This window comes from Rhizobium sp. Leaf453, from assembly GCF_001425605.1.
In the GTDB taxonomy this organism is placed as follows: domain Bacteria; phylum Pseudomonadota; class Alphaproteobacteria; order Rhizobiales; family Rhizobiaceae; genus Pararhizobium.
The window spans coordinates 1-190380 of sequence record NZ_LMRG01000005.1; the positions used below are offsets into that span (position 1 = coordinate 1).

Genomic DNA, 190380 nt, shown 5'->3' on the forward strand with positions numbered 1-190380 from the left:
AGCCAGACCTACGAGCGCTATACCTCGATGCTGGGCCTTGCCTTTGAGGCATGTACCGTTCTCGGCATTCGCCTTTTCGACGACGATCTTGCTGGTATGACGTTCAGAAACGAAGACCTTCAAAAACGCCTTACGCTTCTACCCAAGTATGCGCGTCCACGAAAACAGACAGCGGTCGACAATGACTTCTAAAAAGCCGCAGCCAACAGAAGCGTTCGTATGGGTGTGGCGATCAGAAAGCCCCGATCCAGTGGTGGCCGGTCGCCTTGCAGTGACGAATGGCGAAATCAGCTTCGTTTATGGTCGATCTTATCTCGAAAATCCGAGCTCGGTTGCCCTTTATCTCCCGGAATTACCGCTCGAAACGGGCGAGATAAGACCTCTCCATGGTCTTTCAATGGCCAGCTCCATTCGCGACGCGTCGCCCGACGCATGGGGACGTCGTGTTATTCTTAATCGCGCGTTCGGCGTGAAAGGCGGCGAGTTGAATGGACTGGACCTTGATGAACTGACATTTTTACTTGAGTCAGGCTCAGACCGAATTGGGGCGCTCGATTTCCAAGCATCGGCGACACACTATATTGGCCGGGGGACCGGCCACGCCACTCTTGATCAACTTTTGACAGCCGCAGAGCGAGTTGAGAAAAATCTTCCTCTCAGCCCCAAACTTGATCAAGCTCTCCATCACGGCAGTTCGATCGGTGGGGCGAGGCCAAAAGCCCTAATCGACGATGATGCACGTAAATTCATTGCGAAATTCTCGAGCAGTTCCGACACTTATAGCGTGGTGAAGGGCGAATATATCGCGATGCGCCTGGCAGCTCTTTCGGGACTTACCGTGGCGCCTGTAGAAATCGTTCGCGCGTCCGGGAAAGACGTCTTGCTTGTTCAGCGCTTTGACCGAGTCCACGCGGGCAACGCTTGGTATCGCCGGTCGATGGTATCCGCCTTGACCATGCTTGAGCTCGATGAAATGCACGCGCGATATGCAAGCTATCAGGACTTGGCGGAAACGATACGCATTCGCTTTACAGCTGTCCCTGAAACATTGAGAGAGCTGTTTTCGCGTCTATGCTTCAATATTCTCGTTGGCAACACCGACGATCATGCCAGAAATCACGCTGCTTTTTGGGACAACTCGTCGCTGACGCTCACACCGGCCTACGATATTTGTCCGCAACCGCGGGCAGGAGGGGAAGTTGGCCAAGCGATGCTGATCGTTGAGCAGGACAGGAGCAGCAGGATCGTAACCTGTCTCAACGCAGCGCCGCACTTCCATTTGAGCCGGGCTCAGGCGATTGAGATCGTCGGCCATCAACTGCGGACTATCGCAAATAATTGGCGGGCCTTGTGCGCTGAGGCCGCGCTGGGCGAAGTGGATCGAGCACTTTTTTGGGGACGACAGTTCCTGAACCCCTATGCGTTCTATGGCCTTGACGGTGAAGCGAGCGAATTGGTGACACTGGCAGACACGATACGGGCTGAGCAAGCATAAGCGGCCGTCCCTCCGCTGCTGCGCGCTCAATACAATTAGGCGGTCAATACTTCTGCTAGATCTTCGTAAGCGACAGCAAGAAGCGATAACAATCGACGTCTTTTGCTAATGTCCGGCATTTACCTAGCCATGCGAATGTTCGTTCGACCACCCATCGGCGTGGCAGAATTTCGAGGCCTTTCGCCTTGGCTTGAAAGCTCCAGCGATAAGACAATTCCCAGATAATGGTGTCAGTTAGCCAAGCCGATGCCTGTAGAACTGCCATTGATCTTTCGCAGCGCACTGGCGTCGGCGTGTTAGCCCTTGGTCCAACTATCACGGCAAGCCGCTTTGAGAGATGCTGCGGGTGGCGGTCGGCGTTCAGTTGGTACGACGTGGGACGACCCAGAAGCAGGAGACTGTCATGGGGATCAAAAACGAGTTTCCGGAAGATGTCTGGATCGCTGCGGAGGCGGCAATCAATAATGTGTCCGAGGAATATTTTGAGGACCATGCCGCCATAGTGATCGCCCGCGCGATCATGTCGGAACGAACGAGATGGACGAGACCTTCTGTCAAGCCACTGCGAGACGAAACCGATACTCTACCGTTTTGCCCTTCCGCTACCGCGCTAAGCCATAGAGGTTTCAAGCTTGGTGACCCTAACAACGCATGATGAGCCACTTCATCGCAGGGTTTCGGTTCGTCTGCTGCTCGCGCAGCTCGATTAACATGCAGATGCTGGCGCGGCTACCTGTTTCCAAAGAGAACGCTTCCGGACCTAACGATCTCGCGCGCAGGACCATACCTGGCTTTCCTGTCTTCGTGAAATTGGATGAAATCCTGTGAGGGAATAGCCTTGGAAAAGAGCCAGCCCTGTGCAAAATCGACGTCCTTTAGCCGAAGAAACGCCGCTTGTTCTTCGGTCTCGATGCCTTCGGCGGTGGTGATGAGACCGAGCTCCTGAGACATTGATATGATGTGAAGGATAACGGAACTGGTCGCGGTGTCCCTGCCAATCGTATCCACGAAAGACTTGTCAATTTTGAGAGCGTCCATGGGCAGGCCCTGTAGGTATTGCAGGCTGGAATAGCCGGTGCCGAAGTCATCGATCGCAACCGCGTGTCCTAAATCTCGCGCGTCAAGCAATGTCGCCCGCGCGGCATCGATATCAACGAGACCGCGTTCCGTCACTTCAAGCCAGATCTGTTCGCGGCGAATGGCCGTCGAACTAAGCTTTTCATCAAGGACACGAAGGATCCTTCCTGTTCCCATATCGTCCGCACAGACGTTAATTGCAATGTGCAGGGCCCGGTCTTTCACGAGCAGGGTTCCAAGGTCAGCGATGACGCAATCGATGACCTGATCTGTGATTGCGAGGATTGTCCCTGTTTCTTCTGCGATGGGAATAAACAAGTCTGGCCGTATCATAGTTCCGTCCGGTCTTTTCCAGCGGACCAGTGCTTCGGCTCCGAAACAGATCCCGGTCTTAAGTTCGATGATCGGCTGATAGTAAACGATGAACTCCCTGTTCCGGACCGCCAGTTCAAGCTCGGCTTTTGGCAACAGACGCTTCTTCGACATCCAGAAGACGATGCCCACGATGCACAACGCCATGAAGGCTCCGAACGGAATGAATATGCGCATCTGTCTAAGCCATTCATCTCGGACAGCCGCCTCGGACACCATGGCGACGACGGCTCGGCCGTTCCGCTTGAGAACAGTGTACAGACGGCCACTGTGGAGGCCGTGATCGATCCCATTTTTGAAGAGTGCAGCCGCGAGTCCAGGGTCGGGATCGTTTCGCGTCTTGATCACGTCTCCGCTCTCGCTCATCAGCGCGATCGCAATACCGTTGTCGATGAAGGCGTCAACAAAGCGCATCGGCGAAACCAGGACGTTGTAGCTCCCCATCTGAAGCGCAATCATGGTTTCTCCCAAGCTTACTGCAGGGTTGACCTGAAGAGAGATCCCCAATCCGTCGCGGCCGACGTAGTCGGGCTTGCCCTTTAAAATCCCAGCGGGTGCCAGACCCCACGACGTGCACTTTAAAAACCCATTCTCGAAATAGCCAATCTCCTCGACGGACAGGATATTGACGGTCACGACCCGCATACGCGCGATGTGCTCCAGCGAGCACGGCGTGAGTCGTTCCTTCTGAACGACATCCATTGCGTAATACGCCTCAGCAAAGGTCAGCTCTGCGCGATTAAGAACGCGCCGGGTTATCGCGTCCAGGACCGTAACTTGCCGTTCCTGGGCCATTTGCCATGAGAGCCATCCCATGACTGCGATCGGGATGGCAGCCCCGACCACTGCGGCCGCCATTCCGGTCACGATGATGCGTAATCGCCTCAACTGCATGCCGATGCTCCAGCCAGGACGTGTTAGTTTCGGATTTGTAAAATAGCATGTTTTAGATTATTTATACGCGCATATCCGTGATATTAAATATCGCCTTCTGATTGAGTTAAAGTGCGCTAAACGAGTGGATCACAAGCCACGCTCTTCGTCGCGCCGTAATGTCCAAGCCTTTGAACGTCGGAGTGAAGATTTTCCACATGTTGCACCGAACAGAGACACTCCGGGTGAAACTGTTCAGATTGCCGTAACGTTCTTGATAAATTGCATGAGTGAACAAGATAAGTCGAGCACCCCTTCAAGGACTGAACGTCGATGAAAAACAGCGGAGACAGTTCAGCGATGTCACCGACAGGTGCAGGCCAACGTGGCCTGCACCGGCTCATGCTCAAGCTTCCTGCCATGCGTGGGAAACTGCAGGGTCTTGCCGCCGGACGATCGCCGCCAATCGACCTTTTCGAGGCCTATGAGGACGCCTGCGTCACCTTGCACATGCTTCACAGGAGGCCTGCTGAGACGGATTACACGCTGTTGCGCGAGTATGAGACTATCTGCCTCGAGATCGAAGCTGAAATCATCGAGTGCTGCCTTGGCTATCCATCAATGCAGAAAGGCTGAAAGTCTGCTTCTCCAACAGTCCGTACGATTCCGCACTTTGAGGATTGCGCAAGTTTAACAACCTGCGATAAGTTCCGCCCACGTATACTCCACAATATGACTGGAGATGCCGATGACGGTCAGGGGCCAGGCAAGGGGCGACGTGTCATGCTGCGAGGCAAAAGCAGAACTGGACCGTGTCTGTAGCGACTACCGCTTCCGTGGCAGCAATCGCAGCCGCAGCATCCTGCGGTATCTCGCGGAGCGCTGCCTTGAGGGCCACACTGACGGCGTTAAGGCCTACGCGATCGCCATCGACGTCCTCGGACGTCCTGAGAACTTCGATCCATCGGTAGATCCGATCGTTCGTATCGAGATGAGCAGGCTGCGGTCCGCGCTTCTTCACTATTACGATGCTTTCGGGGACGAGACCTGCGTCTCAATAGCATTGCCGAAGGGTGGCCACTACGTCGCCGAGTTCACGCGGACCGGCCAGACACTCGCCGCGAATGATTCATCGCTTCTAGAAATGCCTCGCGAAGGGAGAGCACCAGATACGAAATGGTCTGAGGAGCCCATTGAGCAGCTTACCTTTTTCGTTCGCCGCCAACGTCAGGTAGCAGGGGTCGCTGCGGTAATGGTTGCTCTTGTTTGTGCAGCTGTAGTGGGGGGCTTCGTTTCAGAGCCTGTGATGACGGTCAAGCCGACCGTGGTGGTGACAATGGCGTCGCCCGATCCGCGGGTTTGGGGAGAGGCGACGCAGACCCGTGACATGCTCCTCGTCGCGCTCACGAGATTCCAGACGCTGGACGTGTCGATCGTGCAGCCGACGCCGTCGCTGTCGGAAGCGCTCCGACCTGGACTGGGGAACACATATAAAATCGACCTAAAATTCTACGTTGATGGGGGCAACCACAGTGTGTGGTGGCAGATCATAAACGCCCGGACGAGAAGTCTGGTCAGCTCCGGCCTGGAAGCGATCGACTCCTCAGGTGCCACGACCGTTACGTCGAGAGTTGGGTTGGTCAGCCTTCTATCGCGAAAGCTTGCGAGCCCGAGAGGCATCATAAGTGCGCTTGAAGTCACCGAAAGTCCCGAAGATGCCAGCGGCAACGCATGCGTGCTCAAGGCGGAAAATGATCTCAATGACGCCCGGCTGAACGATCTGCCCGCGGCCGTGGCATGCCTTGACCGCACGCTCGCGACGAACCCCGCCAATGCCGACGCCATCGCGGCGCTTTCGCGTGTCGAGATGGCGCAGGCAGGGGGGCACCCCAGCAGGGACGTGACCCACCACGCACTGGGACTTGCCCGGCGCGCCGAAGAGCTCGCCCCGCTCTCCGACCGTGCGCAGATGGCCCTCATGACCGTTCAATTCTACAGCGGGCGAACCGACTCCGCGATCATTGCGGGTCGCAAAGCGCTGACACTTAATCCCGACAATGTGGATGCCGCGGCAAAGCTTGGCCTGATCCTGTTCGTCTCTGGATATTGGGACGCTGGTGTCGCGCTTGCACGCGACGCGGGTCGCAGTGTCGGCATGATCCCCCGCGACGCCTCGCTGGTTCTTGCGCTAGATGCCTATCGGCGCAAAGACTGGTCGTCAGCGTCTCTTCTGTCCGAGCAGATCATTCAGGGTGGCTTGACGGCCGCAATGCTGAGAGCCGCCTCTCTTGGGGAACTGAAGTCTCCGCAGGCTGCGGACAGCCTGGCCGACTTGCGATCAATCAGCCCCGACTTCGAAGCGCGCTTCGACGACATCATGAGTGCCAGACGATACGATGAAATGCTCGCGGTTGCGATTGCATCGGGTTTGCGAAAGGCTGGGGCAAATCTTTAGGCGCGAGAGGCGAGGGCGAAATTCGAACGTGAAGAAAACATGCATTTGTATCATCGGAAACACGCATGGTGACCGCTGAACTGATCATGCCGATGCCCTGAAACGCAACGCGATCATCGATAAAAATCGCCGTGATGTTATCATTCATTGTCTGGCGGAATAATGTCGTTGTTGCATTGAGGACAGGTCTAGCGAAATTGCGGCTACCCCGAAGAGCGGATCCAGTAGGCGTCACAGAAAAACCCGAGGATGTGTCAAGTGCTCTATTCTCCTGCGGACGGGAGGGAATAGGGATCAACTCACTCCCAGCAACGCTAGTCCCTTGGTTAGGAAACGGGGGTATTCTTCGCGGGAGAGCCAGCGAAAATGCCCACGCAATTCAGCAATTTCGCGTTTTCGATAGCTCGCGCCTTCAAGTCGACGAGCACTTGGCCTAGTTGCGGGTCACGAGGCGAGAATTTTCTCAATCAAATAAACTTCCGCAGCGGCAGTACCCACAAGCTGAAACGATCCATGTTCTTCAACCTGCTTGAATATCGCCCTGATCCTTTCGGCGGAGCACTGAAAATCGACGACCATGCGTTGTTCAAGTTCGGCAAACGTTAACTTCAAGGGCGATCTGGCAACAACACCGTTGGTCACAAGTGACAGAGTGATGTCGGGCTGCATCACAAGTGCCTGTCTATCCCTGCCACCGTTCTCAATCACCATATGGATGCGTATCACGTTATCGCAGGCAGATTCCAGAAATTTGCCATCTCCAGTACTATTGACATAACGCCACAAATCCGGGGCTGAAGCGCGTGAGGTTTCAGAGGCCACGGGGGCTACAATGGAGGACCGCAACAGAATTTTACCGACCTGTCTTTCGGCGCAAAGGGCAGGCCAAAATGCTGTTTTGCCGCCCATTGTTGTCGGCTGGACGGTAGCCGCTCGCGCCAGTCATTCGACTCGCTCCCTGACGCTATGCAGAAAGTTACATAATTATTTTGCACGAAATTACCATCTTGAATCGAATTGGTGGGCGTGTATGCTCGTAAAGCTAGCTACGTCCGTTCACTGATTACCCATGTGCATCTTAACGTCTGGATTTCCAAGTCTGAGCAATAGGGGAAACTATGTTTGACTGGCTTGCAAACACGCTTCGCACTTATCCTGAAATTGCGATATTCATGTCCCTGGCGCTGGGGTACTACTTTGGTTCCTTCACCTACAAAGGTTTAGGCCTCGGGGCTGTTACGGCCACCTTGATCGCGGCTGTTGTCATCGGACAGCTCGGAATCACGATTTCACCGCCACTTAAGGCGACATTCTTTCTGATGTTCCTGTTCGCCGTCGGCTACGGTGTGGGGCCGCAGTTCGTGCGCGGCATCGCCAAGGATGGCATACCTCAAGCTCTGTTCGCGGTGGTCGTGTGTCTATTTTGCCTGGGGGCGCCTTATCTTGCCGCGAAGTTCGCTGGCTATGACATCGGATCTGCGCTTGGGCTCTACGCTGGGTCGCAGACGATATCCGCTTCGATGGGCCTTGGGACAGATGCGATCAACCGTCTCGGTTTGCCACCGGAGGAAGCCAAGCGGCTACTTGATGCGATGCCCGTCGCTTATGCCGTCACCTACATTTTCGGCACTGTTGGTTCGGCCATCGTGCTCGCGCTGATCGGTCCTGCACTCCTCGGTATCGACCTCGAAGCCGAATGTAAACGGTATGAGGAGGAAAAGGGCGGCAAGAAGGAAATGGGTGGAGCCGGCACGGCCTGGCATCACTACGAATTGCGGGCGTACCGTGTTCGCGAGGACGGACTTGTTGTCGGAAAGACGGCCCGTGAAGCTGAGGCGATGATCCCAGAGCAGCGCGTGTTTGTGGAGCGTATCCGTCGCGGCAGCAAAATCCAGGACGCTACGGCAGACACCGTGATCCAGGCCGGCGACATCGTTGCCGTGGCGGGGCGGCGCGATGTGCTGGTGAGCCTGATCGGCCATGCGGCAGAGGAAATCGACGACCGTGAATTACTCGCAGTGCCCACGGAAGGTGTCGATGTTCTCGTCACAGACAAGAAGGCCGATGGTAAGACGCTGGCGGAATTGGCGGAATGGCCGACGGCCCGTGGGGTTTTTCTGCGCCGGATCGCGCGCGGTGCCACCGCAACAGAAATTCCGATCCTCCCGAACACCCAGATACATCGCGGCGATGTCCTGACCATTGTCGGGAGAACGCAGGACACGACCGCCGCCGCTAACGCGCTTGGTGTACCTGACCGTCAGACCGACGTTGCCGATGTTGCGTTCATCGGTGGCGCGATTACCATCGGCGCGTTGATCGGCGCGCTGGTCTATAAAGTCGGAGACGTGCCCTTCACGCTGTCGACATCCGGTGGTGCGCTGATTGCCGGCCTATTCTTTGGCTGGCTGCGCTCCGTTCGACCGAAATTCGGACGAATCCCGTCACCGACCGTCTGGTTCATGAATTCGGTCGGCCTCAATATCTTCATTGCGGTGGTCGGAATTTCTTCCGGTCCGGGCTTCGTCGCGGGCCTGCAGCAACTCGGCTTCAGCCTGTTCCTGTGGGGTATTTTCGCAACGACAGTGCCTCTGGTGCTGGCTATGTATGTCGGCAAATACGTGTTCCGTTTTCACCCTGCCATTTTGCTGGGGGCCTGCTCGGGCGCCCGGACGACGACTGCGTCGCTTGGGATGATCAACGACCGGGCGAAGAGCCAGATCCCCGGCCTTGGCTACACCGTTACCTATGCCGTCGGCAACACCCTGCTGACGATCTGGGGCATGGTCCTTGTCATGATGATGACCTAGCGAGGTGTGGACGGGAGTCTGCCGTGAGCAGCCTATCCCGCCCGCACCGGGTACCTGCCACGCAACGGTGCGCGGCAGTTTTGCGCAAATGCTTCGCTTAGCTCCGAAATCAGGAACGTCACGCACCGAAAGCTCGGTGGTGGAGAAGCTGCCGATCCAGACCGACCATTTGGACGGCGTCTACGATGACGTTCGATCGAGACAGAATGGGGAGAACTCAATGACCAAGACCGCCGATATCGATCAGTTCCTGATGATACATTCAGCGCGTGCCGACAACTGGCGTGAACTCACCAGCCTGGCCGACGCCTGGGCCGCCAACCGCGGCGAACGATCCGCGTTGGAAGCCGCGCTCGCTGGAGCCGGACCGGCCGAAGAATACCACGCCTATCCAGGAGCGCGATTGCTCGACGCCTTGAAGGAACGTATCGCAAGCAATGATCCCACCGGAGCCGCGAAGCTGGCGCGGCGTATCTCGAACGGGCTTCTGACTCATGCCTACAAGGGTCGGCCGGCCGAGTGGGACGTCCACGATGTGATGTCCGCTGATGAGGTGGTCGACATCATGCCGCCGGCAACGGGGGAAACGGGGGGCCGCCGGCCTTATTTCGAGGTGCTGTTCGTCAACAGCCAGCCGGCAGCACGATGGCCCGCATTGGCTAACGAAGTCCGCAGACTGCGACGTCCTGAGGACGGTTTCATCTATGAACCGATCTTTGTTGGATCATTCGAAGATGCATTCTGCGCGACGGCGTTGAACCCGGACATCATCTCCGTGGTGCTCGCCGAAGGCTTTCCCTACCGCTCGCGCCATGACGCGCCGGTGCTGCGCTCGGTGCTAGACCCGCTCGGAGAAACCGAGGGATCGGATGTTTCGGCGCTCCGCCTCGCGCGTTCTTTGAAGAGAATCCGTCCGGAACTCGACATCTACCTCCTGTCAGATCGCCAGGTCGAAAAACTTGCCGGAGATCCAGCAGCGGATGCGGTCCGGCGCATCTTCTATGCCGTCGAGGAACCGCTGGAACTGCACCTCGCCATTCTGGAAGGCGTACAGGCCCGTTTCGAGACGCCGTTCTTCGACAATTTGAAGAAATATGCGCGCCGGCCCATTGGTACGTTTCATGCCTTGCCGATCGCGCGCGGCAAGTCGGTCTTCAAGTCGGACTGGATCCGCGACATGGGTGAGTTCTACGGGCTGAACCTGTTCCTTGCCGAAAGCAGCGCAACGACGGGCGGCCTCGACAGCCTGTTGGAGCCAACAGGCACCATCAAGCGCTCGCAGGAGATGGCCGCGCGCGCCTTTGGTGCCGACCACGTCTTTTTCGTGACCAACGGCACATCCACCTCCAACAAGATGGCAGTACAGGCGCTTCTGGCGCCCGGCGATATCGCCGTGGTCGATCGCAATTGCCACAAGTCCCACCATTACGGCATGGTTCTCACCGGCGCCCAACCCTATTACGTCGAAGCCTTTCCGATGACGGAATATTCGATGTACGGCGCGGTGCCGCTCGACACAATCAAGCGCGCGCTTCTGGCGCTGAGAGCGGAAGGACGTCTCGATCGCCTGAAACTGCTCGATCTCACCAACTGCACCTTCGACGGGCACATGTACAATGTCCGCCGCGTGATGGAGGAATGCCTCGCCATCAAGCCCGACCTGATCTTCCTCTGGGATGAGGCATGGTCCGGATTTGCTCGCTTCTCGCCCTTCCTGCGTCCGCGCACGGCCATGGGTGCCGCAGCTGATCTTGAGGAGTGGTTGCGCGATCCCGCATCGATCAAGGCCTATGAAAAGCAGCAGGCGGATCTGGGCGACGGTGCTTCGGATGACGTGCTGCTCGCTGCCCACCTGATCCCCGATCCTCGTCTGGTCCGCCTGCGCGTCTACCAGACGAACTCCACCCACAAGTCGATGTCGGCGATCCGCCAGGGCTCGATGCTGCTCGTCAAGGACGTCGACTTCCACACCGTGGAAGCCCAGTTCCACGAGGCCGTCTTCACGCATGCCTCGACCAGCCCGAACCAGCAGTTGATCGCCAGCCTCGACGTCGCCCGCCGGCAGATGGAACTCGACGGTTACGGTCTGGTAATGAATGCGATCGAGATCGCGCTCAAGATCCGCCAGGCGGTCAACGAGCACCCGCTGATATCAAAATATTTCCGTGTCCTCGGTGCCGACGACATGATCCCCGCCGCTTATCGACAGTCGGGCTTCAAGGACTATCTCGCGCCAGGTTCGACCTGGGCCACGGTGATCAGGGCGATGCGGGAAGACGAGTTCTATCTCGACCCAACCCGCATGACGATGGTCTGCGGAACCGCCGGTTTCGACGGAACGCAGTTCAAGGGACTGCTGGCCAACGAATACGGCATCCAGATCAACAAGACCTCGCGCAACAGCGTGCTCTTGCAGTCGAATATCAACAATACCCGCAGCGATGTCGCCCATCTCGTTCGCGTGCTGGTCGAAATCTGCCATGGCATCGAAAAATGTCTGGCAGACGGCGGCGAGGGCGAGCGAACGGCATTCACAACACGGGTCAAATCGTTGATGACCGATGTGCCGGACCTTCCCAATTTCAGCCATTTCCACGAGGTGTATCGCGGCGATGCCGGGAAAACGACGCCGGAGGGCGACATGCGGACCGCCTTCTTCAATGCCTATGACGCCTCCATCTGTGAGTATGTGCCGCTTATCGGGGAAGAATGTGATCGGCGGTTGAAAGAAGGGCCCGAGATGGTCTCGGCTAACTTTGTCATTCCCTATCCGCCCGGCTTCCCAATCATGGTGCCGGGGCAGGTGCTGACGCAGGAGACAATCGATTTCATGCGCAAGCTCGATGTGAAGGAAATCCACGGTTACGAGAAGGCAAGAGGGCTGAAGCTGGTCAAGCCGGACGCTGTCGCAGCCAAGATGAAGCGGTAACCGGCAACGATCGGACCCCGCGTTATGACGCGGGGCCTGCTGGTTTCACCGGTGTAATTTCGGGCTTGCCAGTTTCGACATCAGCGTTCCGGCAGGTGGTGGGGTGGGGATGCCTCGATACGAGGTGAGGGGGAGTTCGTCTGATCATGCTTTGGTTCGAGCAATTTCTGGTCAAATATCCCGAACTGGCCGTATTCCTTGCGATCAGCATCGGATACTTGATCGGGACTTTTAAATTCCGGGGCTTCGGCCTCGGTCCTGTTACCGGCTCGCTGTTTGCGGGCATTCTGATCGGGCAATTCGCCCACGTGCCGGTGGCCGGCATGGCGAAATCCTTTCTGTTTCTTCTGTTTCTGTTCGGGATCGGCTACTCGGTCGGTCCGCAGTTCCTGCAGGCCTTGAAACGGGACGGGATGAAACCCGTGCTTCTCGCAATTGTCGTCTGCGTGACCGGGCTTTTGACAGCCATCTTGGTTGCCAAGATTCTTGGGCTCGATCCCGGCTTTGCGGCCGGCCTTCTCTCCGGTTCCCTGACCGAGAGCCCGGCCATGGGCACGGCGACGGAAGCGATCAATGCCCTGCCATTGCCGGAAGCCGATCGCGCCACGTTCGTCGCCCATGTCGCGGTGGCGGATGCCGTTTGTTACGTCTTCGGTGCGGTCGGTGTCATTCTGTTTTGCAGTGTCGTTGCTCCCAAGCTGCTCGGCATCGACCTGGTCGCCGAGGCGCTGAAACTGGAAAAGGAATATGGGATTACCCGAACGCGAGCCGGCGTCTCCTCGGCCTGGCACAGGTTCGAAATGCGCGCCTATCGGATCGCGGAAAACGCGCCTATCGCAGGGATGTCAATTCAGCATGCGGAGGCAACATTCCCCCAGCATAGGCTTTTCGTTCAGCGTCTTCGACGCGACGGCGCGATCCTTGAAGCGGCTCCGATGTTGGGCATTACGTCGGGAGATATCGTTGCGGTGTCGGGGACGCGAGAAGCGCTGGTAACCGTCCTTGGACCGCGTAGCGAGGAGGTCGAGGACCGTGAGCTTCTCGATATCCCGGTGTCGGTTGCCGATATTCTCCTGACAAACCGCGAGATCAAGGGGCGGAGCATCGAGGATGTGGCCACGGAGAGCTGGACACGCAGCCTCTATCTGCGTGCCCTGACGCGTGGGGGGCAGGATATCCCGATTGCACCGGGTATTACTGTGGAGCGTGGCGACATCCTGCGGGTGGTCGGCCCGGAGCCGATCGTCTCGGCCGCAGGCAAACGAATCGGTATTGTCGTGGCGCCGGCGACCACGACTGATTTCTTCGTCCTCGGGCTTGCAATCTTTCTCGGCGGGCTCGTCGGTGTTCTCGTCACCGTTCCGATCGGCGACATGCGGATTTCCCTGAGCACCAGCGTCGGCACGCTGCTGGCAGGATTGATAGTCGGGCATCTGCGCACGCGCTTCCCTCTGTTTGGCCGCATACCGGATACCGCCGTCTCGCTGATGACGGCACTCGGGCTTGCCGCCTTCGTCGCGATGACCGGCCTGCATGCCGGGCCGATCTTCTTCTCGGCTATCGCGGAGGCGGGTATCGGCCTTCTGTTTGGCGGAATGGTCGTGACCATCACACCGATGATCGTGGGGCTTTATTTCGGGCGTTACGTGCTCGGCATGAACCCGATCCTGCTGCTTGGCGGGCTTGCTGGAGCCCAGACGATGACCGCCGCCATGGCAGCCGTTCAGGATCGATCGGGCAGCATGGTCGCCGTGCTCGGCTATACGCCGGCCGTGCCAATCGGTCACATCCTTTTGACAACTTGGGGAACCGTGATCGTCGGCATCATTGCCGGAGCGTAAAGGTGCGCGATTCCGGACAATCGAAGCAGCGCCTTTGGTAACCGATCCCGCCCGGAACATCTTGAATTGCAGTGCAACCAAAGGAGGCTTTTGAATGATGTTGAGCATTGATTGATTGTCAAATTCACGCATCAGCGACAAGGACCCAATCTGATGTCAAGCAAACCGAAAACGATAACTGAATCCAAAGAACACATTCGAATCCAGCCACGCCGACCCTTGGCATGGAAGCGCTGTATGGCAGGGGGCATTTTGGCAACGGTGGCCTTGCTAGCAGTCGCCAAGACGGCATCGCAGGCCCAGGATATCGAGACCAAGTATAGCCGAGACGCGATGCAGCAGGCGCTGGAGACGCGGGAACGCTACGACGTTCACGGCCTGCGCTTCGGCATCTCCACCTCGACCTTCAAACCGGGCACGGAAGCGATCCTTGATGACATTGCCACAGCGCTCAAGAATTTCCCAGAATGGGGCTTGAGAATTGTCGGCCACACGGATTCCAGCGGCAATGCGGAAACCAATCAGCAGCTCTCCATTGCCCGTGCGGAAGCCATCAAGGCAGCTCTTGTCGAGCGTGGGATCGCTGCCGATAGATTGCAGGCAGGCGGTGTCGGGCAGACAATGCCTGTCGCCAGTAACGACGGTGGTGCGGGGAGAGCTCTCAATCGTCGGGTCGAACTCGTAAGGACGACGGACTCCGCCGAAGCCAAGAAGTTGCTGAAGGCCATGACGGACTACCTGGCAGGGCAAAAGGCCATGTCATTTTCCTATGACTCCAATCTCCAGGTCATCACAAACAGCGACCAGAAGCTCGGGCTCGCAAGCTCCGGGACTGTGGTTCTCAATCGACCTGACAAGGTACATACGTCCCGCTCCGGCGGCTTTGTCGATAGCGAGGCCTTGTTCGACGGCAAGACGCTAACCCTGCTTGGAAAGAACGTGAACAAATACACGCAGGTGGAAATCCCCGGCACGGTGGACAATCTGATAGACGAGCTGAAGGACAAGTATGGACTGCCATTGCCGGCGGCGGATCTGCTGATGACAACGGCCTATGACGAACTGATGAAGGGCGTCTATGACTCGAAAGATCTCGGAAGCGGCGTAGTCAACGGGACCGAGTGCGACTCTCTCGCCTTCCGCAAGGATGATGTAGACTTTCAAATCTGGATCGCTCACGGCGCAGAGCCATACCCCTGCAGGTTGGTCATAACATCAAGCCAGGTCCGAGGTGGGCCGGAATACAGCGTTCAGATCAGCGACTGGAAATCCGGAGATGCTGCCGCATCGGATGATTTCGGCTTCAGGAACACAGGCAATGCCGAAAAGATTGACGTGAACGATATGAAGCACAGCCTTGGCGATTTGCCAGAAAACTTCATGGTAGGAGACAAGAAATGACCCTCTTCAAGCGCGCAGGAATTATTTGTCTCGTCTGGGCAGCATTGCTGGGCGTGGGGGATCTATCGAAGGATATTCCAACCCTTTCGATCCCCGCGCTTGCTCCGGATGCTGTCGCAAGAGTCGGCCGTCCGTTGACGCCGGTCAGCGTGGCAGGTGTCGCCCGACGCACAACCCGACGCTGCGCCAACGGCGTCTATAACTGCTAGATTTGCGTTAGCGGCCTGGGTCTCCGTTTCGGGAGGCCTTCAGGCTCGGCAGGCGTTGTCTGGCCGAAAGAAAGGACGGCGGAAACCTTAAGGGGAACGCCCTCGTCCAGCCGAACAGCAGAATGCCGTTCACACCCTCCCGGGCGCTTTGAATTCACAGGAGAACTAAGCCAATGACCGTAATCGATTATAAGAAATACGAGAGCATGAGCCCGTTTGAGATTAAGGACGGCCTGATGAAGCTCGCCAAGAGCGGTGCGGAAAAATCGACCCGTGCGCTACTCAATGCTGGCCGTGGCAATCCGAACTGGATTGCAACCAAACCACGTGAAGCCTTCTTCCTGTTTGGCATGTTTGCGCTGTCGGAATCCCGCCGCTCGATGGACAATTCTGTGGCGGGCCTCGCCGGGATGCCGCAGAAGAATGGCATTGCCGCCCGGTTGCAAACCTGGCTTGAAAAGCGTGCGGAAGATGCGGGTGCCGACTTCCTGTCTAAGATGGTCGATCACGGGGTCAAGGCATTTGGCTTCGATGCCGATGCCTTCGTGTTCGAGCTCACCGATTCGATCATCGGCGACAACTATCCGGTGCCTGACCGCATGCTGGTGCATGCCGAGCAGATCTCGCATCGCTACCTGATGTGGGCGATGGGCGCCGATACGGCGCTTTCCGGAAAATTCGACCTCTATGCCGTCGAGGGAGGCACAGCAGCGATGTGCTACATCTTCAAGTCGTTGATGGCCAACCGCATCCTGAAGAAGGGTGACACGATCGCGATGGGCACGCCGATCTTCACGCCCTATATCGAGATTGCGGAACTGGAAGACTATGCCTTCAACGCGGTCCATATCCGCGCCACGCAGGAGCATCGCTTCCAGTATTCCGACGAGGAAATCGCGAAACTCGAAGACCCGAAGATCAAGGCCTTCTTCGTCGTCAATCCGGGCAATCCGACATCGATGGCGATCGATACGGCGACGCTGAAGAAACTGGTCGATCTCGTCAAGACGAAGCGACCCGACCTCATTCTCCTGACCGACGACGTCTATGGTACCTTCGTGCCCGGCTTCCGTTCGCTGATGTGCGAACTGCCCTACAACACGATTGGCGTCTATTCCTATTCGAAATATTTCGGCTGCACCGGCTGGCGTCTCGGCGTCATCGGCATCCACGAGAAGAACATTCTCGACGATCTGCTGGCTAAGCTTCCGGCCAAGGAGCTGGAGGCGCTAGACAAGCGCTATACCTCGATCACGCTGGAGCCGCGCAAGCTCAAGATGATCGATCGTCTCGTGGCCGACAGCCGCGACGTCGCCCTCAATCACACGGCGGGCCTATCCCTGCCACAGCAGGTGATGATGACGATGTTCTCGATCAGCGAACTGATGGACACCGACAAGATCTACCAGAAGGCCTGCATGGAGATATGCCAAAAGAGGGTCAACACACTGCTCGAAGGCCTGCCGCTCGATCTGCAGCCGAATGCGAATTTTGCTGCCTACTACGGCACGATCGATTTCGAGTTCTGGCTGCGGAAATATGTCGGTGAAGATATGGTGACGTGGCTGAAGGCGAATGTGCATCCGCTCGACCTTGTGGCCCGGCTCGCGGAAGATCACGCCATCGTGCTTCTGAACGGCGGTGGGTTCGATGCACCCAACTGGAGTGTGCGGGTGTCCTTCGCCAATCTGCCCGATGATGCCTATGACGATATCGGCCGCGCGGTGCGCGCCGTCGGGCGCAGTTATGTCGATATGTACAACGCGACGAAAAAAAAGTGACGTTTAAAAAGACCAGGCCGATCCTTTGCGATCGGTCTGGTTGGCAGGCCCAGTTCGGTTTGCGGCAAAGGCAAAACGATATGCAGCGCGTCAGGAGAAGGAATATGCAGAACGGATTTCAGTTTGCGAGCTTCTACACCCCTCTGGCACGCCTTTCAGAATCTGACGCCGACGAGGACAAGATGCCCTCGTGGCGAGAGGGGAGCCACCTCAACCGCTCGTCGACAGCGACGCGGCGGGACATTCGAGCGGGAGTGCGCGCGCCGCTTTCATTCTCTGACGAAAGACGCATAATCACCCGGAAGCTTCGACGTTCTCTTCATGGATGCACGGTTGGCTTTCGATGCTCCGGCGCGCAGTCAGGTTTCTCAGGGTGCGCGACTGTCAGCGCTACCGCTTATGGAGGACTATGAGATGCAACTGCATGGCCTCTCAGCATATTCACGCTTCGTTTCGGCGATCTTCCTGGTTTCGGTGTTCAGCCTTGCAGCCAGTGCCGACGCGATTTCAACCACGGCCAGCGCACAACAGCCGGCCCCTCCGGGCAGCGAAGAAGCGATCGCGACGCCGACTGCTCTAACGGCGAGCGAACTGGAGGTGCTTGTCGCGCGCATAGCTCTCTTTCCGGATGAGCTGGTCGCGCTGGTGTCCTCTTCTTCGCTCTATCCGCTACAGATTATCGAAGCGCAACGCTTTCTTGAGCAAAAGAAAAGCAAGGCCGAGCTGAAACCGAAAGAGAGCTGGGACGACAGCGTGATTTCGCTGCTCAACTATCCCGATATTCTGAAAATGATGAGCGATGACCTCGATTGGACGCAGGCGCTTGGAAGCGCGCTTTCCTATCAGCAAAAGGATGTGTTGATCGCCATTCAGGACTTGCGCGACAAGGCCGTGGCAAGCGGCATCATCAAGAGCGACGAAAAGGTGAAGGTCGAAACGCAGGGCGAGAACGTCGTGATCCAGGCGGCCGATCCGGAAAAGATATATGTGCCGAAATACGAACCTGAAATGCTTTACGAGCCTGGTTATGTTCAGGCGCCAGTCTCCTATTATGACGATCCCTACCCAAGCTATTATTACCCGTCGGCACCATATTTCGCGGCTGCCATAACAGGCGCGGCAATCTGGGCCGCCGTGATCGACTGGGACGACTTGGGTGTCTGGGGCGGGCGCTGGAACGGCGACGTCGATATCGATTGCAACAAGTGTTTCAACAACATTGATATAGACCGCGACAAGTTCAAGATGGGCGACGTCGACTGGAAAAATATCGACCGGTCGAAAATCAATTTCGACAGGAACCAGATCGCCAACATCGATCGTGGCAAGTTCAAGACCGAGTTCAAGGCAGACCGGGGTAACAACATCGCCAATCGGGCTAAAGACGTCCGTCGAAACGGCGGCGAGAGGATAACAAGCAATCCAAAGGTTTCGGTGGATGACGTTCGAAAGAGCAAGGTCGACGCCAAACGAACTCGCACGGAGCGCGAGCGCGCGAGCAGCAACCGCAATAAGGACAGACCCACTGCAGCGGCGCGAAAGAATGATGGGAAAGCGGCCGCCAATCGACCGGCTGCCGGTAACAAGAACGTTTCTAACAAGCCGAAGAACGTCAACCGCAAGGTCAACAAACCGAAGCCGGGCGCCCAGGCAAGGAAGTCCGGCAACCGCTCAGCGGTTGGAAACGTCAGCAACAAACGCCAGACGCAGATGAACTCGAACCGTGGTCGTCAGTCCATGAATGGCGGTGGGCATCACCGGGCGCAATCAATGGGCAGCCATCGTGGTGGAGGTGGAAGGCAAATTAATCGGGGTGGTGGTGGCGGACGCCGTCGCTAAGATGATCAGGAACTGAGGATCATGGAAATGGTACGTGTAAAATTGATGCTACCGGTTCTCGGGGTAATTCTTATAGGCGGTACGCTGTTGACGGGACCGGCGCTTCCTGCGGATGCTGACAACGATCCACCCCTTGAGGAATACATGTCCACGGACGATCCGCCGAAGTTTGCGACGCCCCAGCAGGCGGTTGAGGCGTTCAAGGCGGCTGTCGGAGATTTTGACAAACTGGCGCATTTGCTCGGATTGGATGCGGCGAAAGCTAAAGCTAGCGATGGCGCTACCGACAACTATGCCGCGATCGAGGCCGGGGTGAAGGAAAAGCTCATCTTGAAGGATCAAGGGGGTGGCAAGATGCTGGAGATCGGTAATCAGCTTTGGCCCCTCCCGTTTCCGCTGGTGAAGAAAAAGGACGGTAAGTGGGCGTTCGATACCTATGCCGGACTCGAGGAAATGGCGGACCGCCGCGTCGGCGAAAATGAACTCTCGACCATCGACACCGTTCGGGCTTACGTCGACGCCCAGGAAGAATACGCCTCCCAGGATCGTGACGACGATGGGGTTACAGAATACGCGCAGAGACTGATCAGCAGTGACGGCAAGCACGACGGACTGTATTGGCCTGCCGAACAGGGCGACGTCGACGAGAGCCCTGCCGGTTCGGACCTAGTGGAAGGCGACGCGCTGGAAAAAGCAAAGGCAGGTTTGGGATACAACGGCTACCGATACCGTATTCTCACAGCGCAGGGCGACAATGTCGCCGGTGGCAAGTTCGACTATGTTATCAACGGGAATATGATCGCTGGCTTTGGTCTTGTCGCTTGGCCGGTGAAATATGGCATCACCGGCGTCAAATGCTTCGTCGTTAACAAGAGTGGTATCGTCTACGAGGCCGATCTTGGAGATCATACAAGCGAGATCGGTGATAAGATCAACACGTTCAACCCCCAGGACCAGTGGGTCGTTGTGAAAGAATAGACTGCCTGCCATTCACATTGCTTTAGCTGTGGAGCGTTGGCGGGCTCAGTCCCCGTTTCGTCGGCTGTCAGGTTCGGCCGACTTTATTTGGCCGAACCATAGCAGGGTGGAAACCTTGAAGAGAAATGAAGTTGTCCAGCCGAACAGCAGGATACCGTTCACGCCCTCGATCGCGCTCGCAAGACGCCATTTACCCGACAGCGTGACGTCGCATGGCCGATGGTCGCGAAAGTGATGGCGGAGAAATAGACGGCCTCCTCCACGCTCGCCAGCTCGCCTGTCAGCCTGTAGGCGAGTGCCCAGATGATGATCTCGACGAGATGGGCGATGACGAAGCCAACGACGAACACGTAGCACCATCCAAGGCGCGAAAGCGGGCTGAGGCTTCCTGCGTGACTGAGAGGGCGGATGCCAATGTGATAGAGCAGCAGAACTGCAACGCGATGCACGACGATAGAGGCCAACAGAAGGGCTGTCCCAGTTACGATGACCAGCAGCGCGGGCCTTCTCCTGAGATGGGAGCAACTGCGTCGCGGCTCATTCTCTTCATTTCCCACCGGTCCGCATAGAACGACAAGCCTCCGGTTGCCTGGCTGATCGTTGGAATGTGACCTGAGCCCCAAGTTTCCTCCGAGATTTCGGAGAGTCTTGGTTTTTCAATCTGGCTCTATGCGGCCTGTTTTTCCATAGCCATTTTCACAGCGAATTCGTTGGGCGTGATATTGCCCAGCGATGAATGCGGTCGTTGCCTGTTGTAATCCTCCTTCCATGCGGTGATCTCGGCTCTGGCGTGAGGCAGTGACGAGAATAGTGTTTCGTTGAGGCACTCGTCGCGGAAACTGCCATTGAAGCTTTCCACGAAGCCGTTTTGCATCGGCTTTCCCGGTGCGATGTAGTGCCATTCGACACGTGTCTGCTGGCACCATCTGAGGATTGCCATTGAGGTCAGTTCCGTGCCGTTGTCCGAGACAATCGTGTGAGGGCGTCCGCGTTGAGCCATGACGATATCGAGTTCACGCGTGACGCGCGGACCCGAAAGGGATGTGTCGGCGACCAGCGCGAGGCATTCCCGTGTAAAGTCATCGACGACGGCCAAGACGCGGAACCGCCGCCCATCGGTGAATGCATCACTGACGAAGTCGAGGCTCCACCGTTCGTTGGCCCGTGACGGCAGCGCGATGGGCCGTCGTGTTCCTAAAGCCCGCTTACGGCCGCCGCGCTTGCGAACTGCAAGCTTTTCCTCACGGTAGAGGCGACGCAGCTTCTTCAGGTTCATGACAATGCCCTGCCGATCCAGCATCACATGGATACGGCGATAGCCGAAGCGGCGTCGCTCCGACGCGACCTGCCTCATGGCTTCCCGAATGGACGCATCGTTCGGCCGAAGGCTGCAATATCGCACGCTCGACCGATCAATGGCCAGGATTGCACACGCCCGGCGCTGGCTCACGTCATGCTCTTTGCAGACGTGGGCCACCGCATCCCGCCTTGCACCGGGCGTCACCATTTTTTTGACGCGACATCCTTCAGAATGGCGTTGTCCAGCATCGCCTCGGCGAGCAACTTCTTCAGCTTGGCATTCTCATCTTCCAAGGCCTTCAGCTTCCGGGCGTCCGAGACATCCATGCCGCCGTACTTTGCTTTGTATTTGTAAAAAGTCGCCTCGGATATTCCGTGCTTGCGGCAGACATCAGCCGTTCTCTGGCCGCTCTCCTGCTCCTTCAGCATTCCGATGATCTGCTCGTCCGTAAACCGTGCACGCTTCATTCCGTCCGTCTCCTTAATACGACGGACTCTACCAAAAATTGGAGGAAGTTCAGGGGCTCAGGTCAAATGGGTTGCGCCTCCGATGTCTGAGGCGGCAACAGATAGAGGGTCATGGCAAGGATCAGATAAACCATCAGCAGCAGGACGCCGACGAACCATGTAGAATGCCCGCCGGACGTCACCAGCACGACGGTCATGGCTGCAAGGAACATCATGATGACGGCCCCGGGCCAGAACTGTAGGTCCATGGGTGTCGGGCCGATTACATAGCTCAGAAGCACCAGAACCGGGGCGACGAATAGGGCGATCTGCGCTGCGCTGCCAAGTGCGATCCCGACGCTGAGGTCCAGTCGGTTCTTGCGCGCACCGGAAAAGGCCGATGCCATTTCGGCGCCCCCCCCACCAACGCCACGATGATGAAGCCGACGAAGGCGGGCGTCATACCGAAGGAGGTCGCGGCTTGTTGGACGGAGCCGACGAATATCTCCCCGACCAGGGCCACCAGCAGCGTCGTGCCCGCAAGCGTTAGAAGCGCAACGCTCGTCGGGGGGGTAGGGCCGTGCTCACCGGCTTCGGAGCTGCTGAAGAGCTCGCGATGGGTCTTTTGCGAAAACAGCAGGCCAAGGGCGTAAACCCCGATTAGCAGGAGGGAGAGGCCGACGCTCAGCTTGCGGGTAAACTCTGACATGGTGATGGAATCAGCGGCGGATACGGCAGAGGGGATCAGGATCGCGACGGTCGCGACGAACAGCAGGCTTGACTGGAAGCGGGCATTGACACGGTTGAATTCCTGCACCCGATACTTCAATCCGCCGACCAGGAAGGACGCCCCGAGGAGAAACAGGGTGTTGGTGACGATCGCACCGGCAATGGATGCCTTGACCAGGTCGTGCTGACCGGCCTGCAGTGCAGTAAGCGCGATGACCAGCTCTGTCAGGTTGCCGAGCGTAGCATTAAGCAGGCCGCCCGTGGCATCTCCCATCTTTGCCGCAACGCCTTCTGTCACGTAGCTAAGCAATACGGCAAGCGGAAAAATAGCCAGGATCGACAGGATGAACAGCATGGTGTGGGCGGTCGGCACCAGATGTTCGGCAGCAAGTACGATCGGCACGAAGACCAACAACCAGAGCGCCCGGTTGCGGCGGATTTCTTCCAGCAAGCTACTCATGTTCAGATCCAGTCCGGTTCGATGCGACGGGTATGAGTTCGACCCAAAAAGTGTTCGCCGGCAGCCTGTGGGTGCCGGCGTTTATGGTTCAGTGACCCTTGAGAACCAGCGTCTGCACCGGAAGCAGCATTGCCTGTATGCGTAGGATCATCGCATGCACCAGTCCGACGGTGTCTACGACATGCAGATAGACCCATTTCAGTGTGCCGATATTCGGATCGGCCAGCGCATCGTGATTGTTGGTGTAGGCATTCGCGATGCAACTGCTGCCTGGAGGAACACCATCGAGTCCGCCTGGATAAAGCGGCTGGAGGAAGACGGTCAGCGTTCCGGGTTGCGCCATCTGCTGCACGTCGATCAACTGATCGGTCGGACGCAGCTGTCCCGCTGCGATCACGTCCTGGACCTCGGTCACGACAAGCGGAATGATAGTAAACGGCTTGCCGATGCAAGTCGCCTCGGCGATCATGCCCGGTTTCATCACCTGCGCCTCGATCTGTCCGAAGCCGGCAATCAGATTGCCGCGCCCGGCCTGTTCGGGCACGAGTATGCCTGCCGGACGGATCATCGTATTGACGACGTCGCCGACACGCAACGTGAACTGCTGAACGGTGCCGGCAATGCCGGCGCGAACCGTTGTTTTGTCCAGGTCGACTTGCGCCTCGGCGAGAGCAGCCTCGGCGCTTGATTTTTGGGCTGGCAACAATGTCTTGATCTTTGTTTCCAGCGTGCTCTTGGTCGCTATTGTCGCGGCCACCGCGGCTTTGCGGCCTTCAATGGTCGTTGCGAGGCGTTCGACTTCGCGTCTGGCAACCGCGTCGGTCTTCAGAAGCTGGGCTTTCATATCGTATTCGTCGACGGCAGTCTGGTATGCGCTTTCGGCCTCCTGGATTTGGGCGTCGGACGTCGTGAGTTCGGTTTTCGCAACCTCCGCTTCGGCATCCAGCTCCAGGATGCGGCGGCGGGCCGTTTCGATTGCGGCCTCTTGCACCGCGCCATCGAGCCTGAAGAGCGGATCGCCGGCGGCAACCTTCTGGTTCAGCCCGACATAGACCTCATCGACGCGACCGACCGATTCCGGCAGGATCGTCACGGTGCGGAAGAGCGCCGTGACGCTCTTGGTCGAGGGATGGAAGTAGAAGATCATAGTGATCAGGGAAATCGTCAGCACGAGGCAGGCGGTGATGCCCCATCGCAGTTCGTACCACATGGTGTACAGGGTGATATCGACGCCGATCCGCTTGCCCTGGCCGTATCTACGGAAGAGATAGTCGGGAAAAACCGTGAGCATGGAACACAAAATCAGTTCAAGCATCGTCAGATACCTCCGTCATGGGTGTCGGTGCGGGCCACGGGTTCCGGCAGAGGCACCGGCTCCCTGTGTTCGATCGGTCCCGGATTATCGATCTCCTCGTCAACCGTGGGTCTGCCGGAGAGTTTCGCCAGCGAATCCGCAATCGAATAAATCGGGGTCGAGAAATCCGGAATATGGACGAATGCTAGCAGCAGGCCGGCGATCCAGAACAGGTGATTGTGGGTAAACAGCGAGATCAGCGCCAGAACGGCGACGATTTCCATCTGCACCTTGCTGGTGCGATGCGCCATGCGTTCGGGCACGGCGTGCAACTGGAAATACAGGTTGCCGATGACCAGGACGATCACGATCAAGAAGATAATGACCCCGATAAAGAGATAGTCCGTCTGCCCCGGTGCTGTGACGAAGGGGGGTAAGTGTTCAATCGCTGCCGGGTGTATCGTATCGGCCATGCAAGCTGCTCCCTCGGGTCGATGACTGGGTGATCACGAGTACACAACAAATCGACAAATGCCTACAATCTCAGCAGCCAGGCTTCTATCTTTCCCTTGCCCTTGACTTCGATCGTACCACGCTCCTCGAAGGCAAACTGATCCTTGAGCTTTTCGTAGACCGGACGTGTGACCTGGATGGTATCCGGGATTCCTCCGGACTCCATACGGCTTGCAAGATTCACGGTATCACCCCACAGGTCGTAGATGTACTTGCTCGTCCCGATGACACCGGCCACGACTGGACCGGTATTTATGCCGACCCTCAGCTTCATAGACGTGTTGTGTTCGATGCCGTGCTCGCGGGCAATATGGACCATGCGAATGGCCATGCGCACCATCCGCTCGGCATGGTTGGCAACCGGTTCAGGCATGCCGCAGACCGCCATGTAGGCATCGCCCACCGTCTTGATCTTCTCGATGCCAAGCTCAAGGGCGGCGGCATCGAACCTTTTAAAGAGTTTGTTAAGCAGGGTGACGACCTCACCGGGTGGCATGTCGGACGTCAACTTGGTGAAGCCGACAAGATCGGCAAAGGCAACGGTAACCTCCGCAAACCCGTCGGCAATACCCTCTTCACCGCCCCGCAGTCGATTGGCGATTGGCGCCGGCAGGACGTTCAGGAGCAAAAGCTCGTTTTCGCGATTCTTGTTTTCGATCACGATATTCTTCTCGTGGAGATCAACGACCATGCCGTTGAAGGCCGAGCAGAGCTGGCCGATTTCGTCTTGCGAGCGGACCGGCACGCTGGCACCGTAGTCCCCCGCAGCGAAGCGTCTCACGCCCGCCGTGAGCTCGCGCAAAGGTCCAAGCAGCGCGCGGGAGAGCCACGCGGCGGTGGAAGCCATTGCCAGCAGCACCAGCCCCCCGACGAGCAGCAGGTTCCGGCGTAACTGGTAGATTGGCGCAAATGCCTCAGCTGTATCGATCTTGGCCACTAAAGCCCAGTTGACGCCGGAAATGGCGAGCGGTCCCCAGGATGCGAGGGTCGGGACGCCGCGATATCCAATAATTTCCCCCGTGCCTTCGACGCCGGCGAGCGCCGCTTGCGTGGCTTTGGTGTCAACACGCTGGTGCAACACAGGGGTCCCGTAGCTCCGGATCGCGGCGATCTCCTCTTCCGGCGCGCCAACGGCTTTGAGTTCGGCGAAATAGGTCTCCCGATTTTCATAGAACGCCCGCGGGCCGGAGCGGACCAGATGATCGGGCCCGACGAGATAGGCCTCCCCCGTCTCGCCAAATCCTTCCTGTCGCCAACGGCGGCCGCCGGTGACAACGTCGTCGATCTCCGCGTTTGAAAGTTGCGCGATCAACACACCGATGATGATGCCTCGGTCAACGACGGGTGCCGCCATGAAGGCCGTTGGCGCCCCACGCGATGGGGCATAAGGAGCAAAATCCTCAAGACAGACGGTCGACCGGTCAAGGAGCACGGCACATCGGGCGACGGCGGCGGCGACATTGCTGCCGCGGTTGGGACCGGTCTGCAGGGACGTGGCGAAGTCCACCTCCTTTTCGACTGTGTAGATCAGGCGACCCGATTTGGGGTCGGCCACCATCAGATCAAAGAATCCGACCGTCGCGGCTGCGGCGCGCATCAACGGGTGATACAGGGCGTGCAGCTTGCTGTAGTCGCTTCCGTCGCCGGGATCGTCGACGAGCCTGCGTCGTTCCTTCGGATTCGGATTGGCGACGATATAGTGATACTGCAAATAGTAGGAAGCGGCGTCGACTGGCAGATAATCAGCCACAGCCGGTTCTTTGCCCTGAACACGCGTGATTGCGGGTATAAAATCGTCGGCGTACCAAGCGTCGACCTTCTCGCGCAATTCGGGTGAAGCGCCGTCCCGATTGAGCTTGTTCGCTGCGATTCGGAGCTCGCGTGTGGCATCGACAACCATCTTGGAATTGGCAAGAAGACGCAATTCGGCATCGATCGTGCGGAAGTAGCCTTCGACTTGGCGTGTTTTGGTTTGCCGGGCGGCCGTGAGCTGGTCGAAAATCGCCTTATCAAGCGCGTCACGGGCTTGGACGTAACCAAGAACACCTGTGACCAGCACTGCGATCGCGCCCAAGACGACTAGGGTGGTAAATAGCTTCGCGGACAAACCCCAGGATGTGGTGCGGGATGAGCCTGTCAAGGTTACCTCCTAGCCACGCCTGCCGAACTCGCGGCAGCGGCAGCCGATCTTACTGGATTGGGCAAGTTGAGCAAATTGATAATCGGTTAAGGCGCTCAACGATATCTCTGTACATCGTCTCACGCCGCATTCGCCAGCGGTCGATATCTCCGTGGCGATGCTCTTGCATGAACGCGTGCAGAGATGAAACTGCTTCACGCCTGGCATGCTAGCGCTCATGCAAAACGTCGCCCGCGATAGTCCAGCGAATATCGACAACACGGTCTTTATTCGGCAACGCGCCGTATTTCTATGCGTTCGTTAGCAGCTCGTGTAACACCACCGAGAAGGAAAGAGCAGCCTTCGGGTCGAGCGTGACCAATGGTCCGAAGCCTTGATCCGGTCACCGCCCTCAAGGCCGATGTTGATCTTCGAGCCATCCATGATATCGGACAAAGTCGCGCTGACCCAGCCCGTTGCAGCAACAGGCAGTGGGCTTTCGCATAGGCTGCGATGCGCGCCGTCAATGTCGAGGCAGCCTCATCGAGAGACTGCACGTTCCGGAGGGACTGCGTGGCGATCGACTTAACAACCGACAGCATATTCTTCATCCGGTGACCAATCACGTCAATGCTTGAGGCACTTCGCGCCCAATGCCATTGCCTTGTAGGTCCCCTTCAGATCCACGACAAAAGCTCCCTTGGTTTCGGGAAACACAGCCATCTCATATCTCTTGGCCAGGTCGCGCTTGAAGTTGGGATCGTCTGAAAGGATGTAGCCGCCGGAGTAACCGCCTTTAAGTTCGCCGCGCGTAGCGGTGGCGATGCCAGCATAGAGATGACCGTCGATCGAGACGAAGACCTCCGACTTGGTCGCGTTCTGAAAGCCAAGGTCTGCCTTGGTAAATACGCCAAGGTATCCAACTTCCTCATTTGCGGTCACGCCCATCTGCACGGAGCCCAAGCCAAAATCGCGCACGATCAAGCAATCTCTGCGGGTCTGGTTTGCATAGACAGTCCATCCCTCGACCTCGCCATATTTGACAAGAACGTCGCTTGCCGTTGGAACGGGCGTTTGGGCGGGGGCGGCGATCGCTGACGAAAGCGCGATCGAGGTCGCGGCAGCAAAGTTCAGGAACTGTTTCATTGATATCCCCTTTGATGTGCGGGCTGATCCGCCCTGTGCCTCGTTAGCGAAATGAAGATCACCTGGAAGCCAAAAATACTGTTGTGAAAAATGTTCACATGCGATGCGGGCGAGAAAAGGCGAGAAAATTCAAGGGCGACCCCAGAACAATCGTATATTTTCACAACCCGTGGTGCAACGAAAGATATGTGCTTCAGTCAGATTAGGGAGTCTGACCGCGTCGCTTGCGAAAGAGCAGACATGCAGCGAGCTTACATGCGCGGCGCTGATCGAGATGAAGCCCAATGCGCTCGACCAGGCAGCCGCCCTGCAGGGTTGGGACCTGCCGGAGGTGTTCCAGCATCTACGCCATTTGCTGGAGGCGCGGATGGTCAATCGGGGTAAGCGTGAGTTTATCCACGTTCTGCGACTTCTGGAGGCAATGCCCAAGGACGTCGTCACCTTTGCTGCGACCGAGGCGATCCATCTGGGCGCGGCCGGTTTTGACGCGGTCAAGCTGATTGCTCTGGCACGTATCGAACGTCGTCCAGCCGCGGCTTTTAGCTAACTATTAACCGTATCCGTTCCCTCAGGCTCCGTGAGATCCCTGAGGCCTTGAAGCGGCGGAAGATCACGATCCAGAGCACACCCGCTTTGACCTCGATCGCTCCGGCCCAGATCGAGGCGCAAAGGGCCGCTTGATCTTTAACGTCGCCCTTATGTCAGGGGCGCCGTCGGGACGGCGCCCGTCAACATTCCGGGTTGGGAAGGAGAGAGCAATGAAGCCCGATATGTTCAGAAAACCGGTTACCATTCTTGTCGGTTTGGGCTTCCCTGCGGAAGTTCATAGCGTCATGGACGCCTACCCACGCCTTGTCGAGTAGCCAACCTCGTTCAGGGACACGACACATACCATTGGCTCAACACGGTCCTGATCGAGGGCGCAAAGAAAAACCGCGAAGAAATTGAACTTCCGATTGGAGAATAGACTGTCTTCCGCTTCGAAAACCAAACAGCTGAATTAATTCGAAATGGCAAAGACAATATGGTGCCGAGCGTTCGAGTCTGCTCAAGGCGAAGAAGCCGTCCGGAACAGTGCCAACGCTAATTTAAAGCTGGTAGACGACCTTGCGCCCATATCGGCCATAGGGGCAGGTTTTACCTTCACCCAGAAGCGGGCATTATGGATCACCTGAATTTCACAGTCGCCACAAGGAGCGATTCCCCTGATCTGTGAGCGTCACGCCCGGCTCGCCCGCACGCTCAGCCACCGATCATGGGGCTTTCCGACACACTGGCGTACCTTGCTGACGATCCAGCCCGCGTCTGTGAGTTCGGACCGCAGGCCAGACTCGCGCCAGTACGTCTCGGCGTAATGCCGCGGTGCTGCGGCGCTGCCGTGGGTGGATACATCCTCGCCTTCGCCCTCTCTGACCGAGACGTGCAGGCGCCCACCGGTCCGGGTCGCCCCGGCAAGCCGTCTAAGCACTGTGCCGAAATTTTCGCGCGCGACATGAATTAGGCAGGCGCAGGCCCAGATCCCATCGTATGGTGTGCCGGGACGCTGCGGGTCTGCCATGTCATCGGTCAGCGGGTCCAACAGGTCGGCCTCGAAGCCGCTTTCGCGAAGCAGTTCGACGAAGCCCTTCGAAATGTCGGTACGTCGGACGCTAATTCCCCGCTTCTCAAACTCAAGTGCATCTCGCCCGCCACCGCTTCCGATTTCCAGCACCCTTCCCGAGCCGCCCAGGTCGGTCACGAACGCATCGATCTCGGTCGCGACCCACTCGGGCATCGCCGCCGCCTCGGCAGCATACTCCGCCGCGACCGCATCATAGGACCGCACGGTATCCAGGTCGGTGCTCACTCTAGCGCTTCTCCTTCAAAACAAGGGTCCTGATGAGCGAGAGGCTGATCATCCCGTGCGCCTTTTACACACTTCGGCAGTTGCGACATCGCGGGCGATTTCCTTCCCTGCTTTAGCAGAAATGCGATCAGAGACACCACCGACCGAGTCAATGCTTCCGGACGGCAGTGCGCCCGCAAGCTTACCCTTTGCAGGCTCTCCAGCAAGTTCCGAAAGCTGAAGTTGCTACAGACTGGCCCAGTTGAGCAGTGTCGTGGCATCCTTGGGAGGTCAGCTTGCGCTTGGCGCCGGCCACTGTCAGGGCTTCACGAACCGATATGCAAAGCGATCGGTCTCGCCCTTGATCATGGGATCGAACACCTTGATCGCGTGTGAATCGTTCCTGTTCGCGAGCAAGGTGCTTTCCGCATCCAGTACGAAGCCGGCAGCCTCCACCTCCTCGCGCACTGAGGCAGGGTCGATGCGATGCAATGACTGGGCATCACCTGCGCCGGCTCCGGCGGCGGCGGCGTGATCGACGATGACGTAGAATCCACCGGGCTTTAGCCGCTCGTAGACAGCTCGATTGAAATCGGCCGCCGTCGCGCCCCTGGTCTGCATCAGCGCGGTGTGGAGATCGTGGTAGAACAGGTGCAGCCACAGGACATCTGCTGGCTGCGTGATCTCCGCCATCGCCACGAGGTCCGCTGAGAGGGCTTCGACATTTTCCCGGCCTGCCTCTTGCGCGAGCGTTCGCATGACGCCGACCGGATCGTTCTTGAAGTGCGCGACTTCGGCCGGCACGAAGCTGGTGACTCGACCTTCGGGTCCGACGATGTCGGAGAACAGGCGCGTCCAGTCACCGTCGCCTGGGTAAACGTCGATGACGGTGGCACCCGCATCAATGCGTGCAAACCGGATCAACTCGGATAGTTTGGATTGGTCGTACATCGGAATTTCCTTTGCGGTTGGGCATTATTCACCTTCGGCGAAAGCCGATGTTGCAGAAGGCCTGCACTATGTTGCTCCGGCCGCGTCCATCTGCGAGGCTCGGGCCAGCGCTTGCGTATCGATATATTCCCGGATGCTGGTCAGTCTGCCGTCCCGGACCGTGATGACGAAGATCCAGTCGTCCTCGAACGGCTTGTTCGTGGCTTTGACCTTCCCGCTGGCGAAGCCGATGACGAGAACACGGTCTCCTTGTGCGACAAACTCCCGGGGTTCCGTGGAGGTTTCCATCGACCTGGATGCCGTCTCCAGCAAATCTGCCAGCCCCGCGTGCCCCCGGTAGGTGCCGGCCAGCGGCCAGTCCTTGCCCGGGATGATCCACTCGATATCTTCGGCGACCAGCGCCAGCAGAGCCTCCTTGTCGCCGCGGCCGATCACAGCGAAGAAGTCCTTCACGGTCTCGATGTTTTTTTCGGTGCTCATCATTATTTCTCCATTTCGCTTGGATCGGATCGCGCTCGATCCGATCCAAGCAGCGTGGCGCTGCCGGTGGGCAGGTGGTCTTCATCAGTCGAACTTGACCAGGTCCTTGAAGATCAGATGACCCCAGCTCTTTCCGCGCGCCTGGACCAGCAGCCCGCCTTCCGAAAGCGCGCCAAGTTTGATCGGCGAGAAACCGAGATTTTCCGCGAGTGTGCCGATCTGCGCTGCGGCAGCGTCATCGTCGCTCGCCAGGAACACGGCTCTCCTGCCACCATGCACGGCCGGATCTTGGGCAAGAACCGCAGCGCCCAAGTGGTTGAACCCCTTGACCACACTTGCACCGTAGAAGGCCTTTGCAACAAAGGCGGAAGAAGGTTGTCCTCCAAGTTCCTCCGGGGGCACGCCGTAGGCATTGGTCACATCGACGATTGTCTTCCCCTGCCAGGTGGGAAGCGTCTTCGCGACCTCCGGGTGCGCTTCGAAACGCACAGCCAGGAAGATGACGTCCGCCTTGACGGCGTCCGCCAGTGTTTTGGCAATGACCCACGGCCCAATCGCGGCAGCCTCGGCTGCAAAACTTTCCGGGTCACGCGTGGTTGCCACGGACACTTCGATGCTCTTGCGGGAAAACGCTTGGGCCAGAGCTCGGCCGATATTGCCGAAGCCGATGATTGCATACCTCATAATGCTTCTCCGATTCTGTGTTAACGCCGGGTCAGACCTGCGCCCACCCACCGTCGACGGCGAGATCGATGCCGGTGATGTAGGAGCTTTCGTCGGAGGCGAGGAACGTGAGGGCAGCCGCGATTTCCTCTGGCTTGCCCCTGCGACCCATCGGGATCTGTGACGCAAACTGGGCGACCGCCTGCTCGGCTTGCTCGGCGGTGAGGCCGGTCGTTGTCGCCAAGGCGGGAGTCTCGATCGCGCCGGGGCTCATCGTATTGACGCGGATATTGCGATCCTTCAGTTCCTGGGTCCAGGACCGCGAGAAGCTGCGAACAGCCGCCTTGCTTGCTGCGTAGGCGCTGAACGCTGGCAGTCCCATCACATTCGAGACCGAAGAGTTCAGGATAATCGAACCGCCGTCCTTGAAGAGGGGAAGAGCCTTCTGCACCGTAAAGAACAGACCCTTCACGTTCACATCGAAGGTTTGGTCAAAATGGGCCTCAGTCGCTGCCGCAAGCGGAGCGACCGTACCTGCGCCGGCGTTTGCGAAGAGAATGTCGATGTGACCATGTTTCTCCTTTACGGTGGCGTAGAGCCGGTCCAGATCCTCCAAGCGCGAGACATCGCCCACGACTGTTGTCACGTTTTTCCCGATAATCGCCGCGGCCTCCTGTAAGACTTTCTCGCGTCGCCCAATGATCACGACCTGCGCACCTTCTTCCGCGAAGCGCTTGGCGGTGGCCAAGCCGATCCCGCTGCTTCCGCCCGTGATGACTGCGATTTTACCTTCTAGTGCTTTCATAATCTTTGTCCTTCTGTGTGTGTGAGTTAGGCACGGAACCGCGCCGGGGTCAGAGTTGGGCGAGCCCACCGTCGACGGCGACTTCGCTGGCGGTCATGAAGCTGCTGTCGCCTGACGCTAGAAAGGCGGCCACGGCCGCGATCTCTGCCGGATCGGCCATGCGCTGCAGCGGGGTCATTGCGCCGTAGGCCTTCTGGCCCTCCTCTCCGAGCGCTTCCTTTGCCAGTTCGGTGGCCGTCGCCCCGGGCGACAGCACGTTGACCCGAATGCCGGTGCCCTTCAGATCCTCGGCCCAGGTCCGTGCGAGATTGCGCACGGCTGCCTTGCTGGCGCTGTAGGCGGTGAAAGCGGGAGCGCCTGTGGTGCCGGCGCTCGATCCTGTCAGGATGATCGAACCGCCCAGGCCCATCAGCGGTAGCGCCTTCTGGACCGTGAAGATCGTGCCCTTCACGTTGGTGTCGAAAGTGTCGTCGATGTGCTTGGCGGTGATCTGGCCGAGAGGAAGCGGACTTCCGGCCCCAGCATTGGCGAAGACGACGTCGAGGCTTCCGCGCTCGGCTTTCACCGCCGCGTAGAGCCGATCCAGATCGGCCTCATCCGAGACCGAGCCCTTCACCGCGCGGGCGTTGGGTCCAAGCGCGGCCACAGCCGCATCGAGTGCTTGCTGCCGACGGCCGTAGATGAAGACGAAGGCACCTTCCTCGATGAAGCGCCTTGCGGCGGCGAGGCCGATACCGGTGGCGCCGCCCGTGATCACGGCGGTCTTTCCATTCAATCTGGTCATGTTATGCATTCCTTGTGTCGCGTCTCGGGTCATCGCTTTGCGGAGGCATCCTCCGACAGCCTCCATATGGGTTCGCCGGTGCCAGGCGGTGAGTGTGCAATCGCGCGCATCCGTGGTGCGAAAACGATCCACTTACCTGATCGAACGCGGCGACGATCACGCGCAATCCCGCTCAGTATGGTAGACTTGTATTCGGAAGCCGCCCCACGCGGCGCGGGAATGGACCATGATCGACTGGGATGACGTTCGCTACTTTCTTGCTGCCGCGCGTGGCGGCTCAGTGCGGGCTGCCGCCAAGAGCCTGGGAGTCAACCACGCGACCGTGCTGCGACGCATTGCTCAGCTCGAGGAGCACCTCGGGGCGCAGATGTTCGAAAAGCTGCCTTCGGGCTACCGCCTGACGGCCGCGGGCGAGGAGGTTCTCGAGTTCGCGAACCAGATGGAAGCCTCGTCGCACCAACTGGAGACGCGCGTCTTCGGGCGCGATCAGAGCGTACGCGGGCTTCTGCGGGTGACGCTGCCCCCGTTCCTTGCGACACACCTGCTCATGCCGGATATCGCAGATTTTGCGCGTCTACATCCGGACATCGAGATGGAGATCGTATCGACCGGCGAGGTCGTGAATCTGACCAACCGGGAGGCGGATGTGGCGATCCGGATGGTCTCCGATCGCAAGACCCTGCCGCTCAATCTTCATGGCCTGAAAGGTCCGGATCTGCTCGCGGGTGTTTATATGTCCTGCGATAGACTGGCCGCGTGGCTTGCGGATGTGACGGATCCAATCCGGCCCATCGTCATCCGCGGTCAGACTCTTCCGGACTGGGTCAACGATGGGGAGGTTCGCGCCACAGGGGTTCCGTTCAGGACGCCGGACGCCGACGCGCAGATCGCTGCGGCAAGGCAAGGGATCGGCATGACCAAACTGCCCTGTTTCGTCGGAGATGCCGATCACCTGCTGGCGAGAGTTCCGGGCATCGATCTGAAATCACGTGCAACGATCTGGCTTCTCACGCAGGGGGAAACACGCAAAACGAAGCGCGTGCGGCTGTTCACAGAGTTCATATCCCACCGACTTGCCGCGTACGCTCCGCTCCTCGCTGGGCGGTCCATATCGTGCGGCTGACGTCCCGTGCGAAACGCCACAAATGGGCTAGGAAATTGCTGTTGGAGATTGGCATTCCCAAGAGGACAGCCTGCAGAGAGGTAGCTCTCCGTAAAACCAAATGCATAGTGGGCGGTCCGCTCCCGGTCCCGTATCGGTTATTCAATGCGAGCAAGGCTGACATTCGCTTCTGAGTTATTTCAGACCTATGCTCTGGAGTTACAGGGTCGCAGTTCGTATCCCTTCAAGACCAAACTGGTTAGGAGAAATTCTCCAACACGGCTAGGAAGGTATGCCGATCGCCCTGTCCCTCGGTCAGCCGAACGCGCCCCTCGATGTCGGCCAGATGATGATCCATCAACCGTTGCGCTTTTTCCAAATCCTTGGCTTTCAGAGCGCCGACAATCTGGCGGTGGTGATCAGCCCCGCAGTCTTCTTTCCGCTCCTCCTCGTACAGGGACATGACGAGCGAGAGGCGCGCGACGATCTTCGACAGTATCTCCGTCAAGACGGCATTTCCACCGAGCTCTGCCAGAACGACATGGAACTTGCCTGACAGCACCGTCTTCGACTTCTCATCACCATGGTGATGGATGTGCTCTTCCTCGTCGGTCAATTTTTCAAGCGCGTCCAACTGGTCGGCGGTCGCGTGGTCCAGGACCAGCTCCAGGATGACGTGCTCAAGCTTGCGACGGGCCTCGAACAAGGCCTTGGCCTCTTCGATGCCCGGTTCGGCAACGAAGGTGCCGCGGTTCTTCTTGCGTTCCAGGAGATGGTCGCTTTCCAGAACGCCAAGGGCGCCACGCACCACTGTGCGGCTCACGCCGAAGTGGTCGGCGATCGCGTCCTCAAGGATCTTGACGCCGGGCTTGAGCGCACCTTCGCCGATCGCCGTGGCAAGCGTGATCCGGATGCGTTCAGTCACGTCGTCATGGGCGTTTTCTGCCGCATCGACCGAGCCGTTGGCCTTTGGTGCGGTCTTTGCGCCTTGACGTCGTGTCGTCTTCTTCATGTCTGTTTCCACCTCAGATCAAGCGACCTAATTAATTTCATGAGAATATTCCTGCGTATATCCGTCTGATACCAAAAGTCGAGATCTTCCCATGGTTTTAAGGCGCATCGGCGACATATGTCGCCGGTGCTGGACCTCTGGTCTGTCAGGCGGCTCGCCGCTTCGTGGAAGGCGTCGAGAGCAGAATTCCATTCTCTTTGCAGACCTCTTCGACGTGGCGGGCCGAAATTTTGATGAACTCTACTGCTTCGCCGTAGCCATAGGACTGGTGCTCATAGGTCGGGTAGCCATACTGGCTGGCCTCATAGGTCTCCCAATCCGGGATCTCTCCAGCAGCGACACGCTTCTCGAACCCTTCCACCAGTGCCAGATAGGCCTCGAGTTCTTCCGCGGTCAGGTCGGGATGGCCGGCTCGCCAGATCGGATCGTTGAGCTCAATGCACTGGCGAGGATTGGCCTTGCGCGGCCTGTCCTCGACGGAAGCCGCGACCTCCAGGGAAAGGTTCAGGTCTGGATTGGCCTTAGCGAGGATGGGGATGATCGTTGCAAAATCGACAATGCCGCCACCAACCGGACGGGTCTGGAAATCAAGACCACCCGCAGCATGACCGACATAGGCATCCTTGATATGGGTCTGGCGGACATAGGGGGCCACGCGTTTTGCGGCAAAGACCGGATGTTCTGCGCGCTGCAGGCCGTTGGCGGTGTCGAAGACGACCCCCATGCAATCTTCGCCCACCTTTTCGATCAGCCGAAGGATTTCGAAGGAGGTGATTTCGTCATGGGTCTCCATGTTGAGATGAACGCCGTGGGCGCGTGCCACGGGTGCCAGCTTTAACAGTACCTTTTCGACGGCCAGCAACTGCTCGCCCCAGGTGACGTCAGTGCGGAAGCGGTCATTGGCCAGACGTCCGCGATATTCCGATTTGAAGTTTCCGGGTGACACCCAGAGCTCGCGGCAGCCGATGGCCGCACTTGCTTCGATCATGCGGGTGAAGCCCAGGATAACGTCGCCATCGCCGATGGCCCGGAATTCCGGCGCCTCGGAACTGCAGTAGGGATTGATCTTGCCAACACCGGCTTCGAGATAAAGCCCGAGTTCGTCGGCCTTGGCGCGGATCTCGGCCAATGCGCCCTTGTCCAGCGTCTCGCTCATGTCGAGGATCGTGCTGAAGAAGATGCCGTCGAGGCTGAGTTGCTTGACGTGGTCGAGGCTTTTAAGTGGCCCGCGCTTCCTGACTTCGGGAAGTTTCTGTCCGTCGATGCCTAGTCTCATGATCTGCTCCTTGATGTTTCCTGATCGGATGCGCTGCAATGGCGACCCTAGTTTCTTGATGGATTGAACGGGTGGTGTGTCAGGCGCGCCTGGGCGCGCCTTTCTGCGCACCGGCGGTCCTGCCTTTCGGTGCGAGGTGCTTTTCCAGGAAATGCTGGCCGATCGATGCGATGGTGGTGATGAGCAGATACCAGAGCGAGGCGACGCACAGCAGCTCGATCACGAGGAAGTTGCGCGCGTAGATGGCCTGCGCCTGGGTCAGCAGGTCCTGCATGCCGATGACCGAGACGATTGCGCTTGCCTTCAGCATGCCGATCGCCTGATTGCCGGTCGGCGGTACGATCAGCCGGACCGCCTGGGGCAGGACGACGGTTCGAAGGACCTGGAGTGGGCGCAAGCCCAGTGACGAGGCCGCCTCGCGCTGGCCCCGGTCGACGGCGGTCAATCCGCCGCGAATGATCTCGCTCATATTCGCGGCTTCATGCAGGCCAAGTGCCAGGAACCCGGCAAGCGCCGGCGTGACGATTTCGTTGATCGATATGGAATAGCTGCCGATGCCCACTTCCGGAATGAACAATGCGATGTTGAACCAGAAGAAGATCTGGACTATGAGCGGCACGCCGCGGAACCACCAGACGAAGGCAACGGCAAAACCCTTCAAGACGATGTTTTGGCTGGTGGCCATAATGGCAACGATGCAGCCGAAGGCGATCCCGAACACCATCGCGCCGGCCGTCAGTTGCAAGGTGAGACCAACGCCGTCGAGGATGACCGGATCGACCATGTAGCGGGGTATTTCGCCCCACTGAACAGCCTGGTTTCGTGCGATCGTGGTGATGAAGAGCACCAGCGCGAGGATCGCGCCGGCACCGGTTGTGATTTGCCCCCACCGGATCGGCTTGCCGACCGGAGGTGCGATGGCCATGCTGACGGGTTGAGCAAAGAACGACATGGCTCAGTTCACCGGCATGCTGACGGCGTCGTTGAACTTGACGGTCGTCACGGCCAGCGGCCCGAGACCCCATTTCTCCATGATCGCCTTATAGGCACCGCTATCGACCATATGCTGCAGCGAGGCGATGACCGTATCCCGCAGGTCCGGATTGTCCTTCGATGTCAGCATGCCGAGATAGCCGATGGCGAGGCGGACGTCCGGAAGCGCTTGCAGGCCGACACCCTTGCCGGTCTGGTTTTCCGTCGTGTAGACGCTCGTCGCATAACCGTTGACGGTTGCGTCGGCGCGGCCGGTGCGAACAGCCTGCAGGACATCAGGCATTTTCGGGATCGACATGATGTTGACAGGTGTCGAGCATTTCGCCGATGCGGCTTCCACGAGGCGCGCCTGGAACGTGCCAACGGGCACGGCAACCTTCTTACCGCAGAGGTCTTCCATGCTCTTGATGCCGAGCGGGTTGCCCTTGATGGTCATGATCGTCGTGGCGTCGAACATGTAGTCGATGACGTCGACCTGCTTTTCCAGCTCCACATCGTCATTAATGCCGGAAATGGTCATGTCGAAACGCTTGGACAGGACGGCCGGCACGATCGCAGCACCTGCGCCGACATTGGTCATCTGAACATCGATGCCGAGGATGACACCCAGGGCTGCGGCGATATCGGCATCGATGCCAATGAGCTTGCCGCCTTCGTCCTGGAAGCTGATCGGCGGTGTCAGATCGGTCGCCACCTTCAATATCTTCTTATCCTTGATGGCCGATGGCAGGCGGTCCGCCAGTGTCTGTTCGAAGGCGACGCCAGGCAATTTGGCGACGTCTGCATCCGGCACCATCTTCATGGTAGTACCTTCTGCGGCGTGTGCTGAAGTCGAAAGCAGTGCGAATGCGATACCGGTCAGGCCGCCTTTGAGACTTTTCTTGAAGCTGCGCATGTGATCCCCTTGTCGCTTTTTTGTCGACGTGAATTTACGCAATCTTCGATGCAATCGGCGTGCCATTTTGATTGACAGTTTCTTAGCGACTTGTTTTCAAACGAGTATTTCTTCATCCAAGCGAACTTACGCTTCTCCGCACAAATATTCGTATGAATCTGCGAAAGAGAAATGATTAAAGAATCAGCTTCCGCATTGTTTAAGATGTCGGGATTGACGATCGATCGACTAAGTTTCTGCTTTGGCTGCATATTTCTCTGATTTTCCATTTGTGAGGATTGTGATCTGCGGCGATTTAACCCGAAAAGATCACCAATAGATCCCAATCCAACCCGGCAACGCTGCTTAATATATGACCGGTGTCTACGGATATTGCACATTTTTTAGATTCGGCAGAAATGAATTTTCAATATTATTAAAAAGTTTCGAAACTATGTAGATCAAAAATAATCTAGCAATTTCCATGGATTAGCATTTTCCTTCAGTTCGAAATCGCAAACTGGCATGCCACTTGCAGATCCCTCACCATGACCGACACCGACGTCAACATCATCGACCGACCGCATCTCTGCCTGGTGCCGCCAAGCGCTAAGCGCTTTGACGACACGGCGCAACCGAAGGGGATATTCATGGCAGAGGCCTCGAAGGCAGGAGAAGGTAAGCAGCTCAGCGTCCGGGGTCTGACCCACAGCTACGTTGGGCAGAACGCGATCAGCGACATCACGTTCGAGGTCGAAGCTGGCGAGATCGTCGCCCTTCTGGGGCCAAGCGGCTGCGGCAAGTCCACCGTCCTGCGCGCCATCGCCGGGCTGATCCAGCCAAAGAGCGGCGTCATGCAGCTCGGTGGTCAGGATCTCGCCAATGTGTCCGCAAGGTCACGTGGCATCGGCATGGTGTTCCAGAACTACGCCCTGTTTCCGCATCTGACAGTGGCCGAGAACATCGCCTATCCGCTGGCCTGCCAGCACGTGCCGCGGGCTGAGCGCAGGGAACGGGTGGAGGAGATGCTCTCGCTCGTGCAGTTGAAGAGCTATGGCAACCGCTTGCCGCGTGAACTCTCGGGCGGCCAGCAGCAGCGCGTGGCCGTTGCCCGCGCCATTGCCGGCCGGCCGTCGCTTCTATTGCTCGACGAACCGTTCGGCGCGCTCGACCGGGCGCTTCGTTTCGATCTGCAGGTCGAGCTCCTGCATTTGCAGAAGACGCTTGGCATAACCACGCTGATCGTCACGCACGATCAGGAAGAGGCCCAGAGCCTGGCCGGGCGGCTCGTGCTGATGAACAAAGGCAATGTCGAGCAGATCGATACGCCCATGGCCGTCTATGACCGGCCGAAGACGCTGTTCGTCAACACCTTCATCGGCCAGGCCAATGTGCTGCATGGGACGGTGGAGCGGTTGGATGCGGAGGCAACGACGATCGCGCTCCCGAATGGCAACACGGTTGTTCTGCCGCGCCGCCTGAACTTTACTGTTGGTTCCAAGGTCACCATCACTTTCCGTCCAGAAGACGTCCGTCTATCGACGGCCGCGAGTGGCTTTGCATTGCCGGCAAGGCTGACGGTGTCCGTGCCGCTTGGGCCGACGCTCGTCCATGATCTTCTTCTCGAGGACGGCACGGGCCTGCGCGCGTCGCAGGTCCGCGGACCTTCTACCTTCATTCCCGAGCCGGGAGCTAAGCTCTTTGCCGAGATTGACACCACAAGGTGTCACGCCTTTCCGAGCGAACCGGAAACATCCCGTCAATGAACAACAACAGAGGTGAACAGATGCAGGATTTCAACATCACAAGACGTCATTTCGGACTGCTCGCCGCCGGTGCGGCTGCAGCCGTTGCGCTACCCTTTACGGCTCGCGCTGCTGGGGAAACCGCAGTCGCCGCGACCTTCCCCGGCAACTGGGAAGATGCCTATCGGACAGTGCTGACGCCACTCGTGAAGGAAGCCGGTTTCGACCTCACGGTCGCGCCTGCCATGGCGCAGGATCAGCTTGCCAAGGTCATGGCGAGCCCGGGCAACCCGCCCTATGACACGCTGCTGATGTCGCCCGGCCAGATGGCCGTCGCCATCGAGAACGACCTGATCCAGAAGATCGATCCATCGAAGCTGAAGAACTGGAACATGCTCGATCCGGCGTTCCAGGGCGAATACGGCCCGACCGTCACCGTCGAAGTCAATGGCATCGCCTATAACCCGGACCTGGTGCCGGCACCGAAAGGCTATCGCGACCTGTTCGAAAATCCGGCCTACGAGGGCCTCGTCTCCTGGACGGGCTTTGCCTCCAACACCGGTGTCATGGCCTATTCCGAGATCGCAAAAATTTTCGGGACCGGTCCGACCGACATGGATGCCGTGTTCAAGCTGTTCAAGGCGCATCCGGAGCATCTGAAAGGCGTTGTCGCCAGCACCAACCACCAGATGACATTGTTCCAGCAGGGCGAAATCGCCGTCTTCATGTGCTCGACTGGCAACGTCGCGAAGCTGAAGGCATTGGGCCTCAAGGCCGAATTCGTCCAGCCCGATACCGGTTCGCCGGCAGCGCCGGTCAACATCCACCTGACCAAGGGCGCCAAGAACCCGGACGCAGCTTACGCCTATATGGATGCCGCGATCTCCAAGGCTGCGCAGGACAAGCTGAAGATGCCGCCGACCGAGATGTTCCCCACCAACAAGGAAGTCGAGCTGACGCCCGGCATCGAGGCCTACGTGAAGCGCGAGCAGCTTGCGTCCCTGGTCTATCCGGACTGGGCGGCGATCAACAAGAACCGTGCGGAATGGATCCGCCAGTTCGACGCGCTTGTCGCCGGTTGAGGGTGTAGACATGAAAGCGAGCGGCTTCCCATACGTTCTCCCGATGCTTCTGCTGTCGGTGGCGTTCTTTGCGACGCCGCTCGCCGTTCTCGTCGGGTTCAGCTTCATCGGCCCCGACGGCCCGTCCCTCCACAATTACGCACGCTTCCTGGGTGATGCGTTCAACTACCGCGTCCTGGTCAACACCGCCACGCTCGGTCTACAGACGATCGCAAGCACGACTTTGCTCGGTATTCCGATCGCGCTTTTCTATTGGCACAGTGGCAAGACCGCGCGACAGGTCATCATCTTCCTGACGCTCATCCCGATGCTGACCAGCAACGTCGTGCGCACCTTTGCCTGGATCGTCATCCTCGGGCGACAGGGACCGATCAGCGAGACCTTCGTGGCGCTTGGACTTGCCGAGCGCCCGTTCACCCTGATGTCCACCGAACTCGGCCTCGTCTTGGCCATGTGCCAGATCGACCTGCCGCTGATCATTCTGCCGCTGATCGCCATCCTGTCGCGCACGCCGGTCCAGTTCACCGAGGCAGCACAGGTCTCTGGTGCCGGCCCGTGGCGGATCCTCGTGACCGTTCTCCTGCCGATGATGTTGCCGGGACTACTGGCGGGCTGGATCCTCGTGTTTGCCAGCACCAGCGCTTCCTTCGTCACCCAGGCTGTCATCGGTGGTGCGCGCAATGTCTATGTGCCGCAGCTCATCTATCGCGAGGTCGGCACGCTGTTCGACTGGCCGATGGCCTCGGCAATTGCCGTTGTCCTGCTGTTGTCGACCGGCATCCTTCTCGTTGCCATGACCATGATTTCCCGCCACAGGAGGCTTGTCGGCCATGCATAGTCCTCGCGAAAATCCGTTTCCCGTCTTCCTCTACAGGGCCTTCGTCTTCGGCTTCGGTGGTCTCAGCCTGATCTATCTGGTAGCGCCGATCGTCATCGCGATCACCATGTCGTTTACGGCGGGCCAGACGCTCAAATACCCGCCCGAGGGCTTTTCGCTCCGCTGGTACGAGGCGCTCCTCGATCCCGTCCGCTCCGGAACCGAACATATCGCGGCGGGCAATTCGCTGAAGATCGCAGCCCTTGCGGTGCTTGGATCGCTGCTGTTTGCCGTGCCTGCCACCATCGGCATGGCGCGGATGCGGCGCAGCACGGTCAATGCGCTGGAGCCGTTTCTTTTGGCACCACTTGTCTTGCCGAGTCTCGTTTATGGTCTGGCGGCGCTGATCGTGGCGAACTTCGTTGGTTTCCAGCCGTCGCTCTGGCTCACCGTCATCGGCCATGTCGTCGTCTTCGGGCCGCTGATGTATCGGGCCGCATCGGTCGTCGCGCAAGGCATCAACCCGTCGTTGGCGGAAGCCTCCACCGTAATGGGCGCGACCTGGTACACTACGCTCCGGCGTGTGATCCTGCCGCTGCTGGCGCCCGGCATCCTCGCCGGTGCCTTTCTCGTCTTCATTCAGTCGCTCGACAACGTCTCTGTCTCGCTCTTCCTCGCCGACGCGCAAACCACCGTGCTGCCACTTCGCATGTTCGCGCTGATCGAGGAGTCGCTCGATGTCCGGGTGGCGGCGATGTCCGGCATTCTGATCGGGCTGACCCTGGTGGTGATGCTGGTTGCACGGCGGGTGTTGGCGCCCTCCCGGCAAGCCTGACCCTTAGAAAAATACTTCTGGAAGGAATACCCAATGACCATACATCCCATCAGGGCAGGCGCTTACCGCATCGGATCGCTGCTCGCCGATTTCCAGCCGGATTTCGATTTCGCAGCACCCTTGCCGCTGCCGGTCGAGGAGTTCGAGGACCGCCTGCGTCGCATTCGCCGCCAGGCTGTCGAGGCTGGCCATGACGCACTGATCGTCCATACCGGTGGCGTCGGCTGGTTCCATACTTCGAACGCCTATCTGCGCTACATCTGCGACTGGATGCGCGAGGGCGTGCTGATCATCCCGACCGACAGCGACAAGCCGCTGACGCTTTTGTCCTTCTTCACCCAGTCGGTGCTTTTGCCGCCCGGCGGTGAACCGGTGCTGGTGGAAGATATCTGGCAGATAGGCCCGATCGGTCGCGAATATGCCGACCGTCCCGGCGACAGCGTCATCAAAACGGCGGAGAAATGCGCTGAAGTGCTGGCCGGCATGGGCCTCGCGAAGGCGCAGATCGGCCGCATCGGTGATCGTACCTCGCTGACCTTCTGGGCTGCCCTCGACGAGTTGATGCCCAGAGCCAAGTTCGTCGCCGACAATGCCATTCTCGACCGGATGCAGAAGGTGCGCTCGCCCCGCGAGATCGAAATGTTCCGGGCCGCAGCCCAGCTCGTCAGCATTGCCACCCAGGCTGCCTATCATGTGGCGAAACCCGGCGTGACGGACCATGAGATCTATGCTGCGTTTACGCAAGGACAGCTCTCATTCGGCGGCGAGACAGGCGACGGCTATCAGATCGGCATCAACGAGTTCGGCACCCATTGCGGCAAGCCTTACGGCCATGTGGTGCGACCGGGCGATCTCATCAATCTCTACGTCTCCAACATCACCTATCGCGGCTACACCGCCCAGACCGCCCGCATGATCGCGGTCGGAGAGATCACCAAGCGGCAGGAGGAGGTATTGGCGGCCTGTACCGAGGGTGTAAAGCGCGCCGAAAAGCTGATCCGGCCCGGTGCCCTGATGCGTGACGTCAACAACGCTGCCTTCGAGCCGATGATCGAGCGCGGCATGCTCTCTTCGCCCGAAGCGCGCACCATGCCTTACAACTGGGCGCCGATGGACGATGGCAGCGCGCGGCTTATCCCGCGGCAGTATGTCAAAAATATTGACTGGGAAGCACAGGGCCGCACCCTGATGCATGTCTATCCGGCAACCCACGGGCCGCACAACCCCAATCTCGGTCATTCCGTCGGCATGGCGGGTGGGCAGAACAGCTTCAACATCTCGTCGCACAACTACGACCGGATGGAGGAGGGCATGGTATTCGTGCTGCATACCCAGTGGCTAGAGCCACTGTCGGCAGGCTGCAATGTCGGCGACATTTATGTCGTCACAAAGGATGGGTTCGAGAACCTCTCCCGCCATACGCCGCTTGAAACACACCGTATTGCAGTCGAGGCCTGACATGACCGAGCATACCCATTTCGATTTCGCCAAGCTCAATGAGCGTGAACGTTACAAGCTGCTCATCGGAACCGTGATTCCGCGCCCGATTGCGCTGGTGACGACGGTCGACAAGGATGGGCACCCTAATGCCGGGCCCTTCAGCTTCTTCAACGTCCTGACCCACGATCCGGCGATCGTCGCGATCGGGGTCGAGAACTATTCCGACATGCGCTTCAAGGACACCGCCCGCAACATCAGAGAGACCGGCGAATTCACCGTGCACATCTGCGACAATGCGCTGGTTGACCAGATGGAGGTCTGCGCCATCAAGTTCGGCCCCGAGGTGGACGAGATGGAAGAGGCGGGCCTTGCGACCGTTCCCGGCCAGATGGTGCGCAGCCCACGCATTCTGGCCGCGCCCGCCGCTCTGGAATGCCGTCGCCATACGACCCTTCAGGTCGGTCCGGCCCGTGAGATCATTCTCGGTGAAGTCGTTGGTGTGTTTGTGCGCAGTGACGCGGTCAACTCGTCGAACCTGCATATCGACCAGCAGATCATGGACGCCGTTGGCCGCATGGGCGGGCACACCTACACCCGCACGCGAGATCAGTTCGATATCAAGACGCTGACGCCGCAGGAATGGGAGAACCGGAAGGCATTTGAGACGTTGGTGGCAGAATGAGCAGCAATCGGTATTTTTCACAGGTTGGCGGCCTTCCGCCGCAGACACAGACCCTCTCCAGCAAGGCCGTCTTTACGACATCCTACGCGGTGATCCCGAAGACGGTGATGAGCGACATCGTCACCAGCGTCCTGCCGCATTGGGAGGAAACCAGGGCCTGGATCATCGCGCGGCCGCTGAGCGGCTTTGCCGAAACGTTCGCCCAGTACATCATGGAGGTGAAGCCCGGTGGCGGCAGCGTAAGGCCGGAGCCGGACGTAAGGGCCTCGGCTGCGATCTTCGTGGTCGAAGGCGAGGGCACGATCACCCATGACGGCCACGACCATGCGCTACGCGCCGGCTCGTTTGCCTATCTGCCTGCTGGGGCGAAATGGGCCTTCAGCAACGACAGTGCGGCGCCGATCCGGTTTCATTGGGTCCGCAAGGCGTTCAAGGTCGTGGACGGCCTGGAGCTGCCTCCGGCCATCTTCACCCATGAAGACGACTGCGTGATGCACGCCATGCCCGATACCGAGGGCCGCTGGGCAACCACCCGCTTCATCGATCCGTCCGACGTACGTTACGATATGCACCTCAACATCGTCACCTTCGAGCCGGGCGCCATCATTCCCTTCATGGAAACGCACGTCATGGAGCACGGACTCTATGTGCTCGAGGGCAAGGCGGTCTATCGGTTGAACGAGGACTGGGTGGAGGTCGAGGCCGGCGACTACATGTGGCTGCGCGCCTACTGCCCCCAGGCCTGCTATGCCGGCGGTCCGGGGCGCTTCCGCTACCTTCTCTACAAGGACGTCAATCGCCATCCGGATTTGTAAAGGAGCCCGACATCCAGGTTTCTAAGTAAGAGAGGGGGGTGTGTTCATGATCTCCTGCGTGTGGGCACCGGGCGCAGGCGGTCTCTCGCTCGCGAGCCTGTCTTTGTGCAACTGCATCTGCTACCGAGGTTGAAAAGTTCCTCTGTGAAAGAACAGCTTGTCCCAATGCCAGGTTCAAACACCAACGACGGGCCCGTTAAGTCACTGGCCGACGCTCTTCTCGCCGACCATGTGAACCCCGTCGCGCTGTTGGAAGCCGTGCTTTCCACCTCAGATGATTGCATCAAGATTCTCGACCTTGAGGGACATCTTCTTTTCATGTCCGAAGGCGGCAAGCGCGTCATGGAGGTGGATGACTTTGATTCTTTGAAGGATTGCCCGTGGCCTGATTTTTGGGCGGACGAGGGCAACGTCGCCGCCCGCAATGCCGTCTCAATCGCTGCCTCGGGGCGTCCGTCCCGCTTCACAGGTTCGGCCAAGACCGCGCGTGGGAACGGTCGATTCTGGGATGTCCAAGTCCTGCCGCTTCTCGATAGTGGCGGCAGGCCCACCCAACTCCTCTCGATTTCTCGTGATATCAGCGAGGGTCATGCCGCACGGGCAAAGGTTGCAGAACTGCTTGCGGCCGAACAGGAAGCAGCCAAAGCGGAAGCCGACACGTTAAGGCGGATGCTGCTCGATGCGCCGAGTTTCATGTGTGTGCTGGAAGGGCCGGAGCACGTCTTCAAGATTACCAACAAGGCCTATCTTCAGCTTGTAGGGCATCGCGACCTGATTGGCGTACCGGTCCGCCAGGCATTCCCTGATATCGAAGGGCAGGGCTTCTTTGAACTGTTGGACGAGGTTTATGTGAAGGGAGAGCCGTTCATTGGTCGCAGTGTCAGCTTTGCGATCCAGCGTTCGCCAGACGCCCCCTACGAAGAAGCATTCCTCAACTTTGTCTATCAGCCGATCTTCAACGCGGATGGCGTTGTCACCGGAATATTTGTGGAGGGAAGCGACGTCACGGATTTGAAAAGCGTCGAACTCGCGCTTCGCCGCAAGGACCTTCAGCTCGAGCTTGCGCTCGACGCGGCAGGAATGGGCGTTTGGGAATGCACGGTGGTCGATGGACATTTCATTGATATCAAGGAGGACGAACGGGCAAGGACGTTACTCCATCGTTTGGCTGATGAAGAGGCGACTTTCGACAATTTCACATCCCGCGTTCATCCCGATGACCGGCTGGCTCTTGCCGAGTCAGCGCTACAGGCCCTTGATCCAAGTGGCAGTGGCATTCTGGACGTCCAGTATAGAATGCTTGAACGCCCCGGCATGCCGAGCCGCTGGATTCATGCCAGAGCGAAAACTGTTACAGCCGACGGCGCAACGAAATTCGTGGGCACAGTGCGGGATGTCACGGACCGAAAGGATGACGAGGCTCGCCAGCATATGGTCAGCGGCGAACTGCAGCACCGGATCAAGAACCTCCTGGCGATGGTGAGTGCAATCGCCACGCAAACATTGCGTGGAGAAGATATTGCTGAGCGGCGAGAGACATTCAATGCGCGTCTGCATGTTCTGGCGCAGGCCCAGAATATGTTGATGGCGACGACGTTTGAAAGCGCAGGAATCCATGACACGCTACGAGCGGCACTCGCGCCCCATGGCGGATCTGACGGACGTTTCGATATCGATGGCTCGCACTTCGAGATGACGCCGAAGCAGAGCCTCTCGATGGCGCTCACTCTGCATGAGCTTGCCACCAATGCGACCAAGTACGGCGCACTTTCAAACGACGCCGGCCGCGTCAGAATATCCTGGCATCTGGCGAGGGCCGCCGATGGACGACAGGATCTCAACTTCGTCTGGCAGGAGAGTGGAGGACCTTCTGTGTCCGAGCCAAAGACCAAGGGGTTCGGGTCGCGGCTTATCTCCCGCGTGCTTGCTGCAGATTTCTCAGGCGACGTACGGATCATTTACCCGTCGGGAGGCGTTGTATGCACACTAACAGCCAAACTTGGCTAGCTCGACGCGGAAATGTCTCGCTTTGTCCTCCATTCAACGGGATCCGGCCAACCAGAAACTTTAAGTCATGATTGCTCAACGAACCGCCGTCTTGGTTGTCGAAGACGAGGCCATCGTTCGAATGGGCATCGTCGATGAACTGGAAGATGCCGGTTTCGAGGTGTTCGAAGCAGCGAATTCAGATGTTGCAATCGACATCCTAGTTGCCAATCCGCGGATAGAAGTGATGTTCACGGACATCGACATGCCAGGCGGAGTGGACGGCCTCAAGCTTGCAGCGTCGGTTCGGGACAGGTGGCCGCCCATTACAATCATCATAACGTCCGGCCATCGCGCAGTCGGTGTTGAAAGCCTCCCGGCGCGGGCGCGGTTCATGCCGAAGCCGTACAATCCAGATGTCGTGGTTCGGTCGATCCGAGAGATGATAGCTCAATAGTTCATCGTGCAGAATTTGCAGAGTGCCGCCTGATTATTCAGAGAAGCCTGCGTGATAACGATTGTAAGCGGCGTTTTCCCCGCACATTGACCAAGCTCGATTGGCCGTTCGGACAAATGCCGCTACGACCTTGAGGGCAAGAATGCGCCAGCAGCGGTCATTGGTATTTGCGGTCGCATAGTACCCGAGCATGCAGAACTTCAGCCGACGAGGTTTGAGTACCTACTGCGCGATCGAAACCGTCTCACGAACCTGCCTGACAGCATTGAAGACCTCTCCAGGCATGCCGAACCCTGGAGCGCCATAGAGTAAACGGAGCTCTTCCCTATGACGGTCGGGGTCGAGCAGGACCTCCGCCAAATGATCGAAGCGTCGCAGTTCCTCGGTGCTGATCTCCTCGTCTGGGGATGGCATCGCCCCCCAGTCGTCCCACGGCAGCATCTCGACCTTGTTCAGGCTGGCGAGGTCACGGATCATATTTGAGGCGATGAACCAGAAGCCGCCTTCATCGAATATGCCAAAGCGATTGGGGTCGTCCTCGCCACGCCGGCAGAGTTGCCAGGCCTGGGCGGCCGGCAGGAACTCACCCGACGGCAAATCGAGAGTGTCGAAGACCAGCCCGAGTTCTGCACGCTGAAAGTCATCGATCTGAAAATCGACCATCCGCCAGCGATCACCATTCCAGGCCTCCACCACCCAGTGGTCGATCGCCTTGTCGGGAGCGAAATAAGTGCCGAAACCGCACCGCGACCTGGCCGCACGGCCGTTCGCTCTCAAGGCCGACACGGCGAGTAGCGAGAAATGGCTGCAGACACCAACCGCGCGACCCGCAGCAGGACGTGGTGAATTGCCCCCTGCAAGGAGGCCGTCTAGCACGGCGTCCACCGATCTCCTTTGCGAGAGTTCACGGCGCTCCGGGGTCAGCTCTTCGCCATATCTCGACGCCCAGTGTTCGTGAAGCATTCTTCCCTGAATCCAGGCGGCTAGTTCGGCGATGTCCGTTGGAGCGCCTGCCAGCCCGACCTTGTTCTTCTTTGCCGTGGAATGCGGGCCCGGCTCTCGGAAGTAGTCCAGCGTAACCATGTCCATGAGTATCCTCCAAGGCCGGATGATCTGGCGAGGGCGCATTGCTGTCAAGCGCACGGCGAACGCCCGCTTCGGGGCCGAAAATGGCCCTATTCAGAACGGCCCTTGTTGCCCAACCTAGCAAAATATCAATGCCAGCACAGCTGCTGGACGACAGGGTCGCGGGTTCGGACCCCTTCAAGGCGCCTGGGTTTGATGGGTCGGATCAGTGGTTCGAAATCAAATCGGGTCGGGGAGATGACGGCGGTGAGTTATTCCGGCATTATCCGTTACCATGTTCCGCCCGTCCACGCTCTCCCGCTTTGTGTATTTGTCTCCGGCTCTTCATCAGGAGGAACTGGCAGCGAGCCCACTTGCCATCAATGGCATGAAGCTTCTCCGCTATGTCGAGCAAAACGGCGGTATTCCGCTGACGCAATCCCTGGGCGCTTTTCATAGGAAATGTGTCGAATGGGCCGCACATGAATTTCAGTGGCCCGGGTATGAACCGGAAATCCTCTATTCCGTGAACAAGGTTCTCAACGAGCCGGATTTCCCTCCGCTCGCCATCCTGCATTGGGCGCTGCAGGACCTTCGTATCATCCGCCACTACAAAGGTAGGGCCCTGCTCACGAAACGCGGCAGGTCGGCGCTTGGCAATCACGGGGAGCTTCAGGCCGTTCTCGCAGAATGGATGTTGGCCGCTCCGCTGCAGGAGAGTCTATCCCCCGAAGCTGCCGCGCTGTTCTGGGATCTTAGGCATATGCTGGGCATCGTCTCGACCCGGTTCGGCGACTGGGTGACGCTTGGCGATTATACCGAATGGGCACTCCAGGTGGAGCTTTTCCCGGCGAGGGGACCGCTCGGCCCTCGACACGAGGCAGGCTGGTTCATCGCACATAATCTCGTTCGCCCGCTGACCTGGTTGGGCGTACTGGAGAACTCGCCGCAGAATGTGCCGGCCATGTCGATGATGGATAGGCAATTTCGGAAGACGATGTTGTTCGATAAGTTCTTCAGGATCGGCCTTCCGATCGGAGTCGAGGCCGTTATTCTCCACTGATAAGACCAAGTGCCTGGTGGATGCTGCAAATCTGTTTCATCGCGCAGGGCTTGGGATCTCTCTGCCGCTAATTCTGAACATGGAGCTAAGGTGGCGGTCTAGGATGTGAGAAGCGGCCCCGCGCGCCGGGGGCTGTCGATCCCGGGTCCGGCGTTGCCGTCGCTACGCTGACCCTCCTGCGGCAACCCTTTTTACCGGTCTTGCGTGAGGCGAACGGCTTTCGCGGTGCCCGCTACAGCTGGTATGCCCTTTCCTGTTTTGGACGTTTCTGCGCAACGACCCAAGAGCTGTCACTTCGTGAAACTGCGCGATCGTAAACCTTGCTCGACAGATGGCTGAAATCGCACCGCCACCAACAAGGTTGATCTGCCGGTCGTGCCGTGTTTTGAAGGTAGAAAATCGGCGGTGGGGCTTTGACAACAGGAATGGCAGAACAGTTTGACATGTTTTCGGAGCAGGCTCCGCGCGACGATTTGGTCACGCGTGCCGCTTCCAGATTAGCCAAGCCCGAACAGCCTGCCGTCCCCATGAGTGAAGAGGACATGGTCCGTCATCTGTCGGAGACAGGCCGCTACCGCATCCTCACGAAACTTCTGCAGCGCGCGATCGCGCCATTCCCGCGTCCGGAATACCCGCTCAAGGGCATTATTCTCGACACCGAGACCACGGGCCTCAATGCGCGCAAGGATGAGATCATCGAGATTGGCGTGATCGCTTTCACCTTCGATGCGACAGGAAGCATCGGTGACGTGACCGGCATCTATGGTGGACTTCAGCAGCCCAGCGTTTCCATTCCCTCCGAAATCACCAGGCTTACGGGAATAACCGACAACATGGTGGTCGGGCAGTCGATCGATACGGCTGCGTTGCAGGCACTGATCGAACCTGCCGATCTGCTGATTGCCCACAATGCCGGTTTCGACCGGCCATTCTGTGAGGCATTTTCTCACCTATTTTCCGGCAAGGCCTGGGCTTGCTCCAACTCTGAGATCGACTGGTCGTCGCGGGGATATGAGGGCACGAAGCTCGGATACCTGATCGGGCAGGCGGGCTATTTTCATGAAGGCCATCGCGCTGTCGATGATTGTTTCGCACTTCTGGAGGTCCTGGCCCGTGAGGTGGATACCTCTGCTTCCATAGCTTTCGCCGAACTCTATGAAGCAAGCCAGAGATCGCGTATCCGAATCTTTGCGGAAAACAGTCCCTTCGACATGAAGGATCATCTGAAGGCGCGAGGTTATCGCTGGTCCGACGGAAGCGATGGCCGACCCAAGTCCTGGTGGATCGAGGTTGGTGAAGAAGCGCTCGAGGATGAGCTCCGTTATCTCAGGGGCGAAATCTACTGCTATCCAGACGCCGATCCACCGACTAAACGCCTCACCGCCTTCGATCGGTTTCGGGCCTGATCGCCTCTTCAGCTTGTATCTGATCGGACCCATGCTTTGAGCGCATGGCCGGCCTGAGACCTTGTGCCTTATCGACGGCGGGGCAAGAGCCTATATTCCAATCATCGAAACGACGTTGGAACCGAAGCAAGGTTGCTGGCGTCAAGAGACCTCACGGAAGGGGATCATCATGAACGTAGCACGCTCTTTCAATAGCTGGCGCAAGTACCGTCAGACCGTTACCGAACTCGGCCGCATGAGCTCGCGCGAACTGCAGGATCTTGGTATCAATCGCGCCGATATTCAAAGCGTTGCCCGGCAGTCGGTCGCTCGCTAAGCGGCTTTTTCCAAACCAACCTGCATTACCCTACGCCCGCTGATAACGCGGGCGTTTGTGTATCTGGCCTGCCACGAAGCCCTGAGTTGAAGATTTCTTTCGTCAGAGGTGGCCGTGCATATTTCGCATAGCTGCACTGCAGCAAAGTCTATTTAATGTGCGGTGAGAATGGGTATCTTGGTTTCATCGAAGCGATGCACCTCCTCCCGCAGAGCTTCGAATTCAGACGGCCCACTCCTCCTCCCAAGGGGCGTCTGTCGGAACAGCGGCACTCCTCCTCTTGAGCCACTGTTCGGTTCTTTTCGGAAAGCCTGCCGCACCTCCTCCCGCGGCAGGCTTTTTCGTTTTCAGGGCCGTCGCATTAGAGCCCGAGAGCGAGTTGCGGTTCTTGCCCGCTCACTTCGGTGTTGAGCGATGACAGGGTGATCCCGAGGAGCCGCACCGGACGTTTGAACGGGAACACCGAGGCGAGCAGGGTCTCAGCATTCTCCAGGACCATGTCGATGTCTGACACGGATCCCGACACGGTCCTGCTGCGGGTCGCCTGGCTGAAATCCGAATATTTGATTTTGACAGTCACGGTCTTCCCCGTGATGTCGTGCGCTTCGCAATAGCGCCAGACTTTCTCGGCCAACGGCCGCAACTCGGCTTTGGCCAGATCGAAATCGTCGATGTCCTCAACGAACGTGTCCTCGGCGCCAACAGACTTTCGAATGCGATCGGATCTCACCCGGCGTTCATCGACCCCACGGGCAATGCCGTAGAAATACGGACCGGACTTCCCGAAATTCTGCTGAAGGAAGGCGAGCGACTTCGCTTTGAGATCAAGCCCGGTTTCGATGCCGTGCCGTTTCATCCGTTCGGCGGTGGCCGGTCCCACGCCATGGAATTTCTTGACGGGGAGGGCCTCGACGAAACCCGGCCCGTTCTTCGGCGTGATGACGGCCTGGCCGTTCGGCTTGTTCAGGTTGCTCGCCATCTTGGCCAGGAATTTGTTGTAGGAGATGCCCGCCGAGGCATTGAGACCGGTGACCTGTTTGATCTTTGCGCGGATTTCCAACGCGATGTCGGTGGCGATCTCCATGCCCTTCAAGTTCTCGGTCACATCGAGATAGGCCTCATCGAGCGACAGCGGTTCGATCAGCGGCGTATATTCGGCGAAGATTTCGCGTATCTGCTGGGATACCGCCTTGTAGACATCGAAGCGCGGCGGCACAAAGATCAGCTCCGGGCACTTGCGTTTGGCGGTTACCGACGGCATGGCCGAATGCACGCCGAAGACACGGGCCTCGTAACTTGCGGCCGCCACAACGCCGCGTGCCGCCGATCCTCCGACCGCCAATGGTAGCCCACGTAGCTCCGGGTTGTCTCGCTGCTCGACCGATGCATAAAATGCGTCCATGTCCACATGGATGATTTTGCGCACGGGTTGCACGCGACCCATGCCGTCAGTTTCCAGACGGTAATCCGGCATTTGGTGAACAGGCATTTGACTGCCCTGGTCGTGCTCTATGCTGGTGATCAAAGCAACAGACCTTCCTTGTCCGGCTTTGGTTTGGCCTGCGGCGGCACGATCACCAGCATGTTGCCCGGTAGCGGACGCTGTAGGAGACGAGCTTCATCCCACGGTGCTGTCAGCCAGGTCTCGACTTCTTCAGGCGTGGTCAGGATGGAGGGCATGGCCTTTTGATGAATCGGCGAGACGATCTCGTTGGGGGAGGTCGTCAGAAATCCGAAGAGTTCGTATTCCTGTTCGCCATCCCTGACCTTCCGCACGCCTTTCCAGGGCGTCCAGAAGCCCGCGAAAAACATCAGCGGCCGATCTTCATTGCCGGCAAACCAAGCGTTCGGGACACGCCCGCCCTCCATCTTGCTGGCTGGGTCAGGCTCGGCAAAAGACGTGAACGGCACGACGCAGCGGCTGGTAGGCCCAAGCCAGCGGCGCCAATGTGGCGAACTTACATTGCGGATATTGGTGACGCCCGGGTCGTAGTTTTTCACATTGGCGGGCGGCGACGGCATGCCCCAGGTCGCCCGGGCAATCTCTCGGCTCCCGTCCTCGGCAACGCGGACAATCGGTGCCTGATAGCCCGGGTAAACGTCGAAGCTCGCTTCGTTCCAGCCGGCGCGATCCCTAAAAGCCTTCGTGAACTGGAGAACCGCGTCACGGGTGGTGGTCACATTGTAGAGATTGCACATCGATCCTCTCCTATTTCCACATGGCTCGCATACGGGCGCCGACATCGATACGGATCTGCTGAGCACTTCGCTCGGACGTGGCTGCCGAGACCTTCGGCCAAGTCGTCGTCTCGAAGAATTGCAGCAGCGTGGCAGGAATGAACCGCGTCCTCGCCGCATAAACATGCCGATCCCCTTGAGCGTTCTGCCCGTGGGTAAAAAACCGCTGCGGCGTGACCAGCGCCAGGTGATCCCTGGCGCGGGTCATGGCGACATAAAGCAGCCGGCGCTCTTCCTCGAGTTCCTGGCTGGTCCCGGTTCCCAGATCAGACGGTATACAGCCGTCAACGACATTGAGCATGAAGACCGCGCGCCATTCCTGGCCTTTTGCCGAATGAATGGTCGACAGGATCAGATAGTCCTCGTCGAGCAGCGGCACGCCGGCCTGATCGCTGGTCGCATCTGGCGGATCAAGCGTTAATTCGGTGAGGAAGCGCTCGCGCGATGGATAGCTGCTGGCGATCTGCTCGAGCTGTAAGAGATCGGCCTTGCGGGTGTCTGCATCTTCATGGATGCGATCGAGATGCGGCTCGTACCAGAGGCGTGCCTGCCCGATATCCGATGGCCAGCCATTTTCATTCTTTCGCAAGCCCCCAAGCAGTTGAACGAACGATGTCCAGTCTTCGCCGGACTTGGGCGGAGGTGGGATCTCGGCAAGGGCGAGCAGTGGCTCCGGGTCAGCCGCGATCGTCTCAAGAATGTTGCCGGCCGTCTTTGGCCCGATCCCCGGCAGCATCTGCAGCAGCCGGAAGCCGGCAACGCGGTCGCGCGGGTTCTGCGCGAACCGCAGAACCGCCAGCATGTCTTTGACATGGGCGCTATCGAGAAACTTCAGGCCGCCGAACTTGACGAAGGGGATGTTGCGGCGGGTGAGTTCGACCTCAAGCGGACCGCTATGACTGGATGTGCGAAACAGCACAGCCTGGTTCTTCAGCGTCATGCCGGTCTCGCGGTTGGCGAGCACCTGGTCGACGATGAAATTCGCCTGCTCGGTCTCGTCCTTGACGGTGACCAGTTTCGGTCGCTCCAGCGATTGCCGATCGGTCCACAGGTTCTTGGTCAAACGCTCGCGCGCCAGATCGATGACGCCATTTGCTGCGGCGAGGATCGGCTGTGTCGAACGATAATTCCGATCCAGCGTGATGATATCGGCAGCCGGACTGAAGGATGATGGGAAATCGAGGATGTTGCGAACCGTCGCCGCGCGGAACGAATAGATCGACTGCGCATCGTCGCCGACCACCGTCAACCCACGTCCACCGGGCTTGAGCGCCATCAGCACCGAGGCCTGCAACTTATTGGTATCCTGATACTCATCGACCATCACATGGTCGAACCGATTGCCGATATCGTCGGCAAGATCGGGATCGCTGACCATCTGGGCCCAATAGAGTAGCAGATCGTCGTAATCGAGCACGTTCTGGGCCTGTTTGGCCTCGACATAGGCGGCAAACAATTGCTTCAGCTGTTCTTCCCAGCTCGCCACCCATGGATAGTGCTGGCGCAGGATCTCGTTCAATGGCGCCTGCGAATTCACCGCACGCGAATAGATCGACAGGCACGTGCCCTTGGTGGGAAAACGGTTTTCGGTCTTGGAAAAACCCAGCTCGTGACGGGCAAGGTTCATCAGGTCGGCACTGTCCTCCCGATCGTGGATGGTGAAATCCACATTGAGCCCGATCTGCTCGGCATAGATCCGCAGCAATCGGGCGCCTATCCCGTGAAACGTACCGGCCCAGGCCAGCGCATCGGTCAAAGTCCCGGAATTGGCGCCCAGCACCTGCTTGCAGATCCGCTCGACACGGCGCGCCATTTCTGACGCGGCCCGGCGGGAAAACGTCATCAGCAGCATGCGCCGCGGATCGGCCCCGTTGACGATCAGGTGGGCCACGCGATGGGCAAGCGTATTGGTCTTGCCGGATCCGGCGCCAGCGATGATCAGAAGCGGTCCTGCCACCTGTCCGTCCGCCCGCCTGACGCCGTGTTCCACAGCCTGCCGTTGCTGCTCGTTCAGTTTTTCCAGATAGGCAACCGTCATGCCGTCATCCCCGATAAGTGCCTGTCTGTTCATGCTGTTTTGGTTTGGGATGCCCGTCGCTTGCTCATCGCGTACCGCTATCCGCGCCTTAGCCACCGCCAGAATCAGCATTGACTCATTTGGAGGATAAGAACAAATAATGAACATATCAGCCGCGATCGCCGCTGAAAAGCCCTGAACAGCATCGACGAGGGCACTGTCATGTTAACCGGGCGTCGATCAAAATGTGGGATCTGGTGGCATGACCAAATTTGCCCGTGATCCGCTCTATCGCCGCCATCGATTTCCAGCAGATGTGATTGCCCACGCTGTGTGGCTCTACTTCCGGTTTCCGCTCAGTCTGCGCATGGTTGAGGATGTGCTGGCAGCCGGTGGAATCATCGTCTCTCACCAGACTGTTAGGCTGTGGGCGGAGAAGTTTGGCCGGCATTTTGCCAATGATATCCGCAGGCGCTCGGCCGGCAGGCTCGGTGACAAATGGCACCTTGATGAGGTTGTGATCACGATCGCCGGCAAGAAACATTGGCTCTGGCGTGCCGTCGATCAGGAGGGTTTCGTCCTTGACGTCCTGGTCCAGAGCCGGCTCAATGCCGAAGCTGCCAAGCGTTTGATGCGAAAGCTGCTGAAAGGACAAGGCCGTTCGCCGCGTGTGATGATCACCGACAAACTTCGATCCTATAACGCAGCGAAGCGGGAGATCATGCCCGGCGTCGAGCATCGCTCGCATAAAGGCTTGAACAATCGGGCTGAAAACTCCCATCAGCCGACCCGAAGGCGAGAAAGGATCATGAAGCGCTTCAAGTCACCGAGGCACCTTCAACGTTTTGTTTCCATCCACGATCCGATTGCCAACCTCTTTCACATCCCCCGAAATGACGTCCCATCCAACGATCATCGCGAGCTGCGAACAATCGCCATGGACACTTGGTATCAGATCGCACGCCTTCGCCCCGCTTAAACCAAAGCGCAAATCCTAGATCTTGCCTTGGCAGCGTTAAGTTTAGTGCCGGCTGCGTGACTGGAAGCGGCGAGCACCAGCTTTGGCCGCAGCCCTTTAACTTTACGATGCCGGAAAAACCTTGTTGCAGACGGTGCCCATGTGCGCGAAACTCAGGGCAACCGGAACGGAGCGATCATGTCGCAGTACTTCAATCAGATGCGCGGAGATAACGACGCGAAACGCTTGTTGGAGGAGCGACTTGCTCGCGAGGAAATGGGCAATGCCGCGTATGACAAGATGATCTCGAACCATGATGATCGCACGTTCAAGATCGTTGGCGCCGTGCTCATGGTCGTTTTCGGAGTCGCGGTGTTCGTCGTGACCGGGCTTGAATACTGAAAGATGACACAATGTCCGCAGATTGGGTGAATCTGATTGTCTTGCGCTGATCCTTACGATTTTCGCGGGCGCCATGGCGTTGATGGTGTAGACGCCCCAGGACGGATATGTTCTCGATGAGTGTCCGTCGTCGAATGATTTGAGACTTTTTGGGGATCTCGCCAGCTCGGCGATAATCATCGCTTACATATACCGCATTTATCCAAATGCGGCACCTGCCACACAATTCCTCATGCTCTCCGTATGGGCTGAGTTTCGCGTTCATCTGTCGATCACCTTTTCAGCAGGCTTTCCACCACCTCGGGACCGAGAACCTTTTCTAGGGCTTTCACTCCGTTCTTGGGCAGTCTCGATAGGCCGCTGACGATGCCCTCTTTCCACGCATCTCCACGCTCCCATGCTTCCTCCCACGCTTCGGCCAGTTCGTCGCCGTGGCGCGTCTCCATGAGGGCTTCGAAGAGCAAGGCGGCCTGCGACAGGTCTTTGTCTGCTTTCACGCGTCCTAGCGTGTCCGTCAGCCTACGCGAAGACACGATCAGCTTGTGGACGGCATACCTCTCGGGAGCGGGGACAAGGACGTTCACGCCCTCGCGGAAGAGAAGCACCGTCCGGATTGGCTCGTAGATGAGATAGTCCAAGAACCGGAGGTTTTCCGCCGACGCGCCGCCGAGGGCGGGCATGGGCGATGGTTTGCCAGTGTATTCGTCCGATCCACGGTTTCCAGTCAGGAACTCCACCCGGTAGCCTTTGGCGTTCTGGAAGGCCACCACCTTGGCTTTGTCGGCCTGGTGCGGAACCGCTCGGAAGTCGGGATCGACCGACTGGAGGATTTCTAGGATCGGCGGCAGGCTGTCTTGGACCCCAGCCGAGATCGCGAAGTCCTGCGCGAAATCCGCGTCGCCCGTCTGCATGGCTGCCGAGGGGAGGCGGACACCGAGCATCCCCGCATAGGTGCTGAATGCCACCGACCCAATCAGGACGGCCCGCAGCCGGAACAATCCGGCGTCGGCTAGAGCTTTAGTGACATCGCCCGCGAATGGATCAGGACCGGGGAGGCCTGCGCGGCGCAGCGTGCTAACCATGCGCCTCCGCTCCCGGATGTTGTCCTTGATCTCCTTGTGGGCCTTCACCCGCTCCGTGATCGCTATGTCGCTCGCGGGACCGACGTAGCTTCGCTTGTCCTTGCCCTCGGGGGTAGGGAGATCAAAATACCAGTAATCGCGATCTTTGACGGTCACGCTCACGAACCATCCCTCCAAGGGGAAGTCCGCCACAAATTGAGCATCGAGCGTCCGTTGCGCCAGCTCCGCGAACATCGTCCGATAGCTGATGTCGATCCCTTTCATCATTGGCGTTTCCTTCTCGAGTGCGGCGGCCCTCTCGGCGGCAAGTTCGGCCATCGCCTGGTCGAAGCGCCGTTTCCTTCTGCTGATGAAGTCATTTTCGCTCATCTCGCACCGCTGTTATAAGTCTCGGCCAAGACCTTATAACCATGTTCGCTTTTGTCAACGTTATAAGTCTTTGCCAAAACCTTATAACGGGTTGGCTGCCACACCCCCCCCGGAAGCCCGGGGTAAAAGTGCAGATCGTGTTCTGTTTCAGTTCGATGGCTGCCCTGCCTGCTCGTCGGCCTGCTCACACGCTCGCGCTGGCGTCGTAACGTTAACCCCGCGGCGATTAGCCTATGCGATTTTGCGGCATGACCCAAACCGTTCGAAACCGTCTCTATCGCCGCCACCGGTTGTCGTTTGGCATTTAACTGTAAGAATGCGCCCGTTCAGACTGGTGATGGCACCTAATTTGAGATTCGTCGGTGTGATTTTCCGTGCAAAACGCCTTTCGGTTCGGCGATAACCATCTGTAATATAGGTTATTTTCTCATGGAAGCGTGGCTGTAAGCAGCCATCTTTCCCTGGCGGTGAATCTCACATTAAGTGCCAAAAAGCGAAGCCAGAATCTCAAATTAAATGCCAAGTCTCAATTTAAGTGCCGCGCTATCTTATTGAAACTGTTAGGACTGGAATCTCACGATTAAATGCAAAACGACACCACTCAAAGTGCGTTTGATCTGCACCGCGGTGGAACGTATGCCGCCCGTTGGAAGGCGGTGCTGAATGATTGCATCGTCGAAGCCGGGGACTGCACCAGAGCGTTGGAGCTCGATCCGTTCGACAATCAACCCAGAGGGATCGCCGAGTGTTCCGGTTTCGCTGAGCAATGCGGCGAGCATACAAGCGATGGCATTTGCCTCAAATGTGGTGCCCGCGCCACTGGTTCCAATTACGGAAAGCGCCATTGCGCGACCTCTAATCTTCCCTGTCTTGGTCGAGTGCGGTTTTGCATCATATTGCGAGAATTGGTGAGACGGGCAAGTAGAGCTCCATTGCATTGATGGCCGGTTCACGGCGTCGAGCGCAGTCAGCGTTGCATCTAGATTTCGGAAGCATTCTTCTCTTCGAACGAAAGCTCGGAGACGAAGAGCCTGCCGATGCTGAGCCTTGCCATGTAACGCTCCTTCTCGAGGAAGGTGCGGTCGGCCTGGTCCGCAATTCCGATATTGGCTCGCGCGCTCGTTCCCTCTTTCATGTCTTCCCCCGTCAGGTCACGCAGGAAACGATCGTTTATGCCGTTTCTGATCCTGATCGACCGGATCGATCGACCGTCGACCAGAATGGGTACCGGGAGGTCGACCTTCATCATACGTCCCCTGTACCGTTCCTTGTGCGCGCCAAACCGTTCAAAAGACGTCCTCTGCTTAAGCTCGTCGTTCGAGTGGCGCACCTTTTCTGCCACGAATTCGCTCCGTTCCGCCTCGCGCTTGCCCTTCAACGGTTGCGATTTTGGGCTGGGTCCCGATGGCGCGGACATCATTGCCGAGGTTGCCTGGAACCCAGCAAGACGCAGGGCTCTCGCGCCAATGGCGCGCTCTATTGCGTCATCGGCAAGGGCCAGATCGTCCTCTCTAACAACGAAGTCGTCCGACCCGGGCGGATCGATAATGCGCAGGTTTGATCTTGCGCCACTGCCTTCGACCGCAATCGACAATCCGCAAGCCAATCGCTGCCCGGTGTGGCCGGCAGGAAACTGAATCGTATTCTTCTGCGAGACCGCTCCCGTGAGAGGATTAAGGCCTCCCAATTGTCGATTGCGATACTCGATGCCGCTCTGCGTGCCCTTGCATTCGATCACGTGCCACACCCCGGACGCATCGCGCGCAACGAAGTCCGGTGTCTTCCGTGGACCCCGCTTTGCCGTCTTTAGGGTCGCAGCTCCGGCACTGGCGGCGAGCCTGTCGACAAAGTATCGGCCATCAGCGATCGGTCCTAAGGTGAGCTTCTCGATCAGCCACGCCATGGGAATGCCCATACCGAAGTCATCGCTGAGGATTGTCTTCTGGTGCGCGTCAAGATCGAAAAAAGGCCTCGTCAGTTGGAGGTCGGGCGTATCGGCGATGGCATGAAGATATCGCACCCAAGCCCAGAACTCGCTTAGAGACACGCCGGAGACATGTGACGGTGTCGTGAGGTAGCCAATCGTTAGCAGAACCGATGCCATATTGAAGTCACAACTGCTTGTGCCGGCTACGAAAGACGCGGGAAACGCGGGCTGTCTGGGTGGCCTTGGCCAGGTCGACCTGTCGACCTGCACGGATAGATTACGGAGCATGATAGACCTGATGGAGTGAGCGTCGCGATCCCGGATCGTTTCGCCGGCTTTCTGGCGCGGGACGGGCAACGACACCTGGAGTGACAATTTAAGATCGACCGGGCTATGCCCGAAGGGTAGCGTGCGCTACCCGCACGAGCCTTACTGTGCCTGGACTATTTGCTCCTTAACGCCCCACGATTTGATGTCGGGAATCTGGACATAAAACAGCCCGGGGCAACGGTCGTCGCTTACTAGAGGGCATTCGACACTGATCCGCGACACTGCGATATCCTTACACTCAAAACGTGGCGTGTGGTCGGCAGTTTCCGAATACTTGCCACTTTGCGATTCATTGAACATGAGTTGAGCCGCAGGTCGTTCGACCACTTCAATCTCGCCATCTTCCTGGGTTTCTTCCACCTTATGCCAGAAGGCGATCTGGATGGGCACCGAAGTTGTGATGCCGGATTGGAGAAGGTCCAGTCTCGCATGCACCATGCAGGCAGGAACGCAATCATTCCCGCCGTTGCCGCAATCGGTTTTGTCAAGCGTCTCCATGCGCACGGACAGGGCATATGTTGTCGTTGCATCCGCGCTGGCGACCGGCTGAGCACATGCCATGAAGAACGCCGCGGCAGTCGCAGCAGATATGATGCTGTATATCGTCATTCTTTCCCCTCCAGACCCATCTCGAAGGCGATATGACCACAGTCACTGCTGGTTGAGAATACTAAATATTACGACAATCTGAGTTTGTTGGGAAAGTCGTGCTGCGCGTTCCTTCGTGACCGTGATAGTGGAATTTCCGACTCGTCAAAATCAATTAAGGGTAGTAGTTGTGGCGTAGTCAAGCAGACAAGGGGCGCAAGATGGATTTGGCCGATATCGCAAGCGTTTTGGATCCAAAGCTCACCAGTGAGATCGTTGAGACGATCCACGACGAGGCAGGGAATCAGTACGCCTTGGTACTGCAATCCGGGGAGTATGAAAGCGCTTTATCGCTGGTTGGCCTTGTAGACGGGGAACCTATGCTTCTGACCGGGGATGTCTGGGATGTCGCCGGCACAGACAACGACCTCCAGCAATTGCTTGCGAAATTCGCTCAGTTCGATCTTCCCTCGGTGGAGGAGTATGACGATCCGGCTGTAATGGCCGCTGGTCCGACGATTTCGCAAGAAGCGCTGAACATCCTCGTGCACGAAACGGCGATTTGGGGTGTCGATAACCCCGAAATGAACTCGCGTGAGTTATCACCGCCGGAAACACGCGGCGGTAAGCTTGGCTGCGCTTGGGCAGTGAACCGGATCGTCAAGAGGGCCTGTGGCCAGCCGGTTGGGGGAGGGCTTCAAACGGCGTTCATGATCTTGTCCCTTCGCCAGCAGGACAGGGAAGTGCCTGTAGGTGAGATACCGGGGCCAGGCGTTATCGTGATTTCCCCAACCTCCGGCGGCCAAATTGGGCATGTCGGAATCCTGGGGGAAAACGATAAAATTTACTCGAACTCCACGAAATTTGGAATGTGGAAGCAGAGCCATACAGTTGATGCTTGGGTTGCTTACTATGGCAAGGAAAAAGGCTTGCCGGTTTTCTATTTCGAACTCAATCCACGCCGCTATTCGAAGCCGGCCCTGATGTAGCTCGGTTTGACATCTCCGTGGTTCGACCTCGCCTCGCTTATCAAGGCAATTGCGCGCTGACCTATATGCCGTCAAAACTCTTTTCCAGAGAGCGCTCTATGCGTGGTTTATCGCGGATGGTGACATGCACCTGAAGAATCTGGCGCTCCTCAAAACAGCCGAGGAGGGTGCCGATCATTTTGCGTCGGTGAGATTTGCTCCCGCCTACGACGCCGTGACAACGCGTGTTTTTCCTCGCCTGGAGCATGATCGGATGGCGCTTAAACTGAACGGCCGGGACGATAATCTGTCGCCCGAGGATTTCGAGATTCTTGCCCGAACGATCGAGCTGCCAGCACGCTGGGCGGCACAATGCATGTCGACGATGGCACGCAGCATTTCAGATGCCGTCGGGACCCTGGTCTTGCCCGAAGGGTATAGGCTTGCTGGAGACCGCATTCTTGATCGGTTGCGTGATATCGTAAACGGGCGTCTCGGGCCGTTCATCTAATGGCTAAGCTGCAAACGTGCTTTCGCCGGAATAGACGAAGTCCTGGTGGATGCCTGGTCATCCGAAAGACATTGGAGCTTATGGAGCCGCCGACGAGACGGTGTTGTGAGCAAAGCACCATTCTACATGAGAATACGCAACGCCTCGTGTTCAAACAGGGCGAGACGGTGGCATCAACCTAGAGGCAAATCAATGCGCGAGTACGATGGTGCAGTGTTGTTCGTTGACATACTCGGCGTCGGAGCGCTGACCACGTCTCCGAAAACAATCGTCGAAATGGCAGATTTCGCTGCTCATTCGAGGCACTCAAAGCCGGTGGTCTCCAATCAATACTTCTGTGCAATCCTGCTTTCGCAGTTCCGGCGTAATCTTATGGCTGTCGATAGCGATGGGTTGTTCGTCGCGCAATTGTCGGACAGTGCATTTCTGTGGTCGAAGAACACGAACCTCGTCCTTGAAGCAGCCCGCAAGCTTTTCTGGTTAAACGCGTATTCTGGTGTGCTGGCGCGTGCGGGAATGGCTTTCGGGCAGATCGTGGAGCCAGAAAAGGTCGCCAGTCATCTCGGGAAATTTGTCTGCGGTGAAGCCGTTACGCGAGCGGTCGGCCTCGAGCAAACCGGCAAAGGCGCTCGAATATTTGTGGATACGATCATACCGGGCCAGATCCTTTCCCATTTCGGACCGCAGGATTTCTCGGATATGACGAACGCTTCGGATTTTTCCAAAGTCGACGAGTTTGTCTGGTTTGGTCGACCCGATGGCCATCAAGCGAGCGGGAAGATGACGCAGGATCAGCTCGGTTCGGTTGCGGATCTCTCGTTCCTCTTTCAATCATCGCTCCTCTATAGATGGAATGCGGCGAGCGCGGCGGGCCAGATCCAGTTGGCCGCGACCATCGACCGGATCGGAACCGAGATCGTGAAAATCGCCAAAAGGCATCGACTAAAGATCGCCCGTGGCGCGATCGTGCCAAGGGACATTTTCCTGGCCGGTAATCCTTCACATCCGGAGCGTCGTTCGGATGAGCGGTTGGAGCAGATGCGTTTCGCCAGAGATCGCTAGAAGTGCCTGCTCATGCATGATGCAGGCACTTCCTGCACGGCCCGCAGGCCGCCTCTCACGTCATTTGAAATGGACTTTCGAAGGTAGGGGCTCGCTCAGCGTTATAACGCTGAACAGCGCTCTGCCATTTGTCGTCATCCAGGTCCTCCGCCGCCAGGTCTGCGGCAAGCGTCAGTGGATCGTGATGAAGGACGAAGATGCGCTCGCTCAAAGGCGCGGAGAAAAGCCTAGTGCGAAACCTCTCGAGAAGGGTTTGGGCCTCAATTGGCTCCACTTGAAAAACCTCCGCGAGCGCTCGGTGCGTTTGGGAAAGGAGCATCTCTATAAGACGGTTTTGCACGTCATGACCTACGTTCTCGGCCTGCATGTCAAACCCCGAATGTTCAAAATAGTGAGGACGCAACTGTCGTTGTCAGGTATCTCAACTGTTTGAGCGCATCTGCGACATTCTTTCCCGATTGCGCAAAGCAGATCTGATCACAGTTGGCGTAAGTGAGCGTTTGGGGAAAGGCGGCGACAGGACCAACCACGACATCGAAGGCGTGTTTTCCATTGCGCTTATGGTTAGTGCTTCCCAGACGATTGAAGACCACGAAGTCATGAAAGGGCTTATCGTCGAGAACAAAGCTCAAGACGTCGATTGCGGGATTGGAGGGCCAGTCCCAGTTCATTTCGAACTGAACGACAGCAGCTTTCAGAACCAACCCGCGCGCAGTTGACGTTCGAGCTTTTTGGTTCGCCCATTGCTTTGCCTGGTGAAAGCTGCTCGTCACGTAAAATCCCTTCCCGAAGTCGGCGGCCGACCGGCCGCGCTTTGGATCCGGCGATTTGGCGACACTCGTGGTGTGGATGTCCAATGTACCGTGGAACACATGGGTCTTATTCGTCCAAACCATCGATCCCCCTATTGAAAGGCCTCGTCAATCGCAGACAAGACCGTCCTCGTTTTGTCGATCAGTCGTTGCAATGATGGGGAAACGGAGCCTGTTGCCTCAACGCTTCGAATGATCGTTTCCGCTCTCACGCGCACATTCTTATCGTAAGGCACGCGAGCGATGGAAGGTAGGATTCCCAAAAGGATGCGATAGCGGGTGAAATTGAAGCGCGCCGTCAAGGCAACTTTTTGCAAAAGGCTGAGATCGTCGTCGCTTGGATTATCAATTGCCAGCGTCGCAAGCGTGACCATAGCCCCCTCGTCAGGACGCTCCGCCAAATCGGCACGGCGTATTGAAAGTGTCGACGCCAAACGCGCAAGTTCATCAGCGAGCCTCTTTCGCTCCGCCACGCGCAGGGTCTCATCTTCGATTGAAACTTCGTCGTACATCTTCGCAAGAGCGTCGAAGCGTTCAATCGTCGAGCCAACCTGGCCCAGGACCTTTCGCGAAACAGCAGGCGGTCGCGCGATTTCGCGCGCAAGTTCTAGTGCGACCGTACCGATCTTAAGCTTTATCTTGTTTGCCTCAGCAACGCGCAGGTTCAGAGACTGGGTCAACGATCCGATCTGGCTTTGAAACAGCCATATTGCGGTCAATGCGACAGCTGGCCAGGCAATGGCCCCAATGAGATCCGTGATCGCTTTGACAGCATCCAAGGCGAACTCCCTGCGTAATGCGCGCGAAAGCATGATACCAGAAGTTATAGAAGGCGCTATAGATACCCGCGTAGCGTCTTGTTCCGACCTGTTTTGCTACTGTTTCTTCATCGGAGGGTGAAAGATAGCGACAATTCGGCTTGAAGGGCGGCAGTTCGCGTTCGTATGTTTAATCGAGCTTTGCGCAGGCATCGAGTCGTTCCACCCCACCCCACTCTTCGAAAAGCTTGGCGCCCTCCCGATCGATATCATCCTGTGTGAATTTGTTATCGGTTTTCGGCCGTATGTCGTCTGCGGGGAAGGTAATATATTGGACTCGGTCTCTGTGTAGCTTCTTTATTTCAGCATAGGTTTCCGTGCCCTTGATCGAGATGCCGCTCAGAAACGACGTGAGGGCAATCGTACCTTCGCCGATACCCTTGACTGGTCCTCTGTCTCCATTGATCGCATAGGCGATTTTGCCAGACTCGAGATCTCTGACAACGACGAGGTCGCCACCGTCTGTTTTGACTCCGCCAGCCCTCCAGTTGACCCTCTTCGGCAAAACCACCGCATTGTACTTCAGGCTGTCCAGATAGCGGCTTTGGTCGCAAAGGCCTTTCTTAGTATCAACGGACAGTGACGTCTGGGATATGAAATAGCCTTCAAATGGCTTGACCGTATTCAGGCACGGGACGTCGCGGCCCAGATTCGCATCGTGCCTCCACGGGATCATATTCTCGGTTTTTATGACTGCATGCCCGACCGGATTATATTTGGAGTTGCGAGCATCCTCGAACGTGGAGATGAATGTGTCGAAACAGGCACCCTTTCGATCTTCGGCTTTGTCACCGCATGTTATCCTGTCCCCATGTGCGTCGTAAAGTTCGCTGATGGCATTGGCGATGTTGTTGAATGCCAATCCTTTATCGGCCTCGGGATCGCCAGGATGGTAGGAACGAGGCGTGCCGTCGGTATTTACGGCCATGTCAGCGGAATAATAAAGTGATCGCACCTTGTGTTCAGAGGAGTAGATTTTCGTTTTTTGATCATCGATATGTGTGTCGATCAACGCCATCTTACACAGATCGGCCGTCAGGGCAGGTGTCGCATTCAAGGCTATGTGAAAGAGTGCAACGGTTGTCAAAAGTCGCATCATGGTCGGACTGTCCCCTTGTATGCCACCTAGGCGGCGGCGCCGTTAATCACCACTTTCGAAATACAGGTTTCGAGCCCTGCCGAAAGCGCGCTCGATGTCGAGACAAATCCGCTAGTGGCGGCTGCTTTGTTCGCTTCGTAAGCTTTCGCGGCGTCCAGAATGTCGCGGTAATTTGGCGCCTGCCGCTCCAATTTACGCCTGAGATCGAGCCTGATCCGGTTGATCGCATCATCGACAAGCGCGGCACTTGTATCCTGCACTTCTTTCGTCGCCGATCTCGCAATGCCGCTCACGCATAGCATTCCTTCAGCCGCGTTGAGCAGGTGCTGAGCCGACTCGCCCGGTTTCGTATAGTTGCGGCCGGCTGCGATCATGCCCGCAGACAGCCCAGCACCCTTCAGAAGATTGACGTTTGCATCATAGAGGAGCGCACCTGCCGCGACACCCGCACTCGATATAATGCCCAATGCAGCAACATCTTCCGTGCGGGAGGCGTTGTCAGCCAACTGGATATATTTGCCGGCGAGAGCCGCAGCATAGTTGACGCGCCCTGCGAAACTGGGCCCCATATCGACTGAAGGGCAGCTGAATTTTCTCGCGCAGACAGCTTCCTGTGTTTGTTTGTCCGAGTTTCTGACTTGTAGCCCAAGTTCTGCTTGTCCAACATCCCCCGCGCCAAAGCAGCCGCTTAAAGCAACGCAATAAACTGCAGGGATTAAAAAGCGCACAAAACCAGTCCATGCAGGGTTCCCCGCATAGTTGAAAAAACTCACCGCCATTGTCCTATGCCCCCCGGCAATAGTTCTTTGATGCGCAGTGCCCGCACATCAATACCCGGTAGAATTGCACGGCACGTGATGTTTGCCTATACCTTGCAGGAAAGAATTTTTATATCATACGTTGGAAAATGTCGACATTGACGCTTGACCGCCGGGCCATTTGAACAAGCAGCTGATATTGCCGGTCTGGAATGCTCAACGGAAATCCCAGGCGTACCGCCGCGCGCACCCGTCGCCATAATGCAATTCGAGAAACCGACAGAGCGAAGGACACATCTTACCGGATGACGCATGCTTTTGTTTCAGCGAGGCGCGGCGCGCCAGAAATCACAATGCGCGGGGAGTGGGGCAATCAGATGGCGCCAGCGCTCGAATGCATCGCGCACGAAGCGGGCTTGCGTGTCACCTTCGACAGGCTCATCAACCCCACCACGCGAAGGATATCGAGCGCCTTCGCCAAAGTCAGGGTTGTTTCACCGCGCTCAAACGCAGCCATTGTCGGATGGCTTACACCCGCTAAGGCCGAGTGGTCCTTTTGAGTGAGCCCTTCCGCCTTTCGCCGGCGCAAGGTCTCTTCCACGTAGCGTTGCCAGGCGAACGGCACTATGTTTCCAGAATTCTCAGGCATGAATTGTCTACAATTTCTCTGAATCTATTCACAAAGCCGTCCGGTGGCTCCGCATCGGGGCGGCGAATGACCCATGCGGCCTTCTCTACTTGGCGTCTTAGATGCTTGAATGCTTGCGCGACGAATGCCTCAATGAGCACCTGTTCACCAGCTACCGCCATGCCAGAGAGATCATCGAAGATTGGAGAAACGATTATAACCTGAACCGCCCGCATACGAGCCTCGACGGCTTGACCCCTTATGAGTTTGCAACCCGGTCCCGACAGGACCTGAACCTGAACAGAGCTAACTTATAAACGCGGACAAACAGGGGAGCACGTCATGGTCCAACGGGTTGAAAGAAGCCAGCGGGTCGTGAGCTGCGGGTTTCGCGTCGTTCTGTTCCGCTAACCAAAGATAGCTGAGGATCGAGTGCTTGAACCGCGCCGGGTTTGCCGGAGGCTCCAACTTCTGAGAAAGTGGAGCCACTATGAGCAAGACAACGAACAAGTTTTCACCTGAAGTCCGTCAACGCGCCATTCGTATGGTGTTGGATCACGAAGCCGAGTACCCTTCGCGGTGGGCTGCCGTTTCATCTATTGCGGCCAAGATCGGTTGCTCGCCAGCCACGTTGCACGAATGGGTCAAGAAGACCGAGGTCGACAGTGGTAACCGATAGTAGAGAAATACGATCGGACCGGGACGATCGGCAGGTACGTAATCGTTTCCGTTTTAAAGTTGCTAACGTCGCATGCTGGGGAGACGACAATTCCGCAGATGGACTCTCCGCGAAAAAGGCCCATTCCAGGCAGGCCGGTCCAAATGTCGCCACATGCATTATCTGCAGGCGGAAGCGTTTCGTAGTAGCTTTTTGCGTTGACTGGTTTGAACTGCACGACACATCATGCCCGTTAGTGTGACACCGCTAAGCTAGTGAATTCGGCTACCAACTGGTAGAGGGGAGAGAGGTTGTGCACCTTAAAGTTATGGATTGAGCCTGCAGCCAAAGAAATCAGATGCGATGTGCGGTGTGCCACCTTCTTGCACCACTAAGTTACCTGCGATCGCTCCATTCCTGTTTCGCTGACGGTTGGCTGGGACTGTCACGGCGCCTGTGACCAGACACCAAAAACGAGATATGGTTATCAAGCTAGATCGCCTTTGATCTTCTGATTGCTCCACCGCATCCATCCTCTAGTATATCTGCTAAAGGACATTATGACATATATTCAGCCCCTTAGTGTCCTGTTACCCGAACTGATCGTAGGTTCGAGTCCCTTCAAGGCGAATTCTCATTTTCGTAGCATGATGTCGAGTGTACGCTCCGCCAAAGCGGCGATCGTTTTCGAAGGATTTAGCCCGATTGGCCGCGGCACAGCCGCGCCATCTACGACATAAAGTCCTGGATGGCCGAAAACTTCGCCAGCGTGATCGATGGTGCCGGCCGCCGACGACGCGGCCATCCCGCAACCGCCCAGCGGATGGGGCGTGACGAGATTGCGCAGAACTGTCCAGGTCGGCGGCACCTGTGGGGTGCCGCCCGTGGCCGCGCTGAGCCGTTCATGGGCGGCGATCAGGCGGCCGATCCCTCGCTCCGACCGCTTGACGTTCCAATCGAGCTTGAGGCGACGGCGCCAGGGCCGCAGCCAGTCGCGCCCATAGTAGAGGCGGCCGTCCCCGCCGTCGACGGCCTGGCCGAACCACGGCATCATGTTTTCCAGGGTGTCGCCGTCATAGGCGAGGCCCGCGAGCATTTTCAGGAAATTGGATCCGGGTCGCATGCGCCCCTGCTTCGCACCGGCGCGGATCGCGTTGCCAAGGGCGTCGGGAAAGCCGCCGTCCTCCACGAAGTAGCGGGCGCCACCATCCTTGCCGTCGAGGAAATCGATCGCGGCGGTGATCGTCGGTCCGAGGGTCGGAGACAACGTGCGGTCGTCATAGAAGGCGGGCGTCAGGAAATCGCCGTTCGAACTCCAATTGCTTCCGAGCGCAGGGCTGACTTTGGGCAGGCTTGCGAAGAGATCGCGGGACCGGAAAAGCAGTTCCGTCGAGCCCAGCGAACCGGCCGCCAGGAAGACATGCCTCGTGCGGACTACCCGTTCACGGCGCTTGCCGTTGCCGATCTCGTGATAGACGACGGCGTAGTGACGCCCTTCCGCCACGATATGCGACACCATTGCCAGCGGCCTGATCTCCGCGCCCTTCTCCTCGGCCACCGCCAGGTAGTTGAGATCGAGTGTGTTCTTTGCCTGCGCCTTGCAGCCGATATCGCAATTGCCGGCATGGACGCAGTAGCCTTGTTTCCTGCCGAAGGCGTTCTCGAAGCTGCGTGTTGCGACCTCCGATTCCGGCCGGCTTTCGGGGAAGGTGCCTTCCGGGTCGAAAGACACCGCCAGCTCCAGTTTTCGCAGCCGCTTCTCTTCGCCGATCGCTGCGGCGGCATCGCGCATCAGCGTGTAGCGGGGCGTCAGTTGGTTGTCCGGGATGACCTCTGGCTTCAGCATGGCGGCGACCCGTGCGTAATAGGGCGCCATTTCCGCAAAGGTGATCTGGCTCGGCCAGCCGGACTCGAAAGCCTCCTTCGGCGCGTCTATCGACACATTCGCATAGATCAGCGAACCGCCGCCAACGCCGGCACCCTGGGCCACCCACATGTCATCGAGGAAACGGAGATCGATCCAGCCGTTCTGCTCCTCCGGCTCGTCGACATCGAAGATCCAGTCATCGTCCGGGCCGCGCGGATAATCGTCCGGGCTCCAGCGACGACCGCGCTCCAGCACCAGTACGCGTTGGCCGGCCTCGGCAATCCGGCAGGCCGCGACCGCGCCGCCAAAGCCGCTGCCGATGATGATCGCGTCGAAGATCATGTGGTCGTCACCTCCGGGACCTTAGCCAGGGAGCCTGCCAGCCCGGTGATCTCCTGGACTTCGATCCCCCTGGAAATCACGATCGGTTTCTCGATCAGGTGAGGTTGCAGCGCCTCGGCGGGGCTGAAAAGATGGGTGGCGCCCTTCGGCACCGCGAACGTATCGGAGGCAAAGATCCTGGCGACGGCACGCCCCATCGCGTTCGGCCGCGGCGCATGCTCTGCCGGCAGCGTCGGTTTCCAGGTCGTCACCACCTTGCGAAGACCGATGGGATAGATCGTCAGCCCATCCTTGTCGATTTTCATGCGCAGGAAGCATTTCCAGTCCTGGATGGCTTGGGAGGAAAACACCTCCTGCTCGTGCCAGCCAAAGGCGGCGTTGGCGAAAAAGAGATAGGTGCCGAAGGCAAGGCCACAGAAAAGCGTGGTCAAGCCGATCGCAATGACCGGAAGGAGCAGATCGCGCAAAAGACCTCCGCTCACGATCAGGTCGAGCACGGCGGCGGCGAGGATAGCACTCAGTATTGCGGCGCCAATCTGCACAAGGAAGTGGAAAAAGCCCAGCAGTAGGCTCTTCCAGCGCGCGCCGCCGCGTTTTGCGCCGCTGCTTGCAAAGCCCCAGAAGCCGGCCAGGATCACGGCGAAGACGGTCGTCGTGGTCGGAGACGTGACCAGGATCGACACCAGCCGCCACAGCCCGTCGCCCAGGCTGCTTCTCACGACGGTGAGAAACGGCGCGGCGGTACGCGATGCCGCATCGGCCGAAGGACCGTGGCTGCTGGTCTGAAACAACCAGAGCAGATACAGCATGACGCAGCCGAGCGCCGCGCAGAACAGCTTGTGGCGCCGCACCATTGCAAATGCGCCGGTGCGCATCGCCTTGGATTCCTCGATCGAGGGAAATTCACACTTACGGGCTGCGGTCTGGTCTTCGTCGATGCGCAATTTTTCCGGCTGCATCGTGGTGCCCAGGGTAAACGCGCCGCCGCCACCGCAGGTGATATATTGCTTGCCATCGGCGCCGTCATGCCGCGCATAGTGGTGGAGGTCGCCGGACAGGAAGACCGGCACCCCGCCATCGTTGGCAAGCTTGGCGATCTTGGCAAGCCTGTTCCAGGCCTCGGAAAGCAGCGTCTCCTCGCCATCGGAATCGCTGCGATCGGCACACTCGACCCAGGCGGGCTTGGCGGTGCACAGGACCACCCTGTCGTCAGGCCCCATCCTGTGCGCCTGCGCCTGGAAATAGGCGAGCTGCGGCGGATCGATGTCGTCTTCGCTCGCAACATCGACGCCCCAGATCCACCAGCCGTGCGGCAGCATGATCGAAAAATAGCTGCGCGGCTGCTGCACGTACCAAGCGCCGATCCAGCGCCGGGGATCGAACTGGCAGAAGAGCCGGACGAAGCTGATCAATCCGTCATACCAGTCGTGATTGCCGGGAATGACGAAAAGGGGCCGCCCGCCCGGGTCGTCGTCGGGAGCGTGCGGGTCGCACGAGCCCCAGGGCCGTGCGGCATAATAGGGCTGGAACGTGCGCGATTGATAATCCGCCTGCGTCGCATAGGGATAGACTTGGTCGCCGCCGAAGATCAGCAGGTCGGCGCGCGGCAAGGCCAGGCTTTCGGGAGGCCCGCCATCGGCATCCGGCTCGACATTGGGCTGCTCCAACAGCGGCTGGGGGACCGGCTCGCCCGGCTCTTTAAGGAAGAGATAGTCGCGCCCGATTAGCCAGGCGACGGAATGCGTGGCATCGAAGCCGTCGCCGATATCGGCGACATAGTCGACCCACACGGTGTCTTTCAGGTGAAGCGTCCCGTCTCTTGGAAAAGGCGCCTTGCTGTCAGGCCCGTTGTCGAGGGCTGCCAGCAATTCCCGGCGGCCCGTCTGGGTGCCGATCAGGCTGTTGACGAGGGCCTTGACCCCGGTCGCAGCCAGGAGCCGCAGGCTGAACCAGCCGACGGCCGCCGGCCGGTCGATGCTGACGCGATTCTTCGCTTCGACAGGTATCTCGCTCATTTACGCCTCCCCAAGTCATACATGCGCCAGAGCTTTGACGAGAAGAACCGGGCGAAGGCTGCGACCGTGCGCAAGCGCTGCCAAAATCCGATGCAGTCGCGCGCGTGCAGCGTTTCGAGAAGCCTCAGAAAATCGAAGACGCCGAGGCGAAGGACACCGGCCGCCACGACTGGACCGCTGCGATCGTGCCCCTCATGAACTTGGACGAAGAGCGTCGTCGTATTCCGCCACAACCGCCAGAACGGCCCCTTGCGGATCGATTTGCGGCCGGAAAACCAATAGTGCTTCCCATCGTGCCGAAACCCTGTCTCATACACCATTTCGACGACGTCGAGGGCGCTGCCCGGCGAGAAGAGCTGGAAGTTGCTCGACGTCGCCGGCAGCGTGAATCCAAGGCGAGGACTGTAGAGGTGCGCGGACATGTCGCCACGGTGATCGGCGCTGCGCACGAAGGCGGCAATATCGCGGATATTGATGGTTGCCCGCAGGACGACCGGGATTGCATTGTTGTCCAGAGCGGCCGTCACGGGGTCGTTCGTCGTGAAAGAGATGCGCCCGGACATGGTCTCGCGAAAAGAGATGCCGGGCGCCGCCTCGATCATCTTCGTGGCCGCGCTGTCCGGATCGACGCCGCTTGCCGTCCTGTTCCTCAGATAGCGGCTGGCATCCATGTACCCCTGATCGACCAGGGCCTCGCCGCTCACCTTGCCGGCCATATAGTCTGGATCTAGCGGGATGGGGCGTTCCGGTTTGATCAGATGCACGACGACCGGCCTATCGTGCCCATAGGGCGTTTCGCCTCTGGCGATTGCTTCGTTCATGCGGGTGATCTCGGCCAGCTCCTGGTTGAGCCATCCGATCGCGCTCATTTCGATCATATGGACATACTGGTTTAGGAAACCGCGCTTGAAGGTGGCGGTGTTGCCGATGCACCAGATGACCCAGAGCTCGTTGGCGCCGTTACGGACCGCCTGCAGCAAATTCGAGTCCTGGATCCATACCGCGTCGGTCCACGTCCTGTTGCCATAGGAAACAGCGGGCGTGAAGAGCGGCAGCGACAGGCCGGCAAGGAGCAGCGGCTCCTGGATATCATGGGCGGGGATCGCCTTCGACGTCTTGTCGCCGAAATCGCATATGTTGAAATAGGCGGAGATGTCCGCCGATTTGCGCACCAGGGCCGCGTTTATGCCGAGATGGGGGAAGACACGCGCGACGATACCGTCGAAGTCCCCAAGCGCCGGCAGGTTCGGGAAACCGAGATAGCCGCGAATGGAAAGCGGCGAAATGAACCCGGTCGGGCGCAGCGTGCGCCAGCGGCGCGCCAGGTCGGCGGGCTCCACGCCCGATAGTAGGGCGGCCAGGTTCATCATGCCGCCGGACGTGCCGTCGGCATGGGAGAAGCGCAGCCCCTCCTCGTGCAGTGCCAGCAACGCGCCGGCCTGATAGGCGACCCGCATGCCGCCTCCGGGAAGGATCAGCGCACGCCGGTTCGGCTGGTCGGGAGCGATCGGAGGCCGGGTCATTTCAACTGGTCTCGTCCGTTGCGGGCGTGACGCCAGACCAGGATCAGCGTGAGCGCCTCCAGTACCAGGAAGAGGACGAAGGCCGTGCGAGGCGGGCCGTCCACAGCCCAAGACAACGCGCGGGCAAGGATCGCGAGGAAGCAGCCGGCGACGAAGATCACGAAATTCTGCCCGCCGGCGAGAATGTCGCGACGATGGTACACGCAGAACAGGCCGAAGGCCGCTTCCGCCGCCTTGAGGAAGCGATATTGGTTGAGGAACATCGCCCCCTCCGGCTGGGTAAGCCAGGCGGGATCGAGGCGAAAAACCCTCTCCAGCTCCCAGGGAGCGATGAAAACACCCGCCATGCCCACTAAAAGGAACATCAGGCCGTAGCCGATCAGGAAGAGATCGGGTAGCAATTTGCTCATGGTCCGAGCCTCCTCCAGAAAATCAGGGCGAGAAGGCCGGTCAGCGCATCGAACGCGGCAACGCCGAGCGCCAGGGGTGCGAATATGCCCTTCATCCATCCCATCGTGACGAGAACGGCGGCGGCCAGCTTCTGGACCGCGATCCACAGCGGAATGGCCGGCTCTTCCGAGCGCCTCCAGAGCGATTGTAGGAACATCGCGCCGGTGATGACCATGAACATGCCGATCGTCATGAACATGTGAACGACCGGCGGGCGGGCATCGGTGGCGATGATCGAAAGCACGAAGCCGCCCGCCGCCATCTGCGTCACGCCCGAGAGGACGGTAATGGCGGCGATGGCGAGCAGGACCAGGCGGAGGAGCGCGTCATTCATCGGTCCGCCCTCGCGGCGTAGGCGAGCCGGGCGAAATAGTACATCATGGCCAGCCACATGACGATCCAGAGCGACACCCGCACGCGATTGAGACCCGCCCAGGCGCTGAAGGTTCCCGCCAGTTCGGCCGGGTCGGCAATGCCTTTTCTCAAGGCTTCGTTATGCGGGAAGATGAGATAGATCGTCGTCAGCGTCGAAGCGATCAAGGCGGCAAGCACGACCACCGGCACCCACCTTATGCCCGAAAGCCATTCGGTGACGAGCATGACGAAACCGGTGATCAGCATCACCGCGGTCATATAGGTGAAGAACCGGGTGGCGTTGTCGACCGGCTCGACGAAGATCAGGTAGTAATTGTCGACGGTCAGCTTCGGCTCCAGCGGGAACTGGAAGAAGAGCAGCGATATGCCGGTTCCCAGATAAATCGAGCAGCACAGGAACAGGATGGCGTTGTTGACGACGATGGCTCTTGGCATCTTCACTCCTTGTCCAGGTCGAAGCCGGCGTCGCGGGCCGGCGGCGGCAGCCGCGTTTGGCCGTAGCCGAGCGGATAGGTGGCCTCCAGCCCCTCGCCGAGGGGGTGTTCCGGGCGCTCCCTGGGCGTCACGAACCAGCAGTCGAAATAATCGTCGAGCATGCCGCGCACGTCGGGAATGTAGGCGGCAAAGACCGGATCGGGGCAATGTTCGAGCGACAGCAGCTTTTCGGCGCGCGGATGATCGCCGAGGATGAAGCGTGCCGAGCCCGGTTTCATCAGATGGACACCGGCCTTGCCCTGGAAATAGATGAACGAGCGCATAATCATGCCGCGGAACTGACAATAGTTCGCAGCCCCCATGTCGAGCGGTATGGGGAAGCGCCGCGGGACCCTGACATCGAAGCGGCTGACCATTCGCCCATCGAGGTCGTATTGCGCGCTCACCCAGGCCCGTCCTTCGGCAAAATCGAGATTCGCCTGATGCTTGGGCATGCCCCAGATCCCTCTCCCGCCCTTGACGGACACCTCGGTGGAAACGGGAAGATCGACGACGAACTGGCCAGTACCGTAGGCCCGCTGGAACAGCGCGGGCAGAAGCCGCGGCGGCGGTCGGCCGCCGCGGGTGCAGGCGATCGCAATCGAATATTCGATGTAGGACCCGATATCCGTCTTGCGGTAGTCGATCACCGTGACGAGGAGCAGCGCATTTTTCCACAGCCGGAACGGCCGGACGTAACCGTCCGGTATCAGCGCCGCCGCCGCCTCGTAATTGCACGGAAAGGCCGCGATGACGGCCGCCGCCTGCCATGAATCCACTGGCATGACATAGCGAATTCCATCCACATAGGCGTGCCGTCCTTCAAGTTCCTTCTGCCGTGCCGGACGCGCCATGGTGTCAACCTCGGGACAATTCATCGATAATGAGTGGGAATACCGCGTTCGGGGCGTCCTTGCCGATGAACACATCGAGATGCCCGTAACCTGCCAGTTCGTAACATCCGTGCCGGCCCGGCGCATGGCGATCGAGGAAATCGTAGGTTCGCGCCTGGCTCGCCGGCAGAAAACACGCATTGAACTGCCCGGCGAGCAGGACGACGCGCGCGTCCGTCCTCGGCGGCCGTTCCACGACGCTTGCAGGCAGGATGTCGTTTAACCGGCCGGTCGAAACTAGGTGCCCGGCCGCGATGCATCTCGACATCTGCCGGAAGAAGGTCATCGGAACATGGGCGAATTCGCCCTTCAGCCATTCGTGCACGTCCGCCGTCAGGTTTTCGTGCCTCCACAGGGTCGGTGCGCCGGAGCCGAACGTGAAGGAGGACCATTTGCACACCGGGTTGTTGCATTCGTGCCGGGTGGCCCGGACATAGAAGTCGAACACCTGCGGCCAGCCCGATGGGGCGCTGATGCCCCATTGCGGATTGAGATAGGGCAGAAAACGGCCGAGTGCCGGCACCGCATAGAGCGCTTTCAGGCGCGCGGGACCGGGCACGACGGGGTGAAGCGAGACTGCGTTGGAGACGACCGTCGTCACCTGCGGCAAAAGCCCGGCCACTAGGGACATCATGAAGCTCGTCGAGCCTTGGCAATGCACCAGCGCCTTGAGCGTATACGCGCCGGTATGTTCGAGGATCGTCGCGACCGCTGCGGGATAGTCGAACACCGCCGCCTCATCAAGCGTCCACTCGTTCGGCGGCTGTTGGATGCTCGCCCGCCAATCCAGGTTCCAGACGTCGAAGCCCGCCCTGGAGAGAGCCTCGTCGATATTGCCGGGCCGCGGCGGCTGGAAGATATTGCTGCGGACACCCGCGCCGTGGACGAGCAGAAGCGGGCCGAGATCATCCTTCGACGCAGGGGGACGTCGCCGCAGTCTCAGCGTCCTTGCATCTTCGGTCCGGAAGAAAACCTCCTCCACCGTCGATTTCGGTCGCTCCAGAATTCCACTGCCCTCAAGCATAAGCTTTCCCCAGCTGCGGACCGCCCGGCATGGGCGTCGTAGGACTGCCTCATCGTACCATTGCGTATTGCAGCCACGGCTGGTCGCCGGGGTCCTCGTTGCTGCCTTCCTTCAGCAGCCAGGTGGCCAGATCGGTCCTCTTTTGAGGATCCTGGCAGACCTCGAAACTGATGTTGGGTTCGCGCTTCAAATCCATGCAGACGGCCAGGGAGGTCATGATCCCTCCGAACTCGTCTTTGGCGACCTTGATACTCTTCGCGGTGGTGCCCGTATCCTGGTGTAGCGTCGCCGTAAGAAGCCCTTCCAGTTTCTGCAGGGCCGCCCCGGCCGCCATCGCCTCGGCACAGACGAACACGCCGACATTCGGCCGAAACTCCGCAACCAGCCCGGACGCCTGGTCGGAGGGGAGCTGGCTCAGGTCAACAGCCGGACCGAGGCGCGCCTTCGCATATTCCGCGCAAGCGCCGCCATAGGCCGGCACGTCAGGAAAACTCGATACCGCGGTCCCCTCGGTTACGGGTTGCGATGCTTTGAACGCGTTGGCTCTTAGGGCAAAGGCCACGGGAAATCCGGTACTTGCCAAGGAGATATCGCTTGCCTTCAAGCGTGTGTCCTGGCCTACGGCAGTCAGAAAGCCGCTCCATGCAGCATCGATGCTCCCAGCCGCTTCGTCTCTACGCCTGATCCGGTCCCTGATGTCCTCACTCAGCTCGGAGTTCCTCGAAAGACGCTTGCGCACGTCAATGTCGAGGATAACCATTCGCGTATAGGCCTCGGAGGCGGTCGCGTAATAGTCCGTGGCATATTCGTTATACCGCACGATGTGCGCGACGATGGAAGGCGAAACGCTCTTTGCAGGCAGCACCTTGCCGAGTAGGTCGGCGATGCCCGCCTGATCGTATTCGTGTGCTTTACCGGATCGGGTTTCTTCGCAGGAAACCGAGAAATTGTTATAAACTTTGGTTTGCCAACGCAGATAATTGCTCGCTAGCCATAAGAACGGCGTGCCGCGCGCGGCCTTACCCGCGTTCGGATCGCCCTTCGGCTGCTCGGCCCGCGCCAATGCGGCTGCCTCGTCTAAGCTTGCGATCGCGGCGCAAAGGGCGGAGTCGCGCGATGACGAGTCGCGGGCCAGCTGCCACATCAGCACGGCAACCGTGGCATTGTATTCCTGGCGCACCAGACCCGAGACGGGGTCGCTGGCGTCCATTTCCGGATGAGTCATATACTCGGTGAGTCGCTCTACCTCGACAAGAAGGTCGTTGGCGCCGAAGGCGGTGCGGTAGCTCGCCGGCCGGCTGAGGATGTCGCGTTGGATAGACGCTATATCGTGCAGCGCCTGATATCTCAGATCGGTCGGGCCGAGAACGGTGAGCTGCTTGGAAAACGCCACCGCCTGATCGAGCTGCCCCGCGGCAATCGCCCGGGCCGTCGACCTTTCGAAATCCCGCGCCATTTTTTGGACGAGATCGCCAGCGGGCGGGCTGAGCCAGGACGAGACGGCGATTAGGACGACCGCGGTGCCGCAGCAGGTCGCGATGCTGAGCACGGCAAACCGGGAGGAGAAAATCCGCCGCGGGCTGCGCGTCACGATCATGTATGAAATCACGAAGATAAGAGCGGCGATGCAAACGAGAATCGCGAAATATCGCACGATCTTCACGAAAGAATCTTCCGCCGTCTGGATCGTCTTGACAGCGACGATCTCCAAGGCGCCGATCTTTTGATCAAGCCGCCGGTCGACATCCTCGATCTTGTCCTGAACGAGCCGGTCGGCGGACGCGAGCAGCGGAACGATGGTCTCGTCGAACCTGCGCCGATACTCCTCTCCCGTCTGGCCGATCAAGGTCGACGCCGCCGCCTGCACCTTAACGATAAGGGTGGTGCCGGTCTGGTCGGCTTTCTCCGCCGCCTCGTTGAGCAGCTTTCGCATGTCTTCGGTCGCGGTGTGGATCGTCGGCGCCGCCAGGCCATTGAGGCCTTGCCCCAGTATACCACCGACGCCGCCGGCAACGTCGCCGAGCGCGTCGGAGATTGCCCGCCCTGGATTGTGAATTAGCTTCTTCAGGCTGAACGCTTCGACGTCGTCGGCAGTGTACACCAGGAACACTGAAAACGAAAAAACCGCAATTATTGCTCGAAACAACTGCCTCATCCCAGCCCCCAAGGATAAACGGCCTATGTCTGCAACTTTGGATTTTGAAGGCCGGAAAGTCAAGAGCTCTGGTAGATGAAAGACTGCGCCGGATGCCGCGAGGACGCGATCGCGGATTCACACAGCGGGGTCCTTATGCGATTATTTCTCGTTGCGGTTTTTCAGACTTGTGAGGATGAAGGCACCACTCAGCGCCGGCTGGTCCCACATCGGAAAGTGGCCGCATTCCTCGAACCAGTGCAGCGTCGAACCGGGGAAGGCCGCCTTCGCGCGGATGGCTTGCCGGGGAAGGCAGAGTCTGTCCTGTCGGCCCCAGCCGATGGCCACGGACGAAACGCTGCTCGCCCGAGGTCCGGCCTGCGTTGACATGGAGGTCAGGTCGCGGGCGATGGCTTCGAAATTCGATGCGTCCGCACAACCCTGGATCTCTTGCTCGATGAACTGGCGGGAAAGAACAGAAGGCTTGTGCGATAGCTGGCTGAGAGCCACCCCGCGGGCGATCCGACCGGCCAGAACGCGTCGGTAACGGCCCAGTCCCCTTATGAGCTTAATGGTGGCCATCAGGCTGGCGAAGACATAGTTCGTCTCCCAGCCATGCCAGAAACCGCCGGGATCGAATGCGATGGCCGAACGCACGCTGCCGCGGCGGGCTAATTCCAGGACAATACGGCCGCCGAGCGAACTACCCACGACATCAGCGGCCTGCAGCCCTTCCGTTTCCAGAAAATGCTCGACAGCGCAGACCAGGCCATCAAAGGTGGACGTTTGGGTGGTTGTCGGAGAGCCTCCATGGCCCGGAAGATTGAGCACGACGAGCCGGCGGTGCCTGACCAGTTCATCGGCGAGCAGGTCCCAAGAGCGGGCCGTTCCGCCCAAGCCATGGACAAGCACGAGCGGCTCGCCTTTCCCTCTTTCTTCGAACCTTATCATCAAGTCGTCTTGGACCATTTCGAGAAAACGATAGCCGACCAGCATTGTTCCGGGTAGCTCCTGTCTACGCTACCGGCTACAGTCACGCAAAAGTGCCAGTCGGCTTTCGGCCGCATATTGCCATCCTGGAGAGGAAGCAGTTGCGCCGATTGGAAACTTAGACAAAGCTGCGGAACAACGGGGTCGAAGTAACATATCCCTTAAAGGCGCGTGCGAAGCATCTTCGCGGTCGGGGTGGTTTGTAGGAAAAATTTGCACGGACATGCATCAATACAGTCGCATTCCCTGATTGAAGCGATAGCGTGACGCTAAACTGGTGGAGGAAATGTATGATCCACTGGCCGATCCGGTCGGCTCGTGACTCGCATCGTGATCGACAGGATCGACCGCATGACGCAGAGCGGGTCTCGACGCAACGGACTATCTGAAAGTTTGATAGCGGGCAATTGCGGTGATCCGTCCACCAGTTTGTCAGCATGAACGGCGGGATTGGAAAGGCGAACCGGGATCGCAAAGAGCCGCTTATTCAATCGAACCGGTGGTAACTAGAGGCGAGGGGGGGAGGATGACGAAAGAACATCTGACAACGCTTTGGAAATGGTTATGCCTCGGCTGCTTTGCCTATGTGGTCGGCAGCGTGATCACCATCCAGGGCGGCGTCGATATTTTTGGCGCGAAGTTTCTTGCCGACGCCGAAAAGGATGGCGTGGCTATCATCGGCTATTTCTCCGTAATTGTGGGTTCGTTTTTGATGTGCCTCGCGCTTACGATCGCTATGGTCTATGCACGGCGTCACGGGCGGGCTTGGCATGAGCGCATCCCCGTCGTCATGCTCGATGGACTGAAAACTGGCAGCGTTGAGGGCCGGATATTTCAGCTGGCCGTTGTTCTAATGCTAATCATCGTTCCGCTCGCCGGCATCGGTCGTTCCATGATCGTCGCGAACGAAGGTACGATATGTGAGCAGACAGCCCCGGGAGTTTCCCCAATTCATTATCCCGGTGGCCAATGGCGGCTTATCAACCTGCCCTCGTCTCAGAGTCAACTGCGCCTTATGACAATGGAGACGCCACCGGGAATTTGTGGGGGTCACGGAGTCGAAATCTCATGGTACACGCCGATTTTATTCGGTGCGATGCCCGGGGTTGTAGTCACACTCTTTCTCGCATGGTTGTTTTTGCTGCTTCGTAGTCCGTCAAAACTTGAACAAATTCCTCATGGATGGGATAAGATCGCCCCTGAATAGATCCAGCGGAACTCGATACCACCGCTTAACTTGGGATCAAAAATGTTTAGCCGGTGCAGTGTGCGTTGCGGCAGGAAAATCCAAGAGCCCTCTACTTATTTTTGATCGTGATCTGACCGTTCCAAAGTAACGCCTCAAACCGGCCATTGTCCGAGCCTTGCTGATAGCGAAGAGTTGGAGACGTGATAGAAATGCGGATATGATCAAGTGATGTTGAGCACGCTCGGCGGGAGATCGTCGCGTCAACTTGTGGGTTTCGGACCTGTGAATCTAGTGACAGCGAAACTGGGAGGCTGTTGCCTTCCCTGAAAGTATATGTCCCAATTGCCACCTCCTTGAGTTCGGAATTTGTCGTTGAAGGTACCTTGTAAGTTCCTGAGAGTTGAAGGTACCCGTGGCCACCGCCAGGGCAGTTGCATACCTTCGGTACCAAGCCACCGCCGATGCAGTCTCTGTTTCTGCCGCGCATGCTCCCGGTAGCCGTCACAACGGTACCACCTATTGCACAGTTATCAGAAGAACTACCCACATTGCTGGAATCTACCCACGCTGTGTTACATTGAATTTCTGTGGCGTTCGCGGGGGCTTCGAAACGCGCCGAGGCTGATGTCGTCTCCTCACAACCCATGTTCTTGTAACCAGAGCGCAGTGAATACGATTGATCGACCAAAGATGTCGTTGTTTTCGTTCCGTTGTAGGTCAGCCGCACGTCATAAAATTGTGCGCCTGGCAACGCGTTAGCATTGAATTTCATGCTTTTTTCAGCATTCCACTTGATGGGCCATAAGCCTCGTGGGATTGAATAAAACACCTCCAACTCGATCGGAAATGTGCTACGCGGGTTGCATGGGCCGTTCCCGAACCCAATTTTTTGCTTCACTTTGTCAGGAATTTGAATCGCAATTCGATCCTCCTGTACAGACAGGCTCTCGGAAGGCAAAGTCTCTCCCGCGACTTTGACAACAGGCAATTTCCGGTCGAGTTCTGGGTCGGAGAGATGAAGACCAAGGACTTCCAGATCGGCAGGCTGCTGGCCGTTATCTGGCGAGAGGTCACGTACTGTCACGCCGTAGAAAATCGGGAAGTGCTTTGTAAATGGCAACCGATCAACGAGTTGGTTCGCGGCGCCCTGGACTCTGTAGATGCTCGCTTGAATATCCTGATTGGTGGCATTTTCGAGGGCGGAGAGTTGGTCGACTTGATCTGCGAGCGCAGTAAAGGTGTTTTGCTCTGCCTGGCTAATTTGGGAAAAGGTCTTACCAAGGCTGTCGGCATACGCAGCAGCGATTTGTTCGATCGTTTGCTTCAGGATGCCGGCGAGGAGCATTTGCTGCTGGGCCGCAGCGATGTTTCCGTGGTCTATCAAAGAATGAGCGGAGTCTTCAATTTGCTTGACTGTCGCTCGCAACCCCTCAAGAAAGCTTCCGACTGAGCCACCAGCAAGGCTTCCGGCTAGGCCTTGTGCCGCAGCAGGCTTGGTTATTGGAACCGAAGGCGTCGATATTGCAAAAGCCGAAAGTGCGACAATCAATACGCTGCGCTTAAACATTTGCTTTCACCCCCCCCAATAATGTCTGCAAGTTATAGATGTAGAAATGCCCATGTTTCAATAGAGATTAATAGAGGTAAGGCCCCTTTATCGGCAGGCCCAGATCATGAGCTGCCAGGGCGTCGATCTTGACCGATCCACGCTCGCCGACTGGGTTGGCTGGGCTGCTTATGAGCTGCCCAATTCGCTTTCGGCCGCGACGATGTTGCATACTACCAGATCCAGGTCGACATAAAGTGTCGAACGCTACTTTTGAAAGGCGTCGCGGACCATCGTCGCGGCTGCAAGGAGGACCGCTGCGTTTGTATGTGTGTATTTGCCCTCCTCCATAGACAGGACATTTTCAGGTTCGAGATTCAAGGCATTTCCGCGCTTTCCATAACCGCGATCGACAACATCCCGCACGATATAATGAGGGCTATCGACGGCGACGTGTCACGTGCGGACCGCAAGGAGCTTTCCGAGCGCGGGTGATTTTCTCGACGATGATGACCCGCGAACATCCGTCAGTCATTCGAGCCGCGAGCAGAAGCGGCAACTAGTTCTGGCCCGGCGCGGGTACCCGATCGCCGATCACGTCAGTAGGCGTCTTCGGCTTCAATTTCAGCTATTTAGCTCTAAGAGGAGTTTGGTCGATGGTTCGAATCCTATCAAGACCATAGAATTCCATGTCTTTTCCAGCAGCCCACGACAAGAGCACGGGGTTCACCGGTGAATCCAAAAAAACAGCTAAGGTTCTGCCGGGCGTTCCCGCTCGCTTGCCTTTGTAAGCTCATGAGCTTGAAAAGCCGCGGCCTGGGCCTCCTGTGTTTTGCTGGAACCGACCTGTACCGACGGTTGAGCGAATTCGATGCCATTTCTCTGGAAGGCTTCGCGTAGCATCCCATAGGCTGAGCGGCGGATGAAACTTTGCTGGCTGGTCGGCAAAGTGATCATTGCGAAGCTGATAACGATCCCATAGGCGCCGAATTCCTCGACGCCTTTCATTTTCAAGGGCTCAATGAAGAGCGGCCCCAGTTCCGGATCGCTGAGCAGTTCCTGGCCGATCGACTTGCCAATTTTGCGCGCCTTCTCAATATCGGTGGCGTACGGTACCGTCACGACGAATTTCACCTTGGACCAATCGCGGCTCATGTTTTCCACCGCGCCGAGTTCACCGAAGGGAATTGTGAAAAGCGGCCCGCGGTGGTGCCGTAACTTGACCGAGCGCAGGCTGAAGCCTTCGACGGTGCCTTTGTAACTCTTCGCCTGGATGTATTCCCCGACCCGGAACGCGTCGTCGAACAGGTAGAAGATGCCGCTGATCACGTCGCGCACTAGTGCCTGTGAACCGAACCCGATCGCGACACCGAATATACCGGCTCCGGCGACTAAGGGTCCTATATCGACACCGAGTTGGCCTAGTATGACGAGAGCAACAGTCACGAAAAGAACGACGGCCACCGCATTTCGCAAGATTGGAAGAAGGGTGTGAAGCCGAGTAGCCGGGGCTTCCTGGACGACGCCATTGGCTTCCAATTCTATAACCGTGCTACTCGAGCTCGGGGGAGGAACGTTGCGGTCGATCGCAGCCTTGGCAAGATGCCAGACCAGATCCGCCAACAGCACCACGACGATACTCTTGAGAAGTCCGTAAAACACGGCTGCCACTCGCGGGTCGCCTTGGCCAACCAAATGCCCATCTATCTCCCATACGATTGCTATCCACGCGACGGCAAGCCCGATGATTGTCGCCCGGGCTCCACGCACAAGAAGGACGTTACGGTTGTCGGAGGGTGCAATCAGGAAATGCGTGGCGATGTACTCCTGCATGGCGTGACCGACCGCGCGCAGCATTGGAGGAAAGACAACAAAGTAGATGCCCGCCCAGAACAGAGCCCTGAAATCGAGACACCACAGCAGCCAGACACCCGCAAGGTAAAGGCTGACCATCGTCCTGACGGCGATGCTTTGGATAAGCCTGCGCCAGACGAGTTCGATTGCGAGCATCAATGTCAGCAGTGAGGCGAGAAGGGCTACCGTGTTAATGGTGCTATCGTCCACCTCAAGGAACGTACTCGCTGCGAGGAAGGCCATGGCAATCAGAACCCAGGTGGCAATGATCTTTAGCCGCCTGTGGATTTCTGGATGGGCGGCGTGCGCGATGCCTGCTGCGATGAAACGATAGGAGATGAAGGCCGCGAGAAAGCAGGCGACGACCAGCCGGACCAGCGGCGGCCATTCGATTGCGAAGAAAAACGCTGCCGTGAATGTGGCGAGGACGGCGGTCGGCAGATAGTGCTCGACCCCCTTGCCGTGACGCCACAACTTGCGACGAACAAGCCATTCTATTGCTGTCGCGAACCCGACAAGCAGACAAAGCGCAATTGTTTTTGTTGCATGACCTTCACTCGTGGCGTCCGCGCGCAGGCGAAGATAGGCCAGTCGCATATCTTCGGGAATGTGCGGTACCGTTGAAACGATGCTTTGAAGTCGGACGCGGGCCCCTGTTTCCCAAGCTGTCACCGCCCGGGCGATATCTCCTGTCGAGGGTTCGTCATGTGTCGTATTCGCGGAGGGTAGCGCAGCCTCGGCTTTTTGATCGATCTGAGCTACCAGCCCGCGGGCAAGATCGGAAACTTCCAAATGCTCCTCCAGCCCCCCGTTTTTTTCCGGTGCGCTGACGTGGTTGGAGCGTCTTCTTGTGTAATGCCGGGCGATGGTATCTGGGCAAAGACTGGAATGGCGCTCAGGAGGACGACCAATGCTGAGAGCCACTTCATGATGTGGCTATCGCCTGGCACTGTGAGAATACCCGGCAAAGACGGATCGGTTTTCGCCGCTTAGATCTTGTCGCCGTTGGCGGTGGATACAGGTTACCGGCCGATGTACCGGAACTCTTCAAGCTCCCAAAGATCAAGCCGAGAGGAAATAACTGGCGGACCGAGCATGTTCGTATGCGCAGATGATATAGCATGTCGCACCTTGCTATTTTAGATCGCTGGTGACGAGAACGGTGCCATACGGACCGCACCACTGCCCAGCCATACGGAGAGTTCGAACTTGCTGGCGGCTCGGAGGATGCGGGTAAACTTTTGGCGCGGATCTACAACCGATCTGGTTAGCTCGGCGTGTTTGCTCGCGTTGCGGTGTCGCTCTCCACCGTGCAAAATCATCCGCGCGAAACCTATCCCTCGGTATGGTTATATCCCACCTTTTGCTTGATCGATTCCACCTGCGCTATCCCTTAGTTTTCTGCGCGTTACCGACCGATTTGGGCCCGTCTGCGCCCATGGAGGATCTCATGTCGCATACAGAAACAGGCTTCGAAGCCAGAAGCGTATACCCGGCCTCTGTTATCGGTGGGGCGGCAACGGGCAGCCCGCCGGATCCCCTGCATGCTACGGTCCATGACCTGGGTAATCTGATACAAGTTGCCGTATCTGCATTGAACATCCTCTCGCGCAACGCTCATTTGGAGGCGGAGCCGAGCCTGCTGCCCATCGTCGTCAGCGCGAGAATATCTCTTCGACGCGCCGGGATGCTCGTGGAGCAGACGATGCGTCGGGCACGAGAAGGAGAGCCTTCGGTCGAACCGGTTAGCATTGCCGGCTGCCTGATAGGGTGTCGGGACCTGGTCGCAAACATCTGGCATCCCGAAATCCGGCTCGACCTGCACATCGAACCGGATCTGCCGCCCGTGATCTGCAACAGGATCGGTCTGCAAGGCGCGATCATGAACTTGCTGACCAATTCGCGCGACGCCATGCCGAATGGAGGAACGATTACACTTGCTGCCCGACGCGTGGAGAGAACCGGATATGCGGCGGTCGTTGCAATAGAAGTCGCAGACAACGGCTGCGGCATGAGCCCGGAGACGCTGCAGCGCGCCTTCGAACCCCTCTTCACAACGAGGGCGACAGGGCTCGGCGGCTTGGGCTTGCCCGTGGTTAAGCGATTTGTCGAGGAAGTCGGAGGATGCGTTGCCGCCGAAAGCAACCTCAACGCTGGCACGCAAGTCACGATGTATCTGCCGATTGCTGAACGCCAATAGCAATCGCATTTGATGGACGTTTCCGGCTCCAGCGCTTGCTGACTTCCGAACGGCGCTGATGTGGTGCGCCCGACGCCGCAAATAAATGCTTGCCTAACATAACGCGGACTATTATAGTCCGCGTTATGGCGCATATGACGGCAGGTGTGGAATACGGGTTGCATTGTCTCCTATGGTTGGCGAGCTCGCCCAAAGCGCCGCTCAGCAGTCGCGACCTGGCAGATTTTCAGGGAATTTCTCCGAGTTTTCTGGCGAAGGTATTTCCGAAGCTCGAAAAGGCGGGGATCGTATCCGCCTCCGAGGGTATCAAAGGGGGGTACCTGCTCGCAAAGCCGCCCGGAGATATCACGGTTCTGGAGGTCGTAGATGCGATCGAAGGCAGGAAGCCTCTGTTCGATTGCCAGGAGATTCGAGGGCGCTGTGCGGTCTATCGGGAGCGTCCACCGTCATGGGCGACGAAAGGCGTGTGCGCTATCCACGCAGCGATGCTGCGCGCGGAAAAGGCGATGCGAGATTCGCTTGCCAGTCAGACGCTGGCAGATATCGCCGGCGAGTTCGGTCCAAAGGCTCCGCCAGAGTTTTCCGACGACGTCCGCAATTGGTTCGCGGACAGGACGAAGGGGCGGTCCCGCGGTGGTGCAGCAGAAGAATGATAGTTGTCCTGAAAAGCTGGAAGAGCGGGTCATGGGCGGCGGCTGACAATGCAACCGTGCGAGGCTGAAACGCCAACGCAGCTGCAAATGGGGATTTAGAGTGATGCAGGATATTTTCGACTTGGCCTGCAACGACGTCTCTTGCGCGCCGACGAGCGTAGTAGAGCGGATGAACTGCCGTGCTGGGAGTTGATCAGATGGATACACATACTGTCGCTGCGGAAAGTCCGCTGGTTCTGGTCGTCGATGATGACGAAGATGTGCGCAATTCCCTTCAGGAACTGATGGAATCGGTCGGCCTCGATGTCGCCTGCTTTCCCTCACCGCGCGAGTTGATGAGCGCCGGCCTTCCCAATCGGCCGGGCTGCTTGGTGCTAGACGTCCGCATGCCGGGCGCGAGCGGACTCGACCTTCAGCACCAACTGTCGACGCGTGGGGTCACAAAACCTATCGTGTTTCTCACTGGATACGGCGACATCCCGATGACTGTCCAGGCCATGAAGGCCGGAGCCGTCGATTTCCTGACGAAACCCGTGCGGGACCAGACCCTTCTGGACGCCGTTATTGCTGGTATCCAGCGCGACGTGGAGCAAAGGGCGCAGGCGGAAAACATCCAGCAGCATTCCACACGGTTTGCCACCCTAACCCCACGCGAACGCCAGGTCCTTGGCGAAGTCGCGCGTGGGCGGCTCAACAAGCAGATCGCGTTTGAGCTTGGGATTAGCGAGATCACCGTGAAGCTCCACCGTAGCAATGTGATGCGCAAGATGCGGACCATTTCCGTCGGCGAACTGATCCGTGCCTGGGATTCACTGCCTTCAAGCATGCGTGACAGATCGCAACCCTGAAGTTGGGGCGCTGCCGTCGAGCGCCTGACGTTCACGTTCATTCCCCACAAAGTTTTAGTCGCGAAGCACAGCGCCGGGCTTGCTGTTCTTCGTTCATTTCGCCGGGCGCGTGAAACTTTCGAGCTCGCTCAACGACCTTATGCGTCCATCATCGCTGCCGTACGTACCCTCCCTCGTAACTGATTTGCGCGGCGGTGAGTTCAGGCAGGGCGTCTAATCACCCGATCTATCATACCTGTACTCTGGGACTAGGTGCCTGATGCCTGTGTTCGATAGGCTGGCGGCCTCCTGTAGCGCATTCTCCTGACCGGTCGAAAGGCACAAACAGGAGACATTAGATGCGCAATATTCTCAAAATTCTGGCGCTTGCCGCAGCGGTGGGCACGGCGGGGACCGCGTTCACACAGGCCGCGGAACCGCGAGCAAAGCCGACGATCGTCCTGGTGCATGGCGCGTTTGCCGAAGGGTCGAGCTGGAACGGCGTGATCGGCGTCCTTTCCAAGGACGGCTATACGGCGATCGCCGCCGCCAATCCACTTCGCAGTGTCGCAAGCGATGCTGCTGCTGTTGCAAGCGTGCTCCGCTCGATCCCGGGACCGATCGTGCTGGTCGGTCATTCCTATGGTGGGCCTGTCATCACCGAAGCGGCCAACGGAAATTCGAATGTGAAGGCCTTGGTCTACGTGGCCGCCTTTGCTCCTGAAACCGGCGAATCCAGCGTGAGCCTATCGGCAAAATTTCCCGGCAGCACCTTGGCCGATGCGTTGACCACCACTTCGCTGCCAGGCGGCGGCCAGGACCTCTACATCCGGCCGGACCGGTTCCATGACCAATTCGCCGCCGATGTGCCTGAAGGCGAAGCGCAGCTGATGGCGGTCACCCAGCGTCCCATCGCGCAGACCGCATTGGCCGAACCATCGAGGGTCGCTTCATGGAAGACGCTGCCATCTTACGCGATTTACGGTTCCGCGGACCGCAACATCCCGCCGGCAGTTATGGCGTTTATGGCGAAGCGCGCAGGAGCCTTGAAGACCGTTGTCATCGAGGGCGGATCGCATGCCCTGCCGGTCTCCCATCCAAAGGAAATTGCCTCGCTGATCGAGGAAGCAGCCTCCGCACAGTAGTGCGAGCGCGCGACCCTGCAACCACAATTTCAAACTTGAAACCAGGAGATTGAACATGAAAATCGTCGTCATCGGAGGCACAGGCCTCATTGGTTCGAAGACCGTCCAACGGCTTCGCAAGAGAGGCCACGACGTGCTGGCTGCCTCTCCGAATTCGGGTGTAAATACAGTCACCGGAGAAGGCCTTGCCGAAGCTGTGGCCGGTGCGCAGGTCGTAGTCGATCTCGCAAACTCGCCGTCCTTCGAAGAAAAAGTCGCCATGGAATTCTTCGAAGCGGCCGGCCGCAACCTTTTCTCCGCAGAAAAGGCCGCTGGCGTTCGCCATCATGTCGCCCTCTCGGTCGTCGGCACCGATCGCATGCAGGCGATGGGATATTTCCGCGCCAAGCTGCGCCAGGAAGAACACATCCGGAGTTCTGGAATTCCCTATACGATCGTCCATGCGACGCAGTTCTTCGAGTTCGTTGGGGCCATTGCCCAGTCGGCGACTGAGGGGACAAATGTTCGCGCGCCGACCGGCGCTTTCCAGCCAATTGCAGCGGACAACGTCGCCGATGCCATGGCCGATACCGCTCTGGCCGAGCCGGTTAACGGCGTGATCGAGATCGCCGGTCCGGAGCGGGCACCGATGAGCGAGTTCATCGCGCGTTACCTCAAGGCGACCGACGATCCGCGCACACTCGTGCCGGACCCGCACGCTCGGTATTTCGAGGTCGAGATCGATGCCCGGACACTTGTTCCCGATGCCGGCGCTCGCCTCGGTGCGATCCGCTTCGAGGACTGGCTGAAGTCCCCCGCCGCACAGAAGAAGTAAGCGCTCGCAAATTCCTCTCAATCTCGCCGGCCCGAGGGGCCGGCAGACGCAAGCTCATAAGGAGACAGAAAATGATCAGGACGTTTCTCTTCGCGACCGCTCTCGTATTCGCCACCAGCCCTGCGGTCCTGGCCCACGACGACGGCGGCGATGAAAAGGTGACGGTGGTCTTTGATCAGCCACTGCCGAACGTACCCGGCAAGAGCATGAAGGGCGTGCTTGTCGAATACGCGCCAGGCGGCACATCGCCAGCCCACACCCACCCGAATTCCGCATTTATCTATGCGACTGTACTGGAGGGAGCGATCACCAGCCAGGTCAATAACGGGCCAGTTACGGTCTACCACGCCGGCGAGAACTTTTCCGAGTTTCCCGGCGATCATCATGCCGTCAGCGAAAATGCAAGCAAGACGGAGCGCGCTCGCCTGCTTGCGGTGTTCGTGGTCGATACCGATGAAACCAACCTGACGATCTACGAAAAGTAGTCCGGCGAGGCACTTGCATCGTTCTCGAGGTGGCACCGATAACGGCCGCCATCCCGAGAACGAACCATAACCAATACTGACATACCCGGCTGCGCCAGCCAGCGCCGTCAGGAGGGGCCCATGCGCATCGAAAAACTCTATCCCATGACATCGGCTCGCCTGATGGTGATCAATGTCGCCACCACGCCGCAGTCTGCTGCCCGGACGCTTTCCAATCCGGGGATCGGATTGGCCGTCGTCAGCGAAACAAGTGGGAAAGCGGCGGGCGTACTCAGCAAATCCGACCTTATTCGCCATCTGACAGATCTCGAGCAGAACGCCAGCATCGAAAAGCTAATGAGCCGCAACATCATTTTCTGCAGTCCGTCCGACGAATTGCAGGCCGCATGGCAGGTCATGGTTGAACACCGCATCCAGAACATGCCGGTTCTCGGCGCAGACGCGAAACCGCTCGGGGTCTTGGATATCCGTGATGCCCTGAAGGTGCTCTTCGAACAGGAACAGCTGCAGGAACATATGCTGGCAAACTACATCGCCGGCATTGGTTACTGACAGCCGATATCGGGATGATCGCCATGCTCCATGCATATCTGGTTGAAATCGCCGCGACGCCGTTGGCATGGCTGATCATTCTCGGCCTGGCCGGAATAGCCGTGTGGAAAGCAATCGGCCCGGTACGTTCCAATCTGCGGCTGGTGGTGCAGATTATCTTTTTCACCGCCATGACGTCTGTCCTCGTTCTTGGAGATATTCCCCTAGGTCAATCGGAACGTTTGCACATCGCCGACGAACGAGCCGCTTTTATCGTCTTCGCCCAGTTGCTGTGGTGGCTTCATCTCTCATGGGCTGTCATCGGGTTTGTGCGGATCTATCTTGTTCTGGAAGGCCGGCCGCGCGAGGCCCGTTTGCTTCAAGATATCGTCGTCGGCGCTGTTTACCTGTGTGCCACGCTTGCCGCACTGGCTTTCGTTTTCGGCGCCCCGGTCGGAACGCTGATCGCGACGTCCGGCGTCATCGCCATTGCGCTCGGCCTTGCTCTTCAGAACACGCTCGGCGACGTATTTTCCGGTGTCGCTCTCAATCTTGGGCATACCTACGCGCTGGGCGACTGGATTCTCCTTGAGGACGGTACTGAAGGAAGGGTCATCGCGAGCACCTGGCGCTCGACGCAGATATTGACGGGCGCCAACAATATTGTGGTTCTACCGAACAGTGTTCTTGCGAAGCAGAAGCTGACCAATGTCAGCCGGCCCGACGAAACGCATCTGCTCAATATGATGGTGCGGGTGGTGCCGACGCACGCTCCTTCGATCGTTGAGGAGGCGATGCTGACGGTTCTGGCGGGGTGCAATTCGATCATGCGGGAGCCGCCGCCTCTGGTTTCGCTAAATGGTGTGGATGCGACAGCGTTGGAAATCCACCTGTTCTTCCGGGTGAGCAATCCGATGCTGAGAATGAAGGCGCGAAACGAGGTGATCGACCGCTTTTACCGGCATTGCAGGTCCACCGGTCTACAGCTCGCAATGCCGTCTTCTGCCATCGCCTCCGGCATTCAGTCGGATCAATCCAGGAGACCGCGAGAAGAGATCCTAGAGGAGATGCTCGATGAAAATCCGATCTTTTCCAGCCTAACCCGGCTCGAAAGAGAAAAACTGGCTCAGTCTGGCGTAGAGCGTGAATACCGCAAAGGCGATGTCATCGTCTCGCAGGGGCAGGCGCTGCCATCGATGATGATTGTCCGCGCGGGGGTGATATCGATGCAGCACGACCAGCAGGAAAAGCGGCGGCTTTCCTCGGGCGACTTTTTCGGAGAGACGGGCCTCTTCGCAGAAATGCAGGAAACCTACGCGCTGCAGGCGCTCACGCGGGTGACCGCTTATGAGATCGACCAGGAGAGTTTTGCGCACCTGATCGCTGACCGCCCGGCAGTAGCTGAAGAGGTCTCGGCGATACTGTCCGCAAGTTCCGACGACGTCGGCCATTTGCCGTCGGCGGCGATCAAACACGAGCGGAGCGCTTCCGCTTTCTTGAAGTCGATCCGGACGATCTTCAGCACCTGAATATCGGCCACAGGCCGAAAAACCGAAAACACCGAAGGAAGAACAAGACAATGGTCGTGAAACTCTTTTACGCGCCTGGCGCCTGCAGCCTGGCGAGCCACATCTGCCTGATCGAGGGCAAAGCGCAATTCGAAGCCGAACGCGTCGACCTGAAAACGAAGATAACCGCATCCGGTGGTGATTTCCGCGCGGTGACCGCCAAGGGATATGTGCCGGCGCTGATGCTTGGTAGTGGCGAGGTCGTCACTGAGAACGTTGCGGTGCTGTCCTATCTAGCCGGAGAACTGCCGGCCCTTGGCCTCAGCGGTGAGAGGCCCTGGCGTATCTCTCGACGGAAGTCCACAAGAGCTTCGAATCTCTGTTCTCGGGCGCAGATCCGAAAGAACAATCCGGAGCTAGCGCCTCTATCACTTATCGCCTCGGGTATATAGCCGACCGGATGCACGACGAATACCTGTTCGGCGATCGGCCGAGCGTAGCCGACTTCTATCTGTTCGTGATGATGCGATGGGCCAGTAGGTTTGGTGTCGCAATTCCGACGCCGCTGTATGGACTCTATAAGCGCCTGTTGGCGCGGCCTTCGGTCCAGACGGCGTTGGAAAGCGAGGGGCTGGCCATCTCCTGATGACCGCCCGCGTTTCTTCCCGACAAGTCACTCAGAGGGACTTTGATAGGTCGTTAATCCCCACCTTGCGACCATTGCGTCTCGTTGCTGCGTGAGTTTGGTAAATACCCTCGACCACCGTCGAATTCGTATTGCCTCGCCAACCTCGCCCTATTCTTCGGCACAGGTGTTTCTGCCAGACGCTTCGATATACCATTCTCCCCAGATGGCTGTGGTGCTGTCACACATTCAGGCGCACCACGGTGATCTCGGATGTCATGGGATCGGGGTGAGGCATGTCGAAGCTCGCGGGAATATCGGGAATGGATAGGCGCGGTGGATCGCAAGAGCCGCCCCGCACCAAAGCAGTAGAAGCCGCGAAGCTGGTCGAGCGGATCACCGGCAATGCCTGGGCGACCGATGCCATTGGCAATTTTATCTATTTGACACCGGCTGCGCTTGCTTCCTTGAAAGCCAGCCTGGAGAGCCTCAATTCGCCGCCGGACAACAATTCGTCCGGCTGGAGGCGGATTATTCACCCGGAAGATTACGACGCGGCGGCTGAGGCATGGCGTCGGTGTTTAAAGACGGGCGAGCACTATAGTGTCGAGCATCGGATGCCGCGTGCGAACGGAGTTTATGGTCAGGTGCGCAGCAGCGGCCAGCCGACATATGACGCGGACGGCGCGATCGCTGGCTGGTACGGCACGTTCATAGACATTGACGCTCCGCCGCGGACCCTCGAGGTTGAGCTGCGCGAGCGAGAACGCCAACTGCAGCAACTGATCGACTCCGTACCGGCCCTGATCTGGAGCACGATGGCCGACGGGACCCCGACTTATGTCAACAAGCCTTTCACCGAGGTCACCGGGGCCACGCTTGAGGACATCACCGCGCCGGATCGATCTGCGTCGCTCGGCGTCGTTCACCCCGAAGACAGGGCGGCGGCGCGAGAGGCGTTCCTCCGTTCCGTGGCATCAGGCACGCCCTATATCCAGAGGTATCGCCAGCATCGCGCCGACGGCAACTATCACTGGACCGAGACGCGAGCCCATCCCTCACGGGATGAAGCAGGCCTGATCGTCGAGTGGTATGGCGTGAGCTCAGACATCGATGACCTCATAGCCACTCAGGACGCGTTGCGGGAAAGCGAACAACAGCTTCAGCAGCTCGTTGAAACGCTGCCTGCTTTGATCTATTGCGCTTTGCCGGACGGCAAGCCGATCTATCGCAGCAAACGTCTCCGCGAGTATCTCGGCCTCAACCTCGAAGAAACGGATGGTCTGGGTAAAACCCGGCTGGAGGGCACTCTCGACGCTGTGATCCATCCCGACGATCTGGTTGAGGTCAAGCGGCGGTACGCTCATTCACTAGCGACTGGCGAACCCTATTTGCTAAGACACCGGCTGCGTCGCTTTGACGGGGTGTACCGCTGGGTAGAGACCCGGGCTTCGGCCATGCGTAATGGAGACGGCGAGATCGTTCAGTGGAACGGTATCTGCCTCGATATCGAGGATCAGGTGATCGCGCGAGAGGAGCTGAGCCGCGCACAGGAAAATCTCACGCGATCAAGCCAGGCCGCCAGCCTCGCCGAACTGTCGGCCTCGATCGCGCATGAGGTAAATCAGCCGCTTTCCGCCGTCATGAATTATTCCAGCGCATGCCAGCGATGGCTCACCGCTGGCCCGCCCAATATCGAACGCGCGCTGAAGGCGCTTGATCGCCTGGTTCAAAGTGCCAATTCTGCAGCCGATGTCGTCAGCCGAATTCGTGCCCTCTTCAAGCAATCGACGGACAAGCGCGATAGCGCTGAGCTTGGCACGGTCGTCAGACAGGCACGTGACCTGCTCGCAGAGGAGGCGGGGAGGCGGCGCATCACCATGAATATCGAGGGCGAGAGCGGTCTTCGGCTTGTCCCGTTCGACCGGGTGCAGATACAGCAGGTGTTGGTCAATCTCATGCGCAACGGCATGGATGCGATGGCTTCCGTTTCGAGCGAACGTGTTCTCGATATCCGGGCCTTCCGGGCAGGGGATATGGTTCGTATCGAGGTCAAGGACAGGGGTCGAGGCATCCAGTTCCCGGACAAGATTTTTGAGCCGTTCTTCACCACAAAAGACGACGGGATGGGAATGGGCCTCGCTATATCGCGCTCGATCATCGAATCGCATGGTGGCCAGTTATGGGCGGAAAAGAATGAACCGCTCGGCGCGATACTCGTTTTCACACTGCCGCTCGACGTGGCGAAGATGCCATGACCAGGTAACTGGGCCTTAGGGAGGACGGTATGAACAAACCTCTAGTAGCGATCGTCGACGACGACCCGACGGTGCTTGCTTCGCTGGTTGAACTCCTGGAATCGGCGGAATTCCGAACGCGAAGCTTCCACTCGGGTGACGCGCTGCTCGCTTACGGTCTCGAAGGCGTCGAAGTCTTGATTAGCGATATAGGGATGCCTGGCGCTGACGGTTTCGAACTTCGGGATCTCGTCAGGCAAGCAGATCCGCAGCTGCCTGTTTTCCTGATTACCGGGCGCCATGAAATTGCGGACCAGGACCGCGCCCGGGGCATTGACGGGTTTCTACGAAAGCCGTTCGATGGACACGCCCTCGTTGCGGCCGTTCGCAAAGCCCTGAGCGACCGAGAAAGCTGATCCAAACGATCAATCGGCAAATTTCATTTCAGCTCGTCAAGAGAAGAGCCCTGGCCAGCAATGCCAGGTGGTGGAAATGCGGATCTGACCTCTACTTAACCTTCGGGCTTGTAAACTAAAAACAAGGCCACCCTATCCTCTGGGGTAGGCTCTCCTCTGCCTTGACCCAATCGACCGTCCAAATGCTCCTCAATACACTTCGCCGCATGGTTCGTGCCCGGCACGTTCCAGTCCCGAAAACAGGAGCGCATCATGACGCAAGTAGAAGCAACCGCCGGTACAATGGGTCACCAGCGGACAAACACGAGCCTGAAAAACACGCAACGTGCAGGCCGACCGGCAACCCAGGAACTGGTCCCTTCTCGCTATGCGGTGAAGGTCGGCGAAATTGAAGTGCTGGTGATCAGCGACGGCGTGCTGCCCCTTCCAACGACGATGTTGGGGCACAATGCCAATCCAACGGAGCGCGCAGCGTGGCTGGACAATATGTTCCTGCCGCAGGAAGCTTTCGACTGGGCGCTGAATGCGGTGGTGGTGCGCAGCGGCGCGCAGGTCATACTTATCGACGCAGGTCTGGGCCTTGATCCCGAACTGAACCTGCCGCGGGCTGGGCAGCTTGTGCAGCGACTGGAGAGCGCCGGCATCGACCTCGGCTCCGTGACCGACGTCGTGCTGACCCACATGCATATGGACCACGTTGGCGGGTTGCTCGTCGATGGTGTGAAGGAAAAGCTGCGCTCGGACCTGCGCATTCACGTGGCCGCCGCCGAGGTCAAGTTCTGGGAGGCGCCCGATTTCACGCATGTCCAGATGCCTCCCGGCTTTCCGGATGCGCTTCGTGCGGCCGCCAAACGGTTTGCCGAAGAATACCATGACCAGCTGCGACTGTTCGATGAGGAACACCAGGTGGCTCCAGGTGTCGTCGTCTCTCGCACCGGCGGCCACACTCCGGGGCACAGCGTGGTGCGCGTCGCGTCCGGCAAAGACCGACTGATGTTTGCCGGCGACGCCGTATTCGCGGTTGGCTTCGAACATCCCGACTGGTTCAACGGCTTCGAGCACGATCCCGAAGAGGCAGCCCGCGTACGGGTCAGACTTTTAAAAGAGCTGGCGGCAACAGGTGAACTGCTGGTGGCCACGCATATGCCATTCCCGTCGGTCGGGCACGTTGCGGTCGACGGAGATGCCTTCCGTTGGGTACCTGTTTTCTGGGATTACTGACCACGCGATGGCCTAGGTGCCAGTCACGCGACCGCATGCGATCCCACAGTCGATCGCATGCGGCTCTCGCGGCAGAGAGTGGACGGTGCCAATGCGCAACGTTCTCCGCAATTCTTCAAACCACAAATGCCACGAGAAGGTTATGTCCATGACTTCGAACCAAACACGGATGCTCGCTGATGTATTGGTTCCCAGTACGCCGCTCGTCGACCGGGCGATTGAGTATGCGCGGGATATCTGTGAACCCTACCTTTTCAATCACGTGATGCGATCCTGGCTCTTTGCGGCGAAGATCGCCGAGATACAGAATTTAGCGCACGACGCCGAAGTGCTTGCAGTCGGCACATTACTACATGACATCACCCTCAACGACCGATTTGAGGGGCCTCGTCGCTTCGAAGTGGAAGCCGCCGATCTGGCTCGAAATTTTGCCACTGAAGCCGGGCTCGATGGACGGCGCGCGCAACTGATCTGGGACAGCGTCGCTCTTAACTCGACGCCTTCGATCGGGCTCTACAAGGAGGCAGAGATCGCACTTTGCACGACCGGAATCTGCTTTGATGTCGTGGGCCTCAAATACAGCCTCATTCCTTCGTCCGAGGTGCGAGCGATCATTACCGAGTTTCCCCGGCTTGGGATGAAGAAAAAAATGACCGCATGTTTTTGCCACATTGCCAAGACACAGCCGGAAACCACCTACGACAATTTTGTGCGGGATTTTGGCGAGCGGCTGGTTCCTGACTACAAGGTTCCTTCTTCGGTCGATCTTGTCGCCGCAGCCCCCTTTGATGAGTGATGCGACAATATCGGTCTTCATTGATGCCGATGCTAAAGGTCGGCGAGGATTTTGGCTTCGCTCGCTATGAAGTCGCAGAATAGTCTCACGCGCATCGGGACTGTCCGCCCGAAGGCATGCAAGGCGCCGAGCGGAAGCTTCGGAAGCGCGATATCCGGAGCAAGGTCGAGGAGCGTGCCGGCCTGCAATTCGGCCGTCACTAGGCATCGCAGCAGATAGGCCGCCCCTATCCCGCTGCGCGCGGCGTGGATCATCGCAATTCCTGTATCGCAATCGACTCGCCCCTTGGGAGTGAAAACAGTACCGTCGGCAAGCCTGACAGGCTGCACCGTGCCGCCCATCGCGTAGCGGACAAAGGGCAAGCCGGCCAGGTCTTCGGTGGATTTCGGATGGCCCCATGTTTCGACAAAGGCAGGGGAGGCAACCACGATCGTCGGTAGGTCAGCCAGGCGCCGCACGATCAGATCCTCCTGCAAAGGTTTTCCGGCGCGCAGCGCTACATCATAATCCTCCCGAACCAGATTGACGAAGCGATCGGTTAGCCCGACATCGAGCTGGAGGTCCGGATAACTCTTCGCGAAAGTGCCGAATAGCTGCGGTAGCAATAGCGGAGCAAGCTCGCCCGGCATACTGATGCGCAGCCTGCCGGACGGTCCCGCCTGTGAACGGATGGCGTCATCGCTGGCATCGAGTTCTCGCAGAAGCGGTGCGACACGCTCAAAAAATACCTGCCCGTCCTGCGTTAGGGTGAGTGCTCGGGTGGAACGAAGGAAGAGCCGCGTTCCGATTTTTTTCTCCAGCCGAGCCACGCTTTTCGAGACCGCCGACGGTGTCGTGCTCAGATCGCGTGCGGCTGCCGTAAATGAGCCGGCCTCCACGGTTCGCACGAAAGCCGTCATCCCAGGCGTCTCATCCAATAGGTTTGGCATTGGCATCTCCGGGGCACAGATCATGTGCCCGATCGTGATCTAATCGCATGTCACGCAAGGATTTATCTCTGTCTCGATGGAAAAAGGAGATAATCAAATGCAACAACTCAAGGACAAGGTTGCCGTCATCACCGGCGGCAACAGTGGCATCGGTAAAGCAACTGCACTTCTCTTCGCGCAAGAAGGAGCGCAGGTGATCATCACCGGCAGACGTCAGGACGTCGTCGATCAGACGGTCGGCGAGATCGGCCATGGCGCCATCGGGTTGGTGGGCGACGTCGGCGATCTGGAACATCACAAAATGCTCGCGGAGTTGGTGAAAACCCGCTTCGGCGGTCTGGATGTCTACATGGCCAATGCCGGCGTCATCAACCTCACCGCCTCCAGCGACGTGACGCCGGACGACTACGATCGCCACTTCGCCACCAATACCCGCGGTGTGTTCTTCGGCGTGCAGGAAATTGCCCCGCTGATCCGCGATGGCGGTAATATCATCGTCACGAGTTCGCTTGCCGCGACGAAGGTTCTTCCGGACCACACTGTCTATGCTGGCTCGAAAGCTGCTGTCGCTGCCTTCGCCAAGAACTGGGCCATCGAGTTCAAGCCACGCAAGATTCGCGTGAACATCCTGAGCCCTGGGCCGGTCGAAACAGCAATCCTCGGGAAGCTGGGTGTTTCGGAGGCCGATCGCCCGGCATTCGAAGATTACATGGCATCCCTCATTCCCGCAGGCCGAATGGGACGACCGGAGGAACTGGCCCGTGCCGCATTGTTTCTTGCTTCCGATGCAGGGAGCTTCGTCAACGGTATCGAACTCTATGTCGATGGCGGCATGACTCTGGCTTGAAGGAGTAACGTTATGAACGAGCAGCATAATCCCGAGATCGTCGCGTTCATCGATCGCCTGGCGGAAACGGGCAGCAATTATCGTATGGAGGAGATGGAGAACCTTTACACAGAGGATCTCGGCTTCCTTGTTTTGACAGAAGACGGCACTATCGCGCGGTTTTCCAAGACGGAAATGTTCGCGGAATTCCGCGCAAGGCGCGATACCGGCGAAAGGCCTCTTTCGACCGAAAAGCGGATATTGCACATCGAAGAGCAGGGCGACGAGGCGACCGCGGTTCTTTACCGACGCATGAGTGATAGCGCGTCGCCGGCGTTCCACGAGCTGCGGCTGCGTCGAGTGAATGGCGACTGGCGAGTTTCGGGCGAGACGGTGCTGCCGTGGCCTGAGCTCGCTACCGTCAAAGGGTTCCTTCCGCCGCGCGAGCACTAAACGATCGGTCATCTTGCACCCACCCGTTGCACGAAAACCGGCAGTCGGTCCCCGAAGGGTCGGCTGCCGTGGCTTTTAAGCGCGGTAGCGATCCGATGTCTATTTCGCGTCATAGGGCCGCACGGCGCCATTCGCCAGGTGTCATGCCGGTATTGCGCTTGAACGCGACGCAGAAAGCGGTGAGCGTTGCATAGCCTAGCGTTCCGGCTATTTCGGTGATCTGCTGGAGCGGGTCGCGCAGCATTACCATCGCTTGTTCCATCCGTCTCTGGCGCAACCATTCGTGCGGCGTAAGCCCTGTGCTCATCTTGAACGCACGGCAAAAGTGGAAGCGCGAAAGATTGGCGGCTTCGGCGAGCGCGCCCAACGAAAAATCCCCGCCATTTTCCGAGGAAAGTCGCTCCAGCGACATGCGCAAAACTCTCGGAGCAAGCCCACCCACGGCCTTATCGGCAGCTTCGACAAAGCCGCTATGGGTCTTCACCAGGTGGATGGCGATCAAACTCGCCAGTTGCTGGCGATAAAGCGCCTCCAGGTGAACCGGATCGCCGGGTGACTGAAGGATCAACTCGAGCAGTGTTGCCATGGTGTTGTCCGGCCGCGCCGTGCTTTCGTTCAGCGGCCGTGCTGCGCCTGGGGATTCTCGTGCGACACGGTCCAGAAGTTGCGGCGACAGATAAAGCTGCACGATGTCCATAGGACCGTGGATATCCCAGCGTGAACTGGAGCCGGCCGGGATGAACGTGATGCTGCCACGCCGTCCCATGCCCGTCGAATATTCCCCTCCAGACCGACGTTCCAGGCGCTGCATCGCTCCAAGATAGGTCATGATCACGTTGTCGGTCATGGGCTGCACGATCTCGTGGAATGGATTGTGCTTCCAGCGGGCGAGCCGGGTGTCGAAAGGATCTTCGATACGGAAGGTTTCCACTGGCGCAGTCCGTAGCACGCGCTGCATCTCTCGGTCCGGCGTCACGCTCGTTTCCGGGGGCTTGATGCCTGTCTCAGCCGGGCGCTGCTCATTGATGCTAAAGAGAGCCATGGGCGGTTCCTTCCAACGGGCTCGGGGACGAGTACGGGGAAGAATAAAATTCTCTCTGGATCAGGGATATCGTCTACGGGGCTATCCCGACCTGTTCCAGAGTTTAGGAACAGGGTACCAAGCGCGAAGGCCGCTCAACCGATCGAGGGGGTAGCATGTGCAAAGGCACCCCACGCCTAAGTGAAGCTGTACCCGACACAATTTTTGGTAGCAGTTATCAGTTGCAGAATGAAACGGGAAGCGGCGCCGGCGGCGGATGGCGCCGCTTCCCAGCCGACTAGCTCTTGATGAAGGCGAGCAGGTCGGCGTTGACGATCTCGGCATGCGTCGTGCACATGCCGTGCGGGAGGCCAGGATAGATTTTAAGTGTCGAGTTCTTCAGGAGCTTTGCCGAAAGGGACGCGGCGTCGGCGACCGGTACGATCTGGTCGTCATCGCCGTGCATGACGAAGGTAGGCACGGTGATCGCCTTCAAGTCCTCTGTGAAGTCGGTTTCCGAGAACGCCTTGATACCGAGATACTGCGCGTTGGCGCCGCCCATCATCGACTGGCGCCACCAGTTCTGGACGATGGTCTCAGTCGTCTTGGCGCCTTCACGATTGAAGCCGTAGAAGGGGCCGCTTGCGAGGTCGTAGTAGAATTGACCGCGGTTCGCGGCAAGCTGTGCGCGGAGGCCGTCGAAGACCTCGATCGGCAGGCCGCCGGGGTTGGCTTTCGTCTTGACCATGATCGGCGGCACGGCACCGATCAGCACTAGCTTTGCCACGCGCCCGTTCGGCTGACCGTGTTTGGCAACATAGTGCGCTGCTTCGCCGCCGCCTGTGGAGTGACCGATATGAATGGCGTTGCGAAGATCGAGGTGTTTGGCAACCGCCGCGAAATCTGCTGCATAGTGATCCATGTCGTGGCCATCGCTAACCTGGCCCGAACGTCCATGGCCGCGCCGGTCATGGGCGATCACGCGATATCCCTTGCCAAGGAAGAACAGCATCTGGGCGTCCCAGTCGTCAGCAGAGAGGGGCCATCCGTGATGGAAAACGAGCGACTGGGCGTCTTTGGGGCCCCAGTCCTTGTAGAAGATCTCGACGCCGTCGGGGGTGGTGACATAATTCATATCGCGGCCTTCCTTGGCGGTATTACTGACCTTGGTGGAGGTGGTTTTGGTTGCCGCAGTGGCGGGCATTGCCGCCAGAACCGGGGCAGAAAGACCAGCGATCAGCAGGCTGCGGCGGAGCGGCAACGGCGCTGCAAAAAGATGTTCTTTTGGGTTTAACTGGTCTGGGAAAGAATTTCCGATCATGGCTATCTCCGTGTTGAGTTTTTCCTCGGAGACATTCCTACATGAGACGGAAAATCATGACCTTTCAGCGTTGCTGAGTGTGTCGTTGGATTGCTGTTCGTTTGATCTGACCAGATCTAAGAGGCATCTGAACCCTGCCCGATGATGCGCCGAAGCCCCAGGCGCAACGCTTTCGAAGAATGTCGTGAATGATCGGTGGAGATCAGCCGCTACTACACGGACTGCCGCAAGCTGGAGGAAACAGCCACGATAGTGGGACTGTATCATGACATCGAAATGAGGGGTCGAGGGTTCAGATCCTGTCAAGGCGATACCGCCGAACACTTTGTCGGAGCGCGCAAAAAAAGGCTTTCATTGCGTCACGACATCTTTGGCAAGTTCAGTCACAAGGGACCTGAGCCAGCGGTGTGCGGGATCATCACGATACCGCACATGCCAGGCCATTTCGACCGGGAAGGTTCCGAGGTCGACAGGTGCTTCAACCACCTTTAGACGCGGATCTCGCTCGAGACTGCGACAGATCAGGCGCGGGAGCGTTGCGCAATAATCGGTCACCGCGACCATCTCTGGAACTGACAGGAAATGCGTCACTGATACCGCGACCTCACGCTTTAGTTTCTGTTGTCCCAAGGCCTGGAAGACGCCCGCTCGAATGCGGCCGGGTGGCAGGACGTTGACGTGTTTCAGGCTTTCATAAAGATCTCGCGTCAAGCCTGTTTTGACATCCGGATGGTTGCGGCGCACGATGCAGGCCAGTCCATCGTCCATCAGATGCTGGACCACGAGGTTGTCAGGCGGATCGATAATCCGCCCCAAGACCATAGCCGTCGTCCCTGAAATAACGCCCGTCTCGGCTAGATCGTTGCCGAATGGGGTCATGCGAAGTTTGATCCCCGGAGCTTGCTCTCGCAGCCTTGCCACCAGCGCTGGCATCAAGACCAGTTCGACGTAGCTGTTCGGAGCGATCAGGAACAGCCGCTCCGCGCTTGCCGGATCGAAATCCTGCTGGTGGACGATGAGATCGTCGAGCTGCGCCAATGCGGCCTCGATCGTCGGCGCAATCTCCTCGGCAAGCTGTGTCGGTCTGATACCGTAGCGCTCCCGGATGAACAGCGGATCTTTCAACATGTCGCGAAGCCGATTGAGCGAATTCGACAGCGCAGGCTGCGTAATGCCGAGACGGCTGGCGGCGCGGGTGACGCTCCGCTCCTCCATGAGAGCCAGAAAGACTGGCAGAAGATTCAGATCGTATTTCATCCAGATGTAATCGCACGTGAATATCTAAAATCCAACAAGTAAATTTCTCAAATATCTCTCCAGCTGACATGATCACTTCATCGAAAGGCCAGCAGCGCTGATCGACAATCCAGGCCGGTCCGGCCGCGACCAACAAAGGATAAGACGATGAAAATTCTCATGGTGTTGACTTCGCACGACACGCTTGGCGACACCGGCCGCAAGACCGGGTTCTGGCTGGAGGAGCTGGCAGCTCCCTATTACGTTTTCAAGGACGCAGGCGCCGAGATCACGCTTGCTTCGCCCAAGGGCGGCCAGCCGCCGCTCGACCCGAAGAGCGACGAACCGATGTTCCAGACCGAGCTCACGGCTCGTTTCAAGGCAGACGCCGACGCCAACACCCAGCTCGCCCAGACAGTACGCCTCGACAGCGTTGACCAGAAGGATTTCGACACGGTGTTTTATCCCGGCGGTCACGGCCCGATGTGGGATCTCACTGAAGACAAGAATTCCATTGCGTTGATCGAATCCTTCATCGCCGCCGGCAAGACCATCGCGTTGGTCTGCCACGCTCCGGGTGTACTGCGCCATGTCAAGAATGCTGATGGCTCGCCGTTTGCCCAAGGACGCTACCTCACAGGTTTCACCAATACCGAAGAAGAAGGCGTTGGCCTGACCAAGGTCGTACCCTTCCTGGTCGAAGACGTGCTCATCGCCCAGGGAGCCGTGTTCTCTAAGGTAAAAGATTGGGGCGTTCATACGGTCGTGGATGGCCAGCTCATTACCGGGCAGAATCCGGGATCTTCCGGCGAGGCCGCCGAAGCTCTGCTCACCGCCCTGCGCCAGACCCGTATCCGGGCAGCCTGATCATTCAGCATCGTGGCCGACCACCAGCAAACGGCAGTCGGCCACCCGAAAATCGGATATCGAAATGATCAGCCTCAAACCAACCTTCTCCGCTGCACAGGCCCGAGAGATGATCGAGACATCAAAATCCAAGGCGACCGCCTTGGATGTATTCTGGGGGCAGGTAATCGGCGCGATCGGCGCTAGCGGTGGCACCGTCGCAGAAGACGTTGCCATCGCGGAGGCTGGCGCAGGGGTTCTGGCCGACCTTCTCGTCCCCGCTCGCTCCTACGCCAAACATGGTGCCAAAGCCAAATAACCATCGGCACCGTAATCTGATCCCATTCTGAAGGCCGCATGTCCGTGGCTTGACCCTTCATCGCGCGTTGTAGCGCCCGATTTCAACAATGGTTGTTTCGGGATCGGGACAACTGCGCGCTCAATTTCCCTTCCGATCACCATGATTTCTCAAAAAGGATGCATGAAATGAAACTCCTGAACTCGCTCATCTCGGCTGTTGCAATCACAGCCAGTGTCGCCCTGCCGGTGGCTGCGGCAGACTTTAGCGCCAAGACCGTTGTCCTCGTTCACGGGGCATTTGCCGATGGTTCTTCTTGGAACAAGGTCATACCGCTTCTCAAAAAGGCAGGACTGAAGGTCGTGGCGGTCCAGAACCCGTTGGACACACTGGAAAATGACGTCGCCTTCACTGACCGGGCCATTGCCAATGCTGAAGGCCCGGTCGTGTTGGTCGGTCACTCCTACGGCGGCGCCGTCATAACGCAGGCGGGTGTCAATCCGAAGGTTCATTCCCTCGTGTATGTCGCGGCGTATGCGCCAGAGGTCGGCCAGTCGGTACTCGATACGCAGAAGCCATATCCGGATGCGCCCGGCAGGCCGTTCATCGTGAAAGATGACGCCGGATATCTGAAATTCACCGACGAAGGCATCTTCGACTACTTTGCACCGGATCTGCCTCGCGACGAACAGGAACTGATCGCAGCGACACAGGGCGCATTTGGCGTCAAGGCGATCTCGACCCCTCTGACCCAGGCCGCGTGGCACACCGTTCCCTCGTTCGAGGTCGTCTCGACCGATGACAGGGTGATCCAGCCCCAACTGTAGCGAGACCAGGTCAAGCGTCTCAAGGCAACAGCCGTCGAAGTGGCCGCCAGCCATGTCGTGATGCTGTCGCACCCGGATGTGGTGGCGAAGCTGATCATTGAGGCCGCGAAGTAATAGCGGCCTCATGACGGGCAGCCTACAATGGGCTTCCATGCAGCAGTCACATCGTGACTACATGCCGCATCGTCACCAAGTATTTGGCAACACCGCAGCAATCCGCGGCGGTGTTGCTTTTGCACAGGCCTAACGACGGTAGCTCGTCGCCGTTACACTTTATATAACTGCTGTTCACAGGTCTGGATAAAGGCCACGAACTGGGCTTATGCTTTCAAGCAGTGACGCGACGTGCAGGATCGTCGACTCCGCCTGCCAGGCGCCGACGATCTGGACGTTGATCGGCATGCCCTCGCTGCTTGTGCCGAACCTCATTGATACTCCCGGTAAGCCGGTAACGTTCAACGGCACGGTCGCGCCCTGCAAGTAGGTGGCATCGACGGTCTTTCCGTCGATGACGAACTCCTCGACCCCGTGCTTGTGGGCGGGAATTGGAAGCACGTGGGTAATGAGCGCGTCGTAACGGGAGAAGTAGTCGGCATAGCCGTCACGGATATGTTCGGCCGCCTTCTCGGCGTCGATATAGTCCGTCATCGACGTATCCGGCAGAGACAACATGGTCTTTGCCATCTTATAGAGTTCATCGTCGCGGCGGCCAGCGGTCGCCTCTTCAAATGCTGGCTTCATCTCCATCACATGCAGCCGATTGAAGACGTCGAGCGCAAAGTCGCGCTCCAGCGCCGGGATCCCGACATGCTCGACGGAAACGCCGATGTCTTTCAATGCCTCGGCGGCTGCCTTGACGGTGGCTGCGACCTCAGGATCGACCGGCCCAAAGCCCGGGCCAACCATCCAGCCGACGCGCAATTGGCGGAAAGGCTGGCGACCAATGCCGGCATCGAACATCGTCGTGCTGCTGGAAAACGCATCCTTGCCGTCGGGTCCTGCCAGTTGCGAAAAGGCGAGCGCGACATCGCGGACTGACCGGCCATCGGGCCAACATGCCAGAAGCGGCGTGGCGCGCGGGGCCAGATGCCGGTCATCGGCACGCGGCCGTGGGTCGCTTTCATCGACGTGATTCCCGTCTGGGCTGCCGGGCCGCGAACGGAGATAGCGAGGTCGGTGCCAAGACCGATAGGCGACATTCCGGCTGCAATGGCGGCGGACTCGCCTCCGCTCGATCCACCTGGCGTGCGCTCAAGATCCCATGGATTGTTTGAACGCCCGGAGAGAAGGTTATCGCTCTCGATCCAGTAAGAAAATTCCGGCAGGTTGGTCTTGGCCAGAAGGATGCCACCGGCCTTCTTCAGGCGGGCGACGCTGGTTGCGTTTTCGTCCGGAAGGCGCCCCTTGAAGATCGGTGACCCGCGCTGGGTAAGGACACCCGCAGTGTCGATCGAATCCTTTGCCGTAAACGGCACACCGTGCAGCGGACCGAGCTCCCCTCCCGAGAGAACGGCGGCTTCTGCGCGGCTGGCTGCTTCCAGTGCGCCGTCGGCAATAGTGACGATTGCATTGACGTTGCCATTGACCGCTTCGATGCGATCGAGATGCGCCCGCATGATTTCAACAGGGGATACGTCCTTGGTCCGGACGAGCTCGGCGAGTTTGGTTGCGTCGGAATAGATCAGGTCGTTTATCATAATATGCGTCCCTAACTAACAAATGGTAGACAAAAGCTAGGGCTTTCTTTTTGGTCCGTCAACCCCTATCTAACATTCGGTAGGTAGAACTGGGAGCGGCGTACATGAGTGTGAATGCGAAGGAAGCAATTTTGGCAGCGGGCAAACTGAGCGCTCAAGCGCACGGCTACGGTGGGTTAAACATGCGCGACTTGGCCACCGAAGTCGGGATCAAGGCCGCCAGCATCTATTATCATTTCCCAAACAAGGCTGATCTGGCGGCGGCGATCGCCGAGCGTTACTGGCAGGACACGAAGGCATGGCTGGACGAGGTGGCGAGCCGTAATAGTGACCCGAAGGAAAGCTTGCGCGAGTATCCAGAGACATTCCGCATGTCGCTCGAAAACGGCAATCGCCTTTGCCTGGGCAGCTTTTTGGGGGCGGAATACGATGATCTACCCGAACACGTCAGAAAGGAAGTCCAGACCTTCGCCGACGTCAACGTCGCCTGGCTCAATGACCGCATGATCGAAGCCGAACTGGTAACCGCTAAGGAAGCCGAGGAGCGAGCGCGTGCTATCTTTGCGGCGATCGCTGGTGCCCAGCTTCTCGCCCGCAGCCGTTCTGACATTTCCATTTTTGACTCAATGATCAAGAGCTTCCGGGGGGCAGGGCTTCTCCCGAAATAGGGAATTCGCCGGAGGCGCGATGTCAATTCGGGACGCCACTGGAAGCCTGATTGACGGGATCGAATCCGCCCTAGACGAGTGGATTGTGTTTAAAGGGCCCATCACGCCGGCTCATTGAGCCTTCTCGACCTTGACGGTGACCTTACCGGGTCGGTCGAACATCGAGACGTCTCCATTGACCTGTCCCAGGATCACGATACCGGGCTGCGGCACGCGCCCGTCGCGATAGTAGATGACGAAATCGCTCGAGCTCCACAAACCCAGAGTACCGGCGGAAAATTTGCGCTGACGGGGAGCGGCCGGCAATGAGCTCGGCAAGTCCCCCGTCTTTTCCTGACGAAGATGATCGTCCATTTCGATCGTCAACGGCAGCATTGCGACAAGCGCGCGAGCGGCGGCATTATCCGCCAGTTCCGCGGAAACATTGCCCCAATCAGACGAAATCAGAATGCGGTCCTGCGCCAAGGCGGCTCCTCCAAGGTTGAGCGTGAGTGCGGCGGCGATGAAGCCTGCGCCAAAAATCTGTTTCATGTTTGATCTTCCGTTTTACAAATACCCGTTTTATTGAGCAGTCTCAGACAGATCATGGCGTAGTGCGAAAGTACGGCCACGCCTGCCATCACAGTTGCCCAGTACGCGAAGAAGGGCGAGACCCCACTTGTGAAATCCCAGAACTCCAGGCTGTAGCCGAACATCAGCTTAGTCGACACGCCGAGCACCGTAAAACTCCAGGCGCCAAGGCCCAGAAGCAACAGGGCAGCCAGCCGCAGCACGCCGGACCTGGTGCGTGACGGTGATAGCCGAAAAACGGCCCCGGCCACTGTCATGACGCGGGTCCAATGAGTTCCAGCATGAACGGCAACAATGATGGCAACCCAATATGCCGAAAACCAGTGAAGTTCGATGATTGTTACGTCATTGCTGAACTGGGCGAAGCTCAGAACCGAGCGTGAGATCAACACGCTGGTCACGATCAGCACCGTCATGGTTATCCCAAGCCAGACATGTGTAACCAGGATCAACCACCGGCGCGCGTTGTAACGGCCATTTCTGAGCTTCAGGAACCAGCGCCGGTTCATGGTGAGGTGCCAGCCGAGCAGCCCGAACATGGCCGTGCCGAAGAGTTCATGCGGACCATTGTCGAGCCACCAATAGGCGAGAGCCAATATGAGCAGGGCTGCCATGACGGACGGAAGAAGCAGACGATCTCTAGCTACGCGAAGCATCGGATATCCCGCCTCCGTCACAGCGGATCATCGTCGGACATCGCGCCGCTCATCGTGAACATGAACTGCTCGGACTGTTGTGACCGGTGGCAGGAGTAGCAACGGGCGACATTCTCGTCCGCCTTGACGCTGCGATCTGGCCAAAACCACTGGTATTCCCATTGATCCGCGCCAGCGCCAATCTTCTGGGCCACGAGGTAACGTGTAAGAACATCGCTCTGATAATCGACGAGAACCATATGGGTACCGGTTGGAACAGGTTGCCCGGCTTTGAGTGCCGCAAGAGCGGCCGGGTTTGTCAGCATATGCTCGCGGGTGATGCCTCGCCGAACCGTTGTGTAATGCACGAGCTGTTCAAGCGGCGGAAACGTCACGGAGTTGGACGCTGCAAACGCTGGGGTTAGCGACACCTCGGTGTCAACAATGAAGTAGCCAGTGAGGACAATGGCGAGCGGCGCAACCAGCAAGGCGGACCGGCGAAACACTTTCATATCTTTTCTTTCAAATCGTGCGGTGGAAGCAGACAAACGCCGCACGTGCTGTGGCTCACAATCGGTGGATCTGGAATGTTGCCCACGCAAACGGCAAAGTCCGCGTGGGCAACGAGCAAAACCTCATCAGGATTGTTGCTATGCGAGGTGCTGATCGAAAAAGCCCTTCAGCTTGTCGAAGGGGATGAGATCGACGCGGTCATAAAGATCAACGTGACCAGCCCCCTTGACCCATACGAGTTCCTTCGGCTCGGACGCGCGGTTATAGGCGTCCTGGCTGAATTCCTTCGAGTGGGCCTGGTCGCCCGAAATGAACAGCATCGGCCGTGGCGAGATGGTCTCGATGTCGTTGAAGGGATAGAAGTTCATGAACTTGACGCTGCTGCTCAGCGTCGGCTTCGTCGTCGCTTCTCGGGTCACACCAGCAGGTGTGAACTCGCCCCGCGGCGTGCGGTAGAAGTCGTAGAATTCGCGCTGGATTGGATCTGTCTCGGCCGTCAGTTCGAGCGTGGTGCCGCCGATGTACTGGATATTTGCGCCGTCGGCCTCGGCCCAACGCTGTTCGGCCGCGGTCGCGATGAACTGCTTGCGCTGCTCGACCGTCTGCGACTTGTTGAGCGCATCGCGGAAGGCTGCACCCATGTCATACATGCTGACCGTGGCAACGGCTTTGATGCGCGGATCAATCTTGGCGGCGCTGATGACGAAGCTGCCGCTACCGCAGACACCGATCGCGCCGATATTCTGCCGATCCACGAAGTCGCTCGATCCGAGGAAGTCGACGCCGGAGCTAAACGCTTCGGCATAGGCTTCCGGTGAAACCAGATTACGCGACTGGCCTTCACTCTCACCCCAGAAGGGCAGGTCGATCGACATGGCGACAAAACCTTGCTCGGCCATCTTTGTGGCGTAGAGGTTTGCGCTCTGTTCCTTGACCGCTCCCATCGGGTGACCGACGATGATGGCAGGGCTTTTGGCGGCCCGGTCGAGGCCTTTGGGGAGGTAGAGGTTGCCGGCGACAGACGTTTGGTACTGGGTTTTGAACGTGACCTTGTGCAGAGTCACCTTGTCACTGGTGTAAAAATTGGATGCGCCATTGGACATGTCCTGTGCTCGTGCTTCCATCATGTCGAAAATCGACATCGCGCCGAGCGCGGCTACGCTCGCGCGCGTCATCTTGAGCAGGTTGCGGCGATCGATACCGGTGCTCGAGGTGTGCGTGTCGTCTGAGATCGTGTAGTTTGTCATTTGCATATCTCCTGTTGAGGTGCAGTGATTTGAATGGAATGGCCGCTGGTGTTCAGAGATGCGTTGACCGCCAGGCCGCTACGGCCAGCAGGGATGACCCGGCCAGCAGAACTGCAGCGAACAGGAAGGTTGACCACCAGCCAGCGGCGTCGAACAGGACTCCGCCCGTAGACGCCCCGAGGGTGATGGCAAGCTGGATGGTTGCGACCTGCAACCCACCGCCGACCTCTGCGTCGGCAGGCATCGTGCGGCTCAGCCACGTACCCCAGCCAACAGGTGCCGCCGTGCCGAACAGACCCCAGCCGATCAGAAGTGCGGCTGTGGACGTAGCGGATGATCCGACGGCAATCAGGCCCAAGGCAATCAGTGCCATGAACAGCGGGATTGTCACGAGAATGGGAAACAGCCGTTTCTGAAGCACGTGGCTGACGAGATATGTTCCGACAACACCCGCCAGACCCATCAACAGCAGCAGAAGGGAGAGGGTCGATATCGACACTGCCGTTACCGTCTCCAGAAATGGCCGCAGATAGGTGAACAGCGCGAACTGGCCCATGAATAGCAGCATGATCGAGGCCATCCCGATCGCGACCGGCGGTCGGGCAAGCAACCGGAAGACGTTGGACGATCTCTCGTTGCGCTGCGGCGGCAGGGACGGGAGGCTGATCCACTGCCAGACAAGTGCCACAAGGGCGAGCGGAACAACTGCAAAGAAGGCGCCGCGCCAGCCGATATAGCTGCCAAGCAGGCTTCCAAGCGGCGCGGAAATCGTCGCGGCAATGGCGTTGCCCGCATTCAGCATGGCCAGTCCCTTGGGCACAGAGTCCTCTGGAACCAGCCGCATGACGATCGAGGTCGACATTGACCAGAAGCCCCCGATGGCAACCCCAAGCAAGGCTCGGCCGATCATCAGCACAAGATAGTTTGGGGCAAAGGTGACGATCGTTCCTGAGACCACCAGGATCAGCGAAAAGGACGCAAGAACCAATCGCCGGTCCAAGTGCCGTGTCAGACCCGCTACGAACAGACTGGTCAGGACAGCGAAAATACCGGAGATCGAGATCGCTTGTCCTGCCCGTCCTTCGGTTACGCCGAGTTCGGTAGCGATCGGCGACAACAGGCTGACCGGCATGAACTCCGATGCGATAAGCACGGCGACGCACAGGGCCATCGAGATGACCGCGCCCCAGGCAGCAACGGGTACAGCCGAAGCGGCAGGTGCCACCGCGTTTGGTTCGGCTTCGCCATCGAGAAATTCAGGTCGTGTGAGAACTTGTTGTGTCATGACGGCAATATATGCCGTGTGCAGTTCGATGATTAGTCATTGCAATTCGCTTGGACTTATCGACCTATGACATGAATGGACGATGCAGGAGGCGGCGATGAAACGCGAAGATCTCAACGACATGCTCTGGTTTCTGGCGGTTGCGGAAGAGCGAAGCTTCACGAAGGCAGCAGCGAAGCTCGGCACCTCGCAGTCAACGATCAGCCATACGATCAAGAAGCTTGAGGCCCGAATGGGACTGCGCCTATTGACCCGCACCACCCGAAGCGTGGTACCGACAGAGGCCGGAGAGCGGCTCATCCGCTCGCTGGCGCCGCGTATCGAGGAGCTCGAAACCGAGATCGACGAACTGATGGAAATCAGGGACAAGCCGACCGGCTCGGTACGCATCACCCTGTCGGATCACGCCCTGGAGAGCGTCGTCTGGCCGAAACTTCGCTCGATCCTCAAGCAGTATCCGGACATCAAGGTGGAACTGAACAGCGATAACGGCTTCAGGAACATCGTTGAGGAGAAGTTCGACGCCGGCGTGCGCCTTGGTGAGAGCCTGGACAAGGATATGATTGCCGTTCGCATCGGTCCTGACTGGCGCTTGGTCGCGGTCGCCTCTCCGGACTATCTCGCAAAGCGGGCCGCTCCCGAAACACCCCGCGACCTTGTTGGTCACGACTGCATCAACCACCGGCAGGCCCGGGCAGGCGGGCTCTATGTGTGGGAGTTCGAGAAAGACAGTGGAGAGGTCCGGGTCAGGGTGGATGGCCAACTGACGTTCAATACGTCGTATGCCATGATCGACGCGGCCGTCAGCGGGTACGGGATCGCTTATGTGCCGGAGAGCCTCGTCGGAGATGAATTAGCTTCCGGAGAGCTTGTCCAGGTTCTCGACGACTGGTCGCCGATGTTCCCGGGCTATTATTTGTATTATCCGAGCCGCCGGCAAAATTCGCCCGCCTTCAGGGTTATTGTCGAAGCATTGAGGGTCTGAAGATCTCAGCGAACCGCGGAACCCATCTTAACTCATTTCTTCGGAATAGCTTTCGGTTTCGGTTGATAAAGGCGCCGTTTGACGTTCGCCCGTAGAGCATTGCGGACATCTTTATCCGTCATCGAAAGGTCGAACCATTCGGGATCAAAGTGGCCACCGCACCACCGAATGGTTTCGGCGTATTCAGGATCCTCCCGGTCGGCAATAATCTCCAGAAACCGCTCATAACCCGACACACCGCCGACGTCCTCGGGCGGTCGCGCTCTCTTGCCATCGACGCAGCTGCCGTTCCTGGGTGAGGTAGCGAGCGTCAGGAACTCCTCGACGACGACGGTGTGCCGCCAGCCATCACCGAAATCGTAATGGTAACTGAAGACGGCGCCTTGCTCGAAGTCCAGCAATCGAACCTCTGTTTGATCGAAAACCCCAGGATCGTCGTCGGTCGCATCCTCTGTCAGGATCTCGACGTCCCCGTACCGCAGGCCGCCAATACGAAACTCATAGAGATGATAGTTCCACCAGTTGAATGCGGCCTGAATCCCCAAATGAAGTTGCTCCAGGTTCCAATGGACCGGCAGGATAAGACGGCGCCAGATGTCCGGCTCGATGTCATCGATGGAAACTCTGACCTGTATAGCGTTTGCTTCGAACATTGCCTGATGAACAAGTTTGCGATTGTGCCGAGAAGCTTTCTCGACTTGTTGCTGGTGATGACAGCGTTACATTTTATCGCGCCCGAAAAAAAGTTCCATAAATCTGCTTATGCGTTATGATATATCATAACGGTCCTGATTTGCCGGAATTTGTTGCCATGCGATCCATTTCTATCGAATCGTAAACAAGATTCGCCCACCGCCATCGACAACCTAGAGCGGTATATTGTGAGAGTCTCTCAAACCGGCGCGGAGAAGTTTTAAGATGCACCGGGCCAATCGTTGGCAGATTCCTCAGCCGTCTGCGTGTCGTCTTCTGACGGATCCGGATCCCGTTCGATGGCGGCGCGCATACGAGCCAGTTCGTCCTCAATCACTGCAAAAACTTCCGCCTGCATTGCTTCTGTTACCACGGCCTTGTCGATCAGGTTCTCCAGACCCAGCCTAACCTCAGCGCGCCAGTCATCTTCCATTTTTTCGTCTCCTTTTGATTGCGTTGTCGGAGAGCTCGATCCATGACCGCTGTCAGGAATTCGACCCGTTGCCAACCGAGTTTATGGGCTTCCTCTGTCAGGAGCTGAATAGCGTAGTCCATGGTTTGATCGAGTTCGACCTTCCGTTCCCCACTCCCTGGCTCGGCTGTCGGTGCATCAATCATTGGCTACTTCTTGGGTTAAGGACGCGGCGGACGGGTTGGGCGCTCGCCTGGCGTTTCGTTGCCCGCAGCGAGAAATCGGAAAAACCGCTGCGTCCACCATCCCCGTCGTGTCCGATTGACACACCGCGACCTCGGATTTGAAACCAATGATGTGTCTGAAAGTTCCTGTCGAATGACGAGAAAGCCAGACGATCGACACAATTATCCGGACACGCCCGATGGCCGATACTTTGTGGTGCGGGGACGCCTGTGGCGGAAAAGCAATCCGGCACTGAGCGAAGACGAGCGGGACAGACTGGTGAAAGACCTGATGTCTGCGCGACGGGCTCTCCGCGATTCGGAAAAGGATAGCGCTGCAAGAGCGGAAGCACGCAAGGGGGTTGATTTGGCCAAAATCGGCCTTGGCGAACGTGGTCCGGTCTGGTGGAATGATGGCCAGCCGGACTACAATCGCCACATGGCGAAAAACACCCCGTATGCCCGTTGGTTCGCAAGCCTTTGAACAGTCACAAAATCGTATCTTGCAACAATTTTTGTCCGTTCGAGACGGCCTGCATTACGTTGACTTGGGGCTGCGCGGGACCCATCTACCTGACATGCCAAGACAAGAGAAGAATGACATCGAACTCCTAAAGACCTGGCCCCTTGCGCCCGCAGCCACGCTTGGATCCTCCGTGCGTGCAAAAGGCATTCTGCTGGAAATGCGAGCGCGCCTTCCGAAGTCTTCGCGAAAGTCGCTCGTTCTCGAAGCCGGTGAACTCGTGCTGGCAATGCCTGCCGCTGCAAAGGTCGAATTTCACGCGGCTGCAGGCATCGTCTCTGCCGGCATGAAGGATATCGAAAGCCTACCTGTCATCCCTCGCGAGATACAGGATATTCTTACGATCAAGCCAGGCGAGAGACACCGCTGGCTCGCTGACGGCCGGCTCCCCAGTGCGGGTACGCGCACGGTCCGGTTGGCAGGTCGCGCGAGGCAGATCACGTTTCACGTCTTTGATCCTCGCATGGTCGAGGATTTACTCGATCGGGGTGCGGTTGACGAATGGCGGGAAGACGACCTTGTGGCGGCGGCTGAAAACCGACGGCGGGCCGCTTATAAAGCCAAGCTGACCCGCTCGCTGAAGAAGGGGTCAGATTCCGCATCGTCAAGAAAGGCCGGGTTCGGCGAGGAAAGCACGAAACTGGCCGGTTGGAAGGAATTTGGACGCGACGGCTTTTTGCGGTGATCGTCCATAATTACCCGGAGGCGTCTTTCCCGAAACGTGGGCGGTAAGACCATCCAGGCGGGCCATTGCTGATACGTACAGATCGTCCAATTTAGAGGAGCAACGGCGTTTCCGCACTCACCTTTTTCCTGGCCCAGAGTTCGTCGGTTCGGTTCATGGCGATGAGGTCCGGTGGAAAAATCCGTTTCTGAAACGCGTAGGCTTCGTCGAAACTTCCATGTAGCCATAGATCGTATTCATGCGACTGGAGCAGGACCGGCATCCGGTTGTGAACGGGTTCGATCGCTTCGTTCGCATCGGTCATCACGCCGCTATAGACAGGCCCCCATTCATCGCTGACCCGCCATAGTCCAGCCCATGCGAAGATCGGTTGATCCCGATGGGAAAACCACGTCCTCGTCATTTTCCCCTTTTCGCCTTCAGCTTCTGCGAAATGGGTGACCGGAATCAGACACCGCCATTGCGGTTTGCGCGCAAGCCCGATCCACATGCCCTTTGCCAGGTCGGCGATGTTGTTCACGGGCTTGGGCTTTGCCTCCGGCTTCATGGTCTTCAGCCGCAAAGGGAAGCCCCACGTCATCGACCTCAGCTCACGTACGCCGTCGTTCTCGATCACGACCATGCCCGGTGTTCCAGGATAAACCTCCTCGGCCGCGTTGGATGCCATCGGGTTCGGCACGCCGAAATACGCGGCGACTTCTGCGGCTGTTTTGCGAACGGTGTACAGGTTGCACATGCGGTTTCCTCGGATTGGCGCGGATCGATTACAACATAGAACGGTTTGAGCGGCTTAGAATAGCTGTTCCCGGCGGGCTGCCGCTTTGCCAGCGGTCGCGAGTTTCGAGAACGTCAAAGTCTTCGGCGGGCAAAGGCTCGCGGAACTGGAACTTGATGACGTCCTGAATGTCACCGGTCAGCCAGTGTTCGTACTCGTTGGGCCTCAAAAGGACAGGCATGCGCTCGTTCAGCGACCGTACCTTTTCGTTTGCCTCGCCTGTCATGCCCGCGAACACGGCGCCGAACTCTGGCGTATTTCTGCAGAAACCAGCCCAGGCGACGAGCGGTTGCCGATGAAGGCTGAACCAGGTTCTGGTCTTTCCGCCTTTCGGCCCGTCAGGATTTGCGAAATGCGTCAGCGGGATCAGGCACCGATAGCGTGGATCGACGACCGTCTGCTCCCACATGACATTGGTCAGATCGGCGACAAGGCCAAGCCGGGTGGGCGGACCATCCCGTGACTTGCGCGGGAAACCCCACGGAACAGATTTGAGGACGCGCACGCCATTCTTCTTGAAGACGATGAGCCCTGGCATTCCCTCGATCGTTTCGCTCGGCACGTCTGTTGCCGATTGAACATCGACCGCGAATTCCGCGACAACCTCTTCAATGCTCCTGGTGATGGCGAACAGACGGGACATCTGTGACTAACCTCGATCGACGTTGAGGCGACGAAGCCGGCCGATCTCCGCGGCCAGCATCAACATGCCGGCGCTGACGATGACGGCGACGGTATCGCTGTGGTCGGCCGCCTCGGCCAGTGTTGGCATATCCACCATGAAGGCCGGCTCGACGGGAATGATCTCTCCACGGACCACGAGTTGCGCCCGCTTATTGGTGGCGGCCTCAATACCTTGCTCGATCAGCCGGCGCCGTTCCGTAAGCGTGACATCATGGATCGCGTTGGCCGCGGTCTCAAGCGCCGTGATGATGTCCGTCGATACGGTTCCCTCGACTTCGCTCAATGGAAATTCCTCGATTTCACCCGCAAGGTATCAATATGAAGATCCGGAACATAGATGTCTCTTGTCTGGACTGTGATCCTCTGCCTGAGATCATCGATGACCCGAGTATTATAGGCGCGCGACATCGTTCACAGGCCTCCTAGGCTCGCGTTGGGTGGGGCTTCATGTCCCCCGAAAACGGCTGACGTTCCCGTTCTGTTCCGATCAAGTGGAAGAGTCAAGGCGGCGAGATTTGGGTTTTTCTGATCGCAGGAGGCCATTGGGCGGAAAATCGAAATGAATCAGGAATCGAAGCGCCTCGACCAGATGGCTGGTTCGATCGACTTTTTAAAAGGCTGCGGAGACTTGGCCGGAGATTTACAGATTGAGCGGGAGGCAGCGAAGCCACCAGTTCCAAACGCTGGTACCGTGTATTCGCCCAGTGTAGTATCTCACCTCGGCAATTTAATACGGCGAACGACAGGCAACACGTTGACCGGAGGGACTGGCGTAGGAGTTGTCTGTCGCGTGATAGGATCGATAACGTGTTGCGCACCAGCGGATGTGAAGAATGTCTTCCGGAGACAGTATCGACGTATCACCTTGCACCGAATTAGCAGGAGCGCCGGCGAAGGCCACAGCACCGTTCGCGCCGGAAGCAGGAGCGCGACCTTCCATGATGTGAAATGCGCTTACAGGCGTCACCGTTGATCCCAGCATCAGACCGGTCAATACAAGTGAGGCGAAGAGCGTTAGTTTCTGCGGCATGGTATGTCCGATCATCTGTCTGACCTGAAAACGAAAGCGTTTCGGAATTTGTTCCAAGATGTCCTGGCGCCCACAGCTCCCCGAGAGTCTATAGCCAAAGATCGTCACCAGCGTGAGACGTGATCGCCGACACGACCGAGGGGCAAAGACATATTGAAATACCTTATTTAAATTGCCGGCGATCAAGCCTACCGTCAGGCTGTCTACCTCATACCAGAACAGGCGACGACGACCACTGAGGCGACAAGCGCGCTCGAAGATCCAATGCAGGTGAAGCCGTGTCCCGTCTAAACCATTCCCGTCAGATTCTGGTTGTCGAAGATCAGCCCATGATAGCGATGGACTTCGAACATGCCCTGGACCAAGCGGGGTTTTCAACCAAGCTTCAGTTCTCGAACACCGGCGCGCTGACTTGGCTTTACACACATAAGCTAGATTTGGCGATCCTCGATATCGGGTTGCGGGAAGGGTCAAGCGACCGGGCTAACTGATCGGCAAAGCCGTCCCATTGAAAATGCGCTTCATCATCACGACTTCAGTTCAGAGATCGGAGCCCCACCATGCTGTATGTCATCGTCGCCATGTCCATCATCGTTTGCACGTTTTTCGTGGGGCGCTTTTTCGCGGCGAAAACCCGGCTGGTCGAGCAGGCGATCGAGGCAGCAATTGCTCGCAAGCTGTCGATGTCGCCAATGGCCGTTGAGCTTGGACATCTGAAGGAACAGAACTGCGTCATGCGCAACTTGTTGATTGACATGCTTGAGAATGAGGGGTCGGTCACGCCTCCCGCAACGAAAACGCCTGCTGAGCACGATCGTGCCGTTAAAGCCAGAATTCGGCGACGGCGCGAGATTTTCGGTGAGGCGGTGTTCCTTCTTCAGCAATCGGGCCATCCCAAAAGCAAGATCCAAGACCTCAAGATCAACGGATAAAGGTGTGACGGATTTCTTCGAAAGGTCGTCATATATTTCACGTCTCATCCATTGCTGGCCGGCACGGGGTTCAAGACCCCGGACCTAGCGCCCCGGTCCCTCAAGATGGCGGTCGGCAGGGCGAGCAATAGTTTACATCCCCAATCCCAACCCCTTGTTGAGGCTCCGCTTCAACTCGTATTGGCGCGACAGCTCAGCCCGCTGCGCCCGGTCGGCAATGCGGGCAACATCTTTGATCCGATCAAGCGTACCTGCAACCTCCGGCCCAAGCCGCAGGTTTTCCTGTTTCGCCCCCCGGAGATCGGCACTGCCAAAGCGCTGTTCGAGTGCATTGACCACCTTCCTGGCTTCCTCGAGCGCATGCTTTCCGTCCGGTGTCCCCGATATCTGCTCGAGGAATATCGGCTTTTCGCCCTGGGGTAGGCCATCAAGCTGCTTCAGAAGGGCCTCGCTGCGCGGTGTCAGGCCCGGCACCTCGACGACATCCCGCTTCTCGCGGTTCCAGGCTTCAAAATGACGCTCCGCCTCCAGGCGCCGCTCCCAGGTCCGACCAGCTGATGCAACGTGATTGCTGAGCGCCTTGGCGTAATGGCGCGCGGCTTTGCGTTCCTTGTTCTCGCCCAGCAGCCCGGATTTGCCACGCAATTCCCCGAACTGCTCCGGACGCTCGGCAACCGATTTCCCCAGCGCGTGCCCCTCCATGCCCTTGTCGACGGTGGCAACGCTGAGCTTGGCGGCAACACCATCCGGATCGGCGTAGACATTGCGACCAATGGAACGCACCACCTCCATGGCCCTCTCAAGATCCGGCAGCGCTTTCTCACGGGCCACATCCTCTACGCTGCGGGAGTGTTTCGTCAGCGCCGGCACAAGCGGCTCGACCTTTTCGCCCGGCATCTCGACACCGTGCCCACTCCGCTGCGCCTCGGCTGTGGCTGATGGCTGACGAGCGGCCTGCGAGCGAACGCGCTCATCGTTAGCGCTGTCGTGGGCCGCAGGCCGCTCGTCAGCCCGACCAGGCGAGAGGCCAACGGCAATCTCGCTGCGGACACCGAACTCCTCCGCAAGCCCCCGCCGCTCGGCAAAGGCACGGGTATAATCGAGCGTTGTTTCCTTCGCCCCCGATCGGTCCATGCTGGCGCTGAGCCCCTTCATATCCTTCAACTCGTCGCGGCCGGCATAGAGCTTCACGCTGTCACGATGGCGCGTCATCGCCACATAGGTCAGATGCCGATCCATGGTGCCGGACGCCATGACGAAGGCGCGATCGACCGTCGCCCCCTGCGATTTATGAATGGTCGTCGCGTAGCCGTGGTCAAAGGCTTGGTAACTATTGACCGGTATGGATACGGCACGGGCATTGTTCTGTCCTGCGCCGTCGAGACGTATTTGTAGTGCATCCGGCTCGACGGCCTCAACCGTTCCCAGCATGCCGTTTTTTACGCCGAGGTCGCGATTGTTTTCCAGCAACACGATCCGGTCGCCTGGCGCGAAGGACCGCTTGCCGTCATTGGTCTGATAGACGATTTCACGGCCAAGCTCACTCTGCTCTTGCTCCCCTCGTGCCAGCCTGCCGCTGTCCTGAAGCAATACCCGGATGTCGGCATTGATCGCCCGGACATCGACCCGACGATGCGCCAATGCAATCCGGGATCCTGAGGGACGCTCCTCCAGATCAGAGAGATAATCGCGGACCAGACCTGCTCGCGCCTCATCCCGGTTGTCCGAGAAGTTTAAAGCACCCCGATCGGCATAGGCGGCAAGACCCTCGCCCGTGCGATGCGTGGCAAACGCAATCGACGCCTCCCGCTGCCAGCCCTCGCTCTGCCGGCGGATCTCGGAAAGCTCGACCGCACCGACGCGCTCGGCAATCGCCCGAAACGGAGATCCTGCCCCGATCGCCTGAAGCTGCTCGTGATCGCCGACCAAAACCAGCTTGGCGCCACGCGCCTCGGCCTCGATTACGAACCGGGCGAGCTGCCGGCTTCCGACCATGCCGGCCTCGTCGATGACGAGAACATCGCCCCTACCGAGTTGCCCCCTCCCCGATTGCCAACCATAATCCCAGGACGCCAAGGTGCGCGAAGCGATACCTGAGGACTCTTCAAGTCCTTCCGCCGCCTTGCCCGCAAGTGCCGCACCATGAACCCGATACCCGTGCCGCTCCCAGGCATAACGCGCAGCCGCAAGCATGGTGGACTTGCCAGCGCCGGCAAAGCCGATCACGGTTGCCACCTGCTCGGGACCCGTGATGTGACGAACGGCCACGCGCTGCTCCTGGCTCAAACCGGATCGCTCGATCGCCCGCTCCCGATCGGCGAGCAGCATGTCGCCGCGTTCCACTTTCCCAGACAGTGAGGCAGCCAGTCTTGCCCGGATCGCATCGTCCTGTCGGCTCACTGCTTGATCGACATGATGTCGATGAACGCCATGGTTGGAGGACTGTCCCATCCGGCCGGCACTCGCGGCCATGGCGTGCTCGATCTCCAGCATCTCCCGCGTCGAGTATCGCGCCAATTCGCCATTCTGCTCCGGCTGCAACTCGACCAAAGCCGGCGATGCCATGACCGCCGCAAAAGCATTCTGGAAACCCTGGCTGTCGTCGATGTAGCGATGCAGCGCCCGCGCAACATCATGCCGGTCGAACACGCTCTTCTCGCTGGTCAGGATCGATAGCACCTGCTCCGGCTTTTCCCGGATCAGTTCCGCGTTACGGCGTGCCGCCTTCTCGTCGATCCGCGTCCGCGACACCTCCAGCCCACGCCGATCCATCTGCGAGGCAAAGACACCCATATGCTCGGTCGGCTCAACCTCCAGCCCGCGTTCTTGATGCGAGCGGTGATCAATCCGGACATCGAGCCCCGCCCGCACCAGCTGACGGTTGGCGTGGTTCTCCCAGGCCTGCCGGATATCCCGCACCTGCATGTGCGACGTCGGCTGATTATGATTCAGCAGCCACTTGTTCTCCCGCTCGATCAGCGTCTTCTCACCAAGCCCTTCCGGACCGACCGTCCGGGTCGTCATCAGCACATGGGCATGGAAGTTGCGGACATCGCCTTGCGTGTGGGGCTGGTGAATGGCGAAGTCCACAGCGGCGCCATAACGGTTCGCGAGATCACGAGCAAAGTCTCGCGTCAGTTCCAGCCTCTGCTCTCCACTCAGCTCATGCGGAAGGGCGATCTCGAACTCCCGGGCCACCCGCGCATCCCGACGTTTCTCGGCATGGTCAACCGCGTTCCACAGGCGAGACCGATCAAGCGCCCAATCCGCTTCCACACCGTCGGGAAGAACGATCTCGGCATGCTCTACGCCCTTCTTGCGGGTGAAGTCGTGCACCAGGCCGTCGCGCTCATTCAGCATCATCGTTGCAGTCCGATAGGCGGCAGCGGCCACGGCGCTACGGCCGCCGCTGCGGGCTATCGGCTTCATGCTGCAATGGTAGATCGCCAAACGCGGTTTGCCCTTCCCGATATGCAGATCGGCGACTTGAGTTGCGCAGCAACTCGTAAGTGCGCCCTTGGAACTCCTTTCGCTTCGCTCTCTCCGTAAGGGATTGCGCCAGGCGTAACCATTGTAGGATCCTACAATGGTACCGGTGCTGCGTTGTCCTGTAGTCTTGGGACGAACGAGGACGCGTCCATGAAACAAGCACGTCGCGCATCACTGGCGTTGATGATGGACGGCCATAATGCCTCTCCGCAGATCGTCGTTGGTCTCCTGCAGAGATTGCCAACGACGGGACGGCCAGTGTCAAACCGGCGGGCCGCGGCCAACCCGAAAACAATCCTCGTCCGTCTCACGACGACCTCGGCGGGTGCTAGAATTAGAGGGATAAAGATGGCGCGCAAAACGATCGAACAGCGCATCTTGGAACTGGAAGAACGCAAGAAGACGCTCAAGGCGCGGTTGGGAAAGCAGGAGCGTGCCCAGGACACCCGCCGCAAGGTTTTGCTCGGCGCTCTTGTGCTGTATCGGCTGGAGAATTCCAACGACGCAGACTTCACCCGGCGTCTCGGCGACTGGCTGCGCAGGGAGCTGCCGGGTTTCCTCACGCGCGATGGCGACAAGGCCCTGTTCGACGACATCCTCCTGCCGGCGTCATCGCCTGAAGGGTCCACCCACGGAAATCCGGAATGACGTTTTCCCGTTTCCTGAAGTTGGTCATCAAGGCTCCCGTCCTGGCTGTCGGATGTGCGATCGTCGGCGTGCTGTTTTCTGCGCTGCTGCTGTTGACGACCTTTCTCATCCATCTGATTGGTGGGCTTGAACATGGGCAGATCAGCCAGCTCGTTCAGGTCATCGCCAAACATCTGCCGCTGGTGTTTGCTGTGGGTGGTTCCCTCTCGGCATTCATGACGGACGTTCCCATCTCCTCCGTGTTCGGCTCTGCCCGTTGGGCGACGGGCAGGGAGCTGCAGAAGCTTTCCACAACAGATGATGGCCTGCTGATCGGTCGCGATCCGGAGACTGACGCGTTGCTGCGCTATGACGGGCCTGCCCATCTGCTAACCATGGCGCCGACACGAACCGGCAAGGGTGTTGGCGTCATCATTCCCAATCTGCTGACAGCCGAGCGTTCGGTGATCTGCGTCGATCCAAAAGGAGAAAACGCCAGGATCAACGGTCGCGCCCGTGAACAATTCGGGCCGGTTCATATCCTCGATCCATCCGGCGTCACGGGCGAACATTCTTTGTCCTTCCAATCCCCTCGATATGCTCGATCCCGACGAGCTCGATATGGCGGAAGATGCCAATACGCTGGCTGACGCCCTGGTGTTCGATGTGCCGGGCATGGCGGGTGACGCGCATTGGAACGAGGAAGCCAAGACGCTCATTGCCGGGCTGATCCTCAAGATTGCCGTGGCAGAGTTCCCAGGTCGCCGGCACCTTGGAACGCTGTGCGAATATCTGACGCTTGCGCCTGAGCGGTTCTCGGTTCTCCTGGCCCGAATGCAGGATATGGACGAGGCCAGCGGGCTGATCGCGCGCGCCGCCAATCGTCATCTTGGCAAGTCGGATCGGGAGGCGGCCGGTGTTCTGTCGGCCGCGCAGCGCCACACCCATCTCCTCGACAGTCCTCGCATGACCGTGGTGCTTGGCCGATCGGCGTTCCGCTCTGCCGATCTCAAGCGCAACAACGCCACGGTGTTTCTGGTCCTGCCGCCAGATCGGCTCTCGACCTATTCAAGATGGCTGCGATTGCTGATCACCCAAAGCCTCACCGACATGGCCCGCAATCCCGCCTCCCCTGCCCTGCCCGTGCTTTACCTGCTCGACGAGTTCGCCGCTCTCGGCCACCTGGCGCCGATCGAACGGGCCATGGGCCTCATGGCTGGCTATGGCGTCCAGCTCTGGCCGATCCTGCAGGATACCCATCAGCTGCGCGCCACCTATGGGCAGCCCGCCGGCACGTTTCTGTCGAATGCCGCCGTCCTTCAGGTTTTTGGGGTCAACGATATCGACACAGCCGAACTCATTGCCCGCTCGATCGGCAAGACGGATGCGCAGTACATCACCAGATCCTGGAGCGAGGGCAAAAACTCGTCCTCCGAACACATCTCGGCCCGCGATCTCATCAACGCTGACGAAATCATGCGACTACCGGAAGACAGGATGATCCTGCTCAGACAGGGGCAGCGGCCGGCATGGGTCCGCAAGCTCCGCTATTATGCCGATCCGGAATTCAAAGGGGCCTTCGATCCAGCATGAGCGACGAGATCGAACATTTATTTCAAACGCTGGTCTTCGCTCTCGGCGTCTTCATCGACAGCGATGCAAAGAAACGGCAGCGTAGAGCGTAGGCCTGTCAGGAAGCCGAGCTCGTTATCGCGGTGATCCCATTGAACAGTGGCGACGCCCGTCCCCGCATCGAGGCCTGTTTAAAGCGGCTGGACGCTGAAAGCCGTTGTGGAACGCATCTACGAGCGAAATCTACCGGGATGGAGAAGCTGCAAAAGGTCACAGACCAGGCGAGCACGTTTTCAACCCTCGCCACGCCGACACGGCACTGAGACGAACCAGTACGATCATGGGCACTGTGCTTCAAGCCACCTCTATGTGTCTACTCTTTCGGTTTGGAGAAGCGGACCCCAACGCCACCACCATTTTCCGGGATGAATTCCAGGCCTGCGGCCTCGAACGCGAGGCGTAGTGCCTCAAGTGTCGCGGGATAGCCCGGACGGCCGGCTTCAATCCGAGTCACGGTAGCCGCGGTAATGTTAGCTCGGCTTGCTAGATCGCGAACGCCCCATCTTAGTGCAGCTCTCGCCATCCGGACTTGATCGGCATTCAACATTATAACCTTGACATAATCTTTGAATGATTCAAACTCTCTGCGACCGACATTTGGTCACGGCAGCCACGCAGGTGCTTGCGACACCTTACGTGGCCTGACCGCAATTCAAGCTTGAGGGAGCTCGGATCATGGCTGATTCTGAGAATAGCAGAACTCTGCCCGCAATTGCCCGCAGAAAACGTAATCCAAAGGGATGTGCGGCAGAAAAATTGCCGCCCACAATCGACCGGCGAAACCTTCTCCCCGTTGCCGCACGACTGCTCAGTGCACGTGTCGTAGAAGCCGATGGTGAGCAAAGAGCGCCCGGTCCAACACCTGTGAGAGAATTGTGGCCCCAATGGTACGCACTCTATCAGCAGCAAATGCGGGCCTGTCGCTTCAGAAAAAAGCTTGAAGCCGAGATGGTGGAAAATTCCGCCGGTTTGTCGGCGGCGCTGCAAATTGATGGAGCGGATCGGCCGGTTGCCGCTCACCCCATTGCCGACATCCAACGATTGTCCTTCCAGCTGGACGCTGAACAGATCACCCAGGCACGCGCCGAACTTCGGCAACGTCGAAGATTATGGAGAAATCCCGACCGACGGTTGGTGTATAGTGCCGCTGTTGCCCTGGAGCAAGACCTTGCCCAAGAGGCGGGGATAACAGGTCGTGTCATGGGGCTTACAAGGCCGTCTTCGCTGATCGAACTGACCGCAAAGCTCCATTACCTGATCGTCACGCAAGATCCCGCCCTGAAACTCAAAGCGACCCCTTGGCCCGAACTGCGGAGGATGTTGAAGGATCTCATCCTCATGGATCTGAGAGGATGCTGAGTAACGTCACCAAACCGAACTTGGCGAACGTTCGAGCACAGGGCACGTTCTTGTCGGCCCCGACCGAAAATCCAGGTGCAGAAAGCTTGGATCATGACTGATTCAGAAAACAAGAGAACTTTGCCTGCGATCCCGCGCAGGAAAATGCTTCTTGCCGCAACGGCGTATCTAAGCGCCCTGGCCCCCGGTGTCCAACCCCTCCAGCGATCAAGAAGGCGTTGCCCCAGGAGACGCGTTGGCACTTTGGCGCGCCTGGTACGACGCGAATGAAGCAGGGAAGAGGCTATGCCATCAGCAACAGAGACTGGAAACGGAAGTCCTGAAATCCGCCGGCGGTTTTCCAGTCCTAAAGCTGGAGATACCGGGCGAAGCCAAACCCGTTGTCACCCGCACCTGCCAGGAAATCGACAGCTGGTTACCGGGGGCAGCAATGGCGGAAGCAAGGAAGACGGCGAAAGCCGAATTGGCGGCCAGGATCAGGAAATGGAACGCTGCTGATGAACAGTTCGGCTATAGCAGAACCCGTAGTGGGGAAACCCAAATTGCGGGCATTCAAGAAGCTTCGGCAAACTCCCTGTGGGAGGCACCCGCTCTTACAACCTCGGACATCATTGCCAAGCTCCATGCGATCATTGAAACAGAGGACCCCGGCTCTCAATTGATGGAAAGGCCATGGCCGCAATTGCAGATAATCCTTGCCGACCTCGTCCGCATTGACCATCCCGCATGATCAATACTGGCTGGTAAGCTACAAGACAGACCTCATTTGCGAGCACGATCACCATCCCGAAAGTGATGCTTTGAAGGATCCTTATCCGCTTTGCGCGCTTCCGTCCCAAGCGTAGCTCATGCAGATTTCCTAGATCGAAATAGTTAAAGCCTGATCGGCGCTTCGCGAAAGCGGTGCAGCAATACTTCCCGGCTATGGCTGTGGCGGTTCAGCGGCTCATCGGCAACGGGCTTCGACGGCTTCTTAAGGATACGGGCGTCATCATCCCGCGCCTATGCTTTCGCGATCGACTGGTTACCAAGCGGGAAACCACCTAGATTACCTTTAATTCAAAGTAAAACAAATGTTACTGTACCCCCTGTTCTGCACGCGTTTGCAGGGAGTGACAACCCATGGGACAGTCCGGCGACAGTCCTTATGACAATCCCTCCCCTTGTCCTGCCCCTTTGTTCGTTATACCTTTCTGCAAATAAGGTATAACGGATCGAACTACCCATGAAACAGATCGACATGATGTATCAGACGATGCTCGCCGAACTTGGTCAACGCTCGATAGATGCAGCCTGGGCGGCCGACTTTCCGCCGGACGGGCGGTTTACTCCGGTCACTGTGAAAGAGAGGCGCTATTGGTACTTCGATCGCCCGGACGGCGCGGGCGGTCGGATTCGTCGGTATGTCGGTCCTGCAGATGATCCGGAAATCGCAGCCCGCGTCGAAAGGTTCAAAGCTGAGAAGGACGATCTGCGCGCACGACGTCGCATGGTCTCCTCCCTCACCCGCGAAGGCGGCATGATCGCGGCCGACCGCATGTCGGGCGATGTCGTTGAAGCCCTGGCTGCCGCTGGCCTCTTCCGGCTGCGTGCGGTTCTGATCGGAACCGTGGCCTTCCAAACCTACGCTGGGATCCTGGGGGTACGCCTGCCCATGGCCGCGATACTCACGGGTGATGCCGACATAGCGCAGGACTATGCAATCTCCTCCGAGGTCGGAGACTCCCTGCCCCCTATTACCAACATCTTGCAGGCGATAGATCCCACATTCCGGCCAGTGCCTCATGTCTCCGGAGCAACGGCGTCCTCCGCATTTCAGACGGCTTCCGGCTACAGGGTCGAATTCCTGACGTCGAACCGGGGATCGGACGACCATATCGGTCAGCCTGCGAGCATGCCTGCCCTCGGCGGTGCCAGTGCCGACCCGCTGCGCTTCCTCGACTTCCTGATCCGAGATCCTGTGCGGACGATACTCCTCCACAAGTCCGGTGTCCCTGTGACAGTCCCAGACCCTGCCCGGTACGCTGTTCATAAGCTCATCGTCGCCTCACGTCGCCGCACAGACGGCCTGAGCGCCTTAAAGCGCGAGAAGGATATCCGACAGGTGGAACTCCTAGTCGAGTCTCTACAGCAGACACGTCGCGTTTCCGACCTGGTCCTCGTCTATAACGAGGCATGGGAGCGTGGCGAACGGTGGCAGGCTGCCATCCAGGCGGGCGCAGCCATGCTATCAGATCAGAGCCGGGACCGTCTCAGGGCCTGTCTCAGGACAGGCGCATTAGATATAGGTGAAAACGTCACCATTCCGTTCTAAGGATATCCTGATCAGACAGTCTCACCCACTGCGCGTTTTGAGCATGCAAAATTGATTAGGCGATCGGTATCGCGGACCTCATCGTGGCCGGCGGTCCAAGACCGCAAAAATAGGCCGGACATATTGCTGCATCGTCCTCCCTCTGTTTGTCGGGATCGTAGGGACTGTCCCTAACCCGCCTTTGCGACGGCCGAACCATTTGCCCGTAACAACGCCATCAACATCGGACCGAGCGAGAACTCGCCATTCTCCGCTCGTCGGGTGAGATCACGCAGATAACCACCGGCGGAATTGATCTGCCCTCCCCTCTCCAGGATACAGGCCATCGCCGCGGCTGCATTTTCCGGCCCCATGATTTCGCAGGCATTTTGGTACGCCGACGGGCTAACGCCTAGCATCGACCGGACAACGACGGCCGCCGCCATCATGTCGCGCCAGCTGCCGACGGCACCTCCAGGCCCGTACATTGCTATATCGGGGCACGCCTTCAGCACCATTCCAAGTGGGAAAGATTTTATCGTTTCACTCGCACGTCCGATGGCGTCGCTCGGGTTTGCGCCCTTGCCCGTTTCAGAGCCAAGTTCAGATTCATGGATGGAATCGGTATTTGAATTCTGTACGTGGCATTCAATATGAACATCATTGCTGTCTGTTTTTTCTGAATTTACCTGCATTTCCAGCAGATTGACGATTTCATCGCGCAGCATCTCCATGTCTTCGAGAATTGGCTCCAGATCGCCAGCCTGCGGCGTGCGCGGAAGCCGCGTGAGAAGCCCGATGAATTGCTCTTCGATCATTCCCCAGTCCCCTGACGCTCCCTCCTCTATTGCAGCCGAGATCAGCTTGCGCACATCCCGCCGGCAGATCGACAGACGTTCTTTCAAAAGGCGGAATGCCTTGCGATCCGCTGCCACCTGCTGGGCCATGTGGGCAAGTTCGGCGGCGCGGGCAAGCATCGGCGCCAGGCTGAAGCCGAAAGCGTCTTCCACTGTACCAGCCTTGTCTTTGTGGGCATAGCGCTTGCCGTTAGGGCTATCCTTGCGAATGATCAGGCCGGCATCCACGAGTGCCGCCAGGTGCCGGCGCAGGGTGGTGCCGGTGATGCCGTGCGCACGCACCGTCAGTTGATTGTTCGAGGGGAAGACGACCAAGCCCTTCTCCTCGCCCAGCTGCTGGTCGGGATAGAACGACAGGAGCGCATTCAGCACTGACAGCGCCCGGTCCGTAAGACCGAGTACAGCTCGAGCTTCACAGGCGTCGCGAAATACTTTCCACTTGTCGACCGAACGACCGATCCTTGTTTCAGCCGTTGCCATTTGGCCTTTCACCAAGGCAAGCGTCATCGGCCGCCGCCCAAAGGGCGTCGTCACACTTCGTACCTGCATCTTCTTTCACCTTTCAAAAGGCAAAAGAAACCTGCTCACCAAAACGATGCCAAAGACTCTTGACTGCGATTCGTGAAAATGCGATTCTCAGATTGCTACATGTGAGGAAGGCTTCCACGACGGAAACGTTTGGGGGGCCTTTTTCTTTTGCGGTTGTCTCTCCTTCGACCTTGCTCAATTCTTGCTGTGACCCCCCGCCCTATTGCGCAGGGTCGGCCGATTGATATTCGCGCATCAGATCCGGCATTCGATCCGCCAGCCAGCGCGCAAATGCTGCCTCTTTTTTGGGAATGACTACGGTCGTCCCAGAAGACGTAGACTTCATACGCCCGAAAACTCTTTCGTTAAGAGCGAAGTCACGGATCTCATCCTGAGCTTTCCCATCGCCGTGCTTAGATATCTCATTTGCAGCTCTGATTGCCTGCGCGATCCGCTCCGCTCCGTCTGCTTGCTTAAACTCTGGTGTTTTAACAATCCGGCGAACGGCCTCGGCTTTGTTTAAATCCTTCAAGATATCCGCAAATGCAGTCCACTTGGGGCGGCCCACGCCTTTTGCACGACCAATAGCGTACACAATATCGTCTGGAACGATGTCGGTGACCCGGAACAGATGCGAAATAGCCGCCTCAGACAAACCAAGGATGGGGCATATCGCACGATGAGAGAGCCCTGCACTTTTTAGCTGCACGGCCCACATTGCCTGCTCAATCCAGGTGAGGTTCTCCCTAACGCCGTTTTCGAGAGACTGCTCCTCAATAAGCTGGCGATCTGTAAGATCACGGACGTATGCCTTTATCTTAACAGCCTCCGGTCTTTCGGCGTCCGCCATGATCGCCTTGACCGCCGCCCAGCGACGGTACCCGTAAGCCAGCTGATAATGATCGCTCTTCGTTGGATGCGGTCGGACAAGAATTGGAATTTTTTGCCCTTCGCTTGCAATCGATAACTTCAGCGCCTCAAGTTCTTTGTCAGCCTCTTCGTCATTTTCAAAACGATCCTTGTAAGGAGAGCGCTCCACTTTCGTCGGATCAAGGGAAATAATGCTGTCCTCGGTCAACTGCGAGAGCACTCTTCCCACGTTTGAAATGACCGGCGATGAGTGGCGTCGTGAGGGAAAAGCCTTGTCCAGCGCTTCAGGGGCTTGGGCCGAATCACCGCGGTTTTCGGCATCCGCTGCCATTCGTTGAAGTATGCTCTTTTTCATGCACTACGCCCCCAAACCTTGTGGATCAGGTGAAGGATCTCGAAGTTAACACGATCTGCGCTTTCGATCGCTCGCTTCAGCGCCTCCCGACCAACCTCCCCGACCTCAAGCTCGTAAAGCGTTTTTTTAGCGACGGCAGCGCCGGCAATAGCAGTCGACTCCAGAGCCTCCGACACGAGTACGTCATCGCCAAAAAGACGTCGCATGACCCCAGACATGTACTTCTGCGGTCCGTCGTTCGGATTCACACGTGTCAGAAGGAACCGGAAGAAATCATGCTCAAACTGGGCGCCGAACTGGCCCAGCGTCTCGGAAAGATCGGAAATCATGATTAGAAATTGATTGCAAGACGCCACGTCGAGCATTGCTGGATGAACCGTCACGATCAGCGACGTCGCAGCATACAGTGCCGCGAGTGTCGAATAGCCAAGTGAGGGCGGTGTGTCGAGAATGACGATGTCATAACGATCTTCCACACGCGCCAGCGCATTGCTTAGCCGTTCGAAAAAAAGACCGAGGTCGTCCCTATTCCTCTGCGTAAGGTAGGAAGGGGTGTCAAACTCGAAGTCCATGAGTTCGAGGTTTCCTGGCACCAGATCGACGCATGGGAAATAAGTTGGTCGAATGACATCTGCCAAGGCTCGGCGCTCGTTGTCATAGCGTATCGCCGCATAAGCAGTCTCATTTTCTCCGAGATCAAATTCTGGTTGGATACCAAAAAGCGCCGTCATGGACGCTTGTGGATCCAGATCCATGCACAACACCCGGTAGCCCTGCAACCCGAGGAAATGGGCCAGATGCATGGAGGTCGTCGTCTTCGAACTTCCCCCTTTGAAATTTGCAGTGGCGATTACCTGCAGCTTCTCGCCCTTACGGCGGTACGGCAAAAGCTCACCGGCATCATCCGGACGAAGGGTAGCGAGAAACGAGCGCAATTCTTTCACCTGGTCAACCGTATAAGTGCGCCGATTGTTCTCGGCGCGCTCCGGTACAGGGCCCTTCCCTTCGATTGTTAGTTGCCGGAGAGTGCTTTCAGGTACTCCCAGCAAGCGGACCAGATCGAGGGTCGAGAATGTTCTCGCGAATGTTTTTCGTGCGGCTGGCGGATAGACTGCTTCGCGCATATCTTGAAGCTCCGCCGAAAGCTTCGACGTATACGCCTGGATCTTCGATGCGGTATCTCTGACGTTATGAGAAGCCGAGTAAAGCATTCAATCCCCTTGACGGTTATGGTCTCGATACGCGACCCTTACCGTCAGAGATGTCAGAGAGACTCCGATTCTTCAAGGAGTTTTTCGTTAACGAAAAGTTAATACCACCAATCACTGGTGCAGACTTTACAATTGTAAAGTTCAGCGCGACCTGTAGCTCCCACCCGGGCGGGCGGCAAGCGAGAGGGCGGCGTTTGAGCACCCATCGATCTGTATCAAAAGCGGGCCATCGGCGCCAACAGCGTAGCACTGTAATGCGTGTCTGCCGTTCAGGCTGGGCGCCCCAGGAGATCGTTCAGGTTCGGCCCTTTGCGGAGCCGCACCTCGCTGGATCAATTCCAGGGAATGACGGACATCAGATCATCGTCGTCTTGGCCCGGGAAGCGCCCGAGATTGGCAGTGAGACGTCCTTATCCAGTATTGACCGAGACGGCGTAGTAGCCACCGCCGTTCTGATGGATCTTCTTCCAGATACCGCCGATTTTTACGGAGCGTCCCCTAGGGGTCTTGGCAAGGATGCGGTAAACGGGCGCGTTCGGGTTGGTGCTGCTGATTTCTTCGTCGGTCAAATCGATGTCATTAGCCATGGATACGTTGTTGCCCGAGAGGCCAGTATCGGTGAAGCGGATGAAGTTTACGAGGTCGGACATTGATGTATCTCCTTTGTTCGCGTTGCCGATGGACACAACAAAGGAGCGGCACCAGGAACGGCCGCACCAAAAGGGTCGCAGCACCTGAGAGCGGAACGATTTTGCAGCGCGAGGAGATTTGTAGAATCGGGGAAAATCGTTCCGATCGAGGGTTGCGGGCGTGACGACCGACCTTAGTGGTCCATCTGAAGGCATCGCTTACAAAGGAGATCAAGCAGATCTATCCGGATATAAACGCCGCTAGTTTCACCGAAACCGGCATCGCAACTCTCGACGCCAGACGCAGCTACCTAACATTGACCAGGAGATTAAACACCACTTCGCGCAAGAACCGTCGACTTCTCCCAACGACACTAGCAGAGAGCTGGGGCTCATACGGAACTGGCTGAATCTGGGAAGAAGACCGATCACGCAGCGGGCCCATCGAAATATAGATCGGCTCCACCAACGTGCCATCCTCGGAGCCTCCCCTGACAAGATCCCTGGTTTTCAAGACAGGAACATTAATCGCGCTAACGATTGACAGCTGCTCGGGGTTGCGAGCACGATCACAGTAGGAGAGATGAAGATTTATTCCTTTCTCATTTAACGGAAAACCGTAGATGGCGGGTCCGACAACAAGCCACATCATGCGCACCCGATCACATGCGGGCACATCCAGCCAATGTCGCACCGGAAATAAACGCTCGCGCGAGACAGGCGCTCCCGTTAGTCCCGCGCTGGGCGATGCAATCCGGATGGGAGCCCGGAGCCAGCCGGCCCCAACAACCAGCCTGTCCGCGACCAGTACGGCTTCTGTCTTTTACCCGCTGCCTTCACGGATATGCTTGCGTCTACGCCCTTGGCTTCCGCCACAGCGAGAGCAATGCTCTGCCGATTGATGATTGAAATAGCTGTCGGCGGTCGTCTCGAACCAGTTGGTCATCCGCACATTAAGCGCACGACCAAGCCCGTTTGCCTGCTCGATACCAGAGGCGGTCAGTGAATTTCTTCTCCACCGCATTGACAGAGGGGGCTGCGGCGTAGGCAAGCAGGAGCAGCAATTCTTCACGGCCCTGTGAAGGGCACCAACCAAACAGGTCGGCAGGATTTCCGGGGATTTTATGCCCATAATTCTCCTGTAAGCTCTCGAAAGCGGTAACCGCCTTCTGGCGATTTCTTCGCCCCTTCGACGCGCTCATAAGTTAGCGACACTTGCAGGGCGCCTTTGCTCGGACACATAGCCGGTGTAGGCACGCAGCAGCATGGCGTGAACGACGGCGGCAAGCGCCACATCGGGATTGTGGACCAGCTCGACGCGAAGCGCTGCGGTCTTCTGTGCCGTCAAGTCCTCGAACAGGGTTGCCGGGTGGGTAAGCTTCGGACTGTCATCCTTGGCTTTAGCGCTTGCGGGGGCGTCACCGTTTTCGCCGTCGTCCTCGTCTCCGCCCTCGTCCTCATTCCTGACGATGCCGATCGCCACTTCCAGCTTGCCGTGATAGTTGACATACAGCACGACGCAGCTTCTCGCTTTGTCTTCGGCCAAATAGGCTTCCTTGTTTCGGAAAGCTCGTCCAGCCGCCGGTTGATCGCATCAACGCGCTCGTGTGCCCTCTCCTCCTCAGCCTCGTTGTCGATTATTTCTGCCAGTTCATCATGCTCTTGGCAAAGCGCGTCGTATTCACCTTGAACTTCGTCGGAAATCGTCGGAAACCATGAAGGCGGAAAGTTGCTCGAAGGTCATCTCCTCCTTGCGGTAGAGGTCCAACAGTTTGGGTGAGATCCGACAGCAGCATCAAAGCCCGTCTGCGGCGCTCACCAGCTGTCACAAAATAGCGGCCCTTCTTTTCAGCGGTCCGCACGACTAGGTTTTGCAGAATGCCGTTGACCTTGATCGATGCGGCAAGCGCCTCAATGCTGTCAGCGGAGTAGGTTTTGCGGACGGTCGTGGGGTCTGCATCCAGCTTGTCGATGATGATGGTCGTCGTCATGTCTTCAGTCTCCTGATGTCCCGTTTCCTTTGGTCCGAAGGACGTGCTCACACGTTCCTCGGAACGAAGGGAGGGGGCGTAAGTACGCTGCCGGTAGGGTGGGGATCGGGTCATGGGTCGGGCGGGGAGAAAAAACGGAGGGTTCGGCGCTTTGGCGGTGAAAGCCGTTTTTTCTTCCCGGTCGACAGCGCCCTGGCTCGTTTGCCCATTGGCGCGAGCACCGACCTATCGTAAGAGCGGCATGTTACGGAGAAGATGCGCATACGCTTCTCGCGGATGCTCCTTCCAGATGTAAGCGCGGGTCGCGCTCTCAACTTCTCGCCCTTTTGTACGAGAACCCGCCGTGTAAGAGATCGTAACCCCGAATTGACCAAAACCGTTTACGGATTCGGTGGAGCAGAACACTATGCGGCACAGTTGAGCCCGGCTCGTGCGTTACCCGTCATCACAGCCAAAAACACATCGCCACTGTGCACACGAGGGATGTACATTTGACGAATAAACGGCTAATGTACATCCACGTACACACGAGGATGATAGAATGCACACCACAAAGGCTTTCAAGAATGGAAATTCGCAGGCCGTGCGTATCCCGGCCGAACTGGCGTTTGACCGGACCGATGTCGAGTTGGAAATCGAGCGCGTCGGCGACGAAATCCGCATCCGTCCTGCGCATCGCTCCCTGGCCGGCGTTCTGGATGTATTCGCCCGCTTCTCTCCGGATTTTATGCCTGACGGGAGAGAGACCCATGAGCAAGACGAGCGGGATAAGATCTGATGGCGCGCTACATGCTCGATACGAACATGTGTATCCACCTGATGAAAAACCAGCCGGAGCAGGTCGCTCGCCGCTTTGCCAGTTGCTATGTGGGAGACGTGGTGATGTCGGCCATCACCTTCGCCGAACTCGAGTACGGTGTATCCGCATCTGATGATCCCGCACGGGAACTTGATAATCTTGCAGCCTTGGCTGAACTGATCACGGTAGAGCCGTTTGGGATTGCAGCAGCGCGTGCCTATGGTCCGGTTCGAATGGCGACAAGAGACCGGGAGAAAGATCATCTCGACAAACTGATTGCGTCGCATGCAATCGCTCTGGATACGATCCTGGTTACCAACAATACGCGCGACTTCCTCGCGTATCCCGGACTGAAGCTCGAAAACTGGCTAGACGCGTAACGCAGAGAAACCAGTTAACCCGTCCCAGCGGCTATGCCGGGAGGGGCAGCAGGGGAGGGGGGGCCTTGCCGGCTTCGTGCCGCTGCGAGTGCCAACGAACAAAGCACGGTCAGCGAAAAACGAAGAGTATCGGAGAAATCAGCATAGCGCGGCTCCAAGCGGGATTTCGGGAATTCTCGACGCGCAGGGAGCGGAAAAAAGGCAGTCGCAGGAGCCTCATAGTGGCCCGAAGGGGAGGCGGGATTCGACTGCCGCCGCACGCTGCGCACCGGTTGCATGGGGCGGAAACCAAAGAAGCCGAACGTTAAAGACCACCGTTTTCCACCAAGCTCCGGAAAAGCTACGGCGCTATTGGGGAGCGCGGGTTTCCTCCGCTTGGCTGCGCTCGCCTTTTCGGCTCGTTCCGGCCGCAGGCGCGCTGTCCTACGGCGCTGCGGCTGGAAAACGGTCCACAATACCTCGGAGTGGACGTCAGGATGGCTGAAGCGGCCGCAGCGAGAAACCCGGGACAGGGGAGGGGAGGCAAAGCGCCACCGCTTCTGGCGACACCTTACTCGAGAGGGTTCAACCCTTCAGCGCTGCCATCCTTTCGCCGAGCAGCCAAAGCGCCTTGTTGAGTTTGATATCCTGGTCGATGCCGTTGACGGCACTAGACTTTATACGGCTCGGCCTTCGAAATCATCCCGTCAGACACCACGCAAACCGCCCTTGATGGCGTTTTCCTGAGCCACGTTCCAGCCTGTCCATAGATCGTCGGCGCGATCATCGTGGCGGCGGGGGACGACGCTGAGGACGCGTGGGTTCCATCACCAAATGGAGGACTGCGCGCGACCGCAAATGAAGGACAGACATCTCGCAGGCGCGGCCCATCTCCTTGGGAAGATCTCCAAAATTCCAAGGACCTCGCAATGGCCAGTGAAGCAGCTCGCGTTGTTGCGGACAAAAAGAAAACGACCGCATTGCTGGAAGCACGTCAAAAGTTGTAGCGCGAGCGCTCGGGAACTAAGCAAACCTTCCAAGGTTCCAGCACCATAACGTGATGGCCGCACGCGCCCCAACCAGATTATCAGCGGATGACGAATGTCGTCGGTGTGCGGACGGCTGCGAACGGCGGCAAAATTGTTTACGTGAAATAGCCGCACGGCCGAAGTTTACCATTAAAGCTTGCTGACCACGGATGAACTGGCAGCAGCGGAGATGTTGAAAGGGCCGGAGTGCGAACGCCGGCTTTTTTCATTTGAATGTGCCACCACCAAAAGAAAAGCCAGCGGCTTTGGGGAAAGCGGCTGGCCTTAGAGCCGATACCAGCGGGGGACCGGCATCGGCGAGAGAGCGCGAGGGGGATACGCTCTTGGGATGGAAACTCACCATGTTTCAGTTAGTTCCGTGCTTTCATCCAGTCTTGTTGGAAACTGTCGCTGCGACAATGGGCGACTGTACGGATTTAAAGGAATTGCCTCGTCTCCTGAAGCGGAACAAAGCCCTGATACCCTAGTAAAGCGCAGTTGGGGCGCGGCGCTTTTGCCAATGCTTTAGCGCACCAGGCAAATCGCCCCGACCCGACGGGGTCTATGTCGGCAAAGGGGACGTATTTGTGCCGCTGTACTACTTCGTTGTTCGCTGTGCCGATGAAATGGACGAGGATGAAGAGCGTCTCGAATTTCCAGATCAGGACGCAGCGATTGCCGATGCAAGGATATGTTTGCTGGACATGGCCCGCGAGGCGGCCCGGCTCAACATCCACCTCGTGACTGCCAATACATCGCTACGACGACATCCCGGCTGAGGGAGCGGGCGATTTCGATAGATGCGGTCCGCACGATCTGATCAAGGGCAGCCTTTGCCTTGCGATAGGAAATCCATCCACCCAACCGATTGTCACCGATCGAGCCAACGCGGGCCGACTGGAACGCGATGATGCTTCGACCTTCGCGCGCCATCTTTGGCGTAAAGTGTTTCAGGACGAGCGCCGGTCCTACGGGGTTCACTGAAAACTGCGCCATGAAGGCATCCGGGTTGAGGTGCCGGATGGACTTTTCTGGTGAAAAATCTCCGATCTCAAGAGCACCGGTTGCACAAAAAGGAAATCGAGCCGATTTTCAATTAGTGATGCGGCACGCGCTATGCTGTCTTCATCAGTGATATCAACCTCTCCTGCCCGCCGCGGAAGCGTCAATAGCTGCGCGCGCCATTCACCGACGCCGATCGCAACGGCAACGGCTGCGCCGATCCACTGCTTGCACCGATCACAAGTGCTCGATATACCGTTTGAAGGGAAAGCATCGACATCGATTGTCGAGTCATTGTCGGGCCTCTGTCTAGAAACCATTCCACAGAGAGCGCTTGACCGTCGGTTTTTCAACCCGGCGCTACGAGCGTGATGTCGGCGCAGCCATAAGTTCCTTCGCTCTCTGTCGGGCAGATTCAGCTGCTTCCCGCAATGCCCTTGATCTTGCACGCGCCGAACTTTGTCGAGAGCTCCGAAAGAGCGCTAGCTCCGCGCGCCTGCCATGAGGCTGAAATAAATATTGTCTTTCCGCGAATAAACCACCCAGTCCCGCGGTTTTCTATCAGGAAGTGTCCGATTGGCGCCACACCGTTTTGCGTCGACGGCCCCTTGCTCAGGCATGAGCACGGCTAACCTCTGGATGAAGGGACGTTCATATGGCAATCAATTATTTCAATGCGGCGACACAGTTTTCAAACGAGTTTCAACAACTGTTAGGTTTTGCAGGAGGCACCGAGGGCAACGATTTTCTCTATGACTACGACAATGCAAGCCAATGGGTCTCCGGACGGGGCGGCAACGACCTGATCTACGGCAGAGGCGGGACAGACCGCTTATTTGGCGACGACGGAGACGATCAGATTTCAGGGGGCAACGGCGCCAAACACATTTCCGGCGGAAATGGCAATGACATCCTTTACTCATCCGTTGACTATTTCAACACTCGCAATACTCGATGGGCCGACCACCTTGATGGAGGATCGGGTAACGATACCGCTTATGCCAGCACGACTGCAGGCAAGAACGATCTTCTGTGGGGAGGCGATGGTTTCGACACGCTGATCTACCAGACGTCCCAGCGTGTTTTCATGGACCTCCGCGTAAACGATATCAACGCTGAGGCGGGTTATGCGATCGGCGCGCAGATCGGCACCGATGACGTCGGCAATTTCGAAAAGATCGTCACCGGCTCCGGCGACGACGAAATCTTCGGCAACTATGCCGACAACATCATCGATGGTGGCGGCGGTCCCGACAAGCTGTGGGGCGACGGTGGCAATGACAGCCTTTATGGTGCTGCGGGCAATGATCAGCTTTTCGGTTGGTTCGGCAACGACCTGCTGTCCGGCGGCGCAAACGAGGACGAGTTGTACGGCGAGCAGGGCGACGACAAGCTCTATGGTGACGACGGCAATGACAAGATGTGGGGCGGGGATGGCAACGACCAGCTGTTCGGCTGGTGGGGTAATGATCTGCTGTCCGGCGGACAGAACAACGATGTGCTTAACGGCGAACAGGGTGATGACACGCTTTACGGGGACGAAGGCAACGACAATCTCTATGGCGGCGACGGCAATGATCTGCTTGCCGGGTGGGTTGGATCCGACATTCTTGATGGCGGGCTTGGCAATGATCAGATCCTTGGCGAGCAAGACAACGATTTTCTCTACGGCCACGAAGGCAACGATTCGCTTGATGGTGGTGCCGGCGACGATGAGCTTTACGGTTGGATCGGCGCCGACACGCTGATCGGCGGGCTCGGAAAGGACACGTTGGCGGGCGAACAGAACGACGACATCCTTTACGGCCAAGACGGCAACGATACGCTCTTCGGCAACGAGGACAATGACACGCTTTTTGGCGGCATCGGAAACGACACGCTTTACGGCGGCACGGGCAACGACGTGCTGGCTGGTGAGCAGGACGACGACGTGCTTGCCGGCAACGAGGGTGACGACAACCTGGCCGGCAACGATGGCAATGACCAGTTGTTCGGCTGGGTTGGTATCGACACGCTGAACGGCAATGCGGGCAACGACATACTCTATGGCGAGCAGGATAATGACTACCTGTTCGGCGAGAACGGCGAAGATCTGCTTTACGGCGGCGACGGCAACGACGATCTCAAGGGCGGCGCAGGCATCGACACCCTCTATGGCGACGCCGGCAACGATGCGCTGAACGGCGAGCTGGATAATGATGTCCTGTGGGGAGGGGCGGGTGACGACACCGGTTATGGCGGCGAGGGGAATGATGCGCTGAACGGGGAGGCCGGCTCCGACACGCTGTATGGCGGCAAAGGCAACGACACGATCTCCGGCGACGAGGATTCCGATGTGCTTTATGGCGAAGCCGGGACGGATATCCTGTATGGGGACGCTGGCAATGACGTGCTGGTTGGCGGCTCGAGCGCCGACAGGTTGTACGGTAGCAGCGGCACAGATGCGGCATCCTATGCCGGCGCGACGAAGGGCGTCGTCGCCAGCCTTTCCAACGCCTCGCTAAATACCAACGATGCGAAGGGTGATCGCTATTCGTCAATCGAGAACCTAGTCGGCACGAGCCATGATGACGTGCTCACGGGTAACACGGGCACGAATACCCTGAGTGGGGGGAGTGGCAACGACAAGCTAATCGGTGGTGTTGGCGCCGATCGGTTGTCCGGCGGCAGCGGCACGGATACGGCCTCCTATTCCGGCGCGGTGAAGGGCGTCGTCGCCAGCCTTTTCGACGCATCGCTGAATACCAACGATGCGAAGGGCGATCGTTATTCGTCGATCGAGAACCTGGCCGGCACGGGTTATAGCGACAGGCTGACCGGTGACGGAGGCGCCAACACACTCAGCGGAGGCAGCGGCAACGACACGCTGATCGGTGGCCGAGGAGCCGACAAACTCGTTGGCAGTAGCGGTTCGGATACCGCCTCATATTCCGGTGCGACGAAGGGGATTGTCGCAAGCCTTGTCAATTCATCGCTGAATACCAACGATGCGTTGGGCGACATATATTCATCGATTGAGAACCTCGCCGGCACAAACTACAGCGACCGCCTGACCGGTGACGCAGGCGTCAACACCCTGAGCGGAGGCAGTGGTAACGACACGCTGATCGGTGGTGCCGGAGCCGACCGACTGTCGGGTAGCAGCGGCACAGACAGCGCCTCTTATTCCGGAGCGACAAAGGGCGTTGTCGCAAGCCTTTCCAACGTGACACTGAACACCAACGACGCGAAAGGCGATACCTACTCGTCGATCGAGAACCTCGTTGGCTCGAGCTATAATGACGTGTTGACCGGAGACGCTGGCGCCAACTCCATTTGGGGGAGTTCAGGCAATGACAGACTCTATGGCGGTCTCGGAAAAGACCTGCTTGTCGGCGGTTCGGGCAAGGACGTGTTTGTCTTCGATACGAAGCTCGCCTCGACGAACATTGATGAGATCAGCGATTTTATCACGCTTGACGATACAATCCGCCTCGACGACGACATTTTTACCAAGGCTGGCGCGGTCGGCAGCCTTGGTAATTCCGCGTTCTACGTCGGTACCAAGGCACATGATACGTCCGATCGCATTATCTACGACAAGGCTCTCGGCGCGCTTTGGTACGATGCCGATGGCAGTGGTAGTGGCCAGGCCGTGCAGTTCGCGCTGCTGGATAAGGGTCTTAGCCTGACGGCCGCGGATTTCTATATCATCGCCTGAGGTCTTCATAAGGGGTCCCACGAAAACCGGAGGCCGCGCGCAGATTTGGCGCGGCCTCCGGTCCACGGCGCCTCGGGAAGGGGTTCTGCGAGGAGTATTGTCGCCCTTGAAAACACGATCTGGCAGAAGGTTCGCCCTTAGAGGCCGACCTGGCTCAAGCCGGCACAGCTCTTGAGCAACATCGACAATCCGAAAATGGCGAGAAAGATCGCAGCCCCGCGGTTCGCCAGGGTCAGCGCGCCAAGGGTCAATCGTTGCCTGAGCCGCGACAGGCCTATGCTGAGCAGCAGCCACCAAGCAAACGAGCCGAGGAAAACGCCGATGGGCAAAAGCCCGCCTGGCGCCGCTATCTGGCTTGAGAACGCGGCCAGCGCCGCCGCGCACAGCGCCGGCGTCACCGGGTTGAGAAAGCCGAAGCCAATCGCGCTACAATAGGCGCGGCTGAAACTCGGCTGGATGCCGCCTGGCGTGACGGCAACGAGTTCGCGCCGCCAAAGTCTGGCCGCGAAATAAAGGAGCAGCAATCCGGCTGCAAAGGCCAGGAAACTTGCGTTCTCCGGACGGCTCATGATCTGCATCCCACCGACGAATGCCAGTGTACTGTAAGTCAGGTGAACCGTAGCGACGCCGAGACCGGATGCAATGCCGGCGCGCATGCCGTCCGCCAGCGTGCGTTCAACGCACATCATGCTGGTCGGACCGAACGGAGCTGCAATCGATAATCCGGCGCCCGCACCCGCCAGTAGACATGCAATTTCGCTCATGGATACCCCCGCCTCTCTGGTTGATTAAACCGGGAGCTGCAGAGGTTTATTCGCGTGGAGCGGAAATTATTATTGAGATCCGGAGAGCGTCTTTTCGTAGAGCGCGGCGAAGGAAGACAATTCCGCGGGATTGAGGTCTGACACGGCCCAGTAGGTCAGGTCACCTACGGTCCACCGCCGGACATTCGTGCCGTCGACGACGTTTGAAGCGCTCACCGCCATCCCACTGGACGTCGTGACGGTGACACTGATCGTGTGCTGCCGGCGCTTGAAGACCATGGTCGGAACCACCTGTCCGCTGATGACATCCACCCGCCCGCCAACGAGCGGAAAGCCCTGTGCGGAAAAGTCCGGCGCTGTCGGCGCAATGGTCGTCTTTCCGTTGAACCATGGCTTCACGACATGGCTTTGCGAGGAGGCGATGTCGAACGGCTGTGGAGCGATCAGGCCTCTCAGATGGGCGGCAAGGATTTCGTGTTCGATCGTCGAGACCTGCCGCTCCTCCTGGGACAGATACATCACATAGCCACCAGCGAGGCCGCCTGCCGCGACCCCGATCACGAGCGAAGCCGCCATCGATCGCCAAGGTGTGGCAGCTCGGGAATTAGCCCCCAGCATAGAGGCGTTCTCGTCGATACGCTCGTCCGTAGCCCCATCGTCACCGGTCACATCAAGCGAAAGCGAGGCGATGACGGTGCTGCGCAAGCTGTCCGGTACCGGGTTGCCAGGGAGTGCATCTGTCAGATCGGAGGAAAGGTTCGCCAGGCGGCGCATCATTGCGGCCAGTTCCGGTTCCCTATCGATCCTGTCCTGCATCGACAGCGCTTCGCCCGGTGACAGTTCTCCATCGTGATAGGCATTCAGTAAAAGAAGGGTCTGATTGTCGATCGTCAATGGTCTGTCTCCTTCAATAGAGACAGAAGCGACTGCCTGGCTTTGGCGAGACGCGACATGACGGTTCCGGTAGGCACATTGCTGATTGCCGCAATCTCCCGATAGCTCAGTCCGTGAAATTCTCTGAGCACGAGCGTTTCTCTGAGATGCAGCGGCAGTTTCTCCACGGCATTTTTTAACGCGACCGAGCGCTGTTTGGCAAGAAGCAGGTCTTCCGGCGTCGGCACTGCGGCAACCAGGATGCCGCCCGTTTCGACCTCGTGCTGTGCCTCAATCGGCATGTCTTCGAGTGAGACGAGCTTGGACGGCCGGTGACGCTGCAGCCAGGAATAGGCTGCGTTGCGAACGATGGTCAGGAACCAGGCCCGCGCATTGCCTTCGGCAAAGTTTTCGATAGCGCGATAGGCCCTGATGCATGCTTCCTGCACCACGTCTTCCGCATCCGATGCGCTGCCGGTCAACCAGCGCGCGAGGCGATAGCCTTCATCGAGACGAGGCAATACGATCTGCGCAAAACGTGCTTTGGCTAAAGTCGTCAATGGTTCGCGTAATCAAAAAGACAAAAACATCGGTGTCAGCCTCTCGAAGGTTTCGCCCCCGACAGGTTGCGTGAATAAAAGGACGCTGAACTCTGCGGGCAAGTCAACTTAAAAGAGCAGAGTGAGCGACAGTTCACTGCCTGTTGTAAAACAACGTGGGTCTCGAAACACGGAAGTCAAGTCGGCAATGGCAGGAAGTCGATGGCCGTTCCAGGGCGTAGGGATGGTTACGACGCCTTGCCCCTGGCGGACCTGCGAAGTTATTAGCTCGGATCTCATCGCACAGCCTCATCTAACAAAAATCCAGAACTCCAGTTGCACCGGTTAAATACCCGACGCAGCCTTAGGACCCCTAAATTATCGCCTCCGCAGGCTGAATATCTTGAGGACCTTTACCGAGACGCTGGCTTTTCCTCGACCGCGCCTCAATTAAAATATTTCGTCCGCACTGGTCTTGAACATCGAAAAGGTCGGATAAAGTCGCGATTTACACCTGCACAGGCTTGATCGTCGCCACGGATATGTTGCCATCCAGAACACCTCTAGCGAGATCGCGACGACCGTGTTCGAGCTCGATCACAGTATAGAGTTTTTCCAATCTGAAGGCACTCGCATGGCTGGTCGTAACGTCTTCCGCCGGAGCGCTGTCCACCTCCATGAAATCCAGCTCGCGCTGGGATGCAACAATTCGTGCATCCCCCGCTGTTTTGGCCGCAACCACGACAACGCCTTGGTTCGGAGAATTGTCCCACCGTGGATCAGTTGGAGCGGCGGTCGGCTCTAGCCGGTAGACATTGGGAAGCTCGACGGCTGTCTCCTCTGTCGTCGTGGCATCACGTATTTGCTCCTGGCTCTCGACGGAGAGCCCGAACTCGGTCTGGTCGGTGTCATGGTTCGTTGATGCCAAATGGGTCTGACCGCTGGTCGAAGCCGATGCTATCCTGCTTGCTTCTGCTTGCGCTCGATTGGCGCTCGGATCGGCATCTGTTCCGCCTTACGCATTGGGGATCGTGTCAACGACCCGTGTTTCCGGACGATCGCCACCGGATACATGTTCAGTTTGCCACTGGCCGTCCACAGTTTCGAAGCTGATGTCCGCATCTTCTCCACCAAGTTGCTGTCGCAACGACGCAGCTTTTGCCGCCGCCAAAGCTGTGGCATGGTCTGGGAAAGGCTCGGACCAGACATCGTTGACACGATACGCATATCCGCCGTCATGTTCGCCGATCTGATACGTCAAAGGCATGGGATTCTCCGGTTACAGGGTTTAGGCATTTGATCACCTGAAGACGTTGAGCCGTTCCATCGGATGGTGCAGCGGATAATGCCGATGGGCGCTAGCAGGTAAACGCGATCATTCCGCATGACATGCCGCCAACCCATTGTCAGCGAATGTTCTGCCAGTGTCGTCGTCGTGTTTCGAGACCGCGGTCCCCGGCAAGCAATCAGCGTGTCGCGCCCATCAAAAAGGCGATTGCTCCAATCATTACGGCCACCATCAATGGCCTGTCGCGACGTGTTCTGGCAATCTCCTCGATGGCCAAACGTCCGACCCGTGGTACCCCCTTCACGACAGCATCCTGAAGCCGTGCGACTTCTGTCTGCAGGGCGTTGACTTCTTCCTGCTCCTTCCAAAGTCGATTGGCGGCCAACGCTTCATCGACGAGAGGTGCGGGCGCACCCGACGTAGATTCCTCCTTAAATCCAGTTTGTGCCTGGCGCGCTTGCTCTTGCTCGAATGAGCGCGCGGCAGGAGATCTTTTTTCAATGTCTGGCATCCAAACGTCCTCGAAAAGAGTGATGTGGGAGCGAACGACGATCACCAGTCAACCATGCTAGGAGTGGTGCGTACTGGTCGACGTCGACAGGTGCTCACGAGCTTTCAACTCGCAGAATGCCCACGTGTTCCACTGTGCCCTGACTCGGTTGAAAAAAGTCATGAGGTTAGGCTCCTCTGCCGCACATTGCCGCATAATGGCGCTGGCGCTTACTGGAAAGCCGCCGGGATTCTCAGCCAGGCATCTCCACCCCTATCCGGCTATAAGAATGACCCACGTAAAACCGGCGTTTGAAGCGAGGCGTGAGGAACAACGCCAACGGTTTTGTGTTTATCTTCCTCAAAGCGAATTTGAGACGAAGCAAGAGCTGGCTGGGCCTAAGTTTGTGGGGGCGGTCAAACTCTCGAGAGGACCGCAGGATGGTCAGCAATCACAGCAGACGGGTAGACGTATACATCGTGTCACAGGCTGTCGCCGCTTGGTGTGAGTTCTATGAAGTCGATCCGGGCGAGAAGGAGCTTGAGGCGCTCGCCGAGGCGGCAACCCAGCTCTACCTTGATGGCCGCCAATCGGCTGATGACTTAGCCACTGGCCTCATCGGTACATATATCGGCCCCTGGTCGTTGGTGATCAACGCTCCGACGTCAGCTTCTGTACACTGATTGGTGTGATGTTCAGGGTTCAAAGGATAACATTGAGATCGCCAAATGCGATATGTGACTGAAGGCATCGGCCCGGGCGGTCAAGCCAGTCGTGACCCGCGTCCGATAAGGCAGAGTGTTGGTTTCGACGCAGAACTGAGCCGGTGGAGATGCGGACGACACCCTGGACCAGGAGCAGGTAGTTCAGGTATTCTCATGCAGAGAGAATTCGGGCGGTCGAGCTGTATATCAGCTCGGCAAGCGGTTTAGGCGACGATCCGCCAATTAGTTTATCCGGCCAAGAATGCGTTGAGAAACTGGTACCGAGAATGCGAGCAGCATTGAGACTTGCACGTTCATTGTGTGGCTCGCGCGCCGAAGTTTCTGAGGCCCAGAAGCGAGTGGCAGTTGAGTAATATCGCACTCACGATCGCCGTATCTTTTCAACGATGAGAGGTGTTCACCGTCAGCGCGAGCTTGAGAGAACAGCTCACATTGGGGTTTTTCGCGAAGGACATTCGGGTCCGCAACCCCTGCAGTCTGGACAATCTGGCAGCCGCGCTGAATGACCTGAACATCTTTCCGGTATTGGGCAACTGAGTACGCTGATGGTGAGAAACTGAGATTAGCTGCGGTCGGAAAAAGCCACGCTATTACCGACTGCACCAGCGACCTTAGTCTTGTCAATTAAATCCCGGACCCGCTTCGCTAATGTCTTCACGTCGAATGGTTTGGTCATAACCTCCATTCCTGACTCGAGGTGACCTTGATTGAGTACAGCACTTTCGGCGTATCCGGTTATGAACAAAACCGGCAAGTTCGGTACTTTATTGCGAACCACACTGGCCAGTTGCCGGCCATTCATCCCGTTTGGGAGGCCCACATCCGTCAGTAGCAAATGTATCTCCTGACCAGACTCGATGATTTTAAGCGCTCCTGCCGCGTCATCTGATTCAATTACTACATAACCAAGCTCATTTAGCTCGTCAGCCGTCACCATGCGAATAAGCGGTTCATCGTCCACCAGTAGAATTGTGTGACTGAGTGGGCTGGAAGCCTCCGTCTCCTCCCGGTTTCCGTCTTCTGCAGCGATCTGGTCCGCACCCCTCGGTATGTAGATGGAAACCGTAGAACCTTTGCCTACCTCAGACAAAATATTAACACCACCTCCAGATTGTCCCGCAAAACCCCAGACCATTGACAGACCTAACCCGGTGCCTTCGCCGATCGGCTTTGTGGTAAAAAACGGATCAAATGCGCGCGCTATGATGTCCGGCGACATGCCTGTGCCTGTGTCGGAAACGGAAATCTCAACAAAGTCGCCAGCTGAAAGACGCAGTAGCCCAGCGGCCCGCTCGTCGAAAGACCGGTTCGCGGTCTTTATCGTCAATACACCGCTGCCTGCCATTGCATCGCGTCCATTGATGCACAGGTTTAGCAGAGCACTCTCGAGTTGCCCCGGATCGACCATCACCGGCCACGCCTGGGGCGCGAAAGCGACGTCAACCTTGACAGCAGGCCCGACGCTGCGAAGGACAAGATCGACCATGGAATCCACGAGTTTGTTCACGTCAGTCGGCTTGGGGGTTAGCGTCTGACGCCTGGAGAACGCCAGCATCCGTTGCGTGAGAGAGGCTCCGCGCTTGGCCGCTCCCGATGCTGCCGTAAGGTAGCGCTCAATCTCGCTGAGGCGGCCTTGTGCTAGACGCGATTGCATGACCTCGAGGCTCCCGATAATTCCACCGAGCAGGTTGTTGAAGTCATGTGCAAGCCCGCCTGTGAGTTGGCCGACTGCCTCCATTTTCTGCGCATGACGAAGTGACTCCTCCGCCGCCATGAGTTCACCTGTTCGCTCAACAACCGTCTCTTCCAAGACATGGTTGGCTCGTCGCAATTCTGCTTGACTGGCCAAAAGCGCGGCTTCAGACCTGACCCTCTCAACATGCGCCCAGGATCGGTCGGTGACTTCCTTTACGAGAGCCAATTCGTACGACGTCCAAGAATGGGGCAATCTATGGTGGACAGCCATGAGAGCAGTCAACTTTCCACCCTTGACGAGGGGCATGCAAATGGTCGCGGCAATGCCGATGTTCTGGAAAGTCGCGGCCTCGTTTGGCGCGATCTCCTTCAGATTGTCATCGATGATAAGCGGTCGACCTGCGGACAGCTCTGTAACGGCTAGCGTTCCAAAATCGCTCAAGCGATAACGCCCCTTGATGTGCTGCGCCCCAGGCGCGGCCCAGTCACCACGAATGGTGAAGCCGTCTTCGTCATCGTCCATATCCGCGTAGGCACAGCTGGAAACGCCGAGGTGTTCTCCCAGCATCTCTGTGGTAGCCGCAAGGATATCGTCCGCATTCGTCAGAATGGAGGTCGCCTTACCAAGCGCGTCCAGGAAATCCAGGCGCGCCGTATATCGCCTTTTCTCGACGTCTGATTTTGCACGCTCGACGGCGGACCACGTCCGTTCTGCAACCTCTGTTGCAAGAGCAATGTCATTGCTGGTCCATTTGTGAGGCAGGGGATGGTGCAGAAAAAGCATAGCCCTGAGACGGCCTTCCTTGATGAGGGGAACTGCCAGAACCGTTCGCGATCCGATGGCGTGAAACGCGACTGCCATATCTCCTACACGCTCATCATTATCAACATCATCGACACACATGACGCGTCCGCCTTTCAGCTCTTCAATGATCGGAGGGCCGAAGTCATTCATTCGGTATGTGCCTGCTACGCTGGGAATTCGACCGTCGGTCCAGTCACGCTCGACAATGATGTGCTCTGCTTGATCATCGACTTCGCCGTAACCGACCCGGGCGATGTCTAGAGCTTTACCGAGCGCTTCAGAGGCGATCGCCATAACTTCGACGGGACTTGCGATGTCCTTCAGCGCCTCTTCCAGGGCGAGATGAAAACTCTGCCTCTCTTGCAGCAGTACCCGTTCCGTCGTCTCGGTCACGGCGCAGAACATTCCGCGCACGACACCAAACCCGTCCCGGACCGGGGAATATGAGAACGTGAACCAGCTGCGTTCGTCATATCCCGCCCGGTTCATGATGAGGGGCAAATCTTCGCTGTAAGTCGCGATGCCATTCATGGCCTTGTCGATCAGCGGATAAATATCGTCCCAAATCTCGTGCCAGATATCCTTAAATTTCGCGCCGAATGCAGCGGGGTGCTTGTTGCCGAGTATTTCGGCATAGGCATCATTGTAGAAAAATGTCAGTTCGTCGCCCCAGGCAACAAACATCGGGAAATGGCTGTCGACCATAAGGGCAATGACCGATGAAAGTGACGGGTCCCAACTTTGCCTCGGGCCCAGGGAATGATGGGCAAGATCGATCGATGTCAGAAGGGCAGCGACCGAGGGGCGACGAATGTCGGCGTTGAGACCCCGGATTTTCAACTCTGATTGTGCTTCGTCCAAACCGATCTTCGGATTAGCCATGCTACGCTCTATGGTTTGTCCAACTTTTCCATCCATCACATAGTCCTAAGACTCGTGATGGCTAGACCAGTTCTGTGCTTTACGCCTGCACATACGATCCGCTTTAGGATTAATTCATGTCGCCTGTGTAGCTTACAAAAAGCAGCGCTTAACGCGGGCATGACGCCATTCTGCAGTTCCCACACGGATCGCGGGAACATGTAATAATGCGTCTCATGAAAGCGTCTCCATGCTGTCCAGTTCATTCACTTCCGCTCGCCGCAAACAATTTTCGGCTGCCTCAATCGCACTCGTTTTCATACTGGTCACTGCTCTCCTGGCAGGGCTGGTCGCGCGATCAATTCAGACCATCACTCACACGGCCGACGCGATCGACGACGCGCGATCGACAGCTGCGGCCGTCGGCGCGCTGCATTCGTTGAGAAAGCAGCTCGGTGCGACGATCCGGGACAATGCGTTTTGGGACGACGCTTTCCAGAAAGTCAGCGCTCCTGAGACCAAGGCGGAATGGATTATTGAGAATTGGGCGTCGACGACAGCTGATTACCCACTCTACGACACGGCGGTCGTTCTGGACGCCAAGGACGAGGTCGTGGTGGCCTACCACAACGGTGAGGATATCGGGAATAAACTCTTGGACTTCTTGGGTAATGGTCTCAATGAGATGCTGGTCGCGGCGCGATCGGCTTCGAAAACCGACCCGATCCCCGTCCACTTCATACGAACGTCCAAAGGTATTGCTCTCATAGGCGCTGCCACAATTCAGCCGAGCGTCATCGACAATACAGTCGACTCTAAAACTTTCCATATTCTCGTATTTGCCAAACACCTCACGGACTCAGCCGTAGCCGAAGTGTCCGAAACTTTTTCGATCGCGGGCCTTACGCTTGATCGGGCTCCTTCCAAAACAAAGCTTTCGGTTCCCCTGACGGACGTGTCTCGGCGTAACGTGGCCTACCTTAACTGGCCGGCGGAACAACCTGGGACTAAAAGTTATCTGACAGTTCGAGGAACGCTGCGTACAGCAGCCGTGATCCTTGTCCTGTTCCTGTGTGCTATCGGCGCGGTCGGTTTTTTCACAGTAGCGAGACTTCGAGCCAACGAGGGCCGAGCACGATTTAAGGCTGAGCATGATGCCCTGACAGGTCTTCTGAATAGGTCTGGACTGATGGAGAAGATGAGGGAAGTCTCAACTAGCTACTCTGACACAGCCGCCATCATGCGGCTTCACTTCATTGATCTGGACGGCTTTAAAGGCGTTAATGACGCATGGGGTCATGCCGTCGGAGACGATTTGATTGTCGGCGTTGCCAATCGCTTGTCTAAGACGCTCCCAAAGGATTCTCTGATCGCACGTTTGGGTGGAGACGAGTTCGCTGTCGTCACAGTTGACGTTAAGACCACGACAAGCTCCCCCACATTGGGTGCGCAAATCCAGATAGCCCTGCAGAGAGTATTTGAACTGGGAGACCGTACAATTGAAATCGGAGCAAGCGTAGGAGTGGCGTCCACGGAAGCCTCCGCGGTCGAAGTGGGAGAACTCATCCGCCGTGCTGACATTGCACTCTACCGCGCCAAAGCTCTGGGTCGTGGCATCACAGTGGAGTTTGAAGACGAATTCGACGCTGATACAAAAGCGCAGGACCACTTGGAGCTTCTACTGCGTCAAACGTTGGCTGGCGATGGTATCGATGTCGCCTATCAGCCCCTGGTTCAGGCAGGATCTGGCGCAATCTGCGGTGTCGAAGCGCTCGCACGGTGGCAGACCCCCGACGGCAAACGATACGGCCCGGACATGTTCATCCCATTGGCGGAAAGATCTGGGCTGATCGATGTACTTGGAATGCAGGTCCTCACGAAGTCGTTGGCTGCCGCGGGCGGCTGGCCGGGGATTTCGCTTTCCGTCAACGTCTCTCCACTACAACTTAAAAACCCAGCGTTTGTGCAGAATGTCCTTGCTGCAGTTGCAAGCGCTGGCTTTGATCCGCGTCGGCTTTGTATTGAAATCACTGAAGGTGTTTTGATTTCCGATCCGGAACAAGCTGGGCGCGCCATCACAGGCCTCCGGCAAGCCGGCATCAAAATCTCTCTCGATGATTTCGGGTCCGGTTACGCAAGCATCGGCACGCTTCGCCAATTCGGGTTCGACCGCATGAAGATCGACCGGTCGCTCATCTTGGCGTTGGACAGCGACGACAATGGCGGTGCAGTTCTCCATGCTACAATAGCACTGGCGAACGCGTTGCATATCCCGGTAACAGCAGAGGGGATCGAAACCGAGGAACAGGCGACAGTGCTCAGGCTCTCTGGTTGCGATGAGTTGCAGGGATACCTATTCAGCAAACCCGTTACCGCCGCGGAGCTGAGTGCGTTCTACTTCGAGAAAAGTTCAACGAGGATTGCCTGACCTGCTGCTATCAGTTCCGACGATACCCAATCGCATCATGTTCGCGGGGCCAAGCGCATCGATGCTGCCACCGCCAGCCGCCAATCTTCAATGGTCATGCCTGGCAACGACACGAGTCAGCTTTACACCAGCCTTGCAGCCCGGCCGCTGCGCCGGGTCGCACTGTTATAATAGTCAGAAGCCTGCTGCACGGAGCGATGACGGGACTGTTCCATCGCCTCGGGCAGCGGAATGCCACGGTTGGCAGCTTCCGTCAGATATCCCGATCGCAACCCGTGCGCCGAAAACTCCGTCGGATCAAGGCCCGCCTTTCGAGCCCGCAACTTGACAATATCGTTGACCGCTTTGGGATCGATTGCGCGGCGAGAAACGTTGCCCCAGCGATCTATCGCCCGGAACACGCTGCCTTTGTCGATCCTGGCAGCAGCAAGCCATGTGTTCAGTGCTTCTACCGGTCGGCCGGTGAGATAGACGATCTCGTCCTGATCGGCGCCGGAGGTTTTCGTGCGGCCAAGATGGACCGCAAGGGAGGGCAGGGGAGGGCCGTTGTCGACTGCCACTGGCGCCTCGACGGTCAGTTGTTCGGTGCGCAGGGCGGCGATCTCGCTGCGGCGGCGCCCGCCGGAGGCAAAGGCGACCATCAGGATCGCGCGGTCACGCAAATCCGGCAGCCTATCGGTGTTGCAGGTTGCAAGCATCCTGGCGAGCACGTCGCCGGTGACCGCCTTGGCGTTTTTGCGCTTTCTGGGGCGTGGCGTCGCCCGCACGGCCAGCCGAATAGCGGACTTGAGAGCAGGGGAGGAAAAGTGTCCGCTCATGCCGCGCCACTTGGTCAATGTTGACCAGGTTGCGAGCCGGCGCCGCACCGTATCGGGAGCGTGAGGCCCTGTCGTTCGCAGAAAACCCTGGTCCCGCAGGCTCCGCTCGACATCGGCCGGCATGCCGTGGTCGAGATCGCTCTCACGCTGTTGTGGTTGCCAGAGGTGATGCGCGACGAATTTGAGAAGCAGCGCCTCTGGCGCCGGCCAGGGCAGGGAGACGTGGGTGGCGGCAAGTGACCAAGCTTGCAGGTAAGCCAGGTCGGAGGTGAGTGCCCGCAACGTGTTGTCGCCCATGCCTTCGTTGACCAGATGCCGCAAGGTTTCGACATCCTGGTCGGTCAGCAGCTCGGCGAGTTCGTCCCTCCGCTCGAGCGGCAACACAGCGGCTATGGTGTCGAGTTCTTGGACGCGGCGATTGACAGCACTCATTTCGGCAGACCGTGTTCGTCGTAGAACTCGTCGTGATTGGAGGTGGTGCCCGCCGGCACGTGGTCACGATCTGCGGCCATCAGCGCCCAGAGCTCGTCCCACAGATCGGTGCCTTTTGTGACTGGGCTCATTTCCGCAACAGGATTGCCATCACGGCAGAACAGGATTTCGTGGCCTTGAGCCACACGCTCGATTAACTCCTCGGCGCGTTCTGCTGCATCGGCAATTTCCACGATGATCTTCATGTCGGTCCGCCTCACCAGGTACGTTCATGCAGGATCTTATCGAACACAAGATCGTTTGAGACGAAGGTGCAGTGTTCAAGTCGGGCCTGAGCTGCCAATATCCGGTCCCAAGGATCGCGATGGTCCCAGTCGAATGCGGCGGCCAATTCGGCATGCAGGTCTGAGATCGCAAGGGTCTGAAGTCCGCTGGCCGTGACAGCTGCTCGCAGCTCTTGCGGTTTGAGGTCAAGCTTGTTCAGCCGCATCTTATTGTCCAGCTCATAGAACGACACTGCGCTGACGAGGACACTGTTGGCCTTGTCCTCTATCAACGTTCGCGCTCTCGTGGACAGCCGATCACTGCCGATGGTCCACCAGTAAATTGCATGGCTGTCGAGTAGGATCCTCATTTCGTGCTGTGTCTGTCGCTGGGTTTGCCTTGCCAGATGCCGGTGTTGTCATTCCAATCGCCAGCGTCGATCGCGGCCTGTTCAGTGTCGGTCGTGTCGAACAGGTCGTCGGGCAAGCCGCGCTGGCGCAGGAGGCCGAAAGGGCGTTTGCCGCCGTCGGCCGCAGGGCCGATACGGGCATAAATCTCGTTGCCGCGCATAATGACGATTTCCTCGCCCTGGTTAGCACGTTCGAGGACTTCTGCGAAATTTTTGCGGGCTTCGCTGATCTTGTAGCTGGTTTGTGGCATCGCCGGCTCCGAACTTTGGTCGTGAGCGCACTATATCACAATTGCAGGTCCGTACAAGATGTTTGTACGCATGACATCCGATAAGCAATACTTATCGATGGTTAGGGCTCAAACCCTCAAACGTACCATGTGAAGAACTGTAATATTCATATAGAGTTCCTATAAGAAATCATTTACCATGATTTCAATGGCTTACGATCTCGCAAAAATCAGCATGACAGCCCTGATGCGGCCGGCTTTCGACGCTGGTACCGCCCTCACGCGCCTGGACGAGCGTATCGCCCGTTCACCGGTTGGCGCAGGCTGTATCGAACGCAGCCATTTTGCCGACGCCTGCGCGTCGCTGTGGATCGATGGCGAACTCGTCCACCTGGAAGACCTCGTCCTCCATGACGCCACCCGCGATATTCGCACACCCACCCATGAGCTGACAATCGCCCGCGACGTGCTGCGCACCCGCCGACGCGTCGCGGCCCAGTCACCGGACTGGGCGCTGTCCGCCGCCGGCATCCGCTCGCTGCGGAAAACCTCGGAGATCGGGTCGGGCGGCGGGGACGAGGCGACGACGGCCGGAGTTGTTCGGCCGGCGGTGGCGATCGATGCGGAAGGGGAGGGGGAAGATGTCGACGACATCGAAAATCTTCCCGGCATCGACTACGCCGCCATCGATGCCGTGCTCGCCCGATCGGATGCGACGATCGCAAACGCGACAAGTCCCGGCCGCGGCGGCGGGGCCGAAAAAGATCCGATGATCTATGATCTCGACTGGGACGAGGATTCAAGGCTCGACGAATGGCGCGGCGTGCTGCGGCAGGCAGAAAATCTGCCGGCGGTGCTGCAGGCGATCGTCACCCTTGATGCTTGGAACGAACTCTCCGTCCTTCAGCACGCGCCCTGGCTCGGCCGGCTGCTGGCCGCGTCGATCTTGCGCCAGGCCGGCGTTACCACCGGTGCCCATGTCGCTGCCGTCAATGCTGGCCTCAGAACCATCCCGGTGGATCGGCGCCGCCATCGCGATCGCGAGACTCGGCTGCTTGCCATCGCCCATGGCCTTGTTGCAGCCGCTGAGATTGGCTTGAAAGAGCGTGACCGGCTGACGCTTGCGAAGACAATGATGGACCGAAAGCTGGACGGACGCCGGACGTCTTCAAAACTGCCGGAACTGGTCGAGCTGGTGATGGCGAAACCGCTCGTGTCGGCCGGGATGGTGGCCAAGACGCTGGATGTGACGCCGCAGGCGGCGCGGCGGATTGTTTTGGAGCTGGGCTTGCGTGAGATGACGGGCAGGGGGAGGTTTCGGGCGTGGGGGGTGGTCTAAATATCCGACAGGGCAACCAAGCTGGGGCAGACTCTTAAGGGAACCGTGTCGAAAGATAGATACTTAGGCCATCCAAGATGCGCCGCCCCTTTTCAGAGCATCCGGCCGAAAGAGCCTGGATTTCTGCCAAAAGTTTCGGTGCAGTTGTCCAAGGTGCATCAGCGATTGAACCATCAAGGCGTTTTTCCACTTCATGCGTCAATGCAGATCGTCGTTGTGGGTCAAGTACATGTGGCGCCTCCTGTAGTATCAAGCGTTGCGCTAGACGTTTGACACGAGGATCAGAGAACTTCGCGATGAAGCTTAGGCGCTCTGACCAATCCGTTCGATGAAACCCGGAAAAAAGGTCAGAGTCACCATTGGGAATAAAGCGATCATAGATCTGCTCTTCCACATGTTCCGAAGCTGGCCATACCCGTTGATTCGATTGAATTGCGGCCGCCAATCTGTCTAAAAACTCTTCATCGGCGCGTACGCTGTTTGCTAGACGCTCTATAACTTGAGCTGGCATGGGGAGGAGATTTTGAGTTTCCAACTCCCAGACCTGCGCCATCGCAGGAGAGGCATTAGCTCGTAGAGCTCGAACGGGCCCACCTTTGTGGCTAATAGCGAGGCACAGCTCGTCTACGGACATCTCCTGTAGCGCAGGGATGTCTGCTGTGAGATCGAGGCAGTAGTGTAAATTCGTATCGGTAGGATGACTGGCTACGAATGTGACGCAAGCAAAGTCACTTTCAGCTCGCTCGCCTAATAGTGCAAATGCCTCTTCTTCTCGTATGAATTCGATTACGTTTGCTTTGTGTGCAAACCTTGAGAAGCTCGACCAAGCATCGGGAGCACGGTTCCGTATCATTCGGCACAACTCCAATGTAGTTTGCGCATCGGAGAGAGCGTCGTGGCCATGTTCGATGTGCAGGCCATTCGCTTGAGCAATATCAGTCAGTCGAAAAGAGCGATGCCCGTTTATATTTGGGATCGTCATTGCCTCCGGCGCGAGCAGTGCAACGGCGCGTGCCAGTCTCAATACGTCGCCGCGGTTGTTTTTTATGTTGGTGACGTAGATAGGGTGTTGAAGGTTTTGGTAGAAAGCTTGGCGGAGTAGCTCTTCGTCAAATTTGATCGAGTTGAACCCCAGAATCATGGCTGGGGTCCACCGCACGAATGCGGCATGGACTTCTTGAACCACACTATGAATCGACGGCAATTTAGGATCGGTGATTTCTTCAATCGAACGACCAGTAACGAGCAGGGCAGCGGCCGAAGGCAAGATGCTAGGCGATAAGCGCGCTCTCATGTGCAACGGTGGGTCTACCGGCTCTAGCTCGTCGTTGGTGTGTATCGCAGCAAACTGCAGAATCTGGTCAAACCGTTTGTGAAGCCCACTCGTTTCCAAGTCGTAGATCACAAACCCCACGTGTCCTGTCCTTTTACAGTTGTTGAAGGCGGTATTGTAAGGCTACAGAGCTGACCTTGAATTTCTTGGCGACCATGGCGATTGCCTCCTCATCCTCTAGGTCAAAGTTCTTACCACCGAGCGCTTCAATCAGGACCGCTTTGGGCATAAGTAGCTCGGCAGCGAAGTTATTTGCTTCGATCTCGACATCGTCGGTGCCTTGCGAGGCAAGCGTATCGCGTCTGAGAACTCCCTTGTCGACGTGAACCTTTGACGCGAGCCGCTCTTCGTGAAGCATGAAGTGAGCGAGTTCGTGAGCAATAGTGAACCTTTGACGCGTTATATTATGCAACGCGTTCACGCCGATGATTTTTTTCCCATCTTTGATAAACGCCATTCCAGATAAGTCGCCGTCGAAGGGGGCATATTGAACAGTTATGCCAAGGCTTCGAACAATCCGATCTAAAGGAACCGGTGCGCTCCGAACATTGAATTGTGCCAAGATCTCCGAAGCGCGTTCGCGAGCTGATAGCTTATCAGCCATGACTAACGCGACCCAAGTGTGCGGACGAAATGCTCCAGCTGCGCGCGCTCGCGGTCATTGACATCGCTTCCCTCAAATTGAACGGGTTCTGAATTTTCTGCGAACTGGAACGACGCTGGTACCAGATCTGTAATCGAATTGATTTCGAGGGCGTTGGCAAGTTTGAAAACCTGGTGAAGGAGGACCTTTTGCCGTCCGGTTTCAATATTCGCCAAAGAAGCTCGCGTTAGATCAATCCGCCCAGCAACATCTGCTTGGGTGAGTCCCAGTTCGTTTCGACGTTTGGCAATAGCCAAGCCGAGGATTCTATAAATTTCCATGTCGGACATGTGAACAAAACAACAACTGTTCGCAACAAATGTCAATAGCATGCACATAAGATGTGAGTGTCACAAACATTACCAAAAATTAATGTTGACCGTGTAGACACGCCGCCGATTCTGTTGTTCCATATTGAGGCGAGCAAAGACGCTCGATCAGCGAAAGGACAAAGAGATGCGGATCTCTGACGCAGCAGGTGAGGCCCAAGCTATGGCCAAGAAAAAGCATTACGAAATCGAATGGAGCGACGAGACCTTCTCGTTTCAGAAGGCGCGTATCTCAGATGCGAAGGTTGTCGGCGCTCAGATTGCTGAGATCGCCAACGCCTACCCGGTCGAAGATTTCGCCATTCTCCGTCATCTGAAGAGTGGTGACCTCGAAACCATCCGGCCAACGGAGCTGGTGGACCTGGAAGATCCGGGCATTGTGCGCTTTTTCGTCGTGAAGGGGCCGAGCAACAACCGGTTCTCCGTTGAAGGGCGTGCCATGGAATGGCCGCAGGCTCTGCTGGCGGCAAAGCACATCAAGTTCTTGGCTTACGCTCAAGACGATCAGATCTTGGTGCTCGACACCGATGATGGTGAGGTCGAATTTGAAGACGATGCTTTGGTTGATCTCTCGCCGCCCACCGTCGAGCGATTCAAGCTTCGGAAAATGAAGAAGACGGTGACTGTCTACTACAAAGAAACAGCGTACGAAATCGAGCGCCGCAAGTGGACCACCGAAGAATTGCTGGCGGCCTTCTCTGTCCCGGCTGGTTACAAACTCGACCAGATCAGCGGGGACGGCGAATTCCACGAGCTGAAGCCTGGCGAACTGGTCAAGGTTCGCGATGGCATGGAATTTTCCTCTCACCCGCCCGTAGGACAGTCGTCATGAGCACGCCAACTGTTGAAATGCAAAAGATGCGCAAGATCTGCCCGAAAGCGGAGCTTTGGCAGGAGGGCGGCCAGCCGGCCGTCTTTCTGCCAGGTCTCAAAGTCAAGCATGCGGGCACGACAGTCCCTGTTGATGCCATCTTAATGCCCGGTTATCATAGCGGCTATGCCACCCGCCTGTTCCTAAAGAAGCCTTTTCCGAGCCGTGGGCAGAACTGGACCACTCACACAGTGGCAGGAACGACATGGCATGCGATGTCCTGGAACGGTGTTGACGCCTCTTTGGGCTGGGAAGAAATCCTCGCTGCTCACCTGGGGCCACTGCAATGAATGTCTGTTTGAAAATTGGTGGGGATCTTCTCGATGCAGTTCGAGCGGACCTCCACCGTCCCCACTCGTTCGCTCACGAGCGCGTTGGCTTTCTTCTTGCAGCGGCGGCCTCAGATGGGCAGGGCGGGATTATGCTGCTTGTTCGGGGATATCAAACGGTGGCAGATGATGACTACGAACGGCACCCGAGCGTGGGTGCGCAGATAGGCTCAAATGCGATGCGGAAGGCTGCCCAGGCAAGCTACCGGCCGCCGAGCGCCATTCTGCATGTACACACGCATGGCGGCCGCGGTCGCCCTGGCTTCAGCCGGGTCGATCTGGACAGTGCAGCTTCCTTCGTTCCCGGTTTTGCCGAGACGGCTCCACGCATGCCGCACGGCCTCCTCGTCCTGAGCAACGATTCCGTTCACGGGTTGCTTTGGGCGGGGCCAGATCGTCCCGCTTTTCCGATTAATTCCTTCAAGCGCATATCTGCTCCGATCCGAGCAGACTGGAGCGACAAATGAGCTGGCTTGATCGACAGAGTTTTCTTGGGCCGGACAGTGACCAGGTTCTTCAGGATCTGACAGTCGGCCTTGTCGGCCTTGGTGGTGGCAATTCGCACGTCGTTCAGCAACTGGCGCATTTGGGTGTGGGCGGCTTTGTTCTCGTCGATGACGACGTCATCTCCGAAACCAATCTCAACCGTTTGGTGGGCGGCACGTTGGAGGATGTTCTTGAGGCTCGTCCGAAGACCGAGATAGCGAAACGCGTGGTTCTCAGTGTCAACCCCGAAGCTCGGATCGCTTGCCATCAGGCAAAATGGCAGGAAGTTGCAGAACATCTGCGGGCTTGCGACATCATCATCGGTGGCGTCGACCGTATCATCGCGAAAAGTGAGCTCGAAGCGTTTTGCCGACGGTTCTTGACTCCCTACATCGATATGGGAATGGATGTGCATCGACTCGGTGATGCAGATGAGTTCCTGGTTGCCGGCCAGGTTGTGCTATCTTCTCCGAGCACGCCTTGCCTGCGCTGCCTTGGGGTGGTGACGGATAGCGCCCTTACCGAAGAAGCAGGTCAATATGGCGATGCGGGCGGAAAGCCCCAGGTCGTCTGGCCCAATGGAATCCTCGCCTCTACTGCGGTTGGCTTGCTCGTACAGCTTTTTACTCCTTGGCACGGGAGGCCTGTCCGATCGGCGTATTACGCGTATGACGCAAATCAGGGCACGATGACCGTTTCCGAACGCCTCGGCCGGAGGGCGTCAAAAGACTGCCCGCATTTCCCACCTGATGAGGTTGGCGATCCTAGGTTCGACATCAGGGAAGTCGTAACGCGCGCTGAGACGCCAATCGAAAGAGGAACCATAGACACGGTTCCCTTGGCAGAACCTAAACATCGGCTTACCGCACTTCTCGCCATGGTCCTAGACCTGCTTCCATTTAAAGTACGAAGATGATGCGCCGGCAGAATTCTTCCCAGGTTGCATGCTTCGGCAGAAATATCCGATGCTATGCTTGTAGTAGGAGGGGCAATGATTCGTATCTTACACACGGCGGATTGGCATATCGGGCAAACTCTTCGTGGCTTCTCGCGGGATCATGAGCATCGTAAGGTTTTCGAGCGGCTCGAAAAAATCGTTGTGGAGCGGGATGTCGACGCCCTCGTCATAGCCGGCGATATATTCGACAGTCAAAATCCTTCCGGGGAGGCGCAACAACTCTTCTATAGCACGCTCGTGCGGTTAAGCCGAGCGAATCCGCGCATGTCTATGGTGATAGCCGCCGGCAACCATGATGCGGCTGGTCGGTTGGAAGCGCCGCGGCCGCTGTTAGAGGCGTTTAACATCCGCGTCGTGGGCAATGTTCGGCGGCGTGAAGGGCGGGTCGAGGCCGCTCGTCATCTCGTTCCCATCAATGACGCAAGCGGTGCGGTGGCTGCCCATGTGCTTGCAGTCTCCTATCCAACCGCAGCGTGCCTTCCGAATTTGACGCGGCTGGAGGCTGAGGCAGGATCGCCCATCGTTGCGGGCGTGCGAAGCCTTTATGCCGAATTGGTCGATACGTTACGGGGCCCGATGGATGGTCTACCATTCGTCCTAACGGGACATCTCCATGTCGCGGGTGGAATCGAGTCAGAAGGAGCGGAGCGCCGAATTCTGGTCGGTGGTCAGCATGCCGTGCCGCATGACGTATTCCCAGCGGAAGCGAGCTACGTGGCGCTTGGCCACTTGCATAAGGCTCAAGCTATCGGTCGTGAGACTGTCCGCTACTCAGGTTCGCTGATCCCTTTGTCGGCGACGGAGGTGCCCTACACGCATGGCGTCACTCTTGTGAGGCTCGACGGTACAACGGTTCTATCAGAACAAATCTCGATTGATCGGCCAGTTCCCTTCATCCGCCTTCCTGAGGCGGGCGATATGCGTTTGAGTGAGCTCGGCGATCATCTGACCGCAATCGACCTCACATGGGATCTACCGATCCATGAACGGCCATTCGTCCAGGTGAGGCTTGCCCGCGAGGGGCTATCACCAGGGTTCAGAGAAGAGGTCGACCGCATCGCCGAGAGCTTTCCGGTCCGTATCGTCGATACTCGGGTCGCAGCAATGCCCAGGGAGTTAAATGACGTGACCCTCGCTGATCCTATGATCAGGCTGGCAGAAAAAGATCCTGAGGATCTGTTTAAGCTCGCATTTGAACGCACATTCGGGGTAGCCCCGGATGCCGCGCATCTGGATGTTTTCCACCGGGCACAGGCGGAGGGATAGTCATGCGGATATTGGCTATCCGCGGCGAGAATCTAGCAAGTCTTGCCGCGCCTTTCGAAATCGATCTTGCCACAGAGCCTCTTGCAGGTTCCGGTCTCTTTGCCATCACCGGCGAGACCGGTGCTGGGAAATCGACCATCCTCGATGCGCTATGTCTCGCGCTCTATGGCGAATATCCGCGCGTCTCCGTTGGTCGGCGCGAGAATGCGCCCGATCCCAGCGGGGAGCCGATTTCGATTCATGATGGCCGGGCGATCCTGCGCCGAGGTGCCGGCGGCGGCTATGCCGAGGTGGATTTCGTCGGGCAGGATGGCGAACGCTACCGCGTCCGCTGGGACGCCAATCGGGCGCGGGGGCGAGCGAATGGGCGTCTTCAGAATGAGCAGCGCGCGCTCTATCGACTTGACGACGGCAGTGCGGTGGCGACCGGCAAGACCCAAGTCCGCGAGGCGGTCGAGACGAGAACTGACCTCACATTCGATCAGTTCCGTCGAACGGTGCTCCTGGCGCAGGGCGAGTTCGATGCATTCCTTCTAGCCGCAGAGAGCGAGCGTGCGGAACTGCTCGAGAAGATCACAGGCACCGAAATCTACGCAGCGATCTCGATCCGCGTCCATGATGGCACCGACGCACGACGAAGAATCGTTGAGCAATTGGAGCAGCGTCGAAATGACATCGGACTTCTTGATGACGAAGCCAGGCAGACGCTGCTCGAGGAGCAACGCCAGCTTGCTTCGACCATTGCTCAAAAAGGTGCTGAGCGGGAACAACACAGCGCGCGATTGGATCATTTGAAGCGCGTCGCTGCTGCTCGCGGCGATCTCGCACGGGCTGAGGCCCAGGCGGTCGCAGCGCGTGCCGCACGCGAAGCAGCCGCCAATGAGTATAAATCTCTTGCCGAGTTCGAGCTCGTCGAGCCGCTTCGTCCGCTAGCGGGTGATGCACAAAATGCACGACGGACAGCAGCGGAGGCCAAGACCCGTCTCGACGGCTTGCTTATCGCGCGCGAGGAGGCGCGGACGCTAGATGCAGCGTCGGCAACGCAACTGGCGGACGCTGTAGCCGCCAACGTAGCGGCAGAGGACGTCCTCAAGAACTTCGGTCCCCTTTGGAGCGAAGCCGAGAGGCTCGACGCCGAGCTTACGACAGCTCGGACGGAGTTTAATGATGCGGTGGAAAAATCGCAGCAAGCGGAAGCTACACTGGGCGACAAGGCCAATGCGCTGGCCACGATTGATCAGGCTCTCGGTCAGACATCAGACTCGTACCGCACGACCGCGGCCCAATTAAGCAATCAATCGGATCGCGTTCTTCTTGCTGATCGTCTTGGCGATGCGATGGATTTGTTGGCGAAGCGGGGAGCGCTCCAGCAGGAACACGCCACAGCCACGGTGGCGGCCATCGGAGCGGAAGAAACAGCGACGCAATTGCAAAGTGAAATAACCACCCTGTTGGAAAGGCTCACCGAGGATCGTGAGCGAAAGAATGGCCTAAGTCGTGGAATCGCTGATCGCAGAGCCGGTCTTGCCGGCATCGACGAGGCGACGCTCCACGAACGAGACATCGATCTGCAGCGCGCGCTCGAGGCTCTGCGCGAAGCAAGTACCGTCTGCGACCGGCATACTCGAGCATCGGCAGATCTAACAAGGCGAGAGTCGGAACACACGCTCGCGGCGCAAGAGGTAAGCACGGCGAAAAGCCAAATTGTTGAAGCGGAAGCAGACCAGCTCCGCGAACGGACCGCACGTGCGGAAATTGTTCCAATCGCAGAGCTCGCCGACGAGGCTGTCTCGTCTGAGGCCATTCATCTGCGCAGCCTGCTGGCCCCAAATTTGGCCTGTCCGGTGTGCGGCAGCACCGACCATCCGCATCTTGCGCATCCCAGCGCGCTGAATGAAATTGCTGCTAGGCTTCGCCGCCGACGCGAAGAACTCGACGCCGCGTTGACCGCGACGGGCCAGCGTTTGGACGCTGCAACGCGCGCGCTGTCCGCTGGAGAAGGTCGCCAGACGGAGACAAACCGCGGAATCGATGTGGCGCGCGGACAAATTCTGGCTGCCAACGGCGCTTACGGCGAACAGTTGTCGTCCTTGAACGATCTCTGCAGGAAGGCTGGGATCAACGAGGGTGTACCTCCCGTTCTCGATGACCAGGCTGCGTCGAGACTGGCGGCTCATATTTCAGTCGCGATCGCAGAGCGATCAGCCATTTCTTATCCGCTCGCAGACGCGCGCCGTCTTCGGACTGAGATTGATAGTTTGCAAAGGGAGTATGACGCGCTCGGCGAGGCGACTGAGACGACTGCACGGTCCTTGGACCAAAGGCGTTCCGATTTTCACGCTGCGCAATTGAAGGCGACTGAATACACTGTCCAGGCGGCGGGCCTCGCTGAGCGCCTCATTTCCATTCGCCGTGAAATCACACCGTTTCTTGCTGCAGCAGGTATGGCGGTTGACGACCTCGAGGTCGATCCCACTGATGTTGGCGTTACGCTGTCAACAATTGCGACAGAGTATGCCGCCCTGCGCGAACAGGTTAGCCAACTCGAAATGACGCTCCAGCGTCTGGCGCCCGAACGTGCAGCGGCGGCCGCCTCGCTCGAGCACGCGCAGGCGCAGGTTACGGCGAATGCACTTCTTCTCGATCAACGTCGCATGGCCGAGAGAGAGAAGGCGGGCGCCAGAGCTGAACTTCTCGATGGCGAGGCGACAGCAAGCCACCGGACTCGGATCAATGAGGCTTGCCGGACCACCCGTGAGGTGCTCGCGCTCGCGCGCGAGACGAAATCCGCCACCGATGCAGCGTTCCAGGCCGCCGGCGCTCGTTGCGACGAGGCCGCCGCTGGATTGGAGACCGCCAAACGCCGCAGTGCTTTAGTCGAAGAGGCATTCAACGCTGCGTGCCTGGATATTGCTCGCTCGTCAGACCAGGTTGCCGCGCTGCTCGCAGCTGACCCAGCTTTGAGCAGAGCGTTGCGGGTCCGCATTCAGGGGATCGACCGAGGCGTGAACGATGCCGCCACCGCAGTGCTTACGCGCCAGAATGACTTACACCGGGCGTTGGAAGGTTTCGACGAGACCACCGATGCAGAGGCGTTGGCCGCAGTCGTCGCGGCGTTGGCAACAGAAATCGGAGACTTGCAACAACGGACAGGTGTGCTTGCTGCTACGGTCGCGCGAGACGACGAGGCACGCCGCGCCGCCGCAACCCTATCTGCGGAAATTGACGCCGCGAAAGCGGAACTCGCAATATGGCAAGCAGTCGACGATGCTGTCGGCTCGGCCAGCGGTGATCGTTTCCGTCGCTTTGTGCAGAGCATCACACTCGACCACATGGTGCAATTGGCGAATGATCACCTCCACGCATTGACCCCCCGCTATAGGTTGGCGCGGGGGGCAGCGTCCGATCTCACGCTGCACATCATTGATCGCGACATGGGCGACGAGGTCCGCGGGACCCGAAGCCTATCGGGCGGTGAACGTTTCCTCGTCTCCCTTTCTCTGGCGCTGGCATTGTCGGGTCTGGAAGGACGATCATCTTTTGTCGACACGCTGTTCATCGATGAAGGCTTTGGATCGCTCGATGCGGAGACGCTCGACTTAGCAGTGGACGCATTGGAGACCTTACAGGGAAGGGGTCAGAAAGTTGGCGTCATCACGCACGTTGCTGCCATGATCGAGCGGATCGCCGTGCAGGTTCGTGTTGAAAAGCGCGGCGGTGGGAGATCCGAAGTTACGGTTTCTGATGGGTCTCAGTCAATCTGGATGACATTATAGGGTTGGCAAGGTTCGTTCAGGTGAGTTGTAACCCGACCTACCGGCACAGAGTCCTTGTAGAAGATATGCGACGGAGTCGCCTATAGATCCGCGGGCTTGGTATCGCATAATCCATTGGTACCGAAACTACCATTCCTTCATTCGCGCTGACAAAGAAGTCGTGTTGGTCTGGAAGGATGGACGCAGCGAGCCAAGCCGAGCATCGCGCTTTCCCGGCGTCGTTGATCCGACGAGAATATTGAGCTCGGAGGAAAGGTTGAGGCGCAAAGCGGCACTGGGAGCATAGCAGCGATAGCCTGCGGCATAGATCTCAGAATTGGCAACTGAAGCCCCGAATATTCCCAGGACGTGTAGTAGCAATTAGCAGACCGGGAAATTCTCGGCCACGTTGATCGCAAGCTGGTCGCTTGTTGACTCTGCTCAACCCGAAACAAGCAATACTGAGGGTGTTTGCTCAAGGCTGGATACTCGCACGCTTTGGTTGATTGTTCCTGAGCTTTTCGATTTATTGGATCCGCTGCTCCTGCTATCAGCGGGGAGGCGAGGGCGCTGTTAAATACATGCGGTGAGGAGGGGATATGTTCAAGCTTTGCTTGTTCGATTTAGATGATACGTTAATTCGTACCGATGATTTAAAAGCGGTTAGGGAGGCTTGTAAAAACAATGAAGACCAGAAAAACTTATCGAAGTTAATTTCTGCCATAAAGGCAGATGAAGATCGTCACTTGTACGATTTGTCCACCGTGAAAAAAATCCGGTCTGACTTCCCTGAGCTTAAACTTGGTGTGTTTACTCGGTCTCCTCGAAGTTATGCAAAAGTCGTACTAGATTGGGCGTATCCTAAATTCGAATGGGATATTGTTGTTGCATACGAGGACGTGAAATGGACGAAACCTCGAGGCGACGGCATCGTTAAGGCGATCCAAGAGTTCGGCGTAAAATACCTTACCGAGGTCGTTTTGGTTGGCGACAATGATGTCGATGTAAGATCGGCGTATAATTGCGGCTGTCTAGTCGTCGTTGACAAAGGGGGATGGCCGTACAAGTGGGGAAATGAACACTGGGGCGCCTTGCAGCGGGTCCCAGATGCTTTGATTGGTTCCCCTTCCGAGGTTTCGACTGTCCTCTCAGATCCACATTCTTTTCTCCCCGACCTTGAGCGGCTCATGGAAGGCGCGACGGGCAGTTCGCGCTTCGACAAAATTAATCACTTCATTCCGAAGGCGATCGGAGGTGACTCTACCGCCTACCCCATCCATGTCGCCGGGAGATATTTCTCCAACTACAAGTCGATACATCAGCGGCGGAAATGGCATTCTCTAACGGACTCGATCGAGAAGAATAAGAACTCTGATAACTTTCCTGAGGAATGGATCAAAACGCTCAGGAACTTCATAAACGGCGAGTTTCCCGCCTATTTTGGTACCAAGCACGTCGTGGTCACCGTGATACCGCATCGGCCAGGCAGGAAGCCGCGGCTCGAGAATCTTTTGACTCAACTGCAGCAGTCGATCGTCGACGAACCCATAAAAAATCGCTCAATCGTTTGCGAGCCAGATCTGCTTTCGTTTAAAGGCGGCGTGAAGTCCCAACACAACGACCATTTGAACGGGAACGAGCGATTTGAGAATGTGAGGGATCATCTATTTGTCCAGTTTCCACAAAAGGTGGCTGGTGGGACCTCATATTTGGTTCTCGACGATGTTACGACAACTGGCGCATCGCTAATCTACGCTTCGAAGTACCTGAAGACCGCTGGTGCCGGTATTATAAAATGCCTATCATTGGCCAAGAACATAGGCACCGTTTTATGAGTTTGATTTCACCTGCGACAAAGTTTCTGCTCTCGTTGTCAATGCTGAAAGGCGTTGGGCCAGCTGCCCTGAAAAAGGCCTCGCTAGTACCGAACTTTTTCGAGATGGAAATCGAAGATCTTGCAAGCGAAGTCTTCCAAATAGCGAAGTCATTGTCTAGCGGAGGCGACTGGCAGAATGCGCAGAATGATGCCGCCAGACAGATTGATCAGGCTGAGCGCCATCTTGCGCGGATCATATCACCCATAGACGACGAGTATCCACGCTTGCTTGCTGCGACGAGAGACGATCCCTTTATCCTTTATGTGAAGGGATCGCTCGGGAAGACGCCTGAACATTCGGTCGCTATCATCGGAACTCGCGAACCGACTATGCATGGAGAAGTGGTCGCTCGTCGAATCACGCAATTTTTCGCCGAGCAAGGATGGAGCATAGTCAGCGGACTCGCCATAGGATGCGATGCGATTGCGCATCAATCAGCCCTTGAATCGGGAGCACATACTGTAGCCGTCATGGCGCATGGACTTCAAATGATCGCTCCGGCTCGACACAAGAACCTCGCCCAGGACATCGTGGCTTCCGGCGGCGCCCTGGTCAGCGAATATCCCTTTGGCCAGAACGTTCAGAATCAACAATATGTAAAACGAGACAGAACTCAGGCTGGAATGGCCCGCGGTGTCGTCATGGTACAATCGGATCTCAAAGGAGGTAGCCTTCATGCCTCCCGCGCCGCGCTGGACTATGGGCGGTGGCTGGCGGTCCCTTACCCGACAGACAAAGATCGTGAGAGCGGCGAAGCTAAAGTCCAAGCAAATCTTCTAATGGCCGACGGTGCTGATTCCGACCGCGCGAGCTTGCTTCGCTGCCCGAAAGATTCGCTTCGGCAATTGATTATTCTACGCAGTAAAACAGACTATCTCCGCATGCTCAATCCGACACCGAATGACGAGGCAGCAGATGTTGCGGGCGATGTCGAAGCCCAAACGAAAGAGCTGCAGTTTTCGTTTGACGACAGACCTCACGAAAGGAATCAACAGCCGACTATCGCAGATGAAAGCGGACATGTTGCTGAGGGGCAAGCCATCCCGCAACGCCCCGACATTCTGCAGGATGCATCCATCGCTCCGACTGAGGCGGGCCGCTTGATACTCACCAGAGATGGCTTCAAGAATTTGAAGATATTTCAATATCGGGCGCTCGTCGGTGAAAGTCTTAAGGCCAGAAGTTCCGTTGCGGACGCGCGAGTGATGGTTGTTGCCGCACGTCTACAGTATCTTCAGTTGCTGCTCGACGATTTGAGGGACACGTTATCCGGTAAGAACATTCATAGAGAACGGGGCAACGATCTTTTCCTGGGTTTTTTTTTAGAGAACTTCCTCGTTCAGATGAAGAGGACGGTGGAAATTGCGGTGTCAGTGGGACGCGGCTCACATGGCGGAAGTCAAGCGGGGTTAAGTGAACCATCGCAGCGTCCACCGAAGAAATCGGTAAAACCGAAACCTGAAGAATTTCTTCGTGAAACGCTTGCAAAATTTGAAGAGAGCATTCTCAGGACCATTGATGTGCCAGCTCGTAACCTGCACGCGGTTTCCTCTGATGCCGACGCGGATAAGGAAGTTGAGAATGGTCTTTATCTCGATGATTTAGTCCTATCCTTCAATCAAGTGATTGCAAAACAACTGCCGGCTGACCTGTAGTCCAGCAGTTCACTTCAAAACACGAAAAAAAAGTGAGAAAGAATGCTGATCTTGATGACGTCGCCTGACGCGTTGCTGCACAATGGAATTCCACGCCCTCAGCTGGTGTCTGTTTTGGCAAGTGCATCCGCTGATGGAAACCCGGTCGGTATCATCTCCAACCACGGCGAGCCGGCTTGGTTCGAAGGGGCCTTCGGAGGGTCGGATGTCCAGTTTTTGCAAAGTCGTGGGCGGCAGTCTGGTGATATCGTATCCCAAAATGCCGCCAAATTCGGCCTCAACCCATCTGACGTTCTGGTTCTCGCTTCAAAAGATGAAGACGTGCAAATGGGGAAGAATGGCCACGCTGTGCTCATCGCTGCAGGTTGGTCTGGAGATAGACAGGTCGAAGCGCTTGGTATTCGCATCGAAAGTGCGGCTCAATTTCAAGAAATCGTGGAGCTGATAGCCGGCTGGTCGGGGCAGTGGTGGTTCTCTGGTGAGGCGCCGCGCTACCACGTCCGTGCTCTGTCTGATCTTTCCGGTTATGGGAAGTCGGTATCGCAACAGGATTTCGCCCAACGCCTGACCAATACCGTCAAAAACGGCGGCAGTCGCCTCAATGCACTTTTAGCGGTCACCGCTCGCTCGTTGCTCATGGAGGGCGCCGACTCGGTAGACGGGTTGGTGTGGGGCGTTTATCCCTCCTCAAAAAGCGACAATGACGATACGGACACTCTTTGCGACTTTACGCATCGGCTGCGCACGACCGTTTCTAGAGTTCGATTTTCGAAACGGGGAGAGCCGCTGTTCATACGGCACACAGCGTCACCCAAGCGGTCGTCAGGGGGTGGGGGCGACCGTACAGATCCCACAGGCCAGATACTGACAATCCATCTCAACCCATTTTACAAAAAAAGCAGTCGTTTGGTTGGAAAGAACGTCGTGGTCATTGATGATTGCACCACCTATGGCGTCTCCTTCGGCGTAGCTGCGGCTTTCCTGAGAAAAGCGGGAGCGGCATCGGTTATTGGAATCGCTCTTGGCAAGTTCGGCAATCAGCTCCGCCACTACGAAATCGATATCCTGACGGACCCATATTCTCCTGTCTCGGCTGGCGGCTTTTCCGTCGCGTCGTCCGGGTTAATGTCCGGAAGTACGAATACGATAAGTCAGCAGGTCTTGAGGTCGCTAATCCAGTGATAGGCTGAGCCCGAGCGCTGCACTCGCGCCAAAGTAAACTGACAGCTGAAAACGGGGGTAGTTTTGCCGGACGATAGTTTGAAGGAGCTTCCCCATCCATGGGGGAGGCGAATTGATCTGCACGCACTTTTCCGAAAGTACAGCGAGTGCATCGTCCGCGTGCAGGTCAAGCAGGAGAATGGCGATTGCGCCAATGGAACGGCGTTCCACATCGGCGGCGGCGCATTTGCCACCGCTGCACATGTCGTGCGGGGAAACTCCCACGTGAGCCTCTATGCGGGAAACACCACTTGGCAACCGGACGATGGGGCTGTTGTGACGGGTGTGCTGTATCACCCGGACCAAAGCGTGGATGTCGCGATTTTGCTGTCAGATCTCTGGAGAGACGCGACGGTCGTTCAGGGCCAACAATCAATACCTGATGATGAGCGGCCACGCTATATCGACGTCCCTGAGATGTGGGGAGAGTGGATAGAGGATAGCCTTGTCCTGACCCGCGGGATTATCTGCGGATACCCAAAAGTCCCGAGATCTGATGGGGCCCATAAGATTGCTGTCTCGGCTGAAATCAGTGCTGACATTCAGCGATACGACATTCCCAATGTTCACTTCATCGTATCGTCGACAGCGCGTGGGGGATTCAGTGGCGCTCCGTTCATCAGTGAATTTGACATGTTGCTCGGTATTGTCACGGAAGCCCTGTCTGACGATAGCCTCGAGAGCCCTTACATGGCAGTAATAGCGATTGAGGCGATTTACGAAATATTCAACGACAATGAGGGCGCTCTTAAAGGACGAATGGAACACTATTTGGCATCATGGTCGCAACCGCAAAACGATATTGCTGGACGTCTGAGATAGAAGCGGTCCCACAGCGAAAGCGCAAGTTTTGCGAGCTGCCTACCTGTAGACGTTAACGTTTTTAGAAGAGGTCACCTGCAATTCCCCCTCCGCCGACATTAAGCCAAACTGTCACCGGTAAAGCATGGGTGGCGCAATTTATGCCTGCCGACCAAGTCGCAGCGGCAGAAATGCTTGATGCGATGCTGTTGCTGAACGAGGAGCAGGTTGCCACGTCAATCCGGACGGCGCTTGATCGGATCGCAGAAGGACCGCGTCATCGAAAGAAGCGTATAGCTCTTTACGCCGAGCGTGAGTTCGCCGAGGCTGCGATTTTTCCGAGCGTCACTATCGCTGATAAGAAAGGAAAGTTGCGTCGACGTGCGATCGGTCGGGGCGGGCCGTCAGCCGTGAAGCCAACGCGTGGGCGCGCTAGGGTCGGCAGTGAGGGGCTTGTCGCCTTTCTTGCTTCACAGCAGAAGGACGCTTGGCCCAAGTTATTCATGAACCATCCCGGCCCTGATCTTATGCGCGGTAAAACCGCACCCGCTGGCGAAGTTATCATCCTTACCGATTTCATCGGATCTGGCAGCCGCGTTAGAACCATGCTCGACAAATTCTGGGCTGTGCCCTCGGTTCGATCGTGGGTTTCGAGAAAACTGTTGAAATTCCGGGTCGTCGCAGCAGCGGCAACCCCTTCGGGGCTAACTAAAGTCCGAATCCACCGTCTCCGACCAGAGGTGATAAGTCAGTGGATCGCTCCCGTTGTGGATTGGACATATTCCCGTTCTAACTATTTCACTTGGTGTCGATTGATGGACAACTACGGCCCAGTGTCGGGACGGGGTGCTGGGCGTCGCGGTTATGGTAATCAAGGAGCGCTTATCGCTTTCAGCTATCGTATCCCTAACAACACTCCTGCGATCCTCCATCAAAGTGAGGGGACTTGGCGCGCACTCTATGACGGTCCAATTCCCCCTGCTCTTAATAGTCTATTCGGCGTTCGACAGATGGCGGATATCATCAGCGGAGCGGCGTCAGACAACGGTATCGAACTACCGCCATCGCTCACGCCGGAAGAGCGTCAAATGGTTGTCGTGCTGAGTTTGCTCAAGGGGCGATGGCATGGGGGTTCACAGATTGCACTTGCCGCGAGAAGTGGAATCGCCGTCCCAGACCTTATGGACGCCCTACGCAAAGCTCTTGCGCAGGCACTCATTTCGCAATCAGGCCGGCTTACGGATAAAGGGTATGCGTTTCTAATCGCGGGAGGGGTTCCCGAACGAAAAAGGCCAACCGTTGAAACGAATCCCGAACCGTACTACCCTGAAGCTCTGAGGGTACCAAGAGGTAGCATCTAGCTACTGCCACCCGCAAGGGTGGCCAGGATGATGGGTACGAACTTATCGTCATGGGGAATAGGGTTTCTTATTGCCACTGAAAGAGCACAAGAATGCAGGTCCACGCAGGATCATCCATCATTGCCCTTTGGGCAACCTCCTCGGAGGCTCGGTTTGATGGACGATCCTGCGCCGCCAGGGCCGCGCTAAAGTAGATGGCTCACCGTTGGGACCCTCAGACCTTCATTGGCGGGGCCAGAGTTGCTGGCCGAGATGAGCTCACCATTGAAGCTTGCAAAGCGGCCGCGGCGGCGGTCAAACGGATACATCCCGACCTGCCCGTCATATTTACCCTAAATCATTTTGCTCATCTTGTAGACGTTGATGCTGACTTTTTGGCTGAAGTGGCTCACCGCAAGATCGACGCCTATCGAGTGTTCCGTGTCAAGAAACGCGGTGTGGCGAACTTAGTATCAGCTCCATCAAGACGATATCGAACCATCTGTGTACCAGAGCCTCGATTAATGAGGGCGCAGCGCTGGATTGCTCAGAATATTCTTCAAGTCACGCCTTCGCACCGAGCGAGCTTTGCATTCACTAAATACCGAGATCTTAGGGGCGCCGCCACGTCACACGCGAATGCCAAGTGGCTTGTGAAAATGGACGTTCGTCAGTTCTTCGAGTCTATATCTGAGGCGGCTGTTTATCGGGTCTTTAGGGCGTTTGGTTATGGCGCGCTCTTGTCATTCCAGATGGCACGCATTTGCACGCGACTGGCCGATCATCATCATCGTGACAACCGTGATCGTCTCGGCCGCGGAGGGCGTGGGCCTTATCGTGCGCAGCCGGTTGGACATTTGCCGCAGGGTGCCCCCTCTAGTCCCATGTTAGCAAACCGTGCAGTCGAAGCCCTTGACCGCAAGGTCGAGCGCATCGCGAATAAATCGGGATGGACCTATACGCGTTACGCAGACGATTTAGCATTTTCGCGATCTGATGACGCAAGGCGTAGCGATGCGATGAAGCTCGTAAAGTTGGTCGAAATGTCGCTAATGTCGAACGGGCTTGTAGTGCATCGGCAAAAAACAAGCATCACGGCTCCAGGGGGGCGGAAAATCCTTCTCGGAATGCTGATCGACAGAGGAGAGCCGAAACTTCCAAAGTCGTTTCGGAATAATATTGAGACGCACCTATACGCACTTTCGCATGCCAATATAGGTGCGGAGAAACATCGCGCTACGCGTGGGTTCGCATCCTTGATAGGAATGCGTCGTCATATCATGGGGTTGATCGCTCATGCCCATCAGGTCGACAAAACGTATGCCGCAAAGCTGTACGCGCAGGTGAATTTGGTGGACTGGGACCGGTAGTAGTTAGCTGTTTGCCCTGAAAAATTCTCGACATATCATTACGCCGCGGCTTGAAAAAGCAAGTTAAGATCAAATCTTGCCCCCACAACCAATTCCTACGCTACCGTATCCAGCTATAGGCCAAAACACGATCCTGTACACCTGGGCACTGCGATCAAGCACTAATCGATCTGTCCATTGATCTCTCAGCCCTAGCCGAACGCGATACGGAGTTTAAGCTGCCGGCAGGAGGCGGCGACGAATTCGGCCATGGCGGCGGGTCGGATCAGCGCGACACGCCGAAGCCGTGTTTGGCACTAGCCCCGATCTGATCTTGCAGCCGGGATCAGCCGCTCAGATCGGGGCTGGTAGGTGGACCGTGTGGCGACCAGTCGGACATTTCAACTTGGCAAACTGGCGGACATTTCAATCCTGCCGCCACAGATTGCCCGTGTTTCGAGAAAATTGTAATCTATCATACACTTAGCGAGATGGTACTCCGTGTCGGCGGTTCGAGTCCCTTCAAGGCAAGGAGAAACAGGATGATGTTCTCTCCACGCCGATATTCATCAATGCGTCATTTCCAGTTTATCCGATGCGTTTCTGGTTCCCGCTGAACATGCCGCCACGAAATACCTCGGGTTCAGGATCGAACACGAACAGAACGACATCTGAACCCGCCCTGGCAGTGAGCTGATGATCCAGCGAGCGCGAGAACGCGCTCTCGCCGGTTGCGATCATGACATCGCCAAAATCTATCGCCCCGTCGAAGACATAGAGCAGAAATGCCGTCCGGGGATCGGCCGCGGCGGGCAGGCTCAGCTGGGTACCATTCGTGATGCGCGCATCGAACACGCGGACATCGGATCGCACGGTCAGCGGCGCCTCCTGGGGCCCGGCAATCAATCGCCACTCGTTGTCACTGTTCGCGTCAACGAAATCACGAAACTGCACCATCGGCTCAAGATCGGGAGCGTTGGGCCGCAGGAAGATTTGCAGCGCTCGAACCGGGCTGTTCCCGAGCATCAGCTCTTCGTGCTGGAAGGTATGGCCGGCATTCATCATCATGAAGTGCGTCTTGTCGAGCTTCTTCTCGTTTCCGACCGTATCGCGGTGAAGCATCTCGCCGCCGCGGATGTAGGTCAGGATCTCGTCGTCCTTGTGCGGGTGCATGCCAATGAGGTGACCGGGTTGCACCTGGGCGCGATCGATCCTGCCGATCGGACCGATCCCGCTATCATCGGCCGTTAGGGTGAGACCCGGATACAGGATTTCGACGCCGAAGCCTTGGCTTATGTTCCCGCGCATCCGGCCTGCCGAGATTTTGGTGATCGTCATTGGAGTTTTTCCTTCCATCTCGGGCGCGGGCGATTGTCGCCCGCGCCGATGAACTCAATATCGTTCCGACATCAGTGATAGTTCAGGATGCCGACCAGCTTCTGGCCAAGCGGGCTTGTCCAGTCGACGGCAAGCTCGGAGATGATCTGGTCGACGGTGGTGATGATGGCTCCGGCCTTTTCCATGCGGCGCAGAGCCAGGTCGTCGCCGTACTTGGTGTAGGAGGCGGAAGCGTCCGCCGAGACCTGCACCTCGTAGCCTTCGTCGAGCATCTGCAGGACCGGGAAGGTGACGCAGATTTCCGTCGTCACGCCGGCGACAAACAGCTTCTTGCGGCCGGTCGCCTTGACCGCCTGGTTGAAGCCGTCATGGTGCATTGCGTTGACAATACCGGGGCGCTTGATCCGGGCGTCAAAGGCCTCGGGCAGGATTTCCTTGAGTTCTGGCAGCAGCGGCCCCTGGATCTGGTCTTCCATGCTGGATGTCAGGATGGTCGGGATGTTGGCGGCCTTGGCGATGCGGGCGAGCTTCAGCGCGTTCTGCTTGACCAGGTTGATATCGTGCGAGTGGGTCCAGGCCATCGTGCCGATCTGATGGTCGATCAGCAGCATTGCGGAATTTTCGGGGGTGAATACTTGGCTGTGCATTGTCGTGTTCCTTTTTTTGTCGGCGGCGGGTTGGTGAAGTTCGTTTCGATCCGCTCGATGACTGGAATTTAGCGTTGCGATGAATGGCACGGTAGCTCTATGGTTTGCCACTCTGTAGAACGGAAAATGGAACGCAAGAATGATCAGCTTCGAGGACATGCAGATCTTCGTTGAGGTCGCAGACGGCGGCGGGATTACCGTTGCGGCACGGCGTCTGGGGCTACCGAAATCGATCGTCAGCCGGCGGCTCGTCCGCCTCGAGAGCGAGCTCGGCGTTCAGCTTCTGGCGCGGACGACCAGAGGGGCATCACTCACAGAAGCCGGTGTTTCCTTCCGCGAGCATGCTGCCCGCATGTGCCTGGAAATGGACGTCGCTCGCGAAGAAATGCTGCCGACCGGAGAGCTGCGGGGACGATTGCGCGTGGCGGTTCCTTCGTCCTTCGGTCCCGGACACTTCGCGCCGGCGCTGGCCGAGCTTGCCCGCCTCCATCCGCTCCTGCAGCTCCACGCGCACTACAGCGACCGGTACGTTGATCTGGTCGCGGAAGGGTTCGATTGCGGGATACGGGTCGGTTATCTGCAGGACTCGAACCTGACGGCGCGCAAGATCGGCGCCTTTGCGGCGGGGCTGTTCGCCAATCCGGACTACCTGAGTGCCCACGGCGTCCCGAAGAAGCCCTCGGACCTGCTCGAACATCAGGCCATCCTTCAAGGGACCGAAAGCTGGAAGGTGTCGGACGGCAGTAGGACGGTTGTCGTCAACGGGCAGGGAAGGTTCAAGGCAGACAGCGCCGTGGGCATCGCCGAAGGGACGGCGGCCGGGCTGGGCGTTGCGGCCCTTCCTGTCGTGATCGCGCAAAGCTACGTGACAGCGGGCACGCTCGTGCCGATCATGGCGGAATACAGTCTGCCGGAGATCGGCGTTTACATCGTGCGGCCGCCGGGATCGCACGTCTCGCGGAAGGTCAGGGTGCTGATCGATTTCTTTGTAGAGCGCTTCTCGGCGAGCGCCAGACGAGACGCGACCTAGCGCTGCGCCTCGCTCCTCCGCTCCTGAAACGCGACGCCCCAGTCTCGCATGGCGATCAACACAGGCGCGAGTGTCTGGCCGAACGGTGTAAGCGAATACTCCACGCGCGGCGGGACTTCAGCGAAGACTTCGCGGGCGACAATCCCGTCGGCCTCAAGCTCCCGGAGCTGCATCGTCAACGATCGCTGGCTCGGATCGCCGACCAGGCGACGCAGTTCCCCGAACCGGCGCGGCCCGTCCAACAGCCGGTAGATGATCATCGGCTTCCACTTGCCGCCCGTCACATCGACGGTGGTCTCGACGGGACACTTCTGGCGGAGGCTCATCCTGGTCTCCAATGGTGTACTTTCTATCCCTATAGGCAGAACTGTTGCCTACTTGCAAGATCGCCTGTGGCGCGCGTAGTTGGAACGAGTTGATTGGAGGTGTGTCATGCGCGCTGCGTTTTACGAGAAACAAGGAGCTGCGAGAGAGGTGCTTGTTGTCGGTGACCTGCCCTATCCACAGCCGGGCGCCGGTGAGGTCCGGGTGAGGGTGATCGCCTCGGGTATCAATCCTTCCGACATCAAGACGAGAACCGGCTTCGGCGGCAAGGCCATGCCATTCCCACGGATCGTGCCACATCAGGACGGCGCGGGCGTGATTGATGCCGTCGGCGCGGGCATTCGCGAGACGCGCATCGGCGAGAGGGTCTGGATCTACATGGCGCAATGGGGCCGTGCGTTCGGGACTGCGGCGGAATACGTTGTCGTACCTTCCGTGCAGGCCGTCACGCTTGCCGACAACGTGTCCTTTGAGATCGGAGCATCGCTCGGCGTTCCGGCGATGACGGCGCATCGCTGCCTGTTCGCCGATGGAGACCTGCGCGGCAAGCGGGTTCTGGTGCAGGGTGGTGCCGGCGCGGTCGGCAATGCGGCGATCCTGCTTGCAAAATGGGCAGGCGCGTGGGTGGCGGCGACAGTCAGCCGCGAGGAGCAGGCGGAGGTCGCGCGAGTGGCTGGAGCCGATCGTGTCATCAACAGGCGCCAGGAGGACGTCCCGCAGGCCATACGATCGGCGACGGGCGGCCGTGGTGTCGATCGTATCGTGGATGTCGATATCTCCGCCAACATCGAAGTGGCGCTCGCCTGTCTCGCTCGCGACGGCGTCGTCTCGGCCTATTCGACGGAATCACCGGAGGCTAAGCTCACAATCCCGTTCTTCCCGGCGCTGCTTGGAGGCTTCTCATTCCGTTTCGTCTACGTGTACACCATGCCGGAAGCGGCGATGCGTCAGGCAACCGAGGAGATTTCAGCCTGCGCCGCGTCGGGGGCATACGTTCCGCAGATTGCGAAAACATATGCCCTTGATGCAGTGGCCGATGCGCACGAGTTCCAGGAGAGCGGCAAGGCTGTCGGCAAGATGCTGGTCCGCTTGTGAAGCGCGTGACGCGCGAAGTTCACGCTCCGCTCGTCACGCCTATCATTACGCGATTATAGCCTTTGGTTCCAGAAATGCCTCGAGGCCAAACACGCCGTATTCACGACCAATCCCTGACTGCTTGAAGCCACCAAAGGGCGCGAGCGGTTCATGCGGTGCGCCGTTTATCACCACGCGACCGCTCTCCAGTCGATCCGCAACCGCCTGCATGTGTGCGGCGTCGGAGCCATGCAGATAGGCCTGAAGGCCATACGGGGTGTCGTTTGCGATGGAGATGGCCTCATCCTCGTCGCGGTAGGCGATGACCGACAGGACCGGTCCGAAGATCTCCTCGCGCGCGATCCGCATCTGGTTGTCCACGCCTAAAAAGATTGTCGGCTTTGTAAACCAGCCACGATCCAGACCGGCGGGCCGCCCCCGGCCCCCCGTCAGGAGACGGGCGCCTTCCTGCGTTCCCAGTTCGATGTAGGACTGGACACGATCGTACTGCTTGCGGCTGACCATTGGTCCGATCATCGCGTCCGGATCGTCGGGGGCGCCGACCTTGAATGTCTCGATCTCCTGCTTCAGTCGGACCAGGACGTCATCGAGCAACTGATTCGGAACCAGAATACGGGTACCGGCAATGCAGGCCTGGCCACTGTTGATGAAACCCATCCGCAAGACGGCGGGGATAACCAGATCTAGATCGGCATCGTCGAGAATGATGTTTGGACCCTTGCCGCCAAGTTCCAGGGTTACGCGCTTGAAGGTATCCGCCGCGTTGCGCAGGATTTCGCGGCCGACCGCGGTGGAGCCCGTGAAGGTCACTTTCGCGATATCCGGATGCCGGCTGAGTTCCGCGCCGACGACATTGCCATAGCCATTGATGATGTTGAACACGCCATTCGGCAGGCCCGCCTCATGCAGGCACTCCGTCAGGATCTGCGTCTGGATCGCGCTCATCTCGCTTGGCTTGATGACGATGGTCGAACCGGCGGCGATGGTGGTTGCGAGCTTCGAGGTGATGAAGCCGATATTGCTGTTCCAGGGCGTGATGGCCGCGGCGACGCCAGACGGCTGCATGATGACGCGGGCGCGGCCCATTTGGCGCTCGAATTCGTAGTCCTCCAGAACAGACGCCATGGTGAGAAAGCTCGAAGCAGCATGAGGAATAGCAAAGCGCGTGAAGGTCTGCGGAGCGCCATATTCGAGCGACATCGCTTCGGTGAGATCGGTAACGCGCGCGGCGACCGCGGCGTTTAATCGCTTCAGCATATCGATGCGCTCGGCCTTCGACGTGCGTGAGAACGCGGGGAAGGCGCGCTTCGCAGCGGCGACAGCGTCCCGCGCATCGTCGACGCCGGCAAGCCGGACCGTACCGATCCTCTCTTCAGTGGACGGATTATGAAGATCGCCCGTTTCGGTGCCCTTCGGTGTGACGAACTGACCGTCGATATAGATCTTGTCGATGTTGCGCATGTCTAACTCCTTTCGACTGTCAGGCTTATCTGGCATTTCAGGACTGTCCTGATAAGCTGGCCAAAATCGTTCAGCCTGATAAGGGATTACGGACAATGATGCGTGGCTCGCTCGCCGAACTCGAAGCAGTTCTCGCGGTGTCTTCCAGAGGCGGGTTTCGGGCCGCAGCGCGAGAGCTTGGGATCTCGTCCTCCTCGCTCAGCCAGCAGATCGCTACGCTGGAAGCGCGCATGGGCGTCAGATTGTTCAATCGCTCCACACGGAGCGTCGTCCTTTCCGCCGCCGGCGAGCAATTCGTGGCGAGCGTCGGCCCGGCGCTGGAGGCCATTCGCAACGCCGTTGAGCATGTCGACGAGCATCGTGTGGAAGCCACCGGTACCCTGCGCATCAACACGTCGGTCGGCGCAACCCGCATGATCCTGACGCCGCTGATCCTGGAATACATGCGAAGGAACCCGCAGATGGCGGTGGAGATTGTCACGGAGGGGGCACTCGTCGACGTCAATGCCAAGGGTTTCGACGCCGGGATCAGAATCCGAGAGGCTGTTCCCCCCGACATGGTTGTCGTCCCGATCGGCGACAACGTCCGTCCGGCCATCGTCGGTTCGGTCGAGTATTTCCGGCAGCATGGAAAGCCGCAGGTCCCGGCAGATCTTCAGAACCACGAGTGCATTCGGGCCAGAATGGCGAGCGGCACGCTCTATCGCTGGGAGTTCGAAAAGCGAGGGGAGAGCTTCACGCTCGACGTTCCCGGCAAGCTCACGCTCGACGACAGCGACCTGATGCTCCGGGCGGCCAGGGACGGAGCCGGACTCGCTTATCTGAATGAATGGCAGGTATCAGACGACGTCGCCGCCGGAAGGCTGGAGCAGGTCCTCGCCGACTGGACGCCGCCCTATCCGGGTCTCTGCCTTTATTATCCCGGAAGACGAAATATCCCCGCCAAATTGCGGCGGTTCGTCGATCTCATCAAGGACGTTCGGCACGGCAGCCACGTTGAGAGCCCGCCTCAAGATTAGGGAATGTCTCGCCAGGGTGTAGGTAACGCAGAGGCCTGAGCAAGGCCCAGCCGTCTATGCGTTGCTTTCAGGAATGAACTCACCGCGCGGAGCGGTTCCAAGCACTGTTGCGTCCAGCGTAACGATGCACTGTCAAACATGAGTATTCAACGCGCTGATCGCCTGTTGCATCCTTTGCGCATGGATCGGGAACGGACCCGGCCTTCAATCAGGAGCGATCACATGAAACTTTATCACCATCCGCTGTCGGGCCACGCGCATCGTGCCCGGCTCTTTCTCTCGCTGATCGGGCTCCCCCACGAGCTGGTCGAAGTCGATCTGAAGGCAGGCGCTCACAAGCAGCCAGATTTCCTCAAAATGAACCCGTTCGGGCAAGTCCCGGTGCTCGCGGATGGCGATGTCTTCATTTCCGATTCCAATGCAATCCTGGTTTACCTTGCCAAGAAATCCGGTCAGACCGAATGGCTGCCGGAAGACGCAAAAGGGGCGGCTGAGGTCCAGCGCTGGCTTTCGGTTGCGGCAGGTGAGATCGCTTACGGACCGGCGGCTGCCCGTCTGGTGACAGTCTTCGGCGCCAAGTTCAATCCGGAAGAGGTCATTGGCCGTGCACACACCATCCTTGGCCGGATCGAGAGCCAGCTGCAAGGGCGGGAATGGCTTGTGGGCAATCACCCGACGATTGCCGATGTCGCTATCTACAGCTACGTCGCGCGCGCTCCGGAAGGCAATGTCGATCTGAGCGCCTATCCATCCGTGAATGCTCTCTTGCGTCGGGTCGAACAACTTCCAGGCTTCGTCGACTTCGTCAAGACGCCGGTCGGCCTTGCTGCCTGACCCTCGACAGGGTGTGCGATACGTCGCGCGCCCTTCGCCTCTTTCCCCTGGAGAACGCAGATGTCCATGACCCTCACAAAACTGCCGACGTGGCATGAAGGCGAGACCTTTATCCAGGAAAAGCTCGGCGTAAAGGAACGCATGGCCGCAGTCGGTCAGCGTGTCGTTCGCGATTTCATGCCGGACCAGCATCGCGACTTTTATGCGCAACTGCCGTTCATCGTCCTTAGCAGCGTCGATCAAGCCGGTGATGCCTGGGCTACCTTTGTCGAAGGCCAGCCAAGGTTTATGTCGTCGCCTTCGCCTGTCGTCCTGAACATTCTCGCAAACCGCGATCCGAGCGATCCGGCGAGCGAAGGAATGGCCGACGGCTTGCCGATCGGCCTCCTCGGCATCGAGATGCAAACACGTCGCCGCAACCGCATGAACGGTTTTGTCTCGACGATAGAGGGCGGTTTCCGCGTCGATGTGGACCAGAGTTTCGGAAACTGCCCGCGTTACATTCAGCTGCGAGACTTCGCGTTCGAGCGGCAGCCGGGAAGACCGTTCCAGGGTAAGGTGGAAGAACTGCCTGTGCTCGATGATCAGGCACGCACGATCATCCAGGAAGCCGATGCGTTCTTCGTTGCGTCTTACGTCGATCGCGAGGACCGGCGCCAAGTGGACGTATCCCACCGCGGCGGGAACGCAGGATTCGTCCGCATCGGTGACGACGGCGTCCTGACGATCCCCGACTTTGATGGGAATCTCTTCTTCGCGACGCTTGGCAACATCCTGCTGAACGGAAAGGCAGGACTTCTGTTCGTGGATTTCGCAACGGGCGACGTGCTGCAGATGACGGGGAAGGCCGAAATCATATTCGACTCCCCCGAGATCGCCGCCTTCCAGGGCGCGGAGCGGTTCTGGACATTCAAGCCGACACGTATCATTCGTCGCCGCAATGCTCTGGCTCTAAGATGGGCGTTTCAGAAGGACGGCTGGTCGCCGAGCTCCCTGATGACAGGCAGCTGGAGCCAAGCGGTCGACCGTCTCCGTGCGACAGAGCTTGCCACAAGCTGGCGGCCAATGACCGTCACCGCGATTGTCGATGAAAGCGCGACGATCAAGTCTTTCCATCTGCAGCCCGGCGATGGCGCCGGGCTGCTCCCCCATAGGGCGGGTCAGCATCTCCCTATACGCGTAAAGCTGCCCGATGAAGAAAAGCCGGTCATCCGCACCTACACACTCTCGGTCGCACCCTCCGACGCTATCTACCGCATCAGCGTCAAGCGAGACGGTCGGGTATCGCAGTTCTTGCATGATAATGCTGCCGTCGGCGATGTCATCGAGGCGCGCGCGCCTGCCGGCGGCTTCGGCATTGACGCCCACGCCACACGTCCGGCGGTTCTTCTTGCAGGTGGCATCGGCATCACGCCGCTGCTGGCGATGCTCCGTCATGTTGTTTATGAAGGGCTACGCAAGCAGCGGGTCCGTTCCGTCACGCTGTTATACGCATCCCGCACCAAAGCTGAGCGGCCGTTCGACAAAGAGATTGCCGACCTTATTGGTGCTACCAAGGGCGCCGTGCGCTTGATCAGGGTCCTTAGCGACACCACGGATGCTGAAGAGGGCAGGGATTACGACGCCGCAGGTCGGATCGATATGGCGATGCTGACGCGGTTCCTCCCCTTCAACGACTATGATTTCTATCTCTGTGGCCCCGCACAATTCACGCAAGACCTCTACGACGGGCTGCGGGCCCTCAACATTGCTGATGATCGCATCCAGGCTGAAGCCTTCGGTCCGTCGTCGCTGATCCGCACGGGGCAACCCACACCAGCAGTCGTGCCTTCTGCCTTGCAGCCGTCCGAAAAACCCGTGCCCGTCGTGTTCACGAATTCCCTGAAAGAAGCACGGTGGACATCTGGCTCCGGCACTCTCCTGGAACTCGCAGAAGCACGCGGCCTCGAGCCCGAATTCAGTTGCCGCGAAGGCAATTGCGGGACGTGCCGGACGAAGCTCGTCAAAGGTGCCGTCGCTTATGTCAAGCAGCCCACCGCGAAGATCGACGCCGACGAAGTGCTGCTCTGCTGCGCCGTTCCAGCCGAACAGGAAGGCGGCCTGCAGCTTGCTGTGTAAGCGGCGATTGCTGCGTCCAGCGCAACAGTCCCTTGTTTCCTTTCGATCTTCAGCAAATTACGCCACCCGATCATATTCAATCTCAAGAGAGCAACGTCTCTCTCAACCGAAAAAGGAGATTACAATGTCACGCATTCCTACCCCGGCCACCATCGAAGAAGCTCCGGAAGCGTCCCGTCCGATCCTCGAGACCATCCAGAAGCAGATCGGCTCCGTTCCGAACATCTTCCGGCTGGTGTCCAATAGCCCCGCCGCGTTGACGGGCCTGACCTCGCTCCAGGGCGCACTCGGCAAGGGCAAGCTGCCGCCGGCCACCCGCGAACGCATCGCGCTCGCCATGGCTGAAGCCAACGGTTGTGACTACTGCCTCTCGGCGCACACCTTCACGGGCACAAAGTTCGCCAAACTTGACGAAAGCGAAATTGCTGCCAACCGAAACGGCACGTCTAACGATCCCAAGGCGGCGGCTGCCGTCGAATTTACCCGGGCACTGACAATGGCTCGCGGGTCCGTTGCGCCAGCGGAAATCGCCAAGGTTCGCGATGCAGGCTACAGCGACGCGGAAATCGTCGAGATCATTGCCCATGTCGCCCTCAACACCTTCACGAACTATGTGAATGAGGCCCTCGACACAGAGATCGATTTTCCCCGCATCGATCGCGCGGCTGCGTGATGCCTGGCCTGGAGGCGGTGCTGGACGTACCGCCTCCCCCCTACGATTGACCATCAACCTCAGAGGAATTTTTCCATGTCTCGTCCGCCGCTTCCCCCATTCACCAGAGAGAGTGCCATCGAAAAGGTCCGCCTTGCCGAAGATGGCTGGAATAGTCGCGATGCTGCAAAGGTCGCGCTTGCCTACACGCTCGATACGCGCTGGCGCAACCGCGCCGAGTTCGCGAAGAGCCGCGCCGAGGCAGAGGCCTTCCTGACCCGCAAGTGGAACAAGGAGCTCGACTATCGCCTCATCAAGGAACTCTGGGCTTTCACCGGCAATCGTATCGCCGTCCGGTATGCCTATGAATATCGCGATGACAGCGGCCAGTGGTTCCGCGCCTATGGCAACGAGAACTGGGAATTCGCCGAGGATGGCCTGATGCGGGAACGTCATGCCAGCATCAACGAACACCCGATTGCTGAAGCCGATCGCAAGTTCCGTTGGCCGCTGGGCCGCCGGCCCGACGACCACCCCGGCCTCAGCGACTTCGGCTTTTAAGGCCTAACCCGAGGAGATGAACAATGGTCGGCTCGTCAATGGATCCACGGGCAAGACTTTCAATAGAACTGGCCCTCACAGGAACGAATGCGAACAAGCGTCTACTTGCCAAACAAGAAGAAGCCGGTCGTGCCCTCGGGATGACCGGCGCCGAGATGGATGTGGCAAGGCGCGGTTCAAGCTTCGACTTCAATACATCGATCGCCGTATCACTTGCTTTGAATGCCTGTCGCGAAACGCGCCAGCGCGCAATACGCGCTGGCATTTCCGAGGAAACCTGCGAGGAAATAGAACGCCTCGCGCTTTCTCTTCGTGCGCAGGCCGCCTGAACATGCGTTGCCTCTTGAGGCTTCGGTTCCAAGCACTTAAGGTGCTGGAAACAAACGTGATTGGGGACGCGGATGGACCGGTGGCAGGCAATGAGGATCTTTGTGAAGGTCGCCGAAACAGAGAGCTTCGCAGACACCGCTCGCCAGATGTTCATGAGCGCCCCGGCCGTCACGAGAGCGGTTGCTTCGCTCGAAGACCTGATTGGCGCGCGACTTCTTGTGCGAACCACCCGCTCGGTGAAGATGACCGAAGCGGGCGTTCGTTATTTCGAAGACTGCCGCCGGATTTTGGCCGATATCGCTGAAGCAGAGGCCGCCGCCGGCGGCTCCTATGCTACGCCGACGGGAACTCTCTCCATAACCGCGTCAGCGCTGTTCGGGCAGATGTACGTCCTCCCGATCGTGACGAGCTATCTCGACACACATTCGACGATGAAAGCCAAGACGCTTTTCATTGATCGACCGGTAAACATCGTGGAGGAAGGGATCGATGTCGCTGTGCGTATCGGCCATCTCCCGGATTCAAATCTCTCTGCCGTCAAGGTCGGAAGTGTCCGGCGCGTCATGTGCGGTTCGCCAAAGTATTTCGAGCGCTACGGCGTTCCGAAATCGCCAGACGATCTCAAAGACCACCGCATCGCTGCATCGACAGCGGCATGGGCTTCACCTGAATGGAAGTTTGCCAGCGATCTGCGGGTATCCGTGGATGCGGCTCTGCAATGCAATACCAACGAAGCAGCGATACAGTCCGCGCGTGAGGGATGGGGTCTGACCAGGGTTCTCAATTACCAGATCGGCCCAGCCCTCGTCGCTGGAGAACTCCAGATCGTTCTCAGCGAGTTCGAGGAACCAGCTTTGCCAATTCATATACTCCATCCTGAAGGACGGCATGCTCCAGCAAAGGTCCGTGCCTTCGTCGATATGGCTGCATCCAGACTACGCGAGAACCGGCTTTTGAATTGATAGTTGGCTTTCCAGAGTCAAATAGTCGGCGATCAGGTTGCTTTTGGCATGTCCATTCCATCGCATTTATATCACCTGATGAAATAATCCCTTGTCGAGTACGAGCATTCTCCCTCCAGGCCGAAAGAGCGATGGTGGCTGCAGGCAACAAGCCGCCCGCAATCACTCCTGAGGAGAACCACAATGTCTCGTACTCTCGCCGCACTGCTTCTCGCATCCGCCAGCATCTCTGCTTCCGCTCCAGCCGCGACAGCCTTCGCCGAAACAACGGTGATCACTCAGCAGGCGCCTGCAACGGTCCATTATCGCTCCATGAAAATCGATGGGGTCAACGTTTTCTATCGTGAAGCCGGCCCGGCCGACGGCCCCGTCCTCGTGCTGCTTCACGGCTTTCCGACATCGTCCCACATGTTTCGCAACCTGATCCCGTTGCTCGCAGACCGCTACCGCGTCATCGCCCCTGACTATCCGGGCTTCGGCCAGAGCGATGCGCCCGAGCACACCAAATTCGAATATTCCTTCAGCCACTATACCGATATCGTTGATACGCTGCTGTCCAAGCTCGGCGCCGCCAAATATTCCATGTATGTCATGGATTATGGCGCACCTGTCGGCTACCGGCTGGCGCTCAAGTACCCGGACCGCGTCACCGGCCTCATCGTCCAGAACGGCAATGCCTATGACGAAGGCATTCGCGATTTCTGGAATCCGATCCGCGCCTACTGGAAGTCGGGCGCGACAAAGGACCGGGAAGCGCTCTCGGTACTCGTGGCACCCGAAACGACCAAGTTCCAGTATACCGATGGTGTCAAGGACTTGACGCGCATCAGCCCCGACAACTGGGTCCATGATCAGGCTTTGCTCGATCGGCCTGGCAACAAGGATATCCAGCTCGACCTGTTCTACGACTACCGCACCAACCTGCCTCTTTATCCGCAGTTCCAGGCCTTCTTCCGCGACCGCAAGCCGCCGACGCTGATCGTCTGGGGCAAGAACGACCAGATCTTCCCTGAAGAAGGCGCGCATCCCTATCTGCGCGATCTTCCTGAGGCTGAGTTCCATCTTGTGGACACGGGACATTTCGCGCTCGAAGACAAGCTGGATGAGATGGCGCCGCTCATTCGAAGCTTCCTTGATCGCAAGGTCGCGAAGTAAAACGCCGCTGGCTTCCTGCAACTGCCGTACTGGTTGCGGGAAGCCTCACCCGTTAGTAGCCTTCGATGTTGCAGGCGTTGAGTTGTTTTTTGAACGCCTGCTGCGTCTGGTCGGGAAACCGTTGCAGACTGGATGCCATCACTAGATGCTTATGTCGGGTAGCATTATTTAAAATCAGAGGCTTAGCTGGATTGGTCGAAGCCCAGCTGTTCGATTCCTATCAAGGCGTGAGGGTGTTGGCTGGAGCTCGCGAGCAATCCGTCACGACGACGCCCTAATATCTTTAGTGAAAGTTTTTGTTCGATGCATGGTGCATATAGCTCGAATGTGTTCGATGCATCTTCCATTAGTGAACATTGCGAAAGTGTTTGTACTAGCTCGATGCATAGCGCATATTGTCGCTATATGATTGATGGATCGACCAATGCCGGCCACGAAGAAACAGAGCTATGCTCGATATACGATTGCTGCGGTTAGCGTGCTGGGAAGTATGATCCAGCTTGAACGTAAATCTCGCAAGATGACGGCGCAGGAGCTTGCCGGCCGGCTCGGCATAACACGCGGAACTCTTCAGCGGCTTGAACAAGGAGATCCCAAGGTGGAACTGGGCCTTGCCTTTGAGGCATGTACCGTTCTCGGCATTCGCCTTTTCGACGACGATCTTGCTGGTATGACGTTCAGAAACGAAGACCTTCAAAAACGCCTTACGCTTCTACCCAAGTATGCGCGTCCACGAA

176 protein-coding genes and 12 pseudogenes are annotated in these 190380 nt (G+C 58.0%); 98 read left to right on the forward strand and 90 right to left on the reverse strand.

Translation table 11 applies throughout. The annotated features are described in order from the left end of the window. Together ASG68_RS32020 and ASG68_RS07830 are read left to right on the forward strand one after the other, a co-directional pair. Positions 1 to 192, forward strand: a pseudogene (locus tag ASG68_RS32020) (hypothetical protein); the annotation flags it as partial. After that, positions 182 to 1495, forward strand: a complete 1314-nt coding sequence (locus ASG68_RS07830; RefSeq protein WP_062609229.1) for a type II toxin-antitoxin system HipA family toxin — start codon at positions 182 to 184, stop codon at positions 1493 to 1495. The pseudogene ASG68_RS32020 and the gene ASG68_RS07830, both read left to right, overlap by 11 nt. Positions 1496 to 1592: 97 nt before the next feature. On the opposite strand, the pseudogene ASG68_RS31215 reads toward ASG68_RS07830, so the two are convergent. Further along, positions 1593 to 1682 (reverse strand): annotated as a pseudogene (locus ASG68_RS31215) (transposase); the annotation flags it as partial. Between the two features lie 216 nt (positions 1683 to 1898). On the opposite strand from ASG68_RS31215, the gene ASG68_RS07835 reads away from it, so the two are divergent. After that, positions 1899 to 2150, forward strand: coding sequence for a hypothetical protein (locus tag ASG68_RS07835; RefSeq protein WP_156384828.1), 252 nt, complete (start codon positions 1899 to 1901; stop codon positions 2148 to 2150). A gap of 74 nt (positions 2151 to 2224) precedes the next feature. On the opposite strand, the gene ASG68_RS07840 is transcribed toward ASG68_RS07835, so the two are convergent. Beyond that, complete coding sequence (locus ASG68_RS07840) at positions 2225 to 3838, reverse strand: EAL domain-containing protein (protein WP_062603808.1); 1614 nt, start codon at positions 3836 to 3838, stop codon at positions 2225 to 2227. A 312-nt stretch (positions 3839 to 4150) separates the two neighbouring features. On the opposite strand from ASG68_RS07840, the gene ASG68_RS07845 reads away from it, so the two are divergent. Both ASG68_RS07845 and ASG68_RS07850 read left to right on the forward strand, forming a co-directional pair. Beyond that, complete coding sequence (locus ASG68_RS07845; protein ID WP_062603810.1) at positions 4151 to 4453, forward strand: hypothetical protein; 303 nt, start codon at positions 4151 to 4153, stop codon at positions 4451 to 4453. A 112-nt stretch (positions 4454 to 4565) separates the two neighbouring features. Then, positions 4566 to 6272 carry a hypothetical protein gene (locus ASG68_RS07850; protein WP_062609233.1) on the forward strand — a complete coding sequence of 569 codons (1707 nt, stop codon included), beginning with the start codon at positions 4566 to 4568 and terminating at the stop codon, positions 6270 to 6272. Between the two features lie 444 nt (positions 6273 to 6716). On the opposite strand, the gene ASG68_RS31220 is transcribed toward ASG68_RS07850, so the two are convergent. Then, the gene (locus ASG68_RS31220; protein WP_156384829.1) at positions 6717 to 7181 is read right to left on the reverse strand and encodes a hypothetical protein; all 465 of its coding nucleotides are present in this window, start codon (positions 7179 to 7181) and stop codon (positions 6717 to 6719) included. 209 nt (positions 7182 to 7390) lie between these two features. On the opposite strand from ASG68_RS31220, the gene aspT (ASG68_RS07860) reads away from it, so the two are divergent. From aspT (ASG68_RS07860) to ASG68_RS07890, 8 genes are all read left to right on the forward strand, one after another. Next, positions 7391 to 9082, forward strand: a complete 1692-nt coding sequence (gene aspT, locus ASG68_RS07860) for an aspartate-alanine antiporter (RefSeq protein WP_062603816.1) — start codon at positions 7391 to 7393, stop codon at positions 9080 to 9082. A 220-nt stretch (positions 9083 to 9302) separates the two neighbouring features. Beyond that, the gene (locus ASG68_RS07865; protein WP_062603818.1) at positions 9303 to 12011 is read left to right on the forward strand and encodes a decarboxylase; all 2709 of its coding nucleotides are present in this window, start codon (positions 9303 to 9305) and stop codon (positions 12009 to 12011) included. A gap of 146 nt (positions 12012 to 12157) precedes the next feature. Beyond that, positions 12158 to 13852, forward strand: coding sequence for an aspartate-alanine antiporter (gene aspT / locus ASG68_RS07870; RefSeq protein WP_062609237.1), 1695 nt, complete (start codon positions 12158 to 12160; stop codon positions 13850 to 13852). A 237-nt stretch (positions 13853 to 14089) separates the two neighbouring features. Next, entirely contained in the window at positions 14090 to 15253 is a 1164-nt protein-coding gene (locus tag ASG68_RS07875; protein ID WP_062603822.1) for a DUF2092 domain-containing protein, read from the forward strand. Then, positions 15250 to 15462 carry a hypothetical protein gene (locus ASG68_RS32200; protein ID WP_082478542.1) on the forward strand — a complete coding sequence of 71 codons (213 nt, stop codon included), beginning with the start codon at positions 15250 to 15252 and terminating at the stop codon, positions 15460 to 15462. Before ASG68_RS07875 ends, ASG68_RS32200 begins: the two co-directional genes overlap by 4 nt. 173 nt (positions 15463 to 15635) lie before the next feature. Further along, positions 15636 to 17243 (forward strand): bifunctional aspartate transaminase/aspartate 4-decarboxylase, encoded by a 1608-nt coding sequence (locus tag ASG68_RS07880; protein WP_062609239.1) that lies wholly within the window; start codon positions 15636 to 15638, stop codon positions 17241 to 17243. Positions 17244 to 17657: 414 nt separating this feature from the next. After that, entirely contained in the window at positions 17658 to 19082 is a 1425-nt protein-coding gene (locus ASG68_RS07885) for a DUF3300 domain-containing protein (protein ID WP_062603826.1), read from the forward strand. A 27-nt stretch (positions 19083 to 19109) separates the two neighbouring features. Then, positions 19110 to 20060, forward strand: coding sequence for a DUF2950 family protein (locus ASG68_RS07890; protein WP_062609469.1), 951 nt, complete (start codon positions 19110 to 19112; stop codon positions 20058 to 20060). A gap of 158 nt (positions 20061 to 20218) precedes the next feature. Here the strand turns inward: ASG68_RS07890 and ASG68_RS07895 are convergent, their stop codons facing one another. The 8 genes and pseudogenes from ASG68_RS07895 to ASG68_RS07930 form a co-directional block, all read right to left on the reverse strand. After that, on the reverse strand, positions 20219 to 20524 hold the full coding sequence (locus tag ASG68_RS07895; RefSeq protein ID WP_244484139.1) for a hypothetical protein: 306 nt from the start codon (positions 20522 to 20524) through the stop codon (positions 20219 to 20221). Positions 20525 to 20727: 203 nt separating this feature from the next. Then, positions 20728 to 21827, reverse strand: a protein-coding gene (locus tag ASG68_RS07900) for an IS3 family transposase (RefSeq protein WP_156384830.1) whose coding sequence is annotated in 2 segments (ribosomal slippage) — positions 20728 to 21575 and positions 21575 to 21827 — 1101 coding nt in all. Because the reading frame shifts where the segments join, the coding sequence is not laid out codon by codon here. A 62-nt stretch (positions 21828 to 21889) separates the two neighbouring features. Next, a pseudogene (gene cax, locus ASG68_RS07910) lies at positions 21890 to 22995 on the reverse strand (calcium/proton exchanger). Between the two features lie 88 nt (positions 22996 to 23083). Next, on the reverse strand, positions 23084 to 24310 hold the full coding sequence (locus ASG68_RS07915; RefSeq protein ID WP_062603828.1) for an HlyD family secretion protein: 1227 nt from the start codon (positions 24308 to 24310) through the stop codon (positions 23084 to 23086). A gap of 2 nt (positions 24311 to 24312) precedes the next feature. Then, the gene (locus ASG68_RS07920) at positions 24313 to 24762 is read right to left on the reverse strand and encodes a hypothetical protein (protein ID WP_062603831.1); all 450 of its coding nucleotides are present in this window, start codon (positions 24760 to 24762) and stop codon (positions 24313 to 24315) included. A 62-nt stretch (positions 24763 to 24824) separates the two neighbouring features. Continuing rightward, the gene (locus ASG68_RS07925; RefSeq protein WP_062609471.1) at positions 24825 to 26909 is read right to left on the reverse strand and encodes an adenylate/guanylate cyclase domain-containing protein; all 2085 of its coding nucleotides are present in this window, start codon (positions 26907 to 26909) and stop codon (positions 24825 to 24827) included. Positions 26910 to 27208: 299 nt separating this feature from the next. Beyond that, positions 27209 to 27532, reverse strand: a complete 324-nt coding sequence (locus ASG68_RS32955) for an HWE histidine kinase domain-containing protein (RefSeq protein ID WP_082478544.1) — start codon at positions 27530 to 27532, stop codon at positions 27209 to 27211. Positions 27533 to 27548: 16 nt separating this feature from the next. Then, positions 27549 to 28067 (reverse strand): hypothetical protein, encoded by a 519-nt coding sequence (locus ASG68_RS07930; protein ID WP_062603833.1) that lies wholly within the window; start codon positions 28065 to 28067, stop codon positions 27549 to 27551. Positions 28068 to 28329: 262 nt separating this feature from the next. Here ASG68_RS07930 and ASG68_RS30310 point away from each other — a divergent pair. From ASG68_RS30310 to ASG68_RS32205, 3 pseudogenes are all read left to right on the forward strand, one after another. After that, positions 28330 to 28614 (forward strand): annotated as a pseudogene (locus ASG68_RS30310) (IS21 family transposase); the annotation flags it as partial. A 26-nt stretch (positions 28615 to 28640) separates the two neighbouring features. Continuing rightward, positions 28641 to 28748: pseudogene (locus ASG68_RS32960) on the forward strand (molecular chaperone Hsp20); the annotation flags it as partial. A gap of 77 nt (positions 28749 to 28825) precedes the next feature. Further along, positions 28826 to 28927: pseudogene (locus ASG68_RS32205) on the forward strand (DUF982 domain-containing protein); the annotation flags it as partial. A 359-nt stretch (positions 28928 to 29286) separates the two neighbouring features. Here the strand turns inward: ASG68_RS32205 and ASG68_RS07940 are convergent. The 6 genes from ASG68_RS07940 to ASG68_RS07965 all read right to left on the reverse strand — a co-directional run bounded on the left by ASG68_RS07940 (position 29287) and on the right by ASG68_RS07965 (position 33575). Further along, on the reverse strand, positions 29287 to 29913 hold the full coding sequence (locus ASG68_RS07940; RefSeq protein ID WP_062578768.1) for a class I SAM-dependent methyltransferase: 627 nt from the start codon (positions 29911 to 29913) through the stop codon (positions 29287 to 29289). Between the two features lie 297 nt (positions 29914 to 30210). After that, positions 30211 to 30843 (reverse strand): class I SAM-dependent methyltransferase, encoded by a 633-nt coding sequence (locus ASG68_RS07945; RefSeq protein WP_062603837.1) that lies wholly within the window; start codon positions 30841 to 30843, stop codon positions 30211 to 30213. Positions 30844 to 30909: 66 nt separating this feature from the next. After that, complete coding sequence (locus ASG68_RS07950; protein ID WP_062578878.1) at positions 30910 to 31323, reverse strand: nuclear transport factor 2 family protein; 414 nt, start codon at positions 31321 to 31323, stop codon at positions 30910 to 30912. Between the two features lie 84 nt (positions 31324 to 31407). Further along, on the reverse strand, positions 31408 to 32007 hold the full coding sequence (locus tag ASG68_RS07955; RefSeq protein ID WP_062609245.1) for an NADPH-dependent F420 reductase: 600 nt from the start codon (positions 32005 to 32007) through the stop codon (positions 31408 to 31410). A 31-nt stretch (positions 32008 to 32038) separates the two neighbouring features. After that, positions 32039 to 32791 (reverse strand): SDR family NAD(P)-dependent oxidoreductase, encoded by a 753-nt coding sequence (locus tag ASG68_RS07960; protein WP_062603840.1) that lies wholly within the window; start codon positions 32789 to 32791, stop codon positions 32039 to 32041. 49 nt (positions 32792 to 32840) lie between these two features. Continuing rightward, positions 32841 to 33575, reverse strand: coding sequence for an SDR family NAD(P)-dependent oxidoreductase (locus ASG68_RS07965; RefSeq protein WP_062609247.1), 735 nt, complete (start codon positions 33573 to 33575; stop codon positions 32841 to 32843). 226 nt (positions 33576 to 33801) lie between these two features. Here ASG68_RS07965 and ASG68_RS07970 point away from each other — a divergent pair, with 226 nt between their 5' ends. Then, on the forward strand, positions 33802 to 34698 hold the full coding sequence (locus tag ASG68_RS07970; RefSeq protein ID WP_062578778.1) for a LysR family transcriptional regulator: 897 nt from the start codon (positions 33802 to 33804) through the stop codon (positions 34696 to 34698). 238 nt (positions 34699 to 34936) lie between these two features. Here ASG68_RS07970 and ASG68_RS07975 read toward each other — a convergent pair whose 3' ends face one another. The 4 genes from ASG68_RS07975 to ASG68_RS07990 form a co-directional block, all read right to left on the reverse strand. Continuing rightward, complete coding sequence (locus tag ASG68_RS07975) at positions 34937 to 35689, reverse strand: GntR family transcriptional regulator (protein ID WP_062578780.1); 753 nt, start codon at positions 35687 to 35689, stop codon at positions 34937 to 34939. Positions 35690 to 35834: 145 nt separating this feature from the next. Further along, entirely contained in the window at positions 35835 to 36965 is a 1131-nt protein-coding gene (locus tag ASG68_RS07980; RefSeq protein ID WP_062578880.1) for a sugar phosphate isomerase/epimerase family protein, read from the reverse strand. 79 nt (positions 36966 to 37044) lie between these two features. Beyond that, positions 37045 to 37917, reverse strand: a complete 873-nt coding sequence (locus ASG68_RS07985; RefSeq protein ID WP_062578782.1) for an amino acid ABC transporter permease — start codon at positions 37915 to 37917, stop codon at positions 37045 to 37047. Between the two features lie 3 nt (positions 37918 to 37920). Then, a complete protein-coding gene (locus tag ASG68_RS07990; protein WP_062609249.1) occupies positions 37921 to 38853 on the reverse strand; it encodes an ABC transporter substrate-binding protein in 933 nt (310 codons plus the stop codon). A gap of 629 nt (positions 38854 to 39482) precedes the next feature. On the opposite strand from ASG68_RS07990, the gene ASG68_RS07995 reads away from it, so the two are divergent. The 9 genes from ASG68_RS07995 to ASG68_RS08035 all read left to right on the forward strand — a co-directional run bounded on the left by ASG68_RS07995 (position 39483) and on the right by ASG68_RS08035 (position 48691). Then, positions 39483 to 40598, forward strand: a complete 1116-nt coding sequence (locus tag ASG68_RS07995; protein WP_113569151.1) for an ABC transporter ATP-binding protein — start codon at positions 39483 to 39485, stop codon at positions 40596 to 40598. Positions 40599 to 40618: 20 nt separating this feature from the next. Continuing rightward, complete coding sequence (locus ASG68_RS08000; protein WP_062578883.1) at positions 40619 to 41659, forward strand: extracellular solute-binding protein; 1041 nt, start codon at positions 40619 to 40621, stop codon at positions 41657 to 41659. Positions 41660 to 41669: 10 nt separating this feature from the next. Then, positions 41670 to 42497, forward strand: coding sequence for an ABC transporter permease (locus ASG68_RS08005; protein WP_062603847.1), 828 nt, complete (start codon positions 41670 to 41672; stop codon positions 42495 to 42497). Continuing rightward, positions 42490 to 43311: an ABC transporter permease gene (locus tag ASG68_RS08010; RefSeq protein ID WP_062578790.1), complete on the forward strand. Its 822-nt coding sequence runs from the start codon at positions 42490 to 42492 to the stop codon at positions 43309 to 43311. Before ASG68_RS08005 ends, ASG68_RS08010 begins: the two co-directional genes overlap by 8 nt. A 33-nt stretch (positions 43312 to 43344) precedes the next feature. Next, positions 43345 to 44769: a M24 family metallopeptidase gene (locus tag ASG68_RS08015; protein ID WP_062578792.1), complete on the forward strand. Its 1425-nt coding sequence runs from the start codon at positions 43345 to 43347 to the stop codon at positions 44767 to 44769. Position 44770: 1 nt separating this feature from the next. Beyond that, positions 44771 to 45433: a flavin reductase family protein gene (locus ASG68_RS08020; protein WP_062578794.1), complete on the forward strand. Its 663-nt coding sequence runs from the start codon at positions 44771 to 44773 to the stop codon at positions 45431 to 45433. After that, a complete protein-coding gene (locus ASG68_RS08025) occupies positions 45430 to 46248 on the forward strand; it encodes a bifunctional allantoicase/(S)-ureidoglycine aminohydrolase (protein WP_062578795.1) in 819 nt (272 codons plus the stop codon). The genes ASG68_RS08020 and ASG68_RS08025 overlap by 4 nt, the downstream gene beginning before the upstream one ends. 165 nt (positions 46249 to 46413) lie before the next feature. Beyond that, positions 46414 to 48255, forward strand: a complete 1842-nt coding sequence (locus ASG68_RS08030) for a PAS domain-containing protein (RefSeq protein WP_062609251.1) — start codon at positions 46414 to 46416, stop codon at positions 48253 to 48255. A 91-nt stretch (positions 48256 to 48346) separates the two neighbouring features. Continuing rightward, positions 48347 to 48691 (forward strand): response regulator, encoded by a 345-nt coding sequence (locus tag ASG68_RS08035; protein ID WP_320416502.1) that lies wholly within the window; start codon positions 48347 to 48349, stop codon positions 48689 to 48691. 222 nt (positions 48692 to 48913) lie between these two features. Here the strand turns inward: ASG68_RS08035 and ASG68_RS08040 are convergent, their stop codons facing one another. Continuing rightward, on the reverse strand, positions 48914 to 49780 hold the full coding sequence (locus ASG68_RS08040) for a transglutaminase-like domain-containing protein (RefSeq protein WP_062609252.1): 867 nt from the start codon (positions 49778 to 49780) through the stop codon (positions 48914 to 48916). A gap of 502 nt (positions 49781 to 50282) precedes the next feature. Here ASG68_RS08040 and ASG68_RS08045 point away from each other — a divergent pair. The 3 genes from ASG68_RS08045 (at position 50283) to ASG68_RS30325 (ending at position 52541) form a co-directional block, all read left to right on the forward strand. Further along, complete coding sequence (locus ASG68_RS08045; RefSeq protein WP_156384832.1) at positions 50283 to 50819, forward strand: hypothetical protein; 537 nt, start codon at positions 50283 to 50285, stop codon at positions 50817 to 50819. 425 nt (positions 50820 to 51244) lie between these two features. Next, entirely contained in the window at positions 51245 to 52225 is a 981-nt protein-coding gene (locus ASG68_RS08050) for a 3'-5' exonuclease (protein ID WP_062609256.1), read from the forward strand. A gap of 169 nt (positions 52226 to 52394) precedes the next feature. Beyond that, positions 52395 to 52541, forward strand: coding sequence for a DUF1127 domain-containing protein (locus tag ASG68_RS30325; protein WP_082553964.1), 147 nt, complete (start codon positions 52395 to 52397; stop codon positions 52539 to 52541). Between the two features lie 361 nt (positions 52542 to 52902). Here the strand turns inward: ASG68_RS30325 and dinB are convergent, their stop codons facing one another. From dinB to ASG68_RS08065, 3 genes are read right to left on the reverse strand one after another with little or no spacing between them, the layout of a single operon-like run. Then, complete coding sequence (gene dinB, locus ASG68_RS08055; RefSeq protein ID WP_413813994.1) at positions 52903 to 54030, reverse strand: DNA polymerase IV; 1128 nt, start codon at positions 54028 to 54030, stop codon at positions 52903 to 52905. A gap of 32 nt (positions 54031 to 54062) precedes the next feature. Beyond that, the gene (locus ASG68_RS08060) at positions 54063 to 54740 is read right to left on the reverse strand and encodes an SOS response-associated peptidase (protein WP_062609260.1); all 678 of its coding nucleotides are present in this window, start codon (positions 54738 to 54740) and stop codon (positions 54063 to 54065) included. 10 nt (positions 54741 to 54750) lie between these two features. Next, on the reverse strand, positions 54751 to 56817 hold the full coding sequence (locus tag ASG68_RS08065; protein ID WP_062609262.1) for an ATP-dependent helicase: 2067 nt from the start codon (positions 56815 to 56817) through the stop codon (positions 54751 to 54753). Positions 56818 to 57058: 241 nt separating this feature from the next. Here ASG68_RS08065 and ASG68_RS08070 point away from each other — a divergent pair, with 241 nt between their 5' ends. Further along, positions 57059 to 57775, forward strand: coding sequence for an IS6 family transposase (locus tag ASG68_RS08070; RefSeq protein WP_062609264.1), 717 nt, complete (start codon positions 57059 to 57061; stop codon positions 57773 to 57775). 177 nt (positions 57776 to 57952) lie between these two features. After that, on the forward strand, positions 57953 to 58156 hold the full coding sequence (locus tag ASG68_RS08075; RefSeq protein WP_156384833.1) for a hypothetical protein: 204 nt from the start codon (positions 57953 to 57955) through the stop codon (positions 58154 to 58156). 272 nt (positions 58157 to 58428) lie between these two features. Here the strand turns inward: ASG68_RS08075 and ASG68_RS08080 are convergent, their stop codons facing one another. From ASG68_RS08080 to ASG68_RS08095, 4 genes are all read right to left on the reverse strand, one after another. After that, entirely contained in the window at positions 58429 to 59505 is a 1077-nt protein-coding gene (locus ASG68_RS08080) for a GSU2403 family nucleotidyltransferase fold protein (protein ID WP_062609478.1), read from the reverse strand. A 662-nt stretch (positions 59506 to 60167) separates the two neighbouring features. Next, positions 60168 to 60452 carry a hypothetical protein gene (locus tag ASG68_RS08085; RefSeq protein WP_062609267.1) on the reverse strand — a complete coding sequence of 95 codons (285 nt, stop codon included), beginning with the start codon at positions 60450 to 60452 and terminating at the stop codon, positions 60168 to 60170. A 134-nt stretch (positions 60453 to 60586) separates the two neighbouring features. Continuing rightward, positions 60587 to 61711, reverse strand: coding sequence for a hypothetical protein (locus ASG68_RS08090; protein WP_062609269.1), 1125 nt, complete (start codon positions 61709 to 61711; stop codon positions 60587 to 60589). 252 nt (positions 61712 to 61963) lie between these two features. Next, positions 61964 to 62473 carry a hypothetical protein gene (locus tag ASG68_RS08095; RefSeq protein ID WP_062609271.1) on the reverse strand — a complete coding sequence of 170 codons (510 nt, stop codon included), beginning with the start codon at positions 62471 to 62473 and terminating at the stop codon, positions 61964 to 61966. Between the two features lie 200 nt (positions 62474 to 62673). Here ASG68_RS08095 and ASG68_RS08100 point away from each other — a divergent pair, with 200 nt between their 5' ends. The 3 genes from ASG68_RS08100 (at position 62674) to ASG68_RS08110 (ending at position 64993) form a co-directional block, all read left to right on the forward strand. Further along, entirely contained in the window at positions 62674 to 63441 is a 768-nt protein-coding gene (locus tag ASG68_RS08100; protein ID WP_156384834.1) for a hypothetical protein, read from the forward strand. Between the two features lie 49 nt (positions 63442 to 63490). Next, positions 63491 to 63931: a HipA domain-containing protein gene (locus ASG68_RS08105; RefSeq protein WP_062609275.1), complete on the forward strand. Its 441-nt coding sequence runs from the start codon at positions 63491 to 63493 to the stop codon at positions 63929 to 63931. Positions 63932 to 64123: 192 nt separating this feature from the next. After that, positions 64124 to 64993, forward strand: coding sequence for a hypothetical protein (locus ASG68_RS08110; RefSeq protein WP_062609277.1), 870 nt, complete (start codon positions 64124 to 64126; stop codon positions 64991 to 64993). 55 nt (positions 64994 to 65048) lie between these two features. Here ASG68_RS08110 and ASG68_RS08115 read toward each other — a convergent pair whose 3' ends face one another. From ASG68_RS08115 to ASG68_RS08140, 6 genes are all read right to left on the reverse strand, one after another. Beyond that, positions 65049 to 65360 (reverse strand): hypothetical protein, encoded by a 312-nt coding sequence (locus ASG68_RS08115; RefSeq protein WP_062609279.1) that lies wholly within the window; start codon positions 65358 to 65360, stop codon positions 65049 to 65051. Between the two features lie 16 nt (positions 65361 to 65376). Next, the gene (locus ASG68_RS08120) at positions 65377 to 65889 is read right to left on the reverse strand and encodes a DUF3990 domain-containing protein (protein ID WP_062609281.1); all 513 of its coding nucleotides are present in this window, start codon (positions 65887 to 65889) and stop codon (positions 65377 to 65379) included. Positions 65890 to 65897: 8 nt separating this feature from the next. Beyond that, positions 65898 to 66584 (reverse strand): hypothetical protein, encoded by a 687-nt coding sequence (locus tag ASG68_RS08125; RefSeq protein WP_062609283.1) that lies wholly within the window; start codon positions 66582 to 66584, stop codon positions 65898 to 65900. A gap of 169 nt (positions 66585 to 66753) precedes the next feature. Beyond that, a complete protein-coding gene (locus ASG68_RS08130; protein WP_062609287.1) occupies positions 66754 to 67722 on the reverse strand; it encodes a glycoside hydrolase family 75 protein in 969 nt (322 codons plus the stop codon). 26 nt (positions 67723 to 67748) lie between these two features. Continuing rightward, on the reverse strand, positions 67749 to 68501 hold the full coding sequence (locus ASG68_RS08135; protein WP_156384835.1) for a hypothetical protein: 753 nt from the start codon (positions 68499 to 68501) through the stop codon (positions 67749 to 67751). A 352-nt stretch (positions 68502 to 68853) separates the two neighbouring features. After that, positions 68854 to 69129: a helix-turn-helix domain-containing protein gene (locus ASG68_RS08140; protein ID WP_244484140.1), complete on the reverse strand. Its 276-nt coding sequence runs from the start codon at positions 69127 to 69129 to the stop codon at positions 68854 to 68856. Between the two features lie 113 nt (positions 69130 to 69242). On the opposite strand from ASG68_RS08140, the pseudogene ASG68_RS30330 reads away from it, so the two are divergent. Next, positions 69243 to 69425 (forward strand): annotated as a pseudogene (locus ASG68_RS30330) (integrase core domain-containing protein); the annotation flags it as partial. A gap of 173 nt (positions 69426 to 69598) precedes the next feature. Then, positions 69599 to 69784 (forward strand): annotated as a pseudogene (locus tag ASG68_RS30335) (transposase); the annotation flags it as partial. A 616-nt stretch (positions 69785 to 70400) separates the two neighbouring features. Here the strand turns inward: ASG68_RS30335 and ASG68_RS08155 are convergent. The 10 genes from ASG68_RS08155 to ASG68_RS08200 form a co-directional block, all read right to left on the reverse strand. Further along, positions 70401 to 71975 (reverse strand): GMC family oxidoreductase N-terminal domain-containing protein, encoded by a 1575-nt coding sequence (locus ASG68_RS08155; protein ID WP_062609297.1) that lies wholly within the window; start codon positions 71973 to 71975, stop codon positions 70401 to 70403. Then, positions 71972 to 73990: a metallophosphoesterase family protein gene (locus ASG68_RS08160; RefSeq protein WP_062609298.1), complete on the reverse strand. Its 2019-nt coding sequence runs from the start codon at positions 73988 to 73990 to the stop codon at positions 71972 to 71974. The genes ASG68_RS08155 and ASG68_RS08160 overlap by 4 nt, the downstream gene beginning before the upstream one ends. Further along, complete coding sequence (locus ASG68_RS08165; RefSeq protein ID WP_062609300.1) at positions 73987 to 75513, reverse strand: patatin-like phospholipase family protein; 1527 nt, start codon at positions 75511 to 75513, stop codon at positions 73987 to 73989. The genes ASG68_RS08160 and ASG68_RS08165 overlap by 4 nt, the downstream gene beginning before the upstream one ends. Next, positions 75510 to 75923 carry a DUF4345 family protein gene (locus ASG68_RS08170; RefSeq protein ID WP_062609302.1) on the reverse strand — a complete coding sequence of 138 codons (414 nt, stop codon included), beginning with the start codon at positions 75921 to 75923 and terminating at the stop codon, positions 75510 to 75512. The genes ASG68_RS08165 and ASG68_RS08170 overlap by 4 nt, the downstream gene beginning before the upstream one ends. Further along, positions 75920 to 76297 carry a hypothetical protein gene (locus ASG68_RS08175; RefSeq protein ID WP_062609304.1) on the reverse strand — a complete coding sequence of 126 codons (378 nt, stop codon included), beginning with the start codon at positions 76295 to 76297 and terminating at the stop codon, positions 75920 to 75922. The genes ASG68_RS08170 and ASG68_RS08175 overlap by 4 nt, the downstream gene beginning before the upstream one ends. Then, on the reverse strand, positions 76294 to 76773 hold the full coding sequence (locus ASG68_RS08180; RefSeq protein ID WP_062609306.1) for a hypothetical protein: 480 nt from the start codon (positions 76771 to 76773) through the stop codon (positions 76294 to 76296). The genes ASG68_RS08175 and ASG68_RS08180 overlap by 4 nt, the downstream gene beginning before the upstream one ends. A gap of 2 nt (positions 76774 to 76775) precedes the next feature. Next, a complete protein-coding gene (locus ASG68_RS08185; RefSeq protein ID WP_062609307.1) occupies positions 76776 to 77666 on the reverse strand; it encodes an acetoacetate decarboxylase family protein in 891 nt (296 codons plus the stop codon). Between the two features lie 4 nt (positions 77667 to 77670). Then, the gene (locus ASG68_RS08190; RefSeq protein WP_062609309.1) at positions 77671 to 78729 is read right to left on the reverse strand and encodes an alpha/beta fold hydrolase; all 1059 of its coding nucleotides are present in this window, start codon (positions 78727 to 78729) and stop codon (positions 77671 to 77673) included. 49 nt (positions 78730 to 78778) lie between these two features. After that, on the reverse strand, positions 78779 to 80884 hold the full coding sequence (locus tag ASG68_RS08195) for a hypothetical protein (protein ID WP_156384836.1): 2106 nt from the start codon (positions 80882 to 80884) through the stop codon (positions 78779 to 78781). A gap of 141 nt (positions 80885 to 81025) precedes the next feature. Beyond that, positions 81026 to 81859: an alpha/beta fold hydrolase gene (locus ASG68_RS08200; RefSeq protein ID WP_244484142.1), complete on the reverse strand. Its 834-nt coding sequence runs from the start codon at positions 81857 to 81859 to the stop codon at positions 81026 to 81028. Between the two features lie 520 nt (positions 81860 to 82379). Here ASG68_RS08200 and ASG68_RS08205 point away from each other — a divergent pair. After that, positions 82380 to 83060, forward strand: coding sequence for a hypothetical protein (locus ASG68_RS08205; protein WP_062609313.1), 681 nt, complete (start codon positions 82380 to 82382; stop codon positions 83058 to 83060). A gap of 91 nt (positions 83061 to 83151) precedes the next feature. Here the strand turns inward: ASG68_RS08205 and ASG68_RS31235 are convergent, their stop codons facing one another. Beyond that, positions 83152 to 84609 (reverse strand): hypothetical protein, encoded by a 1458-nt coding sequence (locus ASG68_RS31235; RefSeq protein WP_156384837.1) that lies wholly within the window; start codon positions 84607 to 84609, stop codon positions 83152 to 83154. An 82-nt stretch (positions 84610 to 84691) separates the two neighbouring features. On the opposite strand from ASG68_RS31235, the pseudogene ASG68_RS31240 reads away from it, so the two are divergent. Then, positions 84692 to 84787: pseudogene (locus ASG68_RS31240) on the forward strand (IS66 family transposase); the annotation flags it as partial. 551 nt (positions 84788 to 85338) lie between these two features. Here ASG68_RS31240 and ASG68_RS08215 read toward each other — a convergent pair. Further along, a complete protein-coding gene (locus tag ASG68_RS08215; RefSeq protein ID WP_244484143.1) occupies positions 85339 to 87234 on the reverse strand; it encodes a mechanosensitive ion channel family protein in 1896 nt (631 codons plus the stop codon). 658 nt (positions 87235 to 87892) lie between these two features. On the opposite strand from ASG68_RS08215, the gene ASG68_RS08220 reads away from it, so the two are divergent. The 14 genes from ASG68_RS08220 to ASG68_RS08280 all read left to right on the forward strand — a co-directional run bounded on the left by ASG68_RS08220 (position 87893) and on the right by ASG68_RS08280 (position 99900). Further along, positions 87893 to 88642, forward strand: a complete 750-nt coding sequence (locus ASG68_RS08220) for a sensor histidine kinase (RefSeq protein ID WP_162247270.1) — start codon at positions 87893 to 87895, stop codon at positions 88640 to 88642. A 125-nt stretch (positions 88643 to 88767) separates the two neighbouring features. After that, positions 88768 to 89295 (forward strand): RrF2 family transcriptional regulator, encoded by a 528-nt coding sequence (locus tag ASG68_RS08225; protein WP_062609319.1) that lies wholly within the window; start codon positions 88768 to 88770, stop codon positions 89293 to 89295. A 197-nt stretch (positions 89296 to 89492) separates the two neighbouring features. Further along, positions 89493 to 90143, forward strand: coding sequence for a response regulator transcription factor (locus tag ASG68_RS08230; RefSeq protein WP_062609321.1), 651 nt, complete (start codon positions 89493 to 89495; stop codon positions 90141 to 90143). A 338-nt stretch (positions 90144 to 90481) separates the two neighbouring features. Then, positions 90482 to 91267: an alpha/beta fold hydrolase gene (locus ASG68_RS08235; protein WP_062609323.1), complete on the forward strand. Its 786-nt coding sequence runs from the start codon at positions 90482 to 90484 to the stop codon at positions 91265 to 91267. 55 nt (positions 91268 to 91322) lie between these two features. Then, positions 91323 to 92081, forward strand: a complete 759-nt coding sequence (locus tag ASG68_RS08240; protein ID WP_062609325.1) for an SDR family oxidoreductase — start codon at positions 91323 to 91325, stop codon at positions 92079 to 92081. Positions 92082 to 92152: 71 nt separating this feature from the next. Further along, entirely contained in the window at positions 92153 to 92566 is a 414-nt protein-coding gene (locus tag ASG68_RS08245) for a cupin domain-containing protein (protein WP_062609327.1), read from the forward strand. Between the two features lie 120 nt (positions 92567 to 92686). Further along, positions 92687 to 93118, forward strand: a complete 432-nt coding sequence (locus ASG68_RS08250; RefSeq protein ID WP_062609328.1) for a CBS domain-containing protein — start codon at positions 92687 to 92689, stop codon at positions 93116 to 93118. A 23-nt stretch (positions 93119 to 93141) separates the two neighbouring features. After that, complete coding sequence (locus ASG68_RS08255; RefSeq protein WP_062609485.1) at positions 93142 to 94626, forward strand: mechanosensitive ion channel family protein; 1485 nt, start codon at positions 93142 to 93144, stop codon at positions 94624 to 94626. Between the two features lie 50 nt (positions 94627 to 94676). Beyond that, complete coding sequence (locus tag ASG68_RS32210) at positions 94677 to 95057, forward strand: hypothetical protein (RefSeq protein ID WP_244484144.1); 381 nt, start codon at positions 94677 to 94679, stop codon at positions 95055 to 95057. 8 nt (positions 95058 to 95065) lie between these two features. Continuing rightward, positions 95066 to 95251 carry a glutathione binding-like protein gene (locus ASG68_RS32215; RefSeq protein ID WP_244484145.1) on the forward strand — a complete coding sequence of 62 codons (186 nt, stop codon included), beginning with the start codon at positions 95066 to 95068 and terminating at the stop codon, positions 95249 to 95251. 275 nt (positions 95252 to 95526) lie between these two features. Continuing rightward, the gene (locus ASG68_RS08265; RefSeq protein ID WP_082553966.1) at positions 95527 to 97488 is read left to right on the forward strand and encodes a PAS domain-containing sensor histidine kinase; all 1962 of its coding nucleotides are present in this window, start codon (positions 95527 to 95529) and stop codon (positions 97486 to 97488) included. A 29-nt stretch (positions 97489 to 97517) separates the two neighbouring features. Then, positions 97518 to 97883 carry a response regulator transcription factor gene (locus ASG68_RS08270; protein ID WP_062609330.1) on the forward strand — a complete coding sequence of 122 codons (366 nt, stop codon included), beginning with the start codon at positions 97518 to 97520 and terminating at the stop codon, positions 97881 to 97883. A gap of 282 nt (positions 97884 to 98165) precedes the next feature. Further along, the gene (locus tag ASG68_RS08275; RefSeq protein ID WP_062609332.1) at positions 98166 to 99104 is read left to right on the forward strand and encodes an MBL fold metallo-hydrolase; all 939 of its coding nucleotides are present in this window, start codon (positions 98166 to 98168) and stop codon (positions 99102 to 99104) included. A gap of 148 nt (positions 99105 to 99252) precedes the next feature. Beyond that, positions 99253 to 99900, forward strand: coding sequence for an HD domain-containing protein (locus tag ASG68_RS08280; RefSeq protein WP_062609487.1), 648 nt, complete (start codon positions 99253 to 99255; stop codon positions 99898 to 99900). Positions 99901 to 99932: 32 nt separating this feature from the next. Here ASG68_RS08280 and ASG68_RS08285 read toward each other — a convergent pair whose 3' ends face one another. Further along, the gene (locus ASG68_RS08285; RefSeq protein WP_062609334.1) at positions 99933 to 100829 is read right to left on the reverse strand and encodes a LysR family transcriptional regulator; all 897 of its coding nucleotides are present in this window, start codon (positions 100827 to 100829) and stop codon (positions 99933 to 99935) included. A 97-nt stretch (positions 100830 to 100926) separates the two neighbouring features. Here ASG68_RS08285 and ASG68_RS08290 point away from each other — a divergent pair, with 97 nt between their 5' ends. Next, positions 100927 to 101676 carry an SDR family NAD(P)-dependent oxidoreductase gene (locus ASG68_RS08290; RefSeq protein WP_062609335.1) on the forward strand — a complete coding sequence of 250 codons (750 nt, stop codon included), beginning with the start codon at positions 100927 to 100929 and terminating at the stop codon, positions 101674 to 101676. A 12-nt stretch (positions 101677 to 101688) separates the two neighbouring features. Next, positions 101689 to 102108 carry a hypothetical protein gene (locus tag ASG68_RS08295; RefSeq protein WP_062609337.1) on the forward strand — a complete coding sequence of 140 codons (420 nt, stop codon included), beginning with the start codon at positions 101689 to 101691 and terminating at the stop codon, positions 102106 to 102108. Positions 102109 to 102217: 109 nt separating this feature from the next. Here ASG68_RS08295 and ASG68_RS08300 read toward each other — a convergent pair whose 3' ends face one another. The 3 genes from ASG68_RS08300 to ASG68_RS08310 form a co-directional block, all read right to left on the reverse strand. Then, positions 102218 to 103150 (reverse strand): helix-turn-helix transcriptional regulator, encoded by a 933-nt coding sequence (locus ASG68_RS08300; protein WP_062609339.1) that lies wholly within the window; start codon positions 103148 to 103150, stop codon positions 102218 to 102220. 277 nt (positions 103151 to 103427) lie between these two features. Beyond that, positions 103428 to 104264: an alpha/beta fold hydrolase gene (locus ASG68_RS08305; RefSeq protein WP_062609491.1), complete on the reverse strand. Its 837-nt coding sequence runs from the start codon at positions 104262 to 104264 to the stop codon at positions 103428 to 103430. Between the two features lie 537 nt (positions 104265 to 104801). Further along, on the reverse strand, positions 104802 to 105707 hold the full coding sequence (locus ASG68_RS08310; protein WP_062609340.1) for a LysR substrate-binding domain-containing protein: 906 nt from the start codon (positions 105705 to 105707) through the stop codon (positions 104802 to 104804). 147 nt (positions 105708 to 105854) lie between these two features. Between ASG68_RS08310 and ASG68_RS08315 the strand changes: the two genes are divergently transcribed. The 3 genes from ASG68_RS08315 (at position 105855) to ASG68_RS08325 (ending at position 107657) form a co-directional block, all read left to right on the forward strand. After that, positions 105855 to 106553 carry a type 1 glutamine amidotransferase domain-containing protein gene (locus tag ASG68_RS08315; protein WP_062609342.1) on the forward strand — a complete coding sequence of 233 codons (699 nt, stop codon included), beginning with the start codon at positions 105855 to 105857 and terminating at the stop codon, positions 106551 to 106553. A 64-nt stretch (positions 106554 to 106617) separates the two neighbouring features. Then, a complete protein-coding gene (locus tag ASG68_RS08320) occupies positions 106618 to 106851 on the forward strand; it encodes a hypothetical protein (RefSeq protein ID WP_062609344.1) in 234 nt (77 codons plus the stop codon). A 167-nt stretch (positions 106852 to 107018) separates the two neighbouring features. Further along, on the forward strand, positions 107019 to 107657 hold the full coding sequence (locus ASG68_RS08325) for an alpha/beta hydrolase (protein ID WP_244484146.1): 639 nt from the start codon (positions 107019 to 107021) through the stop codon (positions 107655 to 107657). A gap of 288 nt (positions 107658 to 107945) precedes the next feature. Here the strand turns inward: ASG68_RS08325 and ASG68_RS08330 are convergent. Next, positions 107946 to 109354 (reverse strand): annotated as a pseudogene (locus ASG68_RS08330) (amidase). 104 nt (positions 109355 to 109458) lie between these two features. Here ASG68_RS08330 and ASG68_RS08335 point away from each other — a divergent pair. Then, complete coding sequence (locus ASG68_RS08335) at positions 109459 to 110022, forward strand: TetR/AcrR family transcriptional regulator (RefSeq protein ID WP_062609345.1); 564 nt, start codon at positions 109459 to 109461, stop codon at positions 110020 to 110022. A 111-nt stretch (positions 110023 to 110133) separates the two neighbouring features. Here ASG68_RS08335 and ASG68_RS08340 read toward each other — a convergent pair whose 3' ends face one another. The 5 genes from ASG68_RS08340 to ASG68_RS08360 form a co-directional block, all read right to left on the reverse strand. Further along, a complete protein-coding gene (locus tag ASG68_RS08340; protein ID WP_062609346.1) occupies positions 110134 to 110553 on the reverse strand; it encodes a cyclophilin-like fold protein in 420 nt (139 codons plus the stop codon). Next, a complete protein-coding gene (locus tag ASG68_RS08345) occupies positions 110550 to 111248 on the reverse strand; it encodes a hypothetical protein (protein WP_082553968.1) in 699 nt (232 codons plus the stop codon). The genes ASG68_RS08340 and ASG68_RS08345 overlap by 4 nt, the downstream gene beginning before the upstream one ends. Positions 111249 to 111265: 17 nt before the next feature. Next, on the reverse strand, positions 111266 to 111739 hold the full coding sequence (locus tag ASG68_RS08350) for a cytochrome P460 family protein (RefSeq protein ID WP_062609347.1): 474 nt from the start codon (positions 111737 to 111739) through the stop codon (positions 111266 to 111268). Between the two features lie 138 nt (positions 111740 to 111877). Next, complete coding sequence (locus ASG68_RS08355; protein ID WP_156384839.1) at positions 111878 to 112987, reverse strand: alpha/beta hydrolase; 1110 nt, start codon at positions 112985 to 112987, stop codon at positions 111878 to 111880. A gap of 52 nt (positions 112988 to 113039) precedes the next feature. Beyond that, positions 113040 to 114272 (reverse strand): MFS transporter, encoded by a 1233-nt coding sequence (locus ASG68_RS08360; protein ID WP_244484147.1) that lies wholly within the window; start codon positions 114270 to 114272, stop codon positions 113040 to 113042. A gap of 97 nt (positions 114273 to 114369) precedes the next feature. On the opposite strand from ASG68_RS08360, the gene ASG68_RS08365 reads away from it, so the two are divergent. Next, complete coding sequence (locus tag ASG68_RS08365) at positions 114370 to 115257, forward strand: LysR family transcriptional regulator (RefSeq protein WP_062609496.1); 888 nt, start codon at positions 114370 to 114372, stop codon at positions 115255 to 115257. Between the two features lie 32 nt (positions 115258 to 115289). On the opposite strand, the gene ASG68_RS08370 is transcribed toward ASG68_RS08365, so the two are convergent. Both ASG68_RS08370 and ASG68_RS08375 read right to left on the reverse strand, forming a co-directional pair. After that, a complete protein-coding gene (locus ASG68_RS08370) occupies positions 115290 to 115910 on the reverse strand; it encodes a plasmid pRiA4b ORF-3 family protein (RefSeq protein WP_062609349.1) in 621 nt (206 codons plus the stop codon). Positions 115911 to 116170: 260 nt separating this feature from the next. Continuing rightward, positions 116171 to 116383: a hypothetical protein gene (locus ASG68_RS08375; RefSeq protein ID WP_062609350.1), complete on the reverse strand. Its 213-nt coding sequence runs from the start codon at positions 116381 to 116383 to the stop codon at positions 116171 to 116173. A gap of 357 nt (positions 116384 to 116740) precedes the next feature. On the opposite strand from ASG68_RS08375, the gene ASG68_RS08380 reads away from it, so the two are divergent. Both ASG68_RS08380 and ASG68_RS08385 read left to right on the forward strand, forming a co-directional pair. Next, positions 116741 to 117070, forward strand: coding sequence for a hypothetical protein (locus tag ASG68_RS08380; RefSeq protein ID WP_062579223.1), 330 nt, complete (start codon positions 116741 to 116743; stop codon positions 117068 to 117070). A 94-nt stretch (positions 117071 to 117164) separates the two neighbouring features. Then, positions 117165 to 117794 (forward strand): hypothetical protein, encoded by a 630-nt coding sequence (locus ASG68_RS08385; protein WP_062609497.1) that lies wholly within the window; start codon positions 117165 to 117167, stop codon positions 117792 to 117794. 91 nt (positions 117795 to 117885) lie between these two features. Here ASG68_RS08385 and ASG68_RS08390 read toward each other — a convergent pair whose 3' ends face one another. The 4 genes from ASG68_RS08390 to ASG68_RS30340 all read right to left on the reverse strand — a co-directional run bounded on the left by ASG68_RS08390 (position 117886) and on the right by ASG68_RS30340 (position 120340). Further along, the gene (locus ASG68_RS08390) at positions 117886 to 118530 is read right to left on the reverse strand and encodes an SOS response-associated peptidase (protein WP_062609352.1); all 645 of its coding nucleotides are present in this window, start codon (positions 118528 to 118530) and stop codon (positions 117886 to 117888) included. Positions 118531 to 118558: 28 nt separating this feature from the next. Continuing rightward, positions 118559 to 119212 (reverse strand): SOS response-associated peptidase family protein, encoded by a 654-nt coding sequence (locus tag ASG68_RS08395; RefSeq protein WP_062609354.1) that lies wholly within the window; start codon positions 119210 to 119212, stop codon positions 118559 to 118561. A 6-nt stretch (positions 119213 to 119218) separates the two neighbouring features. Then, complete coding sequence (locus tag ASG68_RS08400) at positions 119219 to 119536, reverse strand: hypothetical protein (protein WP_062579217.1); 318 nt, start codon at positions 119534 to 119536, stop codon at positions 119219 to 119221. Positions 119537 to 119980: 444 nt separating this feature from the next. Continuing rightward, positions 119981 to 120340: a BA14K family protein gene (locus ASG68_RS30340; RefSeq protein WP_244484148.1), complete on the reverse strand. Its 360-nt coding sequence runs from the start codon at positions 120338 to 120340 to the stop codon at positions 119981 to 119983. A 503-nt stretch (positions 120341 to 120843) separates the two neighbouring features. On the opposite strand from ASG68_RS30340, the gene ASG68_RS08405 reads away from it, so the two are divergent. After that, positions 120844 to 121215 carry a hypothetical protein gene (locus ASG68_RS08405; RefSeq protein WP_062579215.1) on the forward strand — a complete coding sequence of 124 codons (372 nt, stop codon included), beginning with the start codon at positions 120844 to 120846 and terminating at the stop codon, positions 121213 to 121215. A gap of 132 nt (positions 121216 to 121347) precedes the next feature. Here the strand turns inward: ASG68_RS08405 and traA are convergent, their stop codons facing one another. Further along, the gene (gene traA, locus ASG68_RS08410) at positions 121348 to 124665 is read right to left on the reverse strand and encodes a Ti-type conjugative transfer relaxase TraA (protein WP_062609356.1); all 3318 of its coding nucleotides are present in this window, start codon (positions 124663 to 124665) and stop codon (positions 121348 to 121350) included. Positions 124666 to 125052: 387 nt separating this feature from the next. Between traA and ASG68_RS08415 the strand changes: the two genes are divergently transcribed. Next, positions 125053 to 125352, forward strand: a complete 300-nt coding sequence (locus ASG68_RS08415; protein WP_062579211.1) for a hypothetical protein — start codon at positions 125053 to 125055, stop codon at positions 125350 to 125352. A gap of 242 nt (positions 125353 to 125594) precedes the next feature. Further along, positions 125595 to 126924, forward strand: a pseudogene (locus tag ASG68_RS08420) (type IV secretory system conjugative DNA transfer family protein); the annotation flags it as partial. A 352-nt stretch (positions 126925 to 127276) separates the two neighbouring features. On the opposite strand, the gene ASG68_RS30350 reads toward ASG68_RS08420, so the two are convergent. Then, entirely contained in the window at positions 127277 to 127486 is a 210-nt protein-coding gene (locus tag ASG68_RS30350) for a helix-turn-helix domain-containing protein (protein ID WP_082499498.1), read from the reverse strand. A gap of 152 nt (positions 127487 to 127638) precedes the next feature. Between ASG68_RS30350 and ASG68_RS08425 the strand changes: the two genes are divergently transcribed. From ASG68_RS08425 to ASG68_RS08435, 3 genes are all read left to right on the forward strand, one after another. Then, the gene (locus tag ASG68_RS08425; RefSeq protein WP_082499477.1) at positions 127639 to 128322 is read left to right on the forward strand and encodes a hypothetical protein; all 684 of its coding nucleotides are present in this window, start codon (positions 127639 to 127641) and stop codon (positions 128320 to 128322) included. Between the two features lie 235 nt (positions 128323 to 128557). Beyond that, entirely contained in the window at positions 128558 to 129052 is a 495-nt protein-coding gene (locus ASG68_RS08430) for a hypothetical protein (protein ID WP_062609358.1), read from the forward strand. 495 nt (positions 129053 to 129547) lie between these two features. Beyond that, entirely contained in the window at positions 129548 to 130636 is a 1089-nt protein-coding gene (locus ASG68_RS08435) for a GSU2403 family nucleotidyltransferase fold protein (protein ID WP_062609360.1), read from the forward strand. A 170-nt stretch (positions 130637 to 130806) separates the two neighbouring features. On the opposite strand, the gene repC is transcribed toward ASG68_RS08435, so the two are convergent. From repC to ASG68_RS08470, 6 genes are all read right to left on the reverse strand, one after another. Then, positions 130807 to 132021, reverse strand: coding sequence for a plasmid replication protein RepC (gene repC, locus ASG68_RS08440; protein ID WP_062609362.1), 1215 nt, complete (start codon positions 132019 to 132021; stop codon positions 130807 to 130809). Between the two features lie 199 nt (positions 132022 to 132220). After that, positions 132221 to 133225, reverse strand: coding sequence for a plasmid partitioning protein RepB (repB, locus tag ASG68_RS08445; RefSeq protein ID WP_062609364.1), 1005 nt, complete (start codon positions 133223 to 133225; stop codon positions 132221 to 132223). Then, positions 133222 to 134436: a plasmid partitioning protein RepA gene (gene repA, locus ASG68_RS08450; protein WP_062579199.1), complete on the reverse strand. Its 1215-nt coding sequence runs from the start codon at positions 134434 to 134436 to the stop codon at positions 133222 to 133224. Before repA ends, repB begins: the two co-directional genes overlap by 4 nt. A 410-nt stretch (positions 134437 to 134846) precedes the next feature. Next, positions 134847 to 135086: a DUF736 family protein gene (locus tag ASG68_RS08455; RefSeq protein WP_244484149.1), complete on the reverse strand. Its 240-nt coding sequence runs from the start codon at positions 135084 to 135086 to the stop codon at positions 134847 to 134849. A 1177-nt stretch (positions 135087 to 136263) separates the two neighbouring features. Further along, the gene (locus ASG68_RS08465) at positions 136264 to 136611 is read right to left on the reverse strand and encodes a hypothetical protein (protein WP_062609368.1); all 348 of its coding nucleotides are present in this window, start codon (positions 136609 to 136611) and stop codon (positions 136264 to 136266) included. Positions 136612 to 136702: 91 nt separating this feature from the next. Further along, a complete protein-coding gene (locus tag ASG68_RS08470; RefSeq protein WP_062609370.1) occupies positions 136703 to 137056 on the reverse strand; it encodes a ParB/Srx family N-terminal domain-containing protein in 354 nt (117 codons plus the stop codon). 541 nt (positions 137057 to 137597) lie between these two features. Here ASG68_RS08470 and vapB point away from each other — a divergent pair. The 3 genes from vapB (at position 137598) to ASG68_RS32965 (ending at position 140021) form a co-directional block, all read left to right on the forward strand. Then, entirely contained in the window at positions 137598 to 137834 is a 237-nt protein-coding gene (gene vapB / locus ASG68_RS08475) for a type II toxin-antitoxin system VapB family antitoxin (protein WP_062579191.1), read from the forward strand. Next, positions 137834 to 138235 carry a type II toxin-antitoxin system VapC family toxin gene (locus ASG68_RS08480; RefSeq protein ID WP_062609372.1) on the forward strand — a complete coding sequence of 134 codons (402 nt, stop codon included), beginning with the start codon at positions 137834 to 137836 and terminating at the stop codon, positions 138233 to 138235. The genes vapB and ASG68_RS08480 overlap by 1 nt, the downstream gene beginning before the upstream one ends. Before the next feature lie 1594 nt (positions 138236 to 139829). Beyond that, positions 139830 to 140021, forward strand: coding sequence for a DUF6894 family protein (locus tag ASG68_RS32965; RefSeq protein ID WP_413813995.1), 192 nt, complete (start codon positions 139830 to 139832; stop codon positions 140019 to 140021). Here the strand turns inward: ASG68_RS32965 and ASG68_RS08490 are convergent. Further along, positions 139969 to 140292, reverse strand: coding sequence for an SDR family oxidoreductase (locus tag ASG68_RS08490; RefSeq protein ID WP_413813997.1), 324 nt, complete (start codon positions 140290 to 140292; stop codon positions 139969 to 139971). The two genes, ASG68_RS32965 and ASG68_RS08490, sit on opposite strands and share 53 nt — an antisense overlap. Positions 140293 to 140899: 607 nt before the next feature. Here ASG68_RS08490 and ASG68_RS08495 point away from each other — a divergent pair. Beyond that, a complete protein-coding gene (locus ASG68_RS08495) occupies positions 140900 to 143944 on the forward strand; it encodes a calcium-binding protein (RefSeq protein WP_062609379.1) in 3045 nt (1014 codons plus the stop codon). 137 nt (positions 143945 to 144081) lie between these two features. On the opposite strand, the gene ASG68_RS08500 is transcribed toward ASG68_RS08495, so the two are convergent. From ASG68_RS08500 to ASG68_RS08525, 6 genes are all read right to left on the reverse strand, one after another. Further along, the gene (locus tag ASG68_RS08500; RefSeq protein WP_082553971.1) at positions 144082 to 144708 is read right to left on the reverse strand and encodes a LysE family translocator; all 627 of its coding nucleotides are present in this window, start codon (positions 144706 to 144708) and stop codon (positions 144082 to 144084) included. Between the two features lie 69 nt (positions 144709 to 144777). Beyond that, the gene (locus ASG68_RS08505; RefSeq protein ID WP_062609382.1) at positions 144778 to 145602 is read right to left on the reverse strand and encodes an anti-sigma factor family protein; all 825 of its coding nucleotides are present in this window, start codon (positions 145600 to 145602) and stop codon (positions 144778 to 144780) included. Next, positions 145599 to 146102 (reverse strand): sigma-70 family RNA polymerase sigma factor, encoded by a 504-nt coding sequence (locus tag ASG68_RS08510; RefSeq protein WP_320416504.1) that lies wholly within the window; start codon positions 146100 to 146102, stop codon positions 145599 to 145601. The genes ASG68_RS08505 and ASG68_RS08510 overlap by 4 nt, the downstream gene beginning before the upstream one ends. Positions 146103 to 146628: 526 nt before the next feature. Further along, on the reverse strand, positions 146629 to 147048 hold the full coding sequence (locus ASG68_RS08515) for a hypothetical protein (protein ID WP_413813996.1): 420 nt from the start codon (positions 147046 to 147048) through the stop codon (positions 146629 to 146631). 87 nt (positions 147049 to 147135) lie between these two features. Then, positions 147136 to 147387 carry a hypothetical protein gene (locus tag ASG68_RS08520; RefSeq protein ID WP_062579176.1) on the reverse strand — a complete coding sequence of 84 codons (252 nt, stop codon included), beginning with the start codon at positions 147385 to 147387 and terminating at the stop codon, positions 147136 to 147138. Between the two features lie 199 nt (positions 147388 to 147586). Next, the gene (locus ASG68_RS08525; protein WP_062609384.1) at positions 147587 to 147919 is read right to left on the reverse strand and encodes a hypothetical protein; all 333 of its coding nucleotides are present in this window, start codon (positions 147917 to 147919) and stop codon (positions 147587 to 147589) included. A gap of 419 nt (positions 147920 to 148338) precedes the next feature. On the opposite strand from ASG68_RS08525, the gene ASG68_RS08530 reads away from it, so the two are divergent. Together ASG68_RS08530 and ASG68_RS32220 are read left to right on the forward strand one after the other, a co-directional pair. Further along, entirely contained in the window at positions 148339 to 148581 is a 243-nt protein-coding gene (locus tag ASG68_RS08530; protein WP_062609499.1) for a hypothetical protein, read from the forward strand. Between the two features lie 206 nt (positions 148582 to 148787). Continuing rightward, a pseudogene (locus ASG68_RS32220) lies at positions 148788 to 148973 on the forward strand (IS3 family transposase); the annotation flags it as partial. 212 nt (positions 148974 to 149185) lie between these two features. Here ASG68_RS32220 and ASG68_RS08535 read toward each other — a convergent pair. Continuing rightward, the gene (locus tag ASG68_RS08535) at positions 149186 to 152005 is read right to left on the reverse strand and encodes a GAF domain-containing protein (protein ID WP_062609385.1); all 2820 of its coding nucleotides are present in this window, start codon (positions 152003 to 152005) and stop codon (positions 149186 to 149188) included. A 229-nt stretch (positions 152006 to 152234) separates the two neighbouring features. Between ASG68_RS08535 and ASG68_RS08540 the strand changes: the two genes are divergently transcribed. Beyond that, a complete protein-coding gene (locus ASG68_RS08540) occupies positions 152235 to 154412 on the forward strand; it encodes a putative bifunctional diguanylate cyclase/phosphodiesterase (protein WP_062609387.1) in 2178 nt (725 codons plus the stop codon). Positions 154413 to 154534: 122 nt separating this feature from the next. On the opposite strand, the gene ASG68_RS08545 is transcribed toward ASG68_RS08540, so the two are convergent. From ASG68_RS08545 to ASG68_RS08560, 4 genes are read right to left on the reverse strand one after another with little or no spacing between them, the layout of a single operon-like run. After that, positions 154535 to 155662, reverse strand: a complete 1128-nt coding sequence (locus tag ASG68_RS08545; protein WP_062609393.1) for a tyrosine-type recombinase/integrase — start codon at positions 155660 to 155662, stop codon at positions 154535 to 154537. After that, positions 155659 to 155907, reverse strand: a complete 249-nt coding sequence (locus ASG68_RS08550) for a type II toxin-antitoxin system Phd/YefM family antitoxin (RefSeq protein ID WP_244484151.1) — start codon at positions 155905 to 155907, stop codon at positions 155659 to 155661. Before ASG68_RS08550 ends, ASG68_RS08545 begins: the two co-directional genes overlap by 4 nt. Before the next feature lie 11 nt (positions 155908 to 155918). Then, positions 155919 to 156296, reverse strand: a complete 378-nt coding sequence (locus ASG68_RS08555; RefSeq protein WP_062609395.1) for a type II toxin-antitoxin system VapC family toxin — start codon at positions 156294 to 156296, stop codon at positions 155919 to 155921. Continuing rightward, positions 156293 to 156586: a type II toxin-antitoxin system Phd/YefM family antitoxin gene (locus tag ASG68_RS08560; protein WP_062609397.1), complete on the reverse strand. Its 294-nt coding sequence runs from the start codon at positions 156584 to 156586 to the stop codon at positions 156293 to 156295. Before ASG68_RS08560 ends, ASG68_RS08555 begins: the two co-directional genes overlap by 4 nt. A gap of 178 nt (positions 156587 to 156764) precedes the next feature. Here ASG68_RS08560 and ASG68_RS08565 point away from each other — a divergent pair, with 178 nt between their 5' ends. Then, positions 156765 to 157904: an RHE_PE00001 family protein gene (locus ASG68_RS08565; protein ID WP_062609399.1), complete on the forward strand. Its 1140-nt coding sequence runs from the start codon at positions 156765 to 156767 to the stop codon at positions 157902 to 157904. Between the two features lie 34 nt (positions 157905 to 157938). Here ASG68_RS08565 and ASG68_RS08570 read toward each other — a convergent pair whose 3' ends face one another. Genes ASG68_RS08570 through ASG68_RS08580 form a run of 3 tightly spaced genes read right to left on the reverse strand, consistent with a single transcriptional unit; the run spans position 157939 to position 160170 of the window. Further along, the gene (locus ASG68_RS08570) at positions 157939 to 159318 is read right to left on the reverse strand and encodes an exonuclease domain-containing protein (protein WP_062609400.1); all 1380 of its coding nucleotides are present in this window, start codon (positions 159316 to 159318) and stop codon (positions 157939 to 157941) included. A gap of 13 nt (positions 159319 to 159331) precedes the next feature. Continuing rightward, positions 159332 to 159841 (reverse strand): ImmA/IrrE family metallo-endopeptidase, encoded by a 510-nt coding sequence (locus ASG68_RS08575; protein WP_062609402.1) that lies wholly within the window; start codon positions 159839 to 159841, stop codon positions 159332 to 159334. A gap of 2 nt (positions 159842 to 159843) precedes the next feature. Next, positions 159844 to 160170, reverse strand: coding sequence for a helix-turn-helix transcriptional regulator (locus tag ASG68_RS08580; protein WP_062609404.1), 327 nt, complete (start codon positions 160168 to 160170; stop codon positions 159844 to 159846). 166 nt (positions 160171 to 160336) lie between these two features. On the opposite strand from ASG68_RS08580, the gene ASG68_RS08585 reads away from it, so the two are divergent. The 12 genes from ASG68_RS08585 to ASG68_RS08640 all read left to right on the forward strand — a co-directional run bounded on the left by ASG68_RS08585 (position 160337) and on the right by ASG68_RS08640 (position 176138). Further along, a complete protein-coding gene (locus ASG68_RS08585) occupies positions 160337 to 161041 on the forward strand; it encodes a multiubiquitin domain-containing protein (protein ID WP_082553974.1) in 705 nt (234 codons plus the stop codon). Next, on the forward strand, positions 161038 to 161370 hold the full coding sequence (locus tag ASG68_RS08590) for a hypothetical protein (protein WP_062609408.1): 333 nt from the start codon (positions 161038 to 161040) through the stop codon (positions 161368 to 161370). Before ASG68_RS08585 ends, ASG68_RS08590 begins: the two co-directional genes overlap by 4 nt. Next, positions 161367 to 161876 (forward strand): hypothetical protein, encoded by a 510-nt coding sequence (locus tag ASG68_RS08595; protein WP_062609409.1) that lies wholly within the window; start codon positions 161367 to 161369, stop codon positions 161874 to 161876. The genes ASG68_RS08590 and ASG68_RS08595 overlap by 4 nt, the downstream gene beginning before the upstream one ends. Next, complete coding sequence (locus ASG68_RS08600) at positions 161873 to 162811, forward strand: HesA/MoeB/ThiF family protein (RefSeq protein WP_082553975.1); 939 nt, start codon at positions 161873 to 161875, stop codon at positions 162809 to 162811. The genes ASG68_RS08595 and ASG68_RS08600 overlap by 4 nt, the downstream gene beginning before the upstream one ends. 75 nt (positions 162812 to 162886) lie before the next feature. After that, positions 162887 to 164119 (forward strand): exonuclease SbcCD subunit D, encoded by a 1233-nt coding sequence (locus ASG68_RS08605; protein WP_062609412.1) that lies wholly within the window; start codon positions 162887 to 162889, stop codon positions 164117 to 164119. 2 nt (positions 164120 to 164121) lie between these two features. Then, the gene (locus tag ASG68_RS08610) at positions 164122 to 167895 is read left to right on the forward strand and encodes an AAA family ATPase (protein ID WP_062609414.1); all 3774 of its coding nucleotides are present in this window, start codon (positions 164122 to 164124) and stop codon (positions 167893 to 167895) included. A gap of 578 nt (positions 167896 to 168473) precedes the next feature. Next, positions 168474 to 169709: an HAD hydrolase-like protein gene (locus tag ASG68_RS08615; RefSeq protein WP_062609416.1), complete on the forward strand. Its 1236-nt coding sequence runs from the start codon at positions 168474 to 168476 to the stop codon at positions 169707 to 169709. After that, entirely contained in the window at positions 169706 to 171406 is a 1701-nt protein-coding gene (locus ASG68_RS30360; protein WP_082553976.1) for a DNA-processing protein DprA, read from the forward strand. The genes ASG68_RS08615 and ASG68_RS30360 overlap by 4 nt, the downstream gene beginning before the upstream one ends. A 42-nt stretch (positions 171407 to 171448) precedes the next feature. Further along, positions 171449 to 172588, forward strand: a complete 1140-nt coding sequence (locus ASG68_RS08625; RefSeq protein ID WP_062609418.1) for a phosphoribosyltransferase — start codon at positions 171449 to 171451, stop codon at positions 172586 to 172588. Between the two features lie 78 nt (positions 172589 to 172666). Continuing rightward, a complete protein-coding gene (locus tag ASG68_RS08630) occupies positions 172667 to 173449 on the forward strand; it encodes a S1 family peptidase (protein ID WP_162247271.1) in 783 nt (260 codons plus the stop codon). A gap of 140 nt (positions 173450 to 173589) precedes the next feature. Beyond that, on the forward strand, positions 173590 to 174789 hold the full coding sequence (locus ASG68_RS08635; protein WP_062609421.1) for a hypothetical protein: 1200 nt from the start codon (positions 173590 to 173592) through the stop codon (positions 174787 to 174789). 194 nt (positions 174790 to 174983) lie between these two features. Further along, complete coding sequence (locus ASG68_RS08640; RefSeq protein WP_062609423.1) at positions 174984 to 176138, forward strand: reverse transcriptase family protein; 1155 nt, start codon at positions 174984 to 174986, stop codon at positions 176136 to 176138. A gap of 567 nt (positions 176139 to 176705) precedes the next feature. Here the strand turns inward: ASG68_RS08640 and ASG68_RS08645 are convergent. Both ASG68_RS08645 and ASG68_RS08650 read right to left on the reverse strand, forming a co-directional pair. Further along, positions 176706 to 177455 (reverse strand): pirin family protein, encoded by a 750-nt coding sequence (locus ASG68_RS08645; RefSeq protein ID WP_062609425.1) that lies wholly within the window; start codon positions 177453 to 177455, stop codon positions 176706 to 176708. Between the two features lie 71 nt (positions 177456 to 177526). After that, positions 177527 to 178102: an isochorismatase family protein gene (locus ASG68_RS08650; protein ID WP_062594212.1), complete on the reverse strand. Its 576-nt coding sequence runs from the start codon at positions 178100 to 178102 to the stop codon at positions 177527 to 177529. Between the two features lie 139 nt (positions 178103 to 178241). Between ASG68_RS08650 and ASG68_RS08655 the strand changes: the two genes are divergently transcribed. After that, positions 178242 to 179132: a LysR family transcriptional regulator gene (locus ASG68_RS08655; RefSeq protein WP_062609427.1), complete on the forward strand. Its 891-nt coding sequence runs from the start codon at positions 178242 to 178244 to the stop codon at positions 179130 to 179132. Here ASG68_RS08655 and ASG68_RS08660 read toward each other — a convergent pair. Continuing rightward, the gene (locus ASG68_RS08660) at positions 179129 to 179458 is read right to left on the reverse strand and encodes a winged helix-turn-helix transcriptional regulator (protein ID WP_062609429.1); all 330 of its coding nucleotides are present in this window, start codon (positions 179456 to 179458) and stop codon (positions 179129 to 179131) included. The two genes, ASG68_RS08655 and ASG68_RS08660, sit on opposite strands and share 4 nt — an antisense overlap. A gap of 106 nt (positions 179459 to 179564) precedes the next feature. Between ASG68_RS08660 and ASG68_RS08665 the strand changes: the two genes are divergently transcribed. Next, positions 179565 to 180551, forward strand: a complete 987-nt coding sequence (locus ASG68_RS08665; RefSeq protein ID WP_062609435.1) for an NADPH:quinone reductase — start codon at positions 179565 to 179567, stop codon at positions 180549 to 180551. 45 nt (positions 180552 to 180596) lie between these two features. Here the strand turns inward: ASG68_RS08665 and ASG68_RS08670 are convergent, their stop codons facing one another. Continuing rightward, positions 180597 to 182012, reverse strand: coding sequence for an aldehyde dehydrogenase family protein (locus ASG68_RS08670; protein WP_062609446.1), 1416 nt, complete (start codon positions 182010 to 182012; stop codon positions 180597 to 180599). Between the two features lie 98 nt (positions 182013 to 182110). On the opposite strand from ASG68_RS08670, the gene ASG68_RS08675 reads away from it, so the two are divergent. The 9 genes from ASG68_RS08675 to ASG68_RS30365 all read left to right on the forward strand — a co-directional run. Further along, entirely contained in the window at positions 182111 to 183031 is a 921-nt protein-coding gene (locus tag ASG68_RS08675; RefSeq protein ID WP_200951799.1) for a LysR family transcriptional regulator, read from the forward strand. A gap of 222 nt (positions 183032 to 183253) precedes the next feature. Beyond that, positions 183254 to 183865, forward strand: a complete 612-nt coding sequence (locus tag ASG68_RS08680) for a glutathione S-transferase family protein (RefSeq protein WP_062609454.1) — start codon at positions 183254 to 183256, stop codon at positions 183863 to 183865. Between the two features lie 60 nt (positions 183866 to 183925). After that, a complete protein-coding gene (locus ASG68_RS08685; RefSeq protein ID WP_062609456.1) occupies positions 183926 to 185983 on the forward strand; it encodes a pyridoxamine 5'-phosphate oxidase family protein in 2058 nt (685 codons plus the stop codon). 124 nt (positions 185984 to 186107) lie between these two features. Further along, entirely contained in the window at positions 186108 to 186656 is a 549-nt protein-coding gene (locus ASG68_RS08690; protein WP_062609458.1) for a carboxymuconolactone decarboxylase family protein, read from the forward strand. A 75-nt stretch (positions 186657 to 186731) separates the two neighbouring features. Beyond that, positions 186732 to 187196, forward strand: coding sequence for a DUF1348 family protein (locus ASG68_RS08695; RefSeq protein ID WP_062609460.1), 465 nt, complete (start codon positions 186732 to 186734; stop codon positions 187194 to 187196). Positions 187197 to 187219: 23 nt separating this feature from the next. Continuing rightward, entirely contained in the window at positions 187220 to 187525 is a 306-nt protein-coding gene (locus ASG68_RS08700) for a hypothetical protein (RefSeq protein WP_062609462.1), read from the forward strand. A gap of 72 nt (positions 187526 to 187597) precedes the next feature. Continuing rightward, positions 187598 to 188488: a LysR family transcriptional regulator gene (locus ASG68_RS08705; protein WP_062609464.1), complete on the forward strand. Its 891-nt coding sequence runs from the start codon at positions 187598 to 187600 to the stop codon at positions 188486 to 188488. Between the two features lie 183 nt (positions 188489 to 188671). After that, on the forward strand, positions 188672 to 189643 hold the full coding sequence (locus ASG68_RS08710) for an alpha/beta fold hydrolase (protein ID WP_062609466.1): 972 nt from the start codon (positions 188672 to 188674) through the stop codon (positions 189641 to 189643). Positions 189644 to 190067: 424 nt separating this feature from the next. Then, positions 190068 to 190380: helix-turn-helix transcriptional regulator (locus ASG68_RS30365; protein ID WP_082553979.1), on the forward strand; the 313-nt coding region annotated here is incomplete at its 3' end.

Coding starts and splice junctions, on each gene's coding strand:
- ASG68_RS07830 (WP_062609229.1), top strand. CDS start 182: ATGACTTCTAAAAAGCCGCAGCCAACAGAAGCGTTCGTATGGGTGTGG.
- ASG68_RS07835 (WP_156384828.1), top strand. CDS start 1,899: ATGGGGATCAAAAACGAGTTTCCGGAAGATGTCTGGATCGCTGCGGAG.
- ASG68_RS07840 (WP_062603808.1), bottom strand. CDS start 3,838: ATGCAGTTGAGGCGATTACGCATCATCGTGACCGGAATGGCGGCCGCA.
- ASG68_RS07845 (WP_062603810.1), top strand. CDS start 4,151: ATGAAAAACAGCGGAGACAGTTCAGCGATGTCACCGACAGGTGCAGGC.
- ASG68_RS07850 (WP_062609233.1), top strand. CDS start 4,566: ATGACGGTCAGGGGCCAGGCAAGGGGCGACGTGTCATGCTGCGAGGCA.
- ASG68_RS31220 (WP_156384829.1), bottom strand. CDS start 7,181: ATGGGCGGCAAAACAGCATTTTGGCCTGCCCTTTGCGCCGAAAGACAG.
- aspT (WP_062603816.1), top strand. CDS start 7,391: ATGTTTGACTGGCTTGCAAACACGCTTCGCACTTATCCTGAAATTGCG.
- ASG68_RS07865 (WP_062603818.1), top strand. CDS start 9,303: ATGACCAAGACCGCCGATATCGATCAGTTCCTGATGATACATTCAGCG.
- aspT (WP_062609237.1), top strand. CDS start 12,158: ATGCTTTGGTTCGAGCAATTTCTGGTCAAATATCCCGAACTGGCCGTA.
- ASG68_RS07875 (WP_062603822.1), top strand. CDS start 14,090: ATGGCAGGGGGCATTTTGGCAACGGTGGCCTTGCTAGCAGTCGCCAAG.
- ASG68_RS32200 (WP_082478542.1), top strand. CDS start 15,250: ATGACCCTCTTCAAGCGCGCAGGAATTATTTGTCTCGTCTGGGCAGCA.
- ASG68_RS07880 (WP_062609239.1), top strand. CDS start 15,636: ATGACCGTAATCGATTATAAGAAATACGAGAGCATGAGCCCGTTTGAG.
- ASG68_RS07885 (WP_062603826.1), top strand. CDS start 17,658: ATGCAACTGCATGGCCTCTCAGCATATTCACGCTTCGTTTCGGCGATC.
- ASG68_RS07890 (WP_062609469.1), top strand. CDS start 19,110: ATGGTACGTGTAAAATTGATGCTACCGGTTCTCGGGGTAATTCTTATA.
- ASG68_RS07915 (WP_062603828.1), bottom strand. CDS start 24,310: ATGCTTGAACTGATTTTGTGTTCCATGCTCACGGTTTTTCCCGACTAT.
- ASG68_RS07920 (WP_062603831.1), bottom strand. CDS start 24,762: ATGGCCGATACGATACACCCGGCAGCGATTGAACACTTACCCCCCTTC.
- ASG68_RS32955 (WP_082478544.1), bottom strand. CDS start 27,532: ATGAAGAATATGCTGTCGGTTGTTAAGTCGATCGCCACGCAGTCCCTC.
- ASG68_RS07930 (WP_062603833.1), bottom strand. CDS start 28,067: ATGAAACAGTTCCTGAACTTTGCTGCCGCGACCTCGATCGCGCTTTCG.
- ASG68_RS07945 (WP_062603837.1), bottom strand. CDS start 30,843: ATGTACGACCAATCCAAACTATCCGAGTTGATCCGGTTTGCACGCATT.
- ASG68_RS07950 (WP_062578878.1), bottom strand. CDS start 31,323: ATGAGCACCGAAAAAAACATCGAGACCGTGAAGGACTTCTTCGCTGTG.
- ASG68_RS07955 (WP_062609245.1), bottom strand. CDS start 32,007: ATGAGGTATGCAATCATCGGCTTCGGCAATATCGGCCGAGCTCTGGCC.
- ASG68_RS07960 (WP_062603840.1), bottom strand. CDS start 32,791: ATGAAAGCACTAGAAGGTAAAATCGCAGTCATCACGGGCGGAAGCAGC.
- ASG68_RS07965 (WP_062609247.1), bottom strand. CDS start 33,575: ATGACCAGATTGAATGGAAAGACCGCCGTGATCACGGGCGGCGCCACC.
- ASG68_RS07970 (WP_062578778.1), top strand. CDS start 33,802: ATGATCGACTGGGATGACGTTCGCTACTTTCTTGCTGCCGCGCGTGGC.
- ASG68_RS07975 (WP_062578780.1), bottom strand. CDS start 35,689: ATGAAGAAGACGACACGACGTCAAGGCGCAAAGACCGCACCAAAGGCC.
- ASG68_RS07980 (WP_062578880.1), bottom strand. CDS start 36,965: ATGAGACTAGGCATCGACGGACAGAAACTTCCCGAAGTCAGGAAGCGC.
- ASG68_RS07985 (WP_062578782.1), bottom strand. CDS start 37,917: ATGTCGTTCTTTGCTCAACCCGTCAGCATGGCCATCGCACCTCCGGTC.
- ASG68_RS07990 (WP_062609249.1), bottom strand. CDS start 38,853: ATGCGCAGCTTCAAGAAAAGTCTCAAAGGCGGCCTGACCGGTATCGCA.
- ASG68_RS07995 (WP_113569151.1), top strand. CDS start 39,483: ATGGCAGAGGCCTCGAAGGCAGGAGAAGGTAAGCAGCTCAGCGTCCGG.
- ASG68_RS08000 (WP_062578883.1), top strand. CDS start 40,619: ATGCAGGATTTCAACATCACAAGACGTCATTTCGGACTGCTCGCCGCC.
- ASG68_RS08005 (WP_062603847.1), top strand. CDS start 41,670: ATGAAAGCGAGCGGCTTCCCATACGTTCTCCCGATGCTTCTGCTGTCG.
- ASG68_RS08010 (WP_062578790.1), top strand. CDS start 42,490: ATGCATAGTCCTCGCGAAAATCCGTTTCCCGTCTTCCTCTACAGGGCC.
- ASG68_RS08015 (WP_062578792.1), top strand. CDS start 43,345: ATGACCATACATCCCATCAGGGCAGGCGCTTACCGCATCGGATCGCTG.
- ASG68_RS08020 (WP_062578794.1), top strand. CDS start 44,771: ATGACCGAGCATACCCATTTCGATTTCGCCAAGCTCAATGAGCGTGAA.
- ASG68_RS08025 (WP_062578795.1), top strand. CDS start 45,430: ATGAGCAGCAATCGGTATTTTTCACAGGTTGGCGGCCTTCCGCCGCAG.
- ASG68_RS08030 (WP_062609251.1), top strand. CDS start 46,414: ATGCCAGGTTCAAACACCAACGACGGGCCCGTTAAGTCACTGGCCGAC.
- ASG68_RS08040 (WP_062609252.1), bottom strand. CDS start 49,780: ATGGACATGGTTACGCTGGACTACTTCCGAGAGCCGGGCCCGCATTCC.
- ASG68_RS08050 (WP_062609256.1), top strand. CDS start 51,245: ATGGCAGAACAGTTTGACATGTTTTCGGAGCAGGCTCCGCGCGACGAT.
- ASG68_RS30325 (WP_082553964.1), top strand. CDS start 52,395: ATGAACGTAGCACGCTCTTTCAATAGCTGGCGCAAGTACCGTCAGACC.
- dinB (WP_413813994.1), bottom strand. CDS start 54,030: ATGCCTGTTCACCAAATGCCGGATTACCGTCTGGAAACTGACGGCATG.
- ASG68_RS08060 (WP_062609260.1), bottom strand. CDS start 54,740: ATGTGCAATCTCTACAATGTGACCACCACCCGTGACGCGGTTCTCCAG.
- ASG68_RS08065 (WP_062609262.1), bottom strand. CDS start 56,817: ATGACGGTTGCCTATCTGGAAAAACTGAACGAGCAGCAACGGCAGGCT.
- ASG68_RS08070 (WP_062609264.1), top strand. CDS start 57,059: ATGACCAAATTTGCCCGTGATCCGCTCTATCGCCGCCATCGATTTCCA.
- ASG68_RS08075 (WP_156384833.1), top strand. CDS start 57,953: ATGTCGCAGTACTTCAATCAGATGCGCGGAGATAACGACGCGAAACGC.
- ASG68_RS08080 (WP_062609478.1), bottom strand. CDS start 59,505: ATGATGAAAGGGATCGACATCAGCTATCGGACGATGTTCGCGGAGCTG.
- ASG68_RS08085 (WP_062609267.1), bottom strand. CDS start 60,452: ATGGCGCTTTCCGTAATTGGAACCAGTGGCGCGGGCACCACATTTGAG.
- ASG68_RS08090 (WP_062609269.1), bottom strand. CDS start 61,711: ATGGCATCGGTTCTGCTAACGATTGGCTACCTCACGACACCGTCACAT.
- ASG68_RS08095 (WP_062609271.1), bottom strand. CDS start 62,473: ATGACGATATACAGCATCATATCTGCTGCGACTGCCGCGGCGTTCTTC.
- ASG68_RS08100 (WP_156384834.1), top strand. CDS start 62,674: ATGGATTTGGCCGATATCGCAAGCGTTTTGGATCCAAAGCTCACCAGT.
- ASG68_RS08110 (WP_062609277.1), top strand. CDS start 64,124: ATGCGCGAGTACGATGGTGCAGTGTTGTTCGTTGACATACTCGGCGTC.
- ASG68_RS08115 (WP_062609279.1), bottom strand. CDS start 65,360: ATGCAGGCCGAGAACGTAGGTCATGACGTGCAAAACCGTCTTATAGAG.
- ASG68_RS08120 (WP_062609281.1), bottom strand. CDS start 65,889: ATGGTTTGGACGAATAAGACCCATGTGTTCCACGGTACATTGGACATC.
- ASG68_RS08130 (WP_062609287.1), bottom strand. CDS start 67,722: ATGATGCGACTTTTGACAACCGTTGCACTCTTTCACATAGCCTTGAAT.
- ASG68_RS08135 (WP_156384835.1), bottom strand. CDS start 68,501: ATGGCGGTGAGTTTTTTCAACTATGCGGGGAACCCTGCATGGACTGGT.
- ASG68_RS08140 (WP_244484140.1), bottom strand. CDS start 69,129: ATGCCTGAGAATTCTGGAAACATAGTGCCGTTCGCCTGGCAACGCTAC.
- ASG68_RS08155 (WP_062609297.1), bottom strand. CDS start 71,975: ATGATCTTCGACGCGATCATCATCGGCAGCGGCTTTGGCGGCGCGGTC.
- ASG68_RS08160 (WP_062609298.1), bottom strand. CDS start 73,990: ATGAGCGAGATACCTGTCGAAGCGAAGAATCGCGTCAGCATCGACCGG.
- ASG68_RS08165 (WP_062609300.1), bottom strand. CDS start 75,513: ATGACCCGGCCTCCGATCGCTCCCGACCAGCCGAACCGGCGTGCGCTG.
- ASG68_RS08170 (WP_062609302.1), bottom strand. CDS start 75,923: ATGAGCAAATTGCTACCCGATCTCTTCCTGATCGGCTACGGCCTGATG.
- ASG68_RS08175 (WP_062609304.1), bottom strand. CDS start 76,297: ATGAATGACGCGCTCCTCCGCCTGGTCCTGCTCGCCATCGCCGCCATT.
- ASG68_RS08180 (WP_062609306.1), bottom strand. CDS start 76,773: ATGCCAAGAGCCATCGTCGTCAACAACGCCATCCTGTTCCTGTGCTGC.
- ASG68_RS08185 (WP_062609307.1), bottom strand. CDS start 77,666: ATGGCGCGTCCGGCACGGCAGAAGGAACTTGAAGGACGGCACGCCTAT.
- ASG68_RS08190 (WP_062609309.1), bottom strand. CDS start 78,729: ATGCTTGAGGGCAGTGGAATTCTGGAGCGACCGAAATCGACGGTGGAG.
- ASG68_RS08195 (WP_156384836.1), bottom strand. CDS start 80,884: ATGAGGCAGTTGTTTCGAGCAATAATTGCGGTTTTTTCGTTTTCAGTG.
- ASG68_RS08200 (WP_244484142.1), bottom strand. CDS start 81,859: ATGCTGGTCGGCTATCGTTTTCTCGAAATGGTCCAAGACGACTTGATG.
- ASG68_RS08205 (WP_062609313.1), top strand. CDS start 82,380: ATGACGAAAGAACATCTGACAACGCTTTGGAAATGGTTATGCCTCGGC.
- ASG68_RS31235 (WP_156384837.1), bottom strand. CDS start 84,609: ATGTTTAAGCGCAGCGTATTGATTGTCGCACTTTCGGCTTTTGCAATA.
- ASG68_RS08220 (WP_162247270.1), top strand. CDS start 87,893: ATGTCGCATACAGAAACAGGCTTCGAAGCCAGAAGCGTATACCCGGCC.
- ASG68_RS08225 (WP_062609319.1), top strand. CDS start 88,768: ATGGCGCATATGACGGCAGGTGTGGAATACGGGTTGCATTGTCTCCTA.
- ASG68_RS08230 (WP_062609321.1), top strand. CDS start 89,493: ATGGATACACATACTGTCGCTGCGGAAAGTCCGCTGGTTCTGGTCGTC.
- ASG68_RS08235 (WP_062609323.1), top strand. CDS start 90,482: ATGCGCAATATTCTCAAAATTCTGGCGCTTGCCGCAGCGGTGGGCACG.
- ASG68_RS08240 (WP_062609325.1), top strand. CDS start 91,323: ATGAAAATCGTCGTCATCGGAGGCACAGGCCTCATTGGTTCGAAGACC.
- ASG68_RS08245 (WP_062609327.1), top strand. CDS start 92,153: ATGATCAGGACGTTTCTCTTCGCGACCGCTCTCGTATTCGCCACCAGC.
- ASG68_RS08250 (WP_062609328.1), top strand. CDS start 92,687: ATGCGCATCGAAAAACTCTATCCCATGACATCGGCTCGCCTGATGGTG.
- ASG68_RS08255 (WP_062609485.1), top strand. CDS start 93,142: ATGCTCCATGCATATCTGGTTGAAATCGCCGCGACGCCGTTGGCATGG.
- ASG68_RS32210 (WP_244484144.1), top strand. CDS start 94,677: ATGGTCGTGAAACTCTTTTACGCGCCTGGCGCCTGCAGCCTGGCGAGC.
- ASG68_RS32215 (WP_244484145.1), top strand. CDS start 95,066: ATGCACGACGAATACCTGTTCGGCGATCGGCCGAGCGTAGCCGACTTC.
- ASG68_RS08265 (WP_082553966.1), top strand. CDS start 95,527: ATGTCGAAGCTCGCGGGAATATCGGGAATGGATAGGCGCGGTGGATCG.
- ASG68_RS08270 (WP_062609330.1), top strand. CDS start 97,518: ATGAACAAACCTCTAGTAGCGATCGTCGACGACGACCCGACGGTGCTT.
- ASG68_RS08275 (WP_062609332.1), top strand. CDS start 98,166: ATGGGTCACCAGCGGACAAACACGAGCCTGAAAAACACGCAACGTGCA.
- ASG68_RS08280 (WP_062609487.1), top strand. CDS start 99,253: ATGACTTCGAACCAAACACGGATGCTCGCTGATGTATTGGTTCCCAGT.
- ASG68_RS08285 (WP_062609334.1), bottom strand. CDS start 100,829: ATGCCAAACCTATTGGATGAGACGCCTGGGATGACGGCTTTCGTGCGA.
- ASG68_RS08290 (WP_062609335.1), top strand. CDS start 100,927: ATGCAACAACTCAAGGACAAGGTTGCCGTCATCACCGGCGGCAACAGT.
- ASG68_RS08295 (WP_062609337.1), top strand. CDS start 101,689: ATGAACGAGCAGCATAATCCCGAGATCGTCGCGTTCATCGATCGCCTG.
- ASG68_RS08300 (WP_062609339.1), bottom strand. CDS start 103,150: ATGGCTCTCTTTAGCATCAATGAGCAGCGCCCGGCTGAGACAGGCATC.
- ASG68_RS08305 (WP_062609491.1), bottom strand. CDS start 104,264: ATGAATTATGTCACCACCCCCGACGGCGTCGAGATCTTCTACAAGGAC.
- ASG68_RS08310 (WP_062609340.1), bottom strand. CDS start 105,707: ATGAAATACGATCTGAATCTTCTGCCAGTCTTTCTGGCTCTCATGGAG.
- ASG68_RS08315 (WP_062609342.1), top strand. CDS start 105,855: ATGAAAATTCTCATGGTGTTGACTTCGCACGACACGCTTGGCGACACC.
- ASG68_RS08320 (WP_062609344.1), top strand. CDS start 106,618: ATGATCAGCCTCAAACCAACCTTCTCCGCTGCACAGGCCCGAGAGATG.
- ASG68_RS08325 (WP_244484146.1), top strand. CDS start 107,019: ATGAAACTCCTGAACTCGCTCATCTCGGCTGTTGCAATCACAGCCAGT.
- ASG68_RS08335 (WP_062609345.1), top strand. CDS start 109,459: ATGAGTGTGAATGCGAAGGAAGCAATTTTGGCAGCGGGCAAACTGAGC.
- ASG68_RS08340 (WP_062609346.1), bottom strand. CDS start 110,553: ATGAAACAGATTTTTGGCGCAGGCTTCATCGCCGCCGCACTCACGCTC.
- ASG68_RS08345 (WP_082553968.1), bottom strand. CDS start 111,248: ATGCTTCGCGTAGCTAGAGATCGTCTGCTTCTTCCGTCCGTCATGGCA.
- ASG68_RS08350 (WP_062609347.1), bottom strand. CDS start 111,739: ATGAAAGTGTTTCGCCGGTCCGCCTTGCTGGTTGCGCCGCTCGCCATT.
- ASG68_RS08355 (WP_156384839.1), bottom strand. CDS start 112,987: ATGACAAACTACACGATCTCAGACGACACGCACACCTCGAGCACCGGT.
- ASG68_RS08360 (WP_244484147.1), bottom strand. CDS start 114,272: ATGACACAACAAGTTCTCACACGACCTGAATTTCTCGATGGCGAAGCC.
- ASG68_RS08365 (WP_062609496.1), top strand. CDS start 114,370: ATGAAACGCGAAGATCTCAACGACATGCTCTGGTTTCTGGCGGTTGCG.
- ASG68_RS08370 (WP_062609349.1), bottom strand. CDS start 115,910: ATGTTCGAAGCAAACGCTATACAGGTCAGAGTTTCCATCGATGACATC.
- ASG68_RS08375 (WP_062609350.1), bottom strand. CDS start 116,383: ATGGAAGATGACTGGCGCGCTGAGGTTAGGCTGGGTCTGGAGAACCTG.
- ASG68_RS08380 (WP_062579223.1), top strand. CDS start 116,741: ATGACGAGAAAGCCAGACGATCGACACAATTATCCGGACACGCCCGAT.
- ASG68_RS08385 (WP_062609497.1), top strand. CDS start 117,165: ATGCCAAGACAAGAGAAGAATGACATCGAACTCCTAAAGACCTGGCCC.
- ASG68_RS08390 (WP_062609352.1), bottom strand. CDS start 118,530: ATGTGCAACCTGTACACCGTTCGCAAAACAGCCGCAGAAGTCGCCGCG.
- ASG68_RS08395 (WP_062609354.1), bottom strand. CDS start 119,212: ATGTCCCGTCTGTTCGCCATCACCAGGAGCATTGAAGAGGTTGTCGCG.
- ASG68_RS08405 (WP_062579215.1), top strand. CDS start 120,844: ATGCTGTATGTCATCGTCGCCATGTCCATCATCGTTTGCACGTTTTTC.
- ASG68_RS08415 (WP_062579211.1), top strand. CDS start 125,053: ATGGCGCGCAAAACGATCGAACAGCGCATCTTGGAACTGGAAGAACGC.
- ASG68_RS30350 (WP_082499498.1), bottom strand. CDS start 127,486: ATGGCGAGAGCTGCACTAAGATGGGGCGTTCGCGATCTAGCAAGCCGA.
- ASG68_RS08425 (WP_082499477.1), top strand. CDS start 127,639: ATGGCTGATTCTGAGAATAGCAGAACTCTGCCCGCAATTGCCCGCAGA.
- ASG68_RS08435 (WP_062609360.1), top strand. CDS start 129,548: ATGAAACAGATCGACATGATGTATCAGACGATGCTCGCCGAACTTGGT.
- repC (WP_062609362.1), bottom strand. CDS start 132,021: ATGCAGGTACGAAGTGTGACGACGCCCTTTGGGCGGCGGCCGATGACG.
- repB (WP_062609364.1), bottom strand. CDS start 133,225: ATGAAAAAGAGCATACTTCAACGAATGGCAGCGGATGCCGAAAACCGC.
- repA (WP_062579199.1), bottom strand. CDS start 134,436: ATGCTTTACTCGGCTTCTCATAACGTCAGAGATACCGCATCGAAGATC.
- ASG68_RS08455 (WP_244484149.1), bottom strand. CDS start 135,086: ATGTCCGACCTCGTAAACTTCATCCGCTTCACCGATACTGGCCTCTCG.
- ASG68_RS08470 (WP_062609370.1), bottom strand. CDS start 137,056: ATGACGACGACCATCATCATCGACAAGCTGGATGCAGACCCCACGACC.
- vapB (WP_062579191.1), top strand. CDS start 137,598: ATGCACACCACAAAGGCTTTCAAGAATGGAAATTCGCAGGCCGTGCGT.
- ASG68_RS08480 (WP_062609372.1), top strand. CDS start 137,834: ATGGCGCGCTACATGCTCGATACGAACATGTGTATCCACCTGATGAAA.
- ASG68_RS08495 (WP_062609379.1), top strand. CDS start 140,900: ATGGCAATCAATTATTTCAATGCGGCGACACAGTTTTCAAACGAGTTT.
- ASG68_RS08500 (WP_082553971.1), bottom strand. CDS start 144,708: ATGAGCGAAATTGCATGTCTACTGGCGGGTGCGGGCGCCGGATTATCG.
- ASG68_RS08520 (WP_062579176.1), bottom strand. CDS start 147,387: ATGCCTTTGACGTATCAGATCGGCGAACATGACGGCGGATATGCGTAT.
- ASG68_RS08525 (WP_062609384.1), bottom strand. CDS start 147,919: ATGCCAGACATTGAAAAAAGATCTCCTGCCGCGCGCTCATTCGAGCAA.
- ASG68_RS08530 (WP_062609499.1), top strand. CDS start 148,339: ATGGTCAGCAATCACAGCAGACGGGTAGACGTATACATCGTGTCACAG.
- ASG68_RS08535 (WP_062609385.1), bottom strand. CDS start 152,005: ATGGCTAATCCGAAGATCGGTTTGGACGAAGCACAATCAGAGTTGAAA.
- ASG68_RS08540 (WP_062609387.1), top strand. CDS start 152,235: ATGCTGTCCAGTTCATTCACTTCCGCTCGCCGCAAACAATTTTCGGCT.
- ASG68_RS08545 (WP_062609393.1), bottom strand. CDS start 155,662: ATGAGTGCTGTCAATCGCCGCGTCCAAGAACTCGACACCATAGCCGCT.
- ASG68_RS08550 (WP_244484151.1), bottom strand. CDS start 155,907: ATGAAGATCATCGTGGAAATTGCCGATGCAGCAGAACGCGCCGAGGAG.
- ASG68_RS08555 (WP_062609395.1), bottom strand. CDS start 156,296: ATGAGGATCCTACTCGACAGCCATGCAATTTACTGGTGGACCATCGGC.
- ASG68_RS08560 (WP_062609397.1), bottom strand. CDS start 156,586: ATGCCACAAACCAGCTACAAGATCAGCGAAGCCCGCAAAAATTTCGCA.
- ASG68_RS08565 (WP_062609399.1), top strand. CDS start 156,765: ATGATTTCAATGGCTTACGATCTCGCAAAAATCAGCATGACAGCCCTG.
- ASG68_RS08575 (WP_062609402.1), bottom strand. CDS start 159,841: ATGGCTGATAAGCTATCAGCTCGCGAACGCGCTTCGGAGATCTTGGCA.
- ASG68_RS08580 (WP_062609404.1), bottom strand. CDS start 160,170: ATGTCCGACATGGAAATTTATAGAATCCTCGGCTTGGCTATTGCCAAA.
- ASG68_RS08585 (WP_082553974.1), top strand. CDS start 160,337: ATGCGGATCTCTGACGCAGCAGGTGAGGCCCAAGCTATGGCCAAGAAA.
- ASG68_RS08590 (WP_062609408.1), top strand. CDS start 161,038: ATGAGCACGCCAACTGTTGAAATGCAAAAGATGCGCAAGATCTGCCCG.
- ASG68_RS08595 (WP_062609409.1), top strand. CDS start 161,367: ATGAATGTCTGTTTGAAAATTGGTGGGGATCTTCTCGATGCAGTTCGA.
- ASG68_RS08600 (WP_082553975.1), top strand. CDS start 161,873: ATGAGCTGGCTTGATCGACAGAGTTTTCTTGGGCCGGACAGTGACCAG.
- ASG68_RS08605 (WP_062609412.1), top strand. CDS start 162,887: ATGATTCGTATCTTACACACGGCGGATTGGCATATCGGGCAAACTCTT.
- ASG68_RS08610 (WP_062609414.1), top strand. CDS start 164,122: ATGCGGATATTGGCTATCCGCGGCGAGAATCTAGCAAGTCTTGCCGCG.
- ASG68_RS08615 (WP_062609416.1), top strand. CDS start 168,474: ATGTTCAAGCTTTGCTTGTTCGATTTAGATGATACGTTAATTCGTACC.
- ASG68_RS30360 (WP_082553976.1), top strand. CDS start 169,706: ATGAGTTTGATTTCACCTGCGACAAAGTTTCTGCTCTCGTTGTCAATG.
- ASG68_RS08625 (WP_062609418.1), top strand. CDS start 171,449: ATGCTGATCTTGATGACGTCGCCTGACGCGTTGCTGCACAATGGAATT.
- ASG68_RS08635 (WP_062609421.1), top strand. CDS start 173,590: ATGCCTGCCGACCAAGTCGCAGCGGCAGAAATGCTTGATGCGATGCTG.
- ASG68_RS08640 (WP_062609423.1), top strand. CDS start 174,984: ATGGCTCACCGTTGGGACCCTCAGACCTTCATTGGCGGGGCCAGAGTT.
- ASG68_RS08645 (WP_062609425.1), bottom strand. CDS start 177,455: ATGACGATCACCAAAATCTCGGCAGGCCGGATGCGCGGGAACATAAGC.
- ASG68_RS08650 (WP_062594212.1), bottom strand. CDS start 178,102: ATGCACAGCCAAGTATTCACCCCCGAAAATTCCGCAATGCTGCTGATC.
- ASG68_RS08655 (WP_062609427.1), top strand. CDS start 178,242: ATGATCAGCTTCGAGGACATGCAGATCTTCGTTGAGGTCGCAGACGGC.
- ASG68_RS08660 (WP_062609429.1), bottom strand. CDS start 179,458: ATGAGCCTCCGCCAGAAGTGTCCCGTCGAGACCACCGTCGATGTGACG.
- ASG68_RS08665 (WP_062609435.1), top strand. CDS start 179,565: ATGCGCGCTGCGTTTTACGAGAAACAAGGAGCTGCGAGAGAGGTGCTT.
- ASG68_RS08670 (WP_062609446.1), bottom strand. CDS start 182,012: ATGCGCAACATCGACAAGATCTATATCGACGGTCAGTTCGTCACACCG.
- ASG68_RS08675 (WP_200951799.1), top strand. CDS start 182,111: ATGCGTGGCTCGCTCGCCGAACTCGAAGCAGTTCTCGCGGTGTCTTCC.
- ASG68_RS08680 (WP_062609454.1), top strand. CDS start 183,254: ATGAAACTTTATCACCATCCGCTGTCGGGCCACGCGCATCGTGCCCGG.
- ASG68_RS08685 (WP_062609456.1), top strand. CDS start 183,926: ATGTCCATGACCCTCACAAAACTGCCGACGTGGCATGAAGGCGAGACC.
- ASG68_RS08690 (WP_062609458.1), top strand. CDS start 186,108: ATGTCACGCATTCCTACCCCGGCCACCATCGAAGAAGCTCCGGAAGCG.
- ASG68_RS08695 (WP_062609460.1), top strand. CDS start 186,732: ATGTCTCGTCCGCCGCTTCCCCCATTCACCAGAGAGAGTGCCATCGAA.
- ASG68_RS08700 (WP_062609462.1), top strand. CDS start 187,220: ATGGTCGGCTCGTCAATGGATCCACGGGCAAGACTTTCAATAGAACTG.
- ASG68_RS08705 (WP_062609464.1), top strand. CDS start 187,598: ATGGACCGGTGGCAGGCAATGAGGATCTTTGTGAAGGTCGCCGAAACA.
- ASG68_RS08710 (WP_062609466.1), top strand. CDS start 188,672: ATGTCTCGTACTCTCGCCGCACTGCTTCTCGCATCCGCCAGCATCTCT.